This is a genomic window from Leptospira chreensis, from assembly GCF_016919165.1.
In the GTDB taxonomy this organism is placed as follows: domain Bacteria; phylum Spirochaetota; class Leptospiria; order Leptospirales; family Leptospiraceae; genus Leptospira_A; species Leptospira_A chreensis.
This window is the reverse complement of sequence record NZ_JAFFPS010000071.1, coordinates 115344-346029: the sequence shown is the minus strand read 5'-3', so window position 1 is coordinate 346029 and position 230686 is coordinate 115344. Positions and strand designations below refer to the sequence as shown.

The window sequence follows — 230686 nt, the reverse complement described above, 5'->3', positions numbered from 1 at the left end:
CTCACCGTCGATAATGGTTTCATTACGATCTTCCCCACGAATCACAATCGAAGGTGTGGTGACAGTGACTTCTTCTTTATAAATCCCTTTGGCAACAAGGATTAAGTCACCAGGAGAAGCTGCATCCACTGCATTCTGAATGGTTTTGTATTGAGAAGGAACCTTACGAGTCACTCCTGTCCATTTTTTGGATATCTTTGATTTGGCAATGTTCGACTGCGGATTGAAAGAGGCATTTCCAACCACAGCAACACCGGTCATTCCGATTTTACCATCTGGTGATGCATGAAAAGAACAGAAGTAAGGAAACACACCTTCTTCAGGAAAGAACACATCGGTATGCGCACCACGAAACATAGCTAAATTTCCAAATGTTTTCTCTGTAGACCAATCTTTGGTGATCGAGATGGCATTGTGAGGATTGTTTCCTTCGTTCACAAATCGAATTTTGCCGCCTTTAAAAGTTCGAATGACTGGCGGGTGGAAGGCATTATCCATCATCGTGACGTGGACAAAGGCCGAATTGGCAGGATCTTCTGAACTGCAATGATTCATACCAAGTGTTATGAATACCGCAATTGAGATTCCTAATAAAATCTTTTTGGTCTTTTTCATAGGTCTTTCCCAGAACATGAGGATTTCCTCACATTTTGAGAATTTTACACCTGTGTTAAAACTTTGTCAATGTTAAATCAAAGGAAGGAGGAAAAATATACAAATAACAAACTTTTTAATTCGGCGATCACTGCCTTCTTTTCGGCCGCTTTTCTCTTTCTTTGGGCAATTTTGAACACCGCATCCACCGTTTCCACGATCATGAGCGCACGGTAGTAAGCTTGTTTTTTCTCCACTTTAGGAAACAAGGCGAGGATCACTTTTTCAGCAAGGGACTTAGCGAACCTTTCATTACTTTCAATATCCAATTGCAACAATGCTTGGTTGGTATAAAGTATGGAATTGATCAAACGATAGCCTTTCACTTCACTTAATGTTCGTTCAAAGGCATGAAGAGTGAATTCAATGAAGTCAGGAGAAAACTTTTTTTTCTTTTTTAACTCTTCATCTAAAAGTTTAAAAAAATAATCATGCAGGATAAAATAACAAGATTCTGCATGGGAATAAATAATGGATTCTTTGTTCGGAAAAAATTGATAGATGGAACCAACAGAGATCCCACTCCTTTCCGCAATCAAATCTGTAGTCAAATCATCATACCCAACTTCACCTAACAATTCAATAGCGGTATCAACAATTTTCTGATACCGTTCAATCGAACGTTTCTGTTGGGGAATTTTCCGTGGATTTAATTTTATATTCATTCAGATCGTAATGCAACGATCGGACTCAATTTGGCAGCATACTCCGAGGGCCACCAACCAAACAAAATTCCAATCGATATGGAAAAGAGAAATGCAAATCCAATAGAAGGAAAGGACAAAACAATCGTCCAACCAAAGTATTCTTGTAAAAATAATACGGCTAGGATTCCAAAAACAAGGCCTACGATCCCGCCGGTCAAACTCGTTAAGGTAGATTCAATTAAAAACTGCATCCGAATGTCGGACTCTCTCGCCCCGAGAGCTTTTCTGAGACCGATTTCTTTTGTTCTTTCTTTTACAGACACTAACATAATATTCATAATTCCAATCCCACCTACCATGAGAGAAACCGTGGCAAGGGCAATGAGAAGAGTGGTCATGGTTTGGTTGGTTTCAGAAACTGCAGATTGGATGTCGGCCATATTCATCACTTGGTAAAGATTTCCCATAGATTCATTGGTTCCGTGCCTTTCATGTAAAAATCGTTTTAAAGAAGTTGTGAATTCTTCGGAAGATTCGATTTTCTCCAATTCCATTTCCAAACTATCAACGGCATCTTTATTTAATAATCTTCGCATAGCAGTGTTTAGTGGAATCAAAACCACATCGTCCTGATCACGAAATCCCGCACTTCCTTTTTCAGGCAGGAGGCCAATGACTCGAAACAAAATCCGATTTACTTTTAAATAAGTACCAACAGGATTTTTTCCTTCATAGAGTTCTCTGACCACCGTGTTTCCTACAAGACAAACAAGAGCTCTTTTTTGGTTTTCTTCTTCTGTAAAAAATCTACCTTCTAATGGTTCTAAATTGCGCAGGGTTTCATAGTTGGGACTTGCTCCTGTAATATAACTATTCCAGTTCCGATTTCCAAAAACTAGTTGCCCTCTTCCGTTCACAACAGCGGAGATTTGTTTTACTTCTGAAAATTTTTTAGCAACGGCCCCCACATCAAAAACATCCAACCGGTTGACGGTTCCTGCTTCTAAGGATACACCTCCACTCCTCATCCCTCCCGTACGAACAATGACTAAGTTAGCACCTAACGAAGAAAATTGTTCTTCCACTGATTTTTTCGCCCCTTCTCCTAGTGCCATCACTGAGATCACACAAACAACACCAAATAGAATTCCAAGAGCCGATAAAAAGGTACGCAAACGATTGGAGGATAAGGAAAACAATGATTGTAAGAAGATTCCTTGGAAAAGGGGCCAACCTGATTTCCGATTTAGATTTGTTTTTGGTAAAAGATTAGAATCTTTCTTTTTCTTTTTTCCTTCATCAGATACAATCCGTCCATCACTCACATGGATGATTCGATCACAATACTCTGCCATCTCTGGTTCATGAGTGACCATCACAATGGTTTTTCCTTCTTCATGAAGGCGTTGTAATTCCAACATGATTTCAATTTTACTTTTGGAATCTAGGTTTCCCGTGGGTTCATCGGCAAAGATGATGGGCGGATCAACAAGTAAGGCACGCGCAATGGCTACTCGTTGTTGTTGTCCACCGGAGAGTTCATTCGGAGTGTGATGCACTCGATTTTCCAATCCGACTTTTTGTAACTGTTCTACAGCCCTTTCCTCAGTATGATCTACATTTGTATATAACGATGGCAAACTCACATTTTGAGATGCATTGGATTTAGATAATAAATGAAATTGTTGAAAAACAAAACCGATGAGGCTCCCCCGTACATCGGATAACAAATCAGAGGACTCCCCATCTACTCTACGACCAAACAATGTATAGGTGCCCGAATCCACATGATCGAGAAGTCCCATCACTTGTAATAACGTGGATTTACCGGATCCAGAAGGGCCCATTATGGCGACAAACTCACCTTGTGCGATCTTTAAATTGATCCCAGCAAGAACTGGGAATTTCGACTTTCCTATCGTATAGGATTTGTTTAGGTTATGAATCTCAATTGCTAACAATACTATCTCTTTGGTATCTTTGGTGAAGAGAACGGACCGCCACTACTTGACTTTTTCTCTTCTTGGACTTTTTTCTTTCGATACACAATTTCATTTTCCGTAAGACCTGAAAGCACTGCCGTATTTTGTTCATCAGAACTTCCGATGTTCACTACCGTTTCCACAAGTTCACCATCAATCTTTTTTGTAACCTTTCCTTTCCCAGACCCACCTTTGACAAACTCATTGGGAAGGAGTAACACATCCCTCTCTTCGGAAAGGATAAAGTCTATGGTAATCGACATCCCACTTCTCAAATATTCGGGGATGGTTTTTAATTCCAAATCAACATTGTACATGGTTACATTGTTTTCTGTCACCGCTTCGTATCCAATATGAGTCACCTTCGCTTGGATGGGAGTGTTTGAATAAGAATCAACAATGACATTGGCAGTCTGGCCTATTTTTATTTTTGATAGATCCGTTTCGTCTACTTTTGCCTGAATCATTAAATTATCAGAAAGTACATAAAGGATGTCTTGTTGTGTGACGGTTTGTCCAGGACTAATGTTTGATGCAATCACCAAACCACGTAAAGGCGAAATTACAGGCGTAGGTTTATAAAAATCTTCCCATTTTTTTAATTCATCTTCTCCTTTGGCTCTTGCCGCATCGAGAAGTGCAGCTCTCTCTGTAGAACTCATCCAAGCAATGATTTTCCCACGACCCACATGATTCCCTTCATTCACGAGAATCGATTCCACTCGTCCCGCAATCGGAGGTTTGATTTCCAATCGGTTTTTCGGGATGGCAGTTCCTGTGGCTCGAACCGTAACAATCAAATCTCCACGAAATACTTTCGAAGATTCCAGTTTGGTATTTGATTTTGATTTACCGAAACCAAATAGATAAACCGTTACAGAAATAATAATAACAACAATGGAAATGAATACAAATTTAATCTTCATCAAAACACTTTCCTAAATTTCGCAAATAAGTAGCTTCTGCCAAACTCAGGTCCCTTTTACCCAACAAATGATTTTTTTCACGATTGATTAAATCGTTTTCGATAATGTCCCAATTTTCAAAACTAATTAGTCCATTGGAGTATTGTGACCTTGCAATCATTGCACGAATCTCCGATGCCTTATAAAATTCTGTTAACACGACTAATTGTTCCGAAGCATTTTTAAAATTTAAATGGGACTGCTCCAAAGAAAACGAAAGGGAATTTCTTTTTGAATCTCGCGTATGGATGGATTTTTCATATTCTGTTTTGGCAATCTTTACATTATAATAATCTCGACCGCCATTAAACAATGGATAGGTTAAATTCAATCCAAAACTATAATTTCTTGGTTTTGGCAACCAAACATCATCTTGTCTCGTCATAGTGGCACTTAAATTTAAGTCAGGATAAAACCCTGCTTCTGCCACACCAATATTGGCCTGAGCCGCTCTTACTTTGGACTGTTCTGCCATGACGGATGGATGTGATTCCAAAAGTGATTCTTTTTCTTTTTCCGAATATTTCTTCTCTAGAACTGGTTCATACGCAAACTCTGAATTGATATTGATGTCCAAATGATTGGCAATCACTCTCTCTACTTCATTCAGGTTACTTTCAAAAAGTCGAAATGCAGAAGAGACTTCAAACTCTGATTGTTTCACAAAGGATTCACTCAGTAAAAAACTACCTTTGTGTTCCCGCCCCACTTCATAACGAAGTTTCACTAAATCACGATTTTTGGTCCGTCTCTCCTTGATTTTTTCGGAAAGTTGGTGGAGTTCTTTTGCATACAACATCTGTGCATATCCAGACTTCAATTCAAAACAAACCTTCAAGCGAGAATCATGTAACGTTTGTTTTGCTGCCTGGAGTAAAGCTTCTGTTTTATCGATCCCACTTTTATCTCGAAATCCAGCAAACAAGTTTTGGTTTGTACTAAGTCCCACGGAATAACGATTGACTGCTGTCGGCCGAGACTCTCCCGAACTGGATGTTTGTGTTGTATTCGAACCTGCGTTGGCCCCATTGATCAAAGGATCATTCACAGTACCCGAACCACTAAAGTTTGCAGACGACTGTCTTGCCGAAGCAAGCACATTGACTGTCGGCAAATACCCAGCATAACTTTTTTCATTTTCAAAAAAGGCTTTGTCGTAATCTGCTTTCGCCGATAAAAATTCGGGATTGGATTGTAAGGCAGTTTGCCAGAGTTCTTTCACCTGGATCGGTTTTGCGCTCAAAGTGACGAAACCGGAAACCGCTAAAGGAACTATTATAATTCTACTCAACTTCACTATATACTAAACCTAAGTTTGATCAGAAAAGTTCCGAAGATTGGAAATTTTTGAAAAAATTTACCAACTTCCAGAACTACCTCCGCCTCCAAAACTTCCACCACCGCCACTAAATCCACCGGAACGAGAGCTCCCACTGCTGGACCAACCACCACTAGAACTTCCAAATGATCCCCCAAAACTCCCTTTCTTCATCCGCTTCCGTCCATGTGGAGTTAACAAATGATAGAGTTTATAGATCCCAACTCCAATAGCATAAATTAAAAATATAGAAGCTCCGATATTGGCCCCATAGATGGCAGTGGGAAACAAACTCCAAAAAGGAAATAAAAAGAAATAGAGAAACCAACCAATATACGGTGTGTTAGCGGCCACATAAGTAAAAATTCCGAGTACAAACAAAACAAAAACGGTGACAAAAATTTTAATTGGTATAGGGATCTCTTCTTGGCCCGCGGATAGTTCACCCAAAAAGGATAATGGACCTAAATGAGAAAAATCTTCCGGCAGGGGAGCCGTATAGGAACCATCGATTCCACCGAGGATTGCATTCACCCCATTTTGAATTCCGGACTCGTAATCTCCCTTTTTAAAAAAAGGTTTAATTTCCTCATCTATGATATGATGGCAGAGAACATCCGTTAAACTTCCCTCGAGTCCATACCCAACTTCGATTCGCAACTTCCTATCATCCAAAGCAATGAGTAACAAAACCCCATTGTCTTTTTTCTTTTGCCCTAGTTTCCAAGTTTCAGCAACCCTAAGCGAATATTCTTCCAGGACCTCTCCCTCTAAGGAAGAAACCACAAAGACAACAACTTGGTTGCTGGTTCGATTTTCATGGTCTTTAAGTTGTTTCTCCAGGGCAGAAACGAAACCAGCATTCAAAGTCCAGGTTTCATCCATCACTCGAGCTTTTAAAGTGGGGACATCTTTTGCTTGGATAAAAATGGGAAGGAGAAAAAGAAGGGAAAAAATCAATATCCTTTGCATACAAGGATATTGATTTTAAAACACTCAGTTACAAGAATTTTTTTATCGACTACTTGTGGATTCGAGTCGCTCCATAGTAGGCTGAGATTGGTTTTAAATCTTCAAAACCAATCAAATTCACGACCCCACCTCGTTCCTCATAGTCCCGCTTGAAACTTTGCAAAAATTCAATGGCCGAAAACCCAATCATTTTGACGTTCTTGTCAAACTTAAGATCCACTCGCTCGCCTGGAGCAATTTTTCTGAAAATTAATTTCAATGAAATCATGTTTGAAAATAACAAAGCATGTTTTACATACAATTCATGGACTTTGTTTTCAGACTTTACAGTGATATCGGCAACAAAGATGTATCGAAGAGGAACTCCAAAATAAATTTGAATCAAAATCGCAGTGACTATACCACAGAAAACACCAACTAGCAGATCTTCTACGATCGTAAGTATCACAGTCACTGAAAAGATAACGATTTGGTCCCAACCTTTTTCATAAGTTTCTTTGAAAACATGAGGAGAAGCCAATCGAATCCCCACCATAATCAAAATCCCGGCAAGTGACGCGAGAGGAATCCTATGAATCAATCCAGGCAAAAGTAAAATGAAAAAGAGTAAAAAGAGTCCATGAAAGAAATTGGACCATCGAGTTTTGGCACCATTTTCCATATTGGCTGAAGAACGAACCACCTCTGCGATGATAGGTAAACCTCCAATCCATCCGAGAAAAAAGTTACCGGCACCTTTTGCTACCAATTCACGATCCATATTGGATTTACGGCGGTACGGATCTGTGTTATCAACAGCCGTCGCCGTTAACAAAGATTCGATACTTGCAATCAAAGCAATCGTGATGACCATCACCCAAAAGATTCCGTCCTTCCATCGGGAGAAGTTAGGAAAAGTAATCCCATCATAAATATGAGCGGGTAAGTTTACTAATTTTTCGGGGCCAATTTTATATGTTTGATCGAGCAATGTATAGGAATGTTCATCTGCTAAATCAAAAACCACTCCAAGAATAATACCAACTAACACAGCTACGAGTGGTGCTGGTAGTTTTTTAATGAGAGGGTTTTTAATTTTTGCTAAGATGGCAATGATAACAATCGCCGAGATCCCGATGATGGCCACTTCCGGATTCACAAACGAAAAACTAAATGGAATTTCTAAAAGTAATCCACCGATCGTTTTGGCCTTAGGAGTGATTCCCAGTGCTACATAAAACTGTTTGGAAATAATGATAATTCCAATCGCTGCCATCATTCCATGTACAACAGAGATGGGAAAATAAACGGTTAAATTTCCTGCCTTCACAAATCCGAGGGCTATTTGAATGGCACCTGCGATCACAATGGCCGCAAGGGTCAGCTCAAAACCAAGTTTGGCATCCCCACCACCAAGTACCATAATCGAATTGAGAACCACAGCGATGAGTCCTGCTGCTGGTCCATTAATTGTTAGGTGAGATCCGCTTAACAAAGAAACGATGATTCCACCAACAATCCCGGAAAAAATTCCAGCCATCGGCGGAGCCCCTGAAGCCAGTGAGATGCCCAAACAAAGAGGCAACGCAATGAGAAACACAATAAAACCAGACAAAATGTCTGATCGCCAATTTTCCTTTAACCCAGGTAACCAATCTTTTACGTTGTCTTTACTGCCCATAGGGAACATCCTCTTTATCTAATTAACTATCTGTATATTTATATGTTTCTATTTTTCCGAAATTGATTTGGATTGATTCCAGACTGCTTTTTGAATTCCAAATAAAACGCCGACCTGGATCCAAATCCTGAAAGTTTTCCAACCTCAGCTACATTCAGTTCAGGCCGTTCATTTAGAATTGCCATAGCTTCTTTAATTCTATATTGGTTGAGTAAAGATGGAAAGTTGAAGTTGTATTCTGAGTTAATCAGCTCACTTAACTGGTGGTAAGAAAGTCCCATTTTAGAAGCAATGAGTTCTTCATTACAATCCGGTTCCAAATATATTTTTTCAGCAACTAACAACGATTCCAGTTTATTTCGAAATTCTGTTTTATCTAATTTCGTAGTAACAGATCTGAATCTGGTTTTTGATTTGTCTCGTTTTTCATAATTCCGCAAAAACAAAAAAGAACCCGCTGTCAAAAAGGGTAGATAGAATACAGCAGCATAAATGAAAAACGGTTGGTAAGGATAAAAATCAAAGTGGAACAATGTCTTTAAGAAGACGGAAAAAAGGAAAAAGAACCAACCAAATACATAAGTCCTCGCATCACTTTCTTCTTTTGAGAATAAAGAATTATGAGTTTTGAATAAATGATAAGCAGCGGTTCCAAATATAGACAATACTAGAAAGATTCTAAATTCATACACTCTCGGATAGAGAGGAACTAACAAATAAAGAAACCCGGCAAAGCCAGAAACCCAAAACCCTATCTGATTTGAAAAACGATTCCCCACAAAACGATCGAAAGATGCCAGATACAGAAAAAATATAAAATGATTAATAGATAAAAAGATATAATAGGAATGCCTAACTAAATCATTCGAATTTCCGAATATAGTGGCAATCTCCTTACCGTGCACCGAATACACGAGAAGGAAAAACATTAAAAAATGAACTAAGATCGAAATATAGACTCTTTCTTTTGATTTTAAATATTCAGAGATTGCCCAACCAAAGGATACAATTCCCATCATGGTGAAAAACAAAAACGTCAAAAATCGAAACAAAACGATGGAACGATAACTTGCATGGGAAACGGTCCGAATCGGGAAATTTAAATCTTCATTAGAAACTAAATAAATATAAAAATAACGACTTTCGTTGGCTCTCAGCGTAACATTAAAATGTGGGAAAGGGGAAAGGACTTCCATCCAATCTTCCCAAACATATCCGCTATAAGAAGTGGTGACCTCCCCATTTTCACCTTCCGAACAAAGTTCGACAAAGGGAATATTAATCCATTGGATGAGAATGCTGAAATAAGTATCTACCGATACGTCGTTTTTGATCTCAACGCGAACCCATTGCCCTCCTAATTCTCGTTTTCCTCGTAAGGAATCGGAACTGCGGTTGTCCATCCAGACAAAATTCCGCAAAGATTGGATAGATTCGTGGCTACAGGTTTTTGGAATTTCTGTCCGGTGAGGTACCAAAAATTGGACATTTTGGCTGATATTGCGGCCGTAGAAACTCTCAGGCTTCCATAAACATCCACCTAAACCGGCAAGGATTGCCAATAGGAGCATGATTTTAGCCATTCGTTTCATCGCAAACACCAGTCTTTGCAAATTCAGCGATCAAGGAAGCGATTTCGAGATTTATGGAAATTTGAAACTCAATATTTTTTGTCCAATTTTATGATATTGGACAAAACGAGTGTCTAAAATGATGGTAACCAGAGGGGGGAAATTATGGATTTCCACGCAGCACTCAACAACATTCTCAACCCACCGGTGCTTTTTTTCTTTTTAGGAATGGGTGTCGTATTTTTCAAATCAGACCTACGAATTACAGAGGGAGTCTCCAAATTCCTTTCTTTGTATCTTTTATTCTCTATCGGCTTCAAAGGAGGGCATGAACTTTTCAAATCACCTTTTGCAGAAGAACATCTAATGACACTCATTGCTTGTATGTTTATGGCATGTTTTGTTCCGATCTACTCTTACTTTATCTTTAGAGCTAAACTAGATCATGCAAATTCAGCAGCTCTTGCCGGAAGTTTCGGATCCATTAGTGCAGTGACCTTTGTAACTGCAGGTGCTTTTTTACATAGTTATGGATATGAATACCAAGGTTTCATCGTTGCAGGAATGGCTCTTATGGAATCACCCGCTATCGTTCTTGCTGTGATCATTGATCGATTGGGTAAAAAGAAAAGTAACGAAAACCTAAACGAAAAAATCCAGTGGAAACAATTACTTCACGAAGCTTTCTTTAGTTCTTCTGTATATATTCTGATTGGAGCCCTGATTGTTGGTTATTTATCAGGTGAGTCTGGATGGAATACAACGAAACCATTCACAGAAGATATTTTTAAAGGTCTACTCACCTTCTTTCTATTGGATAAAGGAATCGATGCAGCAAGACAGATGCGTGAATTGAAAAAGGTGGGATTCTTTCTTGTAGGATCGGCACTCATCATTATGTTGATCAACGTAGTCATTTCCATCCTCCTCACAAAAATCATACAAATGCCGATTGGTGATGCCCTTATGTTTGTGGTTCTCTGTGCCTCAGCATCTTACATTGCAGTGCCAGCAGCTATGAAGGAATCCATTCCAGAAGCAAACCCAAGTATCTATTTAACGGTTGCTTTATCGATTGTATTTCCTATCAACATCATCGTTGGAATTCCTTTATACTTTTATATTCTTAAAGTAATGTCGGGAACTACGTAAGTTAAAGGAACATTTACATTTATCAGAAAAGGGGATACATCATGACTATATCAAAAGGTTATTTCTATTTTCTATTGTTAGCGGTATTTTTGCCGCTAACAATTACGATGGCAGAACCAATGGAAACACCGAGTTCTGAAGGAACCACTCAAACTCCCAAACCTTACGTTTCTTCAATGAAAGAGAAAGGGATTGATCCTGAATACAATCGCCATATGTTTGTGGAACCAGAACTATCTAAACATTCAGCAAATTCACAACAATTTTGGTTAAATGATGTATTACGTTTTGGTTTGTATCTAAGGCCAAGGCAAGAATCCAGATACAATATGGATTTCAATGCGTCTGATAAAGGTTACACGGATAGAACCGTCCAAACATCTTCGATTTATTTTATCTTTGATCCCAGTCCCTATATACAAGCCAAAGTAACCCTCCAAGATGCTCGTGTTTGGGGCGGGGAATCACCTGCATCTACCGGTGACATCCGAGCCAATTTTTTTAACAACACAGCAGACATTTATTCCAAAAACCAAACCAATGCCGCCTCCTTAAACCAAACAGGAATTAGAGAAGCATTTTTAACACTGAATCAACTTCCTTTACGTTCCAAGTTACAAGTTGGACGACAAATTTGGGCCTATGGTGACCAACGTATGATCGGTGGTGGGAACTGGACTGTCAATGGACTCTCCTTTGATGGGGCAAGGCTTATGTTCAACTACGACAATTTCAAAATCCATTTTCTAATGGCACGCCCGTATTGGACGCAAAGCGGAACCAATGGAGTGGTATCAGCAAACGATCCCAAACTCAATTCGGCTGCCACGGGAACAGACACCACATTACTCGGAACCTATAATAGTTTTACCATTCCTGATTGGTTCACTTTGGATCTTTATAGTTTGGGTGTGGTTCGCAAATGGAAAAAAAATCCAGTAAATCCAATTACCGGACTTCCTGAATCTTCAAATGATGATCCACTCGCAGCCAACAGAAGTAAACAAAATCAAAACTTGATCACCACTGGATTTCGTCTCACCAACAGAACCAAAGGAAACTTTTTACCAGAAGGAAAGTCATGGGATTTCACTTGGGAATCTGCCTTCCAAACTGGAACGAGTGGACGACGAATCCAAGACCCTTATCTAAAAGAATACCTTCCTAGCGAATATGACAACACAAGAACCGAAAGAGAAAGGTATACAGGCCAAATGCATGTCTTCCAAACAGGATATACTTTTTTCAAAAAACTAAGATTAGGTGGTCAGGTATTGTATGCTTCTGGGGACAAAAATAGAGCGGATGCTTCTGTATCCACATTCCAAACATTGGCCAATCCCCGATTTGGAGTGATTCCCTATTTTAATAGTGTGGCCGGAATTTCAGAAAATATCAATGCGCAGAATCTATATTCCAAATCTGTCAGTATCACTTACCAAACAGAATCCTTTGGTGAATTCCAAATTACTTATTTCCAAAATGATAAAGCAGAAAAACAAGATGCATGGTATGCCATTAGTGGTGCTGCCAACTCCACAAGTTCCCTTGGTGAAAAAAATCCCTATCCTGTATCAGCTGACAAAGGTAGTACGGAAAACTATTCCAACAATTCCTATTCATCACCTTATGCACTGGGGAAACGGATTTATACGGAAGTGGATTTAACTTGGCACGGGAAAATTAATGATTTTGTTTCCTTATGGATGGGATTTGGGTATTTGAACGCAGGAGATTCCGTCCGTAACTATCGGAATAGCAAAGTCCAATACAATACCACAACACAGTCCTTTGAATGGAACCAAAACTACTTACAAGGCAAAAACCAACTGGCAAGGGATGCTTATATGGCCTATGCCCAAATCAACGCTGCTTTTTAAGAAAAACGTTCGATTTTTGTATGGATTTGAATACCATGGAGGTCAGATTGATTCAAATCCATGTTGGAAGCCTCAAACAAACAAAGACGGATTCGCAATAGCCTCTCTCGCGAGGAAATTAAAAACGTCTCCCTTCTCATTTTAAAGGAAGAAGGGCTGGAAGGTCTTTCCATGCGAAAGATCGCCAATAGACTCGGTTGCAGTGTTGCCAGTCCCTATTCGTATTACGAAAGCCAAATCGATCTTGTCCAAGACTTAATCAAATCCGGTGAGGATGAACTCCTCTCCATGTTAAAAAAAGCAAGTGCTGAAGAAGAATCTGGTTTTGCCTTCCAACAATTGGCCGCCATTGCCCGTTCCTATTTTAACTTCGCCAGTAACAACCGTGAATTACACAAAGTCATGTTTGTCACCGATTACGGTGGAGTCCATAGAAAGGCCTTCCCTCAATTGCCAAAAAGTTATCGTTTCTTTTTAGAAACGGTTCGCATTGGATTTGAGTCCGGCGAAATTCCTTATCCTAAAAATGAATATCCTGCCATTGCTCGGATGATGTGGAGTTGGATGTATGGAGTGATTGTTTTGGATATGACAGGAATGCTTCGTAAACGAAAAGGTTCCGGAAATCCCATTGAAGAAGGGATTTCCTATTTCCAAAAACTCCTGAGTAAAAAGTATCCTAACAATAAATAGGTGCTGCAGTATTTAAGAAAAACTTTAGTATCAAAGTATACTAACCAATACTTGGCGAAATTTCCAAACCGTCATTTTCATCATCTTCAACTTCTTCCGCTTCGGAAGTAACCAAAACAGAAGTTCCTTTGTCTTTTAACCGAATGAGCTCACTTCGAATATAACTAAGGGTTTCTGACGCATCTTTGACTTCCCGGATGGGATTACCCACCGACAAACGAATGGGTTGATTCAAATTATAAGCATCTAAGAACATAGGAATGATGGGTAGGCCATAACGTTTGCTGAGTACTGCCATACCGGGATGGAGTTTGCGAGACTTTCGGAACCCACGAAACCAAGTACCTTCCGGGAAAATTCCAATCCCCAAACTACCTTTAGCGATCCGTTGTTTCATTTCTTTCATTGTGCGCGGATCTGATTCGTTACGATTCACAGGGATGAGGTCAATCGATGTAACAATCCCTTTGATGAGTTGTTCCACTTTTTGTTTTTTTGCCTTCTGAAAACTATCTTTTGGTTTTTTACCGGAATCAATACTGGCAAGAGCCGTTGTATAAATTCCATATCGTTTCAAAACTCCACGAATCACAAAGGCATCATAAGGAAGTGTAATGAATCGTAAAAATTTATTCCGAGGTTTGATATGATTGGCAATGAGAATCACCGATTTACCGCTAAACTCTCGTAAGATGTGATCGTTTTCCAATTTCACTTTTTTTCTTCCATAAATTTGGCGCATGGGTTTTACAAATGCCCACATAAAAATAAAACCGATCAGCCGACCTAAAACGTAAAACATATAATCCCTCTACTCTGTTAGAACTAGTTGTTCCCAGTTGGTTGCAAAATTCACTGCGTAAATTTGTCTCTAAGCTTAGAATCTTAAAAAAAAATCAAATTGTAATGATTTTCTGCAAAGGCAAAACGATTCTTTACATTTGACAATTCCCCCTTTGGCAAAATCCTGGGAAATACCTTTAGGGAGGAAATAGGTGAAATTCCTATGCTGACCCGCAACTGTAATCCAAACCAAAGTTTGGTGAGCCAGATCTTCCCCGTAAAGTTTACCTCGTGGTAAAGGAACTTTACACACTGATTCCAAATGTCCTCCATTTGGATCCAGGGGCCCCGAAGGCATCGGGGCACCCGAAACAAGCGCTAAAACAATATTTTTCAATTAGGAAAGACCTAACAAAAGTTTGTTTATCGCTAAATCGAGTTCCCTGAATTTTTAACTATTTAGGAGACTTCTATGAAAAGAACACTCAAAACCACTGCCCTTTCCCTGATTTTGCTCGCACTCATTGCTTGCAGCACAGAAAAACAAGTTTCTGAAACAGATTCAAATAACAATCTACTCATGGGATTGTTAGCTGGTCAAGTATCCGAATCAAGTAAAGATTTTACTTTGAACGGTGTTTGGAATAGTTTCACTGGAAATGCAACCACATTGGATACCATAACTACATTCTCTGCTAAATACGGCACTCACGGATTACAACTAGACGACAGTTCTGCTTTCGGTGGTTTCTCTAGCTGTTACATCATTATTGAATTTAACAATGCAGAAGGAAGTTTCATCACTCAAAACCCTGAAAACAACGGTGGATGTTTTGCTGGTGATACAAACAAGGGAAAATACAACAAAGTATTCTATTTTAAAAATACTGCGAAAGAAAACTCTTATTGGTTATGCACAGTTGCTTTTGGAAAAACATACGATGTTGCAAAAGCGCAAGCTGATACATCCACTAGAACAAATCCTGGTAGCTCCGGTTGCGGTGCTTCTGCATTCTCAAGATACGACAAGAAAATATAATCGTTTCTAATCGAGAAGTTGACTGAAGTCCCTATTGCAAAGATGGGGACTTCCAGTGATGAATGTAACTGATGTTTCAAAAAAAGAAATTACAACTTGGACTGGACTTTACGGAATCAATTCCTAAATTGGGAGATGCGATGCAAAAACATTTCAAAATAAAAACATTATGTCCTTTGTTTCTGATCTTATTTGTATCCTTTTCCTTTTGTAAAAAATCTGCATCTGGTTCCGCAGAAGAGAATCTTGCTGCTCTGTTACCTTTACTGAATGCAGCTTCCAATGCTAGTGTTTGCCCAAAGGCAACACTCCCCACGGACATCTATCTTGCTACAACCGTCGTGAGTGCAAACTCCAGTATCTCTGGTTTTAACGATCCAAAAAAAGCAATCAACGGAGTTTGTGGTGCAGGAGAGATGGCAGGTTCCCTCGATGTCTATGCATTGGACATCACTGGAGCCGGTGCAACGATAGTTCTCAGTTGGGGAGGCAAAACTGTAAAAAATGCCTCTGACTTAGACTTTATCATCTATGATAATAGTTTCCGCATCTCTGATGATAGCAATACCTATGCCATGGATCCTTCCGTCGTTCAAGTTTCAATTGATGGAACGAATTTTTGCGGGTTTAACCCCAGTTATTCGGGAGCCAATGTCAACTTAATGGACAGTTGGACTCGTTTCGGTGGACTCCGCCCTGTTTATTACAATATGACCACAAAACCGTATTCCAACGAAGACCTTTTCATTAACACCGGTGGTTCGTTTTTGTTAGGTGGCGGTGATGGTTTCGATTTAGACAATTTAGACCCAGCCGATCCGAATGATATCGGTTGTGATACAACCTTAGCCAATAATATCAAAGCAAACGGCTTTAAATTCCTAAAGATTACCTCCGCAAGCAATGTGAACAATCCAAACACAGGAATCAACTTTCCTTGGCCTCCTGGAAGTTATAATGGAAGCGACATTGATGGAGTCGTTGCACGCGAAATTCAATAATGGTTTGCCATTATGTCTGATTTGTCTTCTTCGATGTTCTACTAAAAAAACATTAAAAAACGACCTGTATTTCAGTTGACCGATCCTTAAAAAGAGTTCTTTTTTTTAGAACCACACCTCGGTGCGCATCCAAAAATAAACGGAGACAGAATTGAATCAAAAGGGACCCATTATTATTGGGGAATACCATACCATTCCAGAAAATTTGCCTGCTGATGGCCAACTTCGATTGATCTTCCAACCAATTGATATGACTTCGTACTGGAGACGGTGTGGACTTACTGCAAATTTTGTTGCCGGATTTTATTCGTACTGTTATGAAGCTAGTGAATCGAAAGCTAACTCCCTATCGACGATCATTAACGAACTTCTTGAAAATGCCTCTAAGTTTTCGAAAGCAAGACAAGGCAGGATCAACGTAGAATTAAAACAATACGGAAATCTTTTAAGAATTGATGTTTTAAATGTGGCGTCAAAAACCTTACGAGATAGTTTTGAGCTTTTTGTAAACAAACTCCAGTCTGGGAACGTCGAGGAAATGTATTTTTCTACACTCGAAGCCAAAGAAGATGGAGAAACTAAATCGGGATTGGGCCTTCTTATGATCTTAAAGGACTACCCTGTCCGTTTTGGTTATAGTTTCCATGAGATCGATGTCGATACTCATGAAATCACAGTAAGAGCAATTATTAACGTAGAAGAGATATAATAGGCGAAGCTTCATGGAAATCAAAGACTTAGATTACAATATACAATACAACGAAGCCACTAAGACTGTCAAATTCGTAGGCTCCATCCGATTGCAGAACTTACCCGCTTATGAACCTATAAAATTATTTTTAAGAGACGCAGCCAAACTTAGCCAAGGATCCGCACTGACCTTGGACTTCAGAGATTTACAATTTGTAAACAGCTCAGGGATCACTACCCTATCCATGTTTATTATTGATTCAAGAAAAACGGCAGCTTACCAAATCAAAATCCAAGGATCCACCAACATTTCTTGGCAGTCGAAATCTCTATCCAATTTCAAAAAACTTTGGGACCAAGTGGTTTTAGAAATCTCTTAAAATCACAGGCCCCCAACCCTCCTCTTTAAAAAAGGAAAAATCATTTGCAATTTATGCAAGATGTATAATGTTATAATCAATGTTCCGCAATTTTTTTTTGCGCGAAATATAACGAAAGAAAACCTTACTCTATGCCGCAATCTCCCGCTAACGCAAATCGATTCGTCCTATCCGACTACTACAAGAAACAACTAAAAGAGATTGCCTACCAAGGGGAATTCCGGGCAGAAACTTTCGCGACCAAGTTCCGATTCTTCTTCCTTGGAATGATCTTTATCTTTTCCACTTTGGGACTGCTTTCTGGCCGTCCTATTGTTGAGTTTTATTACCAAATTTCCGCCATCTTAATTCTACTCAGTTATAACTTCATTGTTCTTTATTCGTTAAAAAAATCTGGCAAGTATCTTAATATCTTTAAATTCCTTTCTTCCTTTTTAGAGATTAGTCTACTAACATTCGTTATAGGATATACGGCAAACGCACAAAAAAACCCGAGCCTTGTGTATGCAGCTCCAATGATCTATGTGTTCTTCATTCTCATCGCACTCGCTTCGATACGGAATAATACAAAGACTATCATCTTTGCGGTCATTGTACTAATTGTTGAGTATGCATCTCTAACCATTTACTTCTATCCAGAGATGACCGATTTGAATACAAAACTCATCGAGTTGTCGTCCCATCTGAAACCAAACTTTCTGGAAGAAAACAGTACCTTCTTTTTAGTCAGTGCTATTCCTATGGGAATTTTTCTCATCCTGACATACATGATTGTCACAGGTGGGTTGATACTTTATGCAATCCGCAATACATCTCGTACTTCTCATGAACAAGCAGATTTAATTTTTAGTACAGAAAAACAAGCCATCTTAGAAGAGAACATGCATCTCGGAATGGAATTGGAAGTAGCAAGACAGATTCAGGCCATGGTGCTTCCTCGTAACGAGGAATTAAAAAAGATCCAAGAACTAGAAATTTCTGCTCGGATGGACGCAGCCAAAGAAGTGGGTGGTGACTATTACGATGTAATCCACCATGAAGACGGAACTGTTTATATTGGAATAGGCGACGTAACAGACCACGGGCTTGCTTCCGGAGTGGTGATGCTTATGACTCAGTCAGCGTTTATCACAACTTTACGTTCAACGGTAATTTCTTTACGTGAATCCCTTCGTTCCATCAACTCTATATTGTTTTCCAATATTCATATTCGAATGAATGACATTCGGAACCTTACCTTGTCTTTATTTTCTTATAAAAATGGTGTGTTTAGCACCGTGGGACAACACGAGACCATTATCGTCTATCGTCATACTCTGAAAAAAACAGAAATTATAGATACCGTCGATAATGGTATGTTAGTTGGTTTAACAGAATCTATTGACGATTTTATTCATGAAAAACAAATTCCTCTCCAACCAAAGGACATCATCCTATTATATACAGATGGAGCAACGGAGGCCGAAAATCCTAAAAGGGAACAATTCGGATCTCAAAGGTTAATCGAATCACTCGAAAGACATATAGAACTTGATAATACTGACGCTATTTTAGACGCCATCTTTAAAGATATCTACGTCTTCATTGATGGAATGGATGTTTATGATGACATTACCATCATGATCATGCGTAAAAAAGATTAAAAATCCTACCTTGGTCAATGGATTAATTTTCGCAGAATAACGCCGATTAATGCAAAATGAGTCAGAAAAAGCGCTTGCGGCATTGAAACTACTCATATACAGTCGTTAGTTGAACTAGAACTATGCGAAAGTACGGCAATTTTAAATCTGCAAATAGTATCAAACAAGAACCCGTTTCCAAAATTCAAATCCAATTAAAACCTTTGGATTTAATGCGGCATTGGCGCCGGATCGGAATCATGTCCGACTTTATTGGTTATTTTTACGGTTTTTCTTTTTTACCCGATATCCCTTCCGATTCGATGGATATGAAAAATTCAGATATCGTTAATTCCATCTCCACCGTGTTTAATGAATTATTAGAAAATGCTGCAAAATATTCTTATGATAAAAAAGCAGATATTGACATCTCTCTCATCCATAGAGGCAAAATCTTTGAAATATTAGTTCAGAACCAATCGAATGAACAAAATGTAATAGCTTACGAAACCAGTTTAAAAGAAATTTTCTCTACAAACGATTTGGAAAGTTTGTATCTGGAAAAACTAGAAACCAATGAAAACGATCCGCAACATTCTGGAATCGGTCTGATCATAGTTTTGAAAGATTATCCGGTAGAAATGGAAGTTATTATTGAATCGAACGGGGAAGAAACTACCGTCACAAACCGTGTCATTTATTTTACAGACGGGTTCCCTCAATGATAATCTCTAAGATCTGATTTACCTCTTTACGGAAAATTTCTTCTTCTTCCTTGGATTTGATTTGTTTCCACTTCCGTTCGTTTAACACAGCAAAGCCGTGAACACCACTCCAAAAACTCATCATAAGAGTGTCTGTAGGGACAGAATTTTTTAACTTCAAAGACTTTTGGCCAAACTCCACAATTTTATACATTCCCAAATAGGCTAACTTTCCGCATTCTCTCAAATCCTCTGAGATCGGATCACCAGAAACATAAATCTCACCACCAAACATAAGTTCTGATCTTCTTGGATTTTTTAGGAGGAGAGAAATATACTCTTCACCGGCCTTTTTTACTTTTTCCAAAGGATCATCCGAATAGGCCCAGGCTCTCTCCATACCCTCTGTGAGTTCCCGAAATCCGTCAGTTACGAGGGCTTGGAGGAGGTCCATTTTTTTGGGAAAATGGCGATAAGGGGCGGTATGGCTCACACCCAAGTCACCTGCGATGTCACGCAAACTCAAGGCGGAGACTCCTTTGGTTTCTAGGACCTTTCGGGAGTGTTCTAAAACCTCTTCTCTAAGATTTCCATGGTGGTAGGTGCTGGATTTCGAGGGAGTCGCCGAATTTGGTTTGGGGAGGGTCTGTTTTTTTTTGGCAGGTTTCATATTAAAAATGTTTACAATGTATACTTTCTATGTTGACAGAGTATACATTTATATTTACACTGTCTACATTATGGATTTTGCCAACTATAGAAAACAACCACTTTTTTGGAATGGGATCGCTATGGCAGTGCTCACAGTTGCCATCCTTCCCCTCCTATTCCTCGATACAAGAACCCTTTTAGGAGTCAATGTCTGGGTCAAACCCCTCAAGTTTTCCCTATCCGTGGGATTGTACTCCTTCACTACCGTTTGGGTTATGTTTACCTTTCTCAGAGATTGGAAACACCAACACAAAATCCAAATGGTTTTAACGATTACTTCGTTCATTGAGATTGTCCTCATCACCTTACAAGCGGCACGCGGAGAAGCAAGCCACTTCAATATCACAACCACTTGGAACCAAATTGTATTTTCGGTTATGGGCACAAGTATTTCCATATTCTGGGCCTTCCACCTTTGGATGGGATACAAAATCTTTCGGAAAGAAGCCATTCCAGAGTCGGTAAAAGAAAGTCTTGTTTGGGGGCTCACCATTGCTGGTTTTGGAATGATCATTGGTTTTATGATGACCTCCCCTAGACCAGAACAATTAGAGGCAATGAAAGCAGGGATCTTAGAAACCAGTGGCTCCCACCAGTTCGGTAGTGGAGATCCTGGCAAAGGAATCTTATTTTTTGGTTGGAGTACAAAACTCGGTGATATGCGTGTTCCCCATTTTTTTGGAATGCATGTGATGCAGATTTTTGTTTTTCTTGCCGCTTATTTGAGTCGAAAAGTTGATACTTTGCAAAACCGAACTTTGGTTCGATTCACTGGAATTCTATTCTTATCAATGAATGTCATCATGGTCATCCAAACTTTCAATGGAGAGTCTGTGTTTCACTTGAATCCTATGTATACGAGTCTCTATGGAATTTCCTTGTTACTCATATCTCTTTGTCTCTTAAAAATAATTTCACAACCCACAAAAATGCAAAAGCAGGTCACTATATGAACCCTTCCCTAATTTTTCAAATTGCCAATGGCATCACAGTCATCGCTTGGTTAGTTTTGATCCTATCACCAAACCAATTGAAGGTGATTCGACCTTTGAGAGTCTTCGTATCTGGACTTTTACTCGGCGGAGTTTATGTGTTTGCTCTTATCATCGGAAATGGACAGGCCGAAGGAGATTTTTCTAGTTTGGAATCGGTAAGGTCTCTTTTTGCCAATGATTACTTTTTATTGGCAGGATGGATTCATTATCTTGCCTTTGATTTGTTTCTTGGAACCTGGGAAGTGGAAGACGGAATTAAAGAAGGAATTCATCGTTTCCTTCTTGTTCCCATTTTGGCCCTTACATTTTACTTTGGGCCGGCAGGATGGTTATTGTATTTGGTTTTAAGACTGGTTACAAAAAAGATAACCAAAAAGGTAAAAACAACCTAACCACCATATACATCGAGGAGAGAAAGAACTCGTTGGCATCTGTTCTTTTTCTCTTCATCACTTTCTAATTCGGCAATTTCCAAATTTTCAAAAGCTAGATCCCTACCTGTTTTTTCATCTAAGGTTTTAGCGTTGGACTTCGCACCAGATTCTAATAACAAAGCAAGCACAGCAGAATTTCCAAATTTACAAGTTTCGTGTAAAGCCGTACTACCAGTGTTATCTGAGATATGAATATCGATTCCTGCATGGATTAATCTTTTTGCCATACTCGGTTCCCCAAAAACTGAACACCAATGTAAAGGGGTCATTCCATTCACGGACTGAAGATTTACCCGGGCACCTCGGCGAATGAGTTCATCCATAAGCGCTGTTTTTTCTTGTAAACGAAGTGTACTATCCTGACACAACTTAAAGATGGCTGTTTCTCCATTGGCATCCAGTTGGTTGGGATCGGCCCCTCGTTCCAAAAGACGCATACACGATTTGTATCGTGCACGAACAAAACTTTCCTGTAACAAAGAAAAACCCAAAGGATTACGAATCGGATCTTGGATTACATAATCTAGAGACCCCACAGTTCGAACAAAGGAATCCAAAAGATAAACATCATCGGAATCCAACCAATCGAGAGTTTTGTCCTCGTTTTTAGATTCCAAACTAGAACCTAAATGGTTTTCATAACCTTCCGGAAATTTATGTTTCAGCAGTGGGATAAATAATGGTTCTGTTTCCGAATGACAGACGACTTCATGAATCAATTGCCAATGTTTTTGATTGGGAACTACTTCATTTGAAAGAAGAAAAATTAAGGTTTCATTTAACTTCTTTTGACTGAGTTGGAAAGTTACCTGTAAGTTCTCTTCTTTAAAATGAACTTCTGAAATGGAAGATGGGTTTTCCGGCCAATGGTACATGACAAGAGTGAGTAATTCATCTTTGAGATGTTCGTTTAAAAGGGAAAAATTTTCCTGTAAGGATAAGATATTTCCAGACAATGCAAAAATCTTAGACGCGAGTTCACTGGAAACAAATTCGGGAAGTTTTTTATCAGAATCGCCATGCTCATCGAATTGGATTTTGTAAATATGTGTGGCAGTAAAACTTCCGTGTAACAAAGTGTTCCACTGATCTGCAATGGCCAAATACAATTTCCCTGAAACAAAACGATCATCTAACGAATCTATAGTGATTGATAATCTTACAGGGGAAGTATTTACATTTTGATTGATGATAATTTTTAAAGTTTTGGAAGGAGATTCAGATGTGATATCGAAGAGTAAATTTTTTAACCGAGTAATCTCAGGTAATCCGGAAATCGAAATTCGTAAATCGTGTTCGTTTCCCTCTTCATCTTTCAAAAAAACAAGTTCTTCATTTGACCAATCAGATACAAAATCCGTGGAGTATCTTCCAAAAATCTGACCTTGGAGTTTGTGTTCAGGAATTGAATCATTAAAATGAAGATCAAATAACACGAGTGAGTCGGAGGTCCCTGACTCAAATTCAATACGGTAATCAAAATGGTTCCAGGAAGAACATTTTTTGCAGCGATACTTCCCTTTTTTTCCTTCCAATTTGGAAGTTGAAACAGAGTGGCCACTAAAACAATTAGAACAGGATAAGATCGTTTTCATATTTCGCTTGTTCCGATTAATAAAACAGGAGAGTTTTGACGGATCAATCGAAAATTAATATCTTATCACCATTCAGGCAGGAATTCATGGGACAAAACCAATATTTGGTCATCGGAGGATCGGGAGAGGCGGGCCAAAGTGCCATCCTTTGTCTAAAAGAGAAAGATCCATCTGCCTATATCATAACATCAACTACAACAAACGAACCCGTGTCGAATGCGGATCTTACATTTTTTGACAAAAAAGCAGAGCCTGGCCTTTCGGAAAAGATTGTAGCAGATCTGGGAAATCACAATATCAGTCCCAGTTTTAAAGCCATCATCTACACTCCTGCCCTCGGAGAAGTGGGATTTCCGATTGCGGAGAGTAGTCCCAAACAAATCAAAGACACTCTCGGAATTTGTCTAGATCCCATTCTCGAATTGGAAGAGGCATTGAAGCCAGAACTCATGGTCGCCTACTCTGCGTTTTACTGGCTCAGTCATACCTTGTCTTTTTATGGTTCCATGGGAGTTGCCAAATACAAAGCCGATCTTTGGGCATTAGAAAATCCAAAAAACAGAAAGATCGTCAGAGCAGGAACTTTTTTCTCTAAAAGTGTCAGAGGGATTTCGATTGTTCTCCAACGAACAATGAAAAAAACAAACAATCCAGACCTCCTAACATTAAAAAGTCGATTTGAAAACTCCGATCAAAAGTTTATGGATTTTTTTCTATCCTACGCTTGGGAACATGAAAAAGAGGCCTTTCAATCTCAATTTAAAACGCCATACCGACCCACGGAAAGAAAAGATCTAAGTCGTGGTTTGTCTTTGGCCTTGGAATCGAAGGCACCCATTGTCACTGTACTTGGTGATTGGTCCTGGGAAGAAACAGAACTTCCCAAAGTTCCGAATTGGTTTAGTCAATTCTAGTTGTTTTATTTTTAGAAACAAACAAAAATAGACCAATTGGTATACGGAGGCTATATGCGTCGACTCATGTTTCGTAAAAAGGGAATTTTAGAGTGGGAAGAGTTAGATCCACTTTCAATCACCGGAGAAAATCAAGTGATTGTAGAACCGGTCTCCATCGCTCGTTGTGATTTGGATTTACCCATCCTTCGAGGAGAAACTCTATTTCGTGCTCCTTTTCCCGTAGGACACGAGTTTGTTGGTAAAATCAAATCGGTCTCTGAAGATTTGACAAGTTTGTATTCAGTGGGAATGACAGTTGCCGTTCCCTTCCAGATTTCCTGTGGTTCTTGTCCGAGTTGTTTAACTCATCATACCAATTCTTGTGAATCCGTTCCATATACATCCGCTTATGGAATGCCACCTGGAGCCCAAACTTTTGGCGGTGCCATTGCGGATGAAATCAAAATTCCTTTCGCAAAACAGATGCTATTTGAAATTGATAAAAAAATAGATCCGGTGGGAATCGCAAGTCTCAGCGATAATATTGCCGAAGTTTGGAAATTGGCAGGAAGATTTTTAAATCAAAGAAAAGATCCGAAGGTTCTCGTTGTCGGGGGTCTCGCGGGAAGTATAGGACTCTATACAGCTTTGTTTCTCCACCAAACAAAGACAGCCGAAGTGTTGTATGTTGATACCGATACAACAAGAATCCAATTGGCGGAATCTTTAGGAATCCCAGTGGAATTTTTCACAATCTTCCCTAAACCCACAAAAAAATATGATTTGGTTTGTGATGCATCTGCAAACAAACAAGGTTGGGATTTTGCCATTCGTTCTCTCGGTAGAAACGCCATTTTTAGTTCTGCTTCTATCTTTTGGACCAACCAATGGGAAATACCTTATCTGGAAATGTACAACCAAGGTGTAGAAATTCATTTAGGACGAGTGGAATCCAAAGATTCCATAGAAGCTCTCTACCCGTACATTCTTTCGGGAACCTTCACACCAGAAAAAATTGTCACAAGAACTGCTAACTTTGATGATGCGAAAGAAGCATGGCTCGAAGAATCCATCAAACTGGTGATTACAAAATGAAATCCACGAAACCCCAAGGGAAAAACTTATCTAATTCACTGAGTTGGTTTTATGTATTTTCGATGGGGTTTCTACTTACAGGATTACCATTTTTTTTGCCAAACCTATATGCAGATTCCATTATGGAACGATTTCCAGCACCAGGTGGATTCCAAAGGGTTCGATTTGCAAACGAAAGTTTTGCGACGTATTTACAAAACTTCCCTTTAAAATCCCAAGGAAGTTCTGTTTTACTCTATGACGGAAGGATCAAACCCAACCAAGTCCATGCGGCCGTTTTAGACTTCCCTCTTTTACGAGAAGATTTGATCCAATGTGCCGATGCTGTGATGAAACTAAGGGCTGAGTATTTTTATTCGCGAAAACAATACGATCAAATTCGTTTTAAAATCAGCAATGGAATGGAAGTGGAATTTTCACGGTTTACCAAAGGAGAACGTGTCCAAGTCACAGGAAACAAATCCCAATGGAAAAAAGGAAAATACAAACAAGGAACGGGTCGAGATGTATTTGAAGAGTATTTACGATTTATCTATATCTATGCAGGAACCATTTCTTTAAAATCAGAACTTAAGAAAAAACCCATCCAAAATTTAACTCCTGGTGATGTATGGATTGAGGCCGGTTCTCCGGGCCATGTGGTCATGGTGGTAGACCAAGTAACAGGAAAAGGTGGACAAACTTTATTTCTTCTGGCACAAAGTTATATGCCTTCTCAGGAGATGCATATTTTGAAATCTGCAAGTCAATACTCACCTTGGTTTGAAGTTCCCGAGAACCAATCCTTTCCCACGCCGGAATGGGAATTTCCTACAAAAGAAATTTATGGATTTGTAAAATGAAGTATTGGTTGTTGTTATTCGTATTTACCGTTGGTCTTTCCGCAGAAAGCTACGAAGAAGAAGTCCTTCGTTCTATTGAATCCATCCGAACCATCAAAGCTTCCGAAGACAAAAAGGAAATTGGAGAATTCAATTCTTTGATGGATGCCAACTGGAAAACATTTTCAGAAAAAAAATCAGTATCGATCCCAATCATTCATTCAAAGTTAAAAGAAGAACTTAATTCTAATTCACCGAACCAAATGGTGTTACTCGATCTAAGTTGGTATTTGACCGTTTCCAGTCCAGACAAGGAAACATTGGATACTATTCTGAAAACATACGAATCCATTGACTTTCTAAATCCAACTATAGCTCAAAACATACAGCAGTACTTTCGTTTGGCTTTATTTCTGAGCGAAAAACAAATTCCTGGGTTTTTGAACTCTATCGATAAAAGATTTTTACGAAATGAGAATAGATCTTTTTTTATCCCACAACATGTGGCGATGGTTTCTCCTCATGCACAAAGAACTCATCTATATGGTATTTATGGAAACCAAAGTGTTCCACATTTAATCAATATACTCAAAACAGAAAAAGATACCAAACTCAGGCAATCCATTACGAGTATTCTTAGAAGGATTTGTACTCCATACTGTGCTAATGATATTTATGAAATGTTAGAAACTGAACAAGACCATTCAACCTTTGTTAATGGAACTTATATCTTATTAGATAATGCGGGCCAGGTAGGAAAGGATCTTTATTTAAAACTAAATCCCAAGTCCCTCTCCAAAGAAACACAAGATTATTTCATTAGCGAACAAAACTATGTTAGAAATCAAAACTACGATTTTTTTATTAACAAACTGAAAAAAAAATTTGGAGAGAGTTCCAATGATTTTTCTGAGGCAAAGTTATTGTCTGAAATTGAAAAGATGATTCAAGAAAATGGTGAATCTCATTCCATCCATCCCTTAGACTTTTTTTCGAGTACAATCAAAAATGAAATTCTAATCGAAAAACTCATTGAATCTCGCAGAAAATGTTTTTTACGAATCAATCACCATGGAATGCAAGACATCGATCTAAATAATTTAATTTTAAACACTCTCTATTATAAAGAATCAACCAAAAATGAATCAAATTAAAAACATTGCAGTATATTGTGGATCATCCCCCGGACTTGACCCCTACTATATGACCGCAGCATATGAGTTAGGTGAATATTTAGGTTCAAACCAAATTGGTTTAGTGTATGGGGGAGCGAGCGTAGGCCTTATGGGTGCTGTGGCCAACGGATGTTTGTCAAAAAATGGATCAGTCACCGGTGTATTGCCCAAATTTTTAAAAAAGAAAGAAATCGAACATGCGGGACTTGGCCAACTCATCCTCGTGGAAAGTATGCACGAAAGGAAATTAAAAATGTTCGATTTGTCCGATGCCTTTGTGGTTTTACCTGGAGGACTCGGAACCATGGAAGAGTTTTTCGAAGTCATCACTTGGTCTCAGTTAGGTTTACACCAAAAACCCATCATCATCTTCAACTGGCTTGGATTTTATAACCCCCTACTCACTCTCATGCAAAATAGGGTGACCTCTGGGTTTTTTAAAAAATAAAATCCCCCCCTCGTACTAATACAACATACTTGTAAGGATCTATTACAAACCATCCAAAACTATTCACCGTCTAATACGGAGAAATGGTTGTCGGAAGACAATGTATAAAGTTTTTTAACTAGAAAGGAACCTAAATGTACGTCCGACTTTTTTCTTATACAGCGTTGATTTCCTTCGTTTTTGGTACGGGACTTTTATTTCTTTGCTTCGGTTCCATGAATGCAAATCCTGGGCACGGAATTGATGATGGCCGGCTCCATGAATATGAAACCAGCCAAAACTACAAAAGAAAACTTTCTCCAGAACAACGAAGAATTTTTAATGTGCCCACTGTACCGGTAAAGCTAGATGTAACCAATTTCGAAAATATTGTTACAGATAAAACTGCCTATCCCTACATCCAAACAACCATAAATTTTGTGGAAGGCCACCTTTCCTTAAAAGCATTTTTGTCGGATGGGAGTGAAGTTTCCTACTCCACACGTGGCGAACACATCCGCTATAACAAGTGTTATGGAGATATTTGTATAATAGTCTCTCAGAAAAATTTATTAGGCGTTAGTAATTCAAGTATTGAATGGGAAAAAGGTCACTTTTTTGGGGAAGAACAATATCGAGTGGCAACGGGTCATAAATCGGCTTTAGTCATAAGTGACAGAAAAATGTATTTATTTAATGGATATACCAATCATTGGGAAACCATAAGTTTAGAGCAAGAAACCATTCGATCTTTTGCCAATTTATACGATAAAGCTGCCATCATCACCACACGCAGAATTCTTGTGATTGATCTTCCATCAGAGACCCAATTCGAACAGAATTTACTGCTTCGAGGCATCTATCAATTTGAGATGCGAGATGCTTTTATCAATTTTTATTCTGGAGATAAACTTTGGATGTTTCGCCATCAAACAGAAAACTTCGAAGAGGTAGATTTAACGGATTGAAAGTGGCACCGCGATAATGGGTATGTCTAGATGAAATGCAATCAAATGATTTCAAAAAAATGGATTGTCGTTCTTTTTTTCTCTTTCCATGCTTGTGCCTTAACTCTCATATCTCCAGGACTCAATTCTCATTATAGATTAGATAACGTAACAAATATAAAATTTGAAGAAGCGGCCTTTTATGGCTCCAAACACTATCATCATTCTGCTTTTTATATAGAATCAGAAAACCTAAAACTCATAACTCGTGATATCAACAATTCCACATTCAATAAAGAGGAAAAGTTGGCGATCAAACCGTTTGATCCAAACAGAATCCATATTATGTATGAGTATTGTTTTGATAAGGAAAAAGAAATTAACATAACAGAAGATATCGAAAATCATCACTTTCAATTAAATGACAATTCATACGAATCTAGAATTTCCTATTTTTATCCTTACTCCTATTACAAAAGAGGGAGTAGAATTTCTAAAAAATTTCCTTTCTATATGAATGATGATTATCCTTATAACAAAGTAATCCTAAAAACAGGAACCGACTTTCTGATGTGTATTCGAACCATTTTGGTTTTTAAGAAAGACGATCAAAAAAACAATACAAACGAATTCGAAATTTTAACTCCCAGAAATTCACATATTTCTTACAGTTATGAATATAAAAATCAGTTCGTATTATATAAAAACGAAGGAATGGATTTTTCTGCTAAATGACCATATGCATCCATAGATCTAAAGACTAGAACCTTTTTTAAAATCTATTTCTGATGACACCCAACACAACTGAATGGACTGTTAATCATCATCGTTGGATAATTTGGCGCTTGTTGTTGTAATGGAATTTTTCGGAAATGAGTCACATTACTTTCTGCATTTTTCATTCTGCTTTCCAGAATTTGAATGAATTTCCAGTCCTTATACTGTTTTGATTTTTTTGCGTTTAAGTAAATTTTGACTGCTGTTTCTGGATCACCACTTTTGACTAACATGTCTCCCATATTTAAAAAGAAACCTTCAAAATTATGAGGAGCAATCCAACTATTCCAACAAGCTCGTTTGTTTCCCTCTTTCGTTTCTAAATTCATATATTTTTGAACATCGGGATTACTTCGATCGACTGTTTCGCCGACACATAAATTATAATTTTCCCACTGCATCTCCAATGCTTCTTTGAATTGGGGTGAGTCGTGCGGCAACTGGCTGAGAACAAATCCTGCAGTGAAATAATTGAATTCAGGCCACATTTGGATCGCATCTTTTAGTTGGAAGTATCCTTTTCGAATTGTAGGTTCATCATTGTCAACCGTACCTTCCGCAAGAGTACAGGAGCCAAGAAACCCAAGGTAACGGGCATCCTCTGTATTTAGTTTATAGGCTTCCGAAAAATATTTTTTACAAAGAGTCATATCATCCGTGATGGTAGCAGGGACCTTTGCCATTCGATTCCTTTCTGCCAATCTCCATATATGAAGCCAACCCGTACGTGCTGCCAAATCCGGATGGTTCGGATTTTCGAGATAAGCAGCTGTTAAAAGTTCAATCGCTTTTGGAATTTGATGATAATCGCCGCCATGAAGTGTTTTCCAAAAAAAATCATTCGCCGTTTTGGCTAACTCGGATTCGGTGGTATTCTGTTTTTTACTGGGAGCCGTGGATATGGCAAAGAAGGCACAAGAGAAGTGAAGTATCGCAGTTACCAGAACAAGATATACAATGACTTTTTTCATAGGATCGATTCACCTTATTTAAGTTTGAAGGATGACACTAAAGAATATAGTTTCAAGTCGTATTTTGAAGCTAAAGACTTCCGAATTTAACTTTTTATTTCTTTCATCGATTCTCAATTGAATCAATTGATTCTATATTATCGGATTCGAAACTCCTAAAACCAATGAGTGCATTTAGCACTTTGTATATTAATAGCCAGCCATTGCCCTGTTACAGATTCCAAGCCACTACTTTGACTCCTGGCGAATAATGGCATAATGCTGGATGCTGAAAATCGACAATGTGATTCCATTGATTGTATTGGATCTCTAAACCTCCAATATCGATACCATATAACTCCCATGGTTTATGATGAACTTCCAAAGGGATGGGATCATTATTTTTACCTTTATATAAACAATATCTTTCCGTTAGCCATAAATCTAATTTTGAAGAATTGGATTGTTGGTTTGTAATATTGAATTCAATTTCTATTTTGCCTCGTTTCCCAAACAAAGAATACGAATTTGCGGATCTTTTAATTTGCGAATGTTGGTAAGGTAATCCAGAAAGAAGATTTGCGATTAAAGTGGGAATCAATTTTTCTGCTTCAATGCTTAAGAAGTATACACCTGACTTATTTTTACTTTTTACATAAGTTCGCAAATTCACTTCATGAAAATTGGAAAGGTACTGGATTGGGAATGTATGTCTAGTATGGATTTCATTCATGGAGAAGGCAACAACCGAAATCCAATAAGACCCATCGAAGGAATCCAATTCCAAAGAAGCTGGAACTAAACCTCTGATTATTTTCTCTTCAATTTGATAATGTAAAAAGATAACACCATTCCACTCTTGGTACCAAAACCATTTTTGGTTTGGCATTTTCCAAGGCCTATGTTCGGTGCAAGTTAATATGTCTTCTATTTCTTTATTCATTTGTATATTTACAAACTAATATAAATCATGTTTGTCTAATTGAATCATTACCACGTTTTGAGTGGCTCCGAAAATTCCATGGAAGGCAAGAAAAGGTGCATAGGGATAATATACAAAAGCAGGGGCAAAGGCAGAGGAAATACTTAGATAAAGACCCCAAAGTGTTCTTTCCGGATTGAGTTCGTCTTCCTTTGGAATCGAAAATTCAAAATTTTTGTTTTTTTCTGTTAAATCAAGGATGGGGCAAAAATTAGCAGACGATTTAAGTAAAAACAATTGAGTACCTTGAAAATAGTTCAAAAAACAATTTGGTTCTTTATAATCGCTTTTTGCATAATTTTTATTTGTACCGAAATAGATCGTATGAAACCCCTGGATACTTTTGTAAAAAGGAGTTGTTTGAGATGGCAGTAATGAGATAGAGCCTACAAATTTACCTTCAGGAATCTCAAGGGTGATCGAATCTCCTTCGATCGTTTGTTGAAAAGAATACTCTGCTTCATACTTATAGTTTTCGGCAGCAAACGAGTTTAGGTTTTGGAGAGAAACCTTCACCTTTGTTTTTAGATCCTTGAAGTTGTTGAGTTTAATGGTAATCGTTTTTTGGTGACTCAACGAATTTTCTAGGGAAACTTTTTTTAGTTCTGCCGTGGTTGTATTTGCACATTTAATTAAAAAAAGTAGGATGAATAAAAAATTGATCCATGGAATCATTTTTATCTTAGAATTCGGTTTTCCCATCTAACTCCAAGTTACCTCATCCCTCTCCCAACTAAAGCACAAAATGGAAAATCCATACGTCTAACAACCAATGTTTCCAGAAAGACCAGTTTGGATTTGGAAGGGGGATCATGAATTTGCCCTGGTACAACTTGTCCTGCTCGTTCTTTTCTTTTACCTTTCGTTTCGGATCTCGGCCTATATCACCCAAAGGATAGAACTCATCCGAATGCATAGCAAACGTTTGGATCGTTTGGCCTTTCGCGCCGGCTGCAACCAAGGAGAACGTAAACTTTTACAGTCGTTTTACTTCCAGCTGGACAGACGCCACCGGGTGATCCTTGCCCACAACCATGCCAAAGAATACCTTCGCCAACACTTGCTCACTTACGTATCTTCCTTGGACCAAGCAGATTTTCCGGCCTTCCTTTCCCTCATTTCAAAATTTCTAGGAAATGCCAGCGACCCCAGGCCTCTCTTCCACATTCGGGAATTTGCCATTGTCCAAATGGGATCTAAAACCTATTTCGCACAAGTGGTAGATCCTGGTGCCGGGGAAGTGCGACTGAAGTTGGGGTTTGTCGGTGGGTCCTTTCCTTCTGCGGACAGCGTTCGGGTCACCGTCTTTCGTAGTCCCAAAGGATTACAAACCATTCGAGGCGGGGCAAAAATGGCCTCTCCCTCCTCATTTTATTTCCTTCCTGAAGTCACGGGCCCAGGCGACTTCAAAATTTAGCCAAATTCGATTCGCGCTTGAAATATTATTTCCAATAAAATTAATGTGACATAAGTCCATGAAGTGGAATCGCATCAATCAAAATGACGAATTGTTTTCCCTACTCTTCGTATTCCTGTTTTCCTTTACTTCCCTAATTTGGAACGGCAACTTCATGGTGAGAGGGATTGCCAGCTTTCAGGGTGTAGGCGACTTTTTTTCTGGGTCCTTTGATTCCTTCGGATCCTTAATCAAAAGTAGCTATAACAAACTGGAGTCTTTCGAACGTGTCCGAGAAGAGCGCGACTCTTGTTTGAACGTGATGGAAGAATACCGCCAACTTTCCAAAGATGTGGAAAGACTCAAATCCGAGAATGACATTCTCAGACAAGAGTTGAACTTCCCACTCCATACGGATTACCCTTCCGTTCGTGCCGAAGTTTTGAGTGTTCGTTTGAATGCCATCTACCGCACCATCATCATCAACAAAGGTTCCGAAGTCGGAATCAAACCTTATATGCCAGTGGTCGCTCGGGCCTTGGATGAAAAGGGTAAATTTACAGAAGCACTTGTAGGTAAGATCATTGCTGTTTCCAAAGGATCGGCCGTCATCCAACCCATCATCAATTCCAACTTTTCTATGGGTGTTGCCATTCCAGGAACTAACCTTTGGGCCTCTCTCAATGGGAACAGTGGTCGCGGAACAGATGTTTTGTTAGATTACATTGATGCAGGGATTGTGATTGATCCCAAAGCCATTGGTAATTTTCCCATGGGTCCAAACCCACCACCAACTTCAGCAAACACAATGTTTACAGAAGGATTTAGTAAAATTGGAAAAGCTGTATTTAGTTCTGGTGGATCGGGAGTTTTCCCTTCCGGAATCCCTGTGGGAACCATTATCGAAGAAGGCCCAAGAAATGGATCTTTCAAAACTGCCATCTTACGCCCGTTTGTTGAATTTGACAAACTTCTACATGTAATTGTTCTAAAGAAACAACCAGAGAAATGGCGTGAAGAATGGCCGGCAGAAAAAACAATTCAAATTGATGGTCCTTACTTTGGAGAAATCGATTTTCCAAAAGAAAAAGATTATAATAAAAAAGGAAAAGAACAGGAAAAGAGGCAAGGTAACTTCCCTTCTACTTTCGGAACTCCTCAATACACAAAACCATCTGTGAATACAAATACACCTGATTCTACACCAACTGCCCCATCCACTCCTTCTACCCAAGAAGGACCTAAGGAGACATCACCATGATTTTAGATAAACTTTTTATCATCATTGGATTGTTACTCTCCCATTTCTTAAATGGATCGAATTTGTTTGAACTAGGAAATGCCGTTCGACCAGACTTTATGGTGATCTTTGTTGTCTTTTTTGCACTAAGAAAAGGCCCACTCTATGGACTATGGCTTGGATTTTTTGGCGGCCTACTCACCGACACCGCACTCGGTGGTGAAATCGGTGGAGACAATATTGTTTATTACAAAATTGGACTCCATTCCTTTTCTTATGCCATCATCGGATACATCGTTGGTAAGGTGATGCGAACTTCCTATACGGAAAATTATATTTCCATTACCATCTATATCCTTGGATTTACATTGGTTTCAAGAATCATTACTTATCTATTGTTTTTGATGTTCTTTCATTCCAATCAAAGTTATTCCTTTTTGTATGTTTCTTTGTACAACGCATTCATCGGTCCGGCCTTGTTCTTTTTATTCTCCTGGGCCTTCCGATTAGATGCAGATGAGGTGAGGCAATGAGCCAGTCGGCATCTGAGTTTCGCTTAGAAACTAGTTTTCGAAAACGACTGTACTTTTTTACAGGTATGGTTGTTTTCACATTAACAGCCTATATCCTTCAGTTATTCAATCTACAGATTGTACAAGGAAGTGAGAACTCCCTAAAAGCCGAACGTTTTGTCCGCAGAAGTGAGTCTATCCCTGCTGATCGTGGGAATATTTTTGATCGTAATTTTCTCACTCCGGAAACTAGCCAACCTCTGGTTTCCAACTCCGCATCTCTCGACGTCATTCTCAATACAAGTTTACTGAAAAACGATCCAAGAAAGGTAAAAGATTTTATTTATAAATTCTGCGAAGCCCTTTCCATCCCCATCGTTTATTACGAAAAAGAACTCCAAGACTCGCGAATGATTAAAAAAATTCGTTCGAGAGAACCTTTTGTGCTTTTAGAAGGGATCTCACGCGAACAACAAGAACGAATCCTTGTTTTAGATAATATCAATAAATATGTTTATTTAGTTTCTTCGCCAGCACGTGTGTATCATATGGGGCCTGCTCTCTCGCATGTAACTGGTTATGTGGGAAAACCAACAACGAGCGATCTTCAAGAAAAAGAAATCAAAACCTACCAACTCATTGGTAAAGGTGGGATTGAATCTCTTTATGACACGACTCTTCGTGGCCAAGACGGGTTCCGCATCCAAAAAAGAAACACCGAAGGAAATATCGAAGAAGAACGAGTCATCGAACATTCGGTTCCTGGAAACAATTTGGTTCTCACCATTGATCGAGATATGCAGATTGCCGCTTATCGTGCCCTAAAGGGTGTTAGGGGAACGGTTCTAGCTATCAAAGCAACCACTGGTGAAGTTTTAGCCATGGCATCCAATCCATCTTACGATCCCAATATCCTTTCTGGAAAAAACAAACTGGATCGTTCCAACCACTTTACACGTGTTACAAACAACGGTGGTTTTTTAAATTTAGCAATCCAATCTAGGTTTCCACCCGCATCCACTTTCAAAACCCTTGTGGGCCTTGCTGCTATGGAAAGTGAACACAAAATCAATTTTGATCCCAAACAAACATTTTCTTGTCCGGCAAATTTTACATTGAAGTCAACATTCAAAGGGGTACCGGACCAAGTATTTTATAACTGGGACAAAAAAAATCACGGGGATCTCAACTTGGCCCAAGCCTTGGAAAAATCCAATTCCGTATATTTTTACCAATTAGGATATAAATTAGGCGCCGAACCAATCCTCGCCTACTGTAGGTTATTCGGTTTAGATAAAAAATCGGGAATCGACCTTCCTGGGGAAGCAACAGGTTTCATTCCCAGTTCTGATTGGAAAAAAAGAACTTATGGAAACAAGTGGTTTGATGGGGACACAGTCAACCTTTCCATCGGCCAAGGTTTTATTTCAACCACTCCGATTGAGATGGCTCTGTTTTATATGGCTGTCGTGAATAATGGAAAAATTTATAAACCCTATGTGGTTTCAGAAATCAGAAGCCCTCTTGATAACTCCCTCATCCAAAAAACAGAACCAACAATTTTGAGAGATATCCCCCTCAAACGTTCAACGGTTGAAGCATTGAAAGAAGGATTGTATTTGGTTGGGTATTCGGGAACGGCATCTGGTGTTCTCAACTCACCAACCCTTCCTGAAATTGCCGGTAAAACGGGAACGGCACAAACCAGACGAAGAGGAGCTTCTTCCTCAAACCACGCTTGGTTTATTGGATATGCGCCAGTCAATGCACCTCCCGAAAAACAGATATTAGTTGCAGCCTTCGTAGAATATGGTGTAGGTGGCGCAGCTTCCGCTGCTCCTGCCGCAAGAGAAGTATTTAAAGCTGCCTTTCCACCAGGATCTTTCCCAAGAACGGACAGGTCACGGGCCAAAACCATGCTAGAAGAAGCACCAGTAGAACAAGAGGCATTTTAATGGCTGATCGCAATACCGAAAAACTCGATTTTTTTCTCATCTTCTCCGTAGTCCTCGTGGCAATGGCGGGAGTTCTCACATTGTACACACAAGAAGCCAACACCGCTGATGGACTGGGTCGTTGGTACAAACAATTTACCTTTGTATTTGTTGGACTTGCTGCCATGTGGTTTATGTCTAGGATCAACTACCAGTTGATTGGTTCCTATGCTCTTTTCATTTATATCTTTTCCATTGTACTACTTGTACTCACACTGATTCCTGGAATTGGATACCTTCCTTCCGGTCGGGGGGCTCGTTCTTGGTTAAAACTAGGACCCATCACTCTCCAAGCCTCTGAGTTTTCGAAACTCGCAACAGTGATTTTACTTGGACAGTATTTGGTTTTAAAAGAAAAAGAAATGCACAAAATCACAGTACTCATTGTGCCATTTATCATCTGTTTGGTGCCGATGCTTTTTATTATTTTGCAACCAGACTTTGGAACGGCAGTGTCTTTTTTACCCATGTTATTCACCATGTTGTATTTAGGTGGAGCCGATATTTTGCACGTTGGATCCCTGCTCACCTTTGGTGGGATTTCACTGATGGTTCCCATGTATCTTGCTTACTCCCAACTAACACTCATTCAACCTTTGGTGGATTTACTTCGCAAAGATAACAAGGTAGAACTGGTATCGATCGTAAACCAACTCCAAGGAAAAATTTGGCTCATCTTGGATGGAAAAAAAGTATCAGGCCTTACCTTACCTGGTATCGAAAATCCTAAAAATCTACAAATGATTCGGGAAGCCGCAGAAATCGTAAAAGATGAATATGCGAGTGTCGGTTATAAAATCCTATCGAACGAAGCCTTTATGTTTGGCCTGGGTGGAACTCTCGCTCTTATTAGTTTGGTGATGATTTTTATTCGTATCGCACGCGGATCCAAAAATCTGAGAAACTATTATATCACGATTGGGATTTTAGGACTTTCCATCCTCTCAGCCATTGCCGTCCACAAATCCATTCCTTTCCGAGAAAACCAAGTCATTCGACTCACTGCCTTTCTAAACCCTGACCAATTCAAACAAGGTGCGGGTTACCAACTCCGAGCCTCCAAACCAGCCGTAGGTTCTGGAAAGGTTTTTGGGAAAGGACTCTTTCACGGGGAGATGACAGAAGGAAGAATCCCTCATGTTCCCGAATCGGGAACAGACTTTATCTTTGCATCTTGGGCAGAACAAACTGGATTTTTTGGAAGTGTATTACTTCTATTCTTTCTAATGTCGATCCCACTGCGAGGACTCCAAATTAGTTTTGAAAGTAAAGACAGGTTTGGTTCCCTACTTGCTGCCGGAATTGTTGCCATGATATTTTTCCATATCGCCATCAATGTGGGGATTGTGATTGGACTTCTCCCTGTAACGGGCGTTCCACTCACATTTATGAGTTACGGAGGATCGCATTTGGTGATGGCGATGACTGCTGTGGGAATTATTCTTTCGATCAAAAAACGTAAGTTTGCAAACTAAGAACCGCCATGAAACCGACCAAAAAAGTATTGGGGGCAGAAGAGTTCTTTCAGACCAAAATCAAATTAGAAAATGAATTGATTCGTCTGGAAGAACTGGAAAGAGATTCGAAAAATTGTATCACAAACATGATCCAACTTTCTGAAAAACTGATTCAAATTTCACAAACAAACGAATCCCCATACTTTTTACAAAGAAGCAAACGCCTAAATACAGAAGTCCATAAGTTCCAAATCAAAAATGAATACAAACAGAAAGAGTTCGATTCTTTATTTCATATCTTAGACAAAATCAAATCAGAAGATAAAATTGAGTTTTTAGATTCTGCTTTAAAAAACCGAATCACTCGGATTGCCACTCGTCTCACAGAAAAAAAACAACCACAAGTTCCATCACAAAGGCTTAATGGAAAGTTGATTTTTATTTGTTATGTGTTAGAAGGTGTCCATTTTCTAATTCCTAAAAAGAGTTACCGCATTCTTAGAAATATCCCTGCCTTCAAAAAACAATTAAAGATAGGAGATAAGTCCATTCCTTTATTTCCAGGCCCTGGATTTGTACTCATGGAAGAAGGTGAGAAAAAACAAAAGAATGTGATTCTGATGAAAGATTCATCAAAGGAAGAACTTGGATTTTATTTTGATGAACTGAAAGAAGATTGGGCCGTATCCAAAACATCTCTAGAAGGATTACTCGAAAAAGATTCTACGAACGGACAGGTTTTAGGAAAAATCAAACGAAAAGGAAAGTTATACCACTTAGTTAAAATTTAAAACTTGGACACAGGTATTTTTGTCTTTTGCGAGTTGGCCTTTTAATTCTTCCAATCCCCCAAACTTTTTTTCATCTCGGATCTTTTGAACAATTTCTAATTCTAGTTCTTTGCCATACAAATCGCCATCAAAATCAAAAATATTCACTTCGACATGAAGACCCAATCCATCAAAGGTGGGGTTGTGTCCAATGTTGACCATTCCCTTATGGTCTTTTCCATCAAACTTCGCAAAACAAGCGTAAACGCCAATGGTGGGAAGAAGTTTATCATCCGGCACTTTGATATTTGCCGTAGGAAATCCGATCGTTCTTCCTCGTTTGGCACCTTCAAAAACAATTCCAGAAATATGATAGTTCCTTCCTAAAAGAACTTTAGCCTCTTCCATTTCTCCTTTTTCCAAAAACCCACGGATGAGAGAAGAAGAGATTTTGCTTTCTTTTTTTAAGACGGCTTCTTTTAATTCCACCGCATAACCATATTTAGTTTTATTTGAATCTAAAAGTGTGAAATCACCGCGGCGCTCTGCTCCAAAAAAATGATTATAACCAATGACTATATGTTTGGCGTTCAAAATTTGGATCATAATTTTTTCTAAAAAGTCTTCTGCAGACATTTTAGAAAGTTCCAAAGTAAAATCCAAAACAAGTAAGTAGTCGATGCCGAACCCACTGATGAGTTCTTCTTTTTCCTTTTCGGAAGAGAGGTATTTAAAATTTGGTTTTTTGCCAAGAACCACAGAAGGGTTTGGATAGTAGGTAACAACCACAGAAGGGATCCCTAGTTCCTTTGCTTTTTCCACAGTTCGAAGGAGTAAGGTCTGGTGGCCTACATGGATCCCATCGAAGTTGCCGAGAGTCAAGGAGGAGCCATTTTGAAACTCGTTTTGGATCAGTTCTAAAGAGCGAATAATTTTCAAAGGGGGACTTGTCTCGTAATCCGATACTTGTACTAGGTGCTTCCATTGAAACTACGAATCCTTCTCCTTACGGCAATCTTTTTATCAAACTTGGTTTCTGTGTTCGCATCAGACTCTATCATTCCCAAACAGGAATTTGGATTGGAAGAAGGCCTCCTCCCAGAAGACATTGCCACCTTCCCCGAACTGAAAACTTGGGCCATCTACCAGTCTTATGAATTGGAACCGGACGGCGCCCACCTCGGGTTGCAAGACTACATTTGTAGGATGGTACCAGAAACAGGACTTCGTTTCCTTTTGGAAAAACCCATCGTTTCCAAATCCACAGTGTATCTCTATTTGGACATAACTCGGTACAGACCTTTAAAAGGATCTAAATTCAAACCGAGAAAATTGAACCTCCTTGTGAATGGAAGGCCCAAACTTTCTGTTTATGCTGACAGAAACCAAAGTTTTCCCAATCCCATTGAAATTCCTTTGGAACCTTCTGAGTATCCTGATGGAAAGATTTATGTCGATCTCGTCCCAAGCAATAACTCACTTGGGCGTTTTTGGGGGGTTTGGGATGCGTTTGTATTGGAAAATCGACTAGGAGCGAGAGAGTAAAAAGAAACGACTAAACTGCGTATTTTTCGCGGTATTCGTCTTCGCCAATGGTTTGGAAGTAACTAGTAAGGCCTGCCACTTTGAAAACCTTCTCGATCGCCGGTTTCATATTGGCAATGGAGAACTTTCCCTTCAGTTCCTGGACATAATTCAGCTGTTTGATGAGCATTCCAATTCCAGAGGAATCAATATAATTGAGTTTCTCTAAATTGATGATGACATGTAGATTTTCAGTGGGTTGAGTGGGAACATTGGTTTCCAGGAAGTTTTTAAAATCCAGGGAAGTGTAAATGTCCAAACTTCCAGAAATGCTGATCACATAGGCGTCTGCATTTTTTTTTAGATTTATTTCCATGGGAGACCTTCCGCAAGGATCGGGTTTTTGCGTTTTTTATCAACCTTATTTTTAACAAATTAATGATTTCATTTCAAAAGTCGAAAATATATATAGAGTCTACTATCTGGGAGTTCGTATGCGCATCTCGTTTGTCCTAATTCTATCCTTTCTACTCACCGTTGGCCTTTTTGCTGCCGACGAAAAAAATGAACCTGTTAGCCAATCAGATTCTAAAAAGTTAAATCCGGATGGAAGCATTGCTCTCATTCCTTATAACGCAAAACAACAACAGAAGATCGAAAGAATCGGCAAAGAAATCGATGATTACCACGCAGTGATCAACGATAAGGTGAAATTCCTAAGTTTCGAAAAGAAAATCAAAGATAGCCGTTATGGTCAAGTGACCAATGCAAGGGAAATCCACCTACCCTTTGAACCACGTTATGTCCTACACAGTCGTTTCGTTATGAAATTGAAAGGTGGTGGCGGAGCGGAAGGTGGCGGATTTTCATTAGATGAAATTGCTTTTTGGTCCAGAAAATCACTCACGGAAAGAGGCAAAGACCCAGTCACCACTTACCGTGAATTAAAAAACAATACAGCTGGTGGAGTGAAAGGACTAACACTTTCTGTTCGCACTGTAACTAATGCAGATGACAATACACTGAACTTAGAGTTGGAAAAAATCCAAAGCCCATGGGAAAGACTCCGTTTAGCAGCTGCATACCGAGATAGACTCCGTGAAGTGGCAAGAACCATTGACCGATACATTCAAGCAAAAGGTAGTTTAGAAACTCGAGTGGTTTCTGAATCCGTATTGGAAGTTTCTGTCAGCGGGGACTTTCAAGAACCATAATACTGTGAGGGTGGAATGAGTCACACCATACCACCACAACAACCTACCAACCTTTACGAAGTCCTAGAGATTCCTTTTGGAGCCACGACGGAAGAGATTAAAACCTCTTTCCGTCATCTGGTGAAACAATTCCACCCAGACAATCCTCTCACTGGTTCCTATTCCAAATTCCAAATCCTCTATCTCGCCTACCAAACCCTAACCGGAGAGGGACGAAAATCATATGATGAGGAATTCAAAAAAAACTACGCTCGCGAATTTGTAAAACGCAAACTAGAAGAACATCCGGTAGTCCTGCCAGTTTCTCGGGTTCGATTCACAACCGGTATTTTAGAACTCGCCAAACGCGGGTTAATGAGAAAAGGATTTCGAAACAAAGACAGGCGAAAAGTCACAGGGATCGATTATGATTTGATCATTGATTTAAAAGAATCTGAAATTATACGCCCTGTGATTGCCGTCATCCCTCTCACGGTAAGAATTGTTTGCCGAGATTGTATGGGTGGAGATCCCCATTGTCCCGCCTGCAGTGGACGAGGTAGTTACAAAGGTTACAAAAATCTCAAAGTGGAATTTCCCAAATCGGCTCTTTTGCATGGAAAGGTTTTTGAATTTGATCTCTCCAAATTCCGACCCGATTCCTTCACCCATTTTAAGAAAAAATACCTAAGGGTGAAACTCTTGGTTCATAAAAATATCCCTTTACGGGTTAAGAGTACTGTCTAAAAAGGAAATCGATGGAAAAGATTCCCAAAGTTCTGTTTTTGACCCCCCTTTATAAGGAAAAAATCTGGGGAGGTCGGAAACTCGAGACTACACTGGGTCGAAAAATTCCAGAAGGGGCCATCGGTGAATCTTGGGAAGTCTCGGTTTATGGAACCGATGTTTCTCCCATTCAAAACCCCGAATTTCAAAATCTTCCCTTAACAGACCTTATACGAAAAGCTCCCAATGAAGTTCTAGGCAAACCATTTACAAATTCAGGATTACCCTTACTCGTAAAGGTAATCGATGCCAAAGAAAAACTTTCTGTCCAAGTCCATCCGGATGATGCATACGCACTCAAATACGATCCAAAATCCAACGGCAAAAAAGAATGTTGGTATGTTTTGTACGCTGACCCCGGAGCCGAGCTGGTAGTTGGATTTGATACTAATACAAATCGCGAAGAATATTCAGCTCTTGTAAAACAAAACCTGGGAGAGACGGTTCTTAAAAAGTCGAAAGTGCAATCCGGGGATGTATTTTTATTAAACCCCGGAACCATCCACGCCATTGGAGGAGGAGTTTTACTTTTAGAAGTACAACAGTCTTCCGATTCCACCTACAGAGTGTACGATTATGGTCGTTTGGGTGATGATGGAAATCCAAGAGAACTCCATTTAGAAAAAGCATTGGCTGTTCTCAATTTCCAAAAATCAGATGGTTCGGAAAAAAAATCAAAACAACTAATCACCTACCATCCATTCCCTCGTTACCTGTTCACTTCTAACGATAAATTCCGATTGGAATCCTGGGAGTTTCACCAAGCACAGAACTTCACCTTTTCTACGTTATGTGATCCGGCCGCGTTCGGAATTTTTTATACAATCTCTGGATCGGTTTATTTTCCTGAATTTCAGAAACTAGTAGGACCGAATGAAACCTTTATGGTCACGGCTACTGGCTTTTCAGAAACCATTTCTGCCTTTGCGGAAACGGGAACCAAACTCGCTTTTATGTCTGCTGGCTCCGATACTGTAAAATATCAATAACCTCCCCTATTGACAATCGTATAGATTGGGTATAATAGTTACCAGAGAGGATTCTATGAAAAAAATATTTACCCTATTACTCGTGTTAGCATCTACTTCAGTATTTGCTTTGTCTGACTTAGAGAACTTGATGATTAAAGAGGCAAATTCTCCAGAAAGTAAACAAGCAGCACGCTCCTACTTAAACTCCATGGCAAAAGAGAAAGAAGCAAATGCTGTACGACACGAAAAAATGGCGGGAAACAAAGGTGGAAAGGCAATCACCGAAGCGAAGTTTAAAGAACATTGTTTAAACCTAGCAAAAGAATTTCGATCAGAAGCAGAAGAATACAAAAAAGCTGCGGATGAGTTGAAATAAATTTCTAAATCTTAACTTTTAATTGGGTAAAGGAATTCTGTCTGTTTCCCCGGGAACTTTTGGAAATTCATCTTTTACCCATCTTTCTTTTGCTCTCTCAATCGCATCCTGACTTGTAGAAACAAAATTCCAAAAGATATGTCTTTTTTCCGTAAGTGGTTCTCCACCAAGTAACATCAAACGACTGTTTTGTTTGGCTTTAAATTTTACAGAACTTCCTTTTTCAAAAAGAACCATGGACCCAATCGCATAGGATTCGCCATTGGCTTCGATAGAACCACGAGATACATAAAGCCCAGCCTCTTCCTTGTCAGAAAGAATCCAATCCACGGTTTCAACCGAGGGACTCACTTCAATGTCTGCATAAAACAAGGGAGAATGTACAGTCGCCGGTGATTGTAATCCCAAGAAACTACCACCTAACAACCGAAAGACCAATCCATCTTTTTTAAGAACTGGGATCTCCAATTCAGAAAAATGTTCAAAACTAGGATCTATTTCTTCTTTTTCTTTTGGTAGAGCAATCCAGGTTTGAATGCCTTCTAAAACTTCGTATTTGGGATCAAATTTAGATCGTTCACTGTGTACGATTCCAGAACCGGCAACCATCCAATTGGTTTCGTGTGGCCTGATGTCCATTTCTACTTTCAAACTATCACGGTGAGTAATCACACCATCATACAAAAAAGTGATGGTAGCAAGGCCAATGTGCGGATGGGCTCGAACCACAAGTTCTTGTCCCGTGACCACGGGGACTGGACCAAAATGGTCAAAAAAAACAAAGGGACCCACCGAACGTTTTTCCATAGCAGGAAGAACGCGGCGGATGATAAAATTGTCTCCTAAATCTTTGGAATGGCCTTTGAGAGAACTTGTCATTTCCGTTTAGACTTACTTTTTTTTGGATTTGGTTTGGATATTTTCTTTTTCGGACTAGGCTTTTGTTTCTTTGCCGGTTTGTTTATTTTTCGTACAGGACCAGTTGATTCTTCTACCTTCCCTACAAAAAGTCCGATGGCTTCTTTTCCTCGCGACCAATGGGCTTTGTCACGAGCATTGAAGTAAAGGATGAAGATTTTTTCTGCTTCCGAATACTTTACATCACAAGCATAAACATGGCTTGCCTTCCATCCTTTTCCTGTGGGGCCAAGAATGGGTGTTTGGTTGATCCGTTCAAAATGAAGTCCATCTTCACTTTGTAAAAACAAAATAGCAGAACAGGATTCCTTTCTTACCGGATTCCAAAAAATACCGTTTTGAAATCCCAGATAACGTCCGTTCCATTCAATCACTTTTAAAGAACCGGCACCCAAGTTACAAAAAGGATCCATCTCACTCGGTGAAAGAATCGGATCAGAAAAATAAGAGAAAGGTCCGAGCGGAGAAGTTGATTCTGCAACAGTGATATGTTTAGGTTCACAAAATCCACAATCGGGAATATAAACAAGGGAAGAAGAAAAGTACATTCTGTACTTTTTTCCAAACCTCACCAAACAGGGATTACTGACAGAATCACCATACTTTGGATCTTTATGAAAAGGGAATTTGGGTTCAATGACGGTTTTTGGAGTCGACCAAGATTTCAAGTCTTTACTGGTTCGCACTTCAATTCGTGATTTCCATTTTCTGTAAGGAAACCAAGGCATTAGGATCTGTAAAAATTGATACTTTTCGTAATAGAGATAATACGTTCCCTCTTCTTGAAAGATAAAGGGGCGCATGGCATTCCAAATGACAGTTTTTCTTTTTTTCCAATGGATTCCGTCTTCAGAAAGAAATTCTTTTACACCAAACACATTGTGTGCAAAGAGATGCCAAAGACCGTCGGGAGCGTTTTCAGGAAATAAAAAACTCGGATCCGCCAAAACGGGCGACGGGAATCCGGGTTTTAGAATGGGATCGTCTTGGTAGAGTTGCCAATAGATATTTTGTTTGTTCAATCGAAATGAATTTCCTTATTTTTCTAAGACAACTTTGAGGTTGGATAGTCCCTCTTCAAAGTCTTTTCCTATCAATTCTTGAAAATCCATAAAAAGGCAAATTAAATTGGAGGGGTAAGGTACAGAACCATCAAATCCCCAGATGACTTTGGATTTTTTTTGGTCCAAAGAAGAAACCTTCATATAACTACGTTCGGTGGCCTCCATGGGTTCCAAGAAACGAAGTTCGGTTTCCATCTCCAAAGTATCCGCATTCACCATTTTGATTTCTTGTTCGCCAGTTCCCACTTCACTGTCCAAACTTTCCCAGCGAGAAATGAAACCAACAGACCCGTCTTGGCCTGTGAATATTCTTTTCATGTTGGTATCTTTTTTTGCCCAGACGCTATACTGGTCTTGGTTCTTCAACATTCGAATGTACGCAAATACATCCGAAGCTGGTTTGGCAATATCGATGGAACGTTCTACCTGATAATGGGTAGGTAGAAAGAGGGCCACGATGAGTGGGACGGCGATGATGCCTATAATTCCTATGGAAATTTTTTTGCCGAGTGTCATAAGTAAAGAATGTGATCTAAATTTTTAATTTAGTCAATTTATTTACCCACGCGGTTTCAAATTCCAACTGAAAATAAGAAGAACTATAGCAATCAAAGTCGATACGAGAATGGCGGACAAAGCCACGTCCCAAGAGTATTCTGTGGCAAGTACGGCAAGACCTTTGCCTTGAACAGTCCTTCCCAAAGATCCAAAAAGTCCAATAAAACCGGCGGCCGTTCCCACTGCTTTTTTGGATGTGAAATCCATACCCGCAACACCTAACAACATAACAGGTGGATAGATAAAAAGTCCAATGAGTCCAAACAAAAGATAATCAATCCATAAAGATCCAGGAGGGTTCAGCAAAATTCCTAAAAAAGCAAAGAAAATGGGAATGATACAAAGTAAACTCACCATTCCTCGTCGCCCATCAAATTTGTCAGAAACCCATCCCATAAGAATTGTGGAACCAATCCCTCCAAATTCCAAAATCAAAGTAGAGTATCCACCACCCACAAGATCGGCTCCTTTGGTTTCTTTTAAATATGTGGGGCCCCAATCAATCAAACTATAACGTATGATATAAACAAAAAAGTTGATAATGGCAAAGAGCCAAATGTATTTGTTTCGCAGCACTTGTTCAACAATCAATTGTTTGGTGGTAAGTTCAGCTTCGTGGTCTTCTTTTTCTTCTGGGGGATAATCTTTTCTATAAACTTCAACAGGAGGTAGTCCTTCTGATTGAGGTGTGTCCACAAGTCGAATGTACAAATACGCGCTACCTAAAAGAGCAATGACTCCCGGTACAAAAAAAGCATACTGCCATCCCAACTGCGATGCGGAATGAGAAGCGACCACTCCCACAAGTCCGCCTCCAATATTATGTGCAATATTCCAAAATGCAAACGTAGTACCCCGTTCTCGTACGGAATACCAATGTCCAAGAGAGCGTCCGCATGGTGGCCAACCCATTCCTTGCACAAGACCATTGGCTCCCCATAAAAATAGATGAATCCAATAATGATTCGCAAATCCAAAAGAAAAATTCAAAATGGCGGTAAGAAACAAACCCACTGCCATAAACTTTCGGGGATTGGAACGATCGGAAAGTGCTCCCATCAGAAATTTTCCAATTCCATAAGTGATAGCTGTGACGGCAAGGATGTCGCCTATATCTGCTTTTGAATAGGACAACGCTTCTCCAATTTCTTTGGAAACGGGAGAGAAGTTGTTTCGTGTTAAATAGTAGGTCGTATAACCGAGGAAAGTTGATTCTAATACTCGGAAACGAAATTTCGGATACAGAGATTGAATTTCTGATTCCGATTTTTGCGGTATGGATGGAGCAGGAGCGAACCATAGGCGAATGGTTTGTAACATAGACTTGGATATGATAGTCTAAACAAAAGGAGTCAAGTCGATTCTCATGAAAACAGATATACGAAACGGATTTATTGATACTGTAGGAAATACCCCTCTCATACGCATCAATTCCTTAAGTGATGAAACAGGATGTGAAATTTTAGGCAAAGCGGAGTTTTTAAATCCTGGTGGATCGGTAAAAGACAGAGCTGCCTTATACATCATCGAAGACGCAGAAAAAAAAGGCCTCCTAAAAAAAGGAGGAACTGTTGTGGAAGGAACAGCAGGAAACACGGGCATTGGTCTCACCCATATTTGTAATGCCAAAGGTTATAAGTCCGTCATCGTCATTCCAGAGACGCAATCTAAAGAAAAAATTGAAATGCTACGCACGTTAGGTGCCGATGTAACACTGGTCCCTGCAGTTCCTTATGCGGATCCAGGAAATTATGTACGAGTTTCAGAACGAATTGCATTAGAAACACCAAACTCGGTTTGGGCCAACCAGTTTGATAACTTAGCCAACAGAAATGCTCATTTTGAAACCACAGGGCCGGAGATTTGGGAACAAACCCAAGGCAAAATCGATGTTTGGACGGCATCTCTCGGAACGGGCGGAACCTATGCGGGAACAGGCCTTTACTTCAAATCGAAAAACCCAAAGATCAAATGTATTGTAGCCGATCCTTATGGATCGGGAATTTATTCCTTTGTCAAAACAGGAAATATCACGATCGAAGGTTCTTCCATTACGGAAGGGATTGGGCAAGGTCGAATCACAAAAAACATGGAAGGAATGCCGGCAGATGACGCCATTCGTATTCATGACAAAGAAGCACTTCGCATACTGAATTTGGTTTTAAAACAAGATGGATTGTTTATGGGAGGGAGTGTGGGGATCAACTTGGCTGCCGCTTACCAAATTGCCAAAGATTTAGGTCCGGGACATACCATAGTCACTGTGTTATGTGATAATGGGGCAAAATACCAATCTAAGATTTTTAATCCTGAATTTTTGGCATCCAAAGGACTTATTTAACCAAACAAGAGTTCGTTTTTTGAAGTCCATTTTTGCAACTGTTTCTCAAATGAGAGGCAGTTGTCATTGATTCCCCTAACTCTAAAGGTACATTCCCTTGCCTTAGGAAAGAAATTTTCTCGACTTTGTAGATTAGTGTATTTTACTTTTCGATAATAGAAACAGTCGCCAGATAAAGGTTCCCTGCTCTGTCTATTCATCGAAAAATATGAGTTATCTCCAAAGAATCTGTATCTATTTTGTTCTACTGCCGCTCTTTGCTTGTCAATTTCCAAGCATCAATCGGTCTTTTTTGGAAACCTATTCCACCTTTCGTTTTTTACAATCCAACACTCTTACGTATTCTATTTCCTTTCGTGTTTCGGGACTTATGGGATCCGGTCTCCAAATCGAAAACGATGGGGATGTTGTGGATGTATCGACAAACCAAACTTATACTTTTTCTAAAAAAATCCAATCCGGTTCTCCTTACAATGTAACAGTCAAAACACAACCCGCATCCCCCATCCAAAAATGTATTGTTTCGTCTGGGTCAGGAACAGTGCTTAACGGCAATATCGAAGGGATTCAAATTGTTTGTGGGGATGCCCTTTATCTCATTTATGGAACAGTAACGGGACTTCTTGGAAATGGCCTCCAAGTACAAAATGTAACTGGTGCCGGCACCGATGTGATCAATGTCAATTCCACAAATTTTTCCCTTCCCCCCATTCCGGCAGGAGAGACTTATAATTTTAACATCATAAGCCAACCCACAAGTCCAAGCCAAACTTGTTCCATCACATCTCCTGGAGTGACAGCAGGAACCATGGCAGCAGCGCATTTACCTGCCGCCATTAATTGTACAACCAACTCTTATGTAGTAAATGCACAAGTGACTGGGATTTTAGGAACACTCACTACTGGCAATGAACTCAAACTTACGTTAGATGGTTCAAATACGATCAATGTTACCACAGCTGGAACTTTTGCCTTTCCGGGAACCTATTTGAGTGGTGGGACATTTTCTATCGCCATTGACAACCCAGGTGGCATCATTACGACAGGGGTTTGTTCTTTGGCTTCTGCTACAATCACTGTTGCGAACGGGGTCTATAACATTCCCGTCAATTGTAGCAATGCATTTTTAATCAGTGGCACAGTCTCCAGTCCCGGCGGAACCACAACCAGTATCCTCAGCGGTTCTGTGACATTAGATTTAGTGAATACGGGAGGGACAGCATTTACTACCCAATCGGTCACAGTCAATGCCGGTGTGACGAACTTTTCTTTTCCTTCTACAATCCCTGGCGGTTCGGATTATCAAATTGTAGTATCTGCACAAGCACCTAATCAAGTCTGTACGATGACAGCGGGAGGAACCCATTCGGGAACCAATTCTGATGTCGGAACTGCGGTGGTAAATTGTAGTTTGCCAACACCAACCTTTTCCCCTGTAACTGGATCTATTTTTAATGATGATGGAACAGTCACCCTATCCACCCTCATTCCGGGATCAGAGTATCGTTATACATTAGGAAACGGAGGACAAGCAGATCCGACTTGTTCCACAGGAACTGCGACAACAACCACAGTTTCCATCACCGATACAAACCAAGCCGTCATCAAAGCCATTCATTGTAAAACCGGTTGGGTGGAATCGGCAGTTGCAAACTCCATTTATACTCTCAAAGTGGCTACGCCAACTCCTAGTTTGGCGACCGGGTCCTTACTCAACTCAGGCCAGTCCGTTAGTTTTTCAACCACAACCACGGGAACCACTTGGGTTTGTTCGGAAGGTGCTGCCGGAACTCCCACAGATCCTGTTTGCGGCGGAACAACAAATACATGTTCTACGGGGACATTAGGCAATTATGTATTCCCCACACCTGGTTCTTCTCAAAATGTAAAAGTTCGTATGTGTAAATCCAACTATGTGGGTAGCGACATCTTAAGTTTGAACTACCAACCCAATGTGTACACTGTCGGCGGAACGATCAGCACGCTCACAATACCTTTCGGACTCAACACTTTTGTTTTACAAAATAATTTAGGAGATGATTTGACCATTGCAGGAAATGGAACCTTCACCTTCAACACAGCCATTCCCACAGGTTCCAATTATTCAGTGACGGTTCTTTCTTCACCGCAAAACCCTTGGCAAACTTGTAATGTTACCAATGGATCAGGTACTGTGGGTTCTGCGGCCATTACAAGTATAACCATAGCATGTACGGTCAATCAGTATGCCATGAGTGGAAACATTACAAGTACTGTGCCCTTACCTTTAGGACTCACTGTCACCAATGGAGTCGATACCGTCAATCTTCCTGGTGGGTCGACTTCCACACCCATCTCCTTTGTCACACCGATTTCCAGTGGAACCAATTATGATATCAGCATTACTGCGGAACCACCAGGTTATGTCTGTGCCATCCAATCCAATTATTCGGGAATCGTACTCGGAGCTAACATTACCAATGTGACAGTGAATTGTATCCAAGGATACCGGTATGGAAATGCCATCTCTAGTAAAAAACCAGCTCCCATCCAAATGCATTACTATCGTGGCCTCGTGAGTACAACGGCCGGGCAAGCCACAAGTGGTGGCAGTGATGGGATTGGAGCTGCGGCCACCTTCACAAATATTGGTGGGATCACCTTTGACGGAACCAAAGGGTTTATCGTCGATTCCGGTAATCATAAAATCAGAGTTTTTAATCCAGGAAGTAATGCCGTTACATCCCTTGTAGGCAATGGAATCATTGGGAACACAGCAGGATCAGGTGCCGTCAGTGCCTTTAATTTTCCAAGAGCAATCACTACCGACGGAACCTATCTCTATGTTACAGAATATACGGGAAATAGAATCAAAAGAGTTCTGATTAGTTCCGGTTTCGCGGAAACACTGGCAGGAGACGATTCTACAATTTCCCCGACCAATGCCAATGTAGATTCTGTCGATCCTACGCAAGCAAGGTTTGCCTCTCCGACAGGAATTGTTTTCGATGATGACAAACTATACGTTGCAGACAGAAATAATTCAGCCATCCGAATCATAAAACTTCGAACAAGAGAAGTATCAACACTCACAAGCGGTGGTGATATCAACCAACCAGAGGGGATCACGGTTTCTGGTGATTATATTTATACTACCAATTTAGGAACTCATAACATTACAAAAACTCATAAAGTGACTGGGGCCACCACTATCCTTGCTGGGAGTACCAGTATTGGATTTGTTGAAGGAACAGGAACTAATGCCAGTTTTGTGATGCCACACGGACTCACTCATGATGGAATTTTTTTATACGTAGCTGATTATGGAAATCATCGGATCAGACGAGTTCATATGATAACGGGTGAAGTCCTCACCATCGCCGGTTCTGGTGGAACGGGACTTGTAGATGGAGAAGGTGTGAATGCATCTACCGATTCGCCTATGTACATTGCTAACCTTGGAAATATACTTGTATTCGGTACCAACCATACACTACGAACCGTCAACTCCTCAGGACTATTAGCATACTACCCACTCAATGGCTCGGTCGCCAATCTCGTGAATACCCAAACCATCACAGCAATAGGAAGTCCAGGTTTTGGATTGGGTCGATTTGGAGAAACCTCCGGTGCCGCCAGTACTTCCATCGGAAATGCAGGGACAGCACCTTCCCCTACTACCTCTACAAATACGATCACAATGTCTGCTTGGTTCCGCTGGGACGGAACAAACGCTGGCATTGGCAAGGTGATCATTTACAATGGAGTCCTTGGTTCTACGGGCCATGGACTTTTCATCGATTCTGATAACCATTTGGTTGTCTCCAGAGGTGGTTATCCAAATGACTCCACTAACATAACCATTGTTCCGAATTTATGGACCCATGTTTCCATGACGGTGAGTGGAAGTAATGTTTATCGAGTTTATGTAAATGGTAACTTAGTTTTTGAAAAACAACGTATAACCAATGCAATCAGTGGAGATTTTACGATTGGCGTGGGTTCTGGTGCTTCCTTTTTCTTTCCAGGAAGGATTGCGGATGTTCGGTATTATTCGCGCGTTCTCAATGAAGCAGAGGTCAATGACCTAGCTCGTAATGCCGATTCCAGCCTTGTCGGAAATTCTTATTCTTCTCGTCCAATCGAACTTCTCATGCAGTACGAAATGAACGGCAATTTAGATCCTACGGGATCGGTCGGAGGAACCCTTGGCTTATATGGAATGTTTTCTGGATTCGCACCTGGTCGAGACCGAAGTCCAGGCTCCAGTGTGCGACTACTTGCCAGTGACAATGGTTATGCGAATGGTCCAGAACTCGGATTACCATTAGGCCAACACCCGCGTAGTGTTTGCGTTTGGGTTCATCCAGAAAGATATCCAGTGAATGGCCAGAACTCAGCCATCTTTTCTTACGGAACTGCAGGAGGGGGAACGGAATTCATTCTCTCCATGTATACGGATGCCGGCGGAAACAACTTACTTCGATATGGTGGACTCGGCGGTGGTGAAGTCTATACGACTCACACGGTTCCTCTCAACCGATGGTCACATCTTTGTGGAATTTTTGATGGAAACGACGGCTATATCTACTTGAATGGTGTTGATATTGCAACCTCATTTGGTATTGGTTCCGCAGTGAATACAACTCCAAGCACAGGAATTTATGTAGGAAGAATGATGACCTTCCCCACGCAAACCTTTGCTGGTAAAATGACTGACCTTCGTGTTTATTCCAAAGCGTTGACCGGGAAAGAAGTAAGGCTAATGTCTGCTCAAATTCCAGTGGGTCTTGTGGCTCGTTTTGACTTTAATAAAAGCATAGAAGATGTGAGTGGAATGGGGAACCAATTGCTGAATATGGGTGTTGGCCTTTCCTTTGATCGATTTGGGAATACCTCATCCGCAATTAGTACAAATGGAACGAATTACCTTTCTGTTTATACTACCAATACCCAATTACCAAAAACAAACAAACCACGAACCGTTTGTGTACATTATAAATCCAGTCTCACTGATCCTGGGACTATGGTGAGTTATGGGCAGGCGAGTACAGACAGTTTGATTTCTCTCGGAACCGCAAACACTGGTAGCAGATATTTATTTTCAGGATTTGGAAATGATGTCGAAGGACTCTACTACAACCACCAAAATGTATGGCACCAACTTTGTGGAGTTTTCCATGGACCAGCTAATGGTGATTTGGCTATGTTATACCATAATGGGGTCCTGTTGCACACAGAAGTCAAAAATACTTGGAATACCAATCCGACTGCCTTTACCATTGGAACAAGAACTGACCTAACCACTAGTTTTTCTGGGTTTTTGGATGATGTATTAATTTACAACCGAGCTTTGAGTACGGATGAAATCCAATCCCTTTCTGGTTATGATCCAAGACAAGTGGCTTCCTGGTCTCCGACTTTAGGTCTTAGCAGTTTTCGACTCCATCTAAGTGCCGATAGTTTATCAAACCAAAGCAATGGAGCAGCGGTAACAACTTGGCATGACCGCAGTGGTAATGCCGCTTCCTTTTTTAATGGAAGCGCTGCTCCAACTTATAGTAGTACAGGATTTAATGGCAAACCATCGGTTTCCTTCAACTCATCTAATTCGGAATATCTATTTCGAGGTTCCGTCCTAGACATCCCTTTCGCAAACTCCACTTTCTTTTTAGCCTTTAGTCGGACAAACACTGCCGATGCTCCATTATTGGAATCAGCAGCAGGTGGGGTTTCTTACAATATCCAAAGTAACCGAGTGCATATGACTAAACTTACGGGAACTGACATTGGCTATAGCAATCCAGTGTTTGCAGGGACACTTGTTCCTTATTTATTCGCCGCAGAACATGTCTCAGGTTCTTTATTTGGAATGTTTTCCAACGGTGCTCCCGTTGGGATCACAATGAATACAGCGCAAACATTTACACAGAACAATATCTATTTAGGAACCAATGAAAGCACTTCTAGTTTCTTCTCAGGACATATCAGTGAAATACTCTATTACAAAACGAGTCTGACAAGTTCAGGGAGAACCATCGTATATTGTTATTTGTCCCAAAAGTATAATATAAGTTTAACTGGATCAGGAATCCTTTGCGACTGATCCAATGGATGATCCTTCTTTTGGAAATCAAACTATGATTTTGGTTCCATCATCCCATAAAAATTCTTCTCGAATATTCTATTGGTTTCTTTTGCTGATTCTATTTCCCCTCTTGATTGATTGTTCCCCAGACAATGAATCTCCCATAAAAGAACCACCTCCCCCACCAGCAGTGACCGTCCCTTTTCCAGAAGCCATGTATGTACAAAATGGATGTGCTTCTTGTCATGGAATGACCGGCAATGGGCGAGGAACCAGATCTAGTTTATTATCCAATTCACGAATTCCTAACTTCCAAGATAAGTCGACTTATATTTATGGATCTACCAAAGAAGCCATAGCCAAAACCATTAAAAATGGAATTCCAGGAACGTATATGAAAGCTTATTCTCATATGCGAAAAACGGAAATTGATTCCGTAGCAGAATACATCCAAAAGATGCAAAAATAATTTTGTTTTTATCTTCCTAAATTCATTAACGTAGTAAACATTTCACAAGCAGTCACAGAACCTAACTCACATGAGTCGCTCAGTTCTTCCAAAGCAATCGTGATCTCTTCTGATTTTTTTGTTTTTAACCGACTAAGAGCACTGGATTCCAATTCCTTAGCTTTGGAAATTTGGTTCTCTGGATTTTGAATCTTCCAAGGGTTAGGTCTTTTTTCAAAAGACAAACTATCTAAAAATACCTGAATATCTTTTTCTATTTGAGGATAAACAGATTCGTAACAAGTGATTAAAATTGTGAACCCGAACTCTTCCTCAGTGGCAGTGATATAGTGTTGTACGATTGTATCTTCTTTATCTTTAAAACTTCCCAACATTCCTAAAAACTTATAACCGTTTTCGGTATTCGGAATTTTTTTTATGGAAAAAGATTTACGGATACTAGTGATCAAACTAAATCTTCTAGATTCTGCATGGAAAAGAATAGGATGCAAGGGAAGTTTGTTTTCCGATTCTTTAAAAAGAATCACGAGGGCGGGGATGATTTCTCTTCCCGATTCCTCTTTGAGTGCTTGTGTTTTAAAATGATCGAACTTGGTGGTGAACCCATTGGATCTACGTTCGGTAAGATACCACTCGGAAGGTAAATCAAACAAGATACAGTTTGTACGAAAACAGGATCTCCAAGGAACAGAATTTGCACTTAGATTCATAGAAACTAACAAAGAAATTGTTAGATATCCCAAAAGAATCCGAATTAAATTCATACACTGAGTTCCTTTCGATTTTTAAAATGTTCGAGTGAATTTGGGTTTGCTAATGCATTTTTATTTTTTACTTCCAAACCAGCTACTGTTTGTTTCACGGCAATTTCGACTTTTTTGCCATTGACTGTATAAGGAATCTCGGGAACGGAAAGGACAAGGGCAGGGACATGCCTTGGAGAAGTTTCCAATTTGATTTTTTCTTTAATTTTTTTGATTAGAGTTTCATCCAGAGAAATTCCCGGAGCAGTGACCACAAACAAAACCACACGAACATCATCCTTATACTCTTGGCCAATGATCACACTGTCCTTCACTTCGGAAATGGTAGAAACTACAGAATAGATGTCAGCAGTTCCAATCCGCACACCGCCGGGATTTAGTGTGGCATCAGAGCGTCCATAAATCACCAAACCCAACTCCTTTGTGATGGAAGCAAAATCACCATGACACCAAATATTATCATAGGTTTCAAAATAGGCCGATTTGTATTTAGCTCCCGACTCATCGTTCCAAAAAGAAAGAGGCATCGAAGGGAATGGTGTAGGACAAACGAGTTCCCCTTTTTCGTTTTCGACAGACTTACCCATATCATCAAAAACTTGTACATCCATTCCTAGTCCCTTACATTGGATTTGGCCTTCGAACACGGGTAAGGTGGGATTTCCTAAAGCAAAACATCCGTTTAAGTCGGTTCCTCCAGAAATAGACGAGAGTTGCACATCTTTTTTTATATTTTCATAAACATAACGAAACCCAGAATTAGGAAGAGGAGAACCTGTAGAAAGGATTACCTTTAATGCTGGTAACGGATACTTAGATTTGACCTGAACCTTTTCTTCTTCCAATACAGAAAGATATTTGGCACTGGTACCAAAAACTTGGATGGATTCTTTTTCAGCCATCGACCATAAAGTTTCCCAGGAAGGATGGAATGGATTTCCATCAAATTGGTATAAGGTGGCCCCTAAAGCCAAAGCCGACTGGGACCAGTTCCACATCATCCAACCGCAAGTTGTATAATAAAAAAATCGATCTTGTTTGGATAAATTACAATGTAACGAAAGTTCTTTGGTATGATTGAGTAAAACTCCCCCACCCTGGACAATACATTTTGGAAGGCCCGTTGTTCCGGAAGAAAACATAATATAAACTGGATCGGAGAAACTAATAGAAGTATAAATGATTTTGTCAGACGAGTTTGGCGGATTGATATCACTGTATCGAAATGGAGAATGGATTTTACCAAAATCCTTTAAGGGTTCTACAAAATCATAGATGATGGTTTGTTTGAATTCGGAACCACCAGCTTTTGCTAACTGGAGGGAAACTTCTTCTAATTTATCTGTAATCGAAATTTTTTTGCCTTTGAACAGATAAGCTTCAACGGAAAGAAAAACTTTCGGTTGGATTTGTTCGAACCGGTCAAGGATTCCCCTAACACCAAAGTCCGGTGAGGCGCTAGACCAAATAGCACCTAACGAAGTAGTTGCCAACATCCCAATGGTAGCAATCGGCGCATTTGGCAAAAGGCCAACAACTCGGTCACCCTGTTTCACACCAAGAGAAATCAAATGTTTTTGTAATTTTAGAACTTCATCTTTTAGTTCCGAATATTTTAACCTTTGAATCTTTCCATCTTCTGAATAAAAAACCAAAGCCAAATCATTCGGACTTCCCACTTCCAATAAATTTTCAGCAAAATTATACAAGGCACCAGGAAACCACTGGGACTTTGAAAAATGAGTTCCGCGATCTAAGGTTCGTTCCGGTTCTTTATGTAACTTAAAACCGGAATAGGACAACCATTCCTTCCAAAATAAATCGGACTCATCCACCGAAAACTTATGGAAAGAAACATAATCAGAAAATGATTTTGCAAACCGTAATTCCAGATGACCTTGGAAACGGGAAAGGTTCGTATCTTTTGAATGAGGAGTCCAAAGTATATTTTGAGTCGCCATGAAGACTGATCTTCCTGGATTTGATTTTTGAGGCAAGTATGATTGTGTAAAATGACTGGTAGAAAAAAATATCGGGGAAATTCTAGGAAAAATGCTGTTCAATTCCGTTGACTATCTCTTCTTCTTTATTGCTTGTTATTCTATTTATTGGATAGCTCCTGGAAAGTTCAGAAAGTACATCCTCATTTTCTTTTCACTGGTTTTTTATGGATATTGGAGTCTTTCTTTTTTAAGTCATTTTTTACTCTTCATTCTCATCACACATTTTTTTGTTTTAGCCATCCTCAAAACTAAAAAGAAAATCTTCCTCATCTTAGGTGTGGTGATCAACTTACTGAATCTTTGTTTCTTTAAGTACATTTTAACTTACTTACAATTCTTAAGTAAGGAAGGAGAAATCTCCATCCCATTCATTCAATCGTTAAGTGAATTTGCACTTCCATTAGCCATCAGTTTCTATACTTTTCAAATGATTGCTTACCTCGTGGATGCTTGGCATGGAAAATTCAACGAGTCTCCTTTTCTAAATTTTTTACTCTTCATTTTATTTTTCCCTCAACTCATTGCGGGTCCCATTATGCGCCATGATGATTTTTATGAACAAATCGATCGTGCGAAACTCAACTGGGATTTTGTTCACCGTGGAATTTTACACATTCTTTCTGGTATCATTAAAAAGGTATTAATCGCTGATCAAATCGCAAAGTCCATCAACCCAGTTTTTGCTGATCCTTCAGGATTTGATGGATTGAGTATCCTTCTTTCGACTGTGGCTTTTTCTTTACAAGTGTATGGAGATTTTTCCGGGTATACGGACATTGCACGTGGGTCTGCATTTTTACTCGGGTATGAAATTCCTGAAAACTTTCGTTCTCCATTTTTATCAGTTAGTTTTTCCGAATTTTGGTCCAGATGGCATATCACATTATCAACATGGATTAGAGATTACCTATACATTCCGCTCGGTGGAAACCGAGTTTCCGAATCTAGATTTATGTTCAACACGATCACCGTAATGGCATTGGCTGGATTATGGCATGGAAATACGTATACATTTTTTATCTGGGGATTTTTACATGGAGTGTTTTTAGCAATTGAACGTTTCGCATTTGGTAAATTAAGCCGAAAGGAAATGAACATTAAACAAAAGATCTTTGGGTTTATTTATGTATTCATTGGATTCAATTTGATTAGTCCTTTTTTCCGTTTGGATTCATTAAAAGGAATTTATGCTTTCTGGTCGGCATCCACTTCCACTGCTAAAAATTTTATTTATAAACCAGATTTTTGGTTTCTGATCTTTGCTTGTTACCTCTTTCAATTTGTGGAATACAAAAACTATTTTAAAGAAAAACTACAACCGTATACAAATTGGTTAGTTCCTATCTTTACGATACTTGTTTTCTTTGCTTTAGTCAAAATTGAAAATCCTGTGGAAACATTTATCTATTTCCAATTCTGAGAGACACCATGAACCAAAAACGTATTTATTTTTATCCATTTTTCATTATCTTTACTCTCTTTCTAATTGATAAATTGGTTTGTATACCGGAGTTCAGAGAAGCTGGACGCAGGGCTTATAAATCTGGACAAAACTTATTCCTTGGTTTACCAAAAGTATGGGAGGAAGACAAAAAACTTCAGTCAGAAAAAACTAAAGTTGCTCTTGTTACAGGGACTTCTCGTTCCGATATCTTCCATGAATGGGAGAACATTCCGGTAAACAAATCCACATATGCGGAACCAGTTTATTTTGAGACCAGATCCGCCATCAAAGCTGGAGAATATTTTTTATTTTATCTAATGATACAATCTATGACAAAGTCTGGATTCAAACCAGATGTTTTATTCTTAGAATTCTCAGAAGAAATGTTAAATGAAAACAATGTATACTCTTACAAAACAAAATGGCAAGAGTTAATGTTACATGAAGATGAGTTAATTGACATTTACCCAACTTTTAATTCTAAGTTTCAAAGAGAAATCATCACCAAATTATTATTTGTTTCTTACAATTATCATTTTAGACCGATCCAAGGAATTTCTAACTGGGTCAAAGGTAAAACAGTTACCGATGATACATACTTTATTGCAGTCTCATCTTATCTAAACAAAAAAAGACCATTTAATCCTGCGAATGCGGGCATTGAATTAGATCGTTTCACACCAGAAGAATACAAAGCTCGTATTGTAGACTTCAGCGAATCACAACGAGAACTTTTACTTTCTAAATATACTCTTTCTGAAACCGAATATGGATTTTTGAAACGAATCATCCAACACGCAGAAGAACACAATATTCCCACAGTTTTTTGGGAACCACAAATCCATCCCTACTACAACCAAATCAGAAAATCGATTACGGGAGGGGATTTATTTGAAACTTTAGGTCGATCTTTGGTTGATCCAAATTCGAAAAATATTCGTCTAATCTCTTTGAACAAAGGAAATACAAACTGCAAAATTTTCGTGGATAGCAGCCATGTTTCCCCTCTTTGTGTTCCAGAAATTGCAGATAAGTTATTGCAAACTGCGAAGGAGATTCCAAACTTTAAGTAATCTTATGAAGTTAGATCGAAAAAAATCCAAATTCTGGAGGCAAGTTTTCCTATTTAGCTTTGTATTTCTATTTTCCGCCAATTTTATGTACCAACGCATCGTTGACAATGAGGTCAACTGTGGGCTCATTGGTTCTCCTGAAAGTGGTTGCCCCTATGCTTTTTTGGATCATGCCTTAGATGTTAATGCTGGCCATGATTTGAATGAAGAAGGGGAACATACTGACCATGTTTGTTTTTCTTGCCCATGTAATTTGATTGTATCTGTTTCTTGGGACTTATATCTCTCTCATATACTCATCCAACTCCATAAAGTTTATATCCACCAACCAGAACTTTTAATTCCTCAACTTGTTACTGTAAATAGTTTCTTCCGCCCACCTAAACATAACCTTACTTAGTTGATTCGCAATTGTATTGCGTGACCACTTTGGAGGTTTTATGAATTTTTATTTTTTTCCCATACAACGGAAGATACTTCTTTCTTGTTTGGTTTATATCTATGTTCTCGTTTTACCAATCCAAGCGGAATCTAATGATTCCTTGGGAGGTAATTGTCAAAAATACAATTCAATTCAGGAACTCAGTCATTGTATTGTGAATAAACATCCTGACTATCGAATTGAAGAAATCAAACTTAAGGAAATATCTGGAAGGAAAAAAGTAGCTTCTTATTATTTTCCTTCCAATCCCGTTTTTAATGGTTATATGGCCGCAAGAAAAGGGGATACCTCAAGCCCCTCTTTACTTTCAGGGCCTAATGCCGCAAATAACTTTCAGGTAATGGTCAATCAAGAGATCTTTACCAATGGAAAACGAGAGATTGCCATACAGATTGCAGATGAAGAATTTAAGGCGCAAGTTTTCCGACTAGAGTCTGTAAGGCGAATCTTAGAATTTGAAGCTTTAAAAAAATTAACCAGATATCGTTATCTACATTTGGAAGAAGAAAACAGTCTCAATAGTTTAAATCTTGTCAAAGAACTAAAAAAAGTATCCAAAGCAAGAGTGAACGAAGGCCTTTCGCCAGGGATTGATGAATCCTTATCAGAATCAGAAGAAATTAGGATTTTTAAAATCTGGAATCAAATCCATAGATTATCGGAAAATGCAAAATCAGAGTTAGAAGTATTACTCGGATTTTCTTTAGAAAAAGAAACCATCCAAATCCAACATTGGATTTTGCCGAAAGACCTACCAAAAGAAAAACTCGATTTAATCCAATTGGCGATGAATATGCGTCCCGAACTTTTGTTATCGGAAAAGGAAATTGAGTTATCCCTTCTTCGTCAAAACGAAGTGAGACGTCAAAAAATTCCAAACGTAACTTTAGGTGGCTTCGCACAGAATGATGGATTCAATGAGAGAGTTGTGGGAGGTTTGGTGAGTTTCCCAATGACTGTTTGGAGAGATTATGAAGGGGAAACCATCATTGCCTCTTCCCAAATTGATAATTCCAAAGAACTGAAAGAATCTGTTTCCAGAAATATCAAACAGGAAGTTTTGTTTGCGCTGACAAACTATCTCACTCTTTCGGAAGAAATCAAACTTTATGATACACAAACAATGGACCGGGCCGAATCAGATTTAAAAAATCTTCAAGAAGCAATCCGATTTGGAAAAATCAAAATCATCGATGCCATCAACCACCAAAGAATTCTTTTACAAACAAAACTAAACTACCTGAACACAAAAACCGAATTCGAATTATCTCAAATTGAACTCGTTCGTGTTCTCGGTCTACCTAGCGACTCATTAGGAGTCAAACCATGAAAAAACAAACAATCATTCTAATAACGTCCATTCTGTTTATTTTTCTCTCTTTCTATTTATGGAAATCTAGAGAGACTCACACCAATTTGGAAAATCAAAAGGAATCCAAAGACATAGTCAAACTACTCGGAGAAAATCGAAAAAACCTCCAGATCGAAACAACAATCATTAGAACAGAACCCATCCAAACCAAAATCGAACTGATTGGTGAAACAGAAGCGGTTCCCGATGCCATCATTGATGTACCAGCAAGGATCTCAGGACGGATTACATCTGTTTATTTTGTGGAAGGGGATTCGATTAAAAAAGGTCAAAGATTAGCAACGATTGATTCTCCTGAACTAGCGAAACTTCGGTCTACCTATTTAGTAGCAAAATCAAAATATATAGCTTCGGAACAAAATCTAAACAGAATCCATTCCCTAGTAAAAATGAATCTTGCCGCCAAACAAGAGCTAATTGATGTTGAATCAAATTTAAAAGTGATTGAATCGGAAAAAAATGCTGCCGAAGAAAATTTACGAGCCAATGGACTTCCCATTGATCATTCGACATCAGGAGTGTATACAGTCTTTGCTCCAAGGGCAGGCCTAGCCCTCTCCAGAAATGCAATTCCAGGTTCTATCGTTTTAGGAAATCAAATCCTAACAACAATCGCAGAACTTTCTTATTTCTGGTTCCAAGCAAAAATTTTTGAAAATGATTTAAAACATCTCTCGGAAGGAGATCGCGGTAAAATCGTTTTGAATGCTTATCCTGATTTAGAATTCGAAGGAGTTTTAGAACATATCGGAGAAAAAGTGGATCCGGAATCTAGAACTGTACATGCCAGAGTTGTTTTTAAAAACAAAAATCGCAAAGCAAAGATTGGATTGTTTGGAAAGGCCCTCCTAACGGTACATGACAGACAAGGAATTCAAATTCCTGAAGAGGCTATCCAATCTTATCAGAATCGAAAGTTTATCTTTATCGAATCTAAACCAAATGAATTCCAATGGAAAGAAATCACAACTGGAAGTGCCGGTGAAGGAAAAGTAGAAGTCCTTTCTGGTCTTGTGGAGGAAGAAAGTATTGTAACTAAGGGAGCTTTTGAACTCAAAGCCATTCTCTTCAAATCAACCTTCGGGGGAGAATGATATGGAATTTTTAACAAAAATTGTCCAAATTTCTCTACAAAATCGATTATTGGTTTTGGTTTTTACAACGTTACTCGTGTTTGGTGGAATTTATTCTTTTGCGCATCTAAAAGTGGATGCAGTCCCAGACATTACCAATGTACAAGTGCAGGTAATCACCACATCCCCTGCTCTATCTACTTTGGAGATTGAACAGTACATCACTTTACCAGTAGAAAGAGCCATCACGGGAATTCCGAATTTAATCGAAGTCCGCTCGGTTTCTCGTTATGGATTTTCTCTAGTCACAGCAGTCTTTTCAGATGGAACTGATTTATGGAAAAGTAGACAACTGGTTAGCGAAAAACTAACGGAAGCCTCAGAAAACATCCCCGCTATTTTTGGAAAACCTGTGATTGGTCCCATCACAACAGGGCTCGGGGAAGTGTTTCAATTTACTTTAGAAAGTGAATTCCATAACCAAATGGAACTCACCACTTATTTGAATTGGTACATCAACCCCGCTCTAAAAACCGTTCCAGGGATTGTGGAAGTGAATAGTTTCGGAGGAAAAACAAAACAATACCAAGTCATAGTTGATCCCTTTAAAACGGCGGCACTTGGTCTCTCATTAAACCAAATCGTAACGGCAGTCCAATCCAATAATCTTTCTACGGGGAGTGGATACATTGAAAGGGCCGGCGAACAATTGATTGTCGGAAGTGATGGATTATTAAAATCAATTTCCGATTTTGAAAAAATCCAAGTGGGGAAAATGGGAGACGGGTTCCCCATTTATTTAAGTAGTGTTGCAAAAATAATTGAAGGACCAAGACTACGAAAAGGTGCCGCCACTGCAGCGGGGAAATCTGAGGTGGTTGGGGCCGTAACACTGATGTTACTCGGTGAAAATTCTTTAGAAGTAACAACGGCCGTAAAAGAAAAAATCACTCAGATCGAAAAAACCCTTCCCACTGGTATGAAGATCAAACCGTATTATGATCGTTCGATCATGGTTAAAAATACATTAAACACAATTGTTTGGAATTTATCGGAAGGTGCCATCCTTGTCATCATCATTCTATTTCTTATGATTGGTGATTTTCGCTCAGGACTTGTCATCGCATCGGTCATTCCCCTTGCCATGTTATTTGCCATCAGTCTTATGTTTTTGCGAGACCTTCCCGCAAACTTGATGTCGATGGGAGCCATTGATTTTGGACTCATCGTGGACGGGGCCGTCATTCTGATAGAAAACTCACATAGGCGACTCGGACAGAAAAGAAAGGAATTAAAAAGAGATCTTACCGACAAAGAACAAAAGGAAACCATTCTATCGGCAACCATCGAAGTCCGTAAAGCCACCATCTACGGAGAAATCATCATTGGAATTGTTTATATTCCCATCCTTACCTTAAGTGGAACGGAAGGAAAGATGTTCATCCCTATGGCAACCACCGTACTTTTTGCGTTACTCGGTGCCTTCTTTTTGACACTCACACTCATTCCTGTTTTAGCATCTTACTTTTTAAAGGGCGGAAATATCGCAGAAGGAGAAACAAAGTTTTTCCAAAAAATTCATAACTGGTATACTCCGAAACTAGACTATTGCCTGAAGGAACCAAAGAAGGTAACCTATTCTACAATTGGTGTCCTTGTTCTTTCGATCCTTTTATTCTTTCGCTTGGGAGGAGAGTTCCTTCCCAAATTAGATGAAGGGAACCTTCTCATCGAAGTCAGTCGGTATCCATCCACAACATTGACAGAATCGGTTTTATCTTCTATGAAAATAGAAAAAACTATTTTAGACGAAATTCCAGAAATCACAGAAGTGGTTTCGAGAACTGGTTCTCCTGAGTTGGCCATTGAACCTATGGGTGTCGAAAAAACAGATTTGTATTTGGATATGAAACCAAGATCAGACTGGAACTTGTCCAAAGAAGAAATTGAATCCAAAATACAAGAGATCATAGAAAGAGTGGCCCCCCATGTCGCCTATGGACTTTCCCAACCCATAGAAATGCGAAACAATGAGATTATGGCCGGAATCCGAGCCGATGTGGGAATCAAAGTATTTGGAGATGATCTAACCAAACTAAAACTGGTAGCAGAAGAGATAACATCTAAAATCAAACATATCCCCGGTGTTGTGGATCTACGCATTGAACAATTGTATGGACTCGAATACCTTCGCATCAAACCAAACAGAGAAAAGTTGGCCAGGTATGACCAGTCCATTGTGGATATCAATCGTGTCACAGAATCCATTTCTTCAGGAGTTCCCGCAGGGATTGTTTATGAAGGAATGAAACGATTTGAAATTGTTGTGAAAACGGAAGTAGAACCAAAACCCGGACCAATCAAAAACATCCCAGTCAGGGTGGGAAAAAACACTTTTGCCCCGTTACACGAGTTAGCGGAAATCCAAATTGAAGATGGGCCAGTACAAATTTACCATCAAAACCAAAACAGGTATGCTTTAGTTCAATTTAACATTCGCGGAAGTGATATGGTAAGCACTGTGAACTTAGTCCAAGATGTTTTGGAAAAAGAAATCAAATTTCCATCCGGGTATCATTATACAACAGGAGGAGAGTTTGAAAAATTTGAATCGGCTACAAAAACACTCTATGTTGTTGTACCAATCACACTTTTGATTATTTTTCTAATCCTCTACTTTGCATTTAACGAGATATCGGCGGCAATCATCATTTTTCTCAATGTTCCCTTTGCCATCACAGGAGGAATCTTTGCTTTGTATCTCAGGAATTTGCCATTTAGTATTTCTGCGGGTGTGGGTTTTATAGCGCTCTTTGGAATTGCTGTCCTGAATGGGCTTGTGCTCATCAGTTTCATTCGAAGTTTGGAACAATCGGGAAAAAGAAAAGAAGAAGCAGTGAAAGAAGCCGCTTTGTCAAGACTTCGCCCGGTTCTCACAACCGCTCTCCTTGCATCCATTGGATTCATTCCCATGGCAATCAGCACATCACCCGGAGCAGAAGTCCAAAGACCTCTTGCCACCGTAGTGATTGGAGGGTTAGTATCAGCCAGTGCCCTTACCCTCTTTGTGCTTCCTCTCGTCTATTTGAAGTTTGCTGCAAAAAAGTTCTCCATACTTTCAAAGGATGCATAATCAGCTTTCTTGTTGTATGCAAGTCCTGGTAATCCGCGATCTTCTGTCCCTGGTCGAGTGAATCCATGAACGGCTCCCGGATGAGAAACAAAACTCACCGGAGCCTTCGCATCCGCAATGGTTTTGACAAATGTATCTACGGAAGCCTTCGGAATAAAAGGATCATCAGCACCGTGATGGACTAAAACTTTAGTTTTGATTTTTTTCACACCCGTTGCCAGATTCTTACTAGCTAAAAAACCGTGAAAAGAAACCACTCCCCCTTTTAAATCAGCACCGTCTAGCGCCAGTTCAATGACTCCACCGCCACCAAAACAATAACCAATCGCTCCAATTTTACTGGAATCTACATTGGGATTGGATTTTAATATTTCAAGAGCCTTATAGATTTTTTTCAAAAGAATCTTGGGATCTCCATTGGCACTCGATAGTTTTCCCGCTTCCACATGGTCTTTTGCAAGAATTCCTTTTCCGTAGATATCCATAACAAAAGCAACATAACCTAAGTCGGCGAGTTGTTTCGCTCTTTGTTTGGGATAATCATTCACTCCCCACCATTCATGGATCACAAGAACACCGGGACGTTTTCCAGTGGCAGAAGAATCGTTAGCGAGAAATCCTTCATAGGTTTTCCCGTCCAATTTGTATTCCACAGCAGTTCCCGAAACTGTAGACTTTACGGGAAATTGTACCGTTGGTACGCTCGCACATTGAATCGCAAATACAAGCGTGAGAATGGAAATGAGTTGTTTCATATGTCTCCTGTTCCGTCAAAAAAACAAGTTCCTTCGACAGAGATCGATTTAGAATTCTAAATCGGAAATCCAAAAAAGAAACCTTAATTTCCCTAGAAAGGAACCAGATTTGTTACAATCAAAAATCAATTACTATGTTCTTTTTTGTCCCCTTCTCTCCAACGGAAGCAAAAAAGGAAACCGATCGGTTCACCTAAAATCATCGTTTCAATTTTTTTTGTTATACGATTTTTTTTAATCGCCTCATATTCATAAAATTCATCTTCTAATCCAAAAGGAATTTATATGATCCAAAGCAACTACTTTCAAACCAACGAAGATCTAAAGGAACACTTTTACGAACTGATTGATTGGAATGAAATCGTTCCTCTCTATGAAAATAATTTTTCTGATTCTAAACTTTATGCGGAGAACAGTAATCCTAGATTAGAATATGCACCATCTAATGTAGATGAGGCGAAATCCTTTTACGAAGAAATCCTAAAATCTTGCGGAGAAATTAGTGGAATGTATGTATCCCAAGTTGCCGCCACAGTGGATGCCAAAGGTCTAAAATTTGATAACGGTAACGTGATCCACCCGCAAGAAATGGTGGATGTCATTAAAATGTACCATGAGGCAGGTCTTGGTCCCGTTGCTTTCAAAAGAAGGTATGGTGGTCTCGGAGCCCCGAGTATCATTAAAGCAATCATTGCGGAGTTAATGTACCGGTCAGATAGTTCCATCACCATTGCCGTGGGAAGTATGGGACTAGCTGCGATCTTAGAAGCCTGTGCTACTGACGAGATGAAAGAAGAATGGATCCCTAAATTAATTTCTGGAAATTACACGGTCACTATGGGACTTTCCGAACCAGACTTTGGATCTGATTTACCGAGTGTAACTACAAAAGCAACTAAGACCAATGATAAGTGGTATTTGAATGGAACCAAAAGATTCCAAACAGTAGCTTGTGGGATCAACGGAAGCCCAGGCATTACACTCACACTCGCAAGAACAGGAACCCAAGAAAGTGGAGCCAGGGGTTTATCTTTTTTTATCGTTGAGAACAAAGATTATGCGGTGCAAGGAATTGAAAAGAAACTAGGAATCAAAGCATCAGCAACTTGTGAAACTGTTTTTGAAAATAGCGAAGGGCATCTTGTAGGAAAAGAGGGATTTGGACTTGTGAAGTATGTGATGGGAATGCTCAATGGTGCTCGTCTCAGTGTCTCTTCCCAAGGCACAGGCATTGTCACAGCGGCTTACGAAGAAGCTCTCAAATATGCAAAAGAAAGAATCCAATTTGGAAAACCGATTTATGAAATTCCAGCAGTACGCCGGATGTTGGATCGGATGGAAAGGGAATTGGCCGCGATGCGTTGCCTTATGGTAGAGGCGGCTTACTCTGTGGATAAATACTATTCGTATGAAGATGGTAGAACTGTTTCTCCAGAAGATTCCAAAACTGGCAAGTTTTGGGAGAAAGTTGCCAACACACTCACACCCATATCCAAATATTACAACTCAGAAATGTGTAATGATTTGGTTTATGACGGATTACAAGTATTAGGTGGAGCAGGATATACAGAAGATTATGATCTCTCCAGACTCTATCGAGATGCAAGGATCACCAATATCTATGATGGAACCACACAAATCCAAGTCAATGCGGCCATTGGTGGAATCACTTCTGGAATGAGTCCTACGGGAACTTTCCGAGCTTACTTAGATCATTTGGCAAAAGGATCTGAATCCAATTCCAAATTATTAGAAATCCGAACCCTGTTTGAATCCATTGTTGAAACTTACAAAGCGATTGGAGACCAACAAACAAAGGAAACCTATAGTTTTGAAGTAGTGGAATCAGCAGCAAGAGTGGTCGTAGGTTATTTGATGGAGAGAGCAAAAAACAAATCCACCAAAAGAAAAGAACTACGAACCCAGTGGTGTAAAGGATTTCATACAGATAGTTTGGCCATCCTTTCGGCAAACAAAATCAAACTTTCCTAAAGATGAAAAAAAAGGGCCCTCAAGAATTTGAGGACCCATAGAAAGGAAAGGGATGAACCTCCCACAATGCGTTAGTGGGAAGTTCTAGATAATTCAGGTTACATGCTGGTAACAGATTTCTCTTCTGGAAGGGATATCTGGAAACTAGGTTGCGGAATCAAAGTCTTTGGTTCCAAATATTTCTTTTTGTTTCCCATTAATTTTCCTGCAAAAGTATCTGGAAAAGAATAAGCAATGATTCGTTTCCAAACAGAAGCGAACTGTTTTACGAAACTTCCCGTGTTGTAGTGTTGACCATACTTAGCGCAGATTTCTTTCAAACGCGGTGCCACTTCACGGTAACGTTTTGCCGGCATACTAGGAAACATATGGTGTTCTATTTGGTGACTCAAGTGACCAGTCATCGTATAGAAAAAGTTACTGCCATCTAAGTTAGAAGAACCTTTGAGTTGTCTCAAGTACCACTCGGCTTTGGTTTCACCAGTGATGTCGTCTACGGAAAAGGATTCTGCATTTTCAGTAAAATGACCACAGAAGATCACCGCATAAGTCCAAAGATTTCGAATCAAATTCGCAATCAGGTTTCCTAAAATGATTTTTGGAAAATTCAAACCAGCAAGAAGTGGAAACAAAAGATAATCTTTTACTAGTTGCAATTCAATCTTCTTAAAGAAGACAGCTTTGTAGTCTTTTAAGGATTTTTTCTTTCTTTGTTTTTTTGGAATTTCCATGTATTCCACTCGAAATCCATGAGCCCCAACTCCCCACTGAAAGTTCATGGCAAGAAGTAAATTAGTGAAAGGTTGCGTTAGGTGGACAGGTTTCCATTTTTGTTCTTCTGTCAAACGTGTAAAATTATAACCATAATCATGGTCTTTGTTCAAAACGTTTGTATATGTATGGTGCATATAATTGTGATAGAACTTCCATTGGTGGGCATCACTCACAATGTCCCATTCAAATGTTCTTGAGTTGAATCTAGGATCGTTCATCCAATCATACTGTCCGTGGAGAACATTATGACCAAGTTCCATATTGTTGATGATTTTGGAAGTAGCAAGTAACAAGGTGCCTGCCACAAAAGAAATTGGTTCAAAACTAAAGTGCAGAAGTCCACGACCAAGGATCTCTGTATACCGATAGGTTTTATAAATAAATCGAATATGGTCTGCGTCTTCTTTTCCGACCTTAGCCATCACTTCATCGCGGAGTGTTTCCACTTCTTTTCCAAAGGCTTCAATTTCTTCTTTGTTTAATTTTTTGCTAATCGTTCTCATCTTTTTTTCCTATGATTATTTCTTCTAATTCTGATTTACAAGTTTTGGTTTCTAAGTTTAAAACCTAAAGTTCCAATTCCAGATTTGATTCGGCCCGAGAGACACAAATTTGAATGTTTTCTTCACCTAACTGCGATACTTCGCCTTTAGATAAATCGGTGACAGAGCCCACTGTTTTTTTGCAAACACAAGTATGGCAAATCCCCATCCGACATCCACTTTGAGGATAAATTCCTTGGTCTTCCAATTCTTCTAAAAGGGAACGTTCCCCTTTCACTTGAATGGTTTTGTGACTGCGAGATAAAAATACATCCACAGTCCCTGTTTTTTTCACTTTCAAAGCAGATTGGCCAGGTAACATAAATAACTCTGACTTCACTTCGTTTCCTTCCAAAAGAGAAAGGGCTTTGGTTTGCATGGGAGCCGGCCCACAAACATAAACAGAATAGGATTTTAAATCTTTCGTATATTTCTGTAAAATTTCCTTGGTTAAAAATCCAGAGTCATAACCTTCTTTAGGAACATCTGAAAAAACATAATGAATCTCTAACCAACCTGTTTGTTTTGCAATCTCTTCTAAGGAAGAACGTAAGATGATATCTTCAAAAGATCGAACAAAGTATAGTAAGGTGGCTTTACCATTGTATTTCAAAGACTGTAGTTGTTTGAGAATGGAATGGATCGGAGTGATTCCACTACCACCCGCTAAAAATAAAAACTTAGATGGTAAAGTTTGGGGAAGCACAAACTCTCCCGAGGCTTCACCCAATTCCAACAAATCACCCTTTTTGATATTTTGATTGATAAAGTTAGATACAAGACCACCTTTCTGGCGTTTTACGGTGATACTTAAATGTTTCTCTCCGGGAACAGAAGACAAAGAATAAAACCTTGTCACTCGCCTTCCCGCAATTTCCACAGTGACCGGAATGTGTTGGCCCGAACGAAACCCTTTCCACAACCAGTTTGGTTTCAAAACCAATGTTTTGGAATCTTCCGTTTCTTCGCGGACTGCCACAACCCGGGCTTTGATTGCCGTTACCGAAAACCGAGGATTGATCTCCCCTAATAGAAAATCCGCCCATTGTTTGGGTTGGAGAGAACTTAGGAATTCCTTGGGTTCATTGTAGATAAAAGGAAATGTTTTCATTTTCGCCTCGTATTTCGCATTTAAGTGAACACTTGTTCACGGAGATATTTAATAGTGTTAACTTACGTCGTTAGCTATGTCAACCCCAAAAGGGAGTTTTAATCCTTGCTTTTCGAAAAAAAGTGAACGACCGTTTACTGAATTCAGCCATGAAACTCAACAAACGATACGCCCAAAAGCTACGCACCCACGACAACCTACTGGAAAGCGCACTGCAACTGATGGGAGAGGAAAAAGGGCTCGGAGACCTAAGCCTCCGCGAAGTGGCAGGAGAGGCAGGAATTGTCCCTGCCGCATTTTACAGACATTTTAAGAATATGGAAGAGCTGGGCCTCACGCTTGTGGATGAATGTGGGGGCCGAATCCAAACCATTGTGGGGGATGCCAGAAACAAAGGCGCCTATAAGTCTGCCTTACAATTGACCATTGGGTTTTTCTTTGATTACGTAGCCAATAACCGCTCTCTGTTTCGGTTCATCGCTCGGGAACGAACGGGGGGAAATCGCAAAATCCGCGAAAAAATCCGAGAGTCCATGAAGGCCATCGCGACAGAACTCGCAAAAGATATGCGCATGCCGAAGATGATTCCTGCAGAGGATATCCAATTTGGTTCCGAATTGATTGTCAGTATTTGTTTTCTTATGGCTTCTGATTTCTTAGATCTTGCTTCCGACGCTCATTCGGAAATGCGAAAACTAAAACTACAAACGATCAAACAAGTTCGATTGGTTTTTATTGGAACGATTCGAGGAAGAAAACGAAGATAAACGAAAAACTAAGGAAACTAAAACAACTTAGCTTTTTTTGTCATTGGAATGGAGAGGAAAAGAAATCATAATATTGAGACCTTCTCCCTTTTTCGAAACAGAAGAGAAAACACCCTTGAGTTGTGAAGTCAAACTACGAATCAGCTCATATCCAAAATGATTTCCCTTTTCAATATTAACAGAGTCTGGCAAACCGTCTCCATCATCCCCAACCGATAAAATGATATTTTCATTCGAACGAGATAAGTGGATGCGAACATCTCCCCCTTTTTCATTGGGGTAGGCATACTTCAAAGCGTTGGTCAATAGTTCATTGAGGATGAGGCCAAGTGGCAGAGTTCGTTTTAGATCCAAACGAATGTCTTCTAACTTCACATCAAAACGAATTTTTGTTGGATTGAGAACAAAGATATCATGAACGCTAAATAACATATCTTCAATCTACTTACGAATATCCATAGACTCCAAATCTTCCGATTGATAAAGGTTTTCATAAACCTTGGACATCGACATGATGCGAGATTGTGCATTCAGAAAGGATTGTTTCGCGACCTCATTTTCAACTTTAAAGGATTCTAAATTCAAAAGTCCGGAAATGATCGCTAGAGTATTTTTCACACGGTGTTGTAGTTCTTTGAGTAGAACATCTTTTTCTTCTACGGACTTTGCCAATCGGCCTTCCATATCCAAAATTTTTGTCACATCTAAGTTGATCCACAAAATGAAACGTTCTCCAGCAATTTCAAACGCTTGGCTAAACACGAGAACTTCATATTGATTTCCGTCAGCGTGTTTCACAGACATCCGTTCCCCAGACATCCTTCCTTTTTCCTGATACACTTTATTGAGTCGTTCCAGTTGTTCCGGATTACTCCAGTCTTTAAACTCTTCTGTTTTTCTGCCGATGACTTTTGATTTTTCTAATTGAAAGACCGTCTCCATAGAGGAATTCACATCCAAATAGGTTCCGTCTTTCAAAGTGGAGATGGCCATGGGGATGGGACTCAGTTGGAAGACCTTAGCATACAAACTTTCCCCATCTTTTGGAGGAACCATCACGGGAGTATTTGGTGTTTCTCGAAAAACAATCACAATACCATTTAAGTTTTTTTCAGCATCTAAAATGGGCGATATAGTTTCTGTAACATGTGTTTCACGACCACTACGAGAAACAATAATCAAATCATTTCTACGTTCTGTATCAATTAATTTGTTAGATGAGTTTAAAAAAGAATAGGATACTCTAGTTCTTGCATCTGCTTGCACTAAATATAAAAAAGAAGTTAGGTCTTTTTCGGTTATGTCAGATTTTTGATAACCCAACATATCTAAGGCTTTATGATTGATTTCTCGAACCAATCCTTCCGGAGAAAGAACAATCACTCCATCACCCATGGCTTCAAAAGTAATACGAAGTTCCTTTTCACGAAATGCCAACGTTTGTTCCGCTTGGTAAAGTTGGAGTGCTGATTGAATCATACATTCCACAATGTCTGGGCTTGAAATTTTAGGAACATACCCGTAATGTTTTACCTTACAAACACGATCTAAGATTTTATTATCAGAATAACCACTGACAAAAAGGATGGGAATCTCGCGATAGGAAAGAATCTTTTCTGCGAGTTGGATTCCATCCATTCCATCAGAAAGATTAATATCCATTAGGATTAAATCAACTCGTTCACCGGATGTGATATGATCGTAAGCATCATTTGAATTGGATACATACTGTACAGAATAACCTTTGTTTTTCAAAAATTCTGATTGTGAGATGGCCAGTATGGCTTCGTCTTCCACAAGTAGAATATGACCTAAACTATGTTTGAGTTCTGTAAGCGGCATGGAGTCTTCTACCGATTTTCATAATTAGCTGGTATAAAAGCAATCGATTAAGATAACAAATTTTTTTGAAAAAAAACCAAACCTGTGCAATAAAAACAAAACGTAAATGTTACAGCATGCATGTATTAGATACTCAGCCTGTCTAATGATTGGGATATTTTGTCGAGTTATTAGCACAAACAAATGTTTGCTGACATAGAATTTACGTAAGAAACCGAACTACATAGTGATTTTTACATCGCTTGTTCTTTTTTCAATCTATGGTGCGTTGGCAAACAGAACCAGTCGAGTTTAAGGAATAGTACCTAACTAATGTTGAAAATGACTTAAGAAAGGGAATCGTTTGTTGGTTCGAAAAATGCCAGGTTCTCTGGCCCTTCATGGATTACAATCCGGCGGATTCGACCTTCGGAAGATTTCACATCGGCTTTCAAACCAGAATAAAACCAACGAGCCACATTCTCAGAAGTAGGGTTGATCCCCTTAAAGTCTGGATGGTCATTGATGAGGAGGTGGTCAATGGAATGGACGAGTTCCATCAGTTTCGTACGTGCCGTTAGAAAATCGTAGGAGATGCCGTCTGGCCGAATGTTGGAATTTCCCTCCAAAAATACCTCTACCTTCCAGGAATGGCCGTGAATCGGCTCATCGGAGCCATCGGCAAAGTACTGGTAGAGGAAATGGGCCGACTCAAACCGACCCTCAATTCGGACATAAAATTTCCCGTTTTCTTGGGTAAACATTCCATTGACGAATAGAGCATAGTCCAATATTTGTATAGTAATTTCCTTCCTGAGGGTTCTTAAGATGACTGAAACAACAAAACCGCGCTTTTTTAAAGAAATGACTGTGGGCGAAGCGATCGCGATCCACCCAGAAGCAGGTCTAGTTTTCTCCAGCTACCATTTAGGTGGATGTTCACACTGCTCCATCAATGAAGTAGAAACTATTGAACAAGTTTGTATGGGTTACGGTGTAGAGGTAGACACTCTCATCGATTCACTGAACAACCTTTTCTCTGAAGAATAGACTAAATTCTCAATTCCCACCGGGTCCGATTTGTGGCCCTCGTGTTTTCTCCACCCCAGTTATGATTCCATAGGTTTACGATGGCAAAACAGTTTGTACGTTTCCAATATAAGAACAAAATCGATTGGGGGCTCGTCACTGAGGAAAACATCCTCCCTCTACAAACTGGAGATAAGTCCACCAAAGATTTGCTAGTCGATCTTCAGAAAAAAAGAATCAAACTAAGTCCTAAATCTCAAAAACTGATTCCTAGAAAGGATGTTACTCTCCTCTCTCCCATCACCGCACCCTGCCAAGTCATTTGCCAAGGTGCTAATTATCATAAACATACTTTGGAATCGGGACTTGATCCTAAATCCAAAACATACAATTTATTTTTTACCAAGTCTGACGTTTCGCTCACCGCTGCCATCGGTAATGTGATCCGTCCCAAACATGTAGAACTTTTAGATTATGAAATTGAATTGGGGATTGTATTTGGTAAGGATATTGATCATACAATAGATGTTCAATCTTATCATCCCAGTGAATACATTGCTGCCCTCTTCATTGCCAATGATATTTCGGCAAGGGACATCCAACTCCCACAATTACAATGGTATAAAGGAAAATCCTACAGAACCTTTTTCCCTGCAGGTCCTATACTCCTTGTTCTCGAACCTGGTGATTATGAACTAATCCATTCTTTGGAGCTGAACCTAAAGGTCAATGGACAGTTAAGACAATCGGCAAAAGCAAATCAAATGGTTTTTCCACCGAAGGAATCGATCGCAGAACTCTCTTTATTTACTCAAATTCGAGTCGGTGATGTTTTGTTAACCGGAACACCCGCAGGATGTGCTCTCAAAGCTCCCGGAAAATTAAAACAAATCTTTGCGAGTTTTCTCCCTGAACATAAAAAATGGGAACTATTTATCAAAGGACAAAAACAACGGACTGAGTATTTACAACCAGGAGATTTGATCCAAGCAACAATACGCACGCCGGACGGAAAGATGGACTTAGGAGAACAAGTTCTTCAAGTGAAACAAGGCTAAATTCATTGGACAACCTAACGTATAGTATACCCGGTCTTCTTTTCCCTGCGATCTCTTTACTGATGCTTGCTTATACCAACCGATTTTTTGGACTTGCCAAACTTTCGAGACAACTTTTATCAGAATATGAAAAATCGAAATCGGAAGTTTTAGAAAAACAAATCCACAACCTACGGTTTCGTATTTCTCTCATTTTATATTCTCAAAGTGCCGGAATCTTTAGTTTGATTTTATGTACCTGCTCCATGGGTATGATTCCCTTTTATAACATAGTCGCTTGGGTTTTATTTGCTTCATCACTTTTGTTTATGGTGATCTCTCTGGTATTGGCCCTCATTGAAATCCATTTATCTGTAATTGCCTTAGACATAGAAAGAAATTCAATATTGAATTCCGTATCAAAATGAAAACTTAAATCTAAAAAAATTATCTATGCTAACTATGAATCCAAATAGGAATCGCAATCCTAAATTCGAATGACTATCTTTCCAAAATGAGATCCCGATCGTAAGTATCTTATTGCATCTGCTGATTCTTCTAATGTAAAAACTTTATCAACAACCGGCCGTAAACCAGAAACTTCGATGGCTTGGTTCATTTCGACAAATGCCTTTCTTCCCCCGACAACAAGGCCTTGGATTTTCAAATTGTTCATCACTGCCGGTAGTAAATTTAATTCTCCCGATTTACCTGCAAGGATTCCAATCAAATGAATGACACCAAACGGACGACAGGCGGCAATGGATTGTTCCAAAGTTCCGGCCCCACCCACTTCGATGATATGATCGGCTCCCACTTTTTCTGTGATCCGACGGACCTCCTTTCCCCATTCCGGTGTTTCCTTATAATTGACTAAATAATCGGCACCTAATTCTTTTCCTCGTTCCAATTTTTCACCACTGGATGATGTGAGAATCACTTTGGCAGAGGCAAGTTTAGCAAATTGCAAAGCAAAAATCGAAACCCCACCTGTTCCCTGTACTACGACAAATTCACCAGGCTTTAAATTGCTGAATTGAAAAAGACCAGACCAAGCAGTGAGTGCTGCACAAGGTAAGGTTGCGGCTTCTTCATAAGATAAATGGGAAGGAATTCGGACAAGGCCTGTCTCTGGCACTAAAGCTAACTCCCGCAAGGTTCCTGGAAGTGGGCCACCAATCGTATGACGCATTTCTGCATGGGTTGCTTCTTTTGCGATCCACTTGGGAGCAAAAGTCAGAAGCACCCTATCTCCCACTTTCCATTCCGTCACCTCAGATCCAATACCAACCACTTCGCCGGCCCCATCACTACAAGGAACAAGGGGAAGTGGGAATTTAGGATTGTACTTTCCTTCGACAACTAAAGAGTCTCGATAGTTTAAGGAAGCGGCTCGCAAACGAACCAAAACGTCGGTAGGGCCTGGACTTGTAGGTTCAGGAACATTGGTAATTTCTAAATGATCTAAACCGAATTGCTGGATCTGTGCTTGTTTCATAGATTTCCCTGATTGACCTTATGCACCAAAATATAACAATAATTAAATGTAATTATTTACTAAGAACGATTTCGCCTTTGTCGTTCAATGGAAAAAAAGGATTGTATGCTAATTCAAATATATGGCCATCCGGGTCTTTAAAATAAGCACTATACCCACCCCAAAAAACTTTTTGTGGTTCTTTGAGAATCACTGCCCCTAAGGCCCGCACTTTGCCAATTACCGCATCCACTTCGGCTTCACTACCAAGGTTTTGGGCCAAAGTAATTCCAGAAAACTCTTGGCGTTTTTGAAAAGGGATGCCAATGTCTTTTGCCAAATCTTCTTCGCCAAACAAACCAAAGACGACAGCACCTATTTGAAAAAAAGCGACACTATCATTACTCTCCTGTGACCTTTTCCAACCGAGACCTTTCTCATAAAAGTCGATAGAACGTTTTAGATCGGAAACACCTAAGGTAATTAAATTGATTCGTGGATGCATAAACGAACTCCATTTGTTAAAATATGAACTTTATAGAAATAAAAAAGATGATAGCGGAAATCGGATTCACAAAACGGATGTTTCATGGTAGATGGAGCCATTGGGTGGCGGGTGGTTAACCCCACCCAGTCTAAATAGGGCGGGGACATGTACCTAAATACTCACCTGGAAAGAATTACTTCTTTCCAAGACCTGTAGTTTTTGCACCAACGAGGATTGACATGTTTCCTGATGGGTGTTTGTTTTCGCGCATCAACTGATGGCACTCACCAGTTTGTTCGAAACTGTATGTTTCTGCCAAAACTGGATCGACTTTTTTATCGATCACGAGCTGGTTCAAATCACGACAGTTGTCGTCGTTTGCGAAGTGTGAACCTTGCAGACGTTTTTGTCTCATCCACAGATAACGAAGGTCCGCTGTTGCATTGAAACCAGTAGTTCCCGCACAAATCACAACCATACCACCTGTTTCACAAACAAATACGGAAGTAGGAAGTGTCGTTTCACCTGGATGTTCAAATACGATTTGTGGGTTTTTACCTTTTCCAGCAATGTCCCAAATCGCTTTTCCAAATTCACGGGCTTGTTTGGTCCACTCAACAAATGCTTCTGGTTTATTGATATCGGAAGTGAGTCCACCCCAATGTTTGAACTTGTTACGGTTGATCACGCCAGCCGCACCTAAGTTTTTACAAAAATCAATTTTGTCATCAGAAGAAACAACAGCGATTGGAATTCCACCAGCTGCTTTTACAATTTGGATTGCCATGGCACCAAGTCCACCAGCTCCACCCCAAATTAAAGCAACATCCCCAGGTTTTACATCATTTGGTTTCCAATGGTGTAACATTCTGTAGGCGGTCGCAGCCACTAACATATAAGCTGCAGAAGCTTCCCATGTTAGGTGTTGAGGGCGAGGAAGACATTGGTGGTCTTGCACTTTGCAGAATTGTGCAAAGGAACCCCAGTTGGATTCATATCCCCAAATGATTTGGGAAGGCGCATACATTGGATCTTTTCCAGAAAGAACCCATGGATCTTTTGGATCCCACATAGCGCAATGGACAACAACCTCGTCACCCACTTTCACATTTTTAACTTCAGCTCCAACTTTGTAGACAATACCGGATGCATCAGATCCACCGATGTGGAATTTTTCTGGTTCGCCTTTTTTATTACGAGCCGCGATCACATCTACCGGATACCCAAGGGCTGCCCAAACGTTATTATAGTTAACTCCAGCAGCCATAGTGGCTACGAGAACTTCGTTCGGACCGATCTCCGGAACATCAATGACTTCTGATTGGAAAGAAGTTTTCGGTTCGCCGTAACGTTCCGGGCGAATGACCTGCGCGTGCATTTTTTTGGGCACAACTCCAATAGGTGGAAGTTCCCCTACTGGTACGATTTCTACGTTGCTCATAGATTACCTTTTACGAATAAAATTTATAGAGTTTCTTAGAACGTTTTAAAAAAGGCATCAGTTGTCAATCGCTTCCCCACTCCATAGAAAAGGCAAATGTCCATGCCGATTGATAGAGCCTGTAATCACGATCCCTTTGTAATGGGTATCTATAGGCGAGACTCAGATTATACTTCTCCGAAAAATTCCAGGAAAACCCGGCACTGGCTTCTGTAAAATAAGAGGGATTGGCTTTATCTTTTTCTTTGGAATAATCCACGCCGTTATACGGATTGCGATACAAGATCCCTGTAAAAAGAGAAATTTCTGGCATCAAATAATACGTCACATAAGCGGAAACAAGGGTCGTTTTTTTGAATTCATATTCTGGTTCTGGTGGGGAAGCCGATGGTTTTCGGAAATAAAATGGAATCCCATCGTTGTCTTGTAAGTTGTTTGGTTGTGGTCTCGAAAGTGGATTTAATCCTCCAATTTTTGTGACAAAGGACCACTTCTCATACAAATATCCAAGTTTGATAAACCCCGAACCCGTATAATAATTTCCACCAGTAAACCGATCCGTATCGGGGCCACTCGGAAAACCAACCGAACCTTCGATTACAAAAAAGTACGGTTTGTCCAAATCGAAGAACGGTTGGTATTTAAAACCAAGATAAGTTTTTCCAATTCTTGCGGCATCTTCTCTTCCCCTCTGTTGGTAGTAATTCCAAGGAACTGAAGCGTTGAGAGCAAACCGACCATCAAAAAAATTCATCTCCGCAAAGGCCGTGGTTGTGAAGAGGTGACTATTCTCCCGAGTGGATTGGTAATAATCTTGGGTCATTACCAAATAGTTCGTTGGTTTCTCTCGTTTTCCAGTAAAGGGATCCACAAATCTAGCTGTTGCGTTGGGACTATCCGACGAACCAGTGTGATGCGAATATAAAGAAATATTCCAAAACAATACAAATAATAATGAGAATGAAAAAGTTAGTTTTCGCTGTGTTGCTATGTTTATCATTTGTTTCATCGTTCCACTCCGGGAAAACAACCAGGGAAACTAAAAACAATATCTTCTGCTTGGAGGTTTTGTTGGAGGATATTGTATAAACCGAGATTGGAAACTTTGGATATAATCACAGGGCCTGCAACCAAAGACAATTGTTCTAAAAATCGAACGGGAGATCCTGCCACGGTCCGATCTTGAAAAAGTGATGATAGAGAGATTAGAATTTCTATATTACCACTTCGCCCCAGTTTCACCGGGATTTTACATTTAGGAGTGATCAATTTATTTCCTTGCGGAAGTAAAATGGTGACATCCTTTCCTCCCACATCCATTCGGATATAAATTTCTTCCCAACTTACATTCGCGACCGCCACCACACCCAGAGGCATGTTCGCAAGCCTAGTGTTAGAATAAAGAAAACTCGCTCCCGTTTCCATTGTACTATTGTATTGAGTGATGTTGGACACAGTTCCTGCAGATAAAAACGCATAGGTTTTACCATACAAATCATCCGCTGGCAAATCGAGGGGTACCGTATAGGGAGTATGTGTTTTTGCCGTTGCAGTAGAACTTCTCTCCGAACTAGTGGCCGAGACACCTAATACTTGGTTTGGTGGATTGATTCGATACGTTCCCAATTCCCAATTGATATAAGAACTACTTTGAATTGTGATATTGTAAGTAGGCCCATTGCTTGTCAGACTAAATTGGTTTAGGTTATCATCCGCCTGGTCATCATAGGAGCGAAGGTTCGTTCCGACGGTAACCAATTGGGTATTATTGAAAAATATGAGGTTCTGAAGGATGACAAGTTTTTCCTCTTCACTATTCCCCACCGAACCAAAAGTACAGTGAGAAAAAAGAAACCCAATGATAAAGATGAAAATTTGTTTAGAGTGCAATCGATTCATCAAAAGGGGCTCGCAAACTTCGGATTGGTTAAGAATTCATCATCCGTAAGGGCCAAAAGAAAATTAACCATATCGTCTCTTTGTGAATTCGTAATTGTAAAGGGTTTAATCAGGGTAGAATCTTTTAGAGTATGGGCTTGCCCACCGGAACGATAGTGTTCCACCACTTGTGTGAGCGCATCTCTCGCGCAGTCTATTTTGGTTTTCCCAGTACCGGCCGGTTTGTCTGGATTATTCGCATCCGCACACATAAAGATCCCATCATGCATATAAGGATAAGTCACTCCTATGTTACGCAAAGAAGGCGCCCGGAATTTTCCTGTATCGGATGCCAAACCTGTTAAATCAAATAACCCTCGTTTGTTGCTTGGAACACCGGCGTAGTATGCATCATCATGGATTCCATTACTATGATAAAAGAACTCTTCCCTGGCTCCGCCATGAAAGGATGTGTCCGTAAAATTAAATCCACCATGGCAATGAAAACATTCTGCAACTTCACCATTAAATAAATTCAAACCACGAATTTCGGAAGCCGTGAGTGCTGATTTGTTATTTCTATAATTGTATTGATCAAACTTAGAATTTCCAGAAATCATAGATCTTTGAAAACTCGCGAGTGCAAACCGGACATTTTGTTCGTTAATTCCAGAATTCCCAAAAGCTTTTTCAAACATAGGTGGATAAATGGAGTTAGATGTTAATTCATTTAAAAAATTATTGTTCTGCAAACCCAATTCAATTGGTGTTTCTCCAAACATAGGAGCACGTGCCTGAATTTCCAAACTTGTCATTTTGGGATTACTCCAAGTAAGTCTTGGCATATAAGCAACATTGGATAGATGTTGGGCATTTCTTGGATGGGGTTGGCTTGTGATCCCACGAGGAAAATCTTTTCCATCGGCAAAGGCCAAAGATTGAAAATGACAACCGCTACAGGCCATCGTTCCATTCCCTGACAATTTCTTCTCATAAAACAAATGCCGACCCAGTTCCACCTTTGCCTTGGACATAGGATTGTCGGAAGGAACATTTGGTGTAGGAAAACCCGGAGGTAAATCCCAAACCCAATCAGAAGCACTGGCCAAAATTCCAAGAGCTGCGAGTAACAGGCCTTGATTTTTTTCTTCTTTCTGGAACGGGAGAACGTTACAGCCAAAAAACAAACAGAGAAGAGCAAACAAATAAAAATAAGACTTCATAAATATATTCCTATAAAACTTGGTCGGCCGATAAAAGAACCGACCAAGTGAAAACAAATTATTTGAGGCTAAACACTCGTTGGGTGATCGAACTATCTACTACCCCACTTGTATTCAACCCAAACGCTTGAACTAAGGTAGTGCAAGGAGCAGGCCCCCCCATCATCGGTAGTGGCATACAAGATGCGGTAGCGCCTGGATTATGACCGTTAATGAGTTGGTCTATATTAAAGGAAACTTTTTGATTTGTAGAGTTAAATTGACCTGTCAGTTGAATCGAAGCTCTATACTTTGCTGTACAGTTTCCATAATTAGGTGCACCAGAACAACCGGTAGAACCTAAATGCAAACTTGTCCAGTTTGTTCCCGAATCTAAACTAAATTCAATTTTTGCATGTTTGTAACCGCCTGTCCAAGACCAATACATTGCCCCATTGTTTAAAGGTGCTGCTTGGTTAGTTCGATCCAGATGATTCAAAGTTTCGGGAACGCCAACAGAAAACTGAACACCAGTATAACTTCCCGCCGGTGCAGTACCGGTTACTTTTGTATTTGTATCCGTTGTCTGTGTGGTTTCTAAATCCACAAGGGCAACTCCATTGGACTGCCAAACATTGTCTGTAGACAAAGTAACATCTACAGTGGTTCCATCCGCTTTCACAAGTTTCACTTCAGAGATATACAATCGGAAGTCACGAAACTGAACCGTTCGACTATCCGCAGTAATATTGGAACCGGTAACCAAAGCCTGTCCGTTGGCAAGAGCTTCAAAATTAAGATTTACAGTTTGCGGAACTGCAAGGGCCAAAAGTGCTAATGTTTGATTGTCATCTGATTTGGAATTCGGATCACAAGATACGAAACCAAAAACCAAAGTGGAAATAAAAAATAATTTAAATATGTTCATAAATACCTAATATTCTAAAATACTATTGCTTTTTTGAATTGATAGAAGTTGCAAAACAACTATCAATATCTATTGCTGTAGAGAAAAGAACCTAGATACGAGGTGGTCGGAGTAAAGTGGGAATTCTTCCATCCTCAAGAGTGGAGGGAGACTCAGTCATTGTATAAAAAATTATAGAGGGAGTTACAAAACCAAAAGTTAAATTTGGTCTATCCATAGTTTGGTGGTGGGACCGTAAAGAGAGTGCATCCTTTTTTTTCTTTTTGCAGGAACAAAGGTGGGTCTCACCATCTTTTGCATCATGGCAACTCGGTTTGAGGGCTAACTCTTTTGTTGTTTGGTGGTCATCTACGTGAGCCGAAGAAAGAGAACCGGCTTTGCCTTCAGAAAAGAGTTTATCTTCCGCATTCCCATGTTTTTCCTTTTTGGATCCATGGTTGCAATGGCAGATTTTGGAATTGGACTCCAGGCAATACCCAAGAAGCCCACTCCCTAAAAAGAGGAATTGGGTGCAAAGGAATAAGGCCAGACTACCGGCAATCCACCGTTTGCAGAGCATCTACCCCATGGTTGGCCACCCAACCCAAAAATCGAGCCAATTTTTGGACAAATTTGGTGTCCCCCCTCCTGCCCTTTGAAAACATGGTCTTGGAACCAATGCAAACGAGCTAGAGGCCATCAGATGAAACGCACGGAACTAGAACGCAGGGAACGAGAACTGCGAAAAGCAGAAAAGAAAAAGATCCAACCTGGCGAAAAAGAAGCCATGAGCGTGGGCGATTATATCGACACTCTTTTTGGAATGTTTCGTTATGATTCGGATGAGATTTTTAATGCATCCGATGATGAAAACATTTTAGAAATTCTGGAAAACATGAAAATGGAACACCCAGAAAAACAGTGGGATGTCATCATCCGCAAGGCTGTAAACAAAACCAAAGTAGAACAAAAAGAAAAGGCTTACGACTCCCTTCGAATCCTAGCAGGAATCCCTGCCGTCACCGCTTAATTCCTTTTTTTTCTAAAACAAACCGATTTACACAGGAAGGTCTTCGTCCTATAGTTGTGACCTTCCTGTATGAAACAGATATTCACCTTCATTCTGTTATGTCTCTTTCATACAAACCTATTCGCTACCCCAAAACCTTGTCCTAACACAAACCCAATTCCACTTTCTGTTGCTGATGGAACCACTTATGATCTTTCCGATCATCTAGTTTATTTCACAGCAAGCCCGGCCATCCATTCTATATCCGAAGTAAGAGACCAGTTCCAAACATCGGCTCTGCAAAAATCGGGTGGAGTGATTCCCAATTTCGGAAACACAGACAAACAATACTGGTTTTGTTTTACCATTCAAAATGACGAAAGCAAACAAAAACGAATCGTCACTTTTATCAAGTACCCACTACTCGATGATGTAAAATTTTTCGCATTACGAGAATCAGGTGAAATTTCAGAAAACCAACAAGGTAGAAGATTCCCATTTCAAAATAGAGACAGGGATTACCGAGGTTTTAGTTTTGCAACCGATTTGTTACCCCAAGAAACGGTGACTTATTATGTAGGTGTCAAAACAGATAGTTCCATGTCGGTTCCGCTTATGGTGGCGGAAGAGAAAAATTTTTATACCTTTGTTTCTTTAGACACTCTACTCCAAGGTATATTTTTCGGAATCGTTGGGGTAATGAGTATATACAATCTTTTTGTATACTTTATGGTGCGAGACAAAGCATACATTTTTTATGTTTTGTATTTACTGATCTCTGCCGTTTCCTTTCAATTTTCTCTCCAAGGATTATTGCCCGTTTTATTTTTTCCTAACTCACCTGAGTTCGTATACAACTCTCACAACCTTCTCTATTTTTTATTTTTACTCACTTGTTTCCCGATGAGTATCACCTTTATGAATCTCAAGGAAAATGCTCCCCTCATTCGCAAATGGTTTTTGGGGCTCATGGTCGTATCAATAGTGAGTATTTGTCTCCTTCCTTTTTTGTCTTACCGGTTTATGAACCAAGCGGGGGATATTTTTTCGTTTTTACTCGCATTCTTTGCTTTGTTTGTTTCTTATTACGTTGCTTTTATCAAAAAATTTCCACCGGCACGATTCTATTTTTATGGATACTTTATGGTGATCGTGGGAGGACTTGCCACCGTTCTCAAATACATGGGATTTTTCCCGGTCAATGCTTTCACAGAAAATTCATTCCAAGTTGGGATGGCAATCGAAGTACTGCTTATGGCTTTTGGACTGGGAGATAGAATCTCCGTGGTCCGCAAAGAAAAGGACAAAATCCAATTCAAAGCGGAGATCAACAAACAAAAGTTAATCGCTTATGGAAAAGAACTCAAATTAGCCCAAAAGTTGCAAGAATCCACCCTTCCCCAAATCCTGCCAAAATTTCCAGGACTTGTTATCAAAACAGGATATTTTCCAGCCTCTTTGGTAGGTGGTGATTTTTACGATATCACCGTTTATGGGAAACACCAGATATGTTGTTTGATTGCCGATGTGACAGGTCATGGAGTTCCGGCCGCCATTGAAGCTGCCATGTTAAAGATTGCATATATGCAGACCTTGGCGTTTGCCAACAAACCAGGAAAGGTTTTAGAAAGTATCAATGTATCCCTTGCCGGAAATTATAAAAATCAATTTTTGACCGCTAGTGCCATTTTTATCGATTTGGAACTCAAACAATTAAGGGTAGCAAATGCCGGACACCCCGCCTTATACAAGTTCAATGAAAATTCCACGGCAATCGAAGTGATCCGGCCCAAAGGAAAACTCATCGGATATTCCAAAGAAGTACAATACCCAGAAGAAATTCACAAACTATCTCCCGGTGATAAAATTTTGTTATTTACCGATGGGATTTGGGATTTGTGGGAAAATGGAGACTCTGGGGAAGAAGAGTTACTGGGATGGTTGTTAGCAAGAAAAGCTGAGTCGGTGGAATCGTTGTATGGTGGGATTGATGAACACATTCGCCTACGGAACAAAGAAGGTCCCGCAGACGATGATATAACATTTATTCTATTCGAAATTAGCTAATATGCGGACTAAACGTCCGCATAAATTGCCGCATTCAATAGTCTGGAAATATTATCCAAGTTACGAGAAATATCTCTGTAAAGAAGGGCTGGCATCAAATTGTCTTTTTTCTGATACTTTTTCTTCTTCACTTTAGAATCATTCTTTTTCACGGAACGAATCATTTGGAAACGATACTCACGACTTTGGCTACGAATCTGTGGGTTACCCAGGATATCAAAAGTTTCACTTTGTTCCAAGTTCACAAGTAGGATGTCGTAATGGTGTTTGAGTAAATCCATTTGGTCTTTTACAGAATTAGCAAAAGATTTATCCAAGGAAACTTTTTGACGGTGCGACTTTCTCATCTTTCTTGCAATCGATGCAAAGTTATCACCCATCTCTTCCACAGCTTTGACTCTTTCCATAATTCCCAAAACATCTTTCGCATAGTTACCAGTAATACCGGTCTCTTGGATTTGGTTTAGGTAGGTAAGGACTTCAGAGCGAACTTGATCCAACTCTTCTTCTTTTTTCAATACCTGTAGGACACGAGTGGCATCGTAAGGTTGTAATAAGATTTGTTCTGTCAAACGAAGGAAGTCGTATGTATCACGAATGATTTTTTTCGTGAACTCAACCAGCTCCACCATAGCAAGTTCTGTGGTTTTGACTGCCCCAGCTTGTAAAAGTCGAATGGAATCTTTGTCTTTTCCTGTTTTAGAAGCAAGTCCATCCACAATAGCACTCACCACTTTGGTGATTGTATTCACAAACCAAATGAGAATGAGAGTGTTTGTGATGTTAAACATCGTGTGGAAAAGAGAGATATGGAATCTTGTAGATTCTTTATCTGTGAGTGGATCCCCAGGAATCAAATCATCCACAATTCCTGTGAAAAATTTGAAGAACAGTAAGGCCCATACCACCCCGAACACATTGAATAGTGTGTGGGCGAGAGCTGCCTTTTTGGCATTTCGATTCCCCGGAATGGCAGCAAGGTTTGCCGTAATCGTAGTTCCAATGTTTTCACCAAGGATCATACCATAAGCGGCATCAATCGGTATATAACCGGAGAAGGCTAGTGTGATGGTGATGGTTGTGGAAGCAGAAGAAGATTGGATGACAATGGTTAACAAGGCTCCAATCAAAACGAATAACAATATGGTGTTGAATCCCATATTTGTGTATTGCTGCAAAAATAGAAAACTATCTGGATCCTTTGCACTATCGGGAACAGATGATTTTAAATAATCCAAACCCAAAAACAAAAATCCAAAACCAATTAGGAAACTTCCCCAACCAGACCTACTTTCTTTTCTTGAGAAATTTAAGATCACACCTGCGGCAACTGCTGGTAAGGCGAATGATGCAATGTTGAACTTAAAACCTAAAAAAGATACAATCCATGCAGTGATGGTGGTTCCAATATTGGCCCCCATGATGACACCGATGGCTTGGGCGAGTGAAATTAAACCAGCATTTACAAATCCAACCACAAGAACGGTGGTGGCCGAGCTGGATTGTATTGTAGATGTAATAAAAAGTCCGCTAAAAACAGCAGACACTCTATTTCTCGTCATAGACGAAAGAAAGGAACGAAGCCTATCTCCCGCCACGCGTTGTAAGGACTCACTTAGTAATTTCATCCCATAGATGAAAATCCCGAGTCCGCCTAAAACCTGAATGAGTAGTGACCAATTCATAGATGTAATATTTCCAAGGTTTAATTTCTTTGATTACAATTTGGTACCAACCTTTTATTCGGTTGCAGTATTTTTTTCCGTTGGTACTTTGTAACCAATATGTCAAAAACCATCAGCAAAGGAATGGTTGTAGGATTTTCCTATCACCTAAAGAACGCCCAGGGAGAAACTCTGGACCAATCAGACGAACCGTTATTATACCTCCACGGCTGGCAAAATATCATTCCCGGTTTGGAAAAAGAACTAGAAGGATTAGTGAACGGAGATTCTAAAAATGTAACTGTACCACCTGAAGATGGTTATGGGACATATAACGAAGCTCTGATTTTTCAAGTTCCCAAAACGGAACTTCCGGAAGAAGCCGAGTTAGAAGTGGGAATGGAATTTCAAACGGACACTCCCGAAGGTAGAATGGTTCTATACCTGCAAGAAGTTCGGGACACCGAGGTCATTCTGAACGGCAATCACCCGTTAGCTGGAGAAACTCTCCACTTTGCGGTGACAATTAAGTCCATTCGCGAAGCCACAGAAGAAGAATTACAACATGGTCACGTGCACGGTCCAGGCGGACACCACCACCACTAAAGTTTTCTTTTTTCGATATTTTCCCTCTGGGTCTTCTTTCAGATTGCTTTTTTTAGAAAGGGTAATTAGACTGACAGAAGATTCAGAGTATTGTTGATTTTCACCGCCGAAGTAGTCCTTTCAAGCTTGCACGCTGGTAGCTTTCCCAAGTTTTTCCCTGCATTTTTCTGGAGTTCTTACCCAAAATCCCTTCCCAGGGTCCCGACGATTGTAAATCTAGAATTCCCGAGTCAACTTTAACAAACAGGACAAAAACTATGTCAGTAAACATTTATGTTGGCAACCTTTCTTACGATATGACTGAAGGTAAACTCAGTGAACTTTTTGGAGCTCACGGAGCAGTAACTTCTGCAAAAATCATCACTGACCAGTATTCTGGCCGTTCTAAAGGTTTCGGATTCATCGAAATGAAAGATGGAAAAGAAGCTGATAACGCAATTAAAGAACTTAACGGAAAGAACATTCTTAACCGTGAGATGAAAGTAAACATCGCAAAACCTAAAACTAACAACTGGAGATAATCTAGTTTGTCATAAATCCGTCGCTTAACTTCGGTTTCAGCGACGGATTTTTTTTGCCTTTTTAGTTTTTCCATTCCTAGCCAAATCACTTCTAGTGATTTACAGATAAATTTCAATCTAACCCAACCTCTAAAACTACAAAACCACCTTGTATTTTGCTTTCATTTTCTCTATCTGTTCCTCTGGGATTTGGTGTACATTCTTTCCGCCATGTCGGTTTTCGACAGTGACCACAAAAAATAAATATCCAAATTCTTTCGCTAAACGTTCGTAAGGTTCTAATTCCCAATCCAAAGTAAAGGTATTGTCTACAATGACAAAAGGGACTCCCTCTTCGAGAGCCTGTTTTGTTTTTGATTCGCATTCTCTATAGGCTAAATGGTTTTTTTTATAATCAAAAATATAATCACCCGATTCATTTTCAAAATAGGAATCAATGGAGAAGACCGGTGCACCGTTCGATAGAGAAATCGTTTTTGCTAAGGTAGTTTTTCCAGAACCGGGTATCCCTCTTAAGGCAAGGAGTGTTTTTTGTGAATCGATAGAGATTGGATTGGTTTCAGGGCCTTGCGAGTTCTTTGGTTCCATTTTCCAAACCCTAATTCTTTTTCCTCACCTGGGAAGAGAAAAATCTCGCAAGGAATGGTTCCTTATGAAAGAATAGAGCAGAAACAAGGAGATCGTTGTGTCATACGAAGCTTATAAACTCATCCATATTTTCGGAATGTATCTGTTATTCTTATCCCTTGGAGGAATCACACTCTACACCATCAACGGTGGAAAAAAATCGGAAAACAAATTCAAAACTGTGGCTGCGATCACTCATGGTCTGGCCCTCGTCCTCATCATCGTTGCCGGATTTGGACTCATGAAATTTCGCGGGATCTCTCATTCCGCTCTACCAGTTTGGGTGATTTTAAAAATCGTCATCTGGCTTGCGTTTGGTGGACTTCTTGCGATGGCATCCAAAAAAGAAAAATTTGCTAAAATCCTTTGGTTTGTTTTTCCTCTTTTGGGTCTTTTTGCAGCCTATCTCGCTTTCTACCAACCGTTCTAGTTTTTTAGTGAATACAATCCTCCCGTAGATTCTGAAACGGGAGGCTGTCGACATTTTCCTTCCTAGCTTTTTCTTTTTCGTTTCCCAAATGTAAGGCCAGTCTACATAAAGAAGACAATTGATTTCAATTGTTTCTAGGGGGGATTATGAAAACAAGAATCGAAACCGATTCTATGGGTGAAATTGCAGTGGACGCTTCTCGTTATTGGGGTGCACAAACCGAACGATCTCTCCACCACTTCCACATTGGTACGGACCGATTCCCAAGGGAAATGATTCGTGCTCTAGGGATCTTAAAAAAATCAGCAGCACTGACCAACAAGGAATTAGAAATCCTCTCTGCAGCAAAAACAGAACTCATTGTGAAGGCGGCTGAAGAAGTTATTGTTGGAACTTTGGATGATCACTTCCCTCTTGCGATATGGCAAACCGGATCCGGAACCCAAACCAATATGAATGTGAATGAAGTCATATCCAACAGAGCCATTGAAATGGCCGGTGGTGTTCTCGGTTCTAAAAAACCCATCCATCCCAATGATGATGTCAACAAAGCCCAAAGTTCCAATGATACCTTTCCCACTGCCATGCACATTGCCTGTGCCGAAAGTTTGGTGCATAAATTAATTCCCGCCTTACAAACGCTTCATGACACTTTAGATCAAAAAACAAAAACTTTTGCAAACATCATAAAAATCGGTCGTACGCATTTGCAAGATGCCACCCCACTCACACTGGGTCAGGAATTTTCTGGGTATGTACAACAACTTAAATATTCAATCGAAAGAGTCGAACGAGCGTTACCTTCTGTATACCGATTGGCACTGGGTGGAACCGCTGTCGGAACGGGGCTCAACACACATCCCGAATTTGCAGTAAAGGCCGCAGAAGCGATTGCCAAAGAAACAAAACTCCCCTTTGTCACTGCGGAAAACAAATTTGAAGCGCTCGCCGCACATGATTCTCTTGTGGAAGTGAGTGGAATTTTGAAAACCATCGCTTGTTCTCTGATGAAGATCGCAAACGATATTCGCTGGTTGGCTTCGGGACCAAGGTGTGGAATTGGAGAGATTTCCATTCCTGAAAATGAACCAGGCTCTTCCATTATGCCGGGGAAAGTCAATCCCACACAATCCGAAGCCATGACGATGGTGGCCGCGCAAGTGATTGGAAATGATGTGGCAGTCAATGTAGGTGGATCTTCTGGAAACTTTGAGCTGAATGTATTCAAACCCCTGATTATCTTTAATGTTCTAAATTCCATACGATTGTTAGCTGATGCGACACTTTCGTTTGAAGAACATTGTGCACGCGGAATTGAACCAAATCTGGAAACCATAGACCACAACCTGAAAAATTCACTGATGCTTGTGACTGCTCTCAACCCATACATTGGGTATGATAACGCTGCAAAAATTGCAAAAACGGCCCACAAACAAAATTCCACCTTGAAAGAAGCAGGGATTCAATTGGGACTACTCACGGCAGAGCAGTTTGACCAGTGGGTGAAACCAGAAGAAATGGTTTCATCTAAAGAATAACATAATTTTCATAAAAATAAGGATAAACACATATTAACATATATACATCAGAATATTCTAATTATAAAACATTATATCGATTAATATTTCATCGATATAATGTTTGACTTTTTTGTAAAATATTTTTTATTTGCCTTTGTCTAGCTCATATAGAGACGGGGGACCCAAAATTTGGGGCGTACCGCAATTGCGGAGGATATCTCTCAATCCTAGCCCGACAGCTAACCTCGGAGACTTTGAGGGAAGGTAACACCTTCCACAAACTATTTTTGTAAGGAAGGTGGCTCATGAAGTCCTCACTATTCTATACCCTGGCGGTAGCGTTTTTTTTCAGCGCACTCGCTTTCGTTTTTTACCTCGGCAAGTTACAGTTTCCAGAGAGTCACGGCTTAAACCCTTTGAGCCTGGAAATCAACTTTTCTCACTTTTTAGTTGGTTTCTTTGCCCACCTAAAGTCTCCCTTCGGACGATTGTTACTTCAAATCCTACTGATTCTCGTTACGTGTAAAATTTTCTCTTTTTTATTTTCGTTAATCCGTATTCCAAGCGTGATCGGAGAAATCACTGGAGGTTTGGTGTTAGGCCCTTCTTTACTGGGTATGTTTGCACCAGAATTTTCTGAAATGATATTCCCAGCATCTTCCATGGGTTCTTTGAAATTACTCAGCCAAGTAGGTTTGATTTTTTTCATGTTCCTTATCGGACTTGAAACGGATTGGAAAAATCTACATGGAAGCCTACATACTGCTGTCGTCATTAGTCATGTATCGATTATGTTTCCATTTTTATTGGGTGTGATTACTTCCTTATACTTATTTGAAACATTAGCACCAAAAAAAGTTTCATTTCTATCATTCAGTCTTTTCCTCGGCATCTCTATGTCGATCACCGCATTTCCGGTGCTCGCACGAATCATTCAGGAAAAAAAGTTGAATACAGAAAGGTCGGGAGTTCTCGCAATCACTTGTGCCGCTGCAGATGATGTGACTGCATGGTTGATTTTGGCTTTGATTTTAGGACTTACCTCTTCCGACTCAATGTCTGGAGTTTTACTCTGTTTTTTTGGAGTGGTTCTTTTTCTCTATTTCGCCTTCAAATATGTAAGGACAAGATTTGCGAGTAGTCTTTCGAAATTAGAAAATATAGATTTTCTTCCCAATTACATAGTATTTTTCCTTTTTATTTGGCTCACTTTCTCGTCCTTATTCACTGAATCGATGGGAATTCACTCATTGTTTGGAGCATTTATCGCTGGTTCTACGATACCAGCAAACCATAAAATTAGAAAAATCATAATTAACAAATTCCAGGATGTAAGTGTAATCTTTCTTCTTCCTTTATTTTTTGCATACTCAGGTCTAAAAACACAGATAGGGCTTTTATCCGATCCAAATTTATTTTTGATTTGTTTATTGATTCTTTTTGTCGCCATTTTAGGAAAGTTAGGTGGCAGTACCATTTCAGCAAGGTTTCTAGGCGAATCTTGGAAAGATTCTCTCATCATCGGTATTCTTATGAATACACGAGGTTTGATGGAACTCATTGTTTTGAACATCGGATTAGAAATGGGAATCATCGGGCCGGAGTTATTCACCATTATGGTCATTATGGCATTGGTTACGACTGCTATGAGCGGCCCGGCCATCAATTTGGTTCAGAAATTTTTTAAAAAGAAGAATACTCCTGATCCAACCCCTACTTTAGAAAATTCGGAACAAGGTGTTAGTTCAAAAATTTTAATCGCTTTTGCAAGACCACAAACGGGAATTGATTTGGTAAAACTTTGTTATAAAATTTTTCCAAACGCAAAATTCAGAACCTTCCATGTAAATCAAAACTATAATTTCGATATCGAACAATCACAGTATGAAATGTCCATACTCTTCGAAAACATAAAGTTTATTTCTGCGAATGAAGGAATTCCTGTCGACTTTCAATTTTCTTCTTCAGAAAACTTTGAAACTGCTTTATGGGAACAGTTAAACGAATACAAACCAGATATTTTAATATTAGGATCACCTAATGTAGAATCTTGGAAAGAGATTTATAAAGGCACAATTAAAAAGATTATTAAATCTTCATCCTGTTCAGTAGCAGTATTCATAAACAAAGGAATAGGATCGCTAAATAGGGTTTTTGTAAAATCAGATTCCGAAGATGCCGTTTCCATCATCAATGGTTTGGGAGGAGATCCAAGTCTATTTCGATCCTGGAAAGATGGAGACCATTTTGATCCAAACCATCATATATTTGTTAAAGATTGGACAGAGAAAGACTTCGAGTTTATGAAAAAGAACTATTTGATCTTGGGCAGAAAACGAACTTAAAGTTTTTTAGATTTTTTCAAGTATGTCTTAGTTTTCTTAAGCGAAATCTAAGGCATACGGCCCAAGGGAATTAATCAATTCCAATCACTTGTTAGTTGACCTGTCCATCCAAGAACATTCTCCATTCAGTTTTGTTTACTTGGCAAAGTTTTGATCGTATTTCGAATCCGATCCCAATAGTTTTGGCGCCAACCTTCTTCTACTTCTGGAATCAATGCCTTCGGAACACCGCGGTGTGTTAAAATTAACTCCGTCCCACCTTCCGTGGTTTCTTTGAATGTAAACGTAGCCATGGAAAAAATGCCTTCTGGAAAATCATTTCTTCTCCATGCTTGCACAATTCGTTTCAAAGGTGCAAGATCTACAATGATACCAGATACCTTTCCCGACATGGTGGAAAAGTTACCACCGATGTGTTTACTGATCATAGCAGTTTCCCCTGTGAGGGCAGTGACTTTCTTCGAATCTGCGATAAACTCGTAGATTGTCTTTGGAGAAGCCTTGAATTTTACTTTTTGTTGAATCGTTTTACACATCTTGAATTACCTTCTAAGAAGTTCAAATTCCCACTCTGCATTTTCATTACAGTTATATTGGTATTTGATGCAACTAAAACAGTTGATTCAATGAAATCAATTTTCAATTAACTATTAGGAAAAAATCATTTCCTTTCTCAAAAATTTGGAATAGGAAATCCCGAGATTTAACCATTTGAAATTTATTGACAGACGAAAAATGGACTGATAATGTCGATTTGTCATGAAATTATTGATTCCTTTTCTAGTTTTGTTTTTATCCTGCAAACCAGCTAACCTCAATAATACTGGTGATCCTTTTTCCGATGCTTATTTATCACAGGCTCTTGTACTATGCGCTTTAGGGAAAGGATTCTGTGATCAATGTTCTAGAGTTTCTAACTATGTATCCTTTGTGGATGAGATCAGTTCCGGTTCCGTAGTTGGTTTCAAAGCAGTTCTGGATTCTGATGCGAACTCCTATGTCATCGGTCAGACCAACCAAGTGTTGTCCGGGGCTGATGGGATTATATCTTTTCAAGGAACCGTTGGTAATTCCCAAAATTTGATTGTTTCCAAAAAGAATCCTCAAGGGGGAAAAGAATGGATTAAATACTTGGGACGTAAATCGGATCGACCATTGAGTCTCCTTCATACAAAAAATGGGGGTATTTATTTTTTTGCCAACACCTCAACTTCCTTACCAAACGCCAAACAAACATTTGTTGGAACGCCAGACACAGATCGAAATACAATAGTAGGTAAATTTACTCCCGATGGAAACCTGGAATGGTTCACATACTTAAATAACGGAAGTACTGCAACAACCGATCTATATGTTGTGGATTTTATGGAAACAGATGACCAATCGGGTATTCTACTTTTTGGAATTGCGGATTCCGCGCTTTCTAATCCAGGCACCATACTCACAGCAGCACCTTCTAATAATGACTGGTTCCTTTTGAAAATGTCTTATTCTGGGGAGGCAATCCAAACAAGATATTATCAAGTTCCGACTCCTTTGACTAATTTTATACCGAGAAAATTTGTATCCATTCCCAATAACGGTGGTTACTATTTACAAGGTTTTGTGACAGCTACCTTTAGTTTGTATGCCAATGGAATGAACGCCTATACAGGATCTGGCACTAACTCTCTGATCGTTAAACTTGCATCCAATTTAAATTATGAGTGGCATCGATATTTTGGTGCCATTGGTGGAAATCCAGAGGATACTCCATTTTTCCCAATGGTTACATTTTTTGATTCTTCTCTTGTCTTTAGCAATAATTATAATGTTGGTGTCGGAACTCTTGGGCTCTCCCACCCTGAAACGACCCCAACGAATTATGCAAGTTTATTCTATTTTGTAAGTGCAACTGGTGTTCTTAATTATTCGAGTTTTACTTTTGGACCAGGTGACGTGGGAAAAACTTATGATTTAGCCAAAAGGAATGAAACCGAATTAATTGCGTTTAATGGAAATGGTGACGGAGCCAGCTCGAAAGCTGACTTGGTGAAGCTAAATTCAACTAACTTTACTAAGTTGGCATCCCAACCTAGACCAGGCAATATTATGACTTCTGGATGCCTGGTCTGTGGAAAAGTTTTTGCATCGGTTTATTCCGCTTCTGATGTGGAAGGTGCGATCATTCCTTTTGGACCGGGAGTTGGAGGAACCAATGTTTTCAACTCTTACCAAAGTGTATTCACTCCGCCTTTTTGATTTTCGATTGAATGTTTTTAATTCAGCATCTGGAAAAAATCGTTTCCTTTGTCGTCCACAACAATGAAGGCCGGAAAGTTTTCCACTTCAATCGACCAAATGGCTTCCATACCGAGCTCAGGAAAGTCGAGGACTTCTACCTTCTTGATGTTTTCTTTAGCAAGTAAGGCTGCAGGTCCACCAATGGAGCCAAGATAGAATCCACCATTCTTCTTACAACTGTCCGTTACCACTTTGGAACGATTCCCTTTAGCAAGAGATATCATGGAGTAGCCTTTCTCTTGGAAAAGAGGAACGTAACTATCCATTCGCCCTGCAGTTGTTGGACCAAACGATCCCGATGGCATTCCTTCTGGAGTTTTGGCAGGACCAGCATAATACACAGGATGGTTTTTGAAATAATCAGGCAGAGGTTCACCCTTATCTAATTTTTCTTTGAGTTTGGCATGAGCAATGTCACGAGCCACAACCAACCTTCCCGACAACATAACACGTGTTTTGACAGGATATTTATTTAAGATCCCAAGAATCTCATTCATGGGTTGGTTTAAATTGATATGAACCGTTTCACTACCCGCATCCGATTCCTCTACTGTAGGTAAAAAACGAGCTGGGTCATATTCGAGTTGTTCTAAGTAGATTCCGTCTTTGGTGATTTTGGCTTTGATATTACGATCGGCACTACAGCTGACCCCAAGTCCGACAGGGCAAGAAGCGCCATGTCTTGGCAAACGAATGATTCGAAAATCATGAGCTAAATACTTTCCACCAAACTGAGCTCCAATTCCTGATTTTTGTGCAGCCAGTAACATCTTCTCTTCGAGTTCGATATCACGGAAGGCAGTTCCTTCTTTAGTTCCTTTCGTTGGTAAATGATCCAAATAACCTGCGGATGCGAGTTTGACTGTTTTTAAATTGGCTTCTGCAGAAGTACCACCAATAACTACCGCTATGTGGTACGGAGGGCAAGCAGAAGTTCCAAGATTTGCTACTTTTTCTGAAATGAATTTTTCAAGGGATGCGGGATTCAGAAGGGCTTTGGTTTCTTGATAAAGGTAAGTTTTGTTGGCTGATCCACCCCCCTTTGCCATAAATAGAAAACTATATTTTTGACCTGGTGTGGCATAAATATCCACCTGAGCAGGTAAGTTGGAACCGGAGTTGGTTTCTTCATACATAGAAAGAGGAACCACTTGCGAATAACGTAAGTTACGCTCAACGTATGTGTTATAAATTCCTTTGGAAAGGGCTTCGGCATCGTCCCCACCGGTGATCACATACTCTCCCTTTTTTCCCATAACAATTCCCGTTCCTGTGTCTTGACAAGAAGGCAGTTGTTTGTCCGCGGCAATGACAGCATTTTTGAGAAGAGCCATCGCCACAAATCGATCATTTTGAGTGGCTTCCGGATCATCTAAAATCTTACGAACTTTTTCTAAGTGGCCGGGGCGGAGATAAAAAGCAATGTCTTCCATGGCTTTTTGTGCAAGAAAGGTTAAACCTTCCGGTTCTATTTTTAAAATTTCTTTATCCCCGAATGGGACAGTGCTTACAAAATCTTTGGTTAACAATTTGTAAGGAGTTGTATCTTCCCCGAGTGGGAAGGGATCGGAATAAAAGAATTCTGGCATGGAAACCTCTAAACTATCCTTCTATCTTTAGGGAATTCTCTTTCCAGTAAATGAATTTTTACCGGGACTTTGAGAAACACTAACGGACAAAGCAGGAAGCCAAACGGGAAAATTCGTTTTCCTTTTTCTAAAATCAGTCTATAACAAAGGAAAATGAAACAGAGCCTCATTTACATTTTATTTTTTTCTTTCTCTTCTCTGTTATTTGCAGAAGAGACGGGGACAGTCACGCCGGAACCTGAGGAAAAAAATAAATCCGCTAAATTCAGCTTACTCTTAAAAAGACAAACCTACCAATATCTGCCTTATGAATACACCGCTCTCACTGATAAAAATGAAGCACTGGTTCCCACTCGTTCTAGTTCCGCCTTAAAGGAAAACGGAAAGGTTCTCATTCCTTTTGTATTCAGTTATGAAAATTTAGCGAAGGGTTTTAAATTAGAACTCTCGTACTTTGAAATTGAAATTGTCAATGCAAACACTCTCCTCTACCAACAAACAGCACAAGGGCCAAACATTTCTCGGTATTACCTTTCCCCTATGGCTCGTTCGGAGTTTGAATTCAATGCCTACAAAACTTTCACCCCCTCTCGTGATTGGAATCTTTATTTAGGAGGAGGGCTTCGTAACATCAATCGTTACCTATATGGAAATTATCTAGGGCAAGGAACTTTTAAAGAATACTTTTTTACCTATGGACCACAAGCCTCTCTGCAAAGTATTTACCAACTCACCGGAGACATTGCCTTTCACCTAACATTGGATGTATTTTATACGCAAGGCACTCGGTTTTTCAAACAACCAAACCTAACGGAAGATAGGTTTCAGTATTCTTTATCCACCGCCGGTACAGGGGGGAATCTTTCGTGGATACGAATTTGATGGTTCCCTCTCCTACTCTTTCCATCCCCATATGAAGTTCTTTATCGGTTACAATATGATCGTTTCCAAATTCTCTTATTTACATTATAATGAAATTCAACTCAGTCGCAGTACAGAGAATTTAGGTTCTGCAAGTCCCTCTATCACTGGGGCCTGGGAAATAAACCTCCCCAAAAAATCCGAACACTTTGACACTCTGCGAGGGATTTATCTGGGGATGATGGTGAGTTTTTAAGGAAAGTTTTAAGGGACAAAAGTTAGGTTTTCAATGCATTCTAAGGTCAATGGAATTTCAATTCCTTACTTGACTTAGAAACCAAAGAAAGATAAGATTTTCGAACTATGAAATACACCGTTTCCATCGATATCAACAAACCACTCAATTTTGTGATCCAAACATTTGATGATCCGGAAAATTTGAAACGATGGATGGTGGGATTACAATCCTTTGAACCCATATCAGGAACCCCAGGACAACCCGGTGCTAAATCCAAACTGACTTTCGATATGAACGGACGCAAAATGGAAATGGTAGAAACCATTACCGTTCGTAATCTACCTAAAGAATTTTCTGGGACTTATGAAGTGGGAGGCATTTGGAATTTGGTACAAAACCAATTTGAGGCTCTGTCCCCGAGTCTCACTCGTTATACTTCCGTTCAAGAATTTCGACTGAAAGCACCGATGAAATGGTTTTCCCTATTGTTACAACCTATGTTTCGAAAACAGTCCCTCCAACATATGCAAAACTTCAAACAGTTTACCGAGTCACTTTGATCCCTTCCTATTTTTCTCATAAAGGGAAATCCAATCCTTAGGACTCATTTTCGTAACTAACTCCCCAATCAATTTCCAGGGAATCTCTTCTATCTTTTTAAACCGGATGCAACTTTTTCCCATATCCAATTTGGTTTTAGAATGTTTGGGATACTCCGTTTGAAACCATTTCAAAAGTTTGAGATCGGCATAAATTCCCATATGATACAGAGCCAGACCGTTCTTCTGAGAAGCGATGTGTAGAAAGGGAAGTGCCAGTTCTGGAGTCACATGATAACCTGCTGGGTATGTTTTTTTGGGAACCACATAACCAATCATCTTGTATTGGATGGTTTCGAGGACAGTGTTTGGCATGGTAGGTGAGTTTACCAGATTTTCAAAGAGATACAGTAGAAAAATCAAACTTAGAACCTATTTATTGAAAAATTGATTCCAGGTTCCAATCCCTTGCGCCAGCGATTGCAGTGGAAATCCTTCGTTAAAAATAAGTAGAATTTGGATTTAAATCAAAACCCACGAAGGATTGGAGCGGAAAGCGCGGTCGGTAATGAAAAAAATGGAGATTCGCATAACCAGTCCGAGGCGCCCCCACTAAAAAAACCAATAATCAATTGTATTTACAAAACAGGAAGTGGGTATAAAAAAACCCACCAAAAGGGTGGGTTTCATTTAGAGAAAAATCTCTAGTTTAAAAAGCGAACTTTCTTATTTAGAAACTACTTGGAAAGTCACTCGGCGATTGATCGCGTCTTTTTCATCAAAACCAGAAATTGGTTTAGAAGAACCAGAAGCTTTTGTCACCAATTTGTCCGCAGGAATTCCTTGTTTTACAAGAGCATCTTTCACAGCGTCAGAACGAATTTGTGAGTAGTATCCGTTTCCTTTTTTAGCACCTTCTGCTTCTTCTGGACCGGAAGCGTCTGCGTGACCAGTCACTTCAAGAGCGTAACCTTCAGGAAGTTTTGCAATTGCATCTTTGATGTAAGAAACATTGTCTTTTGCCCAAGTTTTGAAATCTTCTGCTTGGATGTCCGCTTGTTTGTAGCTAAAACCTCTGCGACGAACGCCGTCTGGATAGCGGTAGTCTTTGAGTGCTACATTGATTTCGTCCAAAAGAGCTGCATTGAGATCTCTGGAAGAGACAGTGGATGTTGTTCCCGTAGTGGACGTTGTGTCTTTGGGAGTTTCTTTTTCTTCAGAAGACGAACAATTCGTTAATGAAAGCGAAAGACCTGCGAGGAGGATGAGGCTTAAAAAAAATCCTTTTTTCATCAGTTGACCTACCTTAATGTTTCCATAGTTTAGTTCTTTTCATTAGATAACAACCGAAAATGCAAATATTTCTAACCGTTTCCGAAGATTATGACCAAAGTCGCCTGGATGTCTTTCTAAAAGACAATGCTGGAGACGATCTCAGCCGTTCTACCGTTCAAAAGTGGATTGATTCGGGATTTGTGACCAACAAAACCAAAGAACAACTCGCCCATAAAAACGGGTATAAGGTGACTCTTGGTGAAGAGTATGTCGTGAATGTGATCGCAAGACCCCCTTCCCGGCTCGAACCCATCGCTATGGACATTCCTGTCCTTTATGACGAAGACGAATTTATGGTTATCCATAAGAAAGCGGGGATTGCTTGCCACAGTGGACCGGGTGATGACCAACCTTCTCTCGTCAATGGATTGTTACACCAGTTCCAAAACCTATCAGCCACAGGCGGTGAACGTCGTCCAGGAATTGTGCACAGGTTAGACAAACCCACTGAGGGAGTTCTTATCATTGCTAAAACGGATCGCGCTCACGCGGCTCTTTCCAAACTTTTCCAAGACCGGCTCGTGGATAAAACTTATTATGCTTGGGTGCTCCAAGCTCCTGTGGAAGCGGAAGGTACGGTGAACTTACCGATTGGCCGTCATCCCGTAGAACGAGTGAAGATGTGTGTCAGAGAAGATGGACGAATGGCCATCACTCATTACAAAACGGAAAAAATTGTCCAAACACAAACCGGTCGTAAATTTAGTTTGATGAAACTGGGTTTGGAAACCGGTCGTACCCACCAAATCCGTGTTCATATGGCGAAGATGGGTTGTCCTGTTGTGGGGGATACTTTGTATTCTCGTTCGGCAAAAGATTACACGCAATATGGGCTCCTTCTTTTTGCCAAACGATTGGAATTTCCTCATCCTTTCATTCCCGACAAACGGATCTTAGTGGAGTTGGAATTTCCAGAAAGGTTCAAAACCTTCGAAAGGAAATGCCCTAGTTACTAATCGATAGATTTTTTGTAGATATAGATGAAATGGCGTAACCTAAAACCGATTTTAATTTTGTTGGTGCTTTTTGGCACCTTTCATTTGTTTTACGATGCGATTTATGAAAATCATATGGGTGAGGGAACCCATAGTGATATTTTTTATCCCTATTTGTTTGCTCGGGATTTTTGGGTCGGGGGATGGGCCGGGGTTCGCGGATGGAATGTCCCCCCTTGCTCTTATCTTTTCCCCGAGATGATCCTCGCGGTATTCCTGTATCCAGTTTTAAAGTCTGTGTACTGGTTCCACTGGGCCTTTGGATTTTTGTCTTTTGTGATGCCTTTTTATTTGGCAAAAGCCCTTGGTCTGAAAAATAACAAAGCCTATTTGTTTTCTTTGGGATTTTTGGCGATTGCCGGAGTGATGCCGAATAGCCTCGGTCAGTTTTTTCTGCCGGCCTTCCATGCCATGACCTTTCTGTTTGCGGCCTACACAATGTACGAAATCCATCGCTGGGATTCTAAAAATCGAACCCAAGGATTACGATTCCTAATCATGATCTCCCTGGTTTGGGTCTCGGAATATTGGTATTTTGTCAACATTGCCCCTTTTCTTCTGGTGTATGCGATCGTTCGTTTGCGAAAACAATCGATCTACCCTATTGGTTTGGTGGTTCTTGGATTTGGTTTGGGGAAGATTTGGCAAAAGGGAATTCAATCTTTGGGGATTGGAATTTTTACCTCGAAAGAACTTCCGACCATGGACCGAATCCGTGTGGCAAGGGATTTGATTTCTAAAGATCCGAATTCTTGGATCCATGGTGTGATCGAATCCATCACCAAACATCCGATATTTGCCGATTGGTTTTATTGGTATTTGGTTCTTTGTATCATCTACATTTTGTTTTTATTCCTACGTCTTGAATTGAAAAAACAGTTTTTAGATTTGGTTTTCCTTCTCTCTCCCTTTCTTTCGGTGATTGCCTTATTTATCTTTCAAATAGAACCTAACTTTCGCTATTTGTTCTTTTTGCCGTTTTGTATTTTCTTTCTTATCTTTCGGTTGGTTTCGATGTTGCCACTCGTTCGATCGGTCGCCACCTTAGTTTTGTTTCTCGGGCTCGTTTTCTTTTATAATGAGAAGTATCCCCTTCTCGCCAAGTCGATCCAAGAGGGTGAGGCAAAAAGGGCACACAGGTTAGAATGCCTTTCCGAATTTGATCCGAAGGTTCCTGGGGCCGCCACCTATTGGCCGATCAAATACACTTATGCGTTTTCGGACAAAAATTGGACCCTCGTTCCTTTCACAAAAGAAGGGATCTATTACCCTTGGATTTCCAATCGAACTTGGGACAAGGGCCTTGGTGACAAACCATTCACAAGCTTTTCATGGGGAATCACCGAGACCAAAGAATATTTGGATCTTTGGAAGGGAACACGGTTAGTCAAAGAATGTGAGGGTTGGTTTTTTTATAGGCGGTAGTCCCGCTTACAAAAAGGGACCCGGGATTTGGATTGATTCATTTTTCATTTTTAGAACTTTAGGATACGTTATGATAGAAATTCTTTCCGACCCATCGGTATGGCTTGCGCTTTTGACTTTGACTGCTTTGGAAATTGTCCTAGGCATTGACAATATCATCTTTATCTCCATCCTCTCCTCTCGTTTGCCAAAAACAAAACAAAAGTCTGCCCGCCAAATCGGACTTATGCTCGCCATGGTGACAAGAATCCTTTTACTCTTTTCTCTTTCTCTCATCATGAAACTCACGGCTCCGGTTTTTACCATTATCAACCATGCCATCAGTGGTCGTGACATCATTCTGATTTTGGGAGGACTCTTTCTCATTGCTAAGTCCACCACAGAAATCCATCACAAATTAGAAGGAGAACCAGAGTTAGAAGAAGGATCGGGAAAACGAATTTCTTTTACCAAAGTCATCATCCAAATTATGATTTTGGACATTGTGTTCTCTTTGGATTCCGTCATCACTGCTGTGGGAATGACAGACCAGTTAGGTGTGATGATTACCGCTGTGGTTTTGTCTGTAGGTTTTATGTTGTTATCGAGTGGAAGTATTTCCGATTTCGTAGACCAACACCCCACAATCAAAATCTTAGCCTTAAGTTTTTTGATTTTGATTGGTGTGGCCCTTCTCGGAGAAGGTTTGGAATTACACATTCCTAAAGGTTACATTTACTTTGCGATGTGTTTTTCTGTGATTGTTGAATTCTTAAATTTAAAACTTCGTTCCAAAAAATAACCAATTAGCGATAAGGAAAATTACATGAAACGAAAAGAGTTTTTACAAAAAACAGCTTTATCTTATAGCCTTCTCCATTTGCCACTGCGTGCGGAAGGACCAGCCAAAGAAGAAACAAAATCGGAAACATCTAGCGAATCCCCTTGGGAAGATGCAGAGGATCTCTCCGACCTTCGTGAACTCCTCGTTAAGTTACAAGCAGATCCTGAGGAATTTAAACTTTCCGGTACCTGGAGCCCCGGCAAGGTGTTTGCCCACTGCGCGCAAAGTATCGAATATTCGTTAAAAGGATATCCAGAAATGAAATCCTCTATCTTTCGAGGATCTGTAGGTAAGGTTGCCTTTTCTATTTTTGCTTTTAAAAACAAAATGAATCATGGATTGGAAGAACCCATTCCTGGTGCCGAAGACATCGCCAATACTACGGAAATCAAAGCGGGGATCAAAAGACTCATCCAAGCCATTGATGATTTTTCCAAAGCCAAAGAATCTAGTTTAAGACCTCATTTTGCTTATGGAGAACTCACTAAAGGAGAATATGATGTAGCCCATAGCCTCCACATCAGAAACCATATGGAACGAGTGTTAGGGTAAAATAAATTCGATTTGTTGGCAGAGGTCCTCTGCCTTGTACATCTTGGAAAGGTAAGCCGAGACAATAGTTTCCAGCCCCTCTTCTTCTAAAAATTTATCTCCACCAGAAAGAGGGGCATCCGAACTAATTAAAATGATGGGGATCTTTTGGTTTTGGTGGCGGCGACCTTCCCATTCATGAATGAGTGAGATTCCATTCATTCCCGGCATTTGTAAATCGGTAATGACAAGGGTAGGTGTGATTCGGGATAAGTGAGACAAAGCTTCTTCCCCATTTCCTGCTTCAATCACGATCCACTGATTTCTTCGCATAACTTCCGCTAAATCTGATCTAAAGTTTCCGGAGTCATCCACAAGGAGTACAGACTTTGTACTTTTCGATAGAGAGATTTCAAAGGAAGATCCAACGCCGAGTACAGATTTGATTCGTAGTTTTCCAAAATGGGCTTCGAGGATATTCATACAGAGTTGTAAACCAAGTCCTGTTCCGCGTTCCCCAGCAGTTCCCGGCATACTTTTGATATTCTCTTCCCCGGTGAGTTTGTGGATTTGTTCTTCGCTCATTCCGAGTCCTCGGTCCCGAATCTCCACTGATAACCATTTCCCTTTGTAAGAAACGCCAATCCAAACTTCCGAATTGAGATAGGAATATTTGATGGAATTGGTGAGGATATTTTTAAAAACTTCTCCAATCAAAGTTCTGTCGGCGATGATTTCGGCTTGGATGGGAGTGTCTTTTTGGATGCGGATTCCTTTGAGAGTGGCGAGCGGTTCCACTGACTCAATGATTTCATTCAAAAGATCATTCACGGAAAATCGTGTTTGGATGAGTTTGGTTCCAAAGGCATCAAACCGACTGACATCCAAAAGTTGTTCCAACATCCGAAGAGACTGGGTCACACCTGTTTTACAAATTTCCAAAAATTTCTTTTTTTCCACTTCTGTGGATTCATTAAAACTAAAGTCGATTACATCTAAAATTTGATTTACGCTGTTTAGCGGCGAACGTAAGTCATGCGAAATGAGAGAGACAAAGTTTGCCTTCCAACGATTGGCTTTTTCCAATTCCAAAGTACGGGCTTTGACTTTTTTTTCTAGAGCTTCTTTTCTTTTGTATAATTCTTTAGATAAGGATTCGGAACGTTTATAAACACGAACAAGTCCAAAGGTAACGCCGATGGTTTGTGGTAAAATAAACAAATACAAAGAGACAAGTCCCAAAGGTCTATATCCAAAACTGGGATGGGAGATCAAAAATAAATCAATGAACCCACCAATAATTGCCAAAAGCAAACTGAAGAAATACAACCGGCTTTCTTTTCTTTGAAAGTACAAGGCGAGAGAAACGGAAAAAAGACCCAGAATTACAAAGGTTGCTGAAAGAAATTCAAAATAAAAAGAAATTTCGGCAAGATGAGATACGGGAGTGAACATTGCCACAAGAAGAAACGTGAGGGCATAAAGTTTTAAAAATATCAACATCCGCTTGAAAAAACGCAGTTGAGTCATATTCAGAAGAATGTAAGCTCCAAAGTACATAACCAAAACAAATCCGATCCGAGAAAACCGAAATAAGGTAACACAATAATCATCCGAAAAAAGATTAAATAGAATTCTTGTTTCGATGAGAGTAGAAGTTAGAATGAGAATTCCCAAATAAACAAATGCCATTCGCAGTGCATTTCGTTCTGAGCGATTGATAAAATAAACTAATGCATGATAGATGGAAAGAAGTAACATAAAAACCATCAGTATCCAAGAAACTGTAAAATTTACGTTCCAGATATTGATGATGTTTTGTATTTTTCCAAAGCGAATGATCCCATGAATGCCGGCATACTTATGTGAAAAGTTGGATATATGAATGACCAAATCTAATTTTTGAGAAAGAGTTTTGAGTGGGATAATTTTTATATGAAAAGAAGGTTTGTAGTTCTTTTCTGTTTTTGAGATGGTTCCATTTTCAGCAACCAACTCACCATTCACATACATTTTATAAGCGCTATGAAGTACAGGAACCAAAAGAGCTAAATTTTGATTCTCCACAGGAGGATCTGGCAAAATAACTGTTAGGCGGTATGTTGCAAATCCAAAACTGGGGTATACTTCTCCATCTTCATTTTCTTGAGAGAACCAAGGAACTCCCACTTTTAGATAAGATTTGTTTTCGGGAGATTCCAGTTTTGGATCCAAAAACTCATTCCAATAAAATTCCCATTTCCCAGTGAAGTTTATGGTTTCCCCTGAAAGATCAGCGGACCTTGCATCTAAAACACCATCTTTTGCCAGTAAGGTTGGGTAGGCGTCAAACCGGCAGGAGGTGGTGCCCAAAAGGATGAAGATCAAAATTAAGGGATAACTACAAAAAATAAGTAAGTCCCAGAAAGATTTTTGGATGGATGAGAAGAATGCGCTGAGAATCATGAGGCTGTGGAATCCGTTAAAATTGCCATCTTAGAAGACCATTCCGTTGTCACAGAAGGAATCATATCTATCCTAAAATCCAATCCTTTCTTTTCTCTTGCCGGAGAATTTCGAACTGCTGCCGATTTGTTTCATTTTTTAGAATCAAGTCCAGTTAACCTTTTGGTTTTGGACATCGACTTACCGGATCGAAATGGCATCGATGTTTTGCGTGAAATTAAAGAAAAACACCAACCCACAAAAGTCATTATCTTTTCCTTACATGGAAGCCGGGTTTATGTAGAAGATGCTCTCAAAGCCAAAGCCGATGGATATATGTTAAAGTCAGATCCTATCTCCAAACTTCCCGAAGTCATTGAACTTGTGATGAAAGGTGGATCCTTTGTTTCCGACGGAGTGAGTAAAGTACAACTTCCCTTCTCTGCATTCCAAATGGAAATTTTGAACTTACTTGTACAGGGTTTGTCTCAAAACGAAGTGGCGGACCGAATCCAAAAATCGAGAAAAACTGTGGAATACCATCTCAACCAAATGCGTACCAAATTTTCTTGTAAGAACAACAACGAACTCATTTCCAAGTACGAAAAAGAAATACAAAAATAGCAGTTTCGTGATTTCCTATTCGTTTGTTTCGACTATGCTAGAAGTATGAAACAAATCTATTTACTTCGCCATGCCAAATCAGAATGGGATGAACCTTATGATTCTGATTTGGAACGGTCCCTTTCCCGGCGTGGGAAAGAACAATCCAAAGCCTTACGGGAATACTTAAAAGAAAGTCGTTTTGAATTTGACCAATGTTTGGTTTCCCCAGCCGAGCGGACGCAAAAAACCTACGCCTCTCTTCGCAAAGAAATCCTTCGTTTCCCAAAACCAGACTTACGGGAAGCCATCTACGATGCCGACAAAGAAGACCTCCTCTTTTTATTACATGGTCTCTCTCCCAGTGTTCGCTCTGTCTGCCTTGTGGGCCACAATCCTGGGTTGGAAGAACTCGGATCCGCCTTACTTTTTGGGGAAACCTCTCCCACAAAATTTCAGAAATTTCCCACGGCCTCATTTCTCGGCTTGAGTTTTTCCGAAGAATCGTGGAAAGATCTTAGCTGGGGCAATTGCCAATTGGCAGTATTCTGGATCCCTGGGCAAATAGGCAAAGAATGAAACCTTTATATTCAGAAGAAAGAATCCATCAACGCGTAGAAGAACTGGCACGTGAGATCTCTCGCGATTTCCTTAGCAAAGACCTAGTTGTGATTGGGATCTTGAATGGTGGTTTTATCTTCACAGCCGATCTTTGTCGTAGCATTGCCATCCCCCACGAAGTGGACTTTATGGCCGCCTCTTCTTATGAAGACACAACCACTTCTGGAAATTTAAAAATCACCAAAGAACTAAAAAAGTCGGTTCAAAACAAATCCGTTCTCCTTGTGGAAGACATTGTGGATACAGGAAAAACATTAGAATACCTTTTGGAAGAAGTGGGAAAACACAATCCCAAAGACTTGAGAGTGGCAGCACTGTTTTGGAAACAAAACAAAGCAAATCCTCACATTCCTGTTCATTATCCTGGTTTCATTATCGAAGATGAATTTCTTGTTGGTTATGGTTTGGATTACAAAGGTCGGTATCGTAACTTGCCTTATGTGGCAAAACTAGAAGGAACCGAGTAAACTTTTTATTAAAATAGAACTCGTTACAATCTCATCAGTACAACTGATGCGAATTAAATAAAATTCGCTACAAAACAATTGATTTCTCATCATTAACGGGATGAAATTTATTTTCAAGGGCACCTAATTAAAAACAAATTGCCAGGATCCTTCTTCCTAAATCCTTTTCTTATATAGATGAATCTTCGTTTGATTTTGTTTTCTTTGATTCTATGTTTTTCCGCAAACTGCCAAAAATTACCTTTATCCAATCCTTGTGATAGCGAATCGAAAGACTTCTTTCCACAACTGATTGTTTCCGCAAGTATCGAAGGTGGTTTTTGCCAATTACAAGTGGTCAATACTGGTGAATTATACCGGTTCACCGATTTTACTTTTTATAAATCCATTCCTATCTCCGTATTACCGAAATTAGGTTCCAAAACAGATGTGACGGTTCGCCCCAATCTTCCCGAAGGATTGTATGTGGATCCAAATACAGGTGCTCTTTCGGGAATGCCAACAACTCCCATCAGTAGGCAAAGTTATACTGTCTATCGCAAAGGTGTGGTGCAGAGTCAGATCACGATAGAAGTGCGGGATTTGGTAGCGACTAACGTGTATGGGCAGTTGGGAGATTTAACCTGTGGTGATCCTTACATAAATGGAAGTTGCGGTAGTGGAGGACCTGTCACTGCCTATAACTTATCGGGACCAAATGCTGTGATCACCGACAACTCTGGTGGAGTTTATATTGCGAGTGGCAATCGCGTATTATACTATCCACCCGGTCAAACAACAGCTACGCGAGTATATGGACAACATGGGCAATTCACTTGCGATATCGCGAACGCAAATCCAAATCTAAGTTGTATGACATTAAGCATTGCGGCATCTACACTGGTTGACCCACGAGCCTTCTTTTTAGATGCATCGAACAATCTTTTTGTGACCGACACAGGAACCAACCATCGCATATTAGCTTATCCAAATGGGAATACAATTCCGTTTCGTGCCATTGGCGTACCGAACTTTAGTACATCTGGAGGAGCAGCCGTATCTGCTTCATCATTAAGTATCCCTACCCATATGAGCCAAGATCCAAGTGGTGGATTCTATGTGTCCGACACTGGTTACAACCGAGTTCTTTACTTTCCCAAAGATGCAATCCTGCCTACTGAAGTTTATGGCCAGGCGAATTTTAGTAGCGCTGTCACCGCACCGCTTTCTGCAAGTAGCCTTGCTAACAACCAAGGAGTTGTTGTTGATTCAGTCGGAGGGATCTACATTGCAGACACAATCAATAACCGGGTGGTGTATTATCCTAAAGGATCAACAGCTGCTATAAGAGTTTATGGTCAACCTAACTTTACCACAGCCGTAGGCAACACATCGAGCAATGGTTTAAATCAGCCTTTTGGTATTGCTTTAGACCAAAGTGAAAATTTATTCGTGGCAGATTTAAATAACCATCGTGTTCTTGTCTACCCCCGAACCAATCTTGCTACTGGAATGACTGCCTCAGCAGTTGTTGGCCAGTTTGGAAGCTTTGGCTGCGGTAATGAAAATAATAATGGAAGTTGTGGTCTTGGCTCAGTGAATAGCCAAAACTTAAATAGTCCGACTTACGTTCATTTTGATAAACAGGGAAGGATGTACATAGCAGATTCTGGAAACCACCGGGTAGTGGTGTATTAGCTTCAAACTTTTGGCGCCTCGAATTGGTTAGGTGATTGTAGATTGATCCAAACCCGACCGGGCTCACTCCGGGGTGCGCTCTCGCTCCCGTCTCACCCTATGGGTGAGACCGTGGCCCTTCGGATCCCCTGGCGTGGGATTGGTTACCAGATAAAGAGGGAGGGCTTGGCATTATTAGATACATTATTAGTAACAACCAACAACTTTCCGCTTATGGGAACTAAGATAGCGCTAGGAAAGAGGCCTGAATTATTCCCTTGGCCCGCTGATATGTCCGTATACGTGCAACTTGATCCATCTAAATTACAACGAAATAGACTTGGTTTGGAATTATAAGTTCCATTAGACTGTGTGGCAACCAACAGCTTTCCATTAATCTGATCTAAAGCTGCACTAGGAATCACACCAGATTCACTCCCTTGGCCCGCTGATATATCTGTATGCGTGCAGCTTGTTCCATCCAGATTACAACGAAATAGACTTGGTTTGGAACTATTGCCATAATTTGCAGTGACAACCAATAACTTTGCATTGACGCGATCTAAAACGACACTAGGTTGACCACCGGAACTAGTCCCTTGTCCTGCCGATATATCTGTATGCGTACAACTTGTTCCATCCAAATTACAACGAAATAGACTTGGTTTAGCATTATTGGCAGAGTTAGTAGTAACAACTAACAACTTTCCGTTGACGTGATCTAAAACGACACTAGGTTGACCACCGGAACTACCTCCTTGTCCTGCAGATATATCTGTATGCGTGCAGCTTGTTCCATCCAAATTACAACGAAATAGACTTGGTTTATAGTTATTAGCTCCATTATGAGTTACAACCAATAGTTTGCCATTCGTATGATCTAAAACGATTTTAGGTTGATAACATGAATTAGCTCCTTGGCCCACTGATATATCTGTATGGGTGCAACTTGTTCCATCCAAATTACAGCGAAATAGACTTGGTTTGGAACTATTGTTATAGTTTGAAGTTACAACTAACAACTTTCCGTTGACGTGATCAACTTCGATACTAGAGTGACTACCCGAAGATCCAGGTCCTTGTCCAGCAGATATATCCGTATGGGTGCAACTAGTTCCGTCCAGATTGCACCGAAAAAGGGAAGGTTTGCCTTCGAATAAAGTACCTCCATTACGAGTCACAACTAACAACTTACCGCTGGCATGATCTAAAGCTACGCTAGCGAGATAACCGGAATTAAGTCCTTGCCCTGCAGAAATATCTACATGAGTCCCTGCCACACTCATTCCTGGTGGCGTCGACGTTGTAAATGCTCTTGGCTCCATTGCGGAAACGAGACTATACCCTCCGCTATTATTTGCCACTACTCTAAAATAGTATAATGTCCCGCTCGTTAAACCAGTAATGGTCGCATAAGGATTGGTCACTGGACCAAAGCTTGCGGATGCAGTACTCACACCAGGACTTGGGCTATAGTACACTGTGTACGATGTCGCACCAGTTACCGGCCACCACTGCACAAACGCACTCGTTCCTCCTGCTTGGGCTTCCACATAAGCAGGAGCATCTATCGGAACCAAATTCACTTGCACAGTGACCAAAGAAACAGAAGTTCGATTCCCTCCCGCACAACTACCCGCATTGTCCTTAAAGGAAAATTCAAAGACATACTCGCCATTCTTATCAGGTAAAACTTTTGCAAGCTTAGTCGTTCTGCTTTGGATATCCCCAGTGGCTAAGTTGGATAGAGGAGGTTTAGAAATCACTCGCCAATTATACTCATATAAATTTGTTTGAGCCCCACAAAATGAAGCGTCAGGGTCGGATGATAGTGAAGCATCTAGAGTGGCTTCTGTGCCTAGATCAATGGTAAGATTAGATGCCAACTGAATCACAGGTGATTGGTTGGCAAAAGGTGTTGTTGCTTGGAGAACTCCACTCCAAAGACTTCGATTCCCACCCTGGTCAAAAGCGCGGATACAGAAATAATGCACGGTTCCCGAGGATAGCCCACTGACTGTGAATTCTAAAGGAGTGCCTGTAGTGGATGCGACAACACTATTCGAAACAAAAATCCCCGCAGAACAGTCGTCATCTGATACTATGGGAGTGGAACGTCTTCTGATCTCATAAGAAGATGCGGATCCTGTGTTTCCATTGTCTCCCACTGCAGTCCAACTAAGTTTGATTTGATGGTAGGACTCAACAGTGGCGGAAGCGGTGGTAATGTCAGCCGGAGGAACTAGATCTGTCGGAGCATAGGTAGTCGCCGATACGGTTCCACTCCAGGAATTCCGAAGTCCAGAAGAATCAATGGCACGAACACAGAAGTAGTAGGTTGATTGCGGAAGATGTCCATCAATCTCTTTGATTTCTAATAAACCGGAACTTTTCGGGATCATTGTGTGAGCGATACCAGTTGCTGCATCACACTGAAGATTATTGGTAATGGGGGAGCTGGACCTTCTGATTTCGTAGGCAGATGCTTGTCCTAAAACACCGACACTTCCGGGTGCTGTCCATCGCAACTGAATTCTAGAAACAGACATGGGTGTTGCCACCAAATCGGTGATATTCGATGGAGCAATGGTATCTGCCACATGAACAGAGGCGGATACTTCTAAGCTTTGATAGGTGGCGAAAACCCCAGCTACACCAGGTGTTGTCGCCGTAAAGGTAGATGAGTTTAAATTGCCAATAGGAGAACCACCAAGTCCAATACCCGTTGTATGATAATTGATTTGTACTATTTTTTGAACTCCATCAAGCTATCCTCTGTCTGAAAATGGGATTGGGTAATTCACTTTCTCCCAAGCTTGCGTTGGTATATTTTCTAAGTTTTATATGGCAACGGGTAAACCCGGTGGGTATGGTGTTCCCCCTGGTGGACTACCTGCATTGTTTGGATTGAATCCGGTATCAACTTCCCAAACATCATTGAATCCGTCCCCATCACGATCCGGATTGTATTGGCTTATGTATGTGGGATTCCCAGAATCAGCGGGATATAAAAAAGTTCCTGTAGATGGTCTTGCGGTTTTTTGACCGTGGACATCCACGGCAATAACTTGAATTAGGATTCCGCCAGGACTCATCGCTTCGTAAGGGATGTTGGATTCGTACCAATTGGTTGTTCCTTCTCTTTGCATTGAGAAGTAATTTGTCGGTCCACCGGCTGGTCCCACGACCAAATAAACATTCATCGGGTCACCATCTGGTTCCAACACATCGGCTCTGAGTTGGTATGGTATATGTAGGGTTCCCGGTTTTAAATAATAATAGGCACCATTGATGACGGGGGGTAAATTTCCTGGCGGTGGTGTTCCCCCACCAAACATCGAAAAGGTCTTCGTATGGAAAATAATATTTTCCGAATCAAGGGTTGTATTCACACCAGCCCAACCTGGCATTCTGAGTCCATCTGTTTCTGAATTCGTGTTGGATACATGAAATCCTCGACTTTTCCCAAAGTTTAAATTCATCGATTGCGCTTTGGCACGGTCCAGAGCGATAGTCACTACCACTTCTTTTTTGAATTTGTATGATGGTGTTATTTGATAAATGGAACTTGTGGGCACATAACCAGAAGGAAGAGGTGCTTGTGTAGAATTGTATTTTGTGATCTTAAATTCTACTGTTTCATCCATCGCACCTTCTGGGATTAAGATGGTAAAAAGTTCATCACTCGACTGGATGCGTGTTCCCGATGGATCTGCGGTTCCACCACCAGCAGGAACACCCACATCATTGGAACCTAAAAGAACGAGTAAAGAATCCTTAGAAAATTCATTTTTACTTCGATTGAAATCTAAAAATGCAAGACAGTTCCAGAAATAGAATGCTGTAAATAATATCCAAATAAACTTTTTCATATAAAATTTTCCTTATTTAACTAATCCGAATGTTCTAAATTGATATTTTTTGAGGAAATTATTTCCTCGAATCATTGCATTTGGTTTGTCTGTAAATTTTAAAATACAGCACCTAACTCCAATCATATTACCCAAACAAGAAAGACGAATTAATTTATTTCCAATTAGCAAAGAAATCATTTAAATTCAACCGTGTTATTTGATCCCAAGCGACATCGGCTAAAATCCCATAATGAAAATGTTCATTCACTATTAGTGGGCAACTAAAATTAAGAGAAATTTAAGAAATCTCAAAATTTACCGTTCGGAACGTTCTAAAATGGACGAAAAAACGTTTTTAACGGTTTGGGAAAATTTATCAGCGATGATGCAGAGTCAGAATTTTAAGATATGTTAGAGGCGGATTCGATGAATGTTGAAACCTATACCGCAGTTATTTAAGATACGACCCATTCTGACAAAAAGGAAAAAAGGATTTTATCAAAACCATTTCCTATTTTTAGTTGATAGATTGTTTTTAAATCTCGAAATAGCAAAGCACTCCTAAAAAAATATAATTTTGGTTGCCCTCTTACTTGAGAAACTTTCCCAAATGAAAAATCGATTCCAAACGCCAGCTTTATTATTACTATTCCTTACTTTCTTCACATACAACTGCAAACCAGAATCTCTAAACAACCAATGTGACGTTAAGTCCGATTCCTTTTTTTCCAACTTAATCTTCCAAGCGGTTACCACGGCAGAATCCTATCACTGCGGTTACAATCTCGTGAACATTCCCCCGTTTGGTTACAAATACTCAAATTACAGACTCTATCTAAACTTTCCTGTTTCCATCATTCCCCGCCATCCAAAGAACTCTAGTTATTCGATCCAAGGAGTGTTGCCAGCAGGTTTATCCTTTGATGGAGCCACGGGAGAAATCAGAGGAACAGCCACTGCCATCACACCAGCCACCAATCTCACCATCACCAAAAGTAGCCCTGGTTTTGGAATTGTGACGATCACTCTACAAGTGGTGGATACAAGTGCAACGATGGTGTATGGACAATATGGATTTTATCATTGTGCAAATAATTACAATGATGGTGCCTGTGCGCCAGGTGGGCCCGTAACCAATCAAAACTTAAGTTCACCTTATGGAGTCGTAGCCGATTCTTCCGGAGGAGTTTATGTTTCAGGTGTCAACCGAATTCAATATTACCCACCAAATACAATTTCTTCTACAAAAGTGTATGGACAATTCGGAGTTTTTGCTTGTGACACTGCAAACGTCCTTTCAGCAGGTTCATGTTCTGTTGCTACTGTTAATGCAAATTCTTTAAACTCTATCCGCGGATTGGCTTTGGATTCAAATGAAAATCTCTATGGAGTTGATACGGCAAACCACCGCGTTTTATTCTATCCCAAAGAATCTTTCACTGCGACAAATGTCTATGGACAAGCAGGATTTGTCACAGCAATATCGGGCCCCGTGAGTGAATCAACTATGAACACTCCCCTTGGTGTGGCCCAAAATTCCGAAGGTATTTATGTTTCGGAATCAGCGAATCACAGAATCCTTTTTTTTCCTCATGGTTCAACGAAACCAAGTCGTTTGTATGGGCAATCTAATTTTACATCAAATACTCCAAGTGTTTCTAACATCAAAATGAGTAGTCCTTACGGGATGAGTTTAGATTCAGAGGGAGGATTGTACGTTGCAGACTCAGGCAACAGTCGTGTTCTTTATTTTCCCTCAGGCTCAACTACGGCAACTCGAGTTTACGGACAATCTGATTTTGATACCAGTGGCGGTGGTGCGGCTAGCCCAACGACTCTTACCGGGCCAACTTGGGTAGCACTGGATCAAAGTGATAACTTGTATGTAGCAGATACTACAAACAATCGTGTGGTCATGTATCCAAGGACAACACAAACAGCAGGGATTGCTGCAGTGGCCGTGTTTGGTCAGTTTAACAATTTGAATTGTGGAGCACCAAACAATGATGGGGTTTGCGGTGGACCCATCGTTGGACCGAAAAGTTTATCCAGTCCTACAGGATTGTTTTTCAACCAAAGTGGCCAACTGTATATCGCTGACCGACAGAATAACCGAGTTTTGGTTTACTAAGCTAAGCATACTTACTACCAGCCACGTAGATTTCCTTTGAGGACGGAAGTCCAAAAAACTTCGTGAGTGGCAAATCAAATTGTAGATCTAATTATTTCACAGGTTCCGCAGAAACTTCCACTTCTGGAAGTGATGCTCTCAAATAACCTGATTGTAACACTGCCACCTGTCCTTGTTCGCTGGTAAGAAAGGTAACAAAAGCATCAATTTTATCACCTTGGTCGGTTTTATAAATGATAAAGAGTTCTCTTGCGAGTCGATACTTTCTATCGTACACATTCCTTACGGAAGGAGAAACATACGGATCTTTATTTGTTTTGGCATAATCCAGAGCTTTGAGTTTGTCTTTGTTTTCAACAAGAGCAGAACCCATTCCCATATAACCAATGCTATTTGGGTTTTCTTGAATGTATTTTGACATTTCTTTATTGTCTTTTACGATTTTGGCATCTTTCGAAAAAACATTACTCTTATACTCATTAAATTCATTCAAACCCAAATCCTTTCTTTTGAGAATGTGGTTTTGGAAGTAGTCTTGTGTTCCTGATTTATCATTACGAATGACAATGGAAATGGGAGCATCGGCCCCACCTACTTCCTTCCAGTTTTTAATTTTTCCAGAGAAGATTTCAGAGGTTTGAACCAAATTGAGTTTGGCAACTGGGTTCTTTGGATTCACAACGAGAGCGACACCGTCATAAGCCAATCTTACTTTTTCTAAGTTACCTGTTTTGCGGAGGTCATCAAATTCTGCTTGGTTTAGGTCACGCGAAGAAACTGCCATATCAATTTCGCCTTTTCGCAATCGGTCAATTCCTGATTCGGAACCACCACCTTCCACTGTTACACGAGCATTGGAATTTACTTTTTCGTATTCAGAACCCAAATACCGCATCATACTGTTCATGGTTTCGGAACCTGCCACTTTCAGGGTTTGTTTGTCCTTACAAGCGACAAAGTTGATTGTAATCAAAATGTAAAAAAGCAGAGAAAGGTTTTTCATGGTATTTCAGGTAAAGCCAAAAATCCATCCTTCGTCAATCGTAAAAACCGCTAGTTTTTTCCATTTCCCCTATCAGTTTTTCAAAAAAATCCCCGATCTTTGCTATGTGAAGACTCTCTGCCGATTGTTATTATTTTGTTTTGTAATAATTCTTCCCCTGGTAGGCTCGACTCCTGTCCCGTCGGGAAAAACCACCTTCCAATGGAAATGGAAGGAAAATCAAGTTTTAGAACTGAATGAATACCATGACGTATACTTTCGGGTCGGTGCCAAAACAGTAGAAAGAGAAGATAAAAACCGAGTGGTGATGAAACCAAAAAAATGTTCATCTGAGTCTTGTTTGGTGAATGCTTTCTTTGATACTTATCTTCGGTATGGAAAAACATCAGGCCCTTTTTGGAAGGACAAAGAATTTGTTTCTGATTTTACACTCTTTCGCAACGGTCGCTATGAAGTTCCCAATGAATTCATAATGCCTAACCTTCGCAGTTTTCCGAGTTTTCCAGAAGAAGCAGTTTCTGTTTCCGATGTATGGAAATTGCCAGCAGAAGAGTCCTTTGATTTTAGTGCAGAACGCATTCGTGTCAAAGTAGTTCCCGAATATACCTTTCAAGGTGTTGCTCCTTGGTCCGAAGGAAATTATCAAGGGAATTGTGAGAAGATCACCTATACCTATCCCATTTTTTATACCAAACCAGAAGGGGAAAAGATGGTACCTAATGTACCTTATAAGATCTTTGGGTTTGCTTCCGGCACCGTTTTTTTTAACGCCGCCAAAGGAGTTCCTGAGTTCAAAGAAGTCAAACTATCTTATACCTTTATCTATCCGAATGGAACCGTACAAGAAGCCAATTTCCATATCAAAGGAATTTACTTCCTTCGCAACCAAGTCAATGCCAAAGACAAAGAATCCATCCGTGAAGATATCCTAGAAGATTTAATTGTTGGGTATTCGGGAGATACCAATCGAACTAAGTTAGGTGATCTAAAAAAAGACCCGATCAAAGGAAAAGAACCGGCTGGTGAAAATTTAGGACGAATCCCGGATACAGGAGAGGTTCCGATTCCAGATAAAAATTCTGTTCCCGAAAAACTCCCAGTAACAGTGCGAACATCGGAAGACGGAATCGTTTTCTCTTTAGATTCCATTTTGTTTGATTTTAACGATAGCAAACTGAAACCCGATGCCGAAAACGCAGTGGGAAAAATTGCTGAAATCCTAAAAAAATATCCGGATCGCGAAATTCGAGTCTCTGGTCATACAGACAATATTGGAAAAAAAGAATACAATCAAAAACTTTCTGAAGACAGGGCTAAGTCCGTTTTACATTCATTAGTTGATAATTACAAAATGGATGAAAAACATATATCCTTTAAAGGATATGCCGACGATGTTCCCATTGTTTCGAACGATAACGAAGAGAACCGACATAAAAATCGTCGGGTGGAAATTACCTTAGTTTTGGATTAATCATTAACCAATCTGTAAATCCAGTCCCACAGAATATGGAGGAACTATAGGTTCACTTTCTTTTTTCGCACGCTCCAAAAGAGCTTCCATTTCTTTGCGAATCTCCATGAGTAAACTTTGGATCCCATCCTTTTTATTGGTTTTATAGGTTTGATAAAATGGGGCGACGGAAAAGGCAGGAGCCACAACCACATGGGCTTTCCTCGCCCTTGCTTCAGTTTTACCAAAAATATGTTTTTCAAAACTACAAATCCACTCCATCAAACGCTCCGCAGACGGCCATTGGATTAGGTTTTTCGGTTTGGTTATGATAAAAGCATAAGCTGTGTCCACAAGTTGTTTGGCTCTGCGGATATTTTGGTCTGTCAGATTTTTGGGTGTAGTGGAAAGAGGAGCACCAGCTTCCAAACTATCCAAGGCCATAAAAAGAAGTCGGAGTTTTTGGATGGCATTGTCGGATTCATGAAACTTCACATTCAGAATGGAAGCTGCTAAGTTGAGAGCTGTATGCCTTGCCCTTCCCAAACGGTAATCAAAATCTTTTCCATTCGTTTCTGATTTGGGGATTCCTAATTCAAATTCGGTTTCTTCCAGCATCACTCGACCGACAGTTAAAAATCTTCGTAGCAGTGTTCGTCCACCTGGATAAAGTTTCAATTTTCGTTCAATCCGGGAGAGAGAGGATTCAATGTCGGAAAGGATCGAATCTCGTGTTCCAGAAATTTTATATTTCACGAAACTTGGTTGGATCCAAAGTTCTGCATTGGGTTCTTTTTCAAAAGCCGCTTCGAGTCCCCAAAAGGAAACTTGCGCCACACCAGGCATAAACGAAACTAAATTATCATTTTCTCCAGACATCATCCCTTCTGGATACATCACCAGTTTTCCATCACTAAGAGATAATATCTGTTTGGCGGTTCGAATGGCACTTCGGTTCAAACTTCCAGAGATCACAGAGAAAGCCCCAACTCGTTTGATCACCTCACCCACCAAACCAAATCCCCAATTAAAAATGCTACGTGAGGTCATAAAATGAAACCGTGTTCCGATTTTACTGGCAATATGATAAGCAATGACGGGTTCCAATTCACTCGGTTGGTTGGATAAATACATGACCCTTTTGTTTTTGATTTCTTTTAAACGAAGTTCATCTTCTTTCGAGATCTCAACTCCATCGATATTGAAAAGCAGTTTCGTGAGAATGGGAAAACCAAAGTCCAATCCCAAGGCAATGGGAAACTCAAAACGAGGCGGAATAAAAGAATCTTTCATACAATTGTCTTGTTAAGATAAGACGAACCCCATTGCGAATACGAGCAATTATTCGTGGATGTATCCCCAGGTTTCTAATATTTTTTTCACTTCTTTACCCATCTCACGTTGTACTTCCGATTCTTTGGTTCCACTGAAAGCTCCATCGTTATACACCCAAGGCAAAGGAGATGATGGGAATCCTTCCGGTTGTCTTTCCGAAACAATTAAGTCTTCCAAGTGATTCATAGATCTTTGGTATTCCAAACCATACCGACCAAAGCGAACAGGAATCGTTTTTCCATTCCTTGAAAAACTAAACATAGCTCCGAGTTCCGGATTGACGGTTTTAAATACAACTTCCTCACCCAAACGAGAAGTTGGTGTCGCTTTTGATTCCTTTTGCAAAGAGATTGTTTTTGCAGAACCGGAACTGAGTTGGATCGCATCCGAAACCTCCCAATCATAAATTGATCCTTGGACATTTAAAGAAAGAAAGTCACGACAAAGTGGTTCCGAACAAGGGGGAATCAAAATGCGCAAATGGTTGCGTTTCAAAAAATTCTCCCGACGGAAGTCGGCCCTTGCGATTTGTAATAGAGATTCGCCTTCCGGCAATGGACTTAGATTATTTTTTTCCTCTGAGTCTTTTTTGAGATCATACAATTCTTCGGCCATCGTATGGGGTTCTCCCGCAGAAGTTCGCCTAACTGTCGTAAAACCTGGATACCTACGAATGTATTTGTAATTTTCTGTCCGAACCGATTCCGACATCCTTCCTTCCGTATAAATAAAACTTTCTTTGAGGCAAACACCTGTTGTGCGAATGCAAGCAGAATAATCAACACCCCGATAGGTGGATCCTTTCGGTAATAAATCGAGAAACCCGAGTAGGGTCGGTGCCAGAGACAACAAAGAAGATTGACCAGGAATTCGAATCTGTCCCCCATTGCCGTTTTTAGCCAAATCAGAGCCCAAACTATCTTGGATGGACTTAGGAAGTTTGATAAAGTATGGAACAGCGATTTCTTCATCATAATGAGTTTCCCCATGACCAAACCGAGTTTGCATAATGAAATGATAACTGTAATCATGGTGGGCACTAAAAAGTTCGCCGTGGTCACCTGTCACAATGATCATGGTTTCGTCATAGGTTCCTTGTTTTTTGAGAGCTTCCACAAGTCTCCCAATCTCTCGATCTGTATAATGCATCTCACCTAAGTAACGCTGCACGGGAGATTCATACTTATAAAAAACATCGGTCGGAACCACGGAACGAACCACTGCCATATCCTCTGGGGGCGGTGAGTAGGAAGCATGTGGGGTATTCAAATTAAAATGCAAAAAATAAGGTTTGTCTTTGGATTCGTTTACAAATTGAATCGCGTGGTTTGTGAGAACTTCTGTATCCACAATGTCCATTCCCACTTGGAAAGAATTATGAAACCCTAAATCCAAACCAACGGTTGTATAATCCAAAAAGAAAACATTATTCATAATCGTTTTGGAAAAGTAACCGGCTTCCCGAAATGTTTTGGCTAAGTTGTCTCTATTTTTTCCATAATAGACTTTTCTTTGGTAAGGTTTTGTGGAAAACCAAGAATTCCCCAAACCGATGTTAGACGAATATTCCGAATGAAAAAAAGACATCATGGATGGTTTGGTCCAATTTCCATTGGCAAAGGGATTTTCAAAGAAAACCGATTCCTTCGCCAACTGGTCCATCACTGGAGTCACAGAGTACGGATACCCGTAAGAACCAAAAAAATCTTTTCTGGCAGAATCAATCACAATGAGAATCACTGATTTTGGTTTCCCGGAATCCGCAAACGATGCCAATACTTCCTTTGGATATAACAAAGGTTCACCGACAAAAAGATAACTATCCCCGCTTTCCCAAACTAGCCGAAGGGATCCAGATTCCCCAATCTCCAAAACTTCTTTTTTCGGAGTCCACCTTTCTTTCACAGATCCGGTTAGGTTCCATTCCCCGAGTTTCCTATCCCCAGAATAGATTTTAAAACTTCCCGAAACTTGGGATTGAAACTCCGTCCCACCTAACAATCCCACAAGAGTAGAAAACTCATACTGACCTGCTGGAATTTTGAATTCATACTCCTGGCCGGGTGGGAAAAAAAGAGAATCCAGAGAATGGTTTAAAAAAATTTCTTTATCTGTATTGAAGGTAACTTGTGTATTTTCCCATTTGCGTGAAAGTGGCAAGCGGCTTTGGCGGCCGGGATTTTTTTTCCAATGGTAGGGCAAAAGGTCTTTCGATATTGCCATTTTTGCTTTGGCATTTCGTAACTCCAAAACCAAATCCACGGGGAAACGTCTTTCCGATTTGTTCAAACAGCTAAGGAGACAAAAACAGATCGTAAGGGCGAAAGGAACAGTCGCTCGCATTTGGAACCAGTTTGGAAAACAGGTTTCCTAAGAACAGGAAAAGTTGTTTCTTTTTAGGTTTCCATCGTCCATCGTTGACATCTATGAGTAATTGGGAACAAGCCTACTCCCGTGAGGAGTCTACCTTTCAAAACAAAGACGGCGGATCGATTTATTACCAAATCTATCGTCCAAAGTCCGGAGTCAAACGTGTACTTGTTGTCCACCACGGAATTGGGGAACACGGAGGCCGTTACAACTTTTTGTTGGAAGCATTGGCAGAACGTAATTATGCCATTTACCTCATCGATGCCAGAGGTCACGGTAAATCCGACGGACGTCGTGGTGTCATCACTCACTTCTCCGATTTTTTTGCTGACCTAAAAGAACTCATCGATATCGCCAAACGGAACGAAGGTGTCAGTAAAGTTACCTTACTTGGTCACTCGATGGGCGCTGCTGTTACCTTTCTTTATACGGCGACAGACAATTATCAAAACGATTTGGATGCGTACATCTGTAGTGCCCTTCCCATTAAAGTCAAAACCGACCTTGTTATGGATATCAAAAAAGGTGCTGGTGGTTTGTTAGCAAAATTTGTTCCCACACTTACGGTTCCCACAGGTCTTGATGTCAATATGATTTCCCATGACAAATCAGTTGTGGAAGCCTACGTTAAAGACCCGTTAGTGCATGGAAACGTTGGGGCCTACTTGGGGGATTATCTACTGAATTGTTATGCCCTCGCATTAGAATCGGCTACAAAAATCAATGTACCAATTTATATGTTCCATGGAAAGGAAGACCAAATCGCTCTAGTCCAAGGAACTTTGGATGCCTTCGAGAAGGTAAATTCCAAAGACAAAACAATGAAAATTTTTGACGGATTGTACCACGAAACCATGAACGAACTTCCCAAAGACAGAGCTGTCGTCTTTAAAGAGTTAGTTTCTTGGATCGATAAACACTAAGGAGATAAATGCCAATGGCAATAACCAAAGATATAGTTGGAAAAAAACTAGATCGTTTTGATTTCACAGTGGAACGAGGAAAGATCAAAGAATTCTGCCTCGCCATCAACGAAAAAAACCCAATCTATTTTGACGCAGAAGAAGCAAAGAAAGCAGGATACTCTGATGTCCCTGCTCCTCCCACTTTCCCTACAGTCATTATGTTCTGGGGATACCCAAAGATTTGGAACGATATGGCGGAACTCGGTATCGACCTTTCCAAAATCCTTCACTTAAAAGAAGAGTATACGTATCACAAAATTCTGTACCCGGGCAAAGTGTACGCACAGTCCGAAATCGCTGATGTAAAATCGGGAAGAGCAGAAATCGTAACTTTCAGAACAACCATCTATGATGAAAAAAATGATCCCATCCTCTCTGCTGAGATGGCGATCTTCATTCGTAAGGATTAATACAGGAGGCTAACCATGGCAAAAATCGAATTTGATAAAGTAGAAGTTGGTCAGACTCTTCCTTCCCTAGACATCCCTGTCATCGAACATGCAAATTTAGTTCGTTATGCGGGAGCATCTGGAGATTTTAACCCCATCCACAACGATCCTGATTTCGCAAGAAAAGCAGGACTCGAAGGAACCATCTCTCATGGTATGTATGTTATGGCACAAGTAGGAAGACTTTGTACTTCTTATGCAGACCAAAAAGACATCGCATACTTTGGTGTGACTTTCAAAGCCATGACAAAACTTGGCGAAAAACTAACCATCGTTGGAACCATCAAAAAGAAATTCGAAAAAGATGGGAAAAAAACGGTAACTGTTCTTGTAGAAGCTAAAAACGAAGCTGGTGAAGTCAAAGCCGGTGGAGATTTAGTAGTCAACGCAGTATAAATTTTAGACCCTCTCCCTTTAAATGAGATCGTTCCATCATTTGAAGGGAGAAATCCACAAAACAAGGAACAAACTATGCTATCCCAAGAAACTATCGTTTCGCAAATCAAAACCTTACTTTCCAATCATCCGAACATAAACATTGATATTTTATTTCTTTACGTTCCTGAATTCAAAATCCTTCACGAACTAATCCAAGATGATGAAATCATCCAAGGTTATTGTATGGGACTCCTCGAAGGATCCAATGAAAAATACAGCGCCGGCAAATGGCTTGTGGTTTTAACCAATAAACGATTTCATTTCGTTAGAAACCCTATGATGACAACGAGCTTTCAACACATTATATTAGATTTTACTAATATTAAAAAACTCACAACCAAATTGGGTTGGTTTTTTGGCCAAATCCAATGGGTGCAGGAAAGCAACACAATGAAATTGATACAAATAGGAAAAAAGGATTACCGATTCTTTCTTCCTTGTTTGAAGAATTTCCTTTGATATCAAAAGTTAATCATCACATAACGAATTCTATACGAATATTACAAATTTAACTCGATATCTAATCTATCTCATTTCCAAAACAATTCAGTAGTTGTCTCCATTTAAGTGGGGCGCCTCGAATCCCATCACCACCAAACATTTAATTCAGTAACGACCGCGCTATCCGCTCCAATCCTTCGGTAGGTTGGTGGCTCGATCAATATCCATATATTTTTACGAAGGATTTCCGCTTCTATCGCTGGCGCGGGAATAGAAACCTTTATCCAAGAAGCCATCCAGCTCCATCTACAAGGTTACGAAGAAGATGGAATCCCAACACCAGATCCTAAAACGGATGTTATCTGGGTAGAAGTATAAACTTCTACTTCACTCCAATTCCTCAAAAGGAATGTCCAAAACTTCAAATCCAGAGCAACCCAAAAAATCGAAATGCCACCATTCGGTTTTGTTGACCCGAAATCCATTCTTTGTAAGCACTTGCACCAAAGTGGTTCGGTTTTTTAGAATCTCGGGGTCAGACACTTCTGCCTCCGCCCATGCCTCTTTCCGAAAGGAATCATATTCCGTTGGCATCATAAGTTCTTTTTTGGTTTTTAAATCCACAAGAGTTAAGTCAATCGCACAACCTTTGTTATGCCTAGATCCCGTCTTGGGAGAGGCCACATACCTTGTATCTCCAATGATTTCAAAAAATTTAACCGTCGCTGCATAAGGCCTGTAGGCATCAAAGATTTTGATTGTGTATCCAAGTTTTAAAAACTCTTTTTGTGTCTCTCCTAAAGCTTCTGCCACTGGTTTTCTCGCAAATGCTTTGGCTTCCTTGTAGATCACTTGTTTGGTAAAATTGTTGGGAGTGGCATATTTGATATCCAAAACAATACCAGGAATTTGTTTTTCTAAGTTAATGAGTTCTTTACTGGGTATTTTTTTTACGGATTGTTCATAAGCCGGAAGGTCCAAAACATTGAGTTTGTTTTCCTGGTTTTGTGCGACCAAAGAGGCAAAAGGAATTCCGAACAAAATTGCCATTGTAAATAGTTTCTTCATACTTTTTCCCAGTTTCAGATTCAGATCTATTTTTTCAATTTTCACATAACAATTTTTAAATGAATTTAGATCTCGTTAGAAATTGGCAGAACCTGATCCCGATTCGAGAAGTGGTTCGTACATCATCCAAGCGACATTCTCTGTCACCAGTTGATCCTCCAGAATTTCCTTTGTGGTTTTTAATATCTTTTTTCTGCGAATGGTATTCCTTCTCGTATATCCTCCCCAAGGTTCTGCATGAAATCCATGATAGGATTCATACACTTGGTAGATAAAAGGAATTTCCACATCGGAGCGCCATTCCCCTTTGAGTAATCCATCTTCGATCCAAAGATGCAAAACAAATGGTTGTTTGGTTGTGTTTTTAATCTGTAAGTCAATGTAATTGTAGGACAAGGTGGCACCCGATCCAAAAGGGAGAGTTCTTGCGGAATCAGGAAAGATATCAAAACTATGCCGCCACCTTTCTTTCACATCCAAAGGACTGTGGAGGGTCATCCAATAGATGAGATTGGCCATTTGGCAAAGCCCACCTCCTGTGCGTTCGATAAAACTTCCATTGCGAAGTTGCATCCCAGGCAAATACCCTTTGCGTTTCGTTGGTTTTCCGACAAGATACCAAAACGAAAATACTTGGTTTGGTTGGAGAACAATTCCATCTAACTTTGAGATAGCGATTTCCAAATTTACCTTTTTGTTCTCTTGGAGATACATGGGTACATCTTTAAGTTTACGATAGATGGGTGAACTATGTTTGAAAATAGAAACGGGAAAGTTATGAGCCAACGCATCCAAGGATACTCTTGTGGTGGCAAAGGATTTTCGTTCCAGAAACCAAACTAAGTAACGTTTCCATTGGAAATAGATTTTCCCAAGAAACAACCGAAGGTTTCCCCTATGGATCTTTTGATGCATACCCGGGATGGATTTTTTTTTGAAACTAAATCCCATAATTTTGTTTTCTCTTCATAAATTGAGGACGTTCCCGGTACGGATTTTTCCAAGACTTAGCCACAGAGAGGAGTTTCGAATTTCGTTTTTCTAACCAGAAACGGTATCGTTTCCAATCTTCTTCTAAAACAAGTTGGTATTCTCCTAAAGGTTGGACAAAAGAAAATATAGGCCTATTCTTTTCATCTTTACTGGCTAACAAATTCTCATACCGAATTCCATACACGGCACGATAGATTTCGGTGCCTTTAGGTAATTCAGAAATTGCTTTTGCATCCGGTTCGAAGGAAAGACAATCTTTACGAAATTGGAAATGGTAATATTCACAAAAACCGTGGTGGGCCACAAGTAAACCATTGTTAGGGACAGAAGCCATGGACTCTCCCGGAATCCACATCAGATCATAGGGATATCGAAATAGATGAGGACTTGTGTACACTGTAAAAACCCAAAGACTGATACTAACAGTCCCAATCAAAATTTGCACTCGGTTCCATGTCACAAAAACGGGAATCACAAAAATCAAACTTAAAAGAATACGGTATTGGATGTCCGCAAAATGGAAGATAGGCAAGAGTAACAGAAAACCAAAGAAAGCAATGGCCTTACGAATTTTGAGGAACCTTTCCTCACTCTTTCCAAATACTAAATACCCCCAGTCCCAAAGAATCCCAAAACCAGCAATTCCATAAGCGGCTGTTAGTGGGAATATTTCGGTATCACTATAAAACCTTCCATTTGGATCCTGGGGAAGGAAAAAGGGAAACAGAAGGGAGAGGAGAAAAATCACAGGATAAAATTTTGTAGGAATTTGATAGAGAACCCAAAGTCCGATACCGAATACCCCAACCATAGGATGAAACCAAAGTGCCAATAAAAACAAAAGTCCTGCGGCTCCCCAACGAATTCGATGCATCCAAAAAGATGATGATGGTGCTGCTGATGAGGATAAAGAAGAGGAAAAATAAAAGGCAATGCTAAGAACCAAAAATCCCAAAGCCCAACTTTGTTTTGGATACAAAAATCCAAGTAGTAAAATAACAAAACTGGGAAATACAAATGCGAATTTAAACTCCCTATGGGATAGAATCCAACGAGCAAGAATCACAGAGATTAACAACCAAACGGAAGTTAGAATTTGGAATAGAAATAAAGATTGGTCTTGAATTCCAAAAATCTTTAGAAATAGGGCTGCGATATGAAAAACAGGAGAATGGTCTGGCGAGTGCAATTTCCCCGTTTCGAGTAGGGAAATTGCTTGGACACCATACCAATAGATATCCTTTCCAAACAAAGGGATCAGTGGGAGATTTGGACTTTTTTGCCGATCATCTGCAATCCGTTGGCAGATTTTTTAACCGTCAGTGTATCACCAAAAATCAGAGTGGATTCTGCATTGGTTGTTTCTGCATAAGGACTATTCGAATCTAAACTTTGTGTGACAACTTTGTGATCCCTGCCAAAAATTTTAATTTTGGCTTCCGTGGAGGATGCTTCTAACAAAACCCAGTTTCCATCTAAAACTCGTTTTTCGGATACATCATCCTTCCAAATGACGAAGGAACCATTGGAACGAAATACATAATCCAATCTACCTTCCGAAACATCACCGAATACTGCTTTGTTGACTACGTTAGAAAGAATGGTGTTTTTTGTTTTGGAAAGGACTGACTGTTTGAATTCATCGGCATTTTTGTCGACAACGGTAAATCGTTTTCCTTTTTCTCCCAGTAAGATCATCTCAGCAATCACTGTGTCTTTCCAAGTTTTTCCTGGTCGAACTTTTTGGATGGTGAATGTAAACTTTTTTCCTGATAGAGTTTTTGGGAAAAATATTCTTTGTCCACCTTGTTTGTCTGCAATTTTGATGGGAAAAGAGTCGGATTCATTGGATACAAGTAACTCCGTCACCGAACCATTTTTATAAAATAAAGCATCTAACCTTTGATATCCGTTAAATATTTCAAAACCTGATAAATCAATGCTGTCTTCTAATTCAATTTGGAAAGATTCCCCTTCTCCATTGGCCTTAGCTCCTTCCACCCAAGCAAAATCAATACTTCCATCAAACAAACTATATGCGGGGTAATTCGGAAGCGTGCTGCTGGCAGTGACTTCGCCTAAAATAGGTTCAGGGTAAACTACATCCAATTTTTTTCCATTTTGAAAAAAAGAAACGGTTTTGATCCCGTTACCTGAGTCTGGCAACAAGTAGACAACATGAACACCATTGGATCTAATCTTTTGAGGAGTTTCTTTCGTGCAGTCAAAGTTTGTCGCATAACTTCCATCTTTATAAAAAGCAACATATCCTTTTTTCTCTTGGCACTCGATAGAAATCTCAGTAAAAAAAGCACGCCCATCCGTTTTTCCTGTTTGGTTCCATTTTGCTCCATTGGAGAAAAAAATGGTAATCCCATCCAAACTAGTTTCCGGTTTCCAATATTTGCCGGGCTTAAATACATTAATGGGACTTGTTCCATCAGCAGAGGATGCTGCTTGGATTCGTTCAATGACAATGGAATTTTCAATCGAACTATTTTTGCAAAATAAGATTACAAAAGCCAAAAGAGTTAGGGTTATTTTTTTCAAAAGATTTTACCTCGGCAGATACAAAGAATCCGGAACTCTTTCGACTTAGACAAGTAAAAAATTGACCTGGTCTAAATCCTACCCAAAGATTCGTTTTTTCTTTCCCTTCGCATAGCAATCAAAATACGAAAGATTTTTCCCTACCTTTTTGACAAGTTATCCCAGTTTGTAAGTCTTTGTTTTACAAAACAAAGGAACAAAGAATCGATAGACAAAGTCACAAACATTAAGATACATTGAGTACCCATTTAATGAAAGTTCCCAAACCCGTATATCTTGATCCCCAAGGGATTCGCCAACTTTTCCAAACTCATGGCAAAAAGATCAAATTAAAGAAAAAAGAAATTTTTGCGAAACAAGGACTACCTCTATTTAGCGTTGGTATGGTTGAATCTGGAGGATTCAAACTAGTTTACAAACTGGGTAAAAAGGAATGGATCAAATCTTTTATCTTTGAAGGTGGCCTATTAGGAAGTTTGCCGAGCATTCTAAACCAACAAACAAGCACCTATTCCATCTTGGCTTTAGAACCAAGTGAAGTGTTTGTCCTCACCGCAAATGAGTTCAAAACAAAAATGGAGACGGAAAGCCAATACAAAGACTTCCTCATCCAATTTCTTTCTCATTTGTATTTGAAAAAAGAAGAACGAGTGGCCGACTTTTTACTCTTAGAACCTGAAAAAAGATACCGAAAGTTTATTAAGGAATACCATCCCGTTCTGGATCGAATTTCCCAAATCGACCAAGCAGCCTATTTGGGAATAACCAACGTTGCACTCAGTCGGATCAAAAAGCGGGTTTTTGAAGATAATCGTTAATAGCACCTAAATATAGTTTAGTGAACTCATTTCCAGAAAATGGATTTTGGGATGTGACTAAATTTCGATCCCGAATGGCATACCCACTTGCTGGAAAAAAAGAAGATTCATATTTCATTCCTCGTTCTTTTAATAGATCAGAAATTTTTCTGACTTTGGGACTGCCTTTCATCACAAAGGTTTCAATAAACCACTCTTCTGTTTTGGTAACCGAATTCCCTTGATACCCTTGGAATAAAAATCCTTCTCCGTTGGTTCCGGAAGGAAGTGTGGTGAGTAGTGCTGGCGCATGACAAACAAGCCCAATGGTTTTTCCTTGGTTTTGAAACGAGGCAAGTAAAACAGGAATGTTTTTATCATACAACAAATCACTCATCAACCCCTGCCCACCAGGAACAAGTAAACTTATATAGATTTGGTGGTCTTTAGCTATAGATTCTAATGGGATTGGTTTTTGAAAGGAAGGATGGGAATTCAAGAAACGGACGGCTTCTTCTTTTTCTTCTTTAGAATTCCAATACTTATCTTTTAAACTTTCTGGATCCAGTGTGGCTTTTTTGCCTTCTGGTGTGGCAAAGACCAAATCAAAACCAGAGCGATCCAAAGCAATCACTGGGTGATAAAGCTCATTCACAAATACACCGGTGGGATGTTGGCGATTTCCATCTAACAAAAGAGTATTCGCAGCACTCATCGCAATGAGAACTTTGGGTTTGGACTTACCAAAGATAGGTGATTGTAAAAACACCAATCCTAGAATCAAAATCACTAGCGACAAGAGACTCCAGCGTTTATTGGAAAGCTGGATCGAATTGGTTTTTATCATTTTTTCTAAACGAAAAAAGGATAGGTTTTGGTTCTGAGTACGATTCGACATGGGAAAACACTCACTTCTATTTCGAATTTGTCCCCACCAAAGCTGGCGAGGACCTTCTCTAATAGAGGTGCCGAATCAGTGTATATATTTTAACCTAAGTTAAAAAGTAGAAATCTCCATCGGTAAAATCAAATCAACTTCCAAACCCATAACCCTACGACTCGGGTGGCCCGAGAAATCCTAGATCTATTATTGGTTGGTTCTCTAAAATAAATCGATGGTTTCGAATCCTTGTAATAACTGGACTTCCAATTTTTCCTCTTGGGAGCGTTTCAAAATGTATTTTATATTGGCATCGAAATCATCTCCGAGTCGAAGGTTTGGCTCCAAAGGTTCGGAAAGCGGTTTGAAAAAATTGTCCCAATGGATGGGGATTAATAGTTTCGGTTTTAGAGTTTGTACAGTTTGTTTGTAAAACTCTTCCTGAAAAGGAATGGGTTGCAAAGAAAGTTGCGCAATTCCCAAAAACAAAACATCTGCTTTGATATTAGTAAAAGCTCCATCTACGAAGTTCGTACTACTTTTGATGAGAATTTTATTTTTCCCATGTTGGATTAAAAAATCAAAGGTTCCTCCTTCGATATAGTCAGTTGCTTTGACTGGTGATTTCAGCGGCGATTCAATGTTAGGATGGTTCGGATCGGTAGCATTTGTTTTTCCGAGAATTCGAAAGGGTGGTGTGTGTTTGGATTCCAAAACTGTGACGGTAAACTTTCCGATCGTAACTGGTTTTCCAGGTAAAAACTTTTGCATTTGTTCCAAGCCAAGCCCGGCACCAAGTCCCACATTGAGAGTGGAAGAAGAACCATACAACTTCGCCTTTGTTTGTTTGGCGACAAGTGGTGAGTCCATGACATGATCGTAATGGGAATGGCAGACAAAAATGGCCTGAAGTCTTTCGATTTTAGCCTTTTCGATTACGGATTGAACCGTCGATGGATCGGATTCTATTTTGGAAAAAGCAGTTTTCCATAAAGATGGTCTGGAAAAAAATCCATCGGTTAAAATTTGTGTTTCTCCATCATCTAACAATATGGATGCGGTTCCGAGAAAAGTGGCTCGTACCTTTCCCTTCGGAATCGGGTTTACTTTACTTTCATGTGGGAAATAAGAATCGTATTGGCTTAAAGTTCCGGAAGGACGAAGGGCACAATGAGAACAAAAAAGGATGAGTGACAAGTATAGGAAAAAGGACAGAATTTTGGGTTTCTTGGTGTAACTTGTTTTGGTTGGCATAACGGACAAAAATTACAGAGAGAAATTCTAATGGCAAACCCTTTCTGTCCTTTACAAATTTGAGTCCTCTTTGCGAGAGGGATTTGGAGGACTTGGTCTCTGGGCTGTGCACAACGTGCGCATCCAGAGACGGGAGCGAACGCGGACTCCGGAAAAGCCCGGGCCCATCGGGTCTCGCCCAAAAAAAGAACAACATCTAATTTTGTTTGAGTTGGAATGATGCGGGATCTTGATTTTTGTTTTAGAGATTCCGAGGGATTTGTTTGCACCAGAGGGTGGAACTTAGTCTAAGATTCAATATGAAATCTATCAATTCAGAATTACCTATTGTTGTGACGGGAGGATCAGGATACATTGCTTCCTGGATCGTCAAATATTTGTTAGAAGATGGGAAGTCAGTGCGAACCACTGTGCGGAGTCTAAAAGACACCAAAAAAATTTCCCATCTATTGGAACTAAAAGATAAATTCAAAGACAAACTAACGTTATTTGAAGCCGATCTTTTGTCGGAAGGAAGTTTTGATGCGCCCATTGCAGGGGCAGAACTTGTGATTCACACAGCCTCTCCATTTTTTGTGGCAGGAATCAAAGATGCACAAAAACAACTGGTGGATCCCGCCTTACAAGGAACAAAAAATGTTTTGCTAACCTGCAATCGTGTTTCTTCTGTGAAACGTGTTGTGTTAACATCGAGTGTGGCCGCCATTCTTGGCGATAATATTGATTCGTTACAAGTTCCAAATCATACATTTACGGAAGAACATTGGAATACAACCAGTAACTTGAAACACCAACCTTATGCTTACTCAAAAACTTTGGCTGAAAAAGAAGCTTGGGAAATTCAAAAAAGCCAATCACGTTGGGATTTAGTTGTGATCAACCCTTCTTTTGTGATGGGACCATCCCTTTCCAAACGACTCGATGGAACTAGTGTTGAGTTTATGAAAAATATGTTGAAGGGAGTGTTTCGCACCGGTGTTCCCGATACAAAGATGGGATTTGTTGATGTGAGAGATGTGGCAAAAGCTCATATCTTAGCGGGTTTGACCCCGAATGCAAAAGGAAGACATATCACTTCAGCGGAAGTCATTCCGATGTTAGGTGTTGCGAAAATCATTAAAGAAAATTTTGGAAACAAATATTCTGTTCCTACTGGCAATCTTCCTAAGGCACTTGTGTATGTGATTGGACCTTTCTTTGGTTTGTCTTGGGGTTATACAAAAAATAATATTGGCCAACCTTTAAATTTAAACCATGAGTATAGTAAAACGGATTTAGGTCTAACCTATCGCCCGTTAAAAGATACGTTTATTGATCATGTGAATCAAATGGAAAGTGCGGGGTTATTATAATCCCGCTCGTCGTATCACAGAAACCGTGGTTTGGATTTTGGTGAAACTGCGAAGTTTTCTTTAGAATTTTCGGAGAGATTCGATTCCCAAGAGACAAGAGTCGGATTTTATGGTAGGAGTTGGGCCGGGAATTAACTCCCACAAGCCCACCTCCACCACCCAATCAGGGTGGGGGCCGAGTCCGGACACACGAGACATAATATGCATTCGCTCCAGTCCAATTCGTTTCTAGGAACAGACTATTTACAGTCCGGAACTTTCAAACAACAGGAATTGTTTCGTGATTTAGAAGAATGGAAAATTCTAAAATCATTACATGGTTTTAAACCAACATTGGCTGGCACCATCCCACTAGACATCGATACAGAGACGAGTGATGTGGATATCCTTGTAAAATTCAACGTCCCGGCCCATTTACAAAAGATTTGTTATGCCAAGTTCCGCAATTTGCCAAATTATACATTCTCAGAAAAGACAATGGACTTTCGTTTAACTCTCGTTTGTCGATTTGAAACAAAAAAATTTCAATATGAAATCTTTGGACAATCACTGGAGCCAACAGAACAGTATGGTTGGATTCATATGATGGTAGAAAATCGGTTTTTAAAATTGGCAGATCCCTCGTTTCGGGAAGAGATTCGCAATCTCAAACGACAAGGGATAAAAACAGAACCTGCTTTTTGTAAAGTTTTGGATTTGAAAGGGGATCCTTACAAAACAATGATCCAATGGAATCAAAAAACAGAGGATCAATTTCGAGAACTACTCATACAAAAAGGATTTCAAATCAATCCGAATTGACGAAAGGTCAAATTGATTCTTGGTCGTTTGACTTTCATTGCTTTGGGAAGAGAGTGTAACCAATGCCTTTGGATCACATCTTTCATCAAAAGCAAACTCCCGTGTTCCAATTGCAATTCCACCTGATCACCTGTTTTTTTATGTTTATAACGAAAGATTCTTTCTGCACCAAAACTCACAGAAGCAATCGTGGAATTGGGACGTAAGGAAGTTTCATCATCACTATGCCAAGCCATCCCTTCGCTGCCATCATGGTATAAATTCAACAAACAAGAATTAAAAACTTCTTTGGAAGTCAGTTCCACTTTTGTTTTTAATTTCAAAAGGAGGGGTGACCAAGGAAGGGCTGTTTTTGTAGTTCCCGAATATCGATAAGAAAAACCTTTTTCCGCATACCAGGCCACATTTCGTTTGGTGGTGATGTGTTTTCCGTAAACGATAGCTTCATCCGGCCTCCATTCAATCTCCTCCATTAAGGAATCAAAGATCCGATAGGATTCTTCTGCCTGGAGAAAATGGGGGATGTACAACAAAATCCCGTCGTAGGGTAATAGATTTTCCCATTCAGACTTTTGAAATAAGTGCATGGATTTCGAATTCAACCGCCTGAAAAAAGTAAGTCACTGTAATTTTTCACCCACTGTCCAAAGAAATCCAATGAAATTCCATACCGACTGTCCCTATCGTCTAAAATTTTAGTTGGATTCCCTTCCAGACCAAAGAATCTATACGATAGTATGACCCCAACTCGCACGATTCAATCTTTCATCGACGCAAAAAAGGAAAACCGTTCCCCTTCGGCAGAAGTTTGGAACTCTTTGAAAGGATTCCGGAAGTGGGATGAACCGGAACTCATTGGTCTTCGCAATGCATCTGGTTACTATCCTGATATTTATTTTGAAGCCGGTATGGATGAAACCATAACCAAACTACTTGCAAAATTCCAAGAGAGAGTGGTCCCCCATAAATTTTAATGAATCCCATTACCCCTAAAGTTTTATACCAAGAAGCCAATCCATATGGTTCTTTTACTGCATTTTTAGAAGATGATGGAAGAACCATTTACCTTTACTTACAATCACATAACAACCCTGAGTGGCCCATGAAAACACTTTGGGTGCGTAACTTAATTGATGCTCCCGATGCACGAGTAGAAGAAGATTTTGATGCGGGTCTTGCACCCGTGCTTACCAAATCCGAAATTACGGAACCAAAAGCACAAAGTTCACTTAAAGAAGACCAAATCCACTTCATTTGGTCAGAAGAAGGAGATGCAGTAGGTGCTTCTTCTTTTGCAAATTTAGCATACCCATGAATGCCTTTGATCCCTGACCAAGAAGGAAGATACGCTTGTAGTTCTTCCTCTACAAATAATGCTACTGCATCTCCTTCTTCTGACCAAATGAAGTGGATTTGGTCTTCTTTAAGTGAACTTTGTGCTTTTGGTTCCGTAATTTCGGATTTGGTAAGCACGGGTGCAAGACCCGCATCAAAATCTTCTTCTACTCGTGCATCGGGAGCATCAATTAAGTTACGCACCCAAAGTGTTTTCATGGGCCACTCAGGGTTGTTATGTGATTGTAAGTAAAGGTAAATGGTTCTTCCATCATCTTCTAAAAATGCAGTAAAAGAACCATATGGATTGGCTTCTTGGTATAAAACTTTAGGGGTAATGGGATTCATTAAAATTTATGGGGGACCACTCTCTCTTGGAATTTTGCAAGTAGTTTGGTTATGGTTTCATCCATACCGGCTTCAAAATAAATATCAGGATAGTAACCAGATGCATTGCGAAGACCAATGAGTTCCGGTTCATCCCACTTCCGGAATCCTTTCAAAGAGTTCCAAACTTCTGCCGAAGGGGAACGGTTTTCCTTTTTTGCGTCGATGAAAGATTGAATCGTGCGAGTTGGGGTCATACTATCGTATAGATTCTTTGGTCTGGAAGGGAATCCAACTAAAATTTTAGACGATAGGGACAGTCGGTATGGAATTTCATTGGATTTCTTTGGACAGTGGGTGAAAAATTACAGTGACTTACTTTTTTCAGGCGGTTGAATTCGAAATCCATGCACTTATTTCAAAAGTCTGAATGGGAAAATCTATTACCCTACGACGGGATTTTGTTGTACATCCCCCATTTTCTCCAGGCAGAAGAATCCTATCGGATCTTTGATTCCTTAATGGAGGAGATTGAATGGAGGCCGGATGAAGCTATCGTTTACGGAAAACACATCACCACCAAACGAAATGTGGCCTGGTATGCGGAAAAAGGTTTTTCTTATCGATATTCGGGAACTACAAAAACAGCCCTTCCTTGGTCACCCCTCCTTTTGAAATTAAAAACAAAAGTGGAACTGACTTCCAAAGAAGTTTTTAATTCTTGTTTGTTGAATTTATACCATGATGGCAGCGAAGGGATGGCTTGGCATAGTGATGATGAAACTTCCTTACGTCCCAATTCCACGATTGCTTCTGTGAGTTTTGGTGCAGAAAGAATCTTTCGTTATAAACATAAAAAAACAGGTGATCAGGTGGAATTGCAATTGGAACACGGGAGTTTGCTTTTGATGAAAGATGTGATCCAAAGGCATTGGTTACACTCTCTTCCCAAAGCAATGAAAGTCAAACGACCAAGAATCAATTTGACCTTTCGTCAATTCGGATTGATTTGAAATCCTTTTTGTATGAGTAGTTCTCGAAATTGATCCTCTGTTTTTTGATTCCATTGGATCATTGTTTTGTAAGGATCCCCTTTCAAATCCAAAACTTTACAAAAAGCAGGTTCTGTTTTTATCCCTTGTCGTTTGAGATTGCGAATCTCTTCCCGAAACGAGGGATCTGCCAATTTTAAAAACCGATTTTCTACCATCATATGAATCCAACCATACTGTTCTGTTGGCTCCAGTGATTGTCCAAAGATTTCATATTGAAATTTTTTTGTTTCAAATCGACAAACGAGAGTTAAACGAAAGTCCATTGTCTTTTCTGAGAATGTATAATTTGGCAAATTGCGGAACTTGGCATAACAAATCTTTTGTAAATGGGCCGGGACGTTGAATTTTACAAGGATATCCACATCACTCGTCTCTGTATCGATGTCTAGTGGGATGGTGCCAGCCAATGTTGGTTTAAAACCATGTAATGATTTTAGAATTTTCCATTCTTCTAAATCACGAAACAATTCCTGTTGTTTGAAAGTTCCGGACTGTAAATAGTCTGTTCCTAGAAACGAATTGGACTGGAGCGAATGCATATTATGTCTCGTGTGTCCGGACTCGGCCCCCACCCTGATTGGGTGGTGGAGGTGGGCTTGTGGGAGTTAATTCCCGGCCCAACTCCTACCATAAAATCCGACTCTTGTCTCTTGGGAATCGAATCTCTCCGAAAATTCTAAAGAAAACTTCGCAGTTTCACCAAAATCCAAACCACGGTTTCTGTGATACGACGAGCGGGATTATAATAACCCCGCACTTTCCATTTGATTCACATGATCAATAAACGTATCTTTTAACGGGCGATAGGTTAGACCTAAATCCGTTTTACTATACTCATGGTTTAAATTTAAAGGTTGGCCAATATTATTTTTTGTATAACCCCAAGACAAACCAAAGAAAGGTCCAATCACATACACAAGTGCCTTAGGAAGATTGCCAGTAGGAACAGAATATTTGTTTCCAAAATTTTCTTTAATGATTTTCGCAACACCTAACATCGGAATGACTTCCGCTGAAGTGATATGTCTTCCTTTTGCATTCGGGGTCAAACCCGCTAAGATATGAGCTTTTGCCACATCTCTCACATCAACAAATCCCATCTTTGTATCGGGAACACCGGTGCGAAACACTCCCTTCAACATATTTTTCATAAACTCAACACTAGTTCCATCGAGTCGTTTGGAAAGGGATGGTCCCATCACAAAAGAAGGGTTGATCACAACTAAATCCCAACGTGATTGGCTTTTTTGAATTTCCCAAGCTTCTTTTTCAGCCAAAGTTTTTGAGTAAGCATAAGGTTGGTGTTTCAAGTTACTGGTTGTATTCCAATGTTCTTCCGTAAATGTATGATTTGGAACTTGTAACGAATCAATATTATCGCCAAGAATGGCGGCCACACTCGATGTTAACACAACACGTTTCACAGAAGAAACACGATTGCAGGTTAGCAAAACATTTTTTGTTCCTTGTAAGGCGGGATCCACCAGTTGTTTTTGTGCATCTTTGATTCCTGCCACAAAAAATGGAGAGGCTGTGTGAATCACAAGTTCTGCCCCTGCAATGGGCGCATCAAAACTTCCTTCCGACAAAAGATCGGCTTCAAATAACGTTAGTTTGTCTTTGAATTTATCTTTTAGTTCCAATAGATGGGAAATTTTTTTGGTGTCTTTTAGACTCCGCACAGTGGTTCGCACTGACTTCCCATCTTCTAACAAATATTTGACGATCCAGGAAGCAATGTATCCTGATCCTCCCGTCACAACAATAGGTAATTCTGAATTGATAGATTTCATATTGAATCTTAGACTAAGTTCCACCCTCTGGTGCAAACAAATCCCTCGGAATCTCTAAAACAAAAATCAAGATCCCGCATCATTCCAACTCAAACAAAATTAGATGTTGTTCTTTTTTTGGGCGAGACCCGATGGGCCCGGGCTTTTCCGGAGTCCGCGTTCGCTCCCGTCTCTGGATGCGCACGTTGTGCACAGCCCAGAGACCAAGTCCTCCAAATCCCTCTCGCAAAGAGGACTCAAATTTGTAAAGGACAGAAAGGGTTTGCCATTAGAATTTCTCTCTGTAATTTTTGTCCGTTATGCCAACCAAAACAAGTTACACCAAGAAACCCAAAATTCTGTCCTTTTTCCTATACTTGTCACTCATCCTTTTTTGTTCTCATTGTGCCCTTCGTCCTTCCGGAACTTTAAGCCAATACGATTCTTATTTCCCACATGAAAGTAAAGTAAACCCGATTCCGAAGGGAAAGGTACGAGCCACTTTTCTCGGAACCGCATCCATATTGTTAGATGATGGAGAAACACAAATTTTAACCGATGGATTTTTTTCCAGACCATCTTTATGGAAAACTGCTTTTTCCAAAATAGAATCCGATCCATCGACGGTTCAATCCGTAATCGAAAAGGCTAAAATCGAAAGACTTCAGGCCATTTTTGTCTGCCATTCCCATTACGATCATGTCATGGACTCACCACTTGTCGCCAAACAAACAAAGGCGAAGTTGTATGGTTCTTCTTCCACTCTCAATGTGGGACTTGGTGCCGGGCTTGGCTTGGAACAAATGCAAAAGTTTTTACCTGGAAAACCAGTTACGATCGGAAAGTTTACCGTCACAGTTTTGGAATCCAAACACACACCACCCTTTCGAATTCTCGGAAAAACAAATGCTACCGATCCGAACCATCCTAACATTGAATCGCCGCTGAAATCACCAGTCAAAGCAACTGACTATATCGAAGGAGGAACCTTTGATTTTTTAATCCAACATGGGAAAAATAAAATTCTCATCAAAAGTAGTACGAACTTCGTAGATGGAGCTTTTACTAATATCAAAGCAGATGTTTTGTTTTTGGGAATTGCGCAACTTTCTTTGCAACCCATTCCTTTTCAGGAAGAGTTTTACAAACAAACTGTACAAACTCTAAAACCGAAACTATTAATCCCCATCCATTGGGACAATTTTTTCAAACCGCTTTCCGAACCTTTGGAGCCAAACCTTCGACTCGGAGATGATTTCGATGCCAATATAAAATACATTTTGAAACGCTCCCAAGAGGAAAAATTGGAAGTCCAGTTATTACAAGGATTCGAAACCATCGATTTATTTTAGAGAACCAACCAATAATAGATCTAGGATTTCTCGGGCCACCCGAGTCGTAGGGTTATGGGTTTGGAAGTTGATTTGATTTTACCGATGGAGATTTCTACTTTTTAACTTAGGTTAAAATATATACACTGATTCGGCACCTCTATTAGAGAAGGTCCTCGCCAGCTTTGGTGGGGACAAATTCGAAATAGAAGTGAGTGTTTTCCCATGTCGAATCGTACTCAGAACCAAAACCTATCCTTTTTTCGTTTAGAAAAAATGATAAAAACCAATTCGATCCAGCTTTCCAATAAACGCTGGAGTCTCTTGTCGCTAGTGATTTTGATTCTAGGATTGGTGTTTTTACAATCACCTATCTTTGGTAAGTCCAAACCCAAAGTTCTCATTGCGATGAGTGCTGCGAATACTCTTTTGTTAGATGGAAATCGCCAACATCCCACCGGTGTATTTGTGAATGAGCTTTATCACCCAGTGATTGCTTTGGATCGCTCTGGTTTTGATTTGGTCTTTGCCACACCAGAAGGCAAAAAAGCCACACTGGATCCAGAAAGTTTAAAAGATAAGTATTGGAATTCTAAAGAAGAAAAAGAAGAAGCCGTCCGTTTCTTGAATTCCCATCCTTCCTTTCAAAAACCAATCCCATTAGAATCTATAGCTAAAGACCACCAAATCTATATAAGTTTACTTGTTCCTGGTGGGCAGGGGTTGATGAGTGATTTGTTGTATGATAAAAACATTCCTGTTTTACTTGCCTCGTTTCAAAACCAAGGAAAAACCATTGGGCTTGTTTGTCATGCGCCAGCACTACTCACCACACTTCCTTCCGGAACCAACGGAGAAGGATTTTTATTCCAAGGGTATCAAGGGAATTCGGTTACCAAAACAGAAGAGTGGTTTATTGAAACCTTTGTGATGAAAGGCAGTCCCAAAGTCAGAAAAATTTCTGATCTATTAAAAGAACGAGGAATGAAATATGAATCTTCTTTTTTTCCAGCAAGTGGGTATGCCATTCGGGATCGAAATTTAGTCACATCCCAAAATCCATTTTCTGGAAATGAGTTCACTAAACTATATTTAGGTGCTATTAACGATTATCTTCAAAAACCCGCTTTTTGATCCGACTGAGTGCAACGTTGGTTATTCCCAAATAGGCTGCTTGGTCGATTTGGGAAATTCGATCCAGAACGGGATGGTATTCCTTAATAAACTTTCGGTATCTTTTTTCAGGTTCTAAGAGTAAAAAGTCGGCCACTCGTTCTTCTTTTTTCAAATACAAATGAGAAAGAAATTGGATGAGGAAGTCTTTGTATTGGCTTTCCGTCTCCATTTTTGTTTTGAACTCATTTGCGGTGAGGACAAACACTTCACTTGGTTCTAAAGCCAAGATGGAATAGGTGCTTGTTTGTTGGTTTAGAATGCTCGGCAAACTTCCTAATAGGCCACCTTCAAAGATAAAAGATTTGATCCATTCCTTTTTACCCAGTTTGTAAACTAGTTTGAATCCTCCAGATTCAACCATACCAACGCTAAATAGAGGTAGTCCTTGTTTCGCAAAAATTTCTTTTTTCTTTAATTTGATCTTTTTGCCATGAGTTTGGAAAAGTTGGCGAATCCCTTGGGGATCAAGATATACGGGTTTGGGAACTTTCATTAAATGGGTACTCAATGTATCTTAATGTTTGTGACTTTGTCTATCGATTCTTTGTTCCTTTGTTTTGTAAAACAAAGACTTACAAACTGGGATAACTTGTCAAAAAGGTAGGGAAAAATCTTTCGTATTTTGATTGCTATGCGAAGGGAAAGAAAAAACGAATCTTTGGGTAGGATTTAGACCAGGTCAATTTTTTACTTGTCTAAGTCGAAAGAGTTCCGGATTCTTTGTATCTGCCGAGGTAAAATCTTTTGAAAAAAATAACCCTAACTCTTTTGGCTTTTGTAATCTTATTTTGCAAAAATAGTTCGATTGAAAATTCCATTGTCATTGAACGAATCCAAGCAGCATCCTCTGCTGATGGAACAAGTCCCATTAATGTATTTAAGCCCGGCAAATATTGGAAACCGGAAACTAGTTTGGATGGGATTACCATTTTTTTCTCCAATGGAGCAAAATGGAACCAAACAGGAAAAACGGATGGGCGTGCTTTTTTTACTGAGATTTCTATCGAGTGCCAAGAGAAAAAAGGATATGTTGCTTTTTATAAAGATGGAAGTTATGCGACAAACTTTGACTGCACGAAAGAAACTCCTCAAAAGATTAGATCCAATGGTGTTCATGTTGTCTACTTGTTGCCAGACTCAGGTAACGGGATCAAAACCGTTTCTTTTTTTCAAAATGGAAAAAAATTGGATGTAGTTTACCCTGAACCTATTTTAGGCGAAGTCACTGCCAGCAGCACGCTTCCGAATTACCCCGCATATAGTTTGTTTGATGGAAGTATTGATTTTGCTTGGGTGGAAGGAGCTAAGGCCAATGGAGAAGGGGAATCTTTCCAAATTGAATTAGAAGACAGCATTGATTTATCAGGTTTTGAAATATTTAACGGATATCAAAGGTTAGATGCTTTATTTTATAAAAATGGTTCGGTGACGGAGTTACTTGTATCCAATGAATCCGACTCTTTTCCCATCAAAATTGCAGACAAACAAGGTGGACAAAGAATATTTTTCCCAAAAACTCTATCAGGAAAAAAGTTTACATTCACCATCCAAAAAGTTCGACCAGGAAAAACTTGGAAAGACACAGTGATTGCTGAGATGATCTTACTGGGAGAAAAAGGAAAACGATTTACCGTTGTCGACAAAAATGCCGATGAATTCAAACAGTCAGTCCTTTCCAAAACAAAAAACACCATTCTTTCTAACGTAGTCAACAAAGCAGTATTCGGTGATGTTTCGGAAGGTAGATTGGATTATGTATTTCGTTCCAATGGTTCCTTCGTCATTTGGAAGGATGATGTATCCGAAAAACGAGTTTTAGATGGAAACTGGGTTTTGTTAGAAGCATCCTCCACGGAAGCCAAAATTAAAATTTTTGGCAGGGATCACAAAGTTGTCACACAAAGTTTAGATTCGAATAGTCCTTATGCAGAAACAACCAATGCAGAATCCACTCTGATTTTTGGTGATACACTGACGGTTAAAAAATCTGCCAACGGATTGCAGATGATCGGCAAAAAAGTCCAAATCTCCCACTGATCCCTTTGTTTGGAAAGGATATCTATTGGTATGGTGTCCAAGCAATTTCCCTACTCGAAACGGGGAAATTGCACTCGCCAGACCATTCTCCTGTTTTTCATATCGCAGCCCTATTTCTAAAGATTTTTGGAATTCAAGACCAATCTTTATTTCTATTCCAAATTCTAACTTCCGTTTGGTTGTTAATCTCTGTGATTCTTGCTCGTTGGATTCTATCCCATAGGGAGTTTAAATTCGCATTTGTATTTCCCAGTTTTGTTATTTTACTACTTGGATTTTTGTATCCAAAACAAAGTTGGGCTTTGGGATTTTTGGTTCTTAGCATTGCCTTTTATTTTTCCTCTTCTTTATCCTCATCAGCAGCACCATCATCATCTTTTTGGATGCATCGAATTCGTTGGGGAGCCGCAGGACTTTTGTTTTTATTGGCACTTTGGTTTCATCCTATGGTTGGGGTATTCGGTATCGGACTTTGGGTTCTCTATCAAATTCCTACAAAATTTTATCCTGTGATTTTTCTCCTCTCCCTTCTGTTTCCCTTTTTCCTTCCCCAGGATCCAAATGGAAGGTTTTATAGTGATACCGAAATATTCCCACTAACAGCCGCTTATGGAATTGCTGGTTTTGGGATTCTTTGGGACTGGGGGTATTTAGTATTTGGAAAGAGTGAGGAAAGGTTCCTCAAAATTCGTAAGGCCATTGCTTTCTTTGGTTTTCTGTTACTCTTGCCTATCTTCCATTTTGCGGACATCCAATACCGTATTCTTTTAAGTTTGATTTTTGTGATTCCCGTTTTTGTGACATGGAACCGAGTGCAAATTTTGATTGGGACTGTTAGTATCAGTCTTTGGGTTTTTACAGTGTACACAAGTCCTCATCTATTTCGATATCCCTATGATCTGATGTGGATTCCGGGAGAGTCCATGGCTTCTGTCCCTAACAATGGTTTACTTGTGGCCCACCACGGTTTTTGTGAATATTACCATTTCCAATTTCGTAAAGATTGTCTTTCCTTCGAACCGGATGCAAAAGCAATTTCTGAATTACCTAAAGGCACCGAAATCTATCGTGCCGTGTATGGAATTCGGTATGAGAATTTGTTAGCCAGTAAAGATGAAAAGAATAGGCCTATATTTTCTTTTGTCCAACCTTTAGGAGAATACCAACTTGTTTTAGAAGAAGATTGGAAACGATACCGTTTCTGGTTAGAAAAACGAAATTCGAAACTCCTCTCTGTGGCTAAGTCTTGGAAAAATCCGTACCGGGAACGTCCTCAATTTATGAAGAGAAAACAAAATTATGGGATTTAGTTTCAAAAAAAAATCCATCCCGGGTATGCATCAAAAGATCCATAGGGGAAACCTTCGGTTGTTTCTTGGGAAAATCTATTTCCAATGGAAACGTTACTTAGTTTGGTTTCTGGAACGAAAATCCTTTGCCACCACAAGAGTATCCTTGGATGCGTTGGCTCATAACTTTCCCGTTTCTATTTTCAAACATAGTTCACCCATCTATCGTAAACTTAAAGATGTACCCATGTATCTCCAAGAGAACAAAAAGGTAAATTTGGAAATCGCTATCTCAAAGTTAGATGGAATTGTTCTCCAACCAAACCAAGTATTTTCGTTTTGGTATCTTGTCGGAAAACCAACGAAACGCAAAGGGTATTTGCCTGGGATGCAACTTCGCAATGGAAGTTTTATCGAACGCACAGGAGGTGGGCTTTGCCAAATGGCCAATCTCATCTATTGGATGACCCTCCACAGTCCTTTGGATGTGAAAGAAAGGTGGCGGCATAGTTTTGATATCTTTCCTGATTCCGCAAGAACTCTCCCTTTTGGATCGGGTGCCACCTTGTCCTACAATTACATTGACTTACAGATTAAAAACACAACCAAACAACCATTTGTTTTGCATCTTTGGATCGAAGATGGATTACTCAAAGGGGAATGGCGCTCCGATGTGGAAATTCCTTTTATCTACCAAGTGTATGAATCCTATCATGGATTTCATGCAGAACCTTGGGGAGGATATACGAGAAGGAATACCATTCGCAGAAAAAAGATATTAAAAACCACAAAGGAAATTCTGGAGGATCAACTGGTGACAGAGAATGTCGCTTGGATGATGTACGAACCACTTCTCGAATCGGGATCAGGTTCTGCCAATTTCTAACGAGATCTAAATTCATTTAAAAATTGTTATGTGAAAATTGAAAAAATAGATCTGAATCTGAAACTGGGAAAAAGTATGAAGAAACTATTTACAATGGCAATTTTGTTCGGAATTCCTTTTGCCTCTTTGGTCGCACAAAACCAGGAAAACAAACTCAATGTTTTGGACCTTCCGGCTTATGAACAATCCGTAAAAAAAATACCCAGTAAAGAACTCATTAACTTAGAAAAACAAATTCCTGGTATTGTTTTGGATATCAAATATGCCACTCCCAACAATTTTACCAAACAAGTGATCTACAAGGAAGCCAAAGCATTTGCGAGAAAACCAGTGGCAGAAGCTTTAGGAGAGACACAAAAAGAGTTTTTAAAACTTGGATACACAATCAAAATCTTTGATGCCTACAGGCCTTATGCAGCGACGGTTAAATTTTTTGAAATCATTGGAGATACAAGGTATGTGGCCTCTCCCAAGACGGGATCTAGGCATAACAAAGGTTGTGCGATTGACTTAACTCTTGTGGATTTAAAAACCAAAAAAGAACTTATGATGCCAACGGAATATGATTCCTTTCGGAAAGAGGCATGGGCGGAGGCAGAAGTGTCTGACCCCGAGATTCTAAAAAACCGAACCACTTTGGTGCAAGTGCTTACAAAGAATGGATTTCGGGTCAACAAAACCGAATGGTGGCATTTCGATTTTTTGGGTTGCTCTGGATTTGAAGTTTTGGACATTCCTTTTGAGGAATTGGAGTGAAGTAGAAGTTTATACTTCTACCCAGATAACATCCGTTTTAGGATCTGGTGTTGGGATTCCATCTTCTTCGTAACCTTGTAGATGGAGCTGGATGGCTTCTTGGATAAAGGTTTCTATTCCCGCGCCAGCGATAGAAGCGGAAATCCTTCGTAAAAATATATGGATATTGATCGAGCCACCAACCTACCGAAGGATTGGAGCGGATAGCGCGGTCGTTACTGAATTAAATGTTTGGTGGTGATGGGATTCGAGGCGCCCCACTTAAATGGAGACAACTACTGAATTGTTTTGGAAATGAGATAGATTAGATATCGAGTTAAATTTGTAATATTCGTATAGAATTCGTTATGTGATGATTAACTTTTGATATCAAAGGAAATTCTTCAAACAAGGAAGAAAGAATCGGTAATCCTTTTTTCCTATTTGTATCAATTTCATTGTGTTGCTTTCCTGCACCCATTGGATTTGGCCAAAAAACCAACCCAATTTGGTTGTGAGTTTTTTAATATTAGTAAAATCTAATATAATGTGTTGAAAGCTCGTTGTCATCATAGGGTTTCTAACGAAATGAAATCGTTTATTGGTTAAAACCACAAGCCATTTGCCGGCGCTGTATTTTTCATTGGATCCTTCGAGGAGTCCCATACAATAACCTTGGATGATTTCATCATCTTGGATTAGTTCGTGAAGGATTTTGAATTCAGGAACGTAAAGAAATAAAATATCAATGTTTATGTTCGGATGATTGGAAAGTAAGGTTTTGATTTGCGAAACGATAGTTTCTTGGGATAGCATAGTTTGTTCCTTGTTTTGTGGATTTCTCCCTTCAAATGATGGAACGATCTCATTTAAAGGGAGAGGGTCTAAAATTTATACTGCGTTGACTACTAAATCTCCACCGGCTTTGACTTCACCAGCTTCGTTTTTAGCTTCTACAAGAACAGTTACCGTTTTTTTCCCATCTTTTTCGAATTTCTTTTTGATGGTTCCAACGATGGTTAGTTTTTCGCCAAGTTTTGTCATGGCTTTGAAAGTCACACCAAAGTATGCGATGTCTTTTTGGTCTGCATAAGAAGTACAAAGTCTTCCTACTTGTGCCATAACATACATACCATGAGAGATGGTTCCTTCGAGTCCTGCTTTTCTTGCGAAATCAGGATCGTTGTGGATGGGGTTAAAATCTCCAGATGCTCCCGCATAACGAACTAAATTTGCATGTTCGATGACAGGGATGTCTAGGGAAGGAAGAGTCTGACCAACTTCTACTTTATCAAATTCGATTTTTGCCATGGTTAGCCTCCTGTATTAATCCTTACGAATGAAGATCGCCATCTCAGCAGAGAGGATGGGATCATTTTTTTCATCATAGATGGTTGTTCTGAAAGTTACGATTTCTGCTCTTCCCGATTTTACATCAGCGATTTCGGACTGTGCGTACACTTTGCCCGGGTACAGAATTTTGTGATACGTATACTCTTCTTTTAAGTGAAGGATTTTGGAAAGGTCGATACCGAGTTCCGCCATATCGTTCCAAATCTTTGGGTATCCCCAGAACATAATGACTGTAGGGAAAGTGGGAGGAGCAGGGACATCAGAGTATCCTGCTTTCTTTGCTTCTTCTGCGTCAAAATAGATTGGGTTTTTTTCGTTGATGGCGAGGCAGAATTCTTTGATCTTTCCTCGTTCCACTGTGAAATCAAAACGATCTAGTTTTTTTCCAACTATATCTTTGGTTATTGCCATTGGCATTTATCTCCTTAGTGTTTATCGATCCAAGAAACTAACTCTTTAAAGACGACAGCTCTGTCTTTGGGAAGTTCGTTCATGGTTTCGTGGTACAATCCGTCAAAAATTTTCATTGTTTTGTCTTTGGAATTTACCTTCTCGAAGGCATCCAAAGTTCCTTGGACTAGAGCGATTTGGTCTTCCTTTCCATGGAACATATAAATTGGTACATTGATTTTTGTAGCCGATTCTAATGCGAGGGCATAACAATTCAGTAGATAATCCCCCAAGTAGGCCCCAACGTTTCCATGCACTAACGGGTCTTTAACGTAGGCTTCCACAACTGATTTGTCATGGGAAATCATATTGACATCAAGACCTGTGGGAACCGTAAGTGTGGGAACAAATTTTGCTAACAAACCACCAGCACCTTTTTTGATATCCATAACAAGGTCGGTTTTGACTTTAATGGGAAGGGCACTACAGATGTACGCATCCAAATCGTTTTGATAATTGTCTGTCGCCGTATAAAGAAAGGTAACAGCAGCGCCCATCGAGTGACCAAGTAAGGTAACTTTACTGACACCTTCGTTCCGTTTGGCGATATCGATGAGTTCTTTTAGGTCAGCAAAAAAATCGGAGAAGTGAGTGATGACACCACGACGTCCGTCGGATTTACCGTGACCTCTGGCATCGATGAGGTAAATGGCATAATTACGTTCTGCCAATGCTTCCAACAAAAAGTTGTAACGGCCTCCGTGTTCCCCAATTCCGTGGTGGACAACAAGTACACGTTTGACTCCGGACTTTGGACGATAGATTTGGTAATAAATCGATCCGCCGTCTTTGTTTTGAAAGGTAGACTCCTCACGGGAGTAGGCTTGTTCCCAATTACTCATAGATGTCAACGATGGACGATGGAAACCTAAAAAGAAACAACTTTTCCTGTTCTTAGGAAACCTGTTTTCCAAACTGGTTCCAAATGCGAGCGACTGTTCCTTTCGCCCTTACGATCTGTTTTTGTCTCCTTAGCTGTTTGAACAAATCGGAAAGACGTTTCCCCGTGGATTTGGTTTTGGAGTTACGAAATGCCAAAGCAAAAATGGCAATATCGAAAGACCTTTTGCCCTACCATTGGAAAAAAAATCCCGGCCGCCAAAGCCGCTTGCCACTTTCACGCAAATGGGAAAATACACAAGTTACCTTCAATACAGATAAAGAAATTTTTTTAAACCATTCTCTGGATTCTCTTTTTTTCCCACCCGGCCAGGAGTATGAATTCAAAATTCCAGCAGGTCAGTATGAGTTTTCTACTCTTGTGGGATTGTTAGGTGGGACGGAGTTTCAATCCCAAGTTTCGGGAAGTTTTAAAATCTATTCTGGGGATAGGAAACTCGGGGAATGGAACCTAACCGGATCTGTGAAAGAAAGGTGGACTCCGAAAAAAGAAGTTTTGGAGATTGGGGAATCTGGATCCCTTCGGCTAGTTTGGGAAAGCGGGGATAGTTATCTTTTTGTCGGTGAACCTTTGTTATATCCAAAGGAAGTATTGGCATCGTTTGCGGATTCCGGGAAACCAAAATCAGTGATTCTCATTGTGATTGATTCTGCCAGAAAAGATTTTTTTGGTTCTTACGGGTATCCGTACTCTGTGACTCCAGTGATGGACCAGTTGGCGAAGGAATCGGTTTTCTTTGAAAATCCCTTTGCCAATGGAAATTGGACCAAACCATCCATGATGTCTTTTTTTCATTCGGAATATTCGTCTAACATCGGTTTGGGGAATTCTTGGTTTTCCACAAAACCTTACCAAAGAAAAGTCTATTATGGAAAAAATAGAGACAACTTAGCCAAAACATTTCGGGAAGCCGGTTACTTTTCCAAAACGATTATGAATAATGTTTTCTTTTTGGATTATACAACCGTTGGTTTGGATTTAGGGTTTCATAATTCTTTCCAAGTGGGAATGGACATTGTGGATACAGAAGTTCTCACAAACCACGCGATTCAATTTGTAAACGAATCCAAAGACAAACCTTATTTTTTGCATTTTAATTTGAATACCCCACATGCTTCCTACTCACCGCCCCCAGAGGATATGGCAGTGGTTCGTTCCGTGGTTCCGACCGATGTTTTTTATAAGTATGAATCTCCCGTGCAGCGTTACTTAGGTGAGATGCATTATACAGATCGAGAGATTGGGAGACTTGTGGAAGCTCTCAAAAAACAAGGAACCTATGACGAAACCATGATCATTGTGACAGGTGACCACGGCGAACTTTTTAGTGCCCACCATGATTACAGTTATCATTTCATTATGCAAACTCGGTTTGGTCATGGGGAAACTCATTATGATGAAGAAATCGCTGTTCCATACTTTATCAAACTTCCTAAGTCCATCCAAGATAGTTTGGGCTCTGATTTGGCTAAAAACGGCAATGGGGGACAGATTCGAATTCCTGGTCAATCTTCTTTGTTGTCTCTGGCACCGACCCTACTCGGGTTTCTCGATTTATTACCGAAAGGATCCACCTATCGGGGTGTTGATTATTCTGCTTGCATTCGCACAACAGGTGTTTGCCTCAAAGAAAGTTTTATTTATACGGAAGGAAGGATGTCGGAATCGGTTCGGACAGAAAATTACAAATACATTCGTAGGTATCCAGGTTTTACGACAGTTAGGCGAACTTCTGCGGGAGAACCCCATACGATGGCCGAAGAATTGTATGATCTCAAAAAAGACTCAGAGGAAAAAAATAATCTAAGTCCATTGCCGGAAGGCGAATCTCTATTACAAATCGCAAGGGCCGACTTCCGTCGGGAGAATTTTTTGAAACGCAACCATTTGCGCATTTTGATTCCCCCTTGTTCGGAACCACTTTGTCGTGACTTTCTTTCTTTAAATGTCCAAGGATCAATTTATGATTGGGAGGTTTCGGATGCGATCCAACTCAGTTCCGGTTCTGCAAAAACAATCTCTTTGCAAAAGGAATCAAAAGCGACACCAACTTCTCGTTTGGGTGAGGAAGTTGTATTTAAAACCGTCAATCCGGAACTCGGAGCTATGTTTAGTTTTTCAAGGAATGGAAAAACGATTCCTGTTCGCTTTGGTCGGTATGGTTTGGAATACCAAAGATCTATGAATCACTTGGAAGACTTAATTGTTTCGGAAAGACAACCGGAAGGATTCCCATCATCTCCTTTGCCTTGGGTGTATAACGATGGAGCTTTCAGTGGAACCAAAGAATCGGAAGTACAACGTGAGATGGGTAAAGAAGTGAAAAAAATATTAGAAACCTGGGGATACATCCACGAATAATTGCTCGTATTCGCAATGGGGTTCGTCTTATCTTAACAAGACAATTGTATGAAAGATTCTTTTATTCCGCCTCGTTTTGAGTTTCCCATTGCCTTGGGATTGGACTTTGGTTTTCCCATTCTCACGAAACTGCTTTTCAATATCGATGGAGTTGAGATCTCGAAAGAAGATGAACTTCGTTTAAAAGAAATCAAAAACAAAAGGGTCATGTATTTATCCAACCAACCGAGTGAATTGGAACCCGTCATTGCTTATCATATTGCCAGTAAAATCGGAACACGGTTTCATTTTATGACCTCACGTAGCATTTTTAATTGGGGATTTGGTTTGGTGGGTGAGGTGATCAAACGAGTTGGGGCTTTCTCTGTGATCTCTGGAAGTTTGAACCGAAGTGCCATTCGAACCGCCAAACAGATATTATCTCTTAGTGATGGAAAACTGGTGATGTATCCAGAAGGGATGATGTCTGGAGAAAATGATAATTTAGTTTCGTTTATGCCTGGTGTGGCGCAAGTTTCCTTTTGGGGACTCGAAGCGGCTTTTGAAAAAGAACCCAATGCAGAACTTTGGATCCAACCAAGTTTCGTGAAATATAAAATTTCTGGAACACGAGATTCGATCCTTTCCGACATTGAATCCTCTCTCTCCCGGATTGAACGAAAATTGAAACTTTATCCAGGTGGACGAACACTGCTACGAAGATTTTTAACTGTCGGTCGAGTGATGCTGGAAGAAACCGAATTTGAATTAGGAATCCCCAAATCAGAAACGAATGGAAAAGATTTTGATTACCGTTTGGGAAGGGCAAGGCATACAGCTCTCAACTTAGCAGCTTCCATTCTGAATGTGAAGTTTCATGAATCCGACAATGCCATCCAAAAACTCCGACTTCTTTTTATGGCCTTGGATAGTTTGGAAGCTGGTGCTCCTCTTTCCACTACACCCAAAAATCTGACAGACCAAAATATCCGCAGAGCCAAACAACTTGTGGACACAGCTTATGCTTTTATCATAACCAAACCGAAAAACCTAATCCAATGGCCGTCTGCGGAGCGTTTGATGGAGTGGATTTGTAGTTTTGAAAAACATATTTTTGGTAAAACTGAAGCAAGGGCGAGGAAAGCCCATGTGGTTGTGGCTCCTGCCTTTTCCGTCGCCCCATTTTATCAAACCTATAAAACCAATAAAAAGGATGGGATCCAAAGTTTACTCATGGAGATTCGCAAAGAAATGGAAGCTCTTTTGGAGCGTGCGAAAAAAGAAAGTGAACCTATAGTTCCTCCATATTCTGTGGGACTGGATTTACAGATTGGTTAATGATTAATCCAAAACTAAGGTAATTTCCACCCGACGATTTTTATGTCGGTTCTCTTCGTTATCGTTCGAAACAATGGGAACATCGTCGGCATATCCTTTAAAGGATATATGTTTTTCATCCATTTTGTAATTATCAACTAATGAATGTAAAACGGACTTAGCCCTGTCTTCAGAAAGTTTTTGATTGTATTCTTTTTTTCCAATATTGTCTGTATGACCAGAGACTCGAATTTCGCGATCCGGATATTTTTTTAGGATTTCAGCAATTTTTCCCACTGCGTTTTCGGCATCGGGTTTCAGTTTGCTATCGTTAAAATCAAACAAAATGGAATCTAAAGAGAAAACGATTCCGTCTTCCGATGTTCGCACTGTTACTGGGAGTTTTTCGGGAACAGAATTTTTATCTGGAATCGGAACCTCTCCTGTATCCGGGATTCGTCCTAAATTTTCACCAGCCGGTTCTTTTCCTTTGATCGGGTCTTTTTTTAGATCACCTAACTTAGTTCGATTGGTATCTCCCGAATACCCAACAATTAAATCTTCTAGGATATCTTCACGGATGGATTCTTTGTCTTTGGCATTGACTTGGTTGCGAAGGAAGTAAATTCCTTTGATATGGAAATTGGCTTCTTGTACGGTTCCATTCGGATAGATAAAGGTATAAGATAGTTTGACTTCTTTGAACTCAGGAACTCCTTTGGCGGCGTTAAAAAAAACGGTGCCGGAAGCAAACCCAAAGATCTTATAAGGTACATTAGGTACCATCTTTTCCCCTTCTGGTTTGGTATAAAAAATGGGATAGGTATAGGTGATCTTCTCACAATTCCCTTGATAATTTCCTTCGGACCAAGGAGCAACACCTTGAAAGGTATATTCGGGAACTACTTTGACACGAATGCGTTCTGCACTAAAATCAAAGGACTCTTCTGCTGGCAATTTCCATACATCGGAAACAGAAACTGCTTCTTCTGGAAAACTCGGAAAACTGCGAAGGTTAGGCATTATGAATTCATTGGGAACTTCATAGCGACCGTTGCGAAAGAGTGTAAAATCAGAAACAAATTCTTTGTCCTTCCAAAAAGGGCCTGATGTTTTTCCATACCGAAGATAAGTATCAAAGAAAGCATTCACCAAACAAGACTCAGATGAACATTTTTTTGGTTTCATCACCACTCGGTTTTTATCTTCTCTTTCTACTGTTTTGGCACCGACCCGAAAGTATACGTCATGGTATTCATTCAGTTCTAAAACTTGATTTTCCTTCCATTTCCATTGGAAGGTGGTTTTTCCCGACGGGACAGGAGTCGAGCCTACCAGGGGAAGAATTATTACAAAACAAAATAATAACAATCGGCAGAGAGTCTTCACATAGCAAAGATCGGGGATTTTTTTGAAAAACTGATAGGGGAAATGGAAAAAACTAGCGGTTTTTACGATTGACGAAGGATGGATTTTTGGCTTTACCTGAAATACCATGAAAAACCTTTCTCTGCTTTTTTACATTTTGATTACAATCAACTTTGTCGCTTGTAAGGACAAACAAACCCTGAAAGTGGCAGGTTCCGAAACCATGAACAGTATGATGCGGTATTTGGGTTCTGAATACGAAAAAGTAAATTCCAATGCTCGTGTAACAGTGGAAGGTGGTGGTTCCGAATCAGGAATTGACCGATTGCGAAAAGGCGAAATTGATATGGCAGTTTCTTCGCGTGACCTAAACCAAGCAGAATTTGATGACCTCCGCAAAACAGGTAACTTAGAAAAAGTAAGATTGGCTTATGACGGTGTCGCTCTCGTTGTGAATCCAAAGAACCCAGTTGCCAAACTCAATTTGGTTCAAACCTCTGAAATCTTCTCTGGAAAAATTAAAAACTGGAAGGAAGTAGGTGGGGCCGATGCTCCCATTTCCATTGTCATTCGTAATGATAAATCAGGAACACAAGACTACTTCCAAAACCACATTCTCAAAAGAAAGGATTTGGGTTTGAATGAATTTAATGAGTATAAGAGTAATGTTTTTTCGAAAGATGCCAAAATCGTAAAAGACAATAAAGAAATGTCAAAATACATTCAAGAAAACCCAAATAGCATTGGTTATATGGGAATGGGTTCTGCTCTTGTTGAAAACAAAGACAAACTCAAAGCTCTGGATTATGCCAAAACAAATAAAGATCCGTATGTTTCTCCTTCCGTAAGGAATGTGTACGATAGAAAGTATCGACTCGCAAGAGAACTCTTTATCATTTATAAAACCGACCAAGGTGATAAAATTGATGCTTTTGTTACCTTTCTTACCAGCGAACAAGGACAGGTGGCAGTGTTACAATCAGGTTATTTGAGAGCATCACTTCCAGAAGTGGAAGTTTCTGCGGAACCTGTGAAATAATTAGATCTACAATTTGATTTGCCACTCACGAAGTTTTTTGGACTTCCGTCCTCAAAGGAAATCTACGTGGCTGGTAGTAAGTATGCTTAGCTTAGTAAACCAAAACTCGGTTATTCTGTCGGTCAGCGATATACAGTTGGCCACTTTGGTTGAAAAACAATCCTGTAGGACTGGATAAACTTTTCGGTCCAACGATGGGTCCACCGCAAACCCCATCATTGTTTGGTGCTCCACAATTCAAATTGTTAAACTGACCAAACACGGCCACTGCAGCAATCCCTGCTGTTTGTGTTGTCCTTGGATACATGACCACACGATTGTTTGTAGTATCTGCTACAAACAATTTATCACTTTGATCCAGTGCTACCCTAGTGGGCCCGGTAAGAGTCGTTGGGCTAGCCGCACCACCGCCACTGGTATCAAAATCAGATTGTCCGTAAACTCGAGTTGCCGTAGTTGAGCCTGAGGGAAAATAAAGAACACGACTGTTGCCTGAGTCTGCAACGTACAATCCTCCCTCTGAATCTAAACTCATCCCGTAAGGACTACTCATTTTGATGTTAGAAACACTTGGAGTATTTGATGTAAAATTAGATTGCCCATACAAACGACTTGGTTTCGTTGAACCATGAGGAAAAAAAAGGATTCTGTGATTCGCTGATTCCGAAACATAAATACCTTCGGAATTTTGGGCCACACCAAGGGGAGTGTTCATAGTTGATTCACTCACGGGGCCCGATATTGCTGTGACAAATCCTGCTTGTCCATAGACATTTGTCGCAGTGAAAGATTCTTTGGGATAGAATAAAACGCGGTGGTTTGCCGTATCAACTCCATAGAGATTTTCATTTGAATCCAAAGCCAATCCGCGGATAGAGTTTAAAGAATTTGCATTAACAGTAGCAACAGAACATGAACCTGCTGAAAGGACGTTTGCAGTGTCACAAGCAAAAACTCCGAATTGTCCATACACTTTTGTAGAAGAAATTGTATTTGGTGGGTAATATTGAATTCGGTTGACACCTGAAACATAAACTCCTCCGGAAGAATCGGCTACGACTCCATAAGGTGAACTTAAGTTTTGATTGGTTACGGGCCCACCTGGCGCACAGGCACCATCATTGTAATTATTTGCACAATGATAAAATCCATATTGTCCATACACCATCGTTGCACTTGTATCCACCACTTGTAGAGTGATCGTCACAATTCCAAAACCAGGGCTACTTTTGGTGATGGTGAGATTGGTGGCTGGTGTGATGGCAGTGGCTGTTCCTCTGATTTCTCCCGTGGCTCCATCAAAGGATAAACCTGCTGGCAACACTCCTTGGATCGAATAACTAGAGTTCTTTGGATGGCGGGGAATGATGGAAACAGGAAAGTTTAGATAGAGTCTGTAATTTGAGTATTTGTAACCAAACGGGGGAATGTTCACGAGATTGTAACCGCAGTGATAGGATTCTGCCGTGGTAACCGCTTGGAAGATTAAGTTGGAAAAAAAGGAATCGGACTTAACGTCACATTGGTTGTTTAGAGATTCTGGTTTGCAGTTGTATGTGAAGAAAGTAAGGAATAGTAATAATAAAGCTGGCGTTTGGAATCGATTTTTCATTTGGGAAAGTTTCTCAAGTAAGAGGGCAACCAAAATTATATTTTTTTAGGAGTGCTTTGCTATTTCGAGATTTAAAAACAATCTATCAACTAAAAATAGGAAATGGTTTTGATAAAATCCTTTTTTCCTTTTTGTCAGAATGGGTCGTATCTTAAATAACTGCGGTATAGGTTTCAACATTCATCGAATCCGCCTCTAACATATCTTAAAATTCTGACTCTGCATCATCGCTGATAAATTTTCCCAAACCGTTAAAAACGTTTTTTCGTCCATTTTAGAACGTTCCGAACGGTAAATTTTGAGATTTCTTAAATTTCTCTTAATTTTAGTTGCCCACTAATAGTGAATGAACATTTTCATTATGGGATTTTAGCCGATGTCGCTTGGGATCAAATAACACGGTTGAATTTAAATGATTTCTTTGCTAATTGGAAATAAATTAATTCGTCTTTCTTGTTTGGGTAATATGATTGGAGTTAGGTGCTGTATTTTAAAATTTACAGACAAACCAAATGCAATGATTCGAGGAAATAATTTCCTCAAAAAATATCAATTTAGAACATTCGGATTAGTTAAATAAGGAAAATTTTATATGAAAAAGTTTATTTGGATATTATTTACAGCATTCTATTTCTGGAACTGTCTTGCATTTTTAGATTTCAATCGAAGTAAAAATGAATTTTCTAAGGATTCTTTACTCGTTCTTTTAGGTTCCAATGATGTGGGTGTTCCTGCTGGTGGTGGAACCGCAGATCCATCGGGAACACGCATCCAGTCGAGTGATGAACTTTTTACCATCTTAATCCCAGAAGGTGCGATGGATGAAACAGTAGAATTTAAGATCACAAAATACAATTCTACACAAGCACCTCTTCCTTCTGGTTATGTGCCCACAAGTTCCATTTATCAAATAACACCATCATACAAATTCAAAAAAGAAGTGGTAGTGACTATCGCTCTGGACCGTGCCAAAGCGCAATCGATGAATTTAAACTTTGGGAAAAGTCGAGGATTTCATGTATCCAACACGAATTCAGAAACAGATGGACTCAGAATGCCAGGTTGGGCTGGTGTGAATACAACCCTTGATTCGGAAAATATTATTTTCCATACGAAGACCTTTTCGATGTTTGGTGGGGGAACACCACCGCCAGGAAATTTACCCCCCGTCATCAATGGTGCCTATTATTATTTAAAACCGGGAACCCTACATATACCATACCAACTCAGAGCCGATGTGTTGGAACCAGATGGTGACCCGATGAATGTTTATTTGGTCGTGGGACCAGCCGGTGGACCGACAAATTACTTCTCAATGCAAAGAGAAGGAACAACCAATTGGTACGAATCCAACATCCCTTACGAAGCGATGAGTCCTGGCGGAATCCTAATTCAAGTTATTGCCGTGGATGTCCACGGTCAAAAAACCGCAAGACCATCTACAGGAACTTTTTTATATCCCGCTGATTCTGGGAATCCCACATACATAAGCCAATACAATCCGGATCGTGATGGGGACGGATTCAATGATGTTTGGGAAGTTGATACCGGATTCAATCCAAACAATGCAGGTAGTCCACCAGGGGGAACACCATACCCACCGGGTTTACCCGTTGCCATCGACAACTTAGAAATTTTACCAACGCAAGCTTGGGTGCAAGTGAATGAACCAATCACATTTTCTGCCAGAGGATTCCTTGCTGGAGTTCAAAAATTTGTCCAAGTCAATTTTCATACAACGGGTATTGGACTTGGTGGTTCTCCTATTGGCAATTTAAACTCATCTACCTTTACGGCGACAACACCTGGTGTAGCTGGGGTTTTCGCCACCTATCAAAGCTTAGAAGTATCCGCCTCTGTTCATGTGGCAGATACCATTGCTCCATCGAATATCACCGATTTGGTGGCAACACCCATGTCTGTTTCTAGAATTCAGTTGCGATGGACAGCACCCGGAAGTGTCGGTGTTTTAGGACAAGCATCTGCCTACGAAATCAGAAGGTCCAGCTCCCCCATTACCAATAATCTTCAGTGTGATGCAGCAACTGGTATCGCTCACACAATGATCCCGAAAAGTTCCGGTTTATTAGAAATCAAAGAGATTGATGGACATCTTCCGCAATCAACCTACTACTTCTGTGTTCGTGCCATTGATTCTTCTGGACTTCGGAATTCCTGGAGTGGAACCGTATCGGCGACTACCTATGCTCCGACAGATCTAGTTCCTCCGGCTGACATTACCACCGCTTCCGCCACTGTTGAGTCCTACCATCAAATCAAACTTAGTTGGACTGCAGTGGGAGACAATGGAAACACAGGATCCGCATCTTCTTATGAGATCAGAAGACGTTCCACTCCCATAGTATCAGATGACGACTGTTCTGCGGGGATTTTTGTTTCGAATAGTGTTGTCGCATCCACTACAGGCACTCCTTTAGAATTCACAGTCAGTGGGCTATCCTCGGGAACCGTGCATTATTTCTGTATCCGCGCTTTTGACCAGGGTGGGAATCGAAGTCTTTGGAGTGGAGTTCTCCAAGCAACAACACCTTTTGCCAACCAATCACCTGTGATTCAGTTGGCATCTAATCTTACCATTGATCTAGGCACAGAAGCCACTCTAGATGCTTCACTATCATCCGACCCTGACGCTTCATTTTGTGGGGCTCAAACAAATTTATATGAGTATAATTGGCGAGTGATTTCTAAACCTCCTCTATCCAACTTAGCCACTGGGGATATCCAAAGCAGAACGACTAAGCTTGCAAAAGTTTTACCTGATAAGAATGGCGAGTATGTCTTTGAATTTTCCTTTAAGGACAATGCGGGTAGTTGTGCGGGAGGGAATCGAACTTCTGTTTCTTTGGTCACTGTGCAAGTGAATTTGGTTCCGATAGATGCTCCTGCTTATGTGGAAGCCCAAGCAGGAGGAACGAGTGCGTTTGTGCAGTGGTGGCCGGTAACTGGTGCGACATCGTACACAGTGTACTATAGCCCAAGTCCTGGTGTGAGTACTGCATCCGCAAGCTTTGGTCCAGTGACCAATCCTTATGCGACCATTACTGGTTTAACGAGCGGGACATTATACTATTTTAGAGTAGTGGCAAATAATAGCGGAGGGTATAGTCTCGTTTCCGCAATGGAGCCAAGAGCATTTACAACGTCGACGCCACCAGGAATGAGTGTGGCAGGGACTCATGTAGATATTTCTGCAGGGCAAGGACTTAATTCCGGTTATCTCGCTAGCGTAGCTTTAGATCATGCCAGCGGTAAGTTGTTAGTTGTGACTCGTAATGGAGGTACTTTATTCGAAGGCAAACCTTCCCTTTTTCGGTGCAATCTGGACGGAACTAGTTGCACCCATACGGATATATCTGCTGGACAAGGACCTGGATCTTCGGGTAGTCACTCTAGTATCGAAGTTGATCACGTCAACGGAAAGTTGTTAGTTGTAACTTCAAACTATAACAATAGTTCCAAACCAAGTCTATTTCGCTGTAATTTGGATGGAACAAGTTGCACCCATACAGATATATCAGTGGGCCAAGGAGCTAATTCATGTTATCAACCTAAAATCGTTTTAGATCATACGAATGGCAAACTATTGGTTGTAACTCATAATGGAGCTAATAACTATAAACCAAGTCTATTTCGTTGTAATTTGGATGGAACAAGCTGCACGCATACAGATATATCTGCAGGACAAGGAGGTAGTTCCGGTGGTCAACCTAGTGTCGTTTTAGATCACGTCAACGGAAAGTTGTTAGTTGTTACTACTAACTCTGCCAATAATGCTAAACCAAGTCTATTTCGTTGTAATTTGGATGGAACAAGTTGTACGCATACAGATATATCGGCAGGACAAGGGACTAGTTCCGGTGGTCAACCTAGTGTCGTTTTAGATCGCGTCAATGCAAAGTTATTGGTTGTCACTGCAAATTATGGCAATAGTTCCAAACCAAGTCTATTTCGTTGTAATCTGGATGGAACAAGCTGCACGCATACAGATATATCAGCGGGCCAAGGGAGTGAATCTGGTGTGATTCCTAGTGCAGCTTTAGATCAGATTAATGGAAAGCTGTTGGTTGCCACACAGTCTAATGGAACTTATAATTCCAAACCAAGTCTATTTCGTTGTAATTTAGATGGATCAAGTTGCACGTATACGGACATATCAGCGGGCCAAGGGAATAATTCAGGCCTCTTTCCTAGCGCTATCTTAGTTCCCATAAGCGGAAAGTTGTTGGTTGTTACTAATAATGTATCTAATAATGCCAAGCCCTCCCTCTTTATCTGGTAACCAATCCCACGCCAGGGGATCCGAAGGGCCACGGTCTCACCCATAGGGTGAGACGGGAGCGAGAGCGCACCCCGGAGTGAGCCCGGTCGGGTTTGGATCAATCTACAATCACCTAACCAATTCGAGGCGCCAAAAGTTTGAAGCTAATACACCACTACCCGGTGGTTTCCAGAATCTGCTATGTACATCCTTCCCTGTTTATCAAAATGAACGTAAGTCGGACTATTTAAGTTTTGGCTATTCACTGAGCCAAGACCACAACTTCCATTATTATTTTCATTACCGCAGCCAAAGCTTCCAAACTGGCCAACAACTGCTGAGGCAGTCATTCCAGTAGCAAGATTGGTTCGGGGGTAGACAAGAACACGATGGTTATTTAAATCTGCCACGAATAAATTTTCACTTTGGTCTAAAGCAATACCAAAAGGCTGATTTAAACCATTGCTCGATGTGTTGCCTACGGCTGTGGTAAAGTTAGGTTGACCATAAACTCTTATAGCAGCTGTTGATCCTTTAGGATAATACACCACCCGGTTATTGATTGTGTCTGCAATGTAGATCCCTCCGACTGAATCAACAACAACTCCTTGGTTGTTAGCAAGGCTACTTGCAGAAAGCGGTGCGGTGACAGCGCTACTAAAATTCGCCTGGCCATAAACTTCAGTAGGCAGGATTGCATCTTTGGGAAAGTAAAGAACTCGGTTGTAACCAGTGTCGGACACATAGAATCCACCACTTGGATCTTGGCTCATATGGGTAGGGATACTTAATGATGAAGCAGATACGGCTGCTCCTCCAGATGTACTAAAGTTCGGTACGCCAATGGCACGAAACGGAATTGTATTCCCATTTGGATAAGCTAATATGCGATGGTTGGTTCCTGTGTCGGTCACAAAAAGATTGTTCGATGCATCTAAAAAGAAGGCTCGTGGGTCAACCAGTGTAGATGCCGCAATGCTTAATGTCATACAACTTAGATTTGGATTTGCGTTCGCGATATCGCAAGTGAATTGCCCATGTTGTCCATATACTCGCGTAGCTGTTGTTTGACCGGGTGGATAGTATAATACGCGATTGCCACTCGCAATATAAACTCCACCAGAGTTGTCGGTGATCACAGCATTTGGTCCCGATAAGTTATAGGCAGTGACAGGTCCTCCACTACCGCAACTTCCATTTATGTAAGGATCACCACAGGTTAAATCTCCCAACTGCCCATACACGTTAGTCGCTACCAAATCCCGCACTTCTATCGTGATCTGACTCTGCACCACACCTTTGCGATAGACAGTATAACTTTGCCTACTGATGGGAGTTGTTGGCATTCCCGAAAGAGCACCTGTATTTGGATCCACATACAATCCTTCGGGAAGATTGGGGCGAACCGTCACATCTGTTTTGGAACCTAATTTCGGTAATACGGAGATAGGAATGGATTTATAAAAAGTAAAATCGGTGAACCGGTATAATTCACCAGTATTGACCACTTGTAATTGGCAAAAACCACCTTCGATACTTGCGGAAACAATCAGTTGTGGAAAGAAGTCTTTCGATTCGCTATCACAAGGATTGGATAAAGGTAATTTTTGGCAGTTTGCGGAAAAACATAGAATCAAAGAAAACAAAATCAAACGAAGATTCATCTATATAAGAAAAGGATTTAGGAAGAAGGATCCTGGCAATTTGTTTTTAATTAGGTGCCCTTGAAAATAAATTTCATCCCGTTAATGATGAGAAATCAATTGTTTTGTAGCGAATTTTATTTAATTCGCATCAGTTGTACTGATGAGATTGTAACGAGTTCTATTTTAATAAAAAGTTTACTCGGTTCCTTCTAGTTTTGCCACATAAGGCAAGTTACGATACCGACCTTTGTAATCCAAACCATAACCAACAAGAAATTCATCTTCGATAATGAAACCAGGATAATGAACAGGAATGTGAGGATTTGCTTTGTTTTGTTTCCAAAACAGTGCTGCCACTCTCAAGTCTTTGGGATTGTGTTTTCCCACTTCTTCCAAAAGGTATTCTAATGTTTTTCCTGTATCCACAATGTCTTCCACAAGGAGAACGGATTTGTTTTGAACCGACTTTTTTAGTTCTTTGGTGATTTTTAAATTTCCAGAAGTGGTTGTGTCTTCATAAGAAGAGGCGGCCATAAAGTCCACTTCGTGGGGGATGGCAATGCTACGACAAAGATCGGCTGTGAAGATAAAACCACCATTCAAGATCCCAATCACAACTAGGTCTTTGCTAAGGAAATCGCGAGAGATCTCACGTGCCAGTTCTTCTACGCGTTGATGGATTCTTTCTTCTGAATATAAAGGTTTCATTCTTTGCCTATTTGCCCAGGGATCCAGAATACTGCCAATTGGCAATTGCCCCAGCTAAGATCTTTCCACGATTCTTCGGAAAAACTCAAGCCGAGAAATGAGGCCGTGGGAAATTTCTGAAATTTTGTGGGAGAGGTTTCCCCAAAAAGTAAGGCGGATCCGAGTTCTTCCAACCCAGGATTGTGGCCCACAAGGCAGACAGAGCGAACACTGGGAGAGAGACCATGTAATAAAAAGAGGAGGTCTTCTTTGTCGCCCCCGTAGCTGGCTTCCCGTACGTCTGTTTTTGGCAAACGAAGGTTTTCTTTGCCAAGTGCGGCGTTGGTTTTTTGCGCCCGCTCGGCTGGGGAAACAAAACATTGGAAAAATTCAACACGACTTTCTTTTAAGTATTCCCGTAAGGCTTTGGATTGTTCTTTCCCACGCCGGGAAAGGGACCGTTCCAAATCAGAATCATAAGGTTCATCCCATTCTGATTTGGCATGGCGAAGTAAATAGATTTGTTTCATACTTCTAGCATAGTCGAAACAAACGAATAGGAAATCACGAAACTGCTATTTTTGTATTTCTTTTTCGTACTTGGAAATGAGTTCGTTGTTGTTCTTACAAGAAAATTTGGTACGCATTTGGTTGAGATGGTATTCCACAGTTTTTCTCGATTTTTGGATTCGGTCCGCCACTTCGTTTTGAGACAAACCCTGTACAAGTAAGTTCAAAATTTCCATTTGGAATGCAGAGAAGGGAAGTTGTACTTTACTCACTCCGTCGGAAACAAAGGATCCACCTTTCATCACAAGTTCAATGACTTCGGGAAGTTTGGAGATAGGATCTGACTTTAACATATATCCATCGGCTTTGGCTTTGAGAGCATCTTCTACATAAACCCGGCTTCCATGTAAGGAAAAGATAATGACTTTTGTGGGTTGGTGTTTTTCTTTAATTTCACGCAAAACATCGATGCCATTTCGATCCGGTAAGTCGATGTCCAAAACCAAAAGGTTAACTGGACTTGATTCTAAAAAATGAAACAAATCGGCAGCAGTTCGAAATTCTCCGGCAAGAGAAAAGAAAGGATTGGATTTTAGGATAGATATGATTCCTTCTGTGACAACGGAATGGTCTTCTAAGATGGCAATTTTAACGGATTCCACAGCCTCATGATTCTCAGCGCATTCTTCTCATCCATCCAAAAATCTTTCTGGGACTTACTTATTTTTTGTAGTTATCCCTTAATTTTGATCTTCATCCTTTTGGGCACCACCTCCTGCCGGTTTGACGCCTACCCAACCTTACTGGCAAAAGATGGTGTTTTAGATGCAAGGTCCGCTGATCTTTCAGGGGAAACCATAAACTTCACTGGGAAATGGGAATTTTATTGGAATGAGTTTTTGGATCCAAAACTGGAATCTCCCGAAAACAAATCTTATCTAAAAGTGGGAGTTCCTTGGTTCTCTCAAGAAAATGAAGATGGAGAAGTATACCCCAGTTTTGGATTTGCAACATACCGCCTAACAGTTATTTTGCCAGATCCTCCTGTGGAGAATCAAAATTTAGCTCTTTTGGTTCCTGTACTTCATAGCGCTTATAAAATGTATGTGAATGGTGAGTTGGTTGCTGAAAATGGAACCATCTCAAAAACAGAAAAGAACTACAAACCTTCTTTTCATATAAAAATTATCCCACTCAAAACTCTTTCTCAAAAATTAGATTTGGTCATTCATATATCCAACTTTTCACATAAGTATGCCGGCATTCATGGGATCATTCGCTTTGGAAAAATACAAAACATCATCAATATCTGGAACGTAAATTTTACAGTTTCTTGGATACTGATGGTTTTTATGTTACTTCTTTCCATCTATCATGCATTAGTTTATTTTATCAATCGCTCAGAACGAAATGCACTGCGAATGGCATTTGTTTATTTGGGAATTCTCATTCTAACTTCTACTCTCATCGAAACAAGAATTCTATTTAATCTTTTTTCGGATGATTATTGTGTTACCTTATTTCGGTTTTCTCGGATCGGATTTGTTTTGGTTATGTACTTTGGAGCTTACATTCTTCTGAATATGACTCAACTGCGTTTTTTCAAGCGGATGTTGATATTTTTAAAACTTTATGCCCTCACGTTTCTTCTTGTGGCAATGTTCACTCCCGTATCTCATCTTGCCGAAATTTCTTTTTATTTTGAATTTCTTTCAGCAACCTTTGTAATTCTGGGTCTTTTTTCCGTTTCTCTCGCCTTGTACTTTCAAAGAAAAGAAAGCCGGTTGTATTTCTTCAGTTTGCTTTTGGCAATTATTGGTGGGTTCATTGATTTATTTTTGATCTCCCATCCCAGTTTTGGATATAGACCTTTGGGACTTGTCTCTTTGTATTTGTTTATTTTACCACAAACCATCGGCGTTACCTTTGGACTTGTTCGTGTTTATAAACGTTCCGAATCCTTATCTAAAGAATTATACAAAAGAAAAGAAGCTCTAGAAAAAAAAGTCAAAGCCCGTACTTTGGAATTGGAAAAAGCCAATCGTTGGAAGGCAAACTTTGTCTCTCTCATTTCGCATGACTTACGTTCGCCGCTAAACAGCGTAAATCAAATTTTAGATGTAATCGACTTTAGTTTTAATGAATCCACAGAAGTGGAAAAAAAGAAATTTTTGGAAATTTGTAAAACAGGTGTGACCCAGTCTCTTCGGATGTTGGAACAACTTTTGGATGTCAGTCGGTTTGATGCCTTTGGAACCAAACTCATCCAAACACGATTTTCCGTGAATGATCTTTTGAATGAAATCATTGAGTCAGTGGAACCGCTCGCCACTCTCAAAGGAATCCGCATCCAAAAAGACACTCCCATCCAAGCCGAAATCATCGCCGACAGAACTTTGATTGGAGAAGTTTTTAAAAATATCCTCACCAATTCCATCAAATATTCCTATCTCAATTCGGAAGTTTGGATTGGCGTTTCTTACAAAGGGAAATGGTTATCAGTGGAGATTCGGGACCGAGGACTCGGAATGAGCGAAGAACAAATCCACAAACTCACCGGGGAAGAGAATATCAAAAGTATGCCGGGAACTGCTGGGGAACGCGGAACAGGACTTGGTTTACAACTCTGTATGAATATCCTCGAAGCCCATTTTGGAAAACTACGAATCAAATCTGTACTCGGCGTTGGATCTTCCTTTGAAATCTCTCTATCGAAAAGTACAAAGTCTGTACTCCTTGTGGATGACTCCGGAAACTTTAGATCAGATTTAGCGGAAGTTATGCGAAGAAATCAGTGGATCGTGATTGAAGCAGGAAATGGGGAAGAAGCTTTGTCTCACTTATCCCGAATCACACCTACCCTTGTCATTACCGATTTACAAATGCCGGGAATGAATGGAATCTCACTCATTCATGAATGGGAAGGTCGCCGCCACCAAAACCAAAAGATCCCCATCATTTTAATTAGTTCGGATGCCCCTCTTTCTGGTGGAGATAAATTTTTAGAAGAAGAGGGGCTGGAAACTATTGTCTCGGCTTACCTTTCCAAGATGTACAAGGCAGAGGACCTCTGCCAACAAATCGAATTTATTTTACCCTAACACTCGTTCCATATGGTTTCTGATGTGGAGGCTATGGGCTACATCATATTCTCCTTTAGTGAGTTCTCCATAAGCAAAATGAGGTCTTAAACTAGATTCTTTGGCTTTGGAAAAATCATCAATGGCTTGGATGAGTCTTTTGATCCCCGCTTTGATTTCCGTAGTATTGGCGATGTCTTCGGCACCAGGAATGGGTTCTTCCAATCCATGATTCATTTTGTTTTTAAAAGCAAAAATAGAAAAGGCAACCTTACCTACAGATCCTCGAAAGATAGAGGATTTCATTTCTGGATATCCTTTTAACGAATATTCGATACTTTGCGCGCAGTGGGCAAACACCTTGCCGGGGCTCCAGGTACCGGAAAGTTTAAATTCCTCAGGATCTGCTTGTAACTTAACGAGGAGTTCACGAAGGTCGGAGAGATCCTCTGCATCTTCCCAAGGGGATTCGCTAGATGTTTCCGATTTTGTTTCTTCTTTGGCTGGTCCTTCCGCACGCAGTGGCAAATGGAGAAGGCTATAAGATAAAGCTGTTTTTTGTAAAAACTCTTTTCGTTTCATGTAATTTTCCTTATCGCTAATTGGTTATTTTTTGGAACGAAGTTTTAAATTTAAGAATTCAACAATCACAGAAAAACACATCGCAAAGTAAATGTAACCTTTAGGAATGTGTAATTCCAAACCTTCTCCGAGAAGGGCCACACCAATCAAAATCAAAAAACTTAAGGCTAAGATTTTGATTGTGGGGTGTTGGTCTACGAAATCGGAAATACTTCCACTCGATAACAACATAAAACCTACAGACAAAACCACAGCGGTAATCATCACACCTAACTGGTCTGTCATTCCCACAGCAGTGATGACGGAATCCAAAGAGAACACAATGTCCAAAATCATAATTTGGATGATGACTTTGGTAAAAGAAATTCGTTTTCCCGATCCTTCTTCTAACTCTGGTTCTCCTTCTAATTTGTGATGGATTTCTGTGGTGGACTTAGCAATGAGAAAGAGTCCTCCCAAAATCAGAATGATGTCACGACCACTGATGGCATGGTTGATAATGGTAAAAACCGGAGCCGTGAGTTTCATGATGAGAGAAAGAGAAAAGAGTAAAAGGATTCTTGTCACCATGGCGAGCATAAGTCCGATTTGGCGGGCAGACTTTTGTTTTGTTTTTGGCAAACGAGAGGAGAGGATGGAGATAAAGATGATATTGTCAATGCCTAGGACAATTTCCAAAGCAGTCAAAGTCAAAAGCGCAAGCCATACCGATGGGTCGGAAAGAATTTCTATCATAACGTATCCTAAAGTTCTAAAAATGAAAAATGAATCAATCCAAATCCCGGGTCCCTTTTTGTAAGCGGGACTACCGCCTATAAAAAAACCAACCCTCACATTCTTTGACTAACCGTGTTCCCTTCCAAAGATCCAAATATTCTTTGGTCTCGGTGATTCCCCATGAAAAGCTTGTGAATGGTTTGTCACCAAGGCCCTTGTCCCAAGTTCGATTGGAAATCCAAGGGTAATAGATCCCTTCTTTTGTGAAAGGAACGAGGGTCCAATTTTTGTCCGAAAACGCATAAGTGTATTTGATCGGCCAATAGGTGGCGGCCCCAGGAACCTTCGGATCAAATTCGGAAAGGCATTCTAACCTGTGTGCCCTTTTTGCCTCACCCTCTTGGATCGACTTGGCGAGAAGGGGATACTTCTCATTATAAAAGAAAACGAGCCCGAGAAACAAAACTAAGGTGGCGACCGATCGAACGAGTGGCAACATCGAAACCAACCGAAAGATAAGAAAGAAAATACAAAACGGCAAAAAGAACAAATAGCGAAAGTTAGGTTCTATTTGAAAGATAAATAAGGCAATCACCGAAAGAAAGGGAGAGAGAAGGAAAACCAAATCTAAAAACTGTTTTTTCAATTCAAGACGTAGGAATAAAAACAAAATGTAGATGATACAAAGAACCAAATACCAATAAAACCAATCGGCAAATATCGGATGTTTGGTGATGGATTCGATCACACCATGGATCCAAGAATTCGGATCTTTAGAAATCAAATCCCTTGCCACACGGATTCGGTCCATGGTCGGAAGTTCTTTCGAGGTAAAAATTCCAATCCCCAAAGATTGAATTCCCTTTTGCCAAATCTTCCCCAAACCAAATCCAAGAACCACCAAACCAATAGGGTAGATCGATTGTTTTCGCAAACGAACGATCGCATACACCAGAAGAAAAGGGGCAATGTTGACAAAATACCAATATTCCGAGACCCAAACCAGGGAGATCATGATTAGGAATCGTAATCCTTGGGTTCGATTTTTAGAATCCCAGCGATGGATTTCGTACATTGTGTAGGCCGCAAACAGAAAGGTCATGGCATGGAAGGCCGGCAGAAAAAACTGACCGAGGCTATTCGGCATCACTCCGGCAATCGCCAAAAATCCCAAAGAAAACAAATAGGCTTTGTTATTTTTCAGACCAAGGGCTTTTGCCAAATAAAAAGGCATCACAAAAGACAAAAATCCAAAGGCCCAGTGGAACCAGTACACAGACTTTAAAACTGGATACAGGAATACCGCGAGGATCATCTCGGGGAAAAGATAAGAGCAAGGGGGGACATTCCATCCGCGAACCCCGGCCCATCCCCCGACCCAAAAATCCCGAGCAAACAAATAGGGATAAAAAATATCACTATGGGTTCCCTCACCCATATGATTTTCATAAATCGCATCGTAAAACAAATGAAAGGTGCCAAAAAGCACCAACAAAATTAAAATCGGTTTTAGGTTACGCCATTTCATCTATATCTACAAAAAATCTATCGATTAGTAACTAGGGCATTTCCTTTCGAAGGTTTTGAACCTTTCTGGAAATTCCAACTCCACTAAGATCCGTTTGTCGGGAATGAAAGGATGAGGAAATTCCAATCGTTTGGCAAAAAGAAGGAGCCCATATTGCGTGTAATCTTTTGCCGAACGAGAATACAAAGTATCCCCCACAACAGGACAACCCATCTTCGCCATATGAACACGGATTTGGTGGGTACGACCGGTTTCCAAACCCAGTTTCATCAAACTAAATTTACGACCGGTTTGTGTTTGGACAATTTTTTCCGTTTTGTAATGAGTGATGGCCATTCGTCCATCTTCTCTGACACACATCTTCACTCGTTCTACGGGATGACGGCCAATCGGTAAGTTCACCGTACCTTCCGCTTCCACAGGAGCTTGGAGCACCCAAGCATAATAAGTTTTATCCACGAGCCGGTCTTGGAAAAGTTTGGAAAGAGCCGCGTGAGCGCGATCCGTTTTAGCAATGATAAGAACTCCCTCAGTGGGTTTGTCTAACCTGTGCACAATTCCTGGACGACGTTCACCGCCTGTGGCTGATAGGTTTTGGAACTGGTGTAACAATCCATTGACGAGAGAAGGTTGGTCATCACCCGGTCCACTGTGGCAAGCAATCCCCGCTTTCTTATGGATAACCATAAATTCGTCTTCGTCATAAAGGACAGGAATGTCCATAGCGATGGGTTCGAGCCGGGAAGGGGGTCTTGCGATCACATTCACGACATACTCTTCACCAAGAGTCACCTTATACCCGTTTTTATGGGCGAGTTGTTCTTTGGTTTTGTTGGTCACAAATCCCGAATCAATCCACTTTTGAACGGTAGAACGGCTGAGATCGTCTCCAGCATTGTCTTTTAGAAAGACATCCAGGCGACTTTGGTCATAATCTTCGGAAACGGTTAGAAATATTTGCATTTTCGGTTGTTATCTAATGAAAAGAACTAAACTATGGAAACATTAAGGTAGGTCAACTGATGAAAAAAGGATTTTTTTTAAGCCTCATCCTCCTCGCAGGTCTTTCGCTTTCATTAACGAATTGTTCGTCTTCTGAAGAAAAAGAAACTCCCAAAGACACAACGTCCACTACGGGAACAACATCCACTGTCTCTTCCAGAGATCTCAATGCAGCTCTTTTGGACGAAATCAATGTAGCACTCAAAGACTACCGCTATCCAGACGGCGTTCGTCGCAGAGGTTTTAGCTACAAACAAGCGGACATCCAAGCAGAAGATTTCAAAACTTGGGCAAAAGACAATGTTTCTTACATCAAAGATGCAATTGCAAAACTTCCTGAAGGTTACGCTCTTGAAGTGACTGGTCACGCAGACGCTTCCGGTCCAGAAGAAGCAGAAGGTGCTAAAAAAGGAAACGGATACTACTCACAAATTCGTTCTGACGCTGTGAAAGATGCTCTTGTAAAACAAGGAATTCCTGCGGACAAATTGGTGACAAAAGCTTCTGGTTCTTCTAAACCAATTTCTGGTTTTGATGAAAAAGACGCGATCAATCGCCGAGTGACTTTCCAAGTAGTTTCTAAATAAGAAAGTTCGCTTTTTAAACTAGAGATTTTTCTCTAAATGAAACCCACCCTTTTGGTGGGTTTTTTTATACCCACTTCCTGTTTTGTAAATACAATTGATTATTGGTTTTTTTAGTGGGGGCGCCTCGGACTGGTTATGCGAATCTCCATTTTTTTCATTACCGACCGCGCTTTCCGCTCCAATCCTTCGTGGGTTTTGATTTAAATCCAAATTCTACTTATTTTTAACGAAGGATTTCCACTGCAATCGCTGGCGCAAGGGATTGGAACCTGGAATCAATTTTTCAATAAATAGGTTCTAAGTTTGATTTTTCTACTGTATCTCTTTGAAAATCTGGTAAACTCACCTACCATGCCAAACACTGTCCTCGAAACCATCCAATACAAGATGATTGGTTATGTGGTTCCCAAAAAAACATACCCAGCAGGTTATCATGTGACTCCAGAACTGGCACTTCCCTTTCTACACATCGCTTCTCAGAAGAACGGTCTGGCTCTGTATCATATGGGAATTTATGCCGATCTCAAACTTTTGAAATGGTTTCAAACGGAGTATCCCAAACATTCTAAAACCAAATTGGATATGGGAAAAAGTTGCATCCGGTTTAAAAAGATAGAAGAGATTCCCTGGAAATTGATTGGGGAGTTAGTTACGAAAATGAGTCCTAAGGATTGGATTTCCCTTTATGAGAAAAATAGGAAGGGATCAAAGTGACTCGGTAAACTGTTTGAAGTTTTGCATATGTTGGAGGGACTGTTTTCGAAACATAGGTTGTAACAATAGGGAAAACCATTTCATCGGTGCTTTCAGTCGAAATTCTTGAACGGAAGTATAACGAGTGAGACTCGGGGACAGAGCCTCAAATTGGTTTTGTACCAAATTCCAAATGCCTCCCACTTCATAAGTCCCAGAAAATTCTTTAGGTAGATTACGAACGGTAATGGTTTCTACCATTTCCATTTTGCGTCCGTTCATATCGAAAGTCAGTTTGGATTTAGCACCGGGTTGTCCTGGGGTTCCTGATATGGGTTCAAAGGATTGTAATCCCACCATCCATCGTTTCAAATTTTCCGGATCATCAAATGTTTGGATCACAAAATTGAGTGGTTTGTTGATATCGATGGAAACGGTGTATTTCATAGTTCGAAAATCTTATCTTTCTTTGGTTTCTAAGTCAAGTAAGGAATTGAAATTCCATTGACCTTAGAATGCATTGAAAACCTAACTTTTGTCCCTTAAAACTTTCCTTAAAAACTCACCATCATCCCCAGATAAATCCCTCGCAGAGTGTCAAAGTGTTCGGATTTTTTGGGGAGGTTTATTTCCCAGGCCCCAGTGATAGAGGGACTTGCAGAACCTAAATTCTCTGTACTGCGACTGAGTTGAATTTCATTATAATGTAAATAAGAGAATTTGGAAACGATCATATTGTAACCGATAAAGAACTTCATATGGGGATGGAAAGAGTAGGAGAGGGAACCATCAAATTCGTATCCACGAAAGATTCCCCCCTGTACCGGCGGTGGATAAAGAATACTGAAACCTATCTTCCGTTAGGTTTGGTTGTTTGAAAAACCGAGTGCCTTGCGTATAAAATACATCCAATGTTAGGTGAAAGGCAATGTCTCCGGTGAGTTGGTAAATACTTTGCAGAGAGGCTTGTGGTCCATAGGTAAAAAAGTATTCTTTAAAAGTTCCTTGCCCTAGATAATTTCCATATAGGTAACGATTGATGTTACGAAGCCCTCCTCCTAAATAAAGATTCCAATCACGAGAGGGGGTGAAAGTTTTGTAGGCATTGAATTCAAACTCCGAACGAGCCATAGGGGAAAGGTAATACCGAGAAATGTTTGGCCCTTGTGCTGTTTGTTGGTAGAGGAGAGTGTTTGCATTGACAATTTCAATTTCAAAGTACGAGAGTTCTAATTTAAAACCCTTCGCTAAATTTTCATAACTGAATACAAAAGGAATGAGAACCTTTCCGTTTTCCTTTAAGGCGGAACTAGAACGAGTGGGAACCAGTGCTTCATTTTTATCAGTGAGAGCGGTGTATTCATAAGGCAGATATTGGTAGGTTTGTCTTTTTAAGAGTAAGCTGAATTTAGCGGATTTATTTTTTTCCTCAGGTTCCGGCGTGACTGTCCCCGTCTCTTCTGCAAATAACAGAGAAGAGAAAGAAAAAAATAAAATGTAAATGAGGCTCTGTTTCATTTTCCTTTGTTATAGACTGATTTTAGAAAAAGGAAAACGAATTTTCCCGTTTGGCTTCCTGCTTTGTCCGTTAGTGTTTCTCAAAGTCCCGGTAAAAATTCATTTACTGGAAAGAGAATTCCCTAAAGATAGAAGGATAGTTTAGAGGTTTCCATGCCAGAATTCTTTTATTCCGATCCCTTCCCACTCGGGGAAGATACAACTCCTTACAAATTGTTAACCAAAGATTTTGTAAGCACTGTCCCATTCGGGGATAAAGAAATTTTAAAAATAGAACCGGAAGGTTTAACCTTTCTTGCACAAAAAGCCATGGAAGACATTGCTTTTTATCTCCGCCCCGGCCACTTAGAAAAAGTTCGTAAGATTTTAGATGATCCGGAAGCCACTCAAAATGATCGATTTGTGGCGATGGCTCTTCTCAAAAATGCTGTCATTGCCGCGGACAAACAACTGCCTTCTTGTCAAGACACAGGAACGGGAATTGTTATGGGAAAAAAGGGAGAGTATGTGATCACCGGTGGGGACGATGCCGAAGCCCTTTCCAAAGGAATTTATAACACATACGTTGAGCGTAACTTACGTTATTCGCAAGTGGTTCCTCTTTCTATGTATGAAGAAACCAACTCCGGTTCCAACTTACCTGCTCAGGTGGATATTTATGCCACACCAGGTCAAAAATATAGTTTTCTATTTATGGCAAAGGGGGGTGGATCAGCCAACAAAACTTACCTTTATCAAGAAACCAAAGCCCTTCTGAATCCCGCATCCCTTGAAAAATTCATTTCAGAAAAAGTAGCAAATCTTGGAACTTCTGCTTGCCCTCCGTACCACATAGCGGTAGTTATTGGTGGTACTTCTGCAGAAGCCAATTTAAAAACAGTCAAACTCGCATCCGCAGGTTATTTGGATCATTTACCAACGAAAGGAACTAAAGAAGGAACTGCCTTCCGTGATATCGAACTCGAAGAGAAGATGTTACTGGCTGCACAAAAATCAGGAATTGGAGCTCAGTTTGGTGGAAAGTATTTAGCTCATGATTTTCGAATCATTCGTTTGCCAAGACATGGCGCTTCTTGCCCTGTCGGACTTGGGGTCAGCTGTAGTGCCGATCGTAATATCAAAGCCAAAATCACCAAAGACGGAATCTACTTAGAACAACTCGAATATGACCCAGCTCGTTTTTTACCTACAGTAGAGGAATCGGATGCGGGTAGTGAAACGGTTCATATCAATTTAAACCAACCCATGAATGAGATTCTTGGGATCTTAAATAAATATCCTGTCAAAACACGTGTTATGTTGTCGGGAAGGTTGGTTGTGGCTCGTGACATTGCTCATGCCAAACTCAAAGAAAAATTAGATAAGGGTGAACCTCTGCCTGATTATTTCAAAAACCATCCTGTGTATTATGCTGGTCCTGCCAAAACTCCAGAAGGAATGCCATCGGGATCGTTTGGTCCAACAACTGCAGGGCGAATGGATAGTTACGTTCCTCTTTTCCAAGAGAAAGGCTACTCCATGATATCTCTTGCTAAAGGGAATCGTTCCAAAGTGGTAACGGACAGTTGTAAGAAGAATGGTGGATTCTATCTTGGCTCCATTGGTGGACCTGCAGCCTTACTTGCTAAAGAAAACATCAAGAAGGTAGAAGTCCTCGACTTTCCTGAGCTCGGTATGGAAGCCATTTGGTCGATTGAAGTGGAAAACTTTCCGGCCTTCATTGTTGTGGACGACAAAGGAAACGATTTTTTCCAGATGCTGAATTAAAAACATTCAATCGAAAATCAAAAAGGCGGAGTGAATACACTTTGGTAAGAGTTGAAAACATTGGTTCCTCCAACTCCCGGTCCAAAAGGAATGATCGCACCTTCCACATCAGAAGCGGAATAAACCGATGCAAAAACTTTTCCACAGACCAGGCATCCAGAAGTCATAATATTGCCTGGTCTAGGTTGGGATGCCAACTTAGTAAAGTTAGTTGAATTTAGCTTCACCAAGTCAGCTTTCGAGCTGGCTCCGTCACCATTTCCATTAAACGCAATTAATTCGGTTTCATTCCTTTTGGCTAAATCATAAGTTTTTCCCACGTCACCTGGTCCAAAAGTAAAACTCGAATAATTAAGAACACCAGTTGCACTTACAAAATAGAATAAACTTGCATAATTCGTTGGGGTCGTTTCAGGGTGGGAGAGCCCAAGAGTTCCGACACCAACATTATAATTATTGCTAAAGACAAGAGAAGAATCAAAAAATGTAACCATTGGGAAAAATGGAGTATCCTCTGGATTTCCACCAATGGCACCAAAATATCGATGCCACTCATAATTTAAATTGGATGCAAGTTTAACGATCAGAGAGTTAGTGCCAGATCCTGTATAGGCGTTCATTCCATTGGCATACAAACTAAAGGTAGCTGTCACAAAACCTTGTAAATAGTAACCACCGTTATTGGGAATGGATACAAATTTTCTCGGTATAAAATTAGTCAAAGGAGTCGGAACTTGATAATATCTTGTTTGGATTGCCTCCCCAGAATAAGACATTTTCAAAAGGAACCAGTCATTATTAGAAGGTGCTGCTGTGAGTATGGTGCCTGGATTAGAAAGCGCGGAATCCGCAATTCCAAAAAGTAGAATACCCGATTGGTCATCTGTTTCCATAAAATCCACAACATATAGATCGGTTGTTGCAGTACTTCCGTTATTTAAGTATGTGAACCATTCCAGGTTTCCATCGGGAGTAAATTTACCTACTATTGTATTTCGATCTGTGTCTGGCGTTCCAACAAATGTTTGTTTGGCGTTTGGTAAGGAAGTTGAGGTGTTGGCAAAAAAATAAATACCCCCATTTTTTGTATGAAGGAGACTCAATGGTCGATCCGATTTACGTCCCAAGTATTTAATCCATTCTTTTCCCCCTTGAGGATTCTTTTTGGAAACAATCAAATTTTGGGAATTACCAACGGTTCCTTGAAAAGATATAATCCCATCAGCCCCGGACAACACTTGGTTGGTCTGACCGATGACATAGGAGTTCGCATCAGAATCCAGAACTGCTTTGAAACCAACTACGGAACCGGAACTGATCTCATCCACAAAGGATACATAGTTAGAAACTCTAGAACATTGATCACAGAATCCTTTCCCTAAAGCGCATAGTACAAGAGCCTGTGATAAATAAGCATCGGAAAAAGGATCACCAGTATTATTGAGGTTAGCTGGTTTGCAGGATAAAAACAAAACTAGAAAAGGAATCAATAATTTCATGACAAATCGACATTATCAGTCCATTTTTCGTCTGTCAATAAATTTCAAATGGTTAAATCTCGGGATTTCCTATTCCAAATTTTTGAGAAAGGAAATGATTTTTTCCTAATAGTTAATTGAAAATTGATTTCATTGAATCAACTGTTTTAGTTGCATCAAATACCAATATAACTGTAATGAAAATGCAGAGTGGGAATTTGAACTTCTTAGAAGGTAATTCAAGATGTGTAAAACGATTCAACAAAAAGTAAAATTCAAGGCTTCTCCAAAGACAATCTACGAGTTTATCGCAGATTCGAAGAAAGTCACTGCCCTCACAGGGGAAACTGCTATGATCAGTAAACACATCGGTGGTAACTTTTCCACCATGTCGGGAAAGGTATCTGGTATCATTGTAGATCTTGCACCTTTGAAACGAATTGTGCAAGCATGGAGAAGAAATGATTTTCCAGAAGGCATTTTTTCCATGGCTACGTTTACATTCAAAGAAACCACGGAAGGTGGGACGGAGTTAATTTTAACACACCGCGGTGTTCCGAAGGCATTGATTCCAGAAGTAGAAGAAGGTTGGCGCCAAAACTATTGGGATCGGATTCGAAATACGATCAAAACTTTGCCAAGTAAACAAAACTGAATGGAGAATGTTCTTGGATGGACAGGTCAACTAACAAGTGATTGGAATTGATTAATTCCCTTGGGCCGTATGCCTTAGATTTCGCTTAAGAAAACTAAGACATACTTGAAAAAATCTAAAAAACTTTAAGTTCGTTTTCTGCCCAAGATCAAATAGTTCTTTTTCATAAACTCGAAGTCTTTCTCTGTCCAATCTTTAACAAATATATGATGGTTTGGATCAAAATGGTCTCCATCTTTCCAGGATCGAAATAGACTTGGATCTCCTCCCAAACCATTGATGATGGAAACGGCATCTTCGGAATCTGATTTTACAAAAACCCTATTTAGCGATCCTATTCCTTTGTTTATGAATACTGCTACTGAACAGGATGAAGATTTAATAATCTTTTTAATTGTGCCTTTATAAATCTCTTTCCAAGATTCTACATTAGGTGATCCTAATATTAAAATATCTGGTTTGTATTCGTTTAACTGTTCCCATAAAGCAGTTTCAAAGTTTTCTGAAGAAGAAAATTGAAAGTCGACAGGAATTCCTTCATTCGCAGAAATAAACTTTATGTTTTCGAAGAGTATGGACATTTCATACTGTGATTGTTCGATATCGAAATTATAGTTTTGATTTACATGGAAGGTTCTGAATTTTGCGTTTGGAAAAATTTTATAACAAAGTTTTACCAAATCAATTCCCGTTTGTGGTCTTGCAAAAGCGATTAAAATTTTTGAACTAACACCTTGTTCCGAATTTTCTAAAGTAGGGGTTGGATCAGGAGTATTCTTCTTTTTAAAAAATTTCTGAACCAAATTGATGGCCGGGCCGCTCATAGCAGTCGTAACCAATGCCATAATGACCATAATGGTGAATAACTCCGGCCCGATGATTCCCATTTCTAATCCGATGTTCAAAACAATGAGTTCCATCAAACCTCGTGTATTCATAAGAATACCGATGATGAGAGAATCTTTCCAAGATTCGCCTAGAAACCTTGCTGAAATGGTACTGCCACCTAACTTTCCTAAAATGGCGACAAAAAGAATCAATAAACAAATCAAAAATAAATTTGGATCGGATAAAAGCCCTATCTGTGTTTTTAGACCTGAGTATGCAAAAAATAAAGGAAGAAGAAAGATTACACTTACATCCTGGAATTTGTTAATTATGATTTTTCTAATTTTATGGTTTGCTGGTATCGTAGAACCAGCGATAAATGCTCCAAACAATGAGTGAATTCCCATCGATTCAGTGAATAAGGACGAGAAAGTGAGCCAAATAAAAAGGAAAAATACTATGTAATTGGGAAGAAAATCTATATTTTCTAATTTCGAAAGACTACTCGCAAATCTTGTCCTTACATATTTGAAGGCGAAATAGAGAAAAAGAACCACTCCAAAAAAACAGAGTAAAACTCCAGACATTGAGTCGGAAGAGGTAAGTCCTAAAATCAAAGCCAAAATCAACCATGCAGTCACATCATCTGCAGCGGCACAAGTGATTGCGAGAACTCCCGACCTTTCTGTATTCAACTTTTTTTCCTGAATGATTCGTGCGAGCACCGGAAATGCGGTGATCGACATAGAGATGCCGAGGAAAAGACTGAATGATAGAAATGAAACTTTTTTTGGTGCTAATGTTTCAAATAAGTATAAGGAAGTAATCACACCCAATAAAAATGGAAACATAATCGATACATGACTAATGACGACAGCAGTATGTAGGCTTCCATGTAGATTTTTCCAATCCGTTTCAAGTCCGATAAGGAACATGAAAAAAATCAAACCTACTTGGCTGAGTAATTTCAAAGAACCCATGGAAGATGCTGGGAATATCATTTCAGAAAATTCTGGTGCAAACATACCCAGTAAAGAAGGGCCTAACACCAAACCTCCAGTGATTTCTCCGATCACGCTTGGAATACGGATTAACGAAAATAAAAAAGAGAAAATTTTACACGTAACGAGAATCAGTAGGATTTGAAGTAACAATCGTCCGAAGGGAGACTTTAGGTGGGCAAAGAAACCAACTAAAAAGTGAGAAAAGTTGATTTCCAGGCTCAAAGGGTTTAAGCCGTGACTCTCTGGAAACTGTAACTTGCCGAGGTAAAAAACGAAAGCGAGTGCGCTGAAAAAAAACGCTACCGCCAGGGTATAGAATAGTGAGGACTTCATGAGCCACCTTCCTTACAAAAATAGTTTGTGGAAGGTGTTACCTTCCCTCAAAGTCTCCGAGGTTAGCTGTCGGGCTAGGATTGAGAGATATCCTCCGCAATTGCGGTACGCCCCAAATTTTGGGTCCCCCGTCTCTATATGAGCTAGACAAAGGCAAATAAAAAATATTTTACAAAAAAGTCAAACATTATATCGATGAAATATTAATCGATATAATGTTTTATAATTAGAATATTCTGATGTATATATGTTAATATGTGTTTATCCTTATTTTTATGAAAATTATGTTATTCTTTAGATGAAACCATTTCTTCTGGTTTCACCCACTGGTCAAACTGCTCTGCCGTGAGTAGTCCCAATTGAATCCCTGCTTCTTTCAAGGTGGAATTTTGTTTGTGGGCCGTTTTTGCAATTTTTGCAGCGTTATCATACCCAATGTATGGGTTGAGAGCAGTCACAAGCATCAGTGAATTTTTCAGGTTGTGGTCTATGGTTTCCAGATTTGGTTCAATTCCGCGTGCACAATGTTCTTCAAACGAAAGTGTCGCATCAGCTAACAATCGTATGGAATTTAGAACATTAAAGATAATCAGGGGTTTGAATACATTCAGCTCAAAGTTTCCAGAAGATCCACCTACATTGACTGCCACATCATTTCCAATCACTTGCGCGGCCACCATCGTCATGGCTTCGGATTGTGTGGGATTGACTTTCCCCGGCATAATGGAAGAGCCTGGTTCATTTTCAGGAATGGAAATCTCTCCAATTCCACACCTTGGTCCCGAAGCCAACCAGCGAATATCGTTTGCGATCTTCATCAGAGAACAAGCGATGGTTTTCAAAATTCCACTCACTTCCACAAGAGAATCATGTGCGGCGAGCGCTTCAAATTTGTTTTCCGCAGTGACAAAGGGGAGTTTTGTTTCTTTGGCAATCGCTTCTGCGGCCTTTACTGCAAATTCGGGATGTGTGTTGAGCCCCGTTCCGACAGCGGTTCCACCCAGTGCCAATCGGTATACAGAAGGTAACGCTCGTTCGACTCTTTCGATTGAATATTTAAGTTGTTGTACATACCCAGAAAATTCCTGACCCAGTGTGAGTGGGGTGGCATCTTGCAAATGCGTACGACCGATTTTTATGATGTTTGCAAAAGTTTTTGTTTTTTGATCTAAAGTGTCATGAAGCGTTTGTAAGGCGGGAATTAATTTATGCACCAAACTTTCGGCACAGGCAATGTGCATGGCAGTGGGAAAGGTATCATTGGAACTTTGGGCTTTGTTGACATCATCATTGGGATGGATGGGTTTTTTAGAACCGAGAACACCACCGGCCATTTCAATGGCTCTGTTGGATATGACTTCATTCACATTCATATTGGTTTGGGTTCCGGATCCGGTTTGCCATATCGCAAGAGGGAAGTGATCATCCAAAGTTCCAACAATAACTTCTTCAGCCGCCTTCACAATGAGTTCTGTTTTTGCTGCAGAGAGGATTTCTAATTCCTTGTTGGTCAGTGCTGCTGATTTTTTTAAGATCCCTAGAGCACGAATCATTTCCCTTGGGAATCGGTCCGTACCAATGTGGAAGTGGTGGAGAGATCGTTCGGTTTGTGCACCCCAATAACGAGAAGCGTCCACTGCAATTTCACCCATAGAATCGGTTTCGATTCTTGTTTTCATAATCCCCCCTAGAAACAATTGAAATCAATTGTCTTCTTTATGTAGACTGGCCTTACATTTGGGAAACGAAAAAGAAAAAGCTAGGAAGGAAAATGTCGACAGCCTCCCGTTTCAGAATCTACGGGAGGATTGTATTCACTAAAAAACTAGAACGGTTGGTAGAAAGCGAGATAGGCTGCAAAAAGACCCAAAAGAGGAAAAACAAACCAAAGGATTTTAGCAAATTTTTCTTTTTTGGATGCCATCGCAAGAAGTCCACCAAACGCAAGCCAGATGACGATTTTTAAAATCACCCAAACTGGTAGAGCGGAATGAGAGATCCCGCGAAATTTCATGAGTCCAAATCCGGCAACGATGATGAGGACGAGGGCCAGACCATGAGTGATCGCAGCCACAGTTTTGAATTTGTTTTCCGATTTTTTTCCACCGTTGATGGTGTAGAGTGTGATTCCTCCAAGGGATAAGAATAACAGATACATTCCGAAAATATGGATGAGTTTATAAGCTTCGTATGACACAACGATCTCCTTGTTTCTGCTCTATTCTTTCATAAGGAACCATTCCTTGCGAGATTTTTCTCTTCCCAGGTGAGGAAAAAGAATTAGGGTTTGGAAAATGGAACCAAAGAACTCGCAAGGCCCTGAAACCAATCCAATCTCTATCGATTCACAAAAAACACTCCTTGCCTTAAGAGGGATACCCGGTTCTGGAAAAACTACCTTAGCAAAAACGATTTCTCTATCGAACGGTGCACCGGTCTTCTCCATTGATTCCTATTTTGAAAATGAATCGGGTGATTATATTTTTGATTATAAAAAAAACCATTTAGCCTATAGAGAATGCGAATCAAAAACAAAACAGGCTCTCGAAGAGGGAGTCCCTTTTGTCATTGTAGACAATACCTTTACTTTGGATTGGGAATTAGAACCTTACGAACGTTTAGCGAAAGAATTTGGATATTTATTTTTTGTGGTCACTGTCGAAAACCGACATGGCGGAAAGAATGTACACCAAATCCCAGAGGAACAGATAGAGAAAATGAAAGCAAAATACAAGGTGGTTTTGTAGTTTTAGAGGTTGGGTTAGATTGAAATTTATCTGTAAATCACTAGAAGTGATTTGGCTAGGAATGGAAAAACTAAAAAGGCAAAAAAAATCCGTCGCTGAAACCGAAGTTAAGCGACGGATTTATGACAAACTAGATTATCTCCAGTTGTTAGTTTTAGGTTTTGCGATGTTTACTTTCATCTCACGGTTAAGAATGTTCTTTCCGTTAAGTTCTTTAATTGCGTTATCAGCTTCTTTTCCATCTTTCATTTCGATGAATCCGAAACCTTTAGAACGGCCAGAATACTGGTCAGTGATGATTTTTGCAGAAGTTACTGCTCCGTGAGCTCCAAAAAGTTCACTGAGTTTACCTTCAGTCATATCGTAAGAAAGGTTGCCAACATAAATGTTTACTGACATAGTTTTTGTCCTGTTTGTTAAAGTTGACTCGGGAATTCTAGATTTACAATCGTCGGGACCCTGGGAAGGGATTTTGGGTAAGAACTCCAGAAAAATGCAGGGAAAAACTTGGGAAAGCTACCAGCGTGCAAGCTTGAAAGGACTACTTCGGCGGTGAAAATCAACAATACTCTGAATCTTCTGTCAGTCTAATTACCCTTTCTAAAAAAAGCAATCTGAAAGAAGACCCAGAGGGAAAATATCGAAAAAAGAAAACTTTAGTGGTGGTGGTGTCCGCCTGGACCGTGCACGTGACCATGTTGTAATTCTTCTTCTGTGGCTTCGCGAATGGACTTAATTGTCACCGCAAAGTGGAGAGTTTCTCCAGCTAACGGGTGATTGCCGTTCAGAATGACCTCGGTGTCCCGAACTTCTTGCAGGTATAGAACCATTCTACCTTCGGGAGTGTCCGTTTGAAATTCCATTCCCACTTCTAACTCGGCTTCTTCCGGAAGTTCCGTTTTGGGAACTTGAAAAATCAGAGCTTCGTTATATGTCCCATAACCATCTTCAGGTGGTACAGTTACATTTTTAGAATCTCCGTTCACTAATCCTTCTAGTTCTTTTTCCAAACCGGGAATGATATTTTGCCAGCCGTGGAGGTATAATAACGGTTCGTCTGATTGGTCCAGAGTTTCTCCCTGGGCGTTCTTTAGGTGATAGGAAAATCCTACAACCATTCCTTTGCTGATGGTTTTTGACATATTGGTTACAAAGTACCAACGGAAAAAAATACTGCAACCGAATAAAAGGTTGGTACCAAATTGTAATCAAAGAAATTAAACCTTGGAAATATTACATCTATGAATTGGTCACTACTCATTCAGGTTTTAGGCGGACTCGGGATTTTCATCTATGGGATGAAATTACTAAGTGAGTCCTTACAACGCGTGGCGGGAGATAGGCTTCGTTCCTTTCTTTCGTCTATGACGAGAAATAGAGTGTCTGCTGTTTTTAGCGGACTTTTTATTACATCTACAATACAATCCAGCTCGGCCACCACCGTTCTTGTGGTTGGATTTGTAAATGCTGGTTTAATTTCACTCGCCCAAGCCATCGGTGTCATCATGGGGGCCAATATTGGAACCACCATCACTGCATGGATTGTATCTTTTTTAGGTTTTAAGTTCAACATTGCATCATTCGCCTTACCAGCAGTTGCCGCAGGTGTGATCTTAAATTTCTCAAGAAAAGAAAGTAGGTCTGGTTGGGGAAGTTTCCTAATTGGTTTTGGATTTTTGTTTTTGGGTTTGGATTATTTAAAATCATCTGTTCCCGATAGTGCAAAGGATCCAGATAGTTTTCTATTTTTGCAGCAATACACAAATATGGGATTCAACACCATATTGTTATTCGTTTTGATTGGAGCCTTGTTAACCATTGTCATCCAATCTTCTTCTGCTTCCACAACCATCACCATCACACTAGCCTTCTCCGGTTATATACCGATTGATGCCGCTTATGGTATGATCCTTGGTGAAAACATTGGAACTACGATTACGGCAAACCTTGCTGCCATTCCGGGGAATCGAAATGCCAAAAAGGCAGCTCTCGCCCACACACTATTCAATGTGTTCGGGGTGGTATGGGCCTTACTGTTCTTCAAATTTTTCACAGGAATTGTGGATGATTTGATTCCTGGGGATCCACTCACAGATAAAGAATCTACAAGATTCCATATCTCTCTTTTCCACACGATGTTTAACATCACAAACACTCTCATTCTCATTTGGTTTGTGAATACAATCACCAAAGTGGTGAGTGCTATTGTGGATGGACTTGCTTCTAAAACAGGAAAAGACAAAGATTCCATTCGACTTTTACAAGCTGGGGCAGTCAAAACCACAGAACTTGCTATGGTGGAGCTGGTTGAGTTCACGAAAAAAATCATTCGTGATACATACGACTTCCTTCGTTTGACAGAACAAATCTTATTACAACCTTACGATGCCACTCGTGTCCTACAGGTATTGAAAAAAGAAGAAGAGTTGGATCAAGTTCGCTCTGAAGTCCTTACCTACCTAAACCAAATCCAAGAGACCGGTATTACTGGTAACTATGCGAAAGATGTTTTGGGAATTATGGAAAGAGTCAAAGCTGTGGAAGAGATGGGTGATAACTTTGCATCGATTGCAAGAAAGATGAGAAAGTCGCACCGTCAAAAAGTTTCCTTGGATAAATCTTTTGCTAATTCTGTAAAAGACCAAATGGATTTACTCAAACACCATTACGACATCCTACTTGTGAACTTGGAACAAAGTGAAACTTTTGATATCCTGGGTAACCCACAGATTCGTAGCCAAAGTCGTGAGTATCGTTTCCAAATGATTCGTTCCGTGAAAAAGAATGATTCTAAAGTGAAGAAGAAAAAGTATCAGAAAAAAGACAATTTGATGCCAGCCCTTCTTTACAGAGATATTTCTCGTAACTTGGATAATATTTCCAGACTATTGAATGCGGCAATTTATGCGGACGTTTAGTCCGCATATTAGCTAATTTCGAATAGAATAAATGTTATATCATCGTCTGCGGGACCTTCTTTGTTCCGTAGGCGAATGTGTTCATCAATCCCACCATACAACGATTCCACCGACTCAGCTTTTCTTGCTAACAACCATCCCAGTAACTCTTCTTCCCCAGAGTCTCCATTTTCCCACAAATCCCAAATCCCATCGGTAAATAACAAAATTTTATCACCGGGAGATAGTTTGTGAATTTCTTCTGGGTATTGTACTTCTTTGGAATATCCGATGAGTTTTCCTTTGGGCCGGATCACTTCGATTGCCGTGGAATTTTCATTGAACTTGTATAAGGCGGGGTGTCCGGCATTTGCTACCCTTAATTGTTTGAGTTCCAAATCGATAAAAATGGCACTAGCGGTCAAAAATTGATTTTTATAATTTCCGGCAAGGGATACATTGATACTTTCTAAAACCTTTCCTGGTTTGTTGGCAAACGCCAAGGTCTGCATATATGCAATCTTTAACATGGCAGCTTCAATGGCGGCCGGAACTCCATGACCTGTCACATCGGCAATCAAACAACATATCTGGTGTTTCCCATAAACGGTGATATCGTAAAAATCACCACCTACCAAAGAGGCTGGAAAATATCCTGTTTTGATAACAAGTCCTGGAAATTTTGGCAGGATTTGGGGAAGGGTGGATTCTTGCAACTTTTGGGCTAATTTGAGTTCTTTTCCATAAGCGATTAACTTTTGTTTGTTGATCTCCGCTTTGAATTGGATTTTGTCCTTTTCTTTGCGGACCACGGAGATTCTATCTCCCAGTCCAAAAGCCATAAGCAGTACTTCGATTGCCATCCCAACTTGGAATGAATTTTCTGTGAAAGCATTGACCGGGAAAAATCCCATGTATTTGAGAACGGTGGCAAGTCCTCCCACGATCACCATAAAGTATCCATAAAAATAGAATCGTGCCGGTGGAAATTTTTTGATAAAAGCAACGTAATAAGAAACAAACAAAGCAAAGAATGCGAGTAAAAACGAAAAAATATCCCCCGCTTGGTTCATAAACCGGTAAGACAAAAAAGGAAGGAGACAAATACTCACTATTGATACGACCATGAGCCCCAAAAACCATTTGCGAATGAGGGGAGCATTTTCCTTGAGATTCATAAAGGTGATACTCATCGGGAAACAAGTGAGTAAAAATAAAAAATAGAGAAGGTTGTGAGAGTTGTATACGAACTCAGGTGAGTTAGGAAAAAATAAAACGGGCAATAATCCTTGGAGAGAAAATTGAAAGGAAACGGCAGAGATCAGTAAATACAAAACATAAAAAATGTATGCTTTGTCTCGCACCATAAAGTATACAAAAAGATTGTATATACTCATTACCCCAACGATTCCGAAAAATATACCTTGGAGTAGAGTGTCTAAAGAAACAAAGGTATAAAAATTTTTCTCTTCCGCCACCATAAGCGGAACCGACATGGAACTATCTGTTTTGACACCTACATAATAAGTCACCGTTTCTTGGGGTAACAAATCGGTTGCAAAACTAAAACCTCGGTAATCCCTGTCTCTATTTTGAAATGGGAATCTTCTACCTTGTTGGTTTTCTGAAATTTCACCTGATTCTCGTAATGCGAAAAATTTTACATCATCGAGTAGTGGGTACTTGATAAAAGTGACGATTCGTTTTTGTTTGCTTTCGTCATTTTGAATGGTAAAACAAAACCAGTATTGTTTGTCTGTGTTTCCGAAATTGGGAATCACTCCACCCGATTTTTGCAGAGCCGATGTTTGGAACTGGTCTCTTACTTCGGATATAGAATGGATGGCCGGGCTTGCTGTGAAATAAACTAGATGATCGGAAAGATCATAAGTGGTTCCATCAGCAACAGAAAGTGGAATTGGGTTTGTGTTAGGACAAGGTTTTGGGGTAGCGAATAGGTTTGTATGAAAGAGACATAACAGAATGAAGGTGAATATCTGTTTCATACAGGAAGGTCACAACTATAGGACGAAGACCTTCCTGTGTAAATCGGTTTGTTTTAGAAAAAAAAGGAATTAAGCGGTGACGGCAGGGATTCCTGCTAGGATTCGAAGGGAGTCGTAAGCCTTTTCTTTTTGTTCTACTTTGGTTTTGTTTACAGCCTTGCGGATGATGACATCCCACTGTTTTTCTGGGTGTTCCATTTTCATGTTTTCCAGAATTTCTAAAATGTTTTCATCATCGGATGCATTAAAAATCTCATCCGAATCATAACGAAACATTCCAAAAAGAGTGTCGATATAATCGCCCACGCTCATGGCTTCTTTTTCGCCAGGTTGGATCTTTTTCTTTTCTGCTTTTCGCAGTTCTCGTTCCCTGCGTTCTAGTTCCGTGCGTTTCATCTGATGGCCTCTAGCTCGTTTGCATTGGTTCCAAGACCATGTTTTCAAAGGGCAGGAGGGGGGACACCAAATTTGTCCAAAAATTGGCTCGATTTTTGGGTTGGGTGGCCAACCATGGGGTAGATGCTCTGCAAACGGTGGATTGCCGGTAGTCTGGCCTTATTCCTTTGCACCCAATTCCTCTTTTTAGGGAGTGGGCTTCTTGGGTATTGCCTGGAGTCCAATTCCAAAATCTGCCATTGCAACCATGGATCCAAAAAGGAAAAACATGGGAATGCGGAAGATAAACTCTTTTCTGAAGGCAAAGCCGGTTCTCTTTCTTCGGCTCACGTAGATGACCACCAAACAACAAAAGAGTTAGCCCTCAAACCGAGTTGCCATGATGCAAAAGATGGTGAGACCCACCTTTGTTCCTGCAAAAAGAAAAAAAAGGATGCACTCTCTTTACGGTCCCACCACCAAACTATGGATAGACCAAATTTAACTTTTGGTTTTGTAACTCCCTCTATAATTTTTTATACAATGACTGAGTCTCCCTCCACTCTTGAGGATGGAAGAATTCCCACTTTACTCCGACCACCTCGTATCTAGGTTCTTTTCTCTACAGCAATAGATATTGATAGTTGTTTTGCAACTTCTATCAATTCAAAAAAGCAATAGTATTTTAGAATATTAGGTATTTATGAACATATTTAAATTATTTTTTATTTCCACTTTGGTTTTTGGTTTCGTATCTTGTGATCCGAATTCCAAATCAGATGACAATCAAACATTAGCACTTTTGGCCCTTGCAGTTCCGCAAACTGTAAATCTTAATTTTGAAGCTCTTGCCAACGGACAGGCTTTGGTTACCGGTTCCAATATTACTGCGGATAGTCGAACGGTTCAGTTTCGTGACTTCCGATTGTATATCTCTGAAGTGAAACTTGTGAAAGCGGATGGAACCACTGTAGATGTTACTTTGTCTACAGACAATGTTTGGCAGTCCAATGGAGTTGCCCTTGTGGATTTAGAAACCACACAGACAACGGATACAAATACAAAAGTAACCGGTACTGCACCGGCGGGAAGTTATACTGGTGTTCAGTTTTCTGTTGGCGTTCCCGAAACTTTGAATCATCTGGATCGAACTAACCAAGCAGCACCTTTAAACAATGGGGCAATGTATTGGTCTTGGACAGGCGGTTACAAACATGCAAAAATTGAATTTAGTTTAGATTCGGGAACAAACTGGACAAGTTTGCATTTAGGTTCTACCGGTTGTTCTGGTGCACCTAATTATGGAAACTGTACAGCAAAGTATAGAGCTTCGATTCAACTGACAGGTCAATTTAACTCTACAAATCAAAAAGTTTCCTTTAATATAGACCAACTCATTAACGGTCATAATCCAGGCGCTACCGCATCTTGTATGCCACTACCGATGATGGGGGGGCCTGCTCCTTGCACTACCTTAGTTCAAGCGTTTGGGTTGAATACAAGTGGGGTAGTAGATAGTTCGATCACCCAACGAGTGTTTAGCCTCAAATAATTTGTTTTCACTTGGTCGGTTCTTTTATCGGCCGACCAAGTTTTATAGGAATATATTTATGAAGTCTTATTTTTATTTGTTTGCTCTTCTCTGTTTGTTTTTTGGCTGTAACGTTCTCCCGTTCCAGAAAGAAGAAAAAAATCAAGGCCTGTTACTCGCAGCTCTTGGAATTTTGGCCAGTGCTTCTGATTGGGTTTGGGATTTACCTCCGGGTTTTCCTACACCAAATGTTCCTTCCGACAATCCTATGTCCAAGGCAAAGGTGGAACTGGGTCGGCATTTGTTTTATGAGAAGAAATTGTCAGGGAATGGAACGATGGCCTGTAGCGGTTGTCATTTTCAATCTTTGGCCTTTGCCGATGGAAAAGATTTTCCTCGTGGGATCACAAGCCAACCCCATCCAAGAAATGCCCAACATCTATCCAATGTTGCTTATATGCCAAGACTTACTTGGAGTAATCCCAAAATGACAAGTTTGGAAATTCAGGCACGTGCTCCTATGTTTGGAGAAACACCAATTGAATTGGGTTTGCAGAACAATAATTTTTTAAATGAATTAACATCTAACTCCATTTATCCACCTATGTTTGAAAAAGCTTTTGGGAATTCTGGAATTAACGAACAAAATGTCCGGTTTGCACTCGCGAGTTTTCAAAGATCTATGATTTCTGGAAATTCTAAGTTTGATCAATACAATTATAGAAATAACAAATCAGCACTCACGGCTTCCGAAATTCGTGGTTTGAATTTATTTAATGGTGAAGTTGCAGAATGTTTTCATTGCCATGGTGGATTTAATTTTACGGACACATCCTTTCATGGCGGAGCCAGGGAAGAGTTCTTTTATCATAGTAATGGAATCCATGATGATGCATACTACGCCGGTGTTCCAAGCAACAAACGAGGGTTATTTGATTTAACAGGTTTGGCATCCGATACAGGAAAATTCCGGGCGCCTTCTTTGCGTAACATAGGAGTGACTTATCCTTATATGCATGATGGGATCTTTATGTGTGCGGATGCGAATAATCCAGACAAACCGGCCGGTACTGGGAAAACCAAAATAGACTGCGCGAGAGATGCGCTCACACAAGTGGTGGAACACTATCGTTCCGGTGGGCAAGCCCATACTCTAAAAGATTCTACCCTGATTAAACCCTTTACAATTACGAATTCACAAAGAGACGATATGGTTAATTTTCTTTTGGCCCTTACGGATGATGAATTCTTAACCAATCCGAAGTTTGCGAGCCCCTTTTGATGAATCGATTGCACTCTAAACAAATTTTCATCTTTATCATTGGGTTTCTTTTTTCTCACTGTACTTTTGGTTCGGTGGGGAATAGTGAAGAGGAAAAACTTGTCATCCTTCAGAACCTCATATTTTTCAATAATACCCAATTGGTTACCGTCGGAACGAACCTTCGCTCCTATGATGACCAGGCGGATGATAACCTAAACCAATTTAGTCTGACAAGCAATGGGCCTACTTACAATATCACAATTCAAAGTAGTTCTTATATCAATTGGGAATTGGGAACGTATCGAATCAATCCACCAAACCAAGTATTAGGTGTCTCGGCCACTAGTTCGGAGAGAAGTTCTACTGCAACGGCAAAAACACATACTCCCTATACGGTACCCCTCGATTTGCCAGCGGATGATTTGTATGGTAAAACCTATGCGTTTTTATCTGCAGGAACTGTGTCCAACATCACTCAATACAATAGTACAATGGAAACGGGAGCGAGTTTTCTTTATTCTAACACTAGGCTTGCGAACATGCCTCTGGGTGTGGTGGCGGTCGCGAATGTAAGTTGGGAAGAAATTTATATCCGAATGGATGTGGGAGGAAAGGATGTCACCATTTTACTTCCGCAAGGAAATAAATTGATCACTCCTAAATGTAAAATCCCGGTGAAACTGGGGCGAAGTGGTAATATAGAAATTCTAATCTCTCTATCATCACTTTTTCAAGATCGGACCGTGGCAGGATCTCCCGTTCGATTTTTAGAACAATTGTCTTTGGTTGCAGGCCCTGTGATTATATCCAAAGTTTCCAATCTCGGTTTATACAATATCCTCCAACAAAACCTCCAAGCAGAAGATATTGTTTTTAGTTTCCCTGGTTGTTTTCCCGGAGTGGAACGATGAAACAAATGATAAACATAGCAACACAGCGAAAACTAACTTTTTCATTCTCATTATTATTTGTATTGTTTTGGAATATTTCTTTATATTCGCATCACACTGGTTCGTCGGATAGTCCCAACGCAACAGCTAGATTTGTGGATCCCTTTACTGGAAAACGAGAGAAACCAACGAACTATTTGGTAATGACCCAAGATTATTACCAATCCACTCGGGAGAATAGTCACCTCTTCACAACCACGGCCTTTGCGGAGATGAATTTTTTTGATGGTCGGTTTGCTCTCAACGCTTCAGTTCCTTGGAATTACTACCAACAGAGGGGAAGAGAAGATGCCGCAAGAATTGGAAAAACTTATCTTGGTTTTAAATACCAACCGTTCTTCGATTTGGACAAACCGTACTTTTTTGTAATCGAAGGTTCGGTTGGTTTTCCGAGTGGCCCCGATACGGATCGGTTTACTGGTGGAAATTATTATACGGGTTCGGGGTTTATCAAACTTGGATATTTGTATGAGAAGTGGTCCTTTGTCACAAAAATTGGAGGATTAAATCCACTTTCGAGACCACAACCAAACAACTTACAAGACAACGATGGGATTCCATTTTATTTCCGAAAACCATCGGCTTCCCCACCAGAACCAGAATATGAATTCAAAAAAACGACCCTTGTTTCCGCTTATGTGACGTATTATTTGATGCCAGAAATTTCTCTTTTTACAGGGATCTTGTATCGCAATCCGTATAACGGCGTGGATTATTCCAAAGAAAAAGATAAAGCCAATCCCTCTTATTTTACAGAAGCCAGTGCCGGGTTTTCCTGGAATTTTTCGGAGAAGTATAATCTGAGTCTCGCCTATAGATACCCATTACAAAGGGATCGTGATTACAGGCTCTATCAATCGGCATGGACATTTGCCTTTTCTATGGAGTGGGGAAGCGATTGACAACTGATGCCTTTTTTAAAACGTTCTAAGAAACTCTATAAATTTTATTCGTAAAAGGTAATCTATGAGCAACGTAGAAATCGTACCAGTAGGGGAACTTCCACCTATTGGAGTTGTGCCCAAAAAAATGCACGCGCAGGTCATTCGCCCGGAACGTTACGGCGAACCGAAAACTTCTTTCCAATCAGAAGTCATTGATGTTCCGGAGATCGGTCCGAACGAAGTTCTCGTAGCCACTATGGCTGCTGGAGTTAACTATAATAACGTTTGGGCAGCCCTTGGGTATCCGGTAGATGTGATCGCGGCTCGTAATAAAAAAGGCGAACCAGAAAAATTCCACATCGGTGGATCTGATGCATCCGGTATTGTCTACAAAGTTGGAGCTGAAGTTAAAAATGTGAAAGTGGGTGACGAGGTTGTTGTCCATTGCGCTATGTGGGATCCAAAAGATCCATGGGTTCTTTCTGGAAAAGATCCAATGTATGCGCCTTCCCAAATCATTTGGGGATATGAATCCAACTGGGGTTCCTTTGCACAATTCTGCAAAGTGCAAGACCACCAATGTCTTCCTCGCCCTCAACACCTAACATGGGAAGCTTCTGCAGCTTATATGTTAGTGGCTGCGACCGCCTACAGAATGTTACACCATTGGAAACCAAATGATGTAAAACCTGGGGATGTTGCTTTAATTTGGGGTGGAGCTGGTGGACTTGGTGCCATGGCAATCCAAATTGTAAAAGCAGCTGGTGGAATTCCAATCGCTGTTGTTTCTTCTGATGACAAAATTGATTTTTGTAAAAACTTAGGTGCGGCTGGCGTGATCAACCGTAACAAGTTCAAACATTGGGGTGGACTCACTTCCGATATCAATAAACCAGAAGCATTTGTTGAGTGGACCAAACAAGCCCGTGAATTTGGAAAAGCGATTTGGGACATTGCTGGAAAAGGTAAAAACCCACAAATCGTATTTGAACATCCAGGTGAAACGACACTTCCTACTTCCGTATTTGTTTGTGAAACAGGTGGTATGGTTGTGATTTGTGCGGGAACTACTGGTTTCACTGCAAAAGCGGCCCTTCTTTATGTGTGGATTCGACAAAAACGTCTGCAAGGTTCACACTTCGCAAACGACGACAACTGTCGTGATTTGAACCAGCTCGTGATCGATAAAAAAGTCGATCCAGTTTTGGCAGAAACATACAGTTTCGAACAAACTGGTGAGTGCCATCAGTTGATGCGCGAAAACAAACACCCATCAGGAAACATGTCAATCCTCGTTGGTGCAAAAACTACAGGTCTTGGAAAGAAGTAATTCTTTCCAGGTGAGTATTTAGGTACATGTCCCCGCCCTATTTAGACTGGGTGGGGTTAACCACCCGCCACCCAATGGCTCCATCTACCATGAAACATCCGTTTTGTGAATCCGATTTCCGCTATCATCTTTTTTATTTCTATAAAGTTCATATTTTAACAAATGGAGTTCGTTTATGCATCCACGAATCAATTTAATTACCTTAGGTGTTTCCGATCTAAAACGTTCTATCGACTTTTATGAGAAAGGTCTCGGTTGGAAAAGGTCACAGGAGAGTAATGATAGTGTCGCTTTTTTTCAAATAGGTGCTGTCGTCTTTGGTTTGTTTGGCGAAGAAGATTTGGCAAAAGACATTGGCATCCCTTTTCAAAAACGCCAAGAGTTTTCTGGAATTACTTTGGCCCAAAACCTTGGTAGTGAAGCCGAAGTGGATGCGGTAATTGGCAAAGTGCGGGCCTTAGGGGCAGTGATTCTCAAAGAACCACAAAAAGTTTTTTGGGGTGGGTATAGTGCTTATTTTAAAGACCCGGATGGCCATATATTTGAATTAGCATACAATCCTTTTTTTCCATTGAACGACAAAGGCGAAATCGTTCTTAGTAAATAATTACATTTAATTATTGTTATATTTTGGTGCATAAGGTCAATCAGGGAAATCTATGAAACAAGCACAGATCCAGCAATTCGGTTTAGATCATTTAGAAATTACCAATGTTCCTGAACCTACAAGTCCAGGCCCTACCGACGTTTTGGTTCGTTTGCGAGCCGCTTCCTTAAACTATCGAGACTCTTTAGTTGTCGAAGGAAAGTACAATCCTAAATTCCCACTTCCCCTTGTTCCTTGTAGTGATGGGGCCGGCGAAGTGGTTGGTATTGGATCTGAGGTGACGGAATGGAAAGTGGGAGATAGGGTGCTTCTGACTTTTGCTCCCAAGTGGATCGCAAAAGAAGCAACCCATGCAGAAATGCGTCATACGATTGGTGGCCCACTTCCAGGAACCTTGCGGGAGTTAGCTTTAGTGCCAGAGACAGGCCTTGTCCGAATTCCTTCCCATTTATCTTATGAAGAAGCCGCAACCTTACCTTGTGCAGCACTCACTGCTTGGTCTGGTCTTTTTCAATTCAGCAATTTAAAGCCTGGTGAATTTGTCGTAGTACAGGGAACAGGTGGGGTTTCGATTTTTGCTTTGCAATTTGCTAAACTTGCCTCTGCCAAAGTGATTCTCACATCATCCAGTGGTGAAAAATTGGAACGAGGAAAAGAATTAGGTGCCGATTATTTAGTCAATTATAAGGAAACACCGGAATGGGGAAAGGAGGTCCGTCGGATCACAGAAAAAGTGGGAGCCGATCATATCATCGAAGTGGGTGGGGCCGGAACTTTGGAACAATCCATTGCCGCCTGTCGTCCGTTTGGTGTCATTCATTTGATTGGAATCCTTGCAGGTAAATCGGGAGAATTAAATTTACTACCGGCAGTGATGAACAATTTGAAAATCCAAGGCCTTGTTGTCGGGGGAAGAAAGGCATTTGTCGAAATGAACCAAGCCATCGAAGTTTCTGGTTTACGGCCGGTTGTTGATAAAGTTTTTACATTAGAAGAATCAGCAGATGCAATAAGATACTTACGATCGGGATCTCATTTTGGAAAGATAGTCATTCGAATTTAGGATTGCGATTCCTATTTGGATTCATAGTTAGCATAGATAATTTTTTTAGATTTAAGTTTTCATTTTGATACGGAATTCAATATTGAATTTCTTTCTATGTCTAAGGCAATTACAGATAAATGGATTTCAATGAGGGCCAATACCAGAGAGATCACCATAAACAAAAGTGATGAAGCAAATAAAACCCAAGCGACTATGTTATAAAAGGGAATCATACCCATGGAGCAGGTACATAAAATCAAACTAAAGATTCCGGCACTTTGAGAATATAAAATGAGAGAAATACGAAACCGTAGGTTGTGGATTTGTTTTTCTAAAACTTCCGATTTCGATTTTTCATATTCTGATAAAAGTTGTCTCGAAAGTTTGGCAAGTCCAAAAAATCGGTTGGTATAAGCAAGCATCAGTAAAGAGATCGCAGGGAAAAGAAGACCGGGTATACTATACGTTAGGTTGTCCAATGAATTTAGCCTTGTTTCACTTGAAGAACTTGTTCTCCTAAGTCCATCTTTCCGTCCGGCGTGCGTATTGTTGCTTGGATCAAATCTCCTGGTTGTAAATACTCAGTCCGTTGTTTTTGTCCTTTGATAAATAGTTCCCATTTTTTATGTTCAGGGAGAAAACTCGCAAAGATTTGTTTTAATTTTCCGGGAGCTTTGAGAGCACATCCTGCGGGTGTTCCGGTTAACAAAACATCACCGACTCGAATTTGAGTAAATAAAGAGAGTTCTGCGATCGATTCCTTCGGTGGAAAAACCATTTGATTTGCTTTTGCCGATTGTCTTAACTGTCCATTGACCTTTAGGTTCAGCTCCAAAGAATGGATTAGTTCATAATCACCAGGTTCGAGAACAAGGAGTATAGGACCTGCAGGGAAAAAGGTTCTGTAGGATTTTCCTTTATACCATTGTAATTGTGGGAGTTGGATGTCCCTTGCCGAAATATCATTGGCAATGAAGAGGGCAGCAATGTATTCACTGGGATGATAAGATTGAACATCTATTGTATGATCAATATCCTTACCAAATACAATCCCCAATTCAATTTCATAATCTAAAAGTTCTACATGTTTGGGACGGATCACATTACCGATGGCAGCGGTGAGCGAAACGTCAGACTTGGTAAAAAATAAATTGTATGTTTTGGATTTAGGATCAAGTCCCGATTCCAAAGTATGTTTATGATAATTAGCACCTTGGCAAATGACTTGGCAGGGTGCGGTGATGGGAGAGAGGAGAGTAACATCCTTTCTAGGAATCAGTTTTTGAGATTTAGGACTTAGTTTGATTCTTTTTTTCTGAAGATCGACTAGCAAATCTTTGGTGGACTTATCTCCAGTTTGTAGAGGGAGGATGTTTTCCTCAGTGACGAGCCCCCAATCGATTTTGTTCTTATATTGGAAACGTACAAACTGTTTTGCCATCGTAAACCTATGGAATCATAACTGGGGTGGAGAAAACACGAGGGCCACAAATCGGACCCGGTGGGAATTGAGAATTTAGTCTATTCTTCAGAGAAAAGGTTGTTCAGTGAATCGATGAGAGTGTCTACCTCTACACCGTAACCCATACAAACTTGTTCAATAGTTTCTACTTCATTGATGGAGCAGTGTGAACATCCACCTAAATGGTAGCTGGAGAAAACTAGACCTGCTTCTGGGTGGATCGCGATCGCTTCGCCCACAGTCATTTCTTTAAAAAAGCGCGGTTTTGTTGTTTCAGTCATCTTAAGAACCCTCAGGAAGGAAATTACTATACAAATATTGGACTATGCTCTATTCGTCAATGGAATGTTTACCCAAGAAAACGGGAAATTTTATGTCCGAATTGAGGGTCGGTTTGAGTCGGCCCATTTCCTCTACCAGTACTTTGCCGATGGCTCCGATGAGCCGATTCACGGCCATTCCTGGAAGGTAGAGGTATTTTTGGAGGGAAATTCCAACATTCGGCCAGACGGCATCTCCTACGATTTTCTAACGGCACGTACGAAACTGATGGAACTCGTCCATTCCATTGACCACCTCCTCATCAATGACCATCCAGACTTTAAGGGGATCAACCCTACTTCTGAGAATGTGGCTCGTTGGTTTTATTCTGGTTTGAAAGCCGATGTGAAATCTTCCGAAGGTCGAATCCGCCGGATTGTAATCCATGAAGGGCCAGAGAACCTGGCATTTTTCGAACCAACAAACGATTCCCTTTCTTAAGTCATTTTCAACATTAGTTAGGTACTATTCCTTAAACTCGACTGGTTCTGTTTGCCAACGCACCATAGATTGAAAAAAGAACAAGCGATGTAAAAATCACTATGTAGTTCGGTTTCTTACGTAAATTCTATGTCAGCAAACATTTGTTTGTGCTAATAACTCGACAAAATATCCCAATCATTAGACAGGCTGAGTATCTAATACATGCATGCTGTAACATTTACGTTTTGTTTTTATTGCACAGGTTTGGTTTTTTTTCAAAAAAATTTGTTATCTTAATCGATTGCTTTTATACCAGCTAATTATGAAAATCGGTAGAAGACTCCATGCCGCTTACAGAACTCAAACATAGTTTAGGTCATATTCTACTTGTGGAAGACGAAGCCATACTGGCCATCTCACAATCAGAATTTTTGAAAAACAAAGGTTATTCTGTACAGTATGTATCCAATTCAAATGATGCTTACGATCATATCACATCCGGTGAACGAGTTGATTTAATCCTAATGGATATTAATCTTTCTGATGGAATGGATGGAATCCAACTCGCAGAAAAGATTCTTTCCTATCGCGAGATTCCCATCCTTTTTGTCAGTGGTTATTCTGATAATAAAATCTTAGATCGTGTTTGTAAGGTAAAACATTACGGGTATGTTCCTAAAATTTCAAGCCCAGACATTGTGGAATGTATGATTCAATCAGCACTCCAACTTTACCAAGCGGAACAAACGTTGGCATTTCGTGAAAAGGAACTTCGTATTACTTTTGAAGCCATGGGTGATGGAGTGATTGTTCTTTCTCCGGAAGGATTGGTTCGAGAAATCAATCATAAAGCCTTAGATATGTTGGGTTATCAAAAATCTGACATAACCGAAAAAGACCTAACTTCTTTTTTATATTTAGTGCAAGCAGATGCAAGAACTAGAGTATCCTATTCTTTTTTAAACTCATCTAACAAATTAATTGATACAGAACGTAGAAATGATTTGATTATTGTTTCTCGTAGTGGTCGTGAAACACATGTTACAGAAACTATATCGCCCATTTTAGATGCTGAAAAAAACTTAAATGGTATTGTGATTGTTTTTCGAGAAACACCAAATACTCCCGTGATGGTTCCTCCAAAAGATGGGGAAAGTTTGTATGCTAAGGTCTTCCAACTGAGTCCCATCCCCATGGCCATCTCCACTTTGAAAGACGGAACCTATTTGGATGTGAATTCCTCTATGGAGACGGTCTTTCAATTAGAAAAATCAAAAGTCATCGGCAGAAAAACAGAAGAGTTTAAAGACTGGAGTAATCCGGAACAACTGGAACGACTCAATAAAGTGTATCAGGAAAAAGGAAGGATGTCTGGGGAACGGATGTCTGTGAAACACGCTGACGGAAATCAATATGAAGTTCTCGTGTTTAGCCAAGCGTTTGAAATTGCTGGAGAACGTTTCATTTTGTGGATCAACTTAGATGTGACAAAAATTTTGGATATGGAAGGCCGATTGGCAAAGTCCGTAGAAGAAAAAGATGTTCTACTCAAAGAACTACAACACCGTGTGAAAAATACTCTAGCGATCATTTCCGGACTTTTGAATTTAGAATCCTTTAAAGTTGAAAATGAGGTCGCGAAACAATCCTTTCTGAATGCACAATCTCGCATCATGTCGATGTCCAAGGTTTATGAAAACCTTTATCAATCGGAAGATTTGGAGTCTGTGGATCTTCGTAAGTACATTGAAGATTTGGTATTTAGCCTTCATGATATCTTTGTTCTCAATCCAACAAAAATTCGTTTTGATGTGAAGTTAGAAGACATTCGTTTGGATCTAAAACGAACTCTGCCACTTGGCCTCATCCTCAATGAACTATTGACCAACGCTTTGAAGTATGCCTACCCCAATGAAAAAGGGGGAGATGTTCGCATCCACTTATCTCGTTCGAATGAAAATATCATTTTATCGGTTGGGGATGATGGAGACGGTTTGCCAGACTCTGTTAATATTGAAAAGGGAAATCATTTTGGATATGAGCTGATTCGTAGTTTGACTTCACAACTCAAGGGTGTTTTCTCTTCTGTTTCGAAAAAGGGAGAAGGTCTCAATATTATGATTTCTTTTCCTCTCCATTCCAATGACAAAAAAAGCTAAGTTGTTTTAGTTTCCTTAGTTTTTCGTTTATCTTCGTTTTCTTCCTCGAATCGTTCCAATAAAAACCAATCGAACTTGTTTGATCGTTTGTAGTTTTAGTTTTCGCATTTCCGAATGAGCGTCGGAAGCAAGATCTAAGAAATCAGAAGCCATAAGAAAACAAATACTGACAATCAATTCGGAACCAAATTGGATATCCTCTGCAGGAATCATCTTCGGCATGCGCATATCTTTTGCGAGTTCTGTCGCGATGGCCTTCATGGACTCTCGGATTTTTTCGCGGATTTTGCGATTTCCCCCCGTTCGTTCCCGAGCGATGAACCGAAACAGAGAGCGGTTATTGGCTACGTAATCAAAGAAAAACCCAATGGTCAATTGTAAGGCAGACTTATAGGCGCCTTTGTTTCTGGCATCCCCCACAATGGTTTGGATTCGGCCCCCACATTCATCCACAAGCGTGAGGCCCAGCTCTTCCATATTCTTAAAATGTCTGTAAAATGCGGCAGGGACAATTCCTGCCTCTCCTGCCACTTCGCGGAGGCTTAGGTCTCCGAGCCCTTTTTCCTCTCCCATCAGTTGCAGTGCGCTTTCCAGTAGGTTGTCGTGGGTGCGTAGCTTTTGGGCGTATCGTTTGTTGAGTTTCATGGCTGAATTCAGTAAACGGTCGTTCACTTTTTTTCGAAAAGCAAGGATTAAAACTCCCTTTTGGGGTTGACATAGCTAACGACGTAAGTTAACACTATTAAATATCTCCGTGAACAAGTGTTCACTTAAATGCGAAATACGAGGCGAAAATGAAAACATTTCCTTTTATCTACAATGAACCCAAGGAATTCCTAAGTTCTCTCCAACCCAAACAATGGGCGGATTTTCTATTAGGGGAGATCAATCCTCGGTTTTCGGTAACGGCAATCAAAGCCCGGGTTGTGGCAGTCCGCGAAGAAACGGAAGATTCCAAAACATTGGTTTTGAAACCAAACTGGTTGTGGAAAGGGTTTCGTTCGGGCCAACACATTCCGGTCACTGTGGAAATTGCGGGAAGGCGAGTGACAAGGTTTTATTCTTTGTCTTCTGTTCCCGGAGAGAAACATTTAAGTATCACCGTAAAACGCCAGAAAGGTGGTCTTGTATCTAACTTTATCAATCAAAATATCAAAAAGGGTGATTTGTTGGAATTGGGTGAAGCCTCGGGAGAGTTTGTGCTTCCCCAAACTTTACCATCTAAGTTTTTATTTTTAGCGGGTGGTAGTGGAATCACTCCGATCCATTCCATTCTCAAACAACTACAGTCTTTGAAATACAATGGTAAAGCCACCTTACTATACTTTGTTCGATCTTTTGAAGATATCATCTTACGTTCTTCCTTAGAAGAGATTGCAAAACAAACAGGTTGGTTAGAGATTCATTATGTTTTTTCAGATGTTCCTAAAGAAGGTTATGACTCTGGATTTTTAACCAAGGAAATTTTACAGAAATATACGAAAGATTTAAAATCCTATTCTGTTTATGTTTGTGGGCCGGCTCCCATGCAAACCAAAGCCCTTTCTCTTTTGGAAGGAAACGAAGTGAAGTCAGAGTTATTTATGTTACCTGGCCAATCTGCTTTGAAAGTGAAAAAAACAGGGACTGTGGATGTATTTTTATCTCGCAGTCACAAAACCATTCAAGTGAAAGGGGAACGTTCCCTTTTAGAAGAATTGGAAGACCAAGGAATTTATCCTCAAAGTGGATGTCGGATGGGGATTTGCCATACTTGTGTTTGCAAAAAAACAGTGGGCTCTGTCACCGATTTATCTAAAGGCGAAGTATCGCAGTTAGGTGAAGAAAACATTCAAATTTGTGTCTCTCGGGCCGAATCAAATCTGGAATTGGAACTTTAGGTTTTAAACTTAGAAACCAAAACTTGTAAATCAGAATTAGAAGAAATAATCATAGGAAAAAAAGATGAGAACGATTAGCAAAAAATTAAACAAAGAAGAAATTGAAGCCTTTGGAAAAGAAGTGGAAACACTCCGCGATGAAGTGATGGCTAAGGTCGGAAAAGAAGACGCAGACCATATTCGATTTATTTATAAAACCTATCGGTATACAGAGATCCTTGGTCGTGGACTTCTGCACTTTAGTTTTGAACCAATTTCTTTTGTGGCAGGCACCTTGTTACTTGCTACTTCCAAAATCATCAACAATATGGAACTTGGTCATAATGTTCTCCACGGACAGTATGATTGGATGAACGATCCTAGATTCAACTCAAGAACATTTGAATGGGACATTGTGAGTGATGCCCACCAATGGAAGTTCTATCACAATTATATGCACCATACATATACAAACGTTTTGAACAAAGACCATGATTATGGTTATAATTTTACACGTTTGACAGAAGAACAAAAATGGAAACCTGTCCACCTAACGCAACCTTTCACTAATTTACTTCTTGCCATGAACTTTCAGTGGGGAGTTGGGGCTCATGGATTTCGAGTGGAATACATGGAAATTCCAAAAAAACAAAGAAAGAAAAAATCCTTAAAAGACTACAAAGCTGTCTTCTTTAAGAAGATTGAATTGCAACTAGTAAAAGATTATCTTTTGTTTCCACTTCTTGCTGGTTTGAATTTTCCAAAAATCATTTTAGGAAACCTGATTGCGAATTTGATTCGAAATCTTTGGACTTATGCGGTGATCTTCTGTGGTCATTTTACTGAAAATGCAGAATCCTTTTCCGTAGACGACATCACTGGTGAAACCAAAGCCGAGTGGTACTTGAGACAACTCAAAGGTTCTTCTAACTTAGATGGCAGTAACTTTTTCTATACGATGACTGGTCACTTGAGTCACCAAATAGAACACCATATGTTTCCTAGTATGCCGGCAAAACGTTACCGTGAAGTGGCACCGCGTTTGAAAGAAATCTGCGCTAAGTATGGTCAACACTACAACACGGGAAGTTTCGTAAAACAGTTCGCTTCTGTTTGGAAACGAATCATTGCTTATTCTTTTCCAGATACTTTTGCAGGAAAATTAATGGGAAACAAAAAGAAATATTTGGAACCAAAGACTTTGATTCCGCAACCTAGTTTCCAGATATCCCTTCCAGAAGAGAAATCTGTTACCAGCATGTAACCTGAATTATCTAGAACTTCCCACTAACGCATTGTGGGAGGTTCATCCCTTTCCTTTCTATGGGTCCTCAAATTCTTGAGGGCCCTTTTTTTTCATCTTTAGGAAAGTTTGATTTTGTTTGCCGAAAGGATGGCCAAACTATCTGTATGAAATCCTTTACACCACTGGGTTCGTAGTTCTTTTCTTTTGGTGGATTTGTTTTTTGCTCTCTCCATCAAATAACCTACGACCACTCTTGCTGCTGATTCCACTACTTCAAAACTATAGGTTTCCTTTGTTTGTTGGTCTCCAATCGCTTTGTAAGTTTCAACAATGGATTCAAACAGGGTTCGGATTTCTAATAATTTGGAATTGGATTCAGATCCTTTTGCCAAATGATCTAAGTAAGCTCGGAAAGTTCCCGTAGGACTCATTCCAGAAGTGATTCCACCAATGGCCGCATTGACTTGGATTTGTGTGGTTCCATCATAGATATTGGTGATCCTTGCATCTCGATAGAGTCTGGAGAGATCATAATCTTCTGTATATCCTGCTCCACCTAATACTTGTAATCCGTCATAAACCAAATCATTACACATTTCTGAGTTGTAATATTTGGATATGGGTGTGAGTGTGTTGGCAACTTTCTCCCAAAACTTGCCAGTTTTGGAATCTTCTGGAGAAACAGTTCTACCATCTTCATACGAATAGTATTTATCCACAGAGTAAGCCGCCTCTACCATAAGGCAACGCATCGCGGCCAATTCCCTTTCCATCCGATCCAACATCCGGCGTACTGCTGGAATTTCATAAATCGGTTTTCCAAATTGGATTCTTTCTTTTGCATATTTGAGAGCTTCTTCGTAAGCCGCTGTGACAATGCCTGTGCCTTGGGAAGAGACACTGAGACGAGCACCATTGAGCATTCCCATCACATACTTCACAAGTCCAAATCCCTCTTTTCCTACAAGATGCCCTTCGCTATTTTCAAAAACAGTTTCACAAGTTGCTGATGCTTTGATTCCTAGTTTCTTTTCAATTCCTTGCACCGCATAATCTTTGTTCTCAACGATAAAAAAAGATAAACCCCTGGCTCCACTTTCTTGGGTTCCTGTTCTTGCGAGTGTGAGTGTAATGCCTGGGCTTCCGTTGATCCCACAAGCTACTGTTTGGAATCTTTTGGTTCCATTCAAATACCACTTATCATTGGTCTTAGTTGCTTTTGTAGTTACACTCGGTAAATCAGATCCAAAGTCTGGTTCGGAAAGTCCCATAGTGACCGTGTAATTTCCAGAAATTAATTTAGGGATCCATTCTTCTTTCATCTCGTCAGTAGCACAGGCTTCTAAGATCGCAGCTAGTCCCATACTTCCCACGGCAATGGTGATGGAACTATCTGACCGGTACATTAACTCCGCAATGATTGCTTTAATGATACTCGGGGCTCCGAGACCACCATACCTTCTTTTGAAAGCAACGGGACCAAGACCTGCCTCATGGTACATTTTAATGACATCCACCATTTCTTGCGGGTGGATCACGTTACCGTTATCAAATTTTAGACCTTTGGCATCCACTGTGGCGGCAACTTGGGATACATACATTCCACTAATTTCTCCGCAAGATTTTAGGATTTCTTCGTAAAAGGATTTCGCCTCATCTACATTAGATGGTGCATATTCTAATCTAGGATTACTGTTCTCCGCATAAAGTTTAGAATCAGAAAAATTATTTTCATAGAGAGGAACGATTTCATTCCAATCAATCAGTTCGTAAAAGTGTTCCTTTAGATCTTCGTTGGTTTGAAAGTAGTTGCTTTGGATCATATAAATTCCTTTTGGATTAGAAGATGAATTTTATGAATATGAGGCGATTAAAAAAAATCGTATAACAAAAAAAATTGAAACGATGATTTTAGGTGAACCGATCGGTTTCCTTTTTTGCTTCCGTTGGAGAGAAGGGGACAAAAAAGAACATAGTAATTGATTTTTGATTGTAACAAATCTGGTTCCTTTCTAGGGAAATTAAGGTTTCTTTTTTGGATTTCCGATTTAGAATTCTAAATCGATCTCTGTCGAAGGAACTTGTTTTTTTGACGGAACAGGAGACATATGAAACAACTCATTTCCATTCTCACGCTTGTATTTGCGATTCAATGTGCGAGCGTACCAACGGTACAATTTCCCGTAAAGTCTACAGTTTCGGGAACTGCTGTGGAATACAAATTGGACGGGAAAACCTATGAAGGATTTCTCGCTAACGATTCTTCTGCCACTGGAAAACGTCCCGGTGTTCTTGTGATCCATGAATGGTGGGGAGTGAATGATTATCCCAAACAAAGAGCGAAACAACTCGCCGACTTAGGTTATGTTGCTTTTGTTATGGATATCTACGGAAAAGGAATTCTTGCAAAAGACCATGTGGAAGCGGGAAAACTATCGAGTGCCAATGGAGATCCCAAGATTCTTTTGAAAAAAATCTATAAGGCTCTTGAAATATTAAAATCCAATCCCAATGTAGATTCCAGTAAAATTGGAGCGATTGGTTATTGTTTTGGTGGCGGTGGAGTCATTGAACTGGCGCTAGACGGTGCTGATTTAAAAGGGGGAGTGGTTTCTTTTCACGGTTTTTTAGCTAGTAAGAATCTGGCAACGGGTGTGAAAAAAATCAAAACTAAAGTTTTAGTCCATCACGGTGCTGATGATCCTTTTATTCCGAAGGCTTCCGTAGATACATTTGTCAAAACCATTGCGGATGCGAAGGCTCCGGTGAGTTTTGTTTCTCATCCGGGAGCCGTTCATGGATTCACTCGACCAGGGACAGAAGATCGCGGATTACCAGGACTTGCATACAACAAGAAAGCTGATTATGCATCCTTTGAAAGTATGGAGAACTTTTTTGCAGCAAACTTCAAATAGACGAGAGGAAGCACAAAGAGGGTAAGGGCACTGGCTGATACTAACCCTCCAATCACTACGGTGGCAAGAGGTCTTTGGACTTCTGCTCCGGGTGATGTGCTGATTGCCATGGGAATGAATCCAATGGATGCAAGGAGAGCGGTTGTGAGAACCGGGCGAAGTCTTGACAAAGCGGCTTCTTTCACTGCTTCTTCTTTTCTTTTTCCCGATTGTTCCAAACTTCGAATGAAACTGATGAGCACAAGCCCATTCAGGACAGCAATTCCAAAGAGCGCTATAAAACCCACACCCGCAGAAATACTAAATGGCAAATTCCTGAGATACAAAGCAAAGATTCCTCCTGTGATGGCAAAGGGAACATTGAGAAAAATGATGATTGCCGCCGATATCTCGTTAAATGCAAAGTAGAGGATTAGAAAAATAATCAAAAGTGTGATTGGTACAACAACATAGAGTGTTTTTGTAGCCGATTCAAATTTTTCAAACTCTCCTCCTGTTGTATAATGATACCCGGATGGAAATTTGATTTCTTTTTCCAAAACATCTTGGACTAAGTTCACAGTGCTTACCATATCACTTCCGCGAATGTTAAATTGAACTAAAGCATACCTGTTTTGGTTTTGATGGTAAATTTGTACTGGCCCATCTTCAATTTGGATTTCCGCTAACTCGTGTAACGGGGCAAAAGTGTTTTTTCCCACCCTGACTGGGATGTTTTTGATTGGTCCGGGTTTTGGTTCTACTTCCGTTTTCACAACAATTTCAAATCGTTTCATTCCTTCATAAACAATCCCTGCGGGAACTCCTGAAGAAATGGATTCTGTGACACGATTGATATCCACAATGGACTGGTCATACCTGGCCAACTTTTCTCTGTTTGGTTTGATGCGAAGGTATTCGAGTCCATACAATTGTTCAATGCGTAGATCCACAACACCGGGGATATGTTTGATTTTAGATGTTATCTCTTCTGCTACCAGTTTTAGTTTGGTTAGATCATCTCCAAATACTTTGATTCCCACATCGGCTCGGATTCCGGCCATAATCTCATTGTTTCGCATTTCTATGGGTTGGGAAAGTCCATAGGCGACATGGGGGGCCACTCTTTCTATGATCTCTTGTATTTTGGATTCAATTTCTTCTTTGGACAAGTTCCAGTCTGATCTTGGTTTCATATCCAAATACAAATCTGTTTTTTCGACACCCATAGGTTCAATGGCCAACTCAGGAGAACCAGTTCTCGAAACCACTTCTGTGATTTCTGGAATTTCGTCTAAAATAGTTTTTTCTATTTTCATAGAAGATAAAACCGATTCTGTCAATGTTGTGGATGGATACCGACTGACTTCGATGAGAAGGTTCCCTTCATCTAATTTGGGAAGGAACTCTCCTCCCAAGCGAAAGAATAAAAGGATCGAAAGAACAAGGACACCAATTGTAGAATAGGTTACCTTCTTTGGTTCCTTCAGGCAATAGTCTAGTTTCGGAGTATACCAGTTATGAATTTTTTGGAAAAACTTTGTTTCTCCTTCTGCGATATTTCCGCCCTTTAAAAAGTAAGATGCTAAAACAGGAATGAGTGTGAGTGTCAAAAAGAAGGCACCGAGTAACGCAAAAAGTACGGTGGTTGCCATAGGGATGAACATCTTTCCTTCCGTTCCACTTAAGGTAAGGATGGGAATATAAACAATTCCAATGATGATTTCTCCGTAGATGGTGGCTTTACGGACTTCGATGGTTGCCGATAGAATGGTTTCCTTTTGTTCTTTGTCGGTAAGATCTCTTTTTAATTCCTTTCTTTTCTGTCCGAGTCGCCTATGTGAGTTTTCTATCAGAATGACGGCCCCGTCCACGATGAGTCCAAAATCAATGGCTCCCATCGACATCAAGTTTGCGGGAAGGTCTCGCAAAAACATAAGACTGATGGCAAATAACATGGCAAGGGGAATGACCGATGCGATGACAAGTCCTGAGCGAAAATCACCAATCATAAGAAATAGAATGATGATGACAAGGATGGCACCTTCCGATAAATTCCAAACAATTGTGTTTAATGTATTTTTAACCATGATCGAACGATCATAATACGGTTTGATCTTCATACCAGTGGGAAGGGTTTTTTCGATCTGAGTGATTTTTTCTTTTACGGCCGTTGTTACTTCTAAAGAATTTTCACCGAGTAACATCAGTGTTACGGCCCCAACCACCTCAGATTTCCCCGCTGCAGTGGCGGCACCTTTTCGTAGTCTTGGTCCTTCAATTATTTTTGCAACACTACTTAAATAAATGGGGAACCCGTCTCCCATTTTCCCCACTTGGATTTTTTCAAAATCGGAAATTGATTTTAATAATCCATCACTTCCGACAATCAATTGTTCGCCGGCCCTTTCAATGTATCCACTCCCCGTAGAAAGATTATTGGATTGGACTGCCGTTACGATTTGGTTTAATGAGAGACCAAGTGCCGCCGTTTTAAAGGGATCAACTATGACTTGGTATTGTTTTGTTTTTCCTCCGAAACTATTCACTTCCACAATCCCTGGAACGGTTTTTAGAGCGGGGTTGATGTACCAATTCAAATAAGTGGTGAGTTCCATTTGGTTATGGAATTCACTTTCTAAAGTAAATTGAAACACTTCCCCGAGCCCTGTTGTGATGGGACCAATCACAGGTTTTCCAAAAATAGCGGGGATGTTTTCTGAGGCTTCCGTTAGTTTTTCGCTAACCAGTTGTCTACTTTTCCATAAATCAGTTCCATCTGAAAAGACTGCTGTGACTAGAGAAAATCCATAACGAGAAACCGAGCGGACTTCGATTAAATTCGGAATTCCCGTGATGGCTCTTTCTACTGGTAAAGTGATGTACTGTTCAATCTCCAAAGTAGATAGAGCAGGGGATGTGGTGATTACCTGCACTTGTACATTGGTAATGTCTGGGACTGCATCCACTTTTAGATGCGCAAAAGAATAAATTCCACCAAACACGAGTAACGTTGTAAAAACCAAAACCAATAATCGATTTTGTAGAGAAATTTGGACAATTTTTGTTAAAAATTCCATATCATTCTCCCCCGAAGGTTGATTTGAAGAGAATGGCTTTGAGTTCAAAAGCTCCCTTAGTTACAATACTTTCTTCCTCCACAAGACCAGAAAGGACTTCTACTTTTCCTTCACCGGCACTTCCAGTTGTGATTTCTTTCCATTGGAATTCATTTGGTTTAGATTCGATAAAGATAAACTTTCGATTCTGATAAGATTGGATAGCCTCTTCAGGAATTTGAATTCCTTGTCTGTCATGTACCGTTAGGAGGGCCTTTCCAAACAATCCAATCTTTGCTTTGCGATTTTTGTTTTTAAAAACAACTCTGGCATGTACAGTTCTAGATTCCGGATCCACTTTTTCTCCGATATGTTCTAAAACTCCTTCGAATTCTAAATCAGGATAAGCATTCAAAACGATTTTACCGCGATCTCCTTCCGAGAGATGTTTTAAATCATTTTCAAAAATTTTTGCTTGGAACCAGAAATAAGAAAGTTCTGCGATTGTTGTTAGGATTTGATTTCCTAAAACGATAGAACCTGGAATTGCATTTCTGGAGAGGGCTAGGCCTGCCCTTGGAGCAAAGACTGTATACACTCCTGATGTCGAATGATCAATGGGAAGTCCATTGGCTCGTAAATTTTCTTCGGCAGCATTTTTTTCCGATTCAATCACTTTTAAATTTGATTCAACATCAATTAGCTCTTGTTTGGCGGCAAGATTCATTTTTACTAGGGAATGGATTCTGTTTAGATTTTGTTCCGAAGCTATATATTTTGATTTTGCTACTAAATAGGTAGACCGAAGTTTCGCTAGTTCAGGAGAATCAATCGTTGCTAATCTTTGACCTTTTTTAATCGAATCCCCTTCCACAAAATAAACAGATGTAATCCGTCCTGAGATCCTTGCTGGTACATCAATGATGGCATCGGGAACCGCTTCTGTTTCACCAATCAGTTCGATTTTGGTTTGGATGGGTTCTGTTCTAATGATTGTTGTTTCGATCTGGAGGTTTTTTCGATTTTCTCCGAGTAGTTTGACTATGTCTTTGGATTCCTTTTGATTTTCCAAATTGGTGTGAGTCTCTCTAGATTTCCATAAATAGAAAGAGAGAAAAATAAACAGAATGGACGTTATTAGAATGATTGTTTGTTTTTTCATGGTTTGACTCCTAATGAGTCGCTAGGTAGACCGAGAACACGAACGAGTTCAATTTGAGATAATTCGAATTCGGTTTTTGTGTTCAGGTAGTTTAGTTTTGTTTGTAAAAGAATTCTTTGGTGGTTGATGGCATCGATGATTTTGATTTTTCCAAATCGGATTGCTTCTTGAAGATTTTTTAAATCTGATTCGGCCCGGTCCATTGTTTGTGTATCATAAAGTTTGATTTCTTCCGAAAGAGTGAGATAGTTTGTCAGCGCAAACAAAACTTCCTGTTTGATATTTCTGGAAACAGATTCTTTCAGTTCTTTGGAATTATCAATTTGGGAAGAGGCAATGATGGTTTCCCCTTCATAATCTCTCCAAACAGTCATTGGGAAACTCACCAAACCTCCCACAACTCTCTCATTGAATCCATCATTCTGTGCGAAGCCACCTAAAGTTACGTTTGGAATTTTTTGACGTCTCACTTCGTTTTGACGAAGAAGGGATAACTCAATTTCCTTTTCCGATAACAAAAGTTCGGGACGCATATTCATCGCCAATTGGATTAAATCGAGTTTTTCTTTTGGTAGGTCTTTCGGCAAAATCCAATGTTGGATTTGGATGGTTTCTTTTTCTAAAGAAAATCCGAGTAATACTTCTAACTCTGATTTTGCATTTTCCGATAATCTATGGATTTGATTCCAGATTTTAAAAATCCTAATTTCTTCTGATTCTGATAAGGATTCATCAATCCCTGGCGAAAGGCCTTCGTTCACTCTTGCTTTGGATACTTTTTTTAGTTCTTTGACAAGATTTAAACTATTGAGACTGTTTTCTTCTTCCAAATGTAGATAACGATATCTGGTTAATTTTTTTAAAGCTTCAAATTCTAAGATTCGCCTTACAGACTCTAGTCGGAAAACTTGCGCCTTAAATTCTTCATCTGCAATCTGTATGGCAATCTCTCGTTTTCCATTGGTAAAGATCTCTTGATTGACCATTACCTGAAAGTTATTTGCGGCATTAGGCCCTGAAAGTAAAGAGGGGCTTGAGGTATCCCCTTTTCTTGCGGCCATATAACCATTAAAAACGGGATTGGAAGGAAAATAATAAGAAGCTACTTTTTTCCTTCCAGATATTTCCTTAAGTTTGATTTCTTCAATTCGATAGTCAGGATGTTTATTCACAATACAATGACTGAGTTCCTGAATTGAATTGTATTTTTGACAATTACCTCCCAAGGAATCATTAGATTCCGCTTGGATTGGTAAAACGAGAACATAGATATAAACCAAACAAGAAAGAAGTATCTTCCGTTGTATGGGAAAAAAATAAAAATTCATAAAACCTCCAAAGTGGTCACGCAATACAATTGCGAATCAACTAAGTAAGGTTATGTTTAGGTGGGCGGAAGAAACTATTTACAGTAACAAGTTGAGGAATTAAAAGTTCTGGTTGGTGGATATAAACTTTATGGAGTTGGATGAGTATATGAGAGAGATATAAGTCCCAAGAAACAGATACAATCAAATTACATGGGCAAGAAAAACAAACATGGTCAGTATGTTCCCCTTCTTCATTCAAATCATGGCCAGCATTAACATCTAAGGCATGATCCAAAAAAGCATAGGGGCAACCACTTTCAGGAGAACCAATGAGCCCACAGTTGACCTCATTGTCAACGATGCGTTGGTACATAAAATTGGCGGAAAATAGAAATACAAAGCTAAATAGGAAAACTTGCCTCCAGAATTTGGATTTTTTTCGATCTAACTTCATAAGATTACTTAAAGTTTGGAATCTCCTTCGCAGTTTGCAATAACTTATCTGCAATTTCTGGAACACAAAGAGGGGAAACATGGCTGCTATCCACGAAAATTTTGCAGTTTGTATTTCCTTTGTTCAAAGAGATTAGACGAATATTTTTCGAATTTGGATCAACCAAAGATCGACCTAAAGTTTCAAATAAATCCCCTCCCGTAATCGATTTTCTGATTTGGTTGTAGTAGGGATGGATTTGTGGTTCCCAAAAAACTGTGGGAATATTGTGTTCTTCTGCGTGTTGGATGATTCGTTTCAAAAATCCATATTCGGTTTCAGAAAGAGTATATTTAGAAAGTAAAAGTTCTCGTTGTGATTCGCTGAAGTCTACAATACGAGCTTTGTATTCTTCTGGTGTGAAACGATCTAATTCAATGCCCGCATTCGCAGGATTAAATGGTCTTTTTTTGTTTAGATAAGATGAGACTGCAATAAAGTATGTATCATCGGTAACTGTTTTACCTTTGACCCAGTTAGAAATTCCTTGGATCGGTCTAAAATGATAATTGTAAGAAACAAATAATAATTTGGTGATGATTTCTCTTTGAAACTTAGAATTAAAAGTTGGGTAAATGTCAATTAACTCATCTTCATGTAACATTAACTCTTGCCATTTTGTTTTGTAAGAGTATACATTGTTTTCATTTAACATTTCTTCTGAGAATTCTAAGAATAAAACATCTGGTTTGAATCCAGACTTTGTCATAGATTGTATCATTAGATAAAATAAAAAATATTCTCCAGCTTTGATGGCGGATCTGGTCTCAAAATAAACTGGTTCCGCATATGTGGATTTGTTTACCGGAATGTTCTCCCATTCATGGAAGATATCGGAACGAGAAGTCCCTGTAACAAGAGCAACTTTAGTTTTTTCTGACTGAAGTTTTTTGTCTTCCTCCCATACTTTTGGTAAACCAAGGAATAAGTTTTGTCCAGATTTATAAGCCCTGCGTCCAGCTTCTCTGAACTCCGGTATACAAACCAATTTATCAATTAGAAAGAGAGTAAAGATAATGAAAAATGGATAAAAATAAATACGTTTTTGGTTCATGGTGTCTCTCAGAATTGGAAATAGATAAATGTTTCCACAGGATTTTCAATTTTGACTAAAGCAAAGAAAACAAGTATCGTAAAGATAGGAACTAACCAATTTGTATACGGTTGTAGTTTTTCTTTAAAATAGTTTTTGTATTCCACAAATTGAAAGAGGTAACAAGCAAAGATCAGAAACCAAAAATCTGGTTTATAAATAAAATTTTTAGCAGTGGAAGTGGATGCCGACCAGAAAGCATAAATTCCTTTTAATGAATCCAAACGGAAAAAAGGACTAATCAAATTGAATCCAATGAATACATAAATAAACCCAAAGATCTTTTGTTTAATGTTCATTTCCTTTCGGCTTAATTTACCAAATGCGAAACGTTCAATTGCTAAAAACACTCCATGTAAAAATCCCCAGATAAAAAATGTATACGTATTTCCATGCCATAATCCAGCCAATGCCATTACGGTGATCGTGTTGAACATAAATCTAGATTCGGAAACTCGGTTTCCACCGAGCGGAATGTATAGGTAATCTCTAATCCATGTTGATAATGTGATATGCCATCTGGACCAAAATTCGGAAAAACTAACTGATAAAAATGGAGAACGAAAGTTTTCAGGAATTTCATACCCGAGTAAAAATGCAGACCCACGTGCAATGTCCGTATACCCGGAAAAATCTCCATACACTTGTAAAGAAAAAGCCACAGTCGAAAGAAGGATACTCAATCCATCAAATCCTGAAGGATCAGCAAAAACTGGGTTGATGGACTTTGCGATTTGATCAGCGATTAATACCTTTTTAATGATACCAGAAAGAATGTGTAAAATTCCACGGTGAACAAAATCCCAGTTGAGTTTCGCACGATCGATTTGTTCATAAAAATCATCATGGCGCATAATGGGACCCGCAATGAGTTGAGGGAAAAATAAAATGAAGAGTAAAAAATTTAGAAAAGGAGACTCGTTGAATTTTCCATGCCAAGCATCCACGAGGTAAGCAATCATTTGAAAAGTATAGAAACTGATGGCTAATGGAAGTGCAAATTCACTTAACGATTGAATGAATGGGATGGAGATTTCTCCTTCCTTACTTAAGAATTGTAAGTAAGTTAAAATGTACTTAAAGAAACAAAGATTCAGTAAGTTGATCACCACACCTAAGATGAGGAAGATTTTCTTTTTAGTTTTGAGGATGGCTAAAACAAAAAAATGTGTGATGAGAATGAAGAGTAAAAAATGACTTAAAAAAGAAAGACTCCAATATCCATAAAAAACCAGTGAAAAGAAAATGAGGATGTACTTTCTGAACTTTCCAGGAGCTATCCAATAAATAGAATAACAAGCAATAAAGAAGAAGAGATAGTCAACGGAATTGAACAGCATTTTTCCTAGAATTTCCCCGATATTTTTTTCTACCAGTCATTTTACACAATCATACTTGCCTCAAAAATCAAATCCAGGAAGATCAGTCTTCATGGCGACTCAAAATATACTTTGGACTCCTCATTCAAAAGATACGAACCTTTCCCGTTTCCAAGGTCATCTGGAATTACGGTTTGCAAAATCATTTTCTGATTATGTTTCTTTCCATAAGTTTTCGGTGGATGAGTCCGATTTATTTTGGAAGGAATGGTTGTCCTATTCCGGTTTTAAGTTACATAAAGAACCGGAACGAACCTTAGATCGCGGAACTCATTTTTCAAAGTCCCAGTGGTTTCCTGGTGCCTTGTATAATTTTGCTGAAAATTTATTGGAAGTGGGAAGTCCGAATGATTTGGCTTTGGTTTTTTATTCAGAAGATGGAAAGATTCAAAGGTTAAAATATTCGGAACTAAAAGATGAAGTTCTAAAATTACAAAAACATTTGATTTCTCTTGGTGTGAAACAGGGTGACCGAGTTGTTGGCCTTTTGCCAAATGCGCCGATTGCTACCATTGGGATGTTGGCAACTACTTCGTTAGGTGCTATTTGGTCTAGCGCCTCACCGGACTTTGGTGTTAGGGGAATCCTTGACCGGTTCGAACAAATCCAACCGAAAGTTTTTCTTTCCGTTGAAGCTTATCTGTTCAAAGGCAAAAAAATTTCGATTACAGATAAATTAGAAGAAGTTTCCCTCCAGTTAGCAAAAGCTGGTGGTTCCGAATTCAAACAAACCATCATCTATGATTTTGTAGAACCCTTAAAGGATTTTGGTAAAATCCATTCTCCATTTCGATACAGTGATATCAATCCGCCAAACTCGTCTGACAAAATCATTTATACTTCTATTAGTTTCTCCGATCCAGTTTATATTATGTTTTCTTCCGGAACAACGGGCCTTCCAAAATGTATTGTCCAGGGTGGGGGAGTTTTACTCAATCATACCAAAGAACTTTCGTTACATTGTAATTTATCCAAACAAGATCGATTTTTTTATTATACAACTTGCGGTTGGATGATGTGGAACTGGTCCCAGTCGGCTTTGGCTTTAGGGGCCACCTTATACCAATTTGATGGAAATCCATTCCATCCTTCCTGGGAAACTTTATGGTCGATGGCTGAAAAAGAATCCATCCAAGTTTTTGGTACCAGTGCCAAATATCTTTCTGTATTGGAAGAAGAAAAGGTTCAGGTCAAATCTAAGTATCCGTTACCAGCATTAAAGGTAATCCTTTCTACAGGTTCTCCTCTTCCTAATTCTGGGTTTCGTTATGTTTATGAAAATATAAAAAAAGATGTGCAACTCTCGTCTATTTCTGGAGGAACCGACTTAAACGGATGTTTTGCTTTAGGAAATCCCACCTTACCCGTGTTCGAAGGCCAAATCCAATGTAAGGGACTAGGAATGGATGTACAAGTTTTTGATGATATGGGTAAGTCTGTCGAAAACGAAAAAGGGGAACTCGTTTGTCCTACACCATTCCCTTCGATGCCTCTTTCTTTTTGGAACGATGAGTCGGGAGCTAAATACAAATCGGCCTATTTTGAAACCTATGATAATATTTGGTGTCATGGTGATTTTGCTTCCATCACAAAGGAGTTGGGTTTGGTGATTTATGGACGCTCTGATGCCACACTAAATCCCGGCGGTGTGCGGATTGGAACTGCTGACATCTATTCTGTAGTTTCTACCATTTCCGAAGTGAAGGACAGTGTGATCATTGGCCAAGAGTATAAGGATGATGTTCGTGTGGTTTTGTTTGTGGTCACTGCTCCGGGAATTTCTCTGGATGAAACTCTAATCAAAAAAATTAAAGAAAAAATCAAATTGGAAACTTCTCCAAGGCATGTCCCTGCCCTTGTCCTTTCCGTTCCCGAGATTCCTTATACAGTCAATGGCAAAAAAGTCGAAATTGCCGTGAAACAAACAGTAGCTGGTTTGGAAGTAAAAAATAAAAATGCATTAGCAAACCCAAATTCACTCGAACATTTTAAAAATCGAAAGGAACTCAGTGTATGAATTTAATTCGGATTCTTTTGGGATATCTAACAATTTCTTTGTTAGTTTCTATGAATCTAAGTGCAAATTCTGTTCCTTGGAGATCCTGTTTTCGTACAAACTGTATCTTGTTTGATTTACCTTCCGAGTGGTATCTTACCGAACGTAGATCCAATGGGTTCACCACCAAGTTCGATCATTTTAAAACACAAGCACTCAAAGAGGAATCGGGAAGAGAAATCATCCCCGCCCTCGTGATTCTTTTTAAAGAATCGGAAAACAAACTTCCCTTGCATCCTATTCTTTTCCATGCAGAATCTAGAAGATTTAGTTTGATCACTAGTATCCGTAAATCTTTTTCCATAAAAAAAATTCCGAATACCGAAAACGGTTATAAGTTTTTAGGAATGTTGGGAAGTTTTAAAGATAAAGAAGATACAATCGTACAACACTATATCACTGCCACTGAGGAAGAGTTCGGGTTCACAATTTTAATCACTTGTTACGAATCTGTTTATCCTCAAATAGAAAAAGATATTCAGGTATTTTTAGATAGTTTGTCTTTTGAAAAAAGACCTAACCCTTGGAAGATTCAAAATCCAGAGAACCAAATTTCCAAAGCTAAGGAATTGGAATCCAGTGCTCTTAGTCGGTTAAAAACAAAAAAATCAGAAGAGATCACGATTGCTTTGGAAGAACTGAGCGACTCATGTGAGTTAGGTTCTGTGACTGCTTGTGAAATGTTTACTACGTTAATGAATTTAGGAAGATAAAAACAAAATTATTTTTGCATCTTTTGGATGTATTCTGCTACGGAATCAATTTCCGTTTTTCGCATATGAGAATAAGCTTTCATATACGTTCCTGGAATTCCATTTTTAATGGTTTTGGCTATGGCTTCTTTGGTAGATCCATAAATATAAGTCGACTTATCTTGGAAGTTAGGAATTCGTGAATTGGATAATAAACTAGATCTGGTTCCTCGCCCATTGCCGGTCATTCCATGACAAGAAGCACATCCATTTTGTACATACATGGCTTCTGGAAAAGGGACGGTCACTGCTGGTGGGGGAGGTGGTTCTTTTATGGGAGATTCATTGTCTGGGGAACAATCAATCAAGAGGGGAAATAGAATCAGCAAAAGAAACCAATAGAATATTCGAGAAGAATTTTTATGGGATGATGGAACCAAAATCATAGTTTGATTTCCAAAAGAAGGATCATCCATTGGATCAGTCGCAAAGGATTCCTGATCCAGTTAAACTTATATTATACTTTTGGGACAAATAACAATATACGATGGTTCTCCCTGAACTTGTCAGACTCGTTTTGTAATAGAGTATTTCACTGATATGTCCTGAGAAGAAACTAGAAGTGCTTTCATTGGTTCCTAAATAGATATTGTTCTGTGTAAATGTTTGCGCTGTATTCATTGTGATCCCAACGGGAGCACCGTTGGAAAACATTCCAAATAAAGAACCTGAGACATGTTCTGCGGCGAATAAATAAGGAACAAGTGTCCCTGCAAACACTGGATTGCTATAGCCAATGTCAGTTCCCGTAAGTTTAGTCATATGCACTCGGTTACTTTGGATATTGTAAGAAACCCCACCTGCTGCTGATTCCAATAATGGAGCATCGGCAGTGTTTGTCCGACTAAAGGCTAAAAAGAAAGTGGAGTTTGCGAAAGGGATGTCTAGGACGGAACCTCGAAATAGATATTCCGAATTAGATGAGTTGAAGGAAACCGATGGTTTGCCATTAAATCCTGTACTACTATAAGTTGGAGCAGCGCTTCCATTAAAAAAGGAAGCGGCATTACCACTGCGGTCATGCCAAGTTGTTACCGCTGCTCCATTGCTTTGGTTTGATAAACTATCGGCACTTAGATGGAGTCGAAAACTGCTAAGACCTAAAGTCGGAGACCAGGAAGCCACTTGTCTTGGATCATAACCAGAAAGGGATTGGATTTCATCCGTACTCAAAGCTCGGTTGTAAATTAATACATCATCCAAAAACCCAGAAAAACTAGTGGTTAGGTCAGTTCTTGTTCCAATGGTAAAGGCAGTCGGATTGGTATTCCAAGTATTTTTGACTTCTGTGTGCAACAGGACCCCATTATGGTATAACATAGCCAAATCACCATTAGCTGGTCCATGGAAAACTCCACAAAGTTGGTGCCATACATTTTGGTGGTTGTAGTAGAGTCCTTCGACATCATTTCCAAATCCTGAAAATAAATATCTGCTACCAGTGTTTGCGGTTCCGAGAGAAATCAAACTGTCTGTACTCGCCTGCCCATAACTCACCATAGTCCCAGGATCAGTGAGACTGGATTTATAATGTACACAAACGGTTCGTGGTTTGTTTGTTTTTGGTAATTGGGTATTGGTAGTATAAACAGAAAGGTAATTCGTTCCATTTGTACTAATTGCGGATGAGGTATTCCCAAATCGATCAAAGGAAAGGCCAACACCCATATTCAGCAATTGGTTCCCCATTCCACTCACATCTTCTATGCTTTTATTAAAGTCAAAACGAGCCACAAGACCCACTGGAATTTGAGCAGACATTAGCCTTACTTCTTTCCCGGTCAACGCTTTGGAATAAACACGAAGGTCAGTCATTTTACCAGCAAAGGTTTGCGTGGGGAAGGTCATCATTCTTCCTACATAAATTCCTGTGCTTGGAGTTGTATTCACTGCGGAACCAATACCAAATGAGGTTGCAATATCAACACCATTCAAGTAGATATAGCCGTCGTTTCCATCAAAAATTCCACAAAGATGTGACCATCGGTTGAGAGGAACCGTGTGAGTCGTATAGACTTCACCACCGCCGAGTCCACCATATCGAAGTAAGTTGTTTCCGCCGGCATCCGTATACATGGAGAGAATGAATTCCGTTCCCCCTCCTGCAGTTCCGTAAGAAAAGATGGCTGAGTTCTGGCCATTCACTGGATATCTTTCTGGATGAACCCAAACGCAAACACTACGCGGGTGTTGGCCTAATGGTAATCCGAGTTCTGGACCATTCGCATAACCATTGTCACTGGCAAGTAGTCGCACACTGGAGCCTGGACTTCGGTCTCGACCAGGTGCGAATCCAGAAAACATTCCATATAAGCCAAGGGTTCCTCCGACCGATCCCGTAGGATCTAAATTGCCGTTCATTTCGTACTGCATGAGAAGTTCGATTGGACGAGAAGAATAAGAATTTCCGACAAGGCTGGAATCGGCATTACGAGCTAGGTCATTGACCTCTGCTTCATTGAGAACGCGCGAATAATACCGAACATCCGCAATCCTTCCTGGAAAGAAAAAGGAAGCACCAGAACCCACGCCAATCGTAAAATCTCCACTGATTGCATTGGTTATACGTTGTTTTTCAAAAACTAAGTTACCATTTACATAAACTCGATAAACATTACTTCCACTCACCGTCATGGAAACATGGGTCCATAAATTCGGAACAATGGTTATGTTAGTGGAGTCATTTGGATAACCACCTCTGGAGACAACCAAATGGTTATCAGAATCGATGAAAAGTCCATGGCCCGTAGAACCAAGGACTCCATTGTAAATGATCACCTTGCCAATGCCAGCGTTTGTTCCGTCCCAGCGGAACCAAGCAGACATTGTGATCGTATTTGTAGAGGTAGTAGGGGAAGGTGCTGTCCCTGCATTTCCGATGGAAGTACTGGCGGCACCGGAGGTTTCTCCAAATCGACCCAATCCAAAACCTGGACTTCCTATTGCTGTGATGGTTTGGGTATTCACGAGATTGGCGACCGAGCCATTGAGTGGGTAGTATGCTAATAGTCCTGAGGAGTTGACGGTTCGTAGTGTATGGTTGGTACCGAATACAAGTATATTTCCAAGGTTAGCAATGTACATAGGCGAATCGGTAGATGCATTCACACCTTCTCCATCTACAAGTCCCGTTCCACCAGAACCGGCGATGGTGAGGACTTCACCCGTTATCATATGAACTCGTCTGATCCGATGATTTCCATAATCAGCTACGTATAAAAAAATTCCATCATGAGTGAGTCCGTGTGGCATCACAAAACTGGCATTAGTTCCTGTTCCTTCAACAAATCCAATACTGGTACTCCCAGCAAGGATAGTGGTGGCCCCAGTCACTTTATGAGTTTTTGTAATGTTATGAGTTCCTAAATTGGTAGTATAAATATAATCACCAGAAACCGTGATCCCCTCTGGTTGGTTGATATCACCACCGCTTGTGAGTGTTGATACTTCTCTTGTTCGAAGTTTTATGATTCGGATGGCTGAATTATTTCTGTCTGCAACGTATAGTTTGTCATCATCGAAAACAATTCCTGTCGGAGAGGCAAACCTTGCTTGCGTAGGATCGACAGAATCTACATTGGCATTGGTCGGGGAAATTGTAGAATCGTCTCCTGCCAGTGTTTCCGCGAAACCGGAACTAATCAGAACTCTTTTGATTCTATTTCCCGTATATTCTGTAACATAGAGATAGGTTCCGTCGGTAGTGATTGCTCTTGGAAAATTAAAGGCACTGACGGCACCTGATCCTGCTGTGTTCCCAATGATTCCATTGCCTACAAGGGATGTAACGGCATTACTTCCTGGATTAAAAACTCTGATTTTATGATTACCGGAATCGACGATAAACCCTTTGGTTCCGTCAAAGGTGATCCCACCAATATTTGTGAAGGTGGCCGCAGCTCCAATCCCATCACTGCCACCACTTGTGGCTTGCCCGGCCGTTGTACTCACGAGGCCACGATAGTAATGCATTTGGATGGGAGCTGGTTTTTTACTAGAGATGGCATTTCCATACCGGTATCCTTGGATACAATTCACTGTCACATTGGTAATGTTAGCTCCGAGTACGATTCCCGAATAATTGGATTGGATGGCACAGACATAACCTGGTGGTTCCGCAGTAATGCTGATATCATAATTGGTTCCACTGGAAATCGGTGTGACAAAGGAGATGGGTGTGGAAGTCGACCCACCAGGAAGATTGACGGTATCGACTCCATTGGTGACAGTGAGTCCTAAAGGTAAGGGCACAGTACTTGTAATGTTTCCACTCATGGCATACTGATTGACCGTACATGCTATGGTTATACTTGTAATGGCCGCAGAACCCACAGTACCTGATCCATTGGTAACATTACAAGTTTGCCAAGGGTTTTGCGGTGAAGAAAGAACCGTCACTGAATAATTGGAACCTGTGGGAATGGCTGTGTTGAAGGTGAAGGTTCCATTTCCTGCAATGGTCAAATCATCTCCTAAATTATTTTGTAAAACAAAAGTGTTGAGTCCGAAAGGTATTGTGAGCGTGCTGATCGTTCCGCCGACAGTGTACACATTGGGTTGGTAGTTCAAACTTAAGATGTCGCTACCCACATAGTTGGATTTACACATACGAACTTTTACATTTTGAGAAGAACCAGGTGTGGGGAATACATAATTGCCTAATGTCCCCGTAGAACATGTATTTGTTGTTCCGCCGCAAACAGGATCTGTGGGAGTTCCGGCAGCACCTTCCGAACAAACCCAAGTGGTTCCCGTGGTTGTGGTTGAAAAACTAACGGACTGGCCTGAGTTGAGTAAGGACCCGGTCGCCAAACTAGGAGTTGGCGTAGCCACTTTGAGAGTATAAATGGAGTTTGCAACTGCCGATTCCACCCAACCGGTTTTACAATGAATGGCTTTGATGACGGCTTGGTTTGTATCGGTGATGGAAACTGTGGTTGTTGTCGCAGTTCCTGTGGAACAAGTCGGATCTGCTTGTCCTCCGTTTCCTAATGTATAACGATACTCTGATCCCGGAATGAGGGTGGATAGGGTGACTGTTCCATCATCATTAAAAATAGATCCAGTTACAGGGGAAAAGGTTGGTGTTGGCAAACTACAATTTACCACCGCAGTTCCGACATCAGAATTGGTTCCCGAATGGGTTCCTCCCGCTGTCATCGTACAGACTTGATTAGGTGCTTGTGCAGATACTACAATTTGATAATCCGAACCGCCAGGGATTGTAGAAGGAAAAGAAAAGTTCGTCACACCGGCATTGACTGTGACCGATTGGGTAGTAAATGCTGTCCCTCCCGTATTCACTAAATCTAATGTCACAGAACCGCTGAGGATACTGGTTGTGGTTCCGCCGGGACTGGAGACTGTGCCACTGATTAAAAATGCATTGCTACAATTGACGGGAATGTTATAGACCCCGTTCGCAACAGTGATTGTAGCAGAAGCCAAAGAACAAACCCCTGTCGTAATGATGCCACCTGGGTTGTCAATGGCGATAGAAAATGTCCCACCACTCAAATAGGTTCCCGGAAAGGCAAAAGTTCCAGCTGTGGTAACATTGATCGTATTTGAACCATCTAACGTAAGTTTGAGTTCATTGCCAGTAGTGAGTGTTCCTAAAATCCCAGTCACTTGTGCATTTACTACATAAGAGTTGGTTGTACAATTAATGGCGGCAGGTAAATGCGCTGCTGCCATGGTTCCTGCTGTCACTCCAGGAGATGTGATGGAACAAGTTTGGCTTGGACTTGTGGGTTGGCTTATGATGTTAAAATTATAAGTCTCTCCTGCCGGAATGGGGGGAAGGGAAAAATTTGTGGAATTGACATTGATCACATCGGTGCCGGCACCAGTTACATTTTGTACTTGGAGGCCATTTCCAAGAAGTCCCGTTACTGTTCCATAAATGAGATAAAGGGCATCCCCACAAACAATTTGAATCCCTTCGATATTGCCGTTAAGCACTGTTCCTGACCCAGACGAAACAATACATTTTTGGATGGGGGATGCGGGTTGTGTTTTGACTGTTACATTGTAAGGAGAACCGGATTGGATTTTTTTAGAAAAAGTATAAGTTTGGTTTGTCGATACATCCACAACATCCCCATCGTTTTCGATTTGGAGACCGGATCCCATAAGTCCCGAAACACGAAAGGAAATAGAATACGTAAGAGTGTTGGATTGTAAAAAACGAAAGGTGGAATAGGTTTCCAAAAAAGACCGATTGATGCTTGGAAATTGACAAGCAAAGAGCGGCAGTAGAACAAAATAGATACAGATTCTTTGGAGATAACTCATATTTTTCGATGAATAGACAGAGCAGGGAACCTTTATCTGGCGACTGTTTCTATTATCGAAAAGTAAAATACACTAATCTACAAAGTCGAGAAAATTTCTTTCCTAAGGCAAGGGAATGTACCTTTAGAGTTAGGGGAATCAATGACAACTGCCTCTCATTTGAGAAACAGTTGCAAAAATGGACTTCAAAAAACGAACTCTTGTTTGGTTAAATAAGTCCTTTGGATGCCAAAAATTCAGGATTAAAAATCTTAGATTGGTATTTTGCCCCATTATCACATAACACAGTGACTATGGTATGTCCCGGACCTAAATCTTTGGCAATTTGGTAAGCGGCAGCCAAGTTGATCCCCACACTCCCTCCCATAAACAATCCATCTTGTTTTAAAACCAAATTCAGTATGCGAAGTGCTTCTTTGTCATGAATACGAATGGCGTCATCTGCCGGCATTCCTTCCATGTTTTTTGTGATTCGACCTTGCCCAATCCCTTCCGTAATGGAAGAACCTTCGATCGTGATATTTCCTGTTTTGACAAAGGAATAAATTCCCGATCCATAAGGATCGGCTACAATACATTTGATCTTTGGGTTTTTCGATTTGAAGTAAAGGCCTGTTCCCGCATAGGTTCCGCCCGTTCCGAGAGATGCCGTCCAAACATCGATTTTGCCTTGGGTTTGTTCCCAAATCTCCGGCCCTGTGGTTTCAAAATGAGCATTTCTGTTGGCTAAGTTATCAAACTGGTTGGCCCAAACCGAGTTTGGTGTTTCTAATGCAATTCGTTCTGAAACTCGTACATAATTTCCTGGATCCGCATAAGGAACTGCAGGGACCAGTGTTACATCGGCACCTAACGTGCGTAGCATTTCAATTTTTTCTTTAGATTGCGTCTCTGGAATGACGATGACGGACTTATAACCTTTGGCATTACAAATATGGGTGAGACCAATGCCCGTGTTTCCTGCTGTTCCTTCCACAACAGTTCCTCCTTTTTTTAGGAGGCCTTTTTTTTCTGCGTCTTCGATGATGTATAAGGCAGCTCTGTCTTTTACCGATCCACCAGGATTTAAAAACTCCGCTTTGCCTAAAATTTCACATCCTGTTTCATCACTTAAGGAATTGATGCGTATGAGAGGGGTATTTCCTACAGTATCAATAAATCCGTTTCGTATATCTGTTTTCATGAGAATCGACTTGACTCCTTTTGTTTAGACTATCATATCCAAGTCTATGTTACAAACCATTCGCCTATGGTTCGCTCCTGCTCCATCCATACCGCAAAAATCGGAATCAGAAATTCAATCTCTGTATCCGAAATTTCGTTTCCGAGTATTAGAATCAACTTTCCTCGGTTATACGACCTACTATTTAACACGAAACAACTTCTCTCCCGTTTCCAAAGAAATTGGAGAAGCGTTGTCCTATTCAAAAGCAGATATAGGCGACATCCTTGCCGTCACAGCTATCACTTATGGAATTGGAAAATTTCTGATGGGAGCACTTTCCGATCGTTCCAATCCCCGAAAGTTTATGGCAGTGGGTTTGTTTCTTACCGCCATTTTGAATTTTTCTTTTGGATTTGCGAATCATTATTGGATTCATCTATTTTTATGGGGAGCCAATGGTCTTGTGCAAGGAATGGGTTGGCCACCATGCGGACGCTCTCTTGGACATTGGTATTCCGTACGAGAACGGGGTACTACGTTTGCATTTTGGAATATTGCACATAATATTGGAGGCGGACTTGTGGGAGTGGTCGCTTCTCATTCCGCATCGCAGTTGGGATGGCAGTATGCTTTTTTTGTACCGGGAGTCATTGCTCTTTTAGGTAGCGCGTATTTGTACATTCGACTTGTGGACACACCTCAATCAGAAGGACTACCTCCTGTTGAAGTTTATAGAAAAGATTATCCCCCAGAAGAAAAAGAAGACCACGAAGCTGAACTTACCACCAAACAATTGATTGTTGAACAAGTGCTGCGAAACAAATACATTTGGCTCTTTGCCATTATCAACTTTTTTGTTTATATCATACGTTATAGTTTGATTGATTGGGGCCCCACATATTTAAAAGAAACCAAAGGAGCCGATCTTGTGGGTGGTGGATACTCTACTTTGATTTTGGAATTTGGAGGGATTGGTTCCACAATTCTTATGGGATGGGTTTCTGACAAATTTGATGGGCGACGAGGAATGGTGAGTTTACTTTGTATCATTCCCATTTTCTTTGCTTTTTTAGGAATTTTGCTGAACCCTCCTGGATCTTTATGGATTGATTATCTTTTGTTTGGACTCATTGGACTTTTTATCTATCCACCTGTTATGTTGTTAGGTGTTGCGGGTATGGATTTCACATCCAAAAAAGCAGTGGGAACGGCCGCCGGTTTTATTGGACTTTTTGGATCTTTGGGAAGGACTGTTCAAGGCAAAGGTCTTGCCGTACTTGCCACAGAATACTCTTGGGACGTGGCTTTGTCCGCCATTCTCGTATCGACTTTGATTGCTATAGTTCTTCTTATTTTCAGTTGGAATTTGAAACCGCGTGGGTAAATAAATTGACTAAATTAAAAATTTAGATCACATTCTTTACTTATGACACTCGGCAAAAAAATTTCCATAGGAATTATAGGCATCATCGCCGTCCCACTCATCGTGGCCCTCTTTCTACCTACCCATTATCAGGTAGAACGTTCCATCGATATTGCCAAACCAGCTTCGGATGTATTTGCGTACATTCGAATGTTGAAGAACCAAGACCAGTATAGCGTCTGGGCAAAAAAAGATACCAACATGAAAAGAATATTCACAGGCCAAGACGGGTCTGTTGGTTTCATTTCTCGCTGGGAAAGTTTGGACAGTGAAGTGGGAACTGGCGAACAAGAAATCAAAATGGTGAATGCGGATACTTTGGAGATGGAAACCGAACTTCGTTTCTTGGAACCCATGGAGGCCACCGAACGTAGTTATATGAAGGTTTCTTCTTTGGACCAAAAAAAATCCAAAGTCATCTGGGGATTTGATGGTTCTGTACCTTACCCCTCCAATTTAATTTGCCTTTTTATGGATTTTCAAGAATTGATAGGAAAAGACTTTGAAGAGGGACTATCCAACCTCAAAGTTGTCTTAGAAAAATAAGGAAATTCATTTCGATTGAACAAACAAAATATCTATTGGCAACTCTACCAAGACGATCCCATTCTAAAACCCGGATTCCCGTCGCCCGTTTTGGCGGATCCGAGTTTTTTATTTCCTGAAAACGCTCCCGACGGTCTTTGGCATCTCTTTGCACACAATGTGTTTGGTGTAAAAGAATTTCTTTCTGAAGACGGAATCCATTGGAAAAAAAGAAAAACTGTCATTTGGAATGCCATGCGCCCCTTTATCTTTCAAGAAGAGGGAACGTATTATCTCTATTACGAAAAGTATCAATTTTTACAGATCCTAATGCCTTGGTTTCCTTACAGAAAATGGAAATCACGAATTGAAGTGCGAACCAGTAAAGACTTGAAATCTTGGTCGACTCCAAAAACCGTCATTGAACCCAAATTCCCTTTTCATAAAGATCCAAAGTATGGTGATTCTGTCAGTAATCCCTGTTTGGTGAGGTTTGGAAAAAAGTACAGAATGTACTTTTCTTCTTCCCTTGTTTATATTCCCGATTGTGGATTTTGTGAACCTAAACATATCACTGTTGCAGAATCAACTTCTCCGCTCGGACCTTTCTCTTATTTTTCTGATCCGATTCTTTCACCGAGTGAGATGGATCCTTTTTGTAACTTGGGTGCCGGTTCTTTAAAAGTGATTGAATGGAACGGACGTTATCTGGGATTTCAAAACGGTATTTTTTGGAATCCGGTAAGAAAGGAATCCTGTTCTGCTATTTTGTTTTTACAAAGTGAAGATGGACTTCATTTTGAACGGATCAACCAAACACCCATTCTTGGCCCCACAGGAAAAGGATGGAAGGCAAGCCATGTTTATGCTTGTGATGTAAAGTATTCGGAAGCAGAAAAAATCTTCATCCTTTACTTCAATGCTCGTGACAAAGCCCATTGGTCGCGAGGAAAAGAAGCCATCGGACTTTTTGTAGGGAAGGTAGAAGAATCAACTGGTCCTGTACGAAAAATAAACAAACCGGCAAAGAAACAAAAGCCTAGTCCGAAAAAGAAAATATCCAAACCAAATCCAAAAAAAAGTAAGTCTAAACGGAAATGACAAGTTCTCTCAAAGGCCATTCCAAAGATTTAGGAGACAATTTTATCATCCGCCGCGTTCTTCCTGCTATGGAAAAACGTTCGGTGGGTCCCTTTGTTTTTTTTGACCATTTTGGTCCAGTCCCCGTGGTCACGGGACAAGAACTTGTGGTTCGAGCCCATCCGCACATTGGCCTTGCTACCATCACTTTTTTGTATGATGGTGTGATTACTCACCGTGATAGTTTGAAAGTAGAAATGGACATCAGGCCACACGAAACCAATTGGATGGTTGCCGGTTCTGGAATCGTACACAGTGAACGATCTAAATTTGATCCCAAATACGAAGTTTTAGAAGGCATTCAAACCTGGATTGCTCTACCAAAAGAAAAAGAAGAAATAGATCCTAGTTTTGAACATTTTTCTGAATTGGAGATCCCAGTTCTTAAAAAAGATGGATTGGTCTTTCGGTTGTTAGGTGGTAGTTTCTTGGGATTACAATCACCGGCGACTGTACATTCTCCCTTGTTTTATGCAGACATTGAAGTGAGTCCCTCGGTTGAAACCGTGGATTGGATTCTTTCTGACAAGGAAGAGGCTGGGCTTTATGTATCTCGTGGTTCTATCGAAGCCAATGGCGAATCCTATGCGATTGGGTCCATGGTTCTTTTTGAAAAAGGAAGTTCTGTAAAATTTAAAGCCAAACAAAACAGTCGTTTGATGTTACTTGGTGGAGAACCACTTACGGAAAAAAGACATATCTTTTGGAATTTTGTTTCTACAAGTCAGGATGCGATTGAGAGAGCAAAAGAAAGATGGGTAAAAGATGAATTTCCAAAAGTTCCCGGGGAAACAGACAGAATTCCTTTACCCAATTAAAAGTTAAGATTTAGAAATTTATTTCAACTCATCCGCAGCTTTTTTGTATTCTTCTGCTTCTGATCGAAATTCTTTTGCTAGGTTTAAACAATGTTCTTTAAACTTCGCTTCGGTGATTGCCTTTCCACCTTTGTTTCCCGCCATTTTTTCGTGTCGTACAGCATTTGCTTCTTTCTCTTTTGCCATGGAGTTTAAGTAGGAGCGTGCTGCTTGTTTACTTTCTGGAGAATTTGCCTCTTTAATCATCAAGTTCTCTAAGTCAGACAAAGCAAATACTGAAGTAGATGCTAACACGAGTAATAGGGTAAATATTTTTTTCATAGAATCCTCTCTGGTAACTATTATACCCAATCTATACGATTGTCAATAGGGGAGGTTATTGATATTTTACAGTATCGGAGCCAGCAGACATAAAAGCGAGTTTGGTTCCCGTTTCCGCAAAGGCAGAAATGGTTTCTGAAAAGCCAGTAGCCGTGACCATAAAGGTTTCATTCGGTCCTACTAGTTTCTGAAATTCAGGAAAATAAACCGATCCAGAGATTGTATAAAAAATTCCGAACGCGGCCGGATCACATAACGTAGAAAAGGTGAAGTTCTGTGCTTGGTGAAACTCCCAGGATTCCAATCGGAATTTATCGTTAGAAGTGAACAGGTAACGAGGGAATGGATGGTAGGTGATTAGTTGTTTTGATTTTTTTTCCGAACCATCTGATTTTTGGAAATTGAGAACAGCCAATGCTTTTTCTAAATGGAGTTCTCTTGGATTTCCATCATCACCCAAACGACCATAATCGTACACTCTGTAGGTGGAATCGGAAGACTGTTGTACTTCTAAAAGTAAAACTCCTCCTCCAATGGCGTGGATGGTTCCGGGGTTTAATAAAAATACATCCCCGGATTGCACTTTCGACTTTTTAAGAACCGTCTCTCCCAGGTTTTGTTTTACAAGAGCTGAATATTCTTCGCGATTTGTATTAGTATCAAATCCAACTACCAGCTCGGCTCCGGGGTCAGCGTACAAAACATACCAACATTCTTTTTTGCCGTTGGATTTTGGATCGTATTTGAGTGCGTATGCATCATCCGGATGGACTTGGACAGAAAGTTTTTCTTTGGCATCGATTACCTTTACGAGTAAGGGTAATCCTGAATTTGTAAATGGTTTGCCTAGAACTTCATTGGGAGCTTTTCGTATAAGGTCTGTTAAGGGAAGATTTTGAAATTCGGGGTTTTGAATGGGAGAAACATCGGTTCCATAAACCGAGACTTCCCAAGATTCACCGATGGCCCCTTCTGGAATTTTTCGACCCAGTGTAGTCTCGAGTTTCCGACCTCCCCAGATTTTTTCCTTATAAAGGGGGGTCAAAAACAGAACTTTGGGAATCTTTTCCATCGATTTCCTTTTTAGACAGTACTCTTAACCCGTAAAGGGATATTTTTATGAACCAAGAGTTTCACCCTTAGGTATTTTTTCTTAAAATGGGTGAAGGAATCGGGTCGGAATTTGGAGAGATCAAATTCAAAAACCTTTCCATGCAAAAGAGCCGATTTGGGAAATTCCACTTTGAGATTTTTGTAACCTTTGTAACTACCTCGTCCACTGCAGGCGGGACAATGGGGATCTCCACCCATACAATCTCGGCAAACAATTCTTACCGTGAGAGGGATGACGGCAATCACAGGGCGTATAATTTCAGATTCTTTTAAATCAATGATCAAATCATAATCGATCCCTGTGACTTTTCGCCTGTCTTTGTTTCGAAATCCTTTTCTCATTAACCCGCGTTTGGCGAGTTCTAAAATACCGGT

The 230686-nt window shown here is 40.1% G+C and carries 208 protein-coding genes, 2 pseudogenes and 3 riboswitches (2 of these 213 only partly in view); of the genes and pseudogenes, 109 read left to right on the top strand and 101 right to left on the bottom strand.

Annotated features, from left to right (window positions below; all coding sequences use genetic code 11):
* The 8 genes from JWG41_RS19865 to JWG41_RS19830 form a co-directional block, all read right to left on the bottom strand.
* On the bottom strand, window positions 1-615 hold the beginning of the coding sequence (locus JWG41_RS19865; RefSeq protein ID WP_205271309.1) for a right-handed parallel beta-helix repeat-containing protein. The gene continues 1359 nt to the left of window position 1, outside the view; only the first 615 of its 1974 coding nucleotides appear in the window; the start codon lies at window positions 613-615; the stop codon falls past the left edge of the window.
* A gap of 77 nt (window positions 616-692) precedes the next feature.
* Window positions 693-1319: a TetR/AcrR family transcriptional regulator gene (locus tag JWG41_RS19860; RefSeq protein WP_205271310.1), complete on the bottom strand. Its 627-nt coding sequence runs from the start codon at window positions 1317-1319 to the stop codon at window positions 693-695.
* Window positions 1316-3262: an ABC transporter permease gene (locus JWG41_RS19855; protein ID WP_205271311.1), complete on the bottom strand. Its 1947-nt coding sequence runs from the start codon at window positions 3260-3262 to the stop codon at window positions 1316-1318. The genes JWG41_RS19860 and JWG41_RS19855 overlap by 4 nt, the downstream gene beginning before the upstream one ends.
* 2 nt (window positions 3263-3264) lie before the next feature.
* Window positions 3265-4209, bottom strand: coding sequence for an efflux RND transporter periplasmic adaptor subunit (locus JWG41_RS19850; RefSeq protein WP_205271440.1), 945 nt, complete (start codon window positions 4207-4209; stop codon window positions 3265-3267).
* Window positions 4199-5491 (bottom strand): TolC family protein, encoded by a 1293-nt coding sequence (locus tag JWG41_RS19845; RefSeq protein WP_232374112.1) that lies wholly within the window; start codon window positions 5489-5491, stop codon window positions 4199-4201. The genes JWG41_RS19850 and JWG41_RS19845 overlap by 11 nt, the downstream gene beginning before the upstream one ends.
* Window positions 5492-5605: 114 nt before the next feature.
* A complete protein-coding gene (locus JWG41_RS19840; protein WP_232374113.1) occupies window positions 5606-6526 on the bottom strand; it encodes a TPM domain-containing protein in 921 nt (306 codons plus the stop codon).
* A gap of 61 nt (window positions 6527-6587) precedes the next feature.
* The gene (locus tag JWG41_RS19835) at window positions 6588-8198 is read right to left on the bottom strand and encodes a SulP family inorganic anion transporter (RefSeq protein WP_205271314.1); all 1611 of its coding nucleotides are present in this window, start codon (window positions 8196-8198) and stop codon (window positions 6588-6590) included.
* A gap of 38 nt (window positions 8199-8236) precedes the next feature.
* Complete coding sequence (locus tag JWG41_RS19830; protein ID WP_205271315.1) at window positions 8237-9790, bottom strand: helix-turn-helix domain-containing protein; 1554 nt, start codon at window positions 9788-9790, stop codon at window positions 8237-8239.
* A 144-nt stretch (window positions 9791-9934) separates the two neighbouring features.
* Between JWG41_RS19830 and JWG41_RS19825 the strand changes: the two genes are divergently transcribed.
* The 3 genes from JWG41_RS19825 to JWG41_RS19815 are packed head-to-tail and all read left to right on the top strand — an operon-like array spanning window position 9935 to window position 13494.
* The gene (locus JWG41_RS19825) at window positions 9935-10921 is read left to right on the top strand and encodes a sodium-dependent bicarbonate transport family permease (RefSeq protein ID WP_205271316.1); all 987 of its coding nucleotides are present in this window, start codon (window positions 9935-9937) and stop codon (window positions 10919-10921) included.
* 41 nt (window positions 10922-10962) lie between these two features.
* Window positions 10963-12801 (top strand): alginate export family protein, encoded by a 1839-nt coding sequence (locus JWG41_RS19820; protein ID WP_205271317.1) that lies wholly within the window; start codon window positions 10963-10965, stop codon window positions 12799-12801.
* 60 nt (window positions 12802-12861) lie between these two features.
* A complete protein-coding gene (locus tag JWG41_RS19815) occupies window positions 12862-13494 on the top strand; it encodes a TetR/AcrR family transcriptional regulator (RefSeq protein WP_205271318.1) in 633 nt (210 codons plus the stop codon).
* A 40-nt stretch (window positions 13495-13534) separates the two neighbouring features.
* Here the strand turns inward: JWG41_RS19815 and JWG41_RS19810 are convergent, their stop codons facing one another.
* Window positions 13535-14296: a lysophospholipid acyltransferase family protein gene (locus JWG41_RS19810; RefSeq protein WP_205271319.1), complete on the bottom strand. Its 762-nt coding sequence runs from the start codon at window positions 14294-14296 to the stop codon at window positions 13535-13537.
* A gap of 149 nt (window positions 14297-14445) precedes the next feature.
* Window positions 14446-14570, top strand: a riboswitch (cobalamin riboswitch).
* 179 nt (window positions 14571-14749) lie between these two features.
* Here JWG41_RS19810 and JWG41_RS19805 point away from each other — a divergent pair.
* The 6 genes from JWG41_RS19805 to JWG41_RS19780 all read left to right on the top strand — a co-directional run bounded on the left by JWG41_RS19805 (window position 14750) and on the right by JWG41_RS19780 (window position 19734).
* Entirely contained in the window at window positions 14750-15316 is a 567-nt protein-coding gene (locus JWG41_RS19805) for a hypothetical protein (RefSeq protein WP_205271320.1), read from the top strand.
* A gap of 140 nt (window positions 15317-15456) precedes the next feature.
* Window positions 15457-16317 carry an LIC_13355 family lipoprotein gene (locus JWG41_RS19800; RefSeq protein ID WP_205271427.1) on the top strand — a complete coding sequence of 287 codons (861 nt, stop codon included), beginning with the start codon at window positions 15457-15459 and terminating at the stop codon, window positions 16315-16317.
* 151 nt (window positions 16318-16468) lie between these two features.
* Window positions 16469-17026, top strand: a complete 558-nt coding sequence (locus JWG41_RS19795; RefSeq protein ID WP_205271321.1) for a slr1658 superfamily regulator — start codon at window positions 16469-16471, stop codon at window positions 17024-17026.
* Between the two features lie 13 nt (window positions 17027-17039).
* Complete coding sequence (locus tag JWG41_RS19790) at window positions 17040-17387, top strand: slr1659 superfamily regulator (protein WP_205271322.1); 348 nt, start codon at window positions 17040-17042, stop codon at window positions 17385-17387.
* 131 nt (window positions 17388-17518) lie between these two features.
* Window positions 17519-19030 carry a PP2C family protein-serine/threonine phosphatase gene (locus tag JWG41_RS19785; protein WP_205271323.1) on the top strand — a complete coding sequence of 504 codons (1512 nt, stop codon included), beginning with the start codon at window positions 17519-17521 and terminating at the stop codon, window positions 19028-19030.
* Between the two features lie 122 nt (window positions 19031-19152).
* Window positions 19153-19734 carry a slr1658 superfamily regulator gene (locus JWG41_RS19780; protein ID WP_205271324.1) on the top strand — a complete coding sequence of 194 codons (582 nt, stop codon included), beginning with the start codon at window positions 19153-19155 and terminating at the stop codon, window positions 19732-19734.
* Here JWG41_RS19780 and JWG41_RS19775 read toward each other — a convergent pair.
* A complete protein-coding gene (locus JWG41_RS19775; RefSeq protein ID WP_205271325.1) occupies window positions 19712-20383 on the bottom strand; it encodes a TetR/AcrR family transcriptional regulator in 672 nt (223 codons plus the stop codon). The two genes, JWG41_RS19780 and JWG41_RS19775, sit on opposite strands and share 23 nt — an antisense overlap.
* Window positions 20384-20453: 70 nt before the next feature.
* Between JWG41_RS19775 and JWG41_RS19770 the strand changes: the two genes are divergently transcribed.
* Both JWG41_RS19770 and JWG41_RS19765 read left to right on the top strand, forming a co-directional pair.
* Window positions 20454-21377, top strand: coding sequence for a hypothetical protein (locus JWG41_RS19770; protein WP_205271428.1), 924 nt, complete (start codon window positions 20454-20456; stop codon window positions 21375-21377).
* Complete coding sequence (locus JWG41_RS19765; protein WP_205271326.1) at window positions 21374-21811, top strand: ABA4-like family protein; 438 nt, start codon at window positions 21374-21376, stop codon at window positions 21809-21811. The genes JWG41_RS19770 and JWG41_RS19765 overlap by 4 nt, the downstream gene beginning before the upstream one ends.
* Here the strand turns inward: JWG41_RS19765 and JWG41_RS19760 are convergent.
* The gene (locus JWG41_RS19760; protein WP_205271327.1) at window positions 21808-23448 is read right to left on the bottom strand and encodes an ankyrin repeat domain-containing protein; all 1641 of its coding nucleotides are present in this window, start codon (window positions 23446-23448) and stop codon (window positions 21808-21810) included. The two genes, JWG41_RS19765 and JWG41_RS19760, sit on opposite strands and share 4 nt — an antisense overlap.
* Before the next feature lie 86 nt (window positions 23449-23534).
* On the opposite strand from JWG41_RS19760, the gene JWG41_RS19755 reads away from it, so the two are divergent.
* The 7 genes from JWG41_RS19755 (at window position 23535) to JWG41_RS19725 (ending at window position 29544) form a co-directional block, all read left to right on the top strand.
* A complete protein-coding gene (locus JWG41_RS19755; RefSeq protein ID WP_205271328.1) occupies window positions 23535-24362 on the top strand; it encodes a hypothetical protein in 828 nt (275 codons plus the stop codon).
* Between the two features lie 54 nt (window positions 24363-24416).
* Window positions 24417-25439 (top strand): zinc-dependent alcohol dehydrogenase, encoded by a 1023-nt coding sequence (locus JWG41_RS19750; RefSeq protein WP_205271329.1) that lies wholly within the window; start codon window positions 24417-24419, stop codon window positions 25437-25439.
* Window positions 25436-26281, top strand: coding sequence for a DUF4846 domain-containing protein (locus JWG41_RS19745; RefSeq protein ID WP_205271330.1), 846 nt, complete (start codon window positions 25436-25438; stop codon window positions 26279-26281). Before JWG41_RS19750 ends, JWG41_RS19745 begins: the two co-directional genes overlap by 4 nt.
* Entirely contained in the window at window positions 26278-27414 is a 1137-nt protein-coding gene (locus JWG41_RS19740; RefSeq protein WP_205271331.1) for a hypothetical protein, read from the top strand. The genes JWG41_RS19745 and JWG41_RS19740 overlap by 4 nt, the downstream gene beginning before the upstream one ends.
* Window positions 27401-27883, top strand: coding sequence for an LOG family protein (locus JWG41_RS19735; protein WP_232374125.1), 483 nt, complete (start codon window positions 27401-27403; stop codon window positions 27881-27883). The genes JWG41_RS19740 and JWG41_RS19735 overlap by 14 nt, the downstream gene beginning before the upstream one ends.
* A 134-nt stretch (window positions 27884-28017) precedes the next feature.
* Window positions 28018-28830 carry a hypothetical protein gene (locus JWG41_RS19730; protein WP_205271333.1) on the top strand — a complete coding sequence of 271 codons (813 nt, stop codon included), beginning with the start codon at window positions 28018-28020 and terminating at the stop codon, window positions 28828-28830.
* 45 nt (window positions 28831-28875) lie between these two features.
* On the top strand, window positions 28876-29544 hold the full coding sequence (locus tag JWG41_RS19725; protein ID WP_232374115.1) for a hypothetical protein: 669 nt from the start codon (window positions 28876-28878) through the stop codon (window positions 29542-29544).
* A gap of 44 nt (window positions 29545-29588) precedes the next feature.
* Here JWG41_RS19725 and JWG41_RS19720 read toward each other — a convergent pair whose 3' ends face one another.
* From JWG41_RS19720 to JWG41_RS19710, 3 genes are all read right to left on the bottom strand, one after another.
* Window positions 29589-30557, bottom strand: a complete 969-nt coding sequence (locus JWG41_RS19720; RefSeq protein ID WP_205271335.1) for a hypothetical protein — start codon at window positions 30555-30557, stop codon at window positions 29589-29591.
* Window positions 30558-30768: 211 nt separating this feature from the next.
* A complete protein-coding gene (locus JWG41_RS19715) occupies window positions 30769-31479 on the bottom strand; it encodes a YqjF family protein (RefSeq protein ID WP_205271336.1) in 711 nt (236 codons plus the stop codon).
* A gap of 15 nt (window positions 31480-31494) precedes the next feature.
* Window positions 31495-32220 (bottom strand): hypothetical protein, encoded by a 726-nt coding sequence (locus JWG41_RS19710; RefSeq protein WP_205271337.1) that lies wholly within the window; start codon window positions 32218-32220, stop codon window positions 31495-31497.
* A 70-nt stretch (window positions 32221-32290) separates the two neighbouring features.
* Between JWG41_RS19710 and JWG41_RS19705 the strand changes: the two genes are divergently transcribed.
* The 6 genes from JWG41_RS19705 to JWG41_RS19680 are packed head-to-tail and all read left to right on the top strand — an operon-like array spanning window position 32291 to window position 38908.
* Window positions 32291-32935 (top strand): hypothetical protein, encoded by a 645-nt coding sequence (locus tag JWG41_RS19705; protein ID WP_205271338.1) that lies wholly within the window; start codon window positions 32291-32293, stop codon window positions 32933-32935.
* Between the two features lie 58 nt (window positions 32936-32993).
* On the top strand, window positions 32994-34175 hold the full coding sequence (mreC, locus tag JWG41_RS19700; RefSeq protein ID WP_205271339.1) for a rod shape-determining protein MreC: 1182 nt from the start codon (window positions 32994-32996) through the stop codon (window positions 34173-34175).
* Window positions 34172-34687: a rod shape-determining protein MreD gene (mreD, locus tag JWG41_RS19695; protein ID WP_205271340.1), complete on the top strand. Its 516-nt coding sequence runs from the start codon at window positions 34172-34174 to the stop codon at window positions 34685-34687. The genes mreC and mreD overlap by 4 nt, the downstream gene beginning before the upstream one ends.
* Window positions 34684-36621 carry a penicillin-binding protein 2 gene (gene mrdA / locus JWG41_RS19690; protein ID WP_205271341.1) on the top strand — a complete coding sequence of 646 codons (1938 nt, stop codon included), beginning with the start codon at window positions 34684-34686 and terminating at the stop codon, window positions 36619-36621. Before mreD ends, mrdA begins: the two co-directional genes overlap by 4 nt.
* Window positions 36621-38135 carry a rod shape-determining protein RodA gene (gene rodA / locus JWG41_RS19685; protein WP_205271342.1) on the top strand — a complete coding sequence of 505 codons (1515 nt, stop codon included), beginning with the start codon at window positions 36621-36623 and terminating at the stop codon, window positions 38133-38135. The genes mrdA and rodA overlap by 1 nt, the downstream gene beginning before the upstream one ends.
* A gap of 8 nt (window positions 38136-38143) precedes the next feature.
* Window positions 38144-38908: a hypothetical protein gene (locus tag JWG41_RS19680; RefSeq protein ID WP_205271343.1), complete on the top strand. Its 765-nt coding sequence runs from the start codon at window positions 38144-38146 to the stop codon at window positions 38906-38908.
* Here JWG41_RS19680 and JWG41_RS19675 read toward each other — a convergent pair.
* Complete coding sequence (locus tag JWG41_RS19675; RefSeq protein ID WP_205271344.1) at window positions 38894-39826, bottom strand: bifunctional riboflavin kinase/FAD synthetase; 933 nt, start codon at window positions 39824-39826, stop codon at window positions 38894-38896. The genes JWG41_RS19680 and JWG41_RS19675 overlap by 15 nt on opposite strands.
* Window positions 39827-39862: 36 nt before the next feature.
* Between JWG41_RS19675 and JWG41_RS19670 the strand changes: the two genes are divergently transcribed.
* Window positions 39863-40432, top strand: coding sequence for an LIC10729 family protein (locus JWG41_RS19670; protein ID WP_332461315.1), 570 nt, complete (start codon window positions 39863-39865; stop codon window positions 40430-40432).
* A 10-nt stretch (window positions 40433-40442) separates the two neighbouring features.
* Here the strand turns inward: JWG41_RS19670 and JWG41_RS19665 are convergent, their stop codons facing one another.
* The gene (locus tag JWG41_RS19665) at window positions 40443-40787 is read right to left on the bottom strand and encodes an STAS domain-containing protein (RefSeq protein ID WP_135601399.1); all 345 of its coding nucleotides are present in this window, start codon (window positions 40785-40787) and stop codon (window positions 40443-40445) included.
* A gap of 118 nt (window positions 40788-40905) precedes the next feature.
* Between JWG41_RS19665 and JWG41_RS19660 the strand changes: the two genes are divergently transcribed.
* From JWG41_RS19660 to JWG41_RS19645, 4 genes are read left to right on the top strand one after another with little or no spacing between them, the layout of a single operon-like run.
* A complete protein-coding gene (locus JWG41_RS19660; protein ID WP_205271346.1) occupies window positions 40906-41625 on the top strand; it encodes an LIC_12936 family protein in 720 nt (239 codons plus the stop codon).
* 15 nt (window positions 41626-41640) lie between these two features.
* Window positions 41641-42351, top strand: a complete 711-nt coding sequence (locus tag JWG41_RS19655; RefSeq protein ID WP_205271347.1) for a J domain-containing protein — start codon at window positions 41641-41643, stop codon at window positions 42349-42351.
* Between the two features lie 11 nt (window positions 42352-42362).
* The gene (locus tag JWG41_RS19650; RefSeq protein WP_205271348.1) at window positions 42363-43379 is read left to right on the top strand and encodes a type I phosphomannose isomerase catalytic subunit; all 1017 of its coding nucleotides are present in this window, start codon (window positions 42363-42365) and stop codon (window positions 43377-43379) included.
* A 55-nt stretch (window positions 43380-43434) separates the two neighbouring features.
* A complete protein-coding gene (locus tag JWG41_RS19645) occupies window positions 43435-43737 on the top strand; it encodes a hypothetical protein (protein WP_232374116.1) in 303 nt (100 codons plus the stop codon).
* 18 nt (window positions 43738-43755) lie between these two features.
* On the opposite strand, the gene JWG41_RS19640 is transcribed toward JWG41_RS19645, so the two are convergent.
* From JWG41_RS19640 to JWG41_RS19625, 4 genes are read right to left on the bottom strand one after another with little or no spacing between them, the layout of a single operon-like run.
* Window positions 43756-44616 carry a pirin family protein gene (locus JWG41_RS19640; RefSeq protein WP_205271349.1) on the bottom strand — a complete coding sequence of 287 codons (861 nt, stop codon included), beginning with the start codon at window positions 44614-44616 and terminating at the stop codon, window positions 43756-43758.
* Window positions 44613-45677: a glycoside hydrolase family protein gene (locus JWG41_RS19635; protein ID WP_205271350.1), complete on the bottom strand. Its 1065-nt coding sequence runs from the start codon at window positions 45675-45677 to the stop codon at window positions 44613-44615. The genes JWG41_RS19640 and JWG41_RS19635 overlap by 4 nt, the downstream gene beginning before the upstream one ends.
* Window positions 45678-45692: 15 nt before the next feature.
* Window positions 45693-46235 carry an SRPBCC family protein gene (locus tag JWG41_RS19630; RefSeq protein WP_205271351.1) on the bottom strand — a complete coding sequence of 181 codons (543 nt, stop codon included), beginning with the start codon at window positions 46233-46235 and terminating at the stop codon, window positions 45693-45695.
* A gap of 42 nt (window positions 46236-46277) precedes the next feature.
* Window positions 46278-47597 (bottom strand): MFS transporter, encoded by a 1320-nt coding sequence (locus JWG41_RS19625; protein ID WP_205271352.1) that lies wholly within the window; start codon window positions 47595-47597, stop codon window positions 46278-46280.
* A 46-nt stretch (window positions 47598-47643) separates the two neighbouring features.
* Between JWG41_RS19625 and JWG41_RS19620 the strand changes: the two genes are divergently transcribed.
* The 3 genes from JWG41_RS19620 to JWG41_RS19610 all read left to right on the top strand — a co-directional run bounded on the left by JWG41_RS19620 (window position 47644) and on the right by JWG41_RS19610 (window position 55154).
* A complete protein-coding gene (locus JWG41_RS19620; RefSeq protein WP_205271353.1) occupies window positions 47644-48618 on the top strand; it encodes a cysteine synthase A in 975 nt (324 codons plus the stop codon).
* A 208-nt stretch (window positions 48619-48826) separates the two neighbouring features.
* On the top strand, window positions 48827-54703 hold the full coding sequence (locus JWG41_RS19615) for a LamG-like jellyroll fold domain-containing protein (protein WP_205271354.1): 5877 nt from the start codon (window positions 48827-48829) through the stop codon (window positions 54701-54703).
* Window positions 54704-54707: 4 nt separating this feature from the next.
* Window positions 54708-55154, top strand: coding sequence for a c-type cytochrome (locus tag JWG41_RS19610; RefSeq protein ID WP_232374117.1), 447 nt, complete (start codon window positions 54708-54710; stop codon window positions 55152-55154).
* Between the two features lie 8 nt (window positions 55155-55162).
* Here JWG41_RS19610 and JWG41_RS19605 read toward each other — a convergent pair whose 3' ends face one another.
* Window positions 55163-55918, bottom strand: coding sequence for a hypothetical protein (locus JWG41_RS19605; RefSeq protein WP_205271355.1), 756 nt, complete (start codon window positions 55916-55918; stop codon window positions 55163-55165).
* Complete coding sequence (locus JWG41_RS19600) at window positions 55915-57879, bottom strand: acetoacetate--CoA ligase (protein WP_205271356.1); 1965 nt, start codon at window positions 57877-57879, stop codon at window positions 55915-55917. The genes JWG41_RS19605 and JWG41_RS19600 overlap by 4 nt, the downstream gene beginning before the upstream one ends.
* A gap of 91 nt (window positions 57880-57970) precedes the next feature.
* Here JWG41_RS19600 and JWG41_RS19595 point away from each other — a divergent pair, with 91 nt between their 5' ends.
* From JWG41_RS19595 to JWG41_RS19570, 6 genes are read left to right on the top strand one after another with little or no spacing between them, the layout of a single operon-like run.
* On the top strand, window positions 57971-59341 hold the full coding sequence (locus JWG41_RS19595; protein ID WP_205271357.1) for an MBOAT family O-acyltransferase: 1371 nt from the start codon (window positions 57971-57973) through the stop codon (window positions 59339-59341).
* 8 nt (window positions 59342-59349) lie between these two features.
* Window positions 59350-60438: a DUF1574 family protein gene (locus JWG41_RS19590; protein ID WP_205271358.1), complete on the top strand. Its 1089-nt coding sequence runs from the start codon at window positions 59350-59352 to the stop codon at window positions 60436-60438.
* Window positions 60439-60442: 4 nt separating this feature from the next.
* Complete coding sequence (locus JWG41_RS19585) at window positions 60443-60838, top strand: hypothetical protein (RefSeq protein ID WP_232374118.1); 396 nt, start codon at window positions 60443-60445, stop codon at window positions 60836-60838.
* A 40-nt stretch (window positions 60839-60878) separates the two neighbouring features.
* Window positions 60879-62210, top strand: a complete 1332-nt coding sequence (locus JWG41_RS19580; protein WP_205271359.1) for a TolC family protein — start codon at window positions 60879-60881, stop codon at window positions 62208-62210.
* Window positions 62207-63346 (top strand): efflux RND transporter periplasmic adaptor subunit, encoded by a 1140-nt coding sequence (locus tag JWG41_RS19575; RefSeq protein ID WP_205271360.1) that lies wholly within the window; start codon window positions 62207-62209, stop codon window positions 63344-63346. The genes JWG41_RS19580 and JWG41_RS19575 overlap by 4 nt, the downstream gene beginning before the upstream one ends.
* Before the next feature lies 1 nt (window position 63347).
* On the top strand, window positions 63348-66458 hold the full coding sequence (locus JWG41_RS19570) for an efflux RND transporter permease subunit (RefSeq protein ID WP_205271361.1): 3111 nt from the start codon (window positions 63348-63350) through the stop codon (window positions 66456-66458).
* Here JWG41_RS19570 and JWG41_RS19565 read toward each other — a convergent pair.
* A complete protein-coding gene (locus JWG41_RS19565; protein ID WP_205271362.1) occupies window positions 66407-67213 on the bottom strand; it encodes a dienelactone hydrolase family protein in 807 nt (268 codons plus the stop codon). The genes JWG41_RS19570 and JWG41_RS19565 overlap by 52 nt on opposite strands.
* A 285-nt stretch (window positions 67214-67498) precedes the next feature.
* Here JWG41_RS19565 and JWG41_RS19560 point away from each other — a divergent pair, with 285 nt between their 5' ends.
* A complete protein-coding gene (locus tag JWG41_RS19560) occupies window positions 67499-69205 on the top strand; it encodes an acyl-CoA dehydrogenase family protein (protein WP_205271363.1) in 1707 nt (568 codons plus the stop codon).
* 98 nt (window positions 69206-69303) lie between these two features.
* On the opposite strand, the gene JWG41_RS19555 is transcribed toward JWG41_RS19560, so the two are convergent.
* Window positions 69304-70482 carry a fatty acid desaturase family protein gene (locus tag JWG41_RS19555; protein ID WP_205271364.1) on the bottom strand — a complete coding sequence of 393 codons (1179 nt, stop codon included), beginning with the start codon at window positions 70480-70482 and terminating at the stop codon, window positions 69304-69306.
* A gap of 64 nt (window positions 70483-70546) precedes the next feature.
* Window positions 70547-71632, bottom strand: coding sequence for a ferredoxin reductase (locus JWG41_RS19550; RefSeq protein WP_205271365.1), 1086 nt, complete (start codon window positions 71630-71632; stop codon window positions 70547-70549).
* Window positions 71633-71754: 122 nt separating this feature from the next.
* On the opposite strand from JWG41_RS19550, the gene JWG41_RS19545 reads away from it, so the two are divergent.
* Window positions 71755-72399 (top strand): TetR family transcriptional regulator, encoded by a 645-nt coding sequence (locus JWG41_RS19545; RefSeq protein ID WP_332461316.1) that lies wholly within the window; start codon window positions 71755-71757, stop codon window positions 72397-72399.
* Window positions 72400-72426: 27 nt separating this feature from the next.
* Here JWG41_RS19545 and JWG41_RS19540 read toward each other — a convergent pair.
* Both JWG41_RS19540 and JWG41_RS19535 read right to left on the bottom strand, forming a co-directional pair.
* Window positions 72427-74241 (bottom strand): annotated as a pseudogene (locus JWG41_RS19540) (PAS domain S-box protein).
* A 326-nt stretch (window positions 74242-74567) separates the two neighbouring features.
* The gene (locus JWG41_RS19535; RefSeq protein WP_205271433.1) at window positions 74568-74984 is read right to left on the bottom strand and encodes a 6-carboxytetrahydropterin synthase; all 417 of its coding nucleotides are present in this window, start codon (window positions 74982-74984) and stop codon (window positions 74568-74570) included.
* Window positions 74985-75048: 64 nt separating this feature from the next.
* Here JWG41_RS19535 and JWG41_RS19530 point away from each other — a divergent pair, with 64 nt between their 5' ends.
* From JWG41_RS19530 to JWG41_RS19520, 3 genes are all read left to right on the top strand, one after another.
* Window positions 75049-75270 carry a DUF1858 domain-containing protein gene (locus tag JWG41_RS19530; protein ID WP_002973441.1) on the top strand — a complete coding sequence of 74 codons (222 nt, stop codon included), beginning with the start codon at window positions 75049-75051 and terminating at the stop codon, window positions 75268-75270.
* Between the two features lie 80 nt (window positions 75271-75350).
* Window positions 75351-76307: a fumarylacetoacetate hydrolase family protein gene (locus JWG41_RS19525; RefSeq protein WP_205271367.1), complete on the top strand. Its 957-nt coding sequence runs from the start codon at window positions 75351-75353 to the stop codon at window positions 76305-76307.
* A gap of 5 nt (window positions 76308-76312) precedes the next feature.
* Window positions 76313-76714: a DUF2721 domain-containing protein gene (locus JWG41_RS19520; protein ID WP_205271368.1), complete on the top strand. Its 402-nt coding sequence runs from the start codon at window positions 76313-76315 to the stop codon at window positions 76712-76714.
* A gap of 59 nt (window positions 76715-76773) precedes the next feature.
* On the opposite strand, the gene JWG41_RS19515 is transcribed toward JWG41_RS19520, so the two are convergent.
* From JWG41_RS19515 to JWG41_RS19480, 8 genes are all read right to left on the bottom strand, one after another.
* A complete protein-coding gene (locus JWG41_RS19515) occupies window positions 76774-77784 on the bottom strand; it encodes a zinc-dependent alcohol dehydrogenase family protein (protein ID WP_205271369.1) in 1011 nt (336 codons plus the stop codon).
* 52 nt (window positions 77785-77836) lie between these two features.
* Window positions 77837-78268, bottom strand: a complete 432-nt coding sequence (locus tag JWG41_RS19510) for a VOC family protein (RefSeq protein WP_205271370.1) — start codon at window positions 78266-78268, stop codon at window positions 77837-77839.
* 175 nt (window positions 78269-78443) lie between these two features.
* On the bottom strand, window positions 78444-79691 hold the full coding sequence (gene ccrA / locus JWG41_RS19505; protein ID WP_100789222.1) for a crotonyl-CoA carboxylase/reductase: 1248 nt from the start codon (window positions 79689-79691) through the stop codon (window positions 78444-78446).
* A 64-nt stretch (window positions 79692-79755) separates the two neighbouring features.
* Complete coding sequence (locus JWG41_RS19500) at window positions 79756-80700, bottom strand: LIC11086 family outer membrane transporter (protein ID WP_205271372.1); 945 nt, start codon at window positions 80698-80700, stop codon at window positions 79756-79758.
* Entirely contained in the window at window positions 80697-81590 is an 894-nt protein-coding gene (locus tag JWG41_RS19495; RefSeq protein ID WP_205271373.1) for a hypothetical protein, read from the bottom strand. Before JWG41_RS19495 ends, JWG41_RS19500 begins: the two co-directional genes overlap by 4 nt.
* Window positions 81590-82792, bottom strand: a complete 1203-nt coding sequence (locus JWG41_RS19490; RefSeq protein ID WP_205271374.1) for an MbnH family di-heme enzyme — start codon at window positions 82790-82792, stop codon at window positions 81590-81592. Before JWG41_RS19490 ends, JWG41_RS19495 begins: the two co-directional genes overlap by 1 nt.
* 58 nt (window positions 82793-82850) lie before the next feature.
* Window positions 82851-83699 carry an MbnP family copper-binding protein gene (locus JWG41_RS19485; protein WP_205271375.1) on the bottom strand — a complete coding sequence of 283 codons (849 nt, stop codon included), beginning with the start codon at window positions 83697-83699 and terminating at the stop codon, window positions 82851-82853.
* A gap of 91 nt (window positions 83700-83790) precedes the next feature.
* Complete coding sequence (locus JWG41_RS19480) at window positions 83791-84258, bottom strand: LIC_11090 family protein (protein WP_205271376.1); 468 nt, start codon at window positions 84256-84258, stop codon at window positions 83791-83793.
* A 123-nt stretch (window positions 84259-84381) separates the two neighbouring features.
* On the opposite strand from JWG41_RS19480, the gene JWG41_RS19475 reads away from it, so the two are divergent.
* The gene (locus JWG41_RS19475; RefSeq protein WP_205271377.1) at window positions 84382-84708 is read left to right on the top strand and encodes an LB_289 family protein; all 327 of its coding nucleotides are present in this window, start codon (window positions 84382-84384) and stop codon (window positions 84706-84708) included.
* A 69-nt stretch (window positions 84709-84777) separates the two neighbouring features.
* Window positions 84778-86754: a 7TM diverse intracellular signaling domain-containing protein gene (locus JWG41_RS19470; protein WP_205271378.1), complete on the top strand. Its 1977-nt coding sequence runs from the start codon at window positions 84778-84780 to the stop codon at window positions 86752-86754.
* An 8-nt stretch (window positions 86755-86762) separates the two neighbouring features.
* Here the strand turns inward: JWG41_RS19470 and JWG41_RS19465 are convergent, their stop codons facing one another.
* On the bottom strand, window positions 86763-88439 hold the full coding sequence (locus JWG41_RS19465; protein WP_205271379.1) for a Na/Pi cotransporter family protein: 1677 nt from the start codon (window positions 88437-88439) through the stop codon (window positions 86763-86765).
* 99 nt (window positions 88440-88538) lie between these two features.
* Here JWG41_RS19465 and JWG41_RS19460 point away from each other — a divergent pair, with 99 nt between their 5' ends.
* Both JWG41_RS19460 and JWG41_RS19455 read left to right on the top strand, forming a co-directional pair.
* Window positions 88539-89024 carry an FKBP-type peptidyl-prolyl cis-trans isomerase gene (locus tag JWG41_RS19460; protein WP_205271380.1) on the top strand — a complete coding sequence of 162 codons (486 nt, stop codon included), beginning with the start codon at window positions 88539-88541 and terminating at the stop codon, window positions 89022-89024.
* A 257-nt stretch (window positions 89025-89281) separates the two neighbouring features.
* On the top strand, window positions 89282-89545 hold the full coding sequence (locus JWG41_RS19455; RefSeq protein WP_035983131.1) for an RNA recognition motif domain-containing protein: 264 nt from the start codon (window positions 89282-89284) through the stop codon (window positions 89543-89545).
* 135 nt (window positions 89546-89680) lie between these two features.
* On the opposite strand, the gene JWG41_RS19450 is transcribed toward JWG41_RS19455, so the two are convergent.
* A complete protein-coding gene (locus JWG41_RS19450) occupies window positions 89681-90133 on the bottom strand; it encodes an ATP-binding protein (RefSeq protein WP_205271381.1) in 453 nt (150 codons plus the stop codon).
* 136 nt (window positions 90134-90269) lie between these two features.
* Here JWG41_RS19450 and JWG41_RS19445 point away from each other — a divergent pair, with 136 nt between their 5' ends.
* The 3 genes from JWG41_RS19445 to JWG41_RS19435 all read left to right on the top strand — a co-directional run bounded on the left by JWG41_RS19445 (window position 90270) and on the right by JWG41_RS19435 (window position 94467).
* Window positions 90270-90602, top strand: coding sequence for a hypothetical protein (locus JWG41_RS19445; protein WP_205271434.1), 333 nt, complete (start codon window positions 90270-90272; stop codon window positions 90600-90602).
* A gap of 146 nt (window positions 90603-90748) precedes the next feature.
* Window positions 90749-92140: a class II fumarate hydratase gene (gene fumC / locus JWG41_RS19440; protein WP_205271382.1), complete on the top strand. Its 1392-nt coding sequence runs from the start codon at window positions 90749-90751 to the stop codon at window positions 92138-92140.
* Window positions 92141-92267: 127 nt separating this feature from the next.
* Window positions 92268-92391, top strand: a riboswitch (cyclic di-AMP (ydaO/yuaA leader).
* 36 nt (window positions 92392-92427) lie between these two features.
* Window positions 92428-94467, top strand: a complete 2040-nt coding sequence (locus tag JWG41_RS19435) for a cation:proton antiporter (RefSeq protein WP_205271383.1) — start codon at window positions 92428-92430, stop codon at window positions 94465-94467.
* A gap of 125 nt (window positions 94468-94592) precedes the next feature.
* Here the strand turns inward: JWG41_RS19435 and JWG41_RS19430 are convergent, their stop codons facing one another.
* Window positions 94593-95003 (bottom strand): SRPBCC domain-containing protein, encoded by a 411-nt coding sequence (locus JWG41_RS19430; protein ID WP_205271384.1) that lies wholly within the window; start codon window positions 95001-95003, stop codon window positions 94593-94595.
* A 223-nt stretch (window positions 95004-95226) separates the two neighbouring features.
* Here JWG41_RS19430 and JWG41_RS19425 point away from each other — a divergent pair, with 223 nt between their 5' ends.
* Window positions 95227-96708, top strand: coding sequence for a hypothetical protein (locus JWG41_RS19425; protein ID WP_205271385.1), 1482 nt, complete (start codon window positions 95227-95229; stop codon window positions 96706-96708).
* 17 nt (window positions 96709-96725) lie between these two features.
* Here the strand turns inward: JWG41_RS19425 and JWG41_RS19420 are convergent, their stop codons facing one another.
* On the bottom strand, window positions 96726-98339 hold the full coding sequence (locus tag JWG41_RS19420; RefSeq protein WP_205271386.1) for a fumarate hydratase: 1614 nt from the start codon (window positions 98337-98339) through the stop codon (window positions 96726-96728).
* A gap of 153 nt (window positions 98340-98492) precedes the next feature.
* On the opposite strand from JWG41_RS19420, the gene JWG41_RS19415 reads away from it, so the two are divergent.
* The 3 genes from JWG41_RS19415 (at window position 98493) to JWG41_RS19410 (ending at window position 99998) form a co-directional block, all read left to right on the top strand.
* Window positions 98493-99221 (top strand): LA_2444/LA_4059 family outer membrane protein, encoded by a 729-nt coding sequence (locus tag JWG41_RS19415; RefSeq protein WP_232374119.1) that lies wholly within the window; start codon window positions 98493-98495, stop codon window positions 99219-99221.
* Window positions 99222-99276: 55 nt separating this feature from the next.
* Window positions 99277-99456, top strand: coding sequence for a hypothetical protein (locus JWG41_RS21090; RefSeq protein WP_232374120.1), 180 nt, complete (start codon window positions 99277-99279; stop codon window positions 99454-99456).
* Window positions 99457-99563: 107 nt separating this feature from the next.
* Window positions 99564-99998, top strand: coding sequence for an SRPBCC family protein (locus JWG41_RS19410; protein WP_205271387.1), 435 nt, complete (start codon window positions 99564-99566; stop codon window positions 99996-99998).
* Here the strand turns inward: JWG41_RS19410 and JWG41_RS19405 are convergent.
* Window positions 99990-100400 (bottom strand): DUF1801 domain-containing protein, encoded by a 411-nt coding sequence (locus JWG41_RS19405; RefSeq protein WP_232374121.1) that lies wholly within the window; start codon window positions 100398-100400, stop codon window positions 99990-99992. The genes JWG41_RS19410 and JWG41_RS19405 overlap by 9 nt on opposite strands.
* A 303-nt stretch (window positions 100401-100703) precedes the next feature.
* On the bottom strand, window positions 100704-101273 hold the full coding sequence (loa22, locus tag JWG41_RS19400) for an OmpA family outer membrane lipoprotein Loa22 (RefSeq protein ID WP_205271435.1): 570 nt from the start codon (window positions 101271-101273) through the stop codon (window positions 100704-100706).
* 56 nt (window positions 101274-101329) lie between these two features.
* Between loa22 (JWG41_RS19400) and JWG41_RS19395 the strand changes: the two genes are divergently transcribed.
* The 4 genes from JWG41_RS19395 to JWG41_RS19380 all read left to right on the top strand — a co-directional run bounded on the left by JWG41_RS19395 (window position 101330) and on the right by JWG41_RS19380 (window position 105107).
* Window positions 101330-102268, top strand: a complete 939-nt coding sequence (locus tag JWG41_RS19395) for an RluA family pseudouridine synthase (protein ID WP_205271388.1) — start codon at window positions 101330-101332, stop codon at window positions 102266-102268.
* Window positions 102269-102292: 24 nt separating this feature from the next.
* A complete protein-coding gene (locus JWG41_RS19390; RefSeq protein ID WP_205271389.1) occupies window positions 102293-103732 on the top strand; it encodes a hypothetical protein in 1440 nt (479 codons plus the stop codon).
* Window positions 103733-103805: 73 nt separating this feature from the next.
* Window positions 103806-104513 carry a TerC family protein gene (locus tag JWG41_RS19385; protein ID WP_205271436.1) on the top strand — a complete coding sequence of 236 codons (708 nt, stop codon included), beginning with the start codon at window positions 103806-103808 and terminating at the stop codon, window positions 104511-104513.
* Between the two features lie 24 nt (window positions 104514-104537).
* Window positions 104538-105107 carry a DUF1569 domain-containing protein gene (locus JWG41_RS19380; protein WP_205271390.1) on the top strand — a complete coding sequence of 190 codons (570 nt, stop codon included), beginning with the start codon at window positions 104538-104540 and terminating at the stop codon, window positions 105105-105107.
* Here the strand turns inward: JWG41_RS19380 and JWG41_RS19375 are convergent.
* Entirely contained in the window at window positions 105099-107531 is a 2433-nt protein-coding gene (locus JWG41_RS19375; protein ID WP_205271391.1) for a hybrid sensor histidine kinase/response regulator, read from the bottom strand. The genes JWG41_RS19380 and JWG41_RS19375 overlap by 9 nt on opposite strands.
* A gap of 6 nt (window positions 107532-107537) precedes the next feature.
* Here JWG41_RS19375 and JWG41_RS21275 point away from each other — a divergent pair, with 6 nt between their 5' ends.
* From JWG41_RS21275 to JWG41_RS19355, 4 genes are all read left to right on the top strand, one after another.
* Window positions 107538-108134 (top strand): response regulator transcription factor, encoded by a 597-nt coding sequence (locus JWG41_RS21275; RefSeq protein WP_205271392.1) that lies wholly within the window; start codon window positions 107538-107540, stop codon window positions 108132-108134.
* A 45-nt stretch (window positions 108135-108179) separates the two neighbouring features.
* Window positions 108180-108692, top strand: a complete 513-nt coding sequence (locus JWG41_RS19365; RefSeq protein ID WP_205271417.1) for a SixA phosphatase family protein — start codon at window positions 108180-108182, stop codon at window positions 108690-108692.
* Window positions 108689-109201 (top strand): hypoxanthine phosphoribosyltransferase, encoded by a 513-nt coding sequence (hpt, locus tag JWG41_RS19360; RefSeq protein WP_205271394.1) that lies wholly within the window; start codon window positions 108689-108691, stop codon window positions 109199-109201. The genes JWG41_RS19365 and hpt (JWG41_RS19360) overlap by 4 nt, the downstream gene beginning before the upstream one ends.
* Window positions 109202-109378: 177 nt before the next feature.
* Window positions 109379-110878 carry an NHL repeat-containing protein gene (locus JWG41_RS19355; RefSeq protein WP_205271395.1) on the top strand — a complete coding sequence of 500 codons (1500 nt, stop codon included), beginning with the start codon at window positions 109379-109381 and terminating at the stop codon, window positions 110876-110878.
* Between the two features lie 143 nt (window positions 110879-111021).
* Here the strand turns inward: JWG41_RS19355 and JWG41_RS19350 are convergent, their stop codons facing one another.
* Window positions 111022-113457, bottom strand: a complete 2436-nt coding sequence (locus JWG41_RS19350) for a fibronectin type III domain-containing protein (protein WP_332461318.1) — start codon at window positions 113455-113457, stop codon at window positions 111022-111024.
* Window positions 113458-113697: 240 nt separating this feature from the next.
* Window positions 113698-114729 (bottom strand): thrombospondin type 3 repeat-containing protein, encoded by a 1032-nt coding sequence (locus JWG41_RS19345; protein WP_205271416.1) that lies wholly within the window; start codon window positions 114727-114729, stop codon window positions 113698-113700.
* A 592-nt stretch (window positions 114730-115321) separates the two neighbouring features.
* Here JWG41_RS19345 and JWG41_RS19340 point away from each other — a divergent pair.
* Entirely contained in the window at window positions 115322-116842 is a 1521-nt protein-coding gene (locus JWG41_RS19340) for an NHL repeat-containing protein (RefSeq protein WP_205271415.1), read from the top strand.
* Between the two features lie 91 nt (window positions 116843-116933).
* Here JWG41_RS19340 and JWG41_RS19335 read toward each other — a convergent pair whose 3' ends face one another.
* Window positions 116934-117845, bottom strand: coding sequence for a phosphate ABC transporter substrate-binding protein (locus JWG41_RS19335; RefSeq protein ID WP_205271397.1), 912 nt, complete (start codon window positions 117843-117845; stop codon window positions 116934-116936).
* On the opposite strand from JWG41_RS19335, the gene JWG41_RS19330 reads away from it, so the two are divergent.
* Complete coding sequence (locus JWG41_RS19330) at window positions 117844-119316, top strand: OmpA family protein (RefSeq protein ID WP_205271398.1); 1473 nt, start codon at window positions 117844-117846, stop codon at window positions 119314-119316. The genes JWG41_RS19335 and JWG41_RS19330 overlap by 2 nt on opposite strands.
* 3 nt (window positions 119317-119319) lie before the next feature.
* Here the strand turns inward: JWG41_RS19330 and JWG41_RS19325 are convergent, their stop codons facing one another.
* Window positions 119320-120588, bottom strand: coding sequence for a lysophospholipid acyltransferase family protein (locus JWG41_RS19325; RefSeq protein WP_205271399.1), 1269 nt, complete (start codon window positions 120586-120588; stop codon window positions 119320-119322).
* Window positions 120589-120636: 48 nt separating this feature from the next.
* Window positions 120637-122853 carry a sulfatase gene (locus tag JWG41_RS19320; protein ID WP_232374124.1) on the bottom strand — a complete coding sequence of 739 codons (2217 nt, stop codon included), beginning with the start codon at window positions 122851-122853 and terminating at the stop codon, window positions 120637-120639.
* 203 nt (window positions 122854-123056) lie between these two features.
* Between JWG41_RS19320 and JWG41_RS19315 the strand changes: the two genes are divergently transcribed.
* The 4 genes from JWG41_RS19315 to JWG41_RS19300 all read left to right on the top strand — a co-directional run bounded on the left by JWG41_RS19315 (window position 123057) and on the right by JWG41_RS19300 (window position 125311).
* On the top strand, window positions 123057-123923 hold the full coding sequence (locus tag JWG41_RS19315; protein ID WP_205271401.1) for an alpha/beta hydrolase: 867 nt from the start codon (window positions 123057-123059) through the stop codon (window positions 123921-123923).
* Between the two features lie 14 nt (window positions 123924-123937).
* Window positions 123938-124375, top strand: coding sequence for an FAS1-like dehydratase domain-containing protein (locus JWG41_RS19310; protein WP_205271402.1), 438 nt, complete (start codon window positions 123938-123940; stop codon window positions 124373-124375).
* A gap of 15 nt (window positions 124376-124390) precedes the next feature.
* Complete coding sequence (locus tag JWG41_RS19305) at window positions 124391-124810, top strand: MaoC/PaaZ C-terminal domain-containing protein (protein WP_205271403.1); 420 nt, start codon at window positions 124391-124393, stop codon at window positions 124808-124810.
* A gap of 75 nt (window positions 124811-124885) precedes the next feature.
* Complete coding sequence (locus tag JWG41_RS19300) at window positions 124886-125311, top strand: PH domain-containing protein (RefSeq protein ID WP_205271404.1); 426 nt, start codon at window positions 124886-124888, stop codon at window positions 125309-125311.
* 369 nt (window positions 125312-125680) lie between these two features.
* Here JWG41_RS19300 and JWG41_RS19295 read toward each other — a convergent pair whose 3' ends face one another.
* The 4 genes from JWG41_RS19295 to JWG41_RS19280 all read right to left on the bottom strand — a co-directional run bounded on the left by JWG41_RS19295 (window position 125681) and on the right by JWG41_RS19280 (window position 129904).
* Complete coding sequence (locus JWG41_RS19295) at window positions 125681-126361, bottom strand: M15 family metallopeptidase (protein ID WP_205271405.1); 681 nt, start codon at window positions 126359-126361, stop codon at window positions 125681-125683.
* A gap of 75 nt (window positions 126362-126436) precedes the next feature.
* Window positions 126437-127312: a VanW family protein gene (locus tag JWG41_RS19290; RefSeq protein WP_205271406.1), complete on the bottom strand. Its 876-nt coding sequence runs from the start codon at window positions 127310-127312 to the stop codon at window positions 126437-126439.
* Window positions 127302-128606 carry a hypothetical protein gene (locus tag JWG41_RS19285; protein ID WP_205271407.1) on the bottom strand — a complete coding sequence of 435 codons (1305 nt, stop codon included), beginning with the start codon at window positions 128604-128606 and terminating at the stop codon, window positions 127302-127304. The genes JWG41_RS19290 and JWG41_RS19285 overlap by 11 nt, the downstream gene beginning before the upstream one ends.
* Window positions 128607-128611: 5 nt before the next feature.
* Window positions 128612-129904 (bottom strand): discoidin domain-containing protein, encoded by a 1293-nt coding sequence (locus tag JWG41_RS19280; protein WP_205271408.1) that lies wholly within the window; start codon window positions 129902-129904, stop codon window positions 128612-128614.
* 251 nt (window positions 129905-130155) lie between these two features.
* Here JWG41_RS19280 and JWG41_RS19275 point away from each other — a divergent pair, with 251 nt between their 5' ends.
* Window positions 130156-130722, top strand: coding sequence for a Crp/Fnr family transcriptional regulator (locus JWG41_RS19275; protein ID WP_205271409.1), 567 nt, complete (start codon window positions 130156-130158; stop codon window positions 130720-130722).
* On the opposite strand, the gene JWG41_RS19270 is transcribed toward JWG41_RS19275, so the two are convergent.
* Window positions 130691-131491, bottom strand: coding sequence for a type 1 glutamine amidotransferase domain-containing protein (locus JWG41_RS19270; protein WP_332461317.1), 801 nt, complete (start codon window positions 131489-131491; stop codon window positions 130691-130693). The two genes, JWG41_RS19275 and JWG41_RS19270, sit on opposite strands and share 32 nt — an antisense overlap.
* A 312-nt stretch (window positions 131492-131803) precedes the next feature.
* On the bottom strand, window positions 131804-132835 hold the full coding sequence (locus JWG41_RS19265) for an MBL fold metallo-hydrolase (protein ID WP_205271410.1): 1032 nt from the start codon (window positions 132833-132835) through the stop codon (window positions 131804-131806).
* A 299-nt stretch (window positions 132836-133134) separates the two neighbouring features.
* Between JWG41_RS19265 and JWG41_RS19260 the strand changes: the two genes are divergently transcribed.
* Both JWG41_RS19260 and JWG41_RS19255 read left to right on the top strand, forming a co-directional pair.
* Window positions 133135-134187, top strand: a complete 1053-nt coding sequence (locus JWG41_RS19260; RefSeq protein WP_205271411.1) for an NAD-dependent epimerase/dehydratase family protein — start codon at window positions 133135-133137, stop codon at window positions 134185-134187.
* Between the two features lie 201 nt (window positions 134188-134388).
* Window positions 134389-134988, top strand: a complete 600-nt coding sequence (locus tag JWG41_RS19255) for a DUF4269 domain-containing protein (protein WP_205271412.1) — start codon at window positions 134389-134391, stop codon at window positions 134986-134988.
* On the opposite strand, the gene JWG41_RS19250 is transcribed toward JWG41_RS19255, so the two are convergent.
* Window positions 134970-135575 (bottom strand): alpha-ketoglutarate-dependent dioxygenase AlkB family protein, encoded by a 606-nt coding sequence (locus JWG41_RS19250; RefSeq protein WP_205271413.1) that lies wholly within the window; start codon window positions 135573-135575, stop codon window positions 134970-134972. The genes JWG41_RS19255 and JWG41_RS19250 overlap by 19 nt on opposite strands.
* Before the next feature lie 150 nt (window positions 135576-135725).
* On the opposite strand from JWG41_RS19250, the gene JWG41_RS19245 reads away from it, so the two are divergent.
* Window positions 135726-135962 (top strand): hypothetical protein, encoded by a 237-nt coding sequence (locus tag JWG41_RS19245; protein WP_205271414.1) that lies wholly within the window; start codon window positions 135726-135728, stop codon window positions 135960-135962.
* Window positions 135963-136254: 292 nt separating this feature from the next.
* Here the strand turns inward: JWG41_RS19245 and JWG41_RS19240 are convergent.
* Both JWG41_RS19240 and JWG41_RS19235 read right to left on the bottom strand, forming a co-directional pair.
* Window positions 136255-136671, bottom strand: a pseudogene (locus JWG41_RS19240) (suppressor of fused domain protein); the annotation flags it as partial.
* Window positions 136671-136907, bottom strand: a complete 237-nt coding sequence (locus JWG41_RS19235) for a hypothetical protein (protein WP_205271414.1) — start codon at window positions 136905-136907, stop codon at window positions 136671-136673. The gene JWG41_RS19235 and the pseudogene JWG41_RS19240, both read right to left, overlap by 1 nt.
* 150 nt (window positions 136908-137057) lie before the next feature.
* Between JWG41_RS19235 and JWG41_RS19230 the strand changes: the two genes are divergently transcribed.
* Window positions 137058-137663 carry an alpha-ketoglutarate-dependent dioxygenase AlkB family protein gene (locus JWG41_RS19230; protein ID WP_205271413.1) on the top strand — a complete coding sequence of 202 codons (606 nt, stop codon included), beginning with the start codon at window positions 137058-137060 and terminating at the stop codon, window positions 137661-137663.
* Here the strand turns inward: JWG41_RS19230 and JWG41_RS19225 are convergent.
* Together JWG41_RS19225 and JWG41_RS19220 are read right to left on the bottom strand one after the other, a co-directional pair.
* On the bottom strand, window positions 137645-138244 hold the full coding sequence (locus JWG41_RS19225) for a DUF4269 domain-containing protein (RefSeq protein ID WP_205271412.1): 600 nt from the start codon (window positions 138242-138244) through the stop codon (window positions 137645-137647). The two genes, JWG41_RS19230 and JWG41_RS19225, sit on opposite strands and share 19 nt — an antisense overlap.
* A 201-nt stretch (window positions 138245-138445) precedes the next feature.
* Window positions 138446-139498, bottom strand: coding sequence for an NAD-dependent epimerase/dehydratase family protein (locus JWG41_RS19220; RefSeq protein ID WP_205271411.1), 1053 nt, complete (start codon window positions 139496-139498; stop codon window positions 138446-138448).
* A 299-nt stretch (window positions 139499-139797) separates the two neighbouring features.
* Between JWG41_RS19220 and JWG41_RS19215 the strand changes: the two genes are divergently transcribed.
* Entirely contained in the window at window positions 139798-140829 is a 1032-nt protein-coding gene (locus JWG41_RS19215; protein WP_205271410.1) for an MBL fold metallo-hydrolase, read from the top strand.
* Between the two features lie 312 nt (window positions 140830-141141).
* Complete coding sequence (locus tag JWG41_RS19210) at window positions 141142-141942, top strand: type 1 glutamine amidotransferase domain-containing protein (protein WP_332461317.1); 801 nt, start codon at window positions 141142-141144, stop codon at window positions 141940-141942.
* Here the strand turns inward: JWG41_RS19210 and JWG41_RS19205 are convergent.
* The gene (locus JWG41_RS19205; protein WP_205271409.1) at window positions 141911-142477 is read right to left on the bottom strand and encodes a Crp/Fnr family transcriptional regulator; all 567 of its coding nucleotides are present in this window, start codon (window positions 142475-142477) and stop codon (window positions 141911-141913) included. The two genes, JWG41_RS19210 and JWG41_RS19205, sit on opposite strands and share 32 nt — an antisense overlap.
* A gap of 251 nt (window positions 142478-142728) precedes the next feature.
* On the opposite strand from JWG41_RS19205, the gene JWG41_RS19200 reads away from it, so the two are divergent.
* The 4 genes from JWG41_RS19200 to JWG41_RS19185 all read left to right on the top strand — a co-directional run bounded on the left by JWG41_RS19200 (window position 142729) and on the right by JWG41_RS19185 (window position 146952).
* Entirely contained in the window at window positions 142729-144021 is a 1293-nt protein-coding gene (locus JWG41_RS19200) for a discoidin domain-containing protein (RefSeq protein ID WP_205271408.1), read from the top strand.
* Between the two features lie 5 nt (window positions 144022-144026).
* Window positions 144027-145331 (top strand): hypothetical protein, encoded by a 1305-nt coding sequence (locus tag JWG41_RS19195; RefSeq protein ID WP_205271407.1) that lies wholly within the window; start codon window positions 144027-144029, stop codon window positions 145329-145331.
* Window positions 145321-146196, top strand: coding sequence for a VanW family protein (locus JWG41_RS19190; protein ID WP_205271406.1), 876 nt, complete (start codon window positions 145321-145323; stop codon window positions 146194-146196). Before JWG41_RS19195 ends, JWG41_RS19190 begins: the two co-directional genes overlap by 11 nt.
* A 75-nt stretch (window positions 146197-146271) precedes the next feature.
* The gene (locus JWG41_RS19185) at window positions 146272-146952 is read left to right on the top strand and encodes a M15 family metallopeptidase (RefSeq protein WP_205271405.1); all 681 of its coding nucleotides are present in this window, start codon (window positions 146272-146274) and stop codon (window positions 146950-146952) included.
* Window positions 146953-147321: 369 nt separating this feature from the next.
* Here JWG41_RS19185 and JWG41_RS19180 read toward each other — a convergent pair whose 3' ends face one another.
* The 4 genes from JWG41_RS19180 to JWG41_RS19165 form a co-directional block, all read right to left on the bottom strand.
* Window positions 147322-147747 carry a PH domain-containing protein gene (locus tag JWG41_RS19180; protein WP_205271404.1) on the bottom strand — a complete coding sequence of 142 codons (426 nt, stop codon included), beginning with the start codon at window positions 147745-147747 and terminating at the stop codon, window positions 147322-147324.
* A gap of 75 nt (window positions 147748-147822) precedes the next feature.
* Window positions 147823-148242, bottom strand: coding sequence for a MaoC/PaaZ C-terminal domain-containing protein (locus tag JWG41_RS19175; RefSeq protein ID WP_205271403.1), 420 nt, complete (start codon window positions 148240-148242; stop codon window positions 147823-147825).
* Between the two features lie 15 nt (window positions 148243-148257).
* Window positions 148258-148695: an FAS1-like dehydratase domain-containing protein gene (locus JWG41_RS19170; protein ID WP_205271402.1), complete on the bottom strand. Its 438-nt coding sequence runs from the start codon at window positions 148693-148695 to the stop codon at window positions 148258-148260.
* Window positions 148696-148709: 14 nt separating this feature from the next.
* Window positions 148710-149576: an alpha/beta hydrolase gene (locus JWG41_RS19165; protein WP_205271401.1), complete on the bottom strand. Its 867-nt coding sequence runs from the start codon at window positions 149574-149576 to the stop codon at window positions 148710-148712.
* A 203-nt stretch (window positions 149577-149779) separates the two neighbouring features.
* On the opposite strand from JWG41_RS19165, the gene JWG41_RS19160 reads away from it, so the two are divergent.
* Window positions 149780-151996: a sulfatase gene (locus JWG41_RS19160; RefSeq protein WP_232374124.1), complete on the top strand. Its 2217-nt coding sequence runs from the start codon at window positions 149780-149782 to the stop codon at window positions 151994-151996.
* A gap of 48 nt (window positions 151997-152044) precedes the next feature.
* Window positions 152045-153313 carry a lysophospholipid acyltransferase family protein gene (locus JWG41_RS19155; RefSeq protein ID WP_205271399.1) on the top strand — a complete coding sequence of 423 codons (1269 nt, stop codon included), beginning with the start codon at window positions 152045-152047 and terminating at the stop codon, window positions 153311-153313.
* Between the two features lie 3 nt (window positions 153314-153316).
* Here JWG41_RS19155 and JWG41_RS19150 read toward each other — a convergent pair whose 3' ends face one another.
* The gene (locus JWG41_RS19150; protein ID WP_205271398.1) at window positions 153317-154789 is read right to left on the bottom strand and encodes an OmpA family protein; all 1473 of its coding nucleotides are present in this window, start codon (window positions 154787-154789) and stop codon (window positions 153317-153319) included.
* Here JWG41_RS19150 and JWG41_RS19145 point away from each other — a divergent pair.
* Complete coding sequence (locus tag JWG41_RS19145; protein WP_205271397.1) at window positions 154788-155699, top strand: phosphate ABC transporter substrate-binding protein; 912 nt, start codon at window positions 154788-154790, stop codon at window positions 155697-155699. The genes JWG41_RS19150 and JWG41_RS19145 overlap by 2 nt on opposite strands.
* A gap of 91 nt (window positions 155700-155790) precedes the next feature.
* Here the strand turns inward: JWG41_RS19145 and JWG41_RS19140 are convergent, their stop codons facing one another.
* Window positions 155791-157311 carry an NHL repeat-containing protein gene (locus JWG41_RS19140; protein WP_205271396.1) on the bottom strand — a complete coding sequence of 507 codons (1521 nt, stop codon included), beginning with the start codon at window positions 157309-157311 and terminating at the stop codon, window positions 155791-155793.
* Window positions 157312-157903: 592 nt separating this feature from the next.
* Here JWG41_RS19140 and JWG41_RS19135 point away from each other — a divergent pair.
* Window positions 157904-161611: a fibronectin type III domain-containing protein gene (locus JWG41_RS19135; RefSeq protein WP_232374123.1), complete on the top strand. Its 3708-nt coding sequence runs from the start codon at window positions 157904-157906 to the stop codon at window positions 161609-161611.
* Between the two features lie 143 nt (window positions 161612-161754).
* Here the strand turns inward: JWG41_RS19135 and JWG41_RS19130 are convergent, their stop codons facing one another.
* The 4 genes from JWG41_RS19130 to JWG41_RS21270 form a co-directional block, all read right to left on the bottom strand.
* Window positions 161755-163254: an NHL repeat-containing protein gene (locus JWG41_RS19130; protein WP_205271395.1), complete on the bottom strand. Its 1500-nt coding sequence runs from the start codon at window positions 163252-163254 to the stop codon at window positions 161755-161757.
* Between the two features lie 177 nt (window positions 163255-163431).
* Window positions 163432-163944: a hypoxanthine phosphoribosyltransferase gene (gene hpt / locus JWG41_RS19125; RefSeq protein ID WP_205271394.1), complete on the bottom strand. Its 513-nt coding sequence runs from the start codon at window positions 163942-163944 to the stop codon at window positions 163432-163434.
* Complete coding sequence (locus JWG41_RS19120; RefSeq protein WP_205271393.1) at window positions 163941-164453, bottom strand: SixA phosphatase family protein; 513 nt, start codon at window positions 164451-164453, stop codon at window positions 163941-163943. Before JWG41_RS19120 ends, hpt (JWG41_RS19125) begins: the two co-directional genes overlap by 4 nt.
* Window positions 164454-164498: 45 nt before the next feature.
* The gene (locus JWG41_RS21270; protein WP_205271392.1) at window positions 164499-165095 is read right to left on the bottom strand and encodes a response regulator transcription factor; all 597 of its coding nucleotides are present in this window, start codon (window positions 165093-165095) and stop codon (window positions 164499-164501) included.
* A 6-nt stretch (window positions 165096-165101) separates the two neighbouring features.
* On the opposite strand from JWG41_RS21270, the gene JWG41_RS19110 reads away from it, so the two are divergent.
* Window positions 165102-167534 carry a hybrid sensor histidine kinase/response regulator gene (locus JWG41_RS19110; protein ID WP_205271391.1) on the top strand — a complete coding sequence of 811 codons (2433 nt, stop codon included), beginning with the start codon at window positions 165102-165104 and terminating at the stop codon, window positions 167532-167534.
* On the opposite strand, the gene JWG41_RS19105 is transcribed toward JWG41_RS19110, so the two are convergent.
* The 4 genes from JWG41_RS19105 to JWG41_RS19090 all read right to left on the bottom strand — a co-directional run bounded on the left by JWG41_RS19105 (window position 167526) and on the right by JWG41_RS19090 (window position 171303).
* Window positions 167526-168095, bottom strand: a complete 570-nt coding sequence (locus JWG41_RS19105; RefSeq protein WP_205271390.1) for a DUF1569 domain-containing protein — start codon at window positions 168093-168095, stop codon at window positions 167526-167528. The genes JWG41_RS19110 and JWG41_RS19105 overlap by 9 nt on opposite strands.
* 24 nt (window positions 168096-168119) lie before the next feature.
* Window positions 168120-168827, bottom strand: coding sequence for a TerC family protein (locus JWG41_RS19100; RefSeq protein ID WP_205271436.1), 708 nt, complete (start codon window positions 168825-168827; stop codon window positions 168120-168122).
* A gap of 73 nt (window positions 168828-168900) precedes the next feature.
* The gene (locus JWG41_RS19095; protein ID WP_205271389.1) at window positions 168901-170340 is read right to left on the bottom strand and encodes a hypothetical protein; all 1440 of its coding nucleotides are present in this window, start codon (window positions 170338-170340) and stop codon (window positions 168901-168903) included.
* 24 nt (window positions 170341-170364) lie between these two features.
* The gene (locus JWG41_RS19090; protein WP_205271388.1) at window positions 170365-171303 is read right to left on the bottom strand and encodes an RluA family pseudouridine synthase; all 939 of its coding nucleotides are present in this window, start codon (window positions 171301-171303) and stop codon (window positions 170365-170367) included.
* 56 nt (window positions 171304-171359) lie between these two features.
* Between JWG41_RS19090 and loa22 (JWG41_RS19085) the strand changes: the two genes are divergently transcribed.
* A complete protein-coding gene (gene loa22 / locus JWG41_RS19085; protein ID WP_205271435.1) occupies window positions 171360-171929 on the top strand; it encodes an OmpA family outer membrane lipoprotein Loa22 in 570 nt (189 codons plus the stop codon).
* Between the two features lie 303 nt (window positions 171930-172232).
* Window positions 172233-172643 carry a DUF1801 domain-containing protein gene (locus JWG41_RS19080; RefSeq protein WP_232374121.1) on the top strand — a complete coding sequence of 137 codons (411 nt, stop codon included), beginning with the start codon at window positions 172233-172235 and terminating at the stop codon, window positions 172641-172643.
* Here JWG41_RS19080 and JWG41_RS19075 read toward each other — a convergent pair.
* From JWG41_RS19075 to JWG41_RS19070, 3 genes are all read right to left on the bottom strand, one after another.
* A complete protein-coding gene (locus JWG41_RS19075; protein WP_205271387.1) occupies window positions 172635-173069 on the bottom strand; it encodes an SRPBCC family protein in 435 nt (144 codons plus the stop codon). The two genes, JWG41_RS19080 and JWG41_RS19075, sit on opposite strands and share 9 nt — an antisense overlap.
* Before the next feature lie 107 nt (window positions 173070-173176).
* Window positions 173177-173356: a hypothetical protein gene (locus tag JWG41_RS21060; protein WP_232374120.1), complete on the bottom strand. Its 180-nt coding sequence runs from the start codon at window positions 173354-173356 to the stop codon at window positions 173177-173179.
* A 55-nt stretch (window positions 173357-173411) separates the two neighbouring features.
* Window positions 173412-174140 carry an LA_2444/LA_4059 family outer membrane protein gene (locus JWG41_RS19070; protein ID WP_232374119.1) on the bottom strand — a complete coding sequence of 243 codons (729 nt, stop codon included), beginning with the start codon at window positions 174138-174140 and terminating at the stop codon, window positions 173412-173414.
* Window positions 174141-174293: 153 nt separating this feature from the next.
* Here JWG41_RS19070 and JWG41_RS19065 point away from each other — a divergent pair, with 153 nt between their 5' ends.
* Window positions 174294-175907, top strand: a complete 1614-nt coding sequence (locus JWG41_RS19065) for a fumarate hydratase (protein ID WP_205271386.1) — start codon at window positions 174294-174296, stop codon at window positions 175905-175907.
* 17 nt (window positions 175908-175924) lie between these two features.
* On the opposite strand, the gene JWG41_RS19060 is transcribed toward JWG41_RS19065, so the two are convergent.
* Window positions 175925-177406, bottom strand: a complete 1482-nt coding sequence (locus JWG41_RS19060; protein ID WP_205271385.1) for a hypothetical protein — start codon at window positions 177404-177406, stop codon at window positions 175925-175927.
* A 223-nt stretch (window positions 177407-177629) separates the two neighbouring features.
* Here JWG41_RS19060 and JWG41_RS19055 point away from each other — a divergent pair, with 223 nt between their 5' ends.
* Window positions 177630-178040: an SRPBCC domain-containing protein gene (locus JWG41_RS19055; RefSeq protein ID WP_205271384.1), complete on the top strand. Its 411-nt coding sequence runs from the start codon at window positions 177630-177632 to the stop codon at window positions 178038-178040.
* A gap of 125 nt (window positions 178041-178165) precedes the next feature.
* Here the strand turns inward: JWG41_RS19055 and JWG41_RS19050 are convergent, their stop codons facing one another.
* The 3 genes from JWG41_RS19050 to JWG41_RS19040 all read right to left on the bottom strand — a co-directional run bounded on the left by JWG41_RS19050 (window position 178166) and on the right by JWG41_RS19040 (window position 182363).
* Window positions 178166-180205 (bottom strand): cation:proton antiporter, encoded by a 2040-nt coding sequence (locus JWG41_RS19050; protein WP_205271383.1) that lies wholly within the window; start codon window positions 180203-180205, stop codon window positions 178166-178168.
* A gap of 36 nt (window positions 180206-180241) precedes the next feature.
* Window positions 180242-180365: riboswitch (cyclic di-AMP (ydaO/yuaA leader) on the bottom strand.
* A 127-nt stretch (window positions 180366-180492) separates the two neighbouring features.
* Window positions 180493-181884, bottom strand: coding sequence for a class II fumarate hydratase (fumC, locus tag JWG41_RS19045; RefSeq protein ID WP_205271382.1), 1392 nt, complete (start codon window positions 181882-181884; stop codon window positions 180493-180495).
* 146 nt (window positions 181885-182030) lie between these two features.
* Entirely contained in the window at window positions 182031-182363 is a 333-nt protein-coding gene (locus tag JWG41_RS19040) for a hypothetical protein (RefSeq protein WP_205271434.1), read from the bottom strand.
* Window positions 182364-182499: 136 nt separating this feature from the next.
* Here JWG41_RS19040 and JWG41_RS19035 point away from each other — a divergent pair, with 136 nt between their 5' ends.
* Complete coding sequence (locus JWG41_RS19035; RefSeq protein WP_205271381.1) at window positions 182500-182952, top strand: ATP-binding protein; 453 nt, start codon at window positions 182500-182502, stop codon at window positions 182950-182952.
* A 135-nt stretch (window positions 182953-183087) separates the two neighbouring features.
* Here JWG41_RS19035 and JWG41_RS19030 read toward each other — a convergent pair whose 3' ends face one another.
* Window positions 183088-183351, bottom strand: a complete 264-nt coding sequence (locus tag JWG41_RS19030; RefSeq protein ID WP_035983131.1) for an RNA recognition motif domain-containing protein — start codon at window positions 183349-183351, stop codon at window positions 183088-183090.
* 257 nt (window positions 183352-183608) lie between these two features.
* Window positions 183609-184094: an FKBP-type peptidyl-prolyl cis-trans isomerase gene (locus tag JWG41_RS19025; protein WP_205271380.1), complete on the bottom strand. Its 486-nt coding sequence runs from the start codon at window positions 184092-184094 to the stop codon at window positions 183609-183611.
* A gap of 99 nt (window positions 184095-184193) precedes the next feature.
* Here JWG41_RS19025 and JWG41_RS19020 point away from each other — a divergent pair, with 99 nt between their 5' ends.
* Window positions 184194-185870, top strand: a complete 1677-nt coding sequence (locus JWG41_RS19020) for a Na/Pi cotransporter family protein (RefSeq protein ID WP_205271379.1) — start codon at window positions 184194-184196, stop codon at window positions 185868-185870.
* A gap of 8 nt (window positions 185871-185878) precedes the next feature.
* On the opposite strand, the gene JWG41_RS19015 is transcribed toward JWG41_RS19020, so the two are convergent.
* Entirely contained in the window at window positions 185879-187855 is a 1977-nt protein-coding gene (locus tag JWG41_RS19015) for a 7TM diverse intracellular signaling domain-containing protein (RefSeq protein WP_205271378.1), read from the bottom strand.
* A gap of 69 nt (window positions 187856-187924) precedes the next feature.
* Window positions 187925-188251: an LB_289 family protein gene (locus tag JWG41_RS19010; protein ID WP_205271377.1), complete on the bottom strand. Its 327-nt coding sequence runs from the start codon at window positions 188249-188251 to the stop codon at window positions 187925-187927.
* 123 nt (window positions 188252-188374) lie between these two features.
* Here JWG41_RS19010 and JWG41_RS19005 point away from each other — a divergent pair, with 123 nt between their 5' ends.
* The 8 genes from JWG41_RS19005 to JWG41_RS18970 all read left to right on the top strand — a co-directional run bounded on the left by JWG41_RS19005 (window position 188375) and on the right by JWG41_RS18970 (window position 195859).
* Entirely contained in the window at window positions 188375-188842 is a 468-nt protein-coding gene (locus tag JWG41_RS19005) for an LIC_11090 family protein (RefSeq protein ID WP_205271376.1), read from the top strand.
* A 91-nt stretch (window positions 188843-188933) separates the two neighbouring features.
* Window positions 188934-189782, top strand: a complete 849-nt coding sequence (locus JWG41_RS19000; RefSeq protein ID WP_205271375.1) for an MbnP family copper-binding protein — start codon at window positions 188934-188936, stop codon at window positions 189780-189782.
* Window positions 189783-189840: 58 nt separating this feature from the next.
* The gene (locus JWG41_RS18995; RefSeq protein WP_205271374.1) at window positions 189841-191043 is read left to right on the top strand and encodes an MbnH family di-heme enzyme; all 1203 of its coding nucleotides are present in this window, start codon (window positions 189841-189843) and stop codon (window positions 191041-191043) included.
* On the top strand, window positions 191043-191936 hold the full coding sequence (locus JWG41_RS18990) for a hypothetical protein (protein ID WP_205271373.1): 894 nt from the start codon (window positions 191043-191045) through the stop codon (window positions 191934-191936). The genes JWG41_RS18995 and JWG41_RS18990 overlap by 1 nt, the downstream gene beginning before the upstream one ends.
* A complete protein-coding gene (locus tag JWG41_RS18985; protein WP_205271372.1) occupies window positions 191933-192877 on the top strand; it encodes an LIC11086 family outer membrane transporter in 945 nt (314 codons plus the stop codon). The genes JWG41_RS18990 and JWG41_RS18985 overlap by 4 nt, the downstream gene beginning before the upstream one ends.
* Before the next feature lie 64 nt (window positions 192878-192941).
* Complete coding sequence (gene ccrA, locus JWG41_RS18980) at window positions 192942-194189, top strand: crotonyl-CoA carboxylase/reductase (protein ID WP_205271371.1); 1248 nt, start codon at window positions 192942-192944, stop codon at window positions 194187-194189.
* Between the two features lie 175 nt (window positions 194190-194364).
* On the top strand, window positions 194365-194796 hold the full coding sequence (locus JWG41_RS18975) for a VOC family protein (RefSeq protein ID WP_205271370.1): 432 nt from the start codon (window positions 194365-194367) through the stop codon (window positions 194794-194796).
* A gap of 52 nt (window positions 194797-194848) precedes the next feature.
* Window positions 194849-195859: a zinc-dependent alcohol dehydrogenase family protein gene (locus tag JWG41_RS18970; RefSeq protein ID WP_205271369.1), complete on the top strand. Its 1011-nt coding sequence runs from the start codon at window positions 194849-194851 to the stop codon at window positions 195857-195859.
* A 59-nt stretch (window positions 195860-195918) separates the two neighbouring features.
* Here JWG41_RS18970 and JWG41_RS18965 read toward each other — a convergent pair whose 3' ends face one another.
* From JWG41_RS18965 to JWG41_RS18955, 3 genes are all read right to left on the bottom strand, one after another.
* Window positions 195919-196320, bottom strand: a complete 402-nt coding sequence (locus JWG41_RS18965) for a DUF2721 domain-containing protein (RefSeq protein ID WP_205271368.1) — start codon at window positions 196318-196320, stop codon at window positions 195919-195921.
* 5 nt (window positions 196321-196325) lie between these two features.
* Window positions 196326-197282 carry a fumarylacetoacetate hydrolase family protein gene (locus JWG41_RS18960; protein WP_205271367.1) on the bottom strand — a complete coding sequence of 319 codons (957 nt, stop codon included), beginning with the start codon at window positions 197280-197282 and terminating at the stop codon, window positions 196326-196328.
* A gap of 80 nt (window positions 197283-197362) precedes the next feature.
* Window positions 197363-197584, bottom strand: a complete 222-nt coding sequence (locus tag JWG41_RS18955) for a DUF1858 domain-containing protein (RefSeq protein ID WP_002973441.1) — start codon at window positions 197582-197584, stop codon at window positions 197363-197365.
* Window positions 197585-197648: 64 nt separating this feature from the next.
* Between JWG41_RS18955 and JWG41_RS18950 the strand changes: the two genes are divergently transcribed.
* Entirely contained in the window at window positions 197649-198065 is a 417-nt protein-coding gene (locus JWG41_RS18950) for a 6-carboxytetrahydropterin synthase (RefSeq protein ID WP_205271433.1), read from the top strand.
* Window positions 198066-198391: 326 nt separating this feature from the next.
* On the top strand, window positions 198392-200206 hold the full coding sequence (locus tag JWG41_RS18945; RefSeq protein ID WP_205271366.1) for a histidine kinase dimerization/phosphoacceptor domain -containing protein: 1815 nt from the start codon (window positions 198392-198394) through the stop codon (window positions 200204-200206).
* A 27-nt stretch (window positions 200207-200233) separates the two neighbouring features.
* Here the strand turns inward: JWG41_RS18945 and JWG41_RS18940 are convergent, their stop codons facing one another.
* A complete protein-coding gene (locus tag JWG41_RS18940; protein ID WP_332461316.1) occupies window positions 200234-200878 on the bottom strand; it encodes a TetR family transcriptional regulator in 645 nt (214 codons plus the stop codon).
* Window positions 200879-201000: 122 nt separating this feature from the next.
* On the opposite strand from JWG41_RS18940, the gene JWG41_RS18935 reads away from it, so the two are divergent.
* Complete coding sequence (locus JWG41_RS18935) at window positions 201001-202086, top strand: ferredoxin reductase (RefSeq protein WP_205271365.1); 1086 nt, start codon at window positions 201001-201003, stop codon at window positions 202084-202086.
* A 64-nt stretch (window positions 202087-202150) separates the two neighbouring features.
* Window positions 202151-203329 carry a fatty acid desaturase family protein gene (locus JWG41_RS18930; protein ID WP_205271364.1) on the top strand — a complete coding sequence of 393 codons (1179 nt, stop codon included), beginning with the start codon at window positions 202151-202153 and terminating at the stop codon, window positions 203327-203329.
* Between the two features lie 98 nt (window positions 203330-203427).
* Here the strand turns inward: JWG41_RS18930 and JWG41_RS18925 are convergent, their stop codons facing one another.
* Window positions 203428-205134 (bottom strand): acyl-CoA dehydrogenase family protein, encoded by a 1707-nt coding sequence (locus JWG41_RS18925; RefSeq protein ID WP_205271363.1) that lies wholly within the window; start codon window positions 205132-205134, stop codon window positions 203428-203430.
* A 285-nt stretch (window positions 205135-205419) separates the two neighbouring features.
* Between JWG41_RS18925 and JWG41_RS18920 the strand changes: the two genes are divergently transcribed.
* Window positions 205420-206226: a dienelactone hydrolase family protein gene (locus tag JWG41_RS18920; RefSeq protein ID WP_205271362.1), complete on the top strand. Its 807-nt coding sequence runs from the start codon at window positions 205420-205422 to the stop codon at window positions 206224-206226.
* On the opposite strand, the gene JWG41_RS18915 is transcribed toward JWG41_RS18920, so the two are convergent.
* The 6 genes from JWG41_RS18915 to JWG41_RS18890 are packed head-to-tail and all read right to left on the bottom strand — an operon-like array spanning window position 206175 to window position 214662.
* Window positions 206175-209285, bottom strand: coding sequence for an efflux RND transporter permease subunit (locus JWG41_RS18915; protein WP_205271361.1), 3111 nt, complete (start codon window positions 209283-209285; stop codon window positions 206175-206177). The two genes, JWG41_RS18920 and JWG41_RS18915, sit on opposite strands and share 52 nt — an antisense overlap.
* Window position 209286: 1 nt before the next feature.
* The gene (locus JWG41_RS18910) at window positions 209287-210426 is read right to left on the bottom strand and encodes an efflux RND transporter periplasmic adaptor subunit (RefSeq protein WP_205271360.1); all 1140 of its coding nucleotides are present in this window, start codon (window positions 210424-210426) and stop codon (window positions 209287-209289) included.
* On the bottom strand, window positions 210423-211754 hold the full coding sequence (locus JWG41_RS18905; protein ID WP_205271359.1) for a TolC family protein: 1332 nt from the start codon (window positions 211752-211754) through the stop codon (window positions 210423-210425). Before JWG41_RS18905 ends, JWG41_RS18910 begins: the two co-directional genes overlap by 4 nt.
* 40 nt (window positions 211755-211794) lie before the next feature.
* Complete coding sequence (locus tag JWG41_RS18900) at window positions 211795-212190, bottom strand: hypothetical protein (RefSeq protein WP_232374118.1); 396 nt, start codon at window positions 212188-212190, stop codon at window positions 211795-211797.
* 4 nt (window positions 212191-212194) lie between these two features.
* Window positions 212195-213283: a DUF1574 family protein gene (locus JWG41_RS18895; RefSeq protein ID WP_205271358.1), complete on the bottom strand. Its 1089-nt coding sequence runs from the start codon at window positions 213281-213283 to the stop codon at window positions 212195-212197.
* Window positions 213284-213291: 8 nt separating this feature from the next.
* A complete protein-coding gene (locus JWG41_RS18890) occupies window positions 213292-214662 on the bottom strand; it encodes an MBOAT family O-acyltransferase (protein WP_205271357.1) in 1371 nt (456 codons plus the stop codon).
* 91 nt (window positions 214663-214753) lie between these two features.
* Between JWG41_RS18890 and JWG41_RS18885 the strand changes: the two genes are divergently transcribed.
* On the top strand, window positions 214754-216718 hold the full coding sequence (locus tag JWG41_RS18885) for an acetoacetate--CoA ligase (RefSeq protein ID WP_205271356.1): 1965 nt from the start codon (window positions 214754-214756) through the stop codon (window positions 216716-216718).
* Window positions 216715-217470 carry a hypothetical protein gene (locus JWG41_RS18880; RefSeq protein ID WP_205271355.1) on the top strand — a complete coding sequence of 252 codons (756 nt, stop codon included), beginning with the start codon at window positions 216715-216717 and terminating at the stop codon, window positions 217468-217470. Before JWG41_RS18885 ends, JWG41_RS18880 begins: the two co-directional genes overlap by 4 nt.
* A gap of 8 nt (window positions 217471-217478) precedes the next feature.
* Here the strand turns inward: JWG41_RS18880 and JWG41_RS18875 are convergent, their stop codons facing one another.
* The 3 genes from JWG41_RS18875 to JWG41_RS18865 all read right to left on the bottom strand — a co-directional run bounded on the left by JWG41_RS18875 (window position 217479) and on the right by JWG41_RS18865 (window position 224989).
* Window positions 217479-217925: a c-type cytochrome gene (locus JWG41_RS18875; RefSeq protein WP_232374117.1), complete on the bottom strand. Its 447-nt coding sequence runs from the start codon at window positions 217923-217925 to the stop codon at window positions 217479-217481.
* Window positions 217926-217929: 4 nt separating this feature from the next.
* Window positions 217930-223806 (bottom strand): LamG-like jellyroll fold domain-containing protein, encoded by a 5877-nt coding sequence (locus JWG41_RS18870; RefSeq protein ID WP_205271354.1) that lies wholly within the window; start codon window positions 223804-223806, stop codon window positions 217930-217932.
* A gap of 208 nt (window positions 223807-224014) precedes the next feature.
* Window positions 224015-224989, bottom strand: a complete 975-nt coding sequence (locus JWG41_RS18865; RefSeq protein WP_205271353.1) for a cysteine synthase A — start codon at window positions 224987-224989, stop codon at window positions 224015-224017.
* 46 nt (window positions 224990-225035) lie between these two features.
* Between JWG41_RS18865 and JWG41_RS18860 the strand changes: the two genes are divergently transcribed.
* From JWG41_RS18860 to JWG41_RS18845, 4 genes are read left to right on the top strand one after another with little or no spacing between them, the layout of a single operon-like run.
* The gene (locus JWG41_RS18860) at window positions 225036-226355 is read left to right on the top strand and encodes an MFS transporter (RefSeq protein WP_205271352.1); all 1320 of its coding nucleotides are present in this window, start codon (window positions 225036-225038) and stop codon (window positions 226353-226355) included.
* A gap of 42 nt (window positions 226356-226397) precedes the next feature.
* Window positions 226398-226940, top strand: a complete 543-nt coding sequence (locus JWG41_RS18855) for an SRPBCC family protein (protein WP_205271351.1) — start codon at window positions 226398-226400, stop codon at window positions 226938-226940.
* Between the two features lie 15 nt (window positions 226941-226955).
* Window positions 226956-228020, top strand: coding sequence for a glycoside hydrolase family protein (locus tag JWG41_RS18850; RefSeq protein WP_205271350.1), 1065 nt, complete (start codon window positions 226956-226958; stop codon window positions 228018-228020).
* Entirely contained in the window at window positions 228017-228877 is an 861-nt protein-coding gene (locus JWG41_RS18845; RefSeq protein ID WP_205271349.1) for a pirin family protein, read from the top strand. Before JWG41_RS18850 ends, JWG41_RS18845 begins: the two co-directional genes overlap by 4 nt.
* An 18-nt stretch (window positions 228878-228895) precedes the next feature.
* Here the strand turns inward: JWG41_RS18845 and JWG41_RS18840 are convergent, their stop codons facing one another.
* The 3 genes in view from JWG41_RS18840 to JWG41_RS18830 are tightly spaced (at most 55 nt apart) and all read right to left on the bottom strand, a layout consistent with a single transcriptional unit that may run on beyond the window.
* The gene (locus JWG41_RS18840) at window positions 228896-229198 is read right to left on the bottom strand and encodes a hypothetical protein (RefSeq protein ID WP_232374116.1); all 303 of its coding nucleotides are present in this window, start codon (window positions 229196-229198) and stop codon (window positions 228896-228898) included.
* 55 nt (window positions 229199-229253) lie between these two features.
* Window positions 229254-230270: a type I phosphomannose isomerase catalytic subunit gene (locus JWG41_RS18835; RefSeq protein ID WP_205271348.1), complete on the bottom strand. Its 1017-nt coding sequence runs from the start codon at window positions 230268-230270 to the stop codon at window positions 229254-229256.
* A gap of 11 nt (window positions 230271-230281) precedes the next feature.
* A protein-coding gene (locus JWG41_RS18830; RefSeq protein ID WP_205271347.1) for a J domain-containing protein crosses the window boundary here: on the bottom strand, window positions 230282-230686 show its 3' portion. The gene runs 306 nt beyond the window's last position; 405 of the gene's 711 nt are visible here — the last part of the coding sequence; the start codon falls outside the window, past its right edge; the stop codon is at window positions 230282-230284.

Coding starts and splice junctions, on each gene's coding strand:
- JWG41_RS19155 (WP_205271399.1), top strand. CDS start 152,045: ATGAAAGATTCTTTTATTCCGCCTCGTTTTGAGTTTCCCATTGCCTTG.
- JWG41_RS19320 (WP_232374124.1), bottom strand. CDS start 122,853: ATGGCAATATCGAAAGACCTTTTGCCCTACCATTGGAAAAAAAATCCC.
- JWG41_RS19580 (WP_205271359.1), top strand. CDS start 60,879: ATGAATTTTTATTTTTTTCCCATACAACGGAAGATACTTCTTTCTTGT.
- JWG41_RS19570 (WP_205271361.1), top strand. CDS start 63,348: ATGGAATTTTTAACAAAAATTGTCCAAATTTCTCTACAAAATCGATTA.
- JWG41_RS19600 (WP_205271356.1), bottom strand. CDS start 57,879: ATGGCGACTCAAAATATACTTTGGACTCCTCATTCAAAAGATACGAAC.
- JWG41_RS19070 (WP_232374119.1), bottom strand. CDS start 174,140: ATGAAACAGAGCCTCATTTACATTTTATTTTTTTCTTTCTCTTCTCTG.
- JWG41_RS19510 (WP_205271370.1), bottom strand. CDS start 78,268: ATGCATCCACGAATCAATTTAATTACCTTAGGTGTTTCCGATCTAAAA.
- JWG41_RS19455 (WP_035983131.1), top strand. CDS start 89,282: ATGTCAGTAAACATTTATGTTGGCAACCTTTCTTACGATATGACTGAA.
- JWG41_RS19820 (WP_205271317.1), top strand. CDS start 10,963: ATGACTATATCAAAAGGTTATTTCTATTTTCTATTGTTAGCGGTATTT.
- JWG41_RS18925 (WP_205271363.1), bottom strand. CDS start 205,134: ATGATCCAAAGCAACTACTTTCAAACCAACGAAGATCTAAAGGAACAC.
- JWG41_RS19850 (WP_205271440.1), bottom strand. CDS start 4,209: ATGAAGATTAAATTTGTATTCATTTCCATTGTTGTTATTATTATTTCT.
- JWG41_RS19450 (WP_205271381.1), bottom strand. CDS start 90,133: ATGGAACCAAAGAACTCGCAAGGCCCTGAAACCAATCCAATCTCTATC.
- JWG41_RS19035 (WP_205271381.1), top strand. CDS start 182,500: ATGGAACCAAAGAACTCGCAAGGCCCTGAAACCAATCCAATCTCTATC.
- JWG41_RS19055 (WP_205271384.1), top strand. CDS start 177,630: ATGTGTAAAACGATTCAACAAAAAGTAAAATTCAAGGCTTCTCCAAAG.
- JWG41_RS19095 (WP_205271389.1), bottom strand. CDS start 170,340: ATGAAATGGCGTAACCTAAAACCGATTTTAATTTTGTTGGTGCTTTTT.
- JWG41_RS19260 (WP_205271411.1), top strand. CDS start 133,135: ATGAAATCTATCAATTCAGAATTACCTATTGTTGTGACGGGAGGATCA.
- JWG41_RS19215 (WP_205271410.1), top strand. CDS start 139,798: ATGCCAACCAAAACAAGTTACACCAAGAAACCCAAAATTCTGTCCTTT.
- JWG41_RS19745 (WP_205271330.1), top strand. CDS start 25,436: ATGAAATCCACGAAACCCCAAGGGAAAAACTTATCTAATTCACTGAGT.
- JWG41_RS19345 (WP_205271416.1), bottom strand. CDS start 114,729: ATGAAAAAGTTTATTTGGATATTATTTACAGCATTCTATTTCTGGAAC.
- JWG41_RS19165 (WP_205271401.1), bottom strand. CDS start 149,576: ATGAGTAATTGGGAACAAGCCTACTCCCGTGAGGAGTCTACCTTTCAA.
- JWG41_RS19750 (WP_205271329.1), top strand. CDS start 24,417: ATGCGTCGACTCATGTTTCGTAAAAAGGGAATTTTAGAGTGGGAAGAG.
- JWG41_RS18870 (WP_205271354.1), bottom strand. CDS start 223,806: ATGAGTTATCTCCAAAGAATCTGTATCTATTTTGTTCTACTGCCGCTC.
- JWG41_RS18960 (WP_205271367.1), bottom strand. CDS start 197,282: ATGGCAAAACAGTTTGTACGTTTCCAATATAAGAACAAAATCGATTGG.
- JWG41_RS19185 (WP_205271405.1), top strand. CDS start 146,272: ATGAAGAAACTATTTACAATGGCAATTTTGTTCGGAATTCCTTTTGCC.
- JWG41_RS19650 (WP_205271348.1), top strand. CDS start 42,363: ATGGAAAAGATTCCCAAAGTTCTGTTTTTGACCCCCCTTTATAAGGAA.
- JWG41_RS19065 (WP_205271386.1), top strand. CDS start 174,294: ATGCCAGAATTCTTTTATTCCGATCCCTTCCCACTCGGGGAAGATACA.
- JWG41_RS18895 (WP_205271358.1), bottom strand. CDS start 213,283: ATGAACCAAAAACGTATTTATTTTTATCCATTTTTCATTATCTTTACT.
- JWG41_RS19780 (WP_205271324.1), top strand. CDS start 19,153: ATGCGAAAGTACGGCAATTTTAAATCTGCAAATAGTATCAAACAAGAA.
- JWG41_RS19590 (WP_205271358.1), top strand. CDS start 59,350: ATGAACCAAAAACGTATTTATTTTTATCCATTTTTCATTATCTTTACT.
- JWG41_RS19730 (WP_205271333.1), top strand. CDS start 28,018: ATGTACGTCCGACTTTTTTCTTATACAGCGTTGATTTCCTTCGTTTTT.
- JWG41_RS19340 (WP_205271415.1), top strand. CDS start 115,322: ATGAAAAATCGATTCCAAACGCCAGCTTTATTATTACTATTCCTTACT.
- JWG41_RS21060 (WP_232374120.1), bottom strand. CDS start 173,356: ATGATCGTTTCCAAATTCTCTTATTTACATTATAATGAAATTCAACTC.
- JWG41_RS19435 (WP_205271383.1), top strand. CDS start 92,428: ATGAAGTCCTCACTATTCTATACCCTGGCGGTAGCGTTTTTTTTCAGC.
- JWG41_RS18875 (WP_232374117.1), bottom strand. CDS start 217,925: ATGGATGATCCTTCTTTTGGAAATCAAACTATGATTTTGGTTCCATCA.
- JWG41_RS19300 (WP_205271404.1), top strand. CDS start 124,886: ATGCTATCCCAAGAAACTATCGTTTCGCAAATCAAAACCTTACTTTCC.
- JWG41_RS19725 (WP_232374115.1), top strand. CDS start 28,876: ATGATTTCAAAAAAATGGATTGTCGTTCTTTTTTTCTCTTTCCATGCT.
- JWG41_RS19640 (WP_205271349.1), bottom strand. CDS start 44,616: ATGACAAGTTCTCTCAAAGGCCATTCCAAAGATTTAGGAGACAATTTT.
- JWG41_RS19220 (WP_205271411.1), bottom strand. CDS start 139,498: ATGAAATCTATCAATTCAGAATTACCTATTGTTGTGACGGGAGGATCA.
- JWG41_RS18930 (WP_205271364.1), top strand. CDS start 202,151: ATGAGAACGATTAGCAAAAAATTAAACAAAGAAGAAATTGAAGCCTTT.
- JWG41_RS19715 (WP_205271336.1), bottom strand. CDS start 31,479: ATGAATAAAGAAATAGAAGACATATTAACTTGCACCGAACATAGGCCT.
- JWG41_RS19395 (WP_205271388.1), top strand. CDS start 101,330: ATGCAAATATTTCTAACCGTTTCCGAAGATTATGACCAAAGTCGCCTG.
- JWG41_RS19490 (WP_205271374.1), bottom strand. CDS start 82,792: ATGAAGTCTTATTTTTATTTGTTTGCTCTTCTCTGTTTGTTTTTTGGC.
- JWG41_RS18900 (WP_232374118.1), bottom strand. CDS start 212,190: ATGAAGTTAGATCGAAAAAAATCCAAATTCTGGAGGCAAGTTTTCCTA.
- JWG41_RS19110 (WP_205271391.1), top strand. CDS start 165,102: ATGATTCTCAGCGCATTCTTCTCATCCATCCAAAAATCTTTCTGGGAC.
- JWG41_RS19120 (WP_205271393.1), bottom strand. CDS start 164,453: ATGAAACAAATCTATTTACTTCGCCATGCCAAATCAGAATGGGATGAA.
- JWG41_RS19720 (WP_205271335.1), bottom strand. CDS start 30,557: ATGAAAAAAGTCATTGTATATCTTGTTCTGGTAACTGCGATACTTCAC.
- JWG41_RS18955 (WP_002973441.1), bottom strand. CDS start 197,584: ATGACTGAAACAACAAAACCGCGCTTTTTTAAAGAAATGACTGTGGGC.
- JWG41_RS18935 (WP_205271365.1), top strand. CDS start 201,001: ATGAAAACATTTCCTTTTATCTACAATGAACCCAAGGAATTCCTAAGT.
- JWG41_RS19500 (WP_205271372.1), bottom strand. CDS start 80,700: ATGAAACAAATGATAAACATAGCAACACAGCGAAAACTAACTTTTTCA.
- JWG41_RS19445 (WP_205271434.1), top strand. CDS start 90,270: ATGTATCTGTTATTCTTATCCCTTGGAGGAATCACACTCTACACCATC.
- JWG41_RS19735 (WP_232374125.1), top strand. CDS start 27,401: ATGAATCAAATTAAAAACATTGCAGTATATTGTGGATCATCCCCCGGA.
- JWG41_RS19150 (WP_205271398.1), bottom strand. CDS start 154,789: ATGGTATTTCAGGTAAAGCCAAAAATCCATCCTTCGTCAATCGTAAAA.
- JWG41_RS19415 (WP_232374119.1), top strand. CDS start 98,493: ATGAAACAGAGCCTCATTTACATTTTATTTTTTTCTTTCTCTTCTCTG.
- JWG41_RS19090 (WP_205271388.1), bottom strand. CDS start 171,303: ATGCAAATATTTCTAACCGTTTCCGAAGATTATGACCAAAGTCGCCTG.
- JWG41_RS19010 (WP_205271377.1), bottom strand. CDS start 188,251: ATGAAACGCACGGAACTAGAACGCAGGGAACGAGAACTGCGAAAAGCA.
- JWG41_RS19790 (WP_205271322.1), top strand. CDS start 17,040: ATGGAAATCAAAGACTTAGATTACAATATACAATACAACGAAGCCACT.
- JWG41_RS18985 (WP_205271372.1), top strand. CDS start 191,933: ATGAAACAAATGATAAACATAGCAACACAGCGAAAACTAACTTTTTCA.
- JWG41_RS18835 (WP_205271348.1), bottom strand. CDS start 230,270: ATGGAAAAGATTCCCAAAGTTCTGTTTTTGACCCCCCTTTATAAGGAA.
- JWG41_RS18970 (WP_205271369.1), top strand. CDS start 194,849: ATGAAACAAGCACAGATCCAGCAATTCGGTTTAGATCATTTAGAAATT.
- JWG41_RS19705 (WP_205271338.1), top strand. CDS start 32,291: ATGTTTCCAGAAAGACCAGTTTGGATTTGGAAGGGGGATCATGAATTT.
- JWG41_RS19265 (WP_205271410.1), bottom strand. CDS start 132,835: ATGCCAACCAAAACAAGTTACACCAAGAAACCCAAAATTCTGTCCTTT.
- JWG41_RS19825 (WP_205271316.1), top strand. CDS start 9,935: ATGGATTTCCACGCAGCACTCAACAACATTCTCAACCCACCGGTGCTT.
- JWG41_RS19305 (WP_205271403.1), top strand. CDS start 124,391: ATGGCAAAAATCGAATTTGATAAAGTAGAAGTTGGTCAGACTCTTCCT.
- JWG41_RS21090 (WP_232374120.1), top strand. CDS start 99,277: ATGATCGTTTCCAAATTCTCTTATTTACATTATAATGAAATTCAACTC.
- JWG41_RS19020 (WP_205271379.1), top strand. CDS start 184,194: ATGAATTGGTCACTACTCATTCAGGTTTTAGGCGGACTCGGGATTTTC.
- JWG41_RS19205 (WP_205271409.1), bottom strand. CDS start 142,477: ATGAAAGTTCCCAAACCCGTATATCTTGATCCCCAAGGGATTCGCCAA.
- ccrA (WP_205271371.1), top strand. CDS start 192,942: ATGAGCAACGTAGAAATCGTACCAGTAGGGGAACTTCCACCTATTGGA.
- JWG41_RS19235 (WP_205271414.1), bottom strand. CDS start 136,907: ATGACCCCAACTCGCACGATTCAATCTTTCATCGACGCAAAAAAGGAA.
- JWG41_RS19190 (WP_205271406.1), top strand. CDS start 145,321: ATGGGATTTAGTTTCAAAAAAAAATCCATCCCGGGTATGCATCAAAAG.
- JWG41_RS19430 (WP_205271384.1), bottom strand. CDS start 95,003: ATGTGTAAAACGATTCAACAAAAAGTAAAATTCAAGGCTTCTCCAAAG.
- JWG41_RS19815 (WP_205271318.1), top strand. CDS start 12,862: ATGTTGGAAGCCTCAAACAAACAAAGACGGATTCGCAATAGCCTCTCT.
- rodA (WP_205271342.1), top strand. CDS start 36,621: ATGGCTGATCGCAATACCGAAAAACTCGATTTTTTTCTCATCTTCTCC.
- JWG41_RS19425 (WP_205271385.1), top strand. CDS start 95,227: ATGAAATTATTGATTCCTTTTCTAGTTTTGTTTTTATCCTGCAAACCA.
- JWG41_RS19105 (WP_205271390.1), bottom strand. CDS start 168,095: ATGAAACGAAAAGAGTTTTTACAAAAAACAGCTTTATCTTATAGCCTT.
- hpt (WP_205271394.1), bottom strand. CDS start 163,944: ATGAAACCTTTATATTCAGAAGAAAGAATCCATCAACGCGTAGAAGAA.
- JWG41_RS19060 (WP_205271385.1), bottom strand. CDS start 177,406: ATGAAATTATTGATTCCTTTTCTAGTTTTGTTTTTATCCTGCAAACCA.
- JWG41_RS19460 (WP_205271380.1), top strand. CDS start 88,539: ATGTCAAAAACCATCAGCAAAGGAATGGTTGTAGGATTTTCCTATCAC.
- JWG41_RS19390 (WP_205271389.1), top strand. CDS start 102,293: ATGAAATGGCGTAACCTAAAACCGATTTTAATTTTGTTGGTGCTTTTT.
- JWG41_RS19525 (WP_205271367.1), top strand. CDS start 75,351: ATGGCAAAACAGTTTGTACGTTTCCAATATAAGAACAAAATCGATTGG.
- JWG41_RS18860 (WP_205271352.1), top strand. CDS start 225,036: ATGTTACAAACCATTCGCCTATGGTTCGCTCCTGCTCCATCCATACCG.
- JWG41_RS18920 (WP_205271362.1), top strand. CDS start 205,420: ATGAAACAACTCATTTCCATTCTCACGCTTGTATTTGCGATTCAATGT.
- JWG41_RS19180 (WP_205271404.1), bottom strand. CDS start 147,747: ATGCTATCCCAAGAAACTATCGTTTCGCAAATCAAAACCTTACTTTCC.
- JWG41_RS19040 (WP_205271434.1), bottom strand. CDS start 182,363: ATGTATCTGTTATTCTTATCCCTTGGAGGAATCACACTCTACACCATC.
- JWG41_RS19170 (WP_205271402.1), bottom strand. CDS start 148,695: ATGGCAATAACCAAAGATATAGTTGGAAAAAAACTAGATCGTTTTGAT.
- JWG41_RS19245 (WP_205271414.1), top strand. CDS start 135,726: ATGACCCCAACTCGCACGATTCAATCTTTCATCGACGCAAAAAAGGAA.
- JWG41_RS19470 (WP_205271378.1), top strand. CDS start 84,778: ATGAAACAGATATTCACCTTCATTCTGTTATGTCTCTTTCATACAAAC.
- JWG41_RS18855 (WP_205271351.1), top strand. CDS start 226,398: ATGACACTCGGCAAAAAAATTTCCATAGGAATTATAGGCATCATCGCC.
- JWG41_RS19805 (WP_205271320.1), top strand. CDS start 14,750: ATGAAAAGAACACTCAAAACCACTGCCCTTTCCCTGATTTTGCTCGCA.
- JWG41_RS19625 (WP_205271352.1), bottom strand. CDS start 47,597: ATGTTACAAACCATTCGCCTATGGTTCGCTCCTGCTCCATCCATACCG.
- JWG41_RS19560 (WP_205271363.1), top strand. CDS start 67,499: ATGATCCAAAGCAACTACTTTCAAACCAACGAAGATCTAAAGGAACAC.
- JWG41_RS19230 (WP_205271413.1), top strand. CDS start 137,058: ATGCACTTATTTCAAAAGTCTGAATGGGAAAATCTATTACCCTACGAC.
- JWG41_RS19135 (WP_232374123.1), top strand. CDS start 157,904: ATGAAAAAGTTTATTTGGATATTATTTACAGCATTCTATTTCTGGAAC.
- JWG41_RS19025 (WP_205271380.1), bottom strand. CDS start 184,094: ATGTCAAAAACCATCAGCAAAGGAATGGTTGTAGGATTTTCCTATCAC.
- JWG41_RS19420 (WP_205271386.1), bottom strand. CDS start 98,339: ATGCCAGAATTCTTTTATTCCGATCCCTTCCCACTCGGGGAAGATACA.
- JWG41_RS19755 (WP_205271328.1), top strand. CDS start 23,535: ATGGGACAAAACCAATATTTGGTCATCGGAGGATCGGGAGAGGCGGGC.
- JWG41_RS19765 (WP_205271326.1), top strand. CDS start 21,374: ATGAACCCTTCCCTAATTTTTCAAATTGCCAATGGCATCACAGTCATC.
- JWG41_RS19005 (WP_205271376.1), top strand. CDS start 188,375: ATGCTCTGCAAACGGTGGATTGCCGGTAGTCTGGCCTTATTCCTTTGC.
- ccrA (WP_100789222.1), bottom strand. CDS start 79,691: ATGAGCAACGTAGAAATCGTACCAGTAGGGGAACTTCCACCTATTGGA.
- JWG41_RS19465 (WP_205271379.1), bottom strand. CDS start 88,439: ATGAATTGGTCACTACTCATTCAGGTTTTAGGCGGACTCGGGATTTTC.
- JWG41_RS18890 (WP_205271357.1), bottom strand. CDS start 214,662: ATGCTGTTCAATTCCGTTGACTATCTCTTCTTCTTTATTGCTTGTTAT.
- JWG41_RS19620 (WP_205271353.1), top strand. CDS start 47,644: ATGAAAACAGATATACGAAACGGATTTATTGATACTGTAGGAAATACC.
- JWG41_RS18845 (WP_205271349.1), top strand. CDS start 228,017: ATGACAAGTTCTCTCAAAGGCCATTCCAAAGATTTAGGAGACAATTTT.
- JWG41_RS19335 (WP_205271397.1), bottom strand. CDS start 117,845: ATGAAAAACCTTTCTCTGCTTTTTTACATTTTGATTACAATCAACTTT.
- JWG41_RS18840 (WP_232374116.1), bottom strand. CDS start 229,198: ATGAAAAAAATATTTACCCTATTACTCGTGTTAGCATCTACTTCAGTA.
- JWG41_RS19310 (WP_205271402.1), top strand. CDS start 123,938: ATGGCAATAACCAAAGATATAGTTGGAAAAAAACTAGATCGTTTTGAT.
- JWG41_RS19645 (WP_232374116.1), top strand. CDS start 43,435: ATGAAAAAAATATTTACCCTATTACTCGTGTTAGCATCTACTTCAGTA.
- JWG41_RS19375 (WP_205271391.1), bottom strand. CDS start 107,531: ATGATTCTCAGCGCATTCTTCTCATCCATCCAAAAATCTTTCTGGGAC.
- mrdA (WP_205271341.1), top strand. CDS start 34,684: ATGAGCCAGTCGGCATCTGAGTTTCGCTTAGAAACTAGTTTTCGAAAA.
- JWG41_RS19275 (WP_205271409.1), top strand. CDS start 130,156: ATGAAAGTTCCCAAACCCGTATATCTTGATCCCCAAGGGATTCGCCAA.
- JWG41_RS19615 (WP_205271354.1), top strand. CDS start 48,827: ATGAGTTATCTCCAAAGAATCTGTATCTATTTTGTTCTACTGCCGCTC.
- JWG41_RS19550 (WP_205271365.1), bottom strand. CDS start 71,632: ATGAAAACATTTCCTTTTATCTACAATGAACCCAAGGAATTCCTAAGT.
- JWG41_RS19475 (WP_205271377.1), top strand. CDS start 84,382: ATGAAACGCACGGAACTAGAACGCAGGGAACGAGAACTGCGAAAAGCA.
- JWG41_RS19655 (WP_205271347.1), top strand. CDS start 41,641: ATGAGTCACACCATACCACCACAACAACCTACCAACCTTTACGAAGTC.
- JWG41_RS19830 (WP_205271315.1), bottom strand. CDS start 9,790: ATGAAACGAATGGCTAAAATCATGCTCCTATTGGCAATCCTTGCCGGT.
- JWG41_RS19575 (WP_205271360.1), top strand. CDS start 62,207: ATGAAAAAACAAACAATCATTCTAATAACGTCCATTCTGTTTATTTTT.
- JWG41_RS19050 (WP_205271383.1), bottom strand. CDS start 180,205: ATGAAGTCCTCACTATTCTATACCCTGGCGGTAGCGTTTTTTTTCAGC.
- JWG41_RS19030 (WP_035983131.1), bottom strand. CDS start 183,351: ATGTCAGTAAACATTTATGTTGGCAACCTTTCTTACGATATGACTGAA.
- JWG41_RS19860 (WP_205271310.1), bottom strand. CDS start 1,319: ATGAATATAAAATTAAATCCACGGAAAATTCCCCAACAGAAACGTTCG.
- JWG41_RS19770 (WP_205271428.1), top strand. CDS start 20,454: ATGGATTTTGCCAACTATAGAAAACAACCACTTTTTTGGAATGGGATC.
- JWG41_RS19595 (WP_205271357.1), top strand. CDS start 57,971: ATGCTGTTCAATTCCGTTGACTATCTCTTCTTCTTTATTGCTTGTTAT.
- JWG41_RS19410 (WP_205271387.1), top strand. CDS start 99,564: ATGAAATACACCGTTTCCATCGATATCAACAAACCACTCAATTTTGTG.
- mreC (WP_205271339.1), top strand. CDS start 32,994: ATGAAGTGGAATCGCATCAATCAAAATGACGAATTGTTTTCCCTACTC.
- fumC (WP_205271382.1), top strand. CDS start 90,749: ATGAAAACAAGAATCGAAACCGATTCTATGGGTGAAATTGCAGTGGAC.
- JWG41_RS19565 (WP_205271362.1), bottom strand. CDS start 67,213: ATGAAACAACTCATTTCCATTCTCACGCTTGTATTTGCGATTCAATGT.
- JWG41_RS19555 (WP_205271364.1), bottom strand. CDS start 70,482: ATGAGAACGATTAGCAAAAAATTAAACAAAGAAGAAATTGAAGCCTTT.
- JWG41_RS19145 (WP_205271397.1), top strand. CDS start 154,788: ATGAAAAACCTTTCTCTGCTTTTTTACATTTTGATTACAATCAACTTT.
- JWG41_RS19660 (WP_205271346.1), top strand. CDS start 40,906: ATGCGCATCTCGTTTGTCCTAATTCTATCCTTTCTACTCACCGTTGGC.
- JWG41_RS18865 (WP_205271353.1), bottom strand. CDS start 224,989: ATGAAAACAGATATACGAAACGGATTTATTGATACTGTAGGAAATACC.
- JWG41_RS19255 (WP_205271412.1), top strand. CDS start 134,389: ATGCATTCGCTCCAGTCCAATTCGTTTCTAGGAACAGACTATTTACAG.
- JWG41_RS19710 (WP_205271337.1), bottom strand. CDS start 32,220: ATGGGAAAACCGAATTCTAAGATAAAAATGATTCCATGGATCAATTTT.
- JWG41_RS19290 (WP_205271406.1), bottom strand. CDS start 127,312: ATGGGATTTAGTTTCAAAAAAAAATCCATCCCGGGTATGCATCAAAAG.
- JWG41_RS19760 (WP_205271327.1), bottom strand. CDS start 23,448: ATGAAAACGATCTTATCCTGTTCTAATTGTTTTAGTGGCCACTCTGTT.
- JWG41_RS19665 (WP_135601399.1), bottom strand. CDS start 40,787: ATGGAAATAAATCTAAAAAAAAATGCAGACGCCTATGTGATCAGCATT.
- JWG41_RS19495 (WP_205271373.1), bottom strand. CDS start 81,590: ATGAATCGATTGCACTCTAAACAAATTTTCATCTTTATCATTGGGTTT.
- JWG41_RS19515 (WP_205271369.1), bottom strand. CDS start 77,784: ATGAAACAAGCACAGATCCAGCAATTCGGTTTAGATCATTTAGAAATT.
- JWG41_RS19605 (WP_205271355.1), bottom strand. CDS start 55,918: ATGAATTTAATTCGGATTCTTTTGGGATATCTAACAATTTCTTTGTTA.
- JWG41_RS19480 (WP_205271376.1), bottom strand. CDS start 84,258: ATGCTCTGCAAACGGTGGATTGCCGGTAGTCTGGCCTTATTCCTTTGC.
- hpt (WP_205271394.1), top strand. CDS start 108,689: ATGAAACCTTTATATTCAGAAGAAAGAATCCATCAACGCGTAGAAGAA.
- JWG41_RS19835 (WP_205271314.1), bottom strand. CDS start 8,198: ATGGGCAGTAAAGACAACGTAAAAGATTGGTTACCTGGGTTAAAGGAA.
- JWG41_RS19530 (WP_002973441.1), top strand. CDS start 75,049: ATGACTGAAACAACAAAACCGCGCTTTTTTAAAGAAATGACTGTGGGC.
- JWG41_RS18990 (WP_205271373.1), top strand. CDS start 191,043: ATGAATCGATTGCACTCTAAACAAATTTTCATCTTTATCATTGGGTTT.
- JWG41_RS18945 (WP_205271366.1), top strand. CDS start 198,392: ATGCCGCTTACAGAACTCAAACATAGTTTAGGTCATATTCTACTTGTG.
- JWG41_RS19330 (WP_205271398.1), top strand. CDS start 117,844: ATGGTATTTCAGGTAAAGCCAAAAATCCATCCTTCGTCAATCGTAAAA.
- JWG41_RS19585 (WP_232374118.1), top strand. CDS start 60,443: ATGAAGTTAGATCGAAAAAAATCCAAATTCTGGAGGCAAGTTTTCCTA.
- JWG41_RS19000 (WP_205271375.1), top strand. CDS start 188,934: ATGAACATATTTAAATTATTTTTTATTTCCACTTTGGTTTTTGGTTTC.
- JWG41_RS19250 (WP_205271413.1), bottom strand. CDS start 135,575: ATGCACTTATTTCAAAAGTCTGAATGGGAAAATCTATTACCCTACGAC.
- JWG41_RS19130 (WP_205271395.1), bottom strand. CDS start 163,254: ATGAATCTTCGTTTGATTTTGTTTTCTTTGATTCTATGTTTTTCCGCA.
- JWG41_RS18975 (WP_205271370.1), top strand. CDS start 194,365: ATGCATCCACGAATCAATTTAATTACCTTAGGTGTTTCCGATCTAAAA.
- JWG41_RS19175 (WP_205271403.1), bottom strand. CDS start 148,242: ATGGCAAAAATCGAATTTGATAAAGTAGAAGTTGGTCAGACTCTTCCT.
- JWG41_RS19225 (WP_205271412.1), bottom strand. CDS start 138,244: ATGCATTCGCTCCAGTCCAATTCGTTTCTAGGAACAGACTATTTACAG.
- JWG41_RS19775 (WP_205271325.1), bottom strand. CDS start 20,383: ATGAAACCTGCCAAAAAAAAACAGACCCTCCCCAAACCAAATTCGGCG.
- JWG41_RS19365 (WP_205271417.1), top strand. CDS start 108,180: ATGAAACAAATCTATTTACTTCGCCATGCCAAATCAGAATGGGATGAA.
- JWG41_RS18885 (WP_205271356.1), top strand. CDS start 214,754: ATGGCGACTCAAAATATACTTTGGACTCCTCATTCAAAAGATACGAAC.
- mreD (WP_205271340.1), top strand. CDS start 34,172: ATGATTTTAGATAAACTTTTTATCATCATTGGATTGTTACTCTCCCAT.
- JWG41_RS19075 (WP_205271387.1), bottom strand. CDS start 173,069: ATGAAATACACCGTTTCCATCGATATCAACAAACCACTCAATTTTGTG.
- JWG41_RS19610 (WP_232374117.1), top strand. CDS start 54,708: ATGGATGATCCTTCTTTTGGAAATCAAACTATGATTTTGGTTCCATCA.
- JWG41_RS19535 (WP_205271433.1), bottom strand. CDS start 74,984: ATGTTTACCCAAGAAAACGGGAAATTTTATGTCCGAATTGAGGGTCGG.
- JWG41_RS18995 (WP_205271374.1), top strand. CDS start 189,841: ATGAAGTCTTATTTTTATTTGTTTGCTCTTCTCTGTTTGTTTTTTGGC.
- JWG41_RS18950 (WP_205271433.1), top strand. CDS start 197,649: ATGTTTACCCAAGAAAACGGGAAATTTTATGTCCGAATTGAGGGTCGG.
- JWG41_RS19485 (WP_205271375.1), bottom strand. CDS start 83,699: ATGAACATATTTAAATTATTTTTTATTTCCACTTTGGTTTTTGGTTTC.
- JWG41_RS19140 (WP_205271396.1), bottom strand. CDS start 157,311: ATGAAAAATCGATTCCAAACGCCAGCTTTATTATTACTATTCCTTACT.
- JWG41_RS19355 (WP_205271395.1), top strand. CDS start 109,379: ATGAATCTTCGTTTGATTTTGTTTTCTTTGATTCTATGTTTTTCCGCA.
- JWG41_RS19810 (WP_205271319.1), bottom strand. CDS start 14,296: ATGTTTTACGTTTTAGGTCGGCTGATCGGTTTTATTTTTATGTGGGCA.
- fumC (WP_205271382.1), bottom strand. CDS start 181,884: ATGAAAACAAGAATCGAAACCGATTCTATGGGTGAAATTGCAGTGGAC.
- JWG41_RS19800 (WP_205271427.1), top strand. CDS start 15,457: ATGCAAAAACATTTCAAAATAAAAACATTATGTCCTTTGTTTCTGATC.
- JWG41_RS18910 (WP_205271360.1), bottom strand. CDS start 210,426: ATGAAAAAACAAACAATCATTCTAATAACGTCCATTCTGTTTATTTTT.
- JWG41_RS19295 (WP_205271405.1), bottom strand. CDS start 126,361: ATGAAGAAACTATTTACAATGGCAATTTTGTTCGGAATTCCTTTTGCC.
- JWG41_RS19160 (WP_232374124.1), top strand. CDS start 149,780: ATGGCAATATCGAAAGACCTTTTGCCCTACCATTGGAAAAAAAATCCC.
- JWG41_RS18905 (WP_205271359.1), bottom strand. CDS start 211,754: ATGAATTTTTATTTTTTTCCCATACAACGGAAGATACTTCTTTCTTGT.
- JWG41_RS19680 (WP_205271343.1), top strand. CDS start 38,144: ATGAAACCGACCAAAAAAGTATTGGGGGCAGAAGAGTTCTTTCAGACC.
- JWG41_RS19740 (WP_205271331.1), top strand. CDS start 26,278: ATGAAGTATTGGTTGTTGTTATTCGTATTTACCGTTGGTCTTTCCGCA.
- JWG41_RS19630 (WP_205271351.1), bottom strand. CDS start 46,235: ATGACACTCGGCAAAAAAATTTCCATAGGAATTATAGGCATCATCGCC.
- JWG41_RS18880 (WP_205271355.1), top strand. CDS start 216,715: ATGAATTTAATTCGGATTCTTTTGGGATATCTAACAATTTCTTTGTTA.
- JWG41_RS19015 (WP_205271378.1), bottom strand. CDS start 187,855: ATGAAACAGATATTCACCTTCATTCTGTTATGTCTCTTTCATACAAAC.
- JWG41_RS18915 (WP_205271361.1), bottom strand. CDS start 209,285: ATGGAATTTTTAACAAAAATTGTCCAAATTTCTCTACAAAATCGATTA.
- JWG41_RS19380 (WP_205271390.1), top strand. CDS start 104,538: ATGAAACGAAAAGAGTTTTTACAAAAAACAGCTTTATCTTATAGCCTT.
- JWG41_RS19315 (WP_205271401.1), top strand. CDS start 123,057: ATGAGTAATTGGGAACAAGCCTACTCCCGTGAGGAGTCTACCTTTCAA.
- JWG41_RS19325 (WP_205271399.1), bottom strand. CDS start 120,588: ATGAAAGATTCTTTTATTCCGCCTCGTTTTGAGTTTCCCATTGCCTTG.
- JWG41_RS19785 (WP_205271323.1), top strand. CDS start 17,519: ATGCCGCAATCTCCCGCTAACGCAAATCGATTCGTCCTATCCGACTAC.